The sequence below is a fragment of the Thermobifida fusca YX genome (assembly GCF_000012405.1).
Lineage (GTDB): Bacteria > Actinomycetota > Actinomycetes > Streptosporangiales > Streptosporangiaceae > Thermobifida > Thermobifida fusca.
Genome location: NC_007333.1, coordinates 2,959,188 through 3,189,873 on the forward strand (window position 1 = coordinate 2,959,188; position 230,686 = coordinate 3,189,873).

Annotated in this window: 201 protein-coding genes, 4 tRNA genes and 3 rRNA genes (2 of these 208 only partly in view); 50 read left to right on the forward strand and 158 right to left on the reverse strand. The window is 67.6% G+C overall.

Annotation, left to right across the window (positions count from 1 at the left end):
- Positions 1 to 218, forward strand: the 3' portion of a protein-coding gene (locus TFU_RS12485) for a metallopeptidase family protein (RefSeq protein ID WP_173668267.1). The gene continues 178 nt to the left of window position 1, outside the view; only the last 218 of its 396 coding nucleotides appear in the window; its start codon lies off the left edge, out of view; its stop codon occupies positions 216 to 218.
- Positions 219 to 282: 64 nt separating this feature from the next.
- Here the strand turns inward: TFU_RS12485 and TFU_RS16110 are convergent, their stop codons facing one another.
- From TFU_RS16110 to TFU_RS15600, 4 genes are all read right to left on the reverse strand, one after another.
- Positions 283 to 1,698 (reverse strand): DUF5719 family protein, encoded by a 1,416-nt coding sequence (locus tag TFU_RS16110; RefSeq protein WP_011292936.1) that lies wholly within the window; start codon positions 1,696 to 1,698, stop codon positions 283 to 285.
- A complete protein-coding gene (locus TFU_RS12495) occupies positions 1,695 to 4,919 on the reverse strand; it encodes a glycosyltransferase (RefSeq protein WP_011292937.1) in 3,225 nt (1,074 codons plus the stop codon). The genes TFU_RS16110 and TFU_RS12495 overlap by 4 nt, the downstream gene beginning before the upstream one ends.
- Positions 4,920 to 5,181: 262 nt before the next feature.
- The gene (locus tag TFU_RS12500) at positions 5,182 to 5,469 is read right to left on the reverse strand and encodes a WhiB family transcriptional regulator (RefSeq protein WP_016189177.1); all 288 of its coding nucleotides are present in this window, start codon (positions 5,467 to 5,469) and stop codon (positions 5,182 to 5,184) included.
- Between the two features lie 218 nt (positions 5,470 to 5,687).
- Positions 5,688 to 7,157, reverse strand: coding sequence for a hypothetical protein (locus tag TFU_RS15600; RefSeq protein ID WP_011292939.1), 1,470 nt, complete (start codon positions 7,155 to 7,157; stop codon positions 5,688 to 5,690).
- Positions 7,158 to 7,372: 215 nt separating this feature from the next.
- On the opposite strand from TFU_RS15600, the gene cofD reads away from it, so the two are divergent.
- Positions 7,373 to 8,341: a 2-phospho-L-lactate transferase gene (gene cofD / locus TFU_RS12510; protein WP_016189180.1), complete on the forward strand. Its 969-nt coding sequence runs from the start codon at positions 7,373 to 7,375 to the stop codon at positions 8,339 to 8,341.
- Positions 8,338 to 9,609, forward strand: a complete 1,272-nt coding sequence (locus tag TFU_RS12515; protein WP_011292941.1) for a coenzyme F420-0:L-glutamate ligase — start codon at positions 8,338 to 8,340, stop codon at positions 9,607 to 9,609. Before cofD ends, TFU_RS12515 begins: the two co-directional genes overlap by 4 nt.
- Before the next feature lie 70 nt (positions 9,610 to 9,679).
- Here the strand turns inward: TFU_RS12515 and TFU_RS12520 are convergent, their stop codons facing one another.
- Both TFU_RS12520 and TFU_RS12525 read right to left on the reverse strand, forming a co-directional pair.
- On the reverse strand, positions 9,680 to 12,325 hold the full coding sequence (locus tag TFU_RS12520; protein ID WP_081430430.1) for a bifunctional FO biosynthesis protein CofGH: 2,646 nt from the start codon (positions 12,323 to 12,325) through the stop codon (positions 9,680 to 9,682).
- A gap of 119 nt (positions 12,326 to 12,444) precedes the next feature.
- Positions 12,445 to 13,146 (reverse strand): class I SAM-dependent methyltransferase, encoded by a 702-nt coding sequence (locus tag TFU_RS12525; protein WP_011292943.1) that lies wholly within the window; start codon positions 13,144 to 13,146, stop codon positions 12,445 to 12,447.
- Positions 13,147 to 13,241: 95 nt separating this feature from the next.
- On the opposite strand from TFU_RS12525, the gene TFU_RS12530 reads away from it, so the two are divergent.
- On the forward strand, positions 13,242 to 14,177 hold the full coding sequence (locus TFU_RS12530) for a lysylphosphatidylglycerol synthase domain-containing protein (protein ID WP_234351737.1): 936 nt from the start codon (positions 13,242 to 13,244) through the stop codon (positions 14,175 to 14,177).
- Between the two features lie 3 nt (positions 14,178 to 14,180).
- Here TFU_RS12530 and TFU_RS12535 read toward each other — a convergent pair whose 3' ends face one another.
- The 3 genes from TFU_RS12535 to TFU_RS12545 are packed head-to-tail and all read right to left on the reverse strand — an operon-like array spanning position 14,181 to position 18,250.
- Entirely contained in the window at positions 14,181 to 15,275 is a 1,095-nt protein-coding gene (locus TFU_RS12535) for a glycosyltransferase family 4 protein (RefSeq protein ID WP_011292945.1), read from the reverse strand.
- A gap of 13 nt (positions 15,276 to 15,288) precedes the next feature.
- A complete protein-coding gene (locus tag TFU_RS12540; protein ID WP_011292946.1) occupies positions 15,289 to 16,206 on the reverse strand; it encodes a glycosyltransferase family 2 protein in 918 nt (305 codons plus the stop codon).
- Between the two features lie 7 nt (positions 16,207 to 16,213).
- Positions 16,214 to 18,250: a hypothetical protein gene (locus TFU_RS12545; protein ID WP_041428147.1), complete on the reverse strand. Its 2,037-nt coding sequence runs from the start codon at positions 18,248 to 18,250 to the stop codon at positions 16,214 to 16,216.
- A gap of 184 nt (positions 18,251 to 18,434) precedes the next feature.
- On the opposite strand from TFU_RS12545, the gene TFU_RS12550 reads away from it, so the two are divergent.
- Both TFU_RS12550 and TFU_RS12555 read left to right on the forward strand, forming a co-directional pair.
- A complete protein-coding gene (locus tag TFU_RS12550; RefSeq protein ID WP_016189184.1) occupies positions 18,435 to 19,235 on the forward strand; it encodes a TIGR03089 family protein in 801 nt (266 codons plus the stop codon).
- Positions 19,236 to 19,260: 25 nt separating this feature from the next.
- The gene (locus tag TFU_RS12555) at positions 19,261 to 20,697 is read left to right on the forward strand and encodes an LCP family protein (protein WP_011292949.1); all 1,437 of its coding nucleotides are present in this window, start codon (positions 19,261 to 19,263) and stop codon (positions 20,695 to 20,697) included.
- A gap of 21 nt (positions 20,698 to 20,718) precedes the next feature.
- Here TFU_RS12555 and TFU_RS12560 read toward each other — a convergent pair whose 3' ends face one another.
- Together TFU_RS12560 and TFU_RS12565 are read right to left on the reverse strand one after the other, a co-directional pair.
- Positions 20,719 to 22,899, reverse strand: coding sequence for a glycosyltransferase (locus TFU_RS12560; protein WP_011292950.1), 2,181 nt, complete (start codon positions 22,897 to 22,899; stop codon positions 20,719 to 20,721).
- Positions 22,900 to 22,995: 96 nt separating this feature from the next.
- Entirely contained in the window at positions 22,996 to 24,651 is a 1,656-nt protein-coding gene (locus tag TFU_RS12565) for a hypothetical protein (protein WP_011292951.1), read from the reverse strand.
- A gap of 565 nt (positions 24,652 to 25,216) precedes the next feature.
- Between TFU_RS12565 and TFU_RS12570 the strand changes: the two genes are divergently transcribed.
- A complete protein-coding gene (locus tag TFU_RS12570) occupies positions 25,217 to 26,536 on the forward strand; it encodes a nucleotide sugar dehydrogenase (protein ID WP_011292952.1) in 1,320 nt (439 codons plus the stop codon).
- Positions 26,537 to 26,781: 245 nt separating this feature from the next.
- A complete protein-coding gene (locus tag TFU_RS12575; protein WP_016189187.1) occupies positions 26,782 to 27,396 on the forward strand; it encodes a malonic semialdehyde reductase in 615 nt (204 codons plus the stop codon).
- 73 nt (positions 27,397 to 27,469) lie between these two features.
- Here the strand turns inward: TFU_RS12575 and TFU_RS12580 are convergent, their stop codons facing one another.
- The 8 genes from TFU_RS12580 to TFU_RS12615 all read right to left on the reverse strand — a co-directional run bounded on the left by TFU_RS12580 (position 27,470) and on the right by TFU_RS12615 (position 34,366).
- Complete coding sequence (locus tag TFU_RS12580) at positions 27,470 to 28,300, reverse strand: glycosyltransferase family 2 protein (RefSeq protein ID WP_104612880.1); 831 nt, start codon at positions 28,298 to 28,300, stop codon at positions 27,470 to 27,472.
- Between the two features lie 295 nt (positions 28,301 to 28,595).
- Positions 28,596 to 29,366, reverse strand: coding sequence for a CDP-alcohol phosphatidyltransferase family protein (locus TFU_RS12585; protein ID WP_041428148.1), 771 nt, complete (start codon positions 29,364 to 29,366; stop codon positions 28,596 to 28,598).
- Positions 29,344 to 30,393, reverse strand: a complete 1,050-nt coding sequence (locus TFU_RS12590; protein ID WP_011292956.1) for an iron-containing alcohol dehydrogenase family protein — start codon at positions 30,391 to 30,393, stop codon at positions 29,344 to 29,346. Before TFU_RS12590 ends, TFU_RS12585 begins: the two co-directional genes overlap by 23 nt.
- A 5-nt stretch (positions 30,394 to 30,398) precedes the next feature.
- Entirely contained in the window at positions 30,399 to 31,130 is a 732-nt protein-coding gene (locus TFU_RS12595) for a sugar phosphate nucleotidyltransferase (RefSeq protein ID WP_011292957.1), read from the reverse strand.
- Positions 31,131 to 31,147: 17 nt separating this feature from the next.
- Positions 31,148 to 31,786 carry a DUF5941 domain-containing protein gene (locus TFU_RS12600; RefSeq protein ID WP_011292958.1) on the reverse strand — a complete coding sequence of 213 codons (639 nt, stop codon included), beginning with the start codon at positions 31,784 to 31,786 and terminating at the stop codon, positions 31,148 to 31,150.
- An 8-nt stretch (positions 31,787 to 31,794) separates the two neighbouring features.
- Positions 31,795 to 32,655: a hypothetical protein gene (locus TFU_RS12605; RefSeq protein ID WP_011292959.1), complete on the reverse strand. Its 861-nt coding sequence runs from the start codon at positions 32,653 to 32,655 to the stop codon at positions 31,795 to 31,797.
- 95 nt (positions 32,656 to 32,750) lie between these two features.
- A complete protein-coding gene (locus TFU_RS12610; protein WP_011292960.1) occupies positions 32,751 to 33,536 on the reverse strand; it encodes an ABC transporter ATP-binding protein in 786 nt (261 codons plus the stop codon).
- Positions 33,536 to 34,366, reverse strand: a complete 831-nt coding sequence (locus tag TFU_RS12615; RefSeq protein ID WP_011292961.1) for an ABC transporter permease — start codon at positions 34,364 to 34,366, stop codon at positions 33,536 to 33,538. Before TFU_RS12615 ends, TFU_RS12610 begins: the two co-directional genes overlap by 1 nt.
- 427 nt (positions 34,367 to 34,793) lie before the next feature.
- On the opposite strand from TFU_RS12615, the gene ispD reads away from it, so the two are divergent.
- Both ispD and TFU_RS12625 read left to right on the forward strand, forming a co-directional pair.
- Entirely contained in the window at positions 34,794 to 35,543 is a 750-nt protein-coding gene (ispD, locus tag TFU_RS12620) for a 2-C-methyl-D-erythritol 4-phosphate cytidylyltransferase (RefSeq protein WP_011292962.1), read from the forward strand.
- Positions 35,540 to 36,307: a glycerophosphodiester phosphodiesterase gene (locus TFU_RS12625; RefSeq protein ID WP_011292963.1), complete on the forward strand. Its 768-nt coding sequence runs from the start codon at positions 35,540 to 35,542 to the stop codon at positions 36,305 to 36,307. Before ispD ends, TFU_RS12625 begins: the two co-directional genes overlap by 4 nt.
- 41 nt (positions 36,308 to 36,348) lie before the next feature.
- On the opposite strand, the gene TFU_RS12630 is transcribed toward TFU_RS12625, so the two are convergent.
- Complete coding sequence (locus TFU_RS12630; protein ID WP_081430452.1) at positions 36,349 to 37,362, reverse strand: glycosyltransferase family 2 protein; 1,014 nt, start codon at positions 37,360 to 37,362, stop codon at positions 36,349 to 36,351.
- A 262-nt stretch (positions 37,363 to 37,624) separates the two neighbouring features.
- Here TFU_RS12630 and TFU_RS12635 point away from each other — a divergent pair, with 262 nt between their 5' ends.
- From TFU_RS12635 to TFU_RS12650, 4 genes are all read left to right on the forward strand, one after another.
- Positions 37,625 to 39,154, forward strand: a complete 1,530-nt coding sequence (locus TFU_RS12635; RefSeq protein ID WP_011292965.1) for an LCP family protein — start codon at positions 37,625 to 37,627, stop codon at positions 39,152 to 39,154.
- Between the two features lie 128 nt (positions 39,155 to 39,282).
- Positions 39,283 to 39,912, forward strand: coding sequence for a hypothetical protein (locus TFU_RS12640; RefSeq protein WP_011292966.1), 630 nt, complete (start codon positions 39,283 to 39,285; stop codon positions 39,910 to 39,912).
- Between the two features lie 221 nt (positions 39,913 to 40,133).
- Entirely contained in the window at positions 40,134 to 41,465 is a 1,332-nt protein-coding gene (locus TFU_RS12645) for a UDP-glucose dehydrogenase family protein (protein ID WP_041428149.1), read from the forward strand.
- A gap of 36 nt (positions 41,466 to 41,501) precedes the next feature.
- Positions 41,502 to 41,918 carry a CoA-binding protein gene (locus TFU_RS12650; RefSeq protein ID WP_011292968.1) on the forward strand — a complete coding sequence of 139 codons (417 nt, stop codon included), beginning with the start codon at positions 41,502 to 41,504 and terminating at the stop codon, positions 41,916 to 41,918.
- A 66-nt stretch (positions 41,919 to 41,984) separates the two neighbouring features.
- On the opposite strand, the gene purE is transcribed toward TFU_RS12650, so the two are convergent.
- Together purE and TFU_RS12660 are read right to left on the reverse strand one after the other, a co-directional pair.
- The gene (purE, locus tag TFU_RS12655) at positions 41,985 to 42,518 is read right to left on the reverse strand and encodes a 5-(carboxyamino)imidazole ribonucleotide mutase (protein WP_011292969.1); all 534 of its coding nucleotides are present in this window, start codon (positions 42,516 to 42,518) and stop codon (positions 41,985 to 41,987) included.
- Complete coding sequence (locus tag TFU_RS12660; RefSeq protein ID WP_011292970.1) at positions 42,515 to 43,672, reverse strand: 5-(carboxyamino)imidazole ribonucleotide synthase; 1,158 nt, start codon at positions 43,670 to 43,672, stop codon at positions 42,515 to 42,517. Before TFU_RS12660 ends, purE begins: the two co-directional genes overlap by 4 nt.
- 107 nt (positions 43,673 to 43,779) lie before the next feature.
- Here TFU_RS12660 and TFU_RS12665 point away from each other — a divergent pair, with 107 nt between their 5' ends.
- From TFU_RS12665 to TFU_RS12675, 3 genes are all read left to right on the forward strand, one after another.
- Positions 43,780 to 44,247 carry a GtrA family protein gene (locus TFU_RS12665; protein WP_011292971.1) on the forward strand — a complete coding sequence of 156 codons (468 nt, stop codon included), beginning with the start codon at positions 43,780 to 43,782 and terminating at the stop codon, positions 44,245 to 44,247.
- Positions 44,248 to 44,484: 237 nt separating this feature from the next.
- Entirely contained in the window at positions 44,485 to 45,153 is a 669-nt protein-coding gene (locus TFU_RS12670; RefSeq protein WP_011292972.1) for a response regulator transcription factor, read from the forward strand.
- 26 nt (positions 45,154 to 45,179) lie between these two features.
- Positions 45,180 to 46,463 (forward strand): sensor histidine kinase, encoded by a 1,284-nt coding sequence (locus tag TFU_RS12675; RefSeq protein WP_011292973.1) that lies wholly within the window; start codon positions 45,180 to 45,182, stop codon positions 46,461 to 46,463.
- A 15-nt stretch (positions 46,464 to 46,478) separates the two neighbouring features.
- On the opposite strand, the gene TFU_RS12680 is transcribed toward TFU_RS12675, so the two are convergent.
- From TFU_RS12680 to TFU_RS12695, 4 genes are all read right to left on the reverse strand, one after another.
- On the reverse strand, positions 46,479 to 47,108 hold the full coding sequence (locus TFU_RS12680; protein ID WP_011292974.1) for an MBL fold metallo-hydrolase: 630 nt from the start codon (positions 47,106 to 47,108) through the stop codon (positions 46,479 to 46,481).
- A gap of 97 nt (positions 47,109 to 47,205) precedes the next feature.
- A complete protein-coding gene (locus TFU_RS12685) occupies positions 47,206 to 48,216 on the reverse strand; it encodes an adenylate/guanylate cyclase domain-containing protein (RefSeq protein ID WP_011292975.1) in 1,011 nt (336 codons plus the stop codon).
- Between the two features lie 182 nt (positions 48,217 to 48,398).
- Positions 48,399 to 49,238 (reverse strand): biotin--[acetyl-CoA-carboxylase] ligase, encoded by an 840-nt coding sequence (locus TFU_RS12690; protein ID WP_016189199.1) that lies wholly within the window; start codon positions 49,236 to 49,238, stop codon positions 48,399 to 48,401.
- Positions 49,239 to 49,319: 81 nt separating this feature from the next.
- On the reverse strand, positions 49,320 to 51,920 hold the full coding sequence (locus TFU_RS12695) for a phosphoenolpyruvate carboxylase (RefSeq protein ID WP_255266183.1): 2,601 nt from the start codon (positions 51,918 to 51,920) through the stop codon (positions 49,320 to 49,322).
- Positions 51,921 to 52,171: 251 nt separating this feature from the next.
- Here TFU_RS12695 and TFU_RS12700 point away from each other — a divergent pair, with 251 nt between their 5' ends.
- The 4 genes from TFU_RS12700 to TFU_RS12715 all read left to right on the forward strand — a co-directional run bounded on the left by TFU_RS12700 (position 52,172) and on the right by TFU_RS12715 (position 57,467).
- On the forward strand, positions 52,172 to 53,776 hold the full coding sequence (locus TFU_RS12700) for an acyl-CoA carboxylase subunit beta (RefSeq protein ID WP_011292978.1): 1,605 nt from the start codon (positions 52,172 to 52,174) through the stop codon (positions 53,774 to 53,776).
- Positions 53,776 to 54,021, forward strand: a complete 246-nt coding sequence (locus TFU_RS12705; RefSeq protein ID WP_011292979.1) for an acyl-CoA carboxylase subunit epsilon — start codon at positions 53,776 to 53,778, stop codon at positions 54,019 to 54,021. Before TFU_RS12700 ends, TFU_RS12705 begins: the two co-directional genes overlap by 1 nt.
- A gap of 99 nt (positions 54,022 to 54,120) precedes the next feature.
- Entirely contained in the window at positions 54,121 to 55,884 is a 1,764-nt protein-coding gene (locus TFU_RS12710; RefSeq protein WP_011292980.1) for an acetyl/propionyl/methylcrotonyl-CoA carboxylase subunit alpha, read from the forward strand.
- Between the two features lie 296 nt (positions 55,885 to 56,180).
- Positions 56,181 to 57,467, forward strand: coding sequence for a hypothetical protein (locus tag TFU_RS12715; protein WP_011292981.1), 1,287 nt, complete (start codon positions 56,181 to 56,183; stop codon positions 57,465 to 57,467).
- A 96-nt stretch (positions 57,468 to 57,563) separates the two neighbouring features.
- Here the strand turns inward: TFU_RS12715 and TFU_RS12720 are convergent, their stop codons facing one another.
- Positions 57,564 to 58,946 carry an NAD(P)H-quinone dehydrogenase gene (locus TFU_RS12720; protein WP_011292982.1) on the reverse strand — a complete coding sequence of 461 codons (1,383 nt, stop codon included), beginning with the start codon at positions 58,944 to 58,946 and terminating at the stop codon, positions 57,564 to 57,566.
- Positions 58,947 to 59,121: 175 nt separating this feature from the next.
- Here TFU_RS12720 and TFU_RS12725 point away from each other — a divergent pair, with 175 nt between their 5' ends.
- Positions 59,122 to 59,571, forward strand: a complete 450-nt coding sequence (locus TFU_RS12725) for a gamma-glutamylcyclotransferase (protein WP_011292983.1) — start codon at positions 59,122 to 59,124, stop codon at positions 59,569 to 59,571.
- Positions 59,572 to 59,940: 369 nt separating this feature from the next.
- On the opposite strand, the gene TFU_RS12730 is transcribed toward TFU_RS12725, so the two are convergent.
- The 4 genes from TFU_RS12730 to TFU_RS12745 all read right to left on the reverse strand — a co-directional run bounded on the left by TFU_RS12730 (position 59,941) and on the right by TFU_RS12745 (position 64,096).
- On the reverse strand, positions 59,941 to 60,513 hold the full coding sequence (locus TFU_RS12730) for a PH domain-containing protein (RefSeq protein ID WP_011292985.1): 573 nt from the start codon (positions 60,511 to 60,513) through the stop codon (positions 59,941 to 59,943).
- Positions 60,510 to 61,613, reverse strand: a complete 1,104-nt coding sequence (locus tag TFU_RS12735; RefSeq protein WP_011292986.1) for an adenosine deaminase — start codon at positions 61,611 to 61,613, stop codon at positions 60,510 to 60,512. Before TFU_RS12735 ends, TFU_RS12730 begins: the two co-directional genes overlap by 4 nt.
- Positions 61,614 to 61,677: 64 nt before the next feature.
- Positions 61,678 to 62,910 (reverse strand): M20 family metallopeptidase, encoded by a 1,233-nt coding sequence (locus tag TFU_RS12740; protein WP_011292987.1) that lies wholly within the window; start codon positions 62,908 to 62,910, stop codon positions 61,678 to 61,680.
- The gene (locus tag TFU_RS12745; protein ID WP_011292988.1) at positions 62,897 to 64,096 is read right to left on the reverse strand and encodes a glutamate--cysteine ligase; all 1,200 of its coding nucleotides are present in this window, start codon (positions 64,094 to 64,096) and stop codon (positions 62,897 to 62,899) included. Before TFU_RS12745 ends, TFU_RS12740 begins: the two co-directional genes overlap by 14 nt.
- Positions 64,097 to 64,739: 643 nt before the next feature.
- Between TFU_RS12745 and TFU_RS12750 the strand changes: the two genes are divergently transcribed.
- Together TFU_RS12750 and TFU_RS12755 are read left to right on the forward strand one after the other, a co-directional pair.
- Positions 64,740 to 65,891 carry a galactokinase gene (locus tag TFU_RS12750; protein ID WP_016189208.1) on the forward strand — a complete coding sequence of 384 codons (1,152 nt, stop codon included), beginning with the start codon at positions 64,740 to 64,742 and terminating at the stop codon, positions 65,889 to 65,891.
- Positions 65,892 to 65,999: 108 nt separating this feature from the next.
- Entirely contained in the window at positions 66,000 to 67,214 is a 1,215-nt protein-coding gene (locus TFU_RS12755) for an LCP family protein (protein ID WP_011292990.1), read from the forward strand.
- Between the two features lie 301 nt (positions 67,215 to 67,515).
- On the opposite strand, the gene TFU_RS12760 is transcribed toward TFU_RS12755, so the two are convergent.
- Together TFU_RS12760 and TFU_RS12765 are read right to left on the reverse strand one after the other, a co-directional pair.
- A complete protein-coding gene (locus TFU_RS12760) occupies positions 67,516 to 68,736 on the reverse strand; it encodes an NADP-dependent isocitrate dehydrogenase (RefSeq protein ID WP_011292991.1) in 1,221 nt (406 codons plus the stop codon).
- A 219-nt stretch (positions 68,737 to 68,955) separates the two neighbouring features.
- Positions 68,956 to 69,285 carry a DUF3017 domain-containing protein gene (locus tag TFU_RS12765; protein ID WP_049755069.1) on the reverse strand — a complete coding sequence of 110 codons (330 nt, stop codon included), beginning with the start codon at positions 69,283 to 69,285 and terminating at the stop codon, positions 68,956 to 68,958.
- A 519-nt stretch (positions 69,286 to 69,804) separates the two neighbouring features.
- On the opposite strand from TFU_RS12765, the gene TFU_RS12770 reads away from it, so the two are divergent.
- Positions 69,805 to 70,410, forward strand: coding sequence for an FHA domain-containing protein (locus tag TFU_RS12770; RefSeq protein ID WP_016189212.1), 606 nt, complete (start codon positions 69,805 to 69,807; stop codon positions 70,408 to 70,410).
- A 47-nt stretch (positions 70,411 to 70,457) separates the two neighbouring features.
- On the opposite strand, the gene TFU_RS12775 is transcribed toward TFU_RS12770, so the two are convergent.
- Genes TFU_RS12775 through purN form a run of 3 tightly spaced genes read right to left on the reverse strand, consistent with a single transcriptional unit; the run spans position 70,458 to position 73,565 of the window.
- Positions 70,458 to 71,309 carry a bifunctional methylenetetrahydrofolate dehydrogenase/methenyltetrahydrofolate cyclohydrolase gene (locus TFU_RS12775; RefSeq protein ID WP_011292994.1) on the reverse strand — a complete coding sequence of 284 codons (852 nt, stop codon included), beginning with the start codon at positions 71,307 to 71,309 and terminating at the stop codon, positions 70,458 to 70,460.
- A gap of 58 nt (positions 71,310 to 71,367) precedes the next feature.
- Positions 71,368 to 72,936 (reverse strand): bifunctional phosphoribosylaminoimidazolecarboxamide formyltransferase/IMP cyclohydrolase, encoded by a 1,569-nt coding sequence (gene purH, locus TFU_RS12780; protein WP_011292995.1) that lies wholly within the window; start codon positions 72,934 to 72,936, stop codon positions 71,368 to 71,370.
- Complete coding sequence (purN, locus tag TFU_RS12785) at positions 72,933 to 73,565, reverse strand: phosphoribosylglycinamide formyltransferase (protein WP_081430453.1); 633 nt, start codon at positions 73,563 to 73,565, stop codon at positions 72,933 to 72,935. Before purN ends, purH begins: the two co-directional genes overlap by 4 nt.
- A 275-nt stretch (positions 73,566 to 73,840) precedes the next feature.
- Here purN and TFU_RS12790 point away from each other — a divergent pair, with 275 nt between their 5' ends.
- Positions 73,841 to 74,269, forward strand: coding sequence for a hypothetical protein (locus TFU_RS12790; RefSeq protein ID WP_011292997.1), 429 nt, complete (start codon positions 73,841 to 73,843; stop codon positions 74,267 to 74,269).
- Here TFU_RS12790 and TFU_RS12795 read toward each other — a convergent pair.
- The 4 genes from TFU_RS12795 to TFU_RS12810 form a co-directional block, all read right to left on the reverse strand.
- Positions 74,266 to 75,639: a cell division protein PerM gene (locus tag TFU_RS12795; protein ID WP_016189215.1), complete on the reverse strand. Its 1,374-nt coding sequence runs from the start codon at positions 75,637 to 75,639 to the stop codon at positions 74,266 to 74,268. The genes TFU_RS12790 and TFU_RS12795 overlap by 4 nt on opposite strands.
- Before the next feature lie 262 nt (positions 75,640 to 75,901).
- Positions 75,902 to 76,780 (reverse strand): succinate--CoA ligase subunit alpha, encoded by an 879-nt coding sequence (gene sucD / locus TFU_RS12800; protein ID WP_011292999.1) that lies wholly within the window; start codon positions 76,778 to 76,780, stop codon positions 75,902 to 75,904.
- A gap of 20 nt (positions 76,781 to 76,800) precedes the next feature.
- On the reverse strand, positions 76,801 to 77,982 hold the full coding sequence (gene sucC / locus TFU_RS12805; protein ID WP_016189216.1) for an ADP-forming succinate--CoA ligase subunit beta: 1,182 nt from the start codon (positions 77,980 to 77,982) through the stop codon (positions 76,801 to 76,803).
- A gap of 289 nt (positions 77,983 to 78,271) precedes the next feature.
- Positions 78,272 to 79,066 carry a TSUP family transporter gene (locus tag TFU_RS12810; RefSeq protein WP_011293001.1) on the reverse strand — a complete coding sequence of 265 codons (795 nt, stop codon included), beginning with the start codon at positions 79,064 to 79,066 and terminating at the stop codon, positions 78,272 to 78,274.
- 181 nt (positions 79,067 to 79,247) lie between these two features.
- Here TFU_RS12810 and TFU_RS12815 point away from each other — a divergent pair, with 181 nt between their 5' ends.
- Positions 79,248 to 79,526 (forward strand): hypothetical protein, encoded by a 279-nt coding sequence (locus TFU_RS12815; protein WP_011293002.1) that lies wholly within the window; start codon positions 79,248 to 79,250, stop codon positions 79,524 to 79,526.
- Positions 79,527 to 79,883: 357 nt separating this feature from the next.
- Here TFU_RS12815 and rrf read toward each other — a convergent pair.
- The 4 genes from rrf to pcrA all read right to left on the reverse strand — a co-directional run bounded on the left by rrf (position 79,884) and on the right by pcrA (position 88,108).
- A 5S ribosomal RNA gene (gene rrf, locus TFU_RS12820) occupies positions 79,884 to 79,999 on the reverse strand.
- Between the two features lie 98 nt (positions 80,000 to 80,097).
- Positions 80,098 to 83,202, reverse strand: a 23S ribosomal RNA gene (locus tag TFU_RS12825).
- Between the two features lie 483 nt (positions 83,203 to 83,685).
- Positions 83,686 to 85,223, reverse strand: a 16S ribosomal RNA gene (locus TFU_RS12830).
- The 16S, 23S and 5S rRNA genes sit together here, the layout of an rRNA operon.
- 620 nt (positions 85,224 to 85,843) lie before the next feature.
- On the reverse strand, positions 85,844 to 88,108 hold the full coding sequence (gene pcrA / locus TFU_RS12835; RefSeq protein ID WP_011293003.1) for a DNA helicase PcrA: 2,265 nt from the start codon (positions 88,106 to 88,108) through the stop codon (positions 85,844 to 85,846).
- Between the two features lie 97 nt (positions 88,109 to 88,205).
- On the opposite strand from pcrA, the gene TFU_RS12840 reads away from it, so the two are divergent.
- On the forward strand, positions 88,206 to 89,135 hold the full coding sequence (locus tag TFU_RS12840) for a nucleoside hydrolase (RefSeq protein ID WP_011293004.1): 930 nt from the start codon (positions 88,206 to 88,208) through the stop codon (positions 89,133 to 89,135).
- A 5-nt stretch (positions 89,136 to 89,140) separates the two neighbouring features.
- Here TFU_RS12840 and TFU_RS12845 read toward each other — a convergent pair whose 3' ends face one another.
- Entirely contained in the window at positions 89,141 to 89,806 is a 666-nt protein-coding gene (locus TFU_RS12845; RefSeq protein WP_041428250.1) for a response regulator, read from the reverse strand.
- 93 nt (positions 89,807 to 89,899) lie between these two features.
- A complete protein-coding gene (locus TFU_RS12850; protein ID WP_011293006.1) occupies positions 89,900 to 91,084 on the reverse strand; it encodes an ATP-binding protein in 1,185 nt (394 codons plus the stop codon).
- A gap of 148 nt (positions 91,085 to 91,232) precedes the next feature.
- Here TFU_RS12850 and TFU_RS12855 point away from each other — a divergent pair, with 148 nt between their 5' ends.
- From TFU_RS12855 to TFU_RS12875, 5 genes are all read left to right on the forward strand, one after another.
- Positions 91,233 to 92,642 (forward strand): PspC domain-containing protein, encoded by a 1,410-nt coding sequence (locus tag TFU_RS12855; RefSeq protein ID WP_011293007.1) that lies wholly within the window; start codon positions 91,233 to 91,235, stop codon positions 92,640 to 92,642.
- The gene (locus TFU_RS12860; RefSeq protein WP_011293008.1) at positions 92,629 to 92,835 is read left to right on the forward strand and encodes a hypothetical protein; all 207 of its coding nucleotides are present in this window, start codon (positions 92,629 to 92,631) and stop codon (positions 92,833 to 92,835) included. The genes TFU_RS12855 and TFU_RS12860 overlap by 14 nt, the downstream gene beginning before the upstream one ends.
- 182 nt (positions 92,836 to 93,017) lie before the next feature.
- Positions 93,018 to 93,515, forward strand: coding sequence for a (2Fe-2S)-binding protein (locus TFU_RS12865; protein WP_011293009.1), 498 nt, complete (start codon positions 93,018 to 93,020; stop codon positions 93,513 to 93,515).
- Positions 93,512 to 94,375 (forward strand): FAD binding domain-containing protein, encoded by an 864-nt coding sequence (locus TFU_RS12870; protein WP_011293010.1) that lies wholly within the window; start codon positions 93,512 to 93,514, stop codon positions 94,373 to 94,375. The genes TFU_RS12865 and TFU_RS12870 overlap by 4 nt, the downstream gene beginning before the upstream one ends.
- Before the next feature lie 174 nt (positions 94,376 to 94,549).
- Positions 94,550 to 95,509 carry a hypothetical protein gene (locus TFU_RS12875; RefSeq protein WP_227480925.1) on the forward strand — a complete coding sequence of 320 codons (960 nt, stop codon included), beginning with the start codon at positions 94,550 to 94,552 and terminating at the stop codon, positions 95,507 to 95,509.
- Positions 95,510 to 95,671: 162 nt separating this feature from the next.
- Here the strand turns inward: TFU_RS12875 and guaA are convergent, their stop codons facing one another.
- From guaA to groES, 11 genes are all read right to left on the reverse strand, one after another.
- The gene (gene guaA, locus TFU_RS12880; RefSeq protein ID WP_011293012.1) at positions 95,672 to 97,258 is read right to left on the reverse strand and encodes a glutamine-hydrolyzing GMP synthase; all 1,587 of its coding nucleotides are present in this window, start codon (positions 97,256 to 97,258) and stop codon (positions 95,672 to 95,674) included.
- Positions 97,259 to 97,417: 159 nt separating this feature from the next.
- Complete coding sequence (locus tag TFU_RS12885; RefSeq protein WP_011293013.1) at positions 97,418 to 98,995, reverse strand: succinic semialdehyde dehydrogenase; 1,578 nt, start codon at positions 98,993 to 98,995, stop codon at positions 97,418 to 97,420.
- A gap of 115 nt (positions 98,996 to 99,110) precedes the next feature.
- Positions 99,111 to 100,124, reverse strand: a complete 1,014-nt coding sequence (gene galE / locus TFU_RS12890; RefSeq protein WP_011293014.1) for a UDP-glucose 4-epimerase GalE — start codon at positions 100,122 to 100,124, stop codon at positions 99,111 to 99,113.
- A gap of 136 nt (positions 100,125 to 100,260) precedes the next feature.
- On the reverse strand, positions 100,261 to 101,604 hold the full coding sequence (locus tag TFU_RS12895) for an AAA family ATPase (RefSeq protein ID WP_011293015.1): 1,344 nt from the start codon (positions 101,602 to 101,604) through the stop codon (positions 100,261 to 100,263).
- Positions 101,605 to 101,612: 8 nt separating this feature from the next.
- Positions 101,613 to 103,334, reverse strand: a complete 1,722-nt coding sequence (locus TFU_RS12900) for a glycerol-3-phosphate dehydrogenase/oxidase (protein WP_041428150.1) — start codon at positions 103,332 to 103,334, stop codon at positions 101,613 to 101,615.
- A gap of 192 nt (positions 103,335 to 103,526) precedes the next feature.
- Positions 103,527 to 104,399, reverse strand: a complete 873-nt coding sequence (locus TFU_RS12905) for a lytic transglycosylase domain-containing protein (protein WP_016189222.1) — start codon at positions 104,397 to 104,399, stop codon at positions 103,527 to 103,529.
- Between the two features lie 209 nt (positions 104,400 to 104,608).
- The gene (locus tag TFU_RS12910; protein ID WP_011293018.1) at positions 104,609 to 105,721 is read right to left on the reverse strand and encodes a GuaB3 family IMP dehydrogenase-related protein; all 1,113 of its coding nucleotides are present in this window, start codon (positions 105,719 to 105,721) and stop codon (positions 104,609 to 104,611) included.
- 156 nt (positions 105,722 to 105,877) lie between these two features.
- On the reverse strand, positions 105,878 to 107,380 hold the full coding sequence (guaB, locus tag TFU_RS12915; RefSeq protein ID WP_011293019.1) for an IMP dehydrogenase: 1,503 nt from the start codon (positions 107,378 to 107,380) through the stop codon (positions 105,878 to 105,880).
- Between the two features lie 111 nt (positions 107,381 to 107,491).
- Positions 107,492 to 108,112 carry a sigma-70 family RNA polymerase sigma factor gene (locus tag TFU_RS12920; protein ID WP_049755075.1) on the reverse strand — a complete coding sequence of 207 codons (621 nt, stop codon included), beginning with the start codon at positions 108,110 to 108,112 and terminating at the stop codon, positions 107,492 to 107,494.
- 164 nt (positions 108,113 to 108,276) lie between these two features.
- Complete coding sequence (gene groL, locus TFU_RS12925; RefSeq protein ID WP_011293021.1) at positions 108,277 to 109,890, reverse strand: chaperonin GroEL; 1,614 nt, start codon at positions 109,888 to 109,890, stop codon at positions 108,277 to 108,279.
- Positions 109,891 to 110,032: 142 nt separating this feature from the next.
- On the reverse strand, positions 110,033 to 110,344 hold the full coding sequence (groES, locus tag TFU_RS12930; RefSeq protein WP_011293022.1) for a co-chaperone GroES: 312 nt from the start codon (positions 110,342 to 110,344) through the stop codon (positions 110,033 to 110,035).
- A 193-nt stretch (positions 110,345 to 110,537) separates the two neighbouring features.
- Between groES and TFU_RS12935 the strand changes: the two genes are divergently transcribed.
- The gene (locus TFU_RS12935; RefSeq protein WP_011293023.1) at positions 110,538 to 111,809 is read left to right on the forward strand and encodes a class I SAM-dependent methyltransferase; all 1,272 of its coding nucleotides are present in this window, start codon (positions 110,538 to 110,540) and stop codon (positions 111,807 to 111,809) included.
- Positions 111,810 to 112,118: 309 nt separating this feature from the next.
- Positions 112,119 to 114,245, forward strand: a complete 2,127-nt coding sequence (locus TFU_RS12940) for a hypothetical protein (RefSeq protein ID WP_011293024.1) — start codon at positions 112,119 to 112,121, stop codon at positions 114,243 to 114,245.
- A gap of 110 nt (positions 114,246 to 114,355) precedes the next feature.
- Here the strand turns inward: TFU_RS12940 and tsaD are convergent, their stop codons facing one another.
- The 7 genes from tsaD to TFU_RS12975 all read right to left on the reverse strand — a co-directional run bounded on the left by tsaD (position 114,356) and on the right by TFU_RS12975 (position 122,575).
- On the reverse strand, positions 114,356 to 115,399 hold the full coding sequence (gene tsaD / locus TFU_RS12945) for a tRNA (adenosine(37)-N6)-threonylcarbamoyltransferase complex transferase subunit TsaD (protein ID WP_011293025.1): 1,044 nt from the start codon (positions 115,397 to 115,399) through the stop codon (positions 114,356 to 114,358).
- Positions 115,396 to 115,854, reverse strand: coding sequence for a ribosomal protein S18-alanine N-acetyltransferase (rimI, locus tag TFU_RS12950; protein WP_011293026.1), 459 nt, complete (start codon positions 115,852 to 115,854; stop codon positions 115,396 to 115,398). Before rimI ends, tsaD begins: the two co-directional genes overlap by 4 nt.
- Positions 115,851 to 116,546 (reverse strand): tRNA (adenosine(37)-N6)-threonylcarbamoyltransferase complex dimerization subunit type 1 TsaB, encoded by a 696-nt coding sequence (gene tsaB / locus TFU_RS12955; RefSeq protein WP_011293027.1) that lies wholly within the window; start codon positions 116,544 to 116,546, stop codon positions 115,851 to 115,853. Before tsaB ends, rimI begins: the two co-directional genes overlap by 4 nt.
- Positions 116,547 to 116,557: 11 nt before the next feature.
- A complete protein-coding gene (gene tsaE, locus TFU_RS12960) occupies positions 116,558 to 117,055 on the reverse strand; it encodes a tRNA (adenosine(37)-N6)-threonylcarbamoyltransferase complex ATPase subunit type 1 TsaE (protein WP_011293028.1) in 498 nt (165 codons plus the stop codon).
- 104 nt (positions 117,056 to 117,159) lie between these two features.
- The gene (gene alr / locus TFU_RS12965; RefSeq protein ID WP_011293029.1) at positions 117,160 to 118,284 is read right to left on the reverse strand and encodes an alanine racemase; all 1,125 of its coding nucleotides are present in this window, start codon (positions 118,282 to 118,284) and stop codon (positions 117,160 to 117,162) included.
- 85 nt (positions 118,285 to 118,369) lie between these two features.
- Positions 118,370 to 120,529 (reverse strand): PrsW family intramembrane metalloprotease, encoded by a 2,160-nt coding sequence (locus tag TFU_RS12970; RefSeq protein WP_011293030.1) that lies wholly within the window; start codon positions 120,527 to 120,529, stop codon positions 118,370 to 118,372.
- Between the two features lie 573 nt (positions 120,530 to 121,102).
- Positions 121,103 to 122,575: a bifunctional ADP-dependent NAD(P)H-hydrate dehydratase/NAD(P)H-hydrate epimerase gene (locus tag TFU_RS12975; protein WP_011293031.1), complete on the reverse strand. Its 1,473-nt coding sequence runs from the start codon at positions 122,573 to 122,575 to the stop codon at positions 121,103 to 121,105.
- Between the two features lie 207 nt (positions 122,576 to 122,782).
- On the opposite strand from TFU_RS12975, the gene TFU_RS12980 reads away from it, so the two are divergent.
- Positions 122,783 to 123,274, forward strand: a complete 492-nt coding sequence (locus TFU_RS12980) for a DUF4913 domain-containing protein (RefSeq protein WP_011293032.1) — start codon at positions 122,783 to 122,785, stop codon at positions 123,272 to 123,274.
- A gap of 2 nt (positions 123,275 to 123,276) precedes the next feature.
- On the opposite strand, the gene coaA is transcribed toward TFU_RS12980, so the two are convergent.
- Positions 123,277 to 124,182 (reverse strand): type I pantothenate kinase, encoded by a 906-nt coding sequence (gene coaA / locus TFU_RS12985; RefSeq protein WP_016189231.1) that lies wholly within the window; start codon positions 124,180 to 124,182, stop codon positions 123,277 to 123,279.
- Positions 124,183 to 124,734: 552 nt separating this feature from the next.
- Between coaA and glmS the strand changes: the two genes are divergently transcribed.
- Positions 124,735 to 126,585, forward strand: a complete 1,851-nt coding sequence (gene glmS, locus TFU_RS12990) for a glutamine--fructose-6-phosphate transaminase (isomerizing) (RefSeq protein WP_016189232.1) — start codon at positions 124,735 to 124,737, stop codon at positions 126,583 to 126,585.
- 161 nt (positions 126,586 to 126,746) lie between these two features.
- Here glmS and glmM read toward each other — a convergent pair whose 3' ends face one another.
- The 3 genes from glmM to rplM form a co-directional block, all read right to left on the reverse strand.
- Positions 126,747 to 128,096 carry a phosphoglucosamine mutase gene (glmM, locus tag TFU_RS12995; RefSeq protein WP_011293035.1) on the reverse strand — a complete coding sequence of 450 codons (1,350 nt, stop codon included), beginning with the start codon at positions 128,094 to 128,096 and terminating at the stop codon, positions 126,747 to 126,749.
- Between the two features lie 224 nt (positions 128,097 to 128,320).
- The gene (gene rpsI, locus TFU_RS13000) at positions 128,321 to 128,830 is read right to left on the reverse strand and encodes a 30S ribosomal protein S9 (protein ID WP_011293036.1); all 510 of its coding nucleotides are present in this window, start codon (positions 128,828 to 128,830) and stop codon (positions 128,321 to 128,323) included.
- 33 nt (positions 128,831 to 128,863) lie between these two features.
- Entirely contained in the window at positions 128,864 to 129,313 is a 450-nt protein-coding gene (rplM, locus tag TFU_RS13005) for a 50S ribosomal protein L13 (protein ID WP_011293037.1), read from the reverse strand.
- Positions 129,314 to 131,009: 1,696 nt separating this feature from the next.
- Here rplM and TFU_RS13010 point away from each other — a divergent pair.
- On the forward strand, positions 131,010 to 131,951 hold the full coding sequence (locus TFU_RS13010) for a hypothetical protein (RefSeq protein WP_016189234.1): 942 nt from the start codon (positions 131,010 to 131,012) through the stop codon (positions 131,949 to 131,951).
- A gap of 55 nt (positions 131,952 to 132,006) precedes the next feature.
- On the opposite strand, the gene truA is transcribed toward TFU_RS13010, so the two are convergent.
- The 46 genes from truA to TFU_RS13235 form a co-directional block, all read right to left on the reverse strand.
- Complete coding sequence (gene truA / locus TFU_RS13015) at positions 132,007 to 132,897, reverse strand: tRNA pseudouridine(38-40) synthase TruA (RefSeq protein ID WP_011293039.1); 891 nt, start codon at positions 132,895 to 132,897, stop codon at positions 132,007 to 132,009.
- A 32-nt stretch (positions 132,898 to 132,929) separates the two neighbouring features.
- The gene (rplQ, locus tag TFU_RS13020) at positions 132,930 to 133,448 is read right to left on the reverse strand and encodes a 50S ribosomal protein L17 (protein WP_011293040.1); all 519 of its coding nucleotides are present in this window, start codon (positions 133,446 to 133,448) and stop codon (positions 132,930 to 132,932) included.
- A gap of 65 nt (positions 133,449 to 133,513) precedes the next feature.
- A complete protein-coding gene (locus TFU_RS13025; RefSeq protein WP_011293041.1) occupies positions 133,514 to 134,530 on the reverse strand; it encodes a DNA-directed RNA polymerase subunit alpha in 1,017 nt (338 codons plus the stop codon).
- 146 nt (positions 134,531 to 134,676) lie between these two features.
- The gene (rpsK, locus tag TFU_RS13030) at positions 134,677 to 135,081 is read right to left on the reverse strand and encodes a 30S ribosomal protein S11 (protein ID WP_011293042.1); all 405 of its coding nucleotides are present in this window, start codon (positions 135,079 to 135,081) and stop codon (positions 134,677 to 134,679) included.
- 64 nt (positions 135,082 to 135,145) lie between these two features.
- Positions 135,146 to 135,526 carry a 30S ribosomal protein S13 gene (gene rpsM / locus TFU_RS13035; protein ID WP_011293043.1) on the reverse strand — a complete coding sequence of 127 codons (381 nt, stop codon included), beginning with the start codon at positions 135,524 to 135,526 and terminating at the stop codon, positions 135,146 to 135,148.
- 207 nt (positions 135,527 to 135,733) lie between these two features.
- The gene (gene rpmJ, locus TFU_RS15890; RefSeq protein ID WP_011293044.1) at positions 135,734 to 135,847 is read right to left on the reverse strand and encodes a 50S ribosomal protein L36; all 114 of its coding nucleotides are present in this window, start codon (positions 135,845 to 135,847) and stop codon (positions 135,734 to 135,736) included.
- Between the two features lie 62 nt (positions 135,848 to 135,909).
- Positions 135,910 to 136,131, reverse strand: a complete 222-nt coding sequence (gene infA / locus TFU_RS13040; RefSeq protein ID WP_011293045.1) for a translation initiation factor IF-1 — start codon at positions 136,129 to 136,131, stop codon at positions 135,910 to 135,912.
- Between the two features lie 259 nt (positions 136,132 to 136,390).
- Positions 136,391 to 136,813, reverse strand: a complete 423-nt coding sequence (locus TFU_RS13045) for a DUF1707 SHOCT-like domain-containing protein (RefSeq protein WP_227480927.1) — start codon at positions 136,811 to 136,813, stop codon at positions 136,391 to 136,393.
- Between the two features lie 139 nt (positions 136,814 to 136,952).
- Positions 136,953 to 137,777, reverse strand: coding sequence for a type I methionyl aminopeptidase (gene map, locus TFU_RS13050; protein WP_011293047.1), 825 nt, complete (start codon positions 137,775 to 137,777; stop codon positions 136,953 to 136,955).
- The gene (locus TFU_RS13055) at positions 137,777 to 138,346 is read right to left on the reverse strand and encodes an adenylate kinase (RefSeq protein WP_011293048.1); all 570 of its coding nucleotides are present in this window, start codon (positions 138,344 to 138,346) and stop codon (positions 137,777 to 137,779) included. Before TFU_RS13055 ends, map begins: the two co-directional genes overlap by 1 nt.
- Positions 138,347 to 139,675: a preprotein translocase subunit SecY gene (gene secY / locus TFU_RS13060; RefSeq protein WP_011293049.1), complete on the reverse strand. Its 1,329-nt coding sequence runs from the start codon at positions 139,673 to 139,675 to the stop codon at positions 138,347 to 138,349.
- Positions 139,676 to 139,967: 292 nt separating this feature from the next.
- Complete coding sequence (gene rplO, locus TFU_RS13065; protein ID WP_011293050.1) at positions 139,968 to 140,417, reverse strand: 50S ribosomal protein L15; 450 nt, start codon at positions 140,415 to 140,417, stop codon at positions 139,968 to 139,970.
- Entirely contained in the window at positions 140,414 to 140,599 is a 186-nt protein-coding gene (rpmD, locus tag TFU_RS13070) for a 50S ribosomal protein L30 (protein WP_011293051.1), read from the reverse strand. The genes rplO and rpmD overlap by 4 nt, the downstream gene beginning before the upstream one ends.
- A 3-nt stretch (positions 140,600 to 140,602) precedes the next feature.
- Entirely contained in the window at positions 140,603 to 141,205 is a 603-nt protein-coding gene (gene rpsE / locus TFU_RS13075; protein ID WP_011293052.1) for a 30S ribosomal protein S5, read from the reverse strand.
- Between the two features lie 49 nt (positions 141,206 to 141,254).
- A complete protein-coding gene (gene rplR, locus TFU_RS13080) occupies positions 141,255 to 141,641 on the reverse strand; it encodes a 50S ribosomal protein L18 (RefSeq protein ID WP_011293053.1) in 387 nt (128 codons plus the stop codon).
- Positions 141,642 to 141,643: 2 nt separating this feature from the next.
- On the reverse strand, positions 141,644 to 142,180 hold the full coding sequence (gene rplF, locus TFU_RS13085) for a 50S ribosomal protein L6 (protein ID WP_011293054.1): 537 nt from the start codon (positions 142,178 to 142,180) through the stop codon (positions 141,644 to 141,646).
- Between the two features lie 17 nt (positions 142,181 to 142,197).
- The gene (gene rpsH / locus TFU_RS13090) at positions 142,198 to 142,596 is read right to left on the reverse strand and encodes a 30S ribosomal protein S8 (RefSeq protein ID WP_011293055.1); all 399 of its coding nucleotides are present in this window, start codon (positions 142,594 to 142,596) and stop codon (positions 142,198 to 142,200) included.
- A 234-nt stretch (positions 142,597 to 142,830) separates the two neighbouring features.
- Complete coding sequence (locus TFU_RS13095; RefSeq protein ID WP_011293056.1) at positions 142,831 to 143,016, reverse strand: type Z 30S ribosomal protein S14; 186 nt, start codon at positions 143,014 to 143,016, stop codon at positions 142,831 to 142,833.
- Positions 143,017 to 143,026: 10 nt separating this feature from the next.
- Positions 143,027 to 143,602, reverse strand: coding sequence for a 50S ribosomal protein L5 (gene rplE, locus TFU_RS13100; RefSeq protein WP_011293057.1), 576 nt, complete (start codon positions 143,600 to 143,602; stop codon positions 143,027 to 143,029).
- The gene (gene rplX, locus TFU_RS13105) at positions 143,602 to 143,907 is read right to left on the reverse strand and encodes a 50S ribosomal protein L24 (protein WP_011293058.1); all 306 of its coding nucleotides are present in this window, start codon (positions 143,905 to 143,907) and stop codon (positions 143,602 to 143,604) included. The genes rplE and rplX overlap by 1 nt, the downstream gene beginning before the upstream one ends.
- Before the next feature lie 3 nt (positions 143,908 to 143,910).
- Positions 143,911 to 144,279: a 50S ribosomal protein L14 gene (gene rplN / locus TFU_RS13110; RefSeq protein ID WP_011293059.1), complete on the reverse strand. Its 369-nt coding sequence runs from the start codon at positions 144,277 to 144,279 to the stop codon at positions 143,911 to 143,913.
- A gap of 123 nt (positions 144,280 to 144,402) precedes the next feature.
- Positions 144,403 to 144,678, reverse strand: a complete 276-nt coding sequence (gene rpsQ / locus TFU_RS13115) for a 30S ribosomal protein S17 (protein ID WP_011293060.1) — start codon at positions 144,676 to 144,678, stop codon at positions 144,403 to 144,405.
- The gene (gene rpmC, locus TFU_RS13120) at positions 144,675 to 144,932 is read right to left on the reverse strand and encodes a 50S ribosomal protein L29 (protein WP_011293061.1); all 258 of its coding nucleotides are present in this window, start codon (positions 144,930 to 144,932) and stop codon (positions 144,675 to 144,677) included. The genes rpsQ and rpmC overlap by 4 nt, the downstream gene beginning before the upstream one ends.
- On the reverse strand, positions 144,932 to 145,348 hold the full coding sequence (gene rplP / locus TFU_RS13125; protein ID WP_011293062.1) for a 50S ribosomal protein L16: 417 nt from the start codon (positions 145,346 to 145,348) through the stop codon (positions 144,932 to 144,934). Before rplP ends, rpmC begins: the two co-directional genes overlap by 1 nt.
- A 2-nt stretch (positions 145,349 to 145,350) precedes the next feature.
- Entirely contained in the window at positions 145,351 to 146,163 is an 813-nt protein-coding gene (rpsC, locus tag TFU_RS13130) for a 30S ribosomal protein S3 (RefSeq protein ID WP_011293063.1), read from the reverse strand.
- Positions 146,163 to 146,540 (reverse strand): 50S ribosomal protein L22, encoded by a 378-nt coding sequence (gene rplV, locus TFU_RS13135; protein ID WP_011293064.1) that lies wholly within the window; start codon positions 146,538 to 146,540, stop codon positions 146,163 to 146,165. Before rplV ends, rpsC begins: the two co-directional genes overlap by 1 nt.
- A gap of 78 nt (positions 146,541 to 146,618) precedes the next feature.
- Complete coding sequence (gene rpsS, locus TFU_RS13140; RefSeq protein ID WP_011293065.1) at positions 146,619 to 146,897, reverse strand: 30S ribosomal protein S19; 279 nt, start codon at positions 146,895 to 146,897, stop codon at positions 146,619 to 146,621.
- A gap of 12 nt (positions 146,898 to 146,909) precedes the next feature.
- The gene (gene rplB, locus TFU_RS13145) at positions 146,910 to 147,743 is read right to left on the reverse strand and encodes a 50S ribosomal protein L2 (protein WP_011293066.1); all 834 of its coding nucleotides are present in this window, start codon (positions 147,741 to 147,743) and stop codon (positions 146,910 to 146,912) included.
- Between the two features lie 53 nt (positions 147,744 to 147,796).
- On the reverse strand, positions 147,797 to 148,087 hold the full coding sequence (gene rplW / locus TFU_RS13150; protein WP_011293067.1) for a 50S ribosomal protein L23: 291 nt from the start codon (positions 148,085 to 148,087) through the stop codon (positions 147,797 to 147,799).
- Positions 148,084 to 148,752: a 50S ribosomal protein L4 gene (rplD, locus tag TFU_RS13155; protein WP_011293068.1), complete on the reverse strand. Its 669-nt coding sequence runs from the start codon at positions 148,750 to 148,752 to the stop codon at positions 148,084 to 148,086. Before rplD ends, rplW begins: the two co-directional genes overlap by 4 nt.
- A 3-nt stretch (positions 148,753 to 148,755) precedes the next feature.
- Positions 148,756 to 149,406 carry a 50S ribosomal protein L3 gene (rplC, locus tag TFU_RS13160; RefSeq protein WP_011293069.1) on the reverse strand — a complete coding sequence of 217 codons (651 nt, stop codon included), beginning with the start codon at positions 149,404 to 149,406 and terminating at the stop codon, positions 148,756 to 148,758.
- A 14-nt stretch (positions 149,407 to 149,420) separates the two neighbouring features.
- Complete coding sequence (gene rpsJ / locus TFU_RS13165) at positions 149,421 to 149,729, reverse strand: 30S ribosomal protein S10 (RefSeq protein ID WP_011293070.1); 309 nt, start codon at positions 149,727 to 149,729, stop codon at positions 149,421 to 149,423.
- 215 nt (positions 149,730 to 149,944) lie between these two features.
- Positions 149,945 to 151,138: an elongation factor Tu gene (tuf, locus tag TFU_RS13170; protein ID WP_011293071.1), complete on the reverse strand. Its 1,194-nt coding sequence runs from the start codon at positions 151,136 to 151,138 to the stop codon at positions 149,945 to 149,947.
- Between the two features lie 53 nt (positions 151,139 to 151,191).
- Positions 151,192 to 153,306 carry an elongation factor G gene (fusA, locus tag TFU_RS13175; protein WP_011293072.1) on the reverse strand — a complete coding sequence of 705 codons (2,115 nt, stop codon included), beginning with the start codon at positions 153,304 to 153,306 and terminating at the stop codon, positions 151,192 to 151,194.
- Between the two features lie 45 nt (positions 153,307 to 153,351).
- A complete protein-coding gene (rpsG, locus tag TFU_RS13180) occupies positions 153,352 to 153,822 on the reverse strand; it encodes a 30S ribosomal protein S7 (RefSeq protein WP_011293073.1) in 471 nt (156 codons plus the stop codon).
- Positions 153,823 to 154,194 carry a 30S ribosomal protein S12 gene (gene rpsL, locus TFU_RS13185; protein WP_011293074.1) on the reverse strand — a complete coding sequence of 124 codons (372 nt, stop codon included), beginning with the start codon at positions 154,192 to 154,194 and terminating at the stop codon, positions 153,823 to 153,825. It abuts the gene before it with no gap.
- A 480-nt stretch (positions 154,195 to 154,674) separates the two neighbouring features.
- Positions 154,675 to 155,658, reverse strand: a complete 984-nt coding sequence (locus tag TFU_RS13190) for a DUF4190 domain-containing protein (protein WP_016189241.1) — start codon at positions 155,656 to 155,658, stop codon at positions 154,675 to 154,677.
- Positions 155,659 to 157,616: 1,958 nt separating this feature from the next.
- The gene (locus tag TFU_RS13195) at positions 157,617 to 161,492 is read right to left on the reverse strand and encodes a DNA-directed RNA polymerase subunit beta' (RefSeq protein WP_011293076.1); all 3,876 of its coding nucleotides are present in this window, start codon (positions 161,490 to 161,492) and stop codon (positions 157,617 to 157,619) included.
- Positions 161,493 to 161,523: 31 nt separating this feature from the next.
- Entirely contained in the window at positions 161,524 to 164,991 is a 3,468-nt protein-coding gene (gene rpoB / locus TFU_RS13200) for a DNA-directed RNA polymerase subunit beta (protein ID WP_011293077.1), read from the reverse strand.
- A gap of 728 nt (positions 164,992 to 165,719) precedes the next feature.
- Complete coding sequence (rplL, locus tag TFU_RS13205; protein ID WP_011293078.1) at positions 165,720 to 166,112, reverse strand: 50S ribosomal protein L7/L12; 393 nt, start codon at positions 166,110 to 166,112, stop codon at positions 165,720 to 165,722.
- A 132-nt stretch (positions 166,113 to 166,244) separates the two neighbouring features.
- The gene (gene rplJ / locus TFU_RS13210) at positions 166,245 to 166,772 is read right to left on the reverse strand and encodes a 50S ribosomal protein L10 (protein WP_011293079.1); all 528 of its coding nucleotides are present in this window, start codon (positions 166,770 to 166,772) and stop codon (positions 166,245 to 166,247) included.
- A 461-nt stretch (positions 166,773 to 167,233) separates the two neighbouring features.
- Positions 167,234 to 167,941, reverse strand: a complete 708-nt coding sequence (gene rplA, locus TFU_RS13215; RefSeq protein ID WP_011293080.1) for a 50S ribosomal protein L1 — start codon at positions 167,939 to 167,941, stop codon at positions 167,234 to 167,236.
- A gap of 93 nt (positions 167,942 to 168,034) precedes the next feature.
- Complete coding sequence (rplK, locus tag TFU_RS13220; RefSeq protein WP_011293081.1) at positions 168,035 to 168,463, reverse strand: 50S ribosomal protein L11; 429 nt, start codon at positions 168,461 to 168,463, stop codon at positions 168,035 to 168,037.
- A gap of 219 nt (positions 168,464 to 168,682) precedes the next feature.
- On the reverse strand, positions 168,683 to 169,435 hold the full coding sequence (gene nusG / locus TFU_RS13225) for a transcription termination/antitermination protein NusG (protein WP_011293082.1): 753 nt from the start codon (positions 169,433 to 169,435) through the stop codon (positions 168,683 to 168,685).
- A gap of 132 nt (positions 169,436 to 169,567) precedes the next feature.
- A complete protein-coding gene (secE, locus tag TFU_RS13230; protein ID WP_011293083.1) occupies positions 169,568 to 169,813 on the reverse strand; it encodes a preprotein translocase subunit SecE in 246 nt (81 codons plus the stop codon).
- Between the two features lie 47 nt (positions 169,814 to 169,860).
- Positions 169,861 to 169,933, reverse strand: a tRNA-Trp gene (locus tag TFU_RS13235).
- 244 nt (positions 169,934 to 170,177) lie between these two features.
- Here TFU_RS13235 and TFU_RS13240 point away from each other — a divergent pair.
- Positions 170,178 to 171,386, forward strand: coding sequence for a pyridoxal phosphate-dependent aminotransferase (locus TFU_RS13240; protein ID WP_011293084.1), 1,209 nt, complete (start codon positions 170,178 to 170,180; stop codon positions 171,384 to 171,386).
- Between the two features lie 134 nt (positions 171,387 to 171,520).
- Positions 171,521 to 172,549 carry an adenosine deaminase gene (locus tag TFU_RS13245; RefSeq protein WP_011293085.1) on the forward strand — a complete coding sequence of 343 codons (1,029 nt, stop codon included), beginning with the start codon at positions 171,521 to 171,523 and terminating at the stop codon, positions 172,547 to 172,549.
- A gap of 35 nt (positions 172,550 to 172,584) precedes the next feature.
- On the opposite strand, the gene TFU_RS13250 is transcribed toward TFU_RS13245, so the two are convergent.
- The 12 genes from TFU_RS13250 to TFU_RS13305 form a co-directional block, all read right to left on the reverse strand.
- Positions 172,585 to 173,199 (reverse strand): TMEM165/GDT1 family protein, encoded by a 615-nt coding sequence (locus TFU_RS13250; protein ID WP_011293086.1) that lies wholly within the window; start codon positions 173,197 to 173,199, stop codon positions 172,585 to 172,587.
- A gap of 519 nt (positions 173,200 to 173,718) precedes the next feature.
- A complete protein-coding gene (locus TFU_RS13255) occupies positions 173,719 to 174,789 on the reverse strand; it encodes a UDP-N-acetylmuramate dehydrogenase (RefSeq protein WP_011293087.1) in 1,071 nt (356 codons plus the stop codon).
- A gap of 74 nt (positions 174,790 to 174,863) precedes the next feature.
- Complete coding sequence (locus tag TFU_RS13260) at positions 174,864 to 175,289, reverse strand: MaoC family dehydratase (protein ID WP_011293088.1); 426 nt, start codon at positions 175,287 to 175,289, stop codon at positions 174,864 to 174,866.
- A gap of 16 nt (positions 175,290 to 175,305) precedes the next feature.
- Positions 175,306 to 175,764 carry a MaoC family dehydratase N-terminal domain-containing protein gene (locus tag TFU_RS13265; protein WP_011293089.1) on the reverse strand — a complete coding sequence of 153 codons (459 nt, stop codon included), beginning with the start codon at positions 175,762 to 175,764 and terminating at the stop codon, positions 175,306 to 175,308.
- A 212-nt stretch (positions 175,765 to 175,976) separates the two neighbouring features.
- Entirely contained in the window at positions 175,977 to 176,141 is a 165-nt protein-coding gene (gene rpmG, locus TFU_RS13270; RefSeq protein WP_011293090.1) for a 50S ribosomal protein L33, read from the reverse strand.
- A gap of 83 nt (positions 176,142 to 176,224) precedes the next feature.
- Positions 176,225 to 176,297: transfer RNA gene (locus TFU_RS13275), tRNA-Met, on the reverse strand.
- A 103-nt stretch (positions 176,298 to 176,400) separates the two neighbouring features.
- A tRNA-Thr gene (locus tag TFU_RS13280) sits at positions 176,401 to 176,476 on the reverse strand.
- Between the two features lie 231 nt (positions 176,477 to 176,707).
- Positions 176,708 to 178,795 carry an ATP-binding protein gene (locus tag TFU_RS13285; protein ID WP_011293091.1) on the reverse strand — a complete coding sequence of 696 codons (2,088 nt, stop codon included), beginning with the start codon at positions 178,793 to 178,795 and terminating at the stop codon, positions 176,708 to 176,710.
- Positions 178,796 to 178,966: 171 nt separating this feature from the next.
- Positions 178,967 to 183,313 (reverse strand): TIGR02680 family protein, encoded by a 4,347-nt coding sequence (locus TFU_RS13290; RefSeq protein WP_011293092.1) that lies wholly within the window; start codon positions 183,311 to 183,313, stop codon positions 178,967 to 178,969.
- A 145-nt stretch (positions 183,314 to 183,458) separates the two neighbouring features.
- Positions 183,459 to 184,667, reverse strand: coding sequence for a TIGR02678 family protein (locus TFU_RS13295; RefSeq protein WP_011293093.1), 1,209 nt, complete (start codon positions 184,665 to 184,667; stop codon positions 183,459 to 183,461).
- Between the two features lie 65 nt (positions 184,668 to 184,732).
- Positions 184,733 to 185,452, reverse strand: a complete 720-nt coding sequence (locus TFU_RS13300; protein ID WP_081430432.1) for a DUF2397 family protein — start codon at positions 185,450 to 185,452, stop codon at positions 184,733 to 184,735.
- Between the two features lie 214 nt (positions 185,453 to 185,666).
- Positions 185,667 to 185,749: transfer RNA gene (locus TFU_RS13305), tRNA-Tyr, on the reverse strand.
- 233 nt (positions 185,750 to 185,982) lie between these two features.
- Between TFU_RS13305 and TFU_RS13310 the strand changes: the two genes are divergently transcribed.
- Positions 185,983 to 186,480: a YajQ family cyclic di-GMP-binding protein gene (locus TFU_RS13310; protein ID WP_011293095.1), complete on the forward strand. Its 498-nt coding sequence runs from the start codon at positions 185,983 to 185,985 to the stop codon at positions 186,478 to 186,480.
- A gap of 81 nt (positions 186,481 to 186,561) precedes the next feature.
- Here the strand turns inward: TFU_RS13310 and TFU_RS13315 are convergent, their stop codons facing one another.
- Positions 186,562 to 187,425 carry a M48 family metalloprotease gene (locus tag TFU_RS13315; RefSeq protein ID WP_016189251.1) on the reverse strand — a complete coding sequence of 288 codons (864 nt, stop codon included), beginning with the start codon at positions 187,423 to 187,425 and terminating at the stop codon, positions 186,562 to 186,564.
- Between the two features lie 547 nt (positions 187,426 to 187,972).
- Here TFU_RS13315 and TFU_RS13320 point away from each other — a divergent pair.
- From TFU_RS13320 to TFU_RS13335, 4 genes are all read left to right on the forward strand, one after another.
- Entirely contained in the window at positions 187,973 to 189,826 is a 1,854-nt protein-coding gene (locus TFU_RS13320; RefSeq protein WP_011293097.1) for a 2-oxoacid:acceptor oxidoreductase subunit alpha, read from the forward strand.
- Positions 189,816 to 190,874 (forward strand): 2-oxoacid:ferredoxin oxidoreductase subunit beta, encoded by a 1,059-nt coding sequence (locus TFU_RS13325; protein ID WP_011293098.1) that lies wholly within the window; start codon positions 189,816 to 189,818, stop codon positions 190,872 to 190,874. The genes TFU_RS13320 and TFU_RS13325 overlap by 11 nt, the downstream gene beginning before the upstream one ends.
- A 126-nt stretch (positions 190,875 to 191,000) precedes the next feature.
- A complete protein-coding gene (locus TFU_RS13330) occupies positions 191,001 to 191,666 on the forward strand; it encodes an SDR family oxidoreductase (RefSeq protein ID WP_016189253.1) in 666 nt (221 codons plus the stop codon).
- Between the two features lie 160 nt (positions 191,667 to 191,826).
- A complete protein-coding gene (locus TFU_RS13335) occupies positions 191,827 to 192,330 on the forward strand; it encodes a hypothetical protein (RefSeq protein ID WP_011293100.1) in 504 nt (167 codons plus the stop codon).
- A 308-nt stretch (positions 192,331 to 192,638) separates the two neighbouring features.
- Here the strand turns inward: TFU_RS13335 and msrA are convergent, their stop codons facing one another.
- A complete protein-coding gene (msrA, locus tag TFU_RS13340) occupies positions 192,639 to 193,307 on the reverse strand; it encodes a peptide-methionine (S)-S-oxide reductase MsrA (protein ID WP_011293101.1) in 669 nt (222 codons plus the stop codon).
- A 74-nt stretch (positions 193,308 to 193,381) separates the two neighbouring features.
- Between msrA and rarD the strand changes: the two genes are divergently transcribed.
- Positions 193,382 to 194,320 (forward strand): EamA family transporter RarD, encoded by a 939-nt coding sequence (gene rarD, locus TFU_RS13345; RefSeq protein WP_011293102.1) that lies wholly within the window; start codon positions 193,382 to 193,384, stop codon positions 194,318 to 194,320.
- 69 nt (positions 194,321 to 194,389) lie between these two features.
- On the opposite strand, the gene TFU_RS13350 is transcribed toward rarD, so the two are convergent.
- The 19 genes from TFU_RS13350 to TFU_RS13440 form a co-directional block, all read right to left on the reverse strand.
- A complete protein-coding gene (locus TFU_RS13350; protein WP_011293103.1) occupies positions 194,390 to 195,136 on the reverse strand; it encodes a YsnF/AvaK domain-containing protein in 747 nt (248 codons plus the stop codon).
- 168 nt (positions 195,137 to 195,304) lie between these two features.
- Positions 195,305 to 196,309, reverse strand: coding sequence for a polyprenyl synthetase family protein (locus TFU_RS13355; protein ID WP_011293104.1), 1,005 nt, complete (start codon positions 196,307 to 196,309; stop codon positions 195,305 to 195,307).
- A 137-nt stretch (positions 196,310 to 196,446) separates the two neighbouring features.
- The gene (nuoN, locus tag TFU_RS13360) at positions 196,447 to 198,096 is read right to left on the reverse strand and encodes an NADH-quinone oxidoreductase subunit NuoN (protein WP_011293105.1); all 1,650 of its coding nucleotides are present in this window, start codon (positions 198,094 to 198,096) and stop codon (positions 196,447 to 196,449) included.
- On the reverse strand, positions 198,093 to 199,658 hold the full coding sequence (locus TFU_RS13365; protein ID WP_011293106.1) for an NADH-quinone oxidoreductase subunit M: 1,566 nt from the start codon (positions 199,656 to 199,658) through the stop codon (positions 198,093 to 198,095). Before TFU_RS13365 ends, nuoN begins: the two co-directional genes overlap by 4 nt.
- A gap of 50 nt (positions 199,659 to 199,708) precedes the next feature.
- On the reverse strand, positions 199,709 to 201,655 hold the full coding sequence (nuoL, locus tag TFU_RS13370; RefSeq protein WP_011293107.1) for an NADH-quinone oxidoreductase subunit L: 1,947 nt from the start codon (positions 201,653 to 201,655) through the stop codon (positions 199,709 to 199,711).
- Positions 201,656 to 201,673: 18 nt separating this feature from the next.
- Positions 201,674 to 201,973 (reverse strand): NADH-quinone oxidoreductase subunit NuoK, encoded by a 300-nt coding sequence (gene nuoK / locus TFU_RS13375; RefSeq protein WP_016189259.1) that lies wholly within the window; start codon positions 201,971 to 201,973, stop codon positions 201,674 to 201,676.
- The gene (locus TFU_RS13380; RefSeq protein ID WP_011293109.1) at positions 201,961 to 202,821 is read right to left on the reverse strand and encodes an NADH-quinone oxidoreductase subunit J; all 861 of its coding nucleotides are present in this window, start codon (positions 202,819 to 202,821) and stop codon (positions 201,961 to 201,963) included. Before TFU_RS13380 ends, nuoK begins: the two co-directional genes overlap by 13 nt.
- Positions 202,818 to 203,369, reverse strand: coding sequence for an NADH-quinone oxidoreductase subunit NuoI (gene nuoI, locus TFU_RS13385; RefSeq protein ID WP_011293110.1), 552 nt, complete (start codon positions 203,367 to 203,369; stop codon positions 202,818 to 202,820). The genes TFU_RS13380 and nuoI overlap by 4 nt, the downstream gene beginning before the upstream one ends.
- Positions 203,362 to 204,720, reverse strand: coding sequence for an NADH-quinone oxidoreductase subunit NuoH (nuoH, locus tag TFU_RS13390; RefSeq protein WP_011293111.1), 1,359 nt, complete (start codon positions 204,718 to 204,720; stop codon positions 203,362 to 203,364). The genes nuoI and nuoH overlap by 8 nt, the downstream gene beginning before the upstream one ends.
- Positions 204,717 to 207,200 carry an NADH-quinone oxidoreductase subunit G gene (locus tag TFU_RS13395; RefSeq protein WP_011293112.1) on the reverse strand — a complete coding sequence of 828 codons (2,484 nt, stop codon included), beginning with the start codon at positions 207,198 to 207,200 and terminating at the stop codon, positions 204,717 to 204,719. The genes nuoH and TFU_RS13395 overlap by 4 nt, the downstream gene beginning before the upstream one ends.
- Positions 207,200 to 208,516 (reverse strand): NADH-quinone oxidoreductase subunit NuoF, encoded by a 1,317-nt coding sequence (gene nuoF, locus TFU_RS13400; RefSeq protein WP_011293113.1) that lies wholly within the window; start codon positions 208,514 to 208,516, stop codon positions 207,200 to 207,202. Before nuoF ends, TFU_RS13395 begins: the two co-directional genes overlap by 1 nt.
- Complete coding sequence (gene nuoE / locus TFU_RS13405) at positions 208,513 to 209,232, reverse strand: NADH-quinone oxidoreductase subunit NuoE (protein WP_011293114.1); 720 nt, start codon at positions 209,230 to 209,232, stop codon at positions 208,513 to 208,515. Before nuoE ends, nuoF begins: the two co-directional genes overlap by 4 nt.
- Positions 209,229 to 210,533 (reverse strand): NADH-quinone oxidoreductase subunit D, encoded by a 1,305-nt coding sequence (locus tag TFU_RS13410; protein WP_011293115.1) that lies wholly within the window; start codon positions 210,531 to 210,533, stop codon positions 209,229 to 209,231. Before TFU_RS13410 ends, nuoE begins: the two co-directional genes overlap by 4 nt.
- Positions 210,530 to 211,288, reverse strand: a complete 759-nt coding sequence (locus tag TFU_RS13415) for an NADH-quinone oxidoreductase subunit C (RefSeq protein WP_011293116.1) — start codon at positions 211,286 to 211,288, stop codon at positions 210,530 to 210,532. Before TFU_RS13415 ends, TFU_RS13410 begins: the two co-directional genes overlap by 4 nt.
- Positions 211,285 to 211,842 carry a NuoB/complex I 20 kDa subunit family protein gene (locus TFU_RS13420; protein ID WP_011293117.1) on the reverse strand — a complete coding sequence of 186 codons (558 nt, stop codon included), beginning with the start codon at positions 211,840 to 211,842 and terminating at the stop codon, positions 211,285 to 211,287. Before TFU_RS13420 ends, TFU_RS13415 begins: the two co-directional genes overlap by 4 nt.
- A gap of 73 nt (positions 211,843 to 211,915) precedes the next feature.
- Positions 211,916 to 212,275, reverse strand: coding sequence for an NADH-quinone oxidoreductase subunit A (locus TFU_RS13425; RefSeq protein WP_011293118.1), 360 nt, complete (start codon positions 212,273 to 212,275; stop codon positions 211,916 to 211,918).
- A gap of 80 nt (positions 212,276 to 212,355) precedes the next feature.
- Complete coding sequence (locus TFU_RS13430) at positions 212,356 to 213,663, reverse strand: geranylgeranyl reductase family protein (RefSeq protein ID WP_011293119.1); 1,308 nt, start codon at positions 213,661 to 213,663, stop codon at positions 212,356 to 212,358.
- A 411-nt stretch (positions 213,664 to 214,074) separates the two neighbouring features.
- Positions 214,075 to 214,785 (reverse strand): demethylmenaquinone methyltransferase, encoded by a 711-nt coding sequence (locus tag TFU_RS13435; protein WP_011293120.1) that lies wholly within the window; start codon positions 214,783 to 214,785, stop codon positions 214,075 to 214,077.
- A 49-nt stretch (positions 214,786 to 214,834) separates the two neighbouring features.
- The gene (locus tag TFU_RS13440) at positions 214,835 to 215,176 is read right to left on the reverse strand and encodes a DUF4229 domain-containing protein (protein WP_011293121.1); all 342 of its coding nucleotides are present in this window, start codon (positions 215,174 to 215,176) and stop codon (positions 214,835 to 214,837) included.
- A 384-nt stretch (positions 215,177 to 215,560) separates the two neighbouring features.
- Here TFU_RS13440 and TFU_RS13445 point away from each other — a divergent pair, with 384 nt between their 5' ends.
- Together TFU_RS13445 and TFU_RS13450 are read left to right on the forward strand one after the other, a co-directional pair.
- A complete protein-coding gene (locus tag TFU_RS13445) occupies positions 215,561 to 215,764 on the forward strand; it encodes a BldC family transcriptional regulator (protein WP_011293122.1) in 204 nt (67 codons plus the stop codon).
- A 98-nt stretch (positions 215,765 to 215,862) separates the two neighbouring features.
- Positions 215,863 to 216,210, forward strand: coding sequence for a PLD nuclease N-terminal domain-containing protein (locus tag TFU_RS13450; protein WP_011293123.1), 348 nt, complete (start codon positions 215,863 to 215,865; stop codon positions 216,208 to 216,210).
- A 106-nt stretch (positions 216,211 to 216,316) separates the two neighbouring features.
- On the opposite strand, the gene ccsB is transcribed toward TFU_RS13450, so the two are convergent.
- The 9 genes from ccsB to TFU_RS13495 all read right to left on the reverse strand — a co-directional run bounded on the left by ccsB (position 216,317) and on the right by TFU_RS13495 (position 225,174).
- Positions 216,317 to 217,306 carry a c-type cytochrome biogenesis protein CcsB gene (gene ccsB, locus TFU_RS13455; RefSeq protein ID WP_011293124.1) on the reverse strand — a complete coding sequence of 330 codons (990 nt, stop codon included), beginning with the start codon at positions 217,304 to 217,306 and terminating at the stop codon, positions 216,317 to 216,319.
- A gap of 3 nt (positions 217,307 to 217,309) precedes the next feature.
- Positions 217,310 to 218,893, reverse strand: coding sequence for a cytochrome c biogenesis protein ResB (locus TFU_RS13460; protein WP_011293125.1), 1,584 nt, complete (start codon positions 218,891 to 218,893; stop codon positions 217,310 to 217,312).
- A gap of 2 nt (positions 218,894 to 218,895) precedes the next feature.
- Complete coding sequence (locus TFU_RS13465; protein ID WP_011293126.1) at positions 218,896 to 219,708, reverse strand: cytochrome c biogenesis CcdA family protein; 813 nt, start codon at positions 219,706 to 219,708, stop codon at positions 218,896 to 218,898.
- Positions 219,705 to 220,322, reverse strand: coding sequence for a TlpA family protein disulfide reductase (locus TFU_RS13470; protein ID WP_011293127.1), 618 nt, complete (start codon positions 220,320 to 220,322; stop codon positions 219,705 to 219,707). The genes TFU_RS13465 and TFU_RS13470 overlap by 4 nt, the downstream gene beginning before the upstream one ends.
- A 156-nt stretch (positions 220,323 to 220,478) precedes the next feature.
- Complete coding sequence (locus TFU_RS13475) at positions 220,479 to 220,682, reverse strand: helix-turn-helix domain-containing protein (protein ID WP_016189267.1); 204 nt, start codon at positions 220,680 to 220,682, stop codon at positions 220,479 to 220,481.
- Positions 220,683 to 220,981: 299 nt separating this feature from the next.
- Entirely contained in the window at positions 220,982 to 221,779 is a 798-nt protein-coding gene (locus TFU_RS13480; protein WP_011293129.1) for a phosphatase, read from the reverse strand.
- 158 nt (positions 221,780 to 221,937) lie between these two features.
- Positions 221,938 to 223,116, reverse strand: coding sequence for an acetoin utilization protein AcuC (locus tag TFU_RS13485; protein WP_011293130.1), 1,179 nt, complete (start codon positions 223,114 to 223,116; stop codon positions 221,938 to 221,940).
- Positions 223,117 to 223,208: 92 nt separating this feature from the next.
- Positions 223,209 to 224,003 (reverse strand): pyrroline-5-carboxylate reductase, encoded by a 795-nt coding sequence (gene proC, locus TFU_RS13490; RefSeq protein ID WP_011293131.1) that lies wholly within the window; start codon positions 224,001 to 224,003, stop codon positions 223,209 to 223,211.
- A 253-nt stretch (positions 224,004 to 224,256) separates the two neighbouring features.
- Complete coding sequence (locus TFU_RS13495; RefSeq protein WP_011293132.1) at positions 224,257 to 225,174, reverse strand: sugar phosphate isomerase/epimerase family protein; 918 nt, start codon at positions 225,172 to 225,174, stop codon at positions 224,257 to 224,259.
- 791 nt (positions 225,175 to 225,965) lie between these two features.
- Here TFU_RS13495 and radA point away from each other — a divergent pair.
- A complete protein-coding gene (gene radA, locus TFU_RS13500; protein WP_011293134.1) occupies positions 225,966 to 227,330 on the forward strand; it encodes a DNA repair protein RadA in 1,365 nt (454 codons plus the stop codon).
- Positions 227,331 to 227,662: 332 nt separating this feature from the next.
- Complete coding sequence (locus tag TFU_RS13505) at positions 227,663 to 229,513, forward strand: cellulase family glycosylhydrolase (protein ID WP_016189270.1); 1,851 nt, start codon at positions 227,663 to 227,665, stop codon at positions 229,511 to 229,513.
- A 69-nt stretch (positions 229,514 to 229,582) separates the two neighbouring features.
- On the opposite strand, the gene TFU_RS13510 is transcribed toward TFU_RS13505, so the two are convergent.
- Together TFU_RS13510 and TFU_RS13515 are read right to left on the reverse strand one after the other, a co-directional pair.
- Positions 229,583 to 230,293, reverse strand: coding sequence for a type 1 glutamine amidotransferase (locus TFU_RS13510; RefSeq protein WP_011293136.1), 711 nt, complete (start codon positions 230,291 to 230,293; stop codon positions 229,583 to 229,585).
- Positions 230,294 to 230,304: 11 nt separating this feature from the next.
- Positions 230,305 to 230,686: the final stretch of a MurT ligase domain-containing protein gene (locus tag TFU_RS13515; protein ID WP_011293137.1), read on the reverse strand. Its footprint extends 875 nt past the window's final position; 382 of the gene's 1,257 nt are visible here — the last part of the coding sequence; its start codon lies beyond the right edge, outside the window — the gene reads right to left on this strand; it ends in the stop codon at positions 230,305 to 230,307.

Sequence of the window (230,686 nt, forward strand, 5' to 3'; positions counted from 1 at the left end):
CTCAAGTGCCGCGCGGGGTGACCGCTGAGGACGGCATCCCTTTTTCCCGACTGGAGACGTCGAAGTCCGGTCGGGCTCGCATCATCGTCTACCGCCGCCCGGTAGAAATCCGCACCAAAGACCCCGAAGAGATGGCCCTGTTCGTCTACGACACGGTGGTTGAGGAGGTCGCCAATCTCCTCGGACTTGAACCGGAGACAGTCGACCCAGAGGCCTGAGTCAGACCTGGATCGTGGGGGTGGCCGTGGGCTACGGCCACCCCCACTGTGCGTAGCGCACCCGTCAGGGCACGATGCCGGTCATGCTGTTGACGACCGGGGGCAGCGGCACCTGGACAGGGGCAGGCAGCAGCGGCAGCACGCTGCTGGTGCCGTCCACGGTCACCATGCGCGCCGCGTGCACAGGCCCGCCTTCCACGACTTCGACGAGCCAGGCGACGGCCCCGTCCGCCCGGTCGAGGTCCGGGGCGAGGGTGCTGCCGGCTTCCACGGTGACGCGGAGCGGCTCGCCTTGCTCCCCGCGGGCCTCGACTGGGGTCAGGGTGACAGTGGCGGCTTTTTCCGGTGCTCCCAGGAGCAGTGCGTGCTCGGCGTCGTCGAACGGGGGCGGGGCGACCGCGCGGGCATCAGGCCCCGGAGTGAGCGGCTCGGTGGCCGCGGTGTAGGCGGCGCCCTCGTCAGGGTGGCGGATGGCCACGCCGACCACGACGGGGTGGTCCGCGATGACGACCAGGGTGGCGTCCCGGCGTTCCATGGGGCCTTCCAAGCTCACCCGGGTGGTGGCGGCCGGGGCCACTTCCACGTCGGTCAGTGTTTCCGCGTCCACTTCGCCGTCCGGGGTGAGCAGGCGGAGCTGTACCGTGGTGGGCTCGTCGGAGACTGCGGCGAGGATCAGCCGCCGGTTGCCGTCCCCGCCGGGGATGCCAGGGATCACATGGCTGGTGGCGGGCGCGGCAGTGGCGGGAACCCAGTCGGCGTCCCTTCCGGAGCGTTGCGCGTACAGTGCGGCCGCGACCCGGCCCGCGTTGGTGCGGACGTGGACTGCGACCGCTTCAGCGTGCTCGACGAGAGGCAGCACCGACAGTTCCACCTCCGTGTAGGGGTCGACCGTGATCCCCCGAGTCTCCAGGGAGAAGGTGGGGCCGTCAGGCGCGTAGAGGTCCACGTTGACGGTGGCCGCGGTCTCGTCGATGTTGGCCAAGTGGAGCCGCAGGTCTTTGAGTTCTGTACCGCCGGGGGCGGCGAACCAGGTGCTGGAGGACGGTTCCGCGCAGCGCGCCTCCGTGGTTCCGCTCTCCCCGGCGGTGAGGTGGGTGATCTCGGCTCCGGCAGCGAATCCGCGCTCCGCCCGGACCACGGTGCCGCTTTCGGTTTCCTCCGGTTCGTGCTGCCACGGCTCTCCCACCTCGGTGGCAGGGCGGGCCGGGCTGGCGTCGGCGGTGTTGGGGGCGGTCTCCAGGACGCCGTCGTCGGTGTCCTGGGTGCCAGGCGCGTACCCGGCGACCAGTGCGCGGATCTCCTCGCCTTGAGGGGTGGGGCACAGCCGCGTGGTGGACTCGACCGGGGCCAGTACGGGCTCGGCGTCCGCGGTGGAGGACGGCAGCGCGGCAGCGGTCAGGTGCGCTACCCCGAACAGTGCGGACAGCGCAACGACCACGAGGAACAGTAGCGCGAAGCGGTTCTCGACCAGCAGTTTCACTGGGCCCCCTCTCCTCGCTGGCGGCTGTGCCGTCGGCCGCGGCGGCCGCGGCCCGCCCGGCGGGTTCCCTCCGTGGTGCGGCGCAGTCCCCGGGGCCGGCGGGGCCGCAGCGCCGGTTGGGCTGCCTGCTCACGCAGGTCTTCCTCGGTTTTGGCGCCGGGCAGCGCCAGCGCTCCCACCACAATGAGCAGGATGGCTTGGATCACGAGCCACACCTGCCGGGCTGTGCCGGTGTAGGTGAGGACCAGCGTGCCGCCTTCGGGGGGCAGGGAGAACTCTTGCATCCCCCATTCGGTGGCCGCCCCGGCGAGCACCCGGCCGTCCAGGGTCGCCTGCCAGTCGTCTCGGGCAGGTTCTGCCAGCAGCAGACGGCGGCCTTCCGGGCCGGGGGGAATCGTGACCTGGGCGTCGAGCGGGCCGGACTGGAGCACGATCGGTTCGGCGTCGTCTTCCGGTCCGACGATGCGGAGCCGTCCCGTTTCCGCGAGCAGCCGCCACAGGGCGAATTCTTCTGTGAGTTGGAGGCGTTCCACGCCGGGCAGGGCGTCGATCGCGTCCACCAGGGTGCGGTCCACGGCGTCGCCTACCGCGGGCGCGGGGACGACAAGGTAGCGGATACCGAACTCGGCGAGGGCTGCGGCGTCGTCGCCGCCGCGGCCGGCCGCCATGGCGGCCACAACTTCCCCAAGCCGTCCGTCCACGGCAGGGTCCGGCGGGATCTGCGGCTCCCCGAGCCGGGGCGGCTGGCCGCGCAGCACGGTGTAGCTGACGACCCCGTCGTCCCGCGGGGAGATGACGAGGGTGCGCGGCTGGGTGCCGTCGGCGCTCACCGACTCCAGGAAGGGCGGGAGCGCGGGGGGAGCATCGCCGGTGAGCGGTCCTTCCACGCCACGCCACATCCACAGCCCCGCCGCCGAGAGCGGGGTGGTCAACGCCAGCAGGGCCGCGGTAGCCGCGAACAGCCGGCGGTGCCAGCCCAGCCGCCACAGGTCGCTGAAGGACTGGGAGGCAGTGGCCGCGGACAGCAGCATCGCGGTGGAGGCGAACGCCAGAGCCACACCTGGCCAGGCCGTGGAGTCCGTGGTAGCGGAGAGCGACAGCGGAAGCCTGCTGACCACGATGGCGATGAGGATGCCGAAGAGGGCAACACACCAGCCGGCGGCCACCAGCATCCGGTTGCGGCGCAGCAGCAGGGCGCACAGCGCTGCCGCGACGAAGCCCCCGGTGACCCAGAGCGGCGGGGCGCCCGGCCCGCCCGGGGAGAGGAGGAGCAGGGCTTCGGCGGGGAGCTGAGGGTTGACGATGTCGGAGCGGTTGATCCCCGCTTCCAGCAGCCACAGCCACGGGCGGCGGAAGAGTTCCACGGTCCACGGCAGCAGCAGCACCAGCGGGGTGACCAGGCTGATGGCCAGGCTGGCCTGCAAGCGGCGGCCGAGGTGCCCGAACGCGATGGCGATGAGCACCCCGGTGACCAGGGCCAGCACCCACACCAGGGGCACGAACGCCATCAGCAGGGCCAGGAGCAGGCCCAGCGCCCACGCGGCGCGGCGGGAGCGGCGCGGGTTGAGGGTGAGCACCCTGGTGACCAGCAGTCCGAGGACGGGGAAGAGCGCGTGGACGAGAGCGGTTCCGACCCGTCCTTGCGCAATCGCTCCCGTGGCCACGGGCAGCAGCGCGTACGAGGCGGCCATCCACAACTGGGCGGGGCGGTAGCGCACGACCCGGCGGGCGAGCCGGTAGGCGGTGAAGCCTGCGAGGGGCACACAGCCGAGGAGGATGCCGACAACCGCCAGCCACGGCTTGCCCAGGGCAAGGGTGGAGAGCGCGGCGAGCACAGCGAGGTAGGGCGGGGCCACAGCGTCCGAGCCGACGCCCACGTCGTGCCAGCCCGCCAGGTACATGTCCCACAGGTCGGTGGCGCTCCCCCACACGGGCGGCAGGGCGCCTCCGGCGAGCCGGTCGCCGAACAGCAGGGAGCGCCCGGCGATGAGGGCGACGACGGTGAGCGCGGTGATCGTCAGGACCGCGGGATTGGTGATCGTCCTGCGCAGCAGGCCGGTGTCGTCCTGCAGGGGGTCGTCGTCCTCGTCGGCTTGGGGGGCCACGGTCACCGCGTGGTGGCGGCCCGGCCGGTCCAAGGGGGTGGGGTCGCCGCTGAGCAGGTTGGCGACGGCTTCGGTGAACTGGCGCAGCGCTACCCCGCGCGCCATGAAGGGCCGGATCGCGCTGTAGGTCCGGCGCCGTCCCCGGCGGCGGCGGATCCGGGCCCGCACCAGCCGGAACGGCATCACAAAGAACACGGACGTGATGGCTGCCGCCTCGTCGAGGGCGTTGGCGGGCTGTTTGGCGACTAAGTAGGTGAGGACGCGCAGTGACGAAGCGAAGGAGTTGCGGAGCAGCGCGGCCAGCATCGCCCCCAGGGGCAGGTTGGCGAGCAGGACGTAGAGGGCGTTGCGCCGGTCGATGCGGCGGGGGTGGTCGCTCGTGGCGTGGATGTGGCGGCGACGGCGTGCCGCGGCTTCGGCATGGTAGGCGACGGCGTCGGTGACGATGAGGACCCGGTGCCCGGCACCGCCGACCCGCCAGCAGAAGTCGATGTCGTCGCGGAACAGCCGCAGCGAGCGGTCGAATCCGCCGAGTTCTTCCCACACGTCCCGGCGGATCAGCATGCATGCGCTGGAGACGGCGAGGACTTGCCGGGTGCCGTCGTGCTGTCCGTGGTCGACTTCCGCGTACTCCAGCCCGGTTTCGCGGCGTCCCGCGCCGTCGATGGTGACACCGGCTTCGAGGAGGAGCCTGCGGTCGAACCAGTCGCGGAGTTTAGGACCGAGGACGGCGGCCCGCGGGTTTTCGTCTGCGGTGGCGAGGAGCTGGGCGAGGGTATCCGGCTCGGGGGTGCAGTCGTCGTGGATCAGCCAGATCCACTCCACGGCTCCCTCGGTGTCGGCGAGTTGGGAACGGGACCGGGGATGGTCGAGAGCTGCCTGAATCGCTTCCCCGTACCCGGTGGTGCGGGGCAGGGTGAGGATCATCTCGGAGTTGATGTACTCGGCGAGGATGGCCCCGCTGCGATCACGGCTTCCGGTGTCGACGCCGATGATGCGCTGCACCGGCCGAGTCTGGGAGCGGATCGCTTCCAGCGTCTCCGGCAGCCAGCGGGCGCCGTCGTGGGTGACGACGACGGCGGTGACGATATGCCGGGCGAAATCGAGGGGTAACACTGCTGGTGGTCGCCTCAGGGTTTACACAATGGGCAAAAAGGTTATTGCGGTCAGTTCTCTATCGGAGGATCACGATACGCCACTCCGGCTTCCCGTGGGTCTCGGCTTCCCGCAGGCCCCCGCCCGAAGGTATGCCGTCTGCAACTCTCCGGGCGGATAACCCGTGATGGGTAAACCGGGAAAACACGATGAAGTAAAGAACTACCAAAAAGCGTGCGCCTCGGATAAAAAAACCGAGACGCACGCTGTGGTGTGCTGTGAACTAGATCGTTTCAGAAGAGAAATCGAAATCCTGTCCAGCAGCCTTCTTGAGGCGGCGCCGCTCCCGCTCGGAGAGGCCTCCCCAGATACCGAAGCGCTCGTCATGCTCTAGCGCATATTCCAGACATTCCGCCCGCACTTCGCACGAGTGGCAGACCTTCTTGGCTTCCCTGGTGGAGCCGCCCTTCTCGGGGAAGAACGCCTCAGGATCGGTCTGCGCGCACAGTGCGCGCTCCTGCCAGCTCAGGTCTTCGCCTGGGCCGTGCGCCAGCGGGATAACCTCGCTCATGCGCACCTCCTATTTACCCCCCTAGATGCACCCTCCCATTACGACCCCCGGGGAGGGTTGGAATCACACCTTAGAAATTACACGCACGGTCTCCGCTATACGTCAACCGCGCTGGCTGGTAATCCCCTGAATATCAGATAACAAACACGATTCCGAGTCTGTTCACGCGACTCCAGGGGATTACCTCGCCCTTTTCGTGGGTGTTCGGGGGTTCAGGCTCAGGACAGGTTGTTGTCCCCGTACTGCCCGGACCAGGGGTCGCCCGTCTCCGCTCCGGACTGCTGCTCAGACGAGTAGCCGCCGGAGGAGGCAGGGTAACCGCCGGTGCCGTACTGGCCCGGATCGGCATAAGGCTGGTTTCCGCCGCTCGCGCTGTCTGCGGCTCCCGGGGCCGGCTGGGACCAGCCGTGCTGGATCGCTTCCTGGGCAGCGCGTTCTTCGGCGCGCGCGCCGTCGCTCACCGCGTGGGCTCCGGTGGCGGGGTCGGAGACGGCGGGCTGGACCAGGGTCGCCTCGGAGTCGCTGGCGGAGTATCCGCCCTGCTGGTACTGCTGCTGACCATAGGCCGACTGGTCATAACCCGACACAGCCTGCTGCCCACCCGTCTGGGAGTACCCGGCAGCCTGCTGCTGCTCATACCCTTGCTGGTACTGCTGCTGACCATAGGCCGACTGGTCATAACCCGACACAGCCTGCTGCCCACCCGTCTGGGAGTACCCGGCAGCCTGCTGCTGCTCATACCCTTGCTGGTACTGCTGCTGACCATAGGCCGACTGGTCATAACCCGACACAGCCTGCTGCCCACCCGTCTGGGAGTACCCGGCAGCCTGCTGCTGCTCATACCCTTGCTGGTACTGCTGCTGACCATAGGCCGACTGGTCATAACCCGACACAGCCTGCTGCCCACCCGTCTGGGAGTACCCAGCAGCCTGCTGCTGCTCATACCCTTGCTGGTACTGCTGCTGACCATAGGCCGACTGGTCATAACCCGACACAGCCTGCTGCCCACCCGTCTGCGAGTACCCGGCAGCCTGCTGCTGCTCATACCCTTGCTGGTACTGCTGCTGACCATAGGCCGACTGGTCATAACCCGACACAGCCTGCTGGGCCTCAGCCCCTGCTCCGGTCTGGGACTGCTGCCAGGCACCTGCCTGTCCCGCGGACTGCTGGGCGCCGGTGACGTATCCGGGGGTCTGCTGCTGGTTGAAGGCTTGCTGGGTACCGCTGGGGTACGAGGAGGCGGTGGCGCGGGGCACCAGGTTGGGGTCGTTGAACGCCCGGATCAAGAAGATCCCGGCGAAAACCGCGACCGTCAGGTAGGCGCCTATGGTGAAGAAGTGCTGGAAGGCGCCGGCGAGGTTGAGGTCGCCGTAGGCCACAAAGCCCATGATGAGCGAGATGACGCCGAGGAGCGCACCGACACCCAGTTCGATGATCGCCATCATCACGATGCCGAAGGTACGCGGCGAACGGTTCGGTGCGGTCAGCACGAGCGCCACAGCGGCCAAGATCAGCGCAACGGTGCCGGGACCGATCACGCTGCCGCCGACGTCCGCGAACCGGGCCGATGTATCGGGTCCAGGCCCACCGAAGATGTGGATCAGTGCGCCGAGCAGGACTGCTGCCGTGGCGCCGAGGAGCGCCCAAGCGGCCGGCTCACGCAACCGTTGAATGGATTCGTTATTCAAGAGAGGTTCCCCTCCGCAGGCTACTTCTTGTCGCGTCGGTGGAAGCTTTACATATCCGTGGTGTGGCTTGGGAAATCAGGCGAAAGGGTCTCCACGAGGCCAAAGCCTGATCACCATTCGACATGCCGCCCGTGTCCGTGTTTCCGCCGGAGACCGGACGGACATGCGGCACCGTGGGGCGCGGCGCGCAATCCCAGACTGCCAGACTTGACCCTATGCGGATAGTCGTACTGGCTGGCGGCATCGGTGGCGCACGTTTTCTCCGCGGCCTCAAAGATGCCCTGCACCACCGTGCTGAACAGGGGGAATCCCCGTCCTCGATCACGGTCATCGGGAACACTGGAGACGACATCACTCTTTTCGGGCTCCGGGTCTGTCCCGATCTGGACACGGTGATGTACACCCTGGGGGGCGGGATCAACGAGGAGCAAGGCTGGGGACGCGCCGACGAGACGTTCACGGTGCGCGAAGAGCTCATCGCCTACGGCATGCATCCCCAATGGTTCGGGCTCGGTGACCGGGACATCGCCACCCACATCGTGCGATCGCAGATGTTGGCGGCCGGATACCCGCTCTCTGCGATCACTGAGGCGCTGTGCGACCGGTGGAAGCCGGGGGTGCGGCTGCTGCCGATGACCGACGACCAGGTAGAGACCCACGTGGTCGTAGCGGATGAGAAGGGTCGCCGCGCGATCCACTTCCAGGAGTGGTGGGTGCGGTACCGCGCCCAGATTCCCGCGGAGTCGTTCGTGAGCGTCGGCGCGGATTCCGCCAAACCCGCGCCCGGCGTCCTCTCCGCGATCGACGAAGCCGACTTCGTCCTCTTCCCGCCGTCCAACCCCGTGGTCAGTATCGGGTCTATCCTCGGCATTCCCGGAATCCGGGATGCGGTGGCCGCCAAGACCGTGGTGGGGGTCTCCCCCATCATCGGCGGGGCCCCGGTGCGGGGGATGGCGGACGCCTGTCTGCGCACGATCGGGGTGGAGACCAGCGCCCGGGCGGTGGCTGAGCACTACGGCGCCGACCTGTTGGACGGCTGGCTGGTCGACGAGGCCGATGCGGACACCGTCGTCGCGGGGGTGGAAGTGCGGGCCATGCCGCTGTACATGAGCGATCCGGAGCGCACCGCGGCGATCGCGGGCGCCGCCGTGGACCTGGCGCTGGAGCTGAAGGAACGGTCATGATCACGATCTGGGGAGTCGAGGGGATCCCCGAGGTGCAGCCCGGGGACGACCTTGCCGCGCTGATCGCGGAGCGGACGGAGCTCGCCGACGGCGACATCCTCGTCGTCACTTCCAAGGTGGTGAGCAAAGCCGAGGGGCGGATCCGCGCGATGAGCCGCGAGGAGGCCATCGACACGGAGACCGTGCGGGTCGTGGCCCGCCACGGCAGTACGCGGATCGTGCAGACCCGGCACGGTCTGGTGATGGCGGCGGCCGGGGTGGACTCCTCGAATGTGGCCCCGGGGCACGTGCTGCTGCTGCCCGAGGATCCGGACGCGTCGGCGCGGCGGATCCGCGCCGGGCTGCGGGACCGCGCAGGCGTGCAGGTCGCGGTGATCATCTCGGACACGTTCGGGCGGCCGTGGCGGATGGGCCAGACCGATATCGCGATCGGGGCCGCGGGCATCGCCGCCCTGGAGGACATGCGCGGGCAGCGCGACACCCACGGCAACGTGCTCGAAGTGACGCTGAACGCGGTTGCTGACGAGCTCGCCTCCGCCGGGGAGCTGGTGAAAGGCAAGGCCTCGGGGATCCCGGTGGCTGTGGTGCGCGGCCTAGGCCACATGGTCACCGCGGAGGACGGGGAGGGTGCGCGAGTCCTGGTACGCCCCGCCGACCAGGACCTGTTCCGCTACGGTTCCCGGGACGTCATCCACGCGCGCCGCACCATCCGCGAATTCACCGACGACCCCGTGGACCCGGAGGCGGTGCGCCGCGCGGTGGCCGCGGCCATTACCGCGCCTGCCCCGCACCACACCACGCCGTGGCGGTTCGTGCTCCTGGAGTCCGCGGACGAACGCACACGGCTGCTGGACGCGATGGCGGAAGCGTGGGTTGCGGACTTGCGGGCGGACGGGCTGTCTGAGGAGCGCATTGCGCGGCGGATCCGGCGCGGGGATGTGCTGCGTCGCGCCCCCTATCTGATCGTGCCGTGCCTCGTGGCGGAGGGCGCGCACAGTTATCCGGATGAGCGCCGCGCCTCCGCGGAGCGCGCCATGTTCCTGGTGGCCATGGGTGCGGGGGTGCAGAACCTGCTCCTGGCCTTGACGGTTGAGGGCCTGGGTTCGGCGTGGGTGTCGTCCACGATGTTCTGCCCCGACGTGGTCCGCGAAGTGTTGAAGCTTCCCGAGGACTGGCAGCCGATGGGGGCGGTCGCGGTCGGGCATCCCGCGGCGCCGCCCAAGCACCGGCCGCCGCGCGACCCGGAAGCGTTCATCGAAGTGCGGTAGCCCGCGAGAACCGGGGACGTGGCGGCCGCGCTTCCGGGGAGGCGCGGCCGCCACGGGCAGCAAGCCCGGATCAGACCACGGGCAGCCGGGTGCGGCGCAGGCTCGCGGCCACCCCGTCGTTGGCTTCGGCGATGGCGCGGCGCTCCGCGGGCACTTCCCGGTAGAGGGTGTCGCGCTGGCGCAGAGGGCGTCCGAGCGGTTCTACCATGGCGCGCATCTCGCTGATGGTTTTGAACGACCCGTTGGTGGAGCCCGCCATCCGGCTGATGGTCTCTTCCATCAGGGTGCCGCCGATGTCGTTGACGCCGCCGGCGAGGAGGCGCCGGCACTGCTCCTCAGACAGTTTCACCCACGAGCACTGGATGTTGTCGATCGCGCCGTGCAGCAGGAGACGGGCGAGGGCGTGCACGGCCCGGTTCTCCTGTTCGGTGGGCCCGGTCCGCGACAGCCCGGCCAGGTAGATGGGCGCGTTGGTGTGCACGAAGGGGAGCAGCACGAATTCGGTGAACCCGGGGCGGCCGTTCTGTTCCAGGGAGCGTTCCTGCAGCGAGCGGATGAGCCGGATGTGGGCGACCCAGTGGTGCGGGGCGTCCACGTGCCCGTACATCATCGTGGCCGTGGTGGGGATGCCGAGGTCGTGGGCGGCGGTGATGACCTCGATCCACTGGGCGGTGGGCAGTTTCCCCTTGGTGAGGACCCAGCGCACGTCGTCGTCGAGGATCTCCGCGGCAGTGCCGGGAAGGGAGTCGAGTCCGGCTTCGCGGGCCCGGAGCAGCCATTCGCGGATCGGGAGGTTGGTGCGGGACACGCCGTTCATGACCTCCATGGGGCTGAACGCGTGGATGTGCATGTCGGGGGTCCGCTCCCGGACTGCCCGGGCGATGTCGAAGTAGGCGGTTCCCGGCAGGTCGGGGTGGATCCCGCCTTGCATGCACACTTCGGTGGCCCCGGCCTCCCACGCTTCGGCGGCCCGGTCTGCGACCTGTTCGAGGGAGAGGGTGTAGGCGTCGGCGTCGGTGCGGCGCTGCGCAAAAGCGCAGAACCGGCATCCCGTGTAGCAGACGTTGGTGAAGTTGATGTTGCGGGTGACGACGAAGGTGATCTCGTCGCCCACGGTGTCGCGGCGGACCCGGTCGGCGAGGTCGGCGAGCGCTTCCAGTTCGGGGCCGTCCGCGGCGAGCAGGGCCAGGGCGTCGCGGTCGGTGATCCCGGCAGGATCGTCTTCGGCACGGCGCAGGGCGGCACGGATCTCCGGGTCGAACCGGTGGGGTGCCCGCGTGTCGCGGGCGGGTTGGGCGATGCGTGCGCGGAGTTCCGACCAGTCGCCGTAGACGGAGTCGAAGTCGCCGCGCCGGTCGCTGCTGCGGCCTGCGGTGTCGATGTCCTTGTGGAGGTTGGTCCGGCCCCCGGATTCGAGGCTGGCGGGCTCCTGCCAGGGGCGCCCAGTGATGACGGCGTCGGGGCGGGCCAGCCCGGTCTCCGGGTCGGCGAGGACAGCGACGTGGTCGTGGAGGCGCGGGTCGATCCACGGTTCGCCTTGGCGCACGTATTCGGGGTAGACGGTGAGGCGTTCCCGGAGGGTGAAGCCTGCCGCGGCAGTGCGTTCGGCGAGCAGGTCGATCTGCGGCCAGGGGCGTTCCGGGTTGACATGGTCGGGGGTGAGCGGTGAGACCCCGCCCCAGTCGTCGATGCCGGCGCGCAGCATGAGCGTGAACTCGTCACCTGTGCCCTGCTCCGGGTTCCCGTCGTCGGTGATGAGGTTGGGCGGCGCTTGGATGTGGGCTTTGGGGCCCAGCAGGATGCGGGTGACGGCGATGGTGGCGGCGAGGTCTTCGAGGTCGGCGTCGGGCCAGTCGCGCAGCGCGGTGTCCGGTTTGGCGCGGAAGTTCTGCACGATGACTTCCTGGATCGCGCCGTACTGGCGGGCGATCTTGCGGATCGCGAAGATCGAGTCGACGCGTTCCGCGAGGGTTTCGCCGATGCCGATGAGGATGCCCGTGGTGAAGGGGACCGTGGAGCGTCCCGCGTCTTCGAGGACGCGCAGCCGCACCACGGGGTCTTTGTCCGGGCTGCCGTAGTGGACTTGGCCGCGTTCCGTGAATAGCCGCCGCGCCGTGGTTTCCAGCATCATGCCCATGGACGGGGCGACCGGCTTGAGGCGTTGGAAGTCGCTCCAGGTGAGCACTCCCGGGTTGAGGTGCGGCAGCAGCCCGGTTTCTTCGAGGACGCGGATGGCCATGGCCCGCACGTAGGAGAGGGTGTCGTCGTAGCCTTGCTCGTCGAGCCAGGCGCGGGCTTGCGGCCAGCGGTCTTCCGGCCGGTCCCCGAGGGTGAACAGTGCTTCTTTGCAGCCGAGGGCCGCGCCTTGGCGGGCGATCTCGAGCACCTCGTCCGGGGACAGGTAGGGGGCGGACAGTTTCGCGGGGGCGGTGGCAAACGTGCAGTAGTGGCAGCGGTCCCGGCACAGCCGGGTCAGGGGGATGAAGACTTTGCGGCTGTAGGTGATGACGCCGGGGCGTCCAGCCGCGGCAAGCCCAGCATCGCGGATGCGGGAGGCGTGGTCGAGGAGGGCCTCCAAGTCGTCGCCGCGGGCGTGCAAGAGGATTTCCGCTTCGGTCGGGTCCAGGGTCTTGCCGTCCCTGACCCGGGCTAGTGCACGCCGCAGAGCAGCGGCCGAGGGAACCACTTCCTTCATCCCGTTTCCAGAACCACTCATGGGCGCACAATACGCCGTGGGCTTCACCGTTGAGCGCGCGGGCCCGCCGGTATGTCCCGTCTGTTTCTTCCCTTCCACCACCCCACCATATTCATGATTATTGTTAGAAGGGTAAGGGGTTACTGTTTGCGGGCGTGGCAGAGCACGATGCTGCCCTGGGTGTTCGGGTGGCGGCGGTCGCTCCACGCGACGAACGGGATGAGCGGGGCCGCAGCGTTGAACCCGACCCGGCCGCCGTAGGCGGACAGGGTGAGATAGGCGCGCTCCATGCGGCGCGACCGGAACTGGTAGCGGTAGTCCACCAGGGTGAAGCCGCACGCGCCGAGCAGGGCTTGCAAGGTCTCGTGGGTGTAGGTGCGGTGCACGTGGTAGCGGCGGCAGTGCGCGTCGAACAGGTGCGGCCATTCGGCGCGGCGGGACAGGCAGTCCGCGGACAGGACAAGGTCGCCGCCGGGTTTGAGGACTCGGGCCATTTCACGGAGGGCCGCGGGCCCGTCAGTGAAGTGCTCAAGAGCACAGACCGACATGATCTTGTCGATACTGGCGTTGGCGAACGGCAGCCGCAGGGCGTCGCCTTCGATGAGCGCCGGCGCGTGGGAGATCCGCTGGCCGCGCAGCATCTTGTGCCGGGCCAGGTCGAGGGAGACGGCTCGCGCGCCGCGGCGGCGGGCCTGCGCCGCCCAGTAGCCGTCGCCGCCCGCGACGTCGAGCACCACCTGCCCGGTCAGGTCGCGGCCCAGCCACCGCAGCAGTGTGCCTGCTTCCCGGTAGCGGCACACGTGGATCTGGTGGCCCAGGAAGGCTACGGCGTCAGCGAACACGGGCCCACCCTACTGGCCCTGTCGGACAGCCGGAAAACAGTAGTGGTGCGCCCAGGACTGCTCCCCGGGCCGACGCGGCGGCTTAGGCTGGCCGGGTGGTGAGCCGTCTCCGCGTCCAGCGACGGGTGCGCAGTGCCGTGGTGGTCGTCGTCCTCGGCTGTGCTGTGCTTGCGCTCCGCGCCCGGTGGGACGAGGCCGGGGCCGCGCTCGTCGCCCTGTCCCCGTGGACCGTGGCCGGTGCGCTCGCTGCCGCACTCGCCGGGCTGGGCACGCAGATGCTGGCGTGGCGGGCCCTGCTCGCCGACCTGGGTTCTCCCCTGCCCGTCCCGGTCGCGGCCCGGGTGATGTTCGTCGGCCAGCTCGGCAAGTACGTACCCGGGTCGGTGTGGGCGTTCCTCGCCCAAGTAGAACTCGCCCGGGACCGCGCGGTGCCGCGCTACCGGGCGGCCGCCGCCACCGTCCTGGCGATCACGGTGACATTGACCGTGAACTTGCTGGTCGCCGCGGTGCTGCTGCCGATCGCGGCCCAAGAGGCGGCACGGCGCTGGTGGTGGGTGCTGGCCGCGGCTCCGCTTCTGCTGCTCTTCACCCACCCGCGGCTGGTGACCTGGGTGTTGCACGGGGTGCTGCGCCGGATCGGCCGGGTGCGCACCGACGTGGACGCGGAACTCGACCGGGTGAGCGGGCGGGGCATGGCCGCCGCCGTGGGCTGGTCACTCCTGTCCTGGCTGCCGCTCGGGGCGCACGTGTGGCTGCTGGTGGCAGGGGTGGGCGGCGGCTGGGATTCGTGGGCTGCCGCTACCGGCGGCTACGCCCTGGCGTGGACCCTGGGCCTGCTCGTCGTGTTCGCGCCTGCCGGGCTGGGAGTCCGGGAAGCGGTCCTGGTGACCGCGTTGGCCCCGCTCCTCGACGCGGGGGCAGCGCTGGTGGTGGCCGCCCTGTCCCGGCTGGTGATGACCGTTGCCGACCTCCTGTGGGCCCTGCTCTGCCTGGCCGCGGTACGCCCCCCGGCTGCTCCGGATCCGCAATGACCCCTATCCGGCCGTGTCGGTGAGGGCCGCAAGGTACCGGTCCCAGGAGGCGTCGGTGTCGACCGGCCGGACCCCCGCCCGCAGCGCGTCCAGACGGCCGGGCGCATAGCAGTCGGCGATCGCTCGCGCCAGATCCGCGGGATCGTCGGGGCGGCACAGCAGTCCGTCCACCCCGTCGCGGACCTGGTCGGGCAGGGTGCCCACGCGGGTGGCAATCACCGGCACGCCGTGGGCGTGGGCCAGCCACACGTTCTGGGTGGCGGTGGCCGAGCGGTAGGGCAGCACCACCGCGTCACACTCAGCGAACAGGGCGGGCAGCTCCCCGGCGGGCACGTATCCTTCCCGCCACTCCACCCGGTGGGCGACGCCGAGCTGCTCGGCGAGCGCCCGCAGCTCCGCGGAACCGCCCCAGAACTCGCCCGCCACGGTCAACGCCACCTCCGGCGGCCCGGCCGCGAGCGCCCGCAGCAGCACGTCCACCCCCTTGTAGGGGCGGACGATCCCGAAGAACAGCAGGCGGTGCCGCACCCCCGGGGGCCGCGGCTGGCGCGGGCCGATGTCCGGCAGGTGCGGGGGCAGTGCCGCCATGCGCACGGGCGGGCCGCTGCCGCCCAGCAAGCGGTCGGCGAGAGCACGCTGCTGCGGCGAATGGGTGAGGACCGCGTCGACGCGGCGGAGCAGGGCCCGCATCAGTGCGGTGTCCCCGGGCCGCTGTTCGTGCGGCAGGACGTTGTGGCAGAGCGCCACCACGCGGGCTGCTGTCCCGCAGCCGGCGCGCAGGACGAGATAGGGGGGAACCTGGACGGGAGAGAAGACGGCGAGTGCGACGAGGTCGGCTTCACGGCCCGCCCTGCGGCCGACCCGGTACCAGCTGTCGGGCCGGTACCAGGCGAGGTCGCGGCGGGTGCCGGGGTAGGGCGGGCCTTCCGGTTCTGTGACGGTCTGCTGCCCCGGGTACAGCAGCGCCGGGTACTGGGCACGCCACGATTCGATGACGACCCGGTGTCCTGCAGCGGCCAGCCGGTGGGCGAGTTCGGTGGTGTGCCGGGCCCCTCCGCCCTTGTACGGGTGGGTCGGGCCCACCAGGGTGATCCGCATGGCTGCTTCCCTGTCAGGAGTCGCGGGACCGCACGATGAGATCGGCCAGCAGCCCCATTGCGGCGACGATGAGCCCGGTCATGAGCAGCATGATCGTGTTGTTGCGGATGTAGACCGGATCGGTGACCACGTCGTAGACGACCTTGAGCACGCCGGTGCCGAGCAGGAACAGGGCAGGCGGCATGAGCACCTTCAACGGGTTGAAGTACATGACCATCCGCAGCACTTGCAGCAGGTAGCGGTAGGCGTCGCGCACGGGCCGGAATTTGGAGCGCCCGGCCCGCTTGGCGTAGCTCACCGGTTCGTAGTGGATGGCGTGCTGGTTGGACAGGAAGGCCAGGGTGATGGTGGTGACGCAGGAGAACCCCGGGGGCAGCAGCCGCAGGTAGGGCAGGGACACGTCGCGGCGGAAGGCGCGCAGCCCCGAGTTCAGGTCAGGGATGTGCGAGTTCGTGAGGAGCTCGGCGAGCTTGCGGACCAGCCACTTGGCGGGGACGCGCAGGAACCGGTAGCTGCCCATCTCCTGGTCGCGGGCCCCCACCACCTGGTCGATGGTGTCGTCCTTGAGAAGGATGTCCACGAGCTCGGGGATGCGCTCATTGGGATAGGACATGTCCGCATCGGTCCACACGACGATCTCGCCGCGAGCGCGCTGGGTTCCGATGCGGCGCACAGTTCCCGCCCCGCCGTTGGTGGAGAACGCGATGACCTTCAGGTTCGGGAAGTGGAGTTCGGCGTCGCGCAGTCGGGCAAGGGTGTCGTCGGTGGAGGCGTCGTCGAACGCGAGCAGTTCATAGGAATGGCCGCTGGCGTCCATTGCCGCACAGATCCGTTCGATCTCGGCGACCACGTGGTCCTGCTCGTTATAGCAGGGCAGGACGATCGTGACGCGGGGATCGGCGTGCTGCGGGCTGGGGGCGGTCTCACTCACGGTGCGATCAGGATATCGAGGGAGTTGCCGCGGTCGCGGGGATGACCGCGATCCACAGGTCCCCGTTGAACCGCCATGCTCCCGCGGGCGGCTTCATCAGCGTGCTGGGGTCCTGCTCGGTGTGGACGTCGAACGAGTGGCGCGGGACGATCCACGGCGGCAGGTACGGGTGGAGCCGTTCGGCTCGGTCGGCGGCGAGCACCGCGTCGCGGCCGCGATCGTGGACTTCAGCGACGATCCGGTGCACGGTCTCCGGGTCGGTTTCCACCACCTGCGCTGTGGGCACCCCGCACATACCGCGGATGAGCTGCATGAACTTGGCGGCAGTGTTGGGGTCGACGATGAGCACGCTGGCCGTGTCCGGAAGCTCTGCACAGGTCTGCCGGGTGGCCGCGATCGACCCGACGTCCATGCGATAGGTCATGATCCCGGCTGCGGTAGCCGCAGTGGGCAGCAGCAGGGTAGCCGCGCCCAGCACGGCCAGGGGAGTGCCCAGCCGGCGCAGCCGGTGCGGCGCACGGTCGCGGACCCGGCGCCGGGCCCAGGCGAGGAAGAAGACCGCGAACAGGATGAACGCCGGGAGCACCAGGGTGACCAGGCGGCGGCTGGCCCACGGATGGTCGGGGGTGATGGCAGGGCGCAGCAGCGTGGTGCCGACCGTCCAGGACAGCACCATCAGCGGCAGCACCCACTGGGGAGTGGGGCGCAGCGCCATCCGGCGCACCAGGAGAGCGACGCTGAGCGTCGCCAACAGCACCGTGGCCCAGCCGACGTACCAGCCGACCCAGGTCAGGCTCATCTCCTCGTAAGTGCGGTCGGGGTCGACAGGCAGCCCTTCGATCTCCTGGACTTGCCCGATATAGATGCCGGTGGCTTCGTCGCCGTGGCCACGCTGGACGAACAGCAGCGGGCGGGCGGCAATCGCCGCCATAGCGACGACGACGAGGACCGCCCCCGCGGTAGGCAGCCAGGGAGGGCGGTCCAGGCGAGGGATGCCGCGCCGCCACAGCAGAAGCACGCCCGCGGCTGTGCCGCCCACCACGATCCCGCTGATGAACAGGAGAGGATTGAGCGAGTCCGCGAGGTAGTTCAGGTAGGGGCGGGAGTATCCGAATCCGGCCACGAACCCGTAGCCGGCCCCGACTGCCAACCCCAGCCCCAAGGGGGTGGCCTCCCGGCGCCGGGCGACAAGCAGCAGCCCCACAAACCCCACCACGGGCAGCAGGTCGCGGAGCGCATCGATGCGCACCAGCAGCCCCAGTCCCAAGCTCAGCCCCGCGGCAAGAGCGAGCGTGTGCCCTGCCGACCACCGGCCCCGGGCTCTTCTCTCCAGCGCGTCGTAGGCAAGCACGAGCCCGCCGAGCAGCATGATCTGGGCGACCGGTTCGCTGTACGTGGAGCGGCTGATCCACTGCTGGGGCAGGCACACCGCGAGGAGGAGGGCGGCCAGCGGCGCCCATCGGGCACCGACGAGCCGCGCGACGAGTCCCGCGAACGTCAGCACCGCGAGAGCACCCGTGACCGGCGGTGCCAGCACAAGTCCTTCCAGGTCCGCGGCCCAGAACCCGAGCGCGTACACCAGGGGGGCGCCGGCGAGGAACTGCGGCCAGACCACGTCGTCGACCTGGTAGTAGGCGAGGCTGTGGTAGGTGAGCGCCGGATCGTTCCCGGCGATGAGCTCCCGCTGCTGGGGGATCGGCAGGAAACCGTACTCGGCGATCCACGCGGTGTACTGGGCGTAGGAGGCGGCGTCCCGCCGGACGACGAGCTGCTCGGAGTGGTAGGCGAGCTGCACCGCGGCAAAGGCGGCGGTGACCAGGACCACTAGGAGCAGCGCCCACCACGGGGTGTCGTCAATGTCCGGGGCCAGCCGGGGCAGGAGGACGAGCGCGGCGACGAGTGCGGGTCCTCCCAGCAGCACTCCGAGGAGCGGCGTGAAGTGGCCGAGGCAGAGCAGAGGGAACGCGACCGCCAGCCAGGCGGTGGCGGCCACCACCGGAACCAGTGTGACCCGGGCGAGCAGGGTGCCGGGAGACAGGTGCATGAATGCAACAATGCCAGCTCCCCTGCGCGGCGGCTCCGGAACCGGAATCTTTCCCCGGCCAGGAACGGCCGGCGCGGGCACGGCCCCGGCATTGGCCCGCCCCGGCAGCGGTGTTCTGCTTTCCCCGACCTCCCGCAGGTACGATGTGCCCCGATTCGCCACCAAACCGAGAAAGGGCCTGCTGTTGTCAGCGCACACTCCGGGAGAGCTGTGGTGGGCGGCGAAGAGCGTCGACGCTACCCGCCCTTTCCTCACCTCCTACGACCCTGCCACTGACGTCCGGGTGGAGATGTCGTTCGCCACCTTCGACAACTGGGTGGCGAAAACAGCCAACATGCTGGTGGACGGGCTGGGCGCACTGCCCGGGGACACGGTGGCGCTCGCCCTGCCCCTGCACTGGCAGAGCCTCGCCTGGACGGTGGCGTGCTGGGTGACGGGGACGACCGTGGTGCTCGCTGAAGCAGACATCCCGGAAGCGGACGTGGTGGTGGCCGACGCGTCCCGGGTGGACGCCGCACTCGCCTCGGGGGCCCGCGAGGTGGTTGGGGCCTCCCTGCACCCGCTGGGCTTGCCGATGGACGACTGCCCGCCCGCGGCGACGGACTACACGCAGGAGGCCCGCGGGTACGGCGACGTGTTCGCTCCGCCTAAGGGTGATCCCCAGGCGGCGGCCCTGGTGCACGGCGGCCGCTCCTGGACGGGGGGTGAGCTGGCCGACAGGGGCCGGGACGCTGCGCGTCTCGGAAAGCTGACAGCCGAAGACCGAGTGGCTATCATCACTTCCGATCATGCCCCTCTTGCGGCGCTGGGGGATGATCTGTCCAAATTTTTGGGCGTACTGTCCGCGGCCTCCTCACTTGTGCTCATTCCGAGCCGTGACTCCACTACTCTGCAATCGCGGCTCGACATGGAGCGCGTGACGGCAGTCGTCGGTGATTTCCCTTCTCCTCTGCCGCCGCAGGCTTCTTACAGGTCGCTTCCCTGACCCCTATCTCCCCTCCTGGTGTTCGATGCCGAAGAGATCCTCCTCCCGACGGTCCGCAGGATCGCGTGCCCTGCAACGCAAGCTCAGCCTCGGCGGCTGGGTGGCAATAGGGGCGACGGCACTCGTCATCGCCAGTAGCCTGACCGCCTACGGCGCCTACTACGACATCTACGGCAACATCAGCCAGGAGACGGTCGACACCGACGCCTGGGATCGGCCCACCAAGGTCGAGGGCGCGATCAACATCATGATCATCGGCTCCGACGTGCGCAGCGGCGCGAACGCGGAGTACGGCGGGGAGATCGAAGGCGAACGCCCCGACACGCTACTCATCGCGCACATCTCCCCCAACCACGACGGCGCGATCCTGGTCAACCTGCCCCGCGACTCCATCGTGGACATGCCGGCGTGCGAGCCCAACGGGGATCGCCCGGGCATGGAAGCGCACCGCGGCATGCTCAACTCCGCGATGAACTACGGCGGCATCCAGTGCCAGTGGAAGGTCGTGGAGCAGCTCACCGGCATCCACATCGACCACTTCGTCAGCGTGGACTTCACCGGGTTCAAGGAGATGGTCGACGCGATCGGCGGGGTGGAGATGTGCATCCCACACCCGATCGACGACCCTAAAGCGCATCTGAAACTGGATGCGGGGCGGCAGACCCTCAACGGCGAGCAGGCACTGGGCTACATGCGTTCCCGCTACGGCCAGGGCGACGGCAGCGACCTGAGCCGTATCGACCGCCAGCAGGTGTTCCTCGGCGCCATGCTGCGGAAGGTGATGAGCGGGGAGATCATGTCGAGCCCCAGCAGCATCTACGCATTCCTCAGCTCGGTCACGGACTCCATTACCGTCGACGACCAGTTCACCGTCGACAAGATGACCGACATCGCCATCCAGATGCGCGAGGTCGACATGAGCAACATCCGGTTCGTGACCGTCCCCAACGGGGCGCACCCTGACGACGCGAACCGGGTGGCGTGGACCCAGCCTGACGCCGACCGGCTGTTCCAGGCGATCGCCAACGACACGGAGATCACCGACGAGAAGTCCGACGACGAGGAGAAGGACGAGGAGAAGGAGGACGTGCCCACCGTCGACCCCGCCGAAGTCTCGGTGGAGGTCATCAACGGCACGACCACCTCGGGCCTGGCCGGCACGGTGGGCGAGGAGCTCCAGGCACGAGGGTTCGTGGTGGCGGGCACGGGCAACCCGCAGGGGTCGGTTCCCGGGCGGACCACCGTCTTCTACGGTCCCGGTATGGAGGCGCACGCCCACACGGTCGCCGCGCAGGTGAAGAAAGCCGTCGTTGAGGAGAGCCCGTATCTGGGCTCCACCGTGCAGCTGGTGATCTCCATGGACTGGGACGGGCTGAAAGGGCAGTCCTCCGGGGATTCCAGCAACGTGCTTGACTCGCTCAACGCGAAGACCGCCGAGGCACCCGAAGACGACGCCTGCTGACCGCCTCCTGCCGGGTAGCGGTCAGGCGCGGGGAGCAGCCTCGGGTGGCTCGCCCGCCACGATCAAGCGGACCCACTGTTCGAGGATCTTCGGTAGCGCATAGCGTTCCGCGACCTCGGCACGGGCTGCGGCACGTTCCGCGTCGAACCGCTCCTCGGTGACGATGGTGTGCACCGCGTCCGCCATCTGCGCCACGTCGCCGTGGACCCAGCGCGGCGCGTAGACGGTGTCGGCGCCCGGCCACGCCCACACCACGGGGACGCTGCCTGAGGCCGCCCCTTCGGCTACCGCCCGGTGGAAGCTCTCGTCGTCACTGGTGGAGAGCACGAAGCCGACCCGGCGCAGCCATACCGCCACATCCGGGCCGTACGGGTCGAACACGACAGCGTCGGAGAGCGTCCTGGACCGTTGGATACGCCGGTAGACGTGCTCGTAGTGGGCGCGCTCCTCGGGCCGGTTCCACACCCACCAGTAATCCCAGGGCTGCCGGGTTTTGAGCGCCAGCGTGTAGCGGGGGTCGCGGGCACGCAGTGCGGCAAGGACGTCCAGCGCCCGGTCCAGCCGCTTGCGGGAGGGGATGACTCCGAGCATGCCCAGCGTGTAGCGGGCGCCGTCCAGTTTGGGCCGGGACAACTGGTCCACGTCGATGCCTTCGGGGAGCACCACCATCCGGTCGGCGGGCCAACTAGCGTGCTCTCGGGCGCGGTCCGCGTAGTGCTGGCTGACGCAGATGACCGCGTCGACTTTTTCGATGTCGAGGCGGCGCGGCCACTCCGTGGCGAGTTCGAACCGGTGGAGCCGCACCAGCAGCCGCTGCCCGGACCGTTTGTACTTGGCGTAGAACAGGGCGTGCGGGCCGCACCACTCGCAGATCACCACGTCGGCCCAGGCCGCCAGTTCCCGGCTGAGGTACTCGTCGTGGGTGTGCGGGCCTTCCCATTCGTCGAGCCGCAGCTCGATACCGGGCAGGCTCCTCAGATGCTGGATGAGCCGGTCGAGACCGCTGAGGTCGGTGCCGGCGATCGCGACTTTCAGCGGCAGGTCCGGGTTGGTTCCCCGGGGTGGCGGCGGCAGGGCTGCCTGCAGGAGGGAGCGGAGGACCTGGATTCCTTGGTCGAGGGTGAAGCGGGCGGCCGCGGCCGCGCAGCGTTCCCCTGCTGTGCGGTAGACCTCCGGCTGGCCAGCCCGTTCCACCGCGTCCGCCAGACTCTGCAGGTCCGGGGCGGCGAAGAGCGGATAGTCGGCGCCGAGCAGTCGCTCGTAGAGCGGGGTGCGGTTGACGACGACGGGAATCCCCAGCGTGCCGGGCTCCAGTGCCGTCAACGCGGGCACCAGGGCAGCGTCGATGTCCGAGCGGTGCCAGGACACGGCGAGGTGGCAGCGGGCGAGCAGGTCGAGGGCTTCTTCGTGGGAGCGGCCGCCGTGCCAGACCACGTTGGGGGTATCTTTGAGTGCTTTGGTGGCTCGTCTCACCCACTCCGGGGAGCCGTTGCGGATAGCGTCGCCGACCACGTGCAGCTCCGCGGGGATACCGCGGGAACCGAGCGCCGCGGGAAGCTGGGTGAGCGTCACCATGTTGCGGGTTTCCGCGATCGACCCGGCATAGCCGATACGCAGCGGCACGCCGGGCCGGTCTGCTCTGCGGGGTGCCGCGGTGAGCATGGGGGGAAGCAGCACGGCGCGGCCGGAGGCGGCGGGCACGGTGGATTCCACGAAGCAGCGCAGTTCTTCGCTGGCGCACAGCAGGTACCGGGAGGCCAGGGCGATCTCGGTGAGCTCGGAGACCACGCTGGGGGTCATCCGGGCCAGGGTGTGCGGTACGTCGTCCACACAGGTCCACAGTCGTCCAGCGAGTTCTTCGGCGTGGGCGGCGACCGCGGCGACGCGCTGCCCGCGGATGACGATGAGGTGGAAGCGCCGTTCCGCGTCGAGCCGGGTGATCAGTTCCACCGCCTGCTCAGGGTCGAGCCCGTGCGGACCGGGGTCGATCCGGTGCGCCCCGGTCTTGGGATGTCTTACCGTGACGTTCGGCAGCCCGGCCAAGGGGGCGGTGAGGACGTCCGTGCCCGGCTGGTTGCGGAGCAGCAGCATGGTGGCACACCCGGCTGCGGCCAGTGCCTGGGTCATGGACTGCGCCCACCGGGCGGTGGCGTCCATGGAGTCAGGGTCAGCATCGCCGTAGACGAGTGCGCGGATGTTCACGGATGTCCTTTCTGCGCCCCGGGGGTACGCCTGTGGCGTGGCACCATCCACGGTGGTGGCCTTGTCAGCGCTTCTCCGTTTGTTCCAGTGTGCCGCTTAACCGCCGGGTGTGTGCTCCGGGACAGGGCTCGAGGCTGCGGGGCCCGCGGCACTGAGAGCGAGCAGGCGCGCCCCATGCCGGCTCCACTGCTGGGGCGGCAGTCCTTTGCGGACCAGTTCGCGGCGGGCGAGGACAGGGCGTACTGCGCTGACGAAGACGTAGTCGGCTCCGGAGGCTGCCGGGTCGACGGCGGGACCGACCGCGTCCGCTCCGGAGCATTCCGCGGCGCAGAGTGCATCGGCAAGGAAGAATTCCCCCGCGGGCTGGTCCCACAGTGCCGTCCAGGGGGTGGTTGCGGCGGCGGCGAGCTGGGCCCATTCAGCCGCAGACCAGCGGTCCTCCGGAGCGGTGGCGACGGTACGCACGGGGATGCCACGGTCTTTCAACCGCTGGATCCCGGCGAATGCGGCGCGGGAATCAGGCACGACGACTTCGGCAGGCGGGTGCTGTTGGCGGAACATGTCGTCGGCGAGGGCAAGCGATTCGGTGTCGTCAAACGGGCAGGCGAGGACTGTGGTGGCCCGTCCCGCCAGCGGCTGGGTGGCGGAGCCTCCCCCCGCGGGAAGCGAGACCCGTTCCAGGAGGTCCGCCAGGACTACCGGGGTGGCCCGGGTCAGGAAGAGCGTGCGGAGGGCCAGGCGGAGCTCGGCGGGGCTGAGGGGCCCTTCAGCAACGGCTTGGATGAAGTCGGCTTCGTCGGCAGCGGTGCGCGCCGCAGTGTCCGGCAATCCGGGACCGGGGGCGGTTCCGGCGAGGAGGGCCCGGGTTCCGCAGGCGAGTGCCTGGTCGGCGAGCGTCGGCGTGTCCACGACCGCGACTGCGGCGGCGCGCAGCAGTTCCGGCAGTTCTTCCCATCGCGCGTCGGCGCGCACCCCTCCTTTGCTTTCCGCGACGAGAGGGTGGCAGTAGGGGGCAGCTCCGCTGACCCGCAGCAGGGTGGCGGCGCGATCTTCGGGGGCGGCGATCGGGTTGTAGCGGTGGAGGGGGACGCCGAGGTCGCCCTGGTGGACGTAGTCGAAGCCGAGCCCGGCCAGTGCGGGGGGTGCGGGCGCGTCGCAGACGAGGATGGTCGCCACTCCGCGGGCAGCGGCCGCGTCCAGCACCCATCGCAGGGCCCGGGTGCGGTCGACCGCGGCCGGGTCGCCCACGTGCGCCCACAGGTTTCCGGGTTGGGCGGCTGAGGCGGTGACCATGACCGCGTCGACGTCGGCGGAGTCGAAGACGATCTGGACGTCGTGCGGGCGCAGCGGGACGAGCCGCGCGTACGGTTCCACGGCCGCGCGGGCTACGGCGGAGAACACCCCAGCGATGACGACCCGCTCGTCTTTGAACGCTGGCTGCCCGGCAAGCAGCCGGGCTTCCTGGCGTTCGGTCTCATAGGAACGGACCGGTTCGGGGGACCGTACGCGCTGTTTCGGCGTGCTGCCCGCTGAGCGGCTGCTGCTGTCCCGCCACAGCCGGTACAGTTCCCGCGGCAGGTTCACCAGTCCTCGGGCGGGGCGCCGGGCAGCCCCGGCCAGGGCACGCCCCACCTGGAGCGAAGTGGATCCTTCCAGGGCAGCGAGGCGCGCCTGGGCTTCTTGGAGCTGCGCTTCCCGTTCGGCGAGCGCTTTGCGGAGTTGCTCGGTCTGGCTCTGCTCACGCCGTTTCATCGTCCGTCCTTCCGGAGCGCGGGTCGCCCGTGGGGGCCAGGTGCGCACGTCACTGTGCCACTCCTTCACCTTGGCGGACGCGGATGAACGGGTGTTGAACCGGATGACACGCTTCAGGTCGCTCCGGTAGTGCCACCGCGCCGCATCGGGCGTGGCGCACCGCCATCGTAGTGCCCGATCCGGTTACAGCCAGGAAAACCCTGTCGCCCTGCGACGGTAAGCAAATACAAACCGTAGCAGCATCTCCGTAAACAGAATCACTAAATTTGCCGATGACACCCGCGGGAGTCTTTGACTCTCAGGTAATTCATCAATCTTCGCGAAATCGTTTCCCTGCCCTACTTTCCCCCTTCTTACCGCTGGTAGAAGCGCTATCATCGATCGCACGCCGAGAGCAGCCCGCAGCCGCATACCCAGATATCGACCTTCTTATGTCTCCGGGAACAAGAATGTCCTGAACAGGCCAGAAAGATATCGGAAGGCAACGCGGTACCAATCTCGCGCGTCTAGCTACCGGGAAAATGAACACCCCGAGGGCACGTTTTCCATATGAGGGAGATCAACTGTGGGCGTCTCGACCTACACCTCTGACCTGGTGGTCGTCGGCTTGGGTTATGTCGGGCTTCCGTTGGCGCATGAAGCATGCCGGTCCGGTCTGAAGGTGACCGGCCTCGACGTGAACCAGCGCGTGGTCGACGGGCTGAACGCCGGAAAGTCGCATATCGACGACCTCTCCGAGCTGGACATCGCGGATATGCGGGCTGCCGGGTTCACCGCAACCTCGGACCCCAGCGTGCTCCGCAACGCCCAAACAATCGTGATCTGCGTCCCTACGCCTCTCTCGGAGGAGGGTTCTCCCGACCTCAGCGCGGTCACCTCCGCGGCTGAGACCATCGCGGCCCACCTGTCCCCGGGAACCCTGGTCATTCTGGAGTCCACGACCTTCCCCGGCACCACCGACGAGGTGCTCCGGCCGATTCTGGAACGCTCCGGCCTGGTCGCGGGGAAAGACTTCCACCTGGCGTTCTCCCCCGAGCGGATCGACCCGGGCAACACGCTGTTCGGCGTGGCTAACACACCGAAGGTCGTCGGCGGGTACACCGAACTCTGCGGCGAGATCGCGGCCGCCTTCTACGGCAAGTTCGTGCGCACGGTGGTGCGGGCGCGCGGCACTCGGGAAGCGGAGATGGCCAAGCTCCTGGAGAACACGTACCGGCACGTCAACATCGCCCTGGTTAACGAGATGGCGATCTTCTGCCGCGAACTGGGGGTGGACCTGTGGGACGCCATCGCCTGCGCTGCCACTAAACCCTTCGGCTTCCAGGCGTTCTACCCCGGGCCAGGGGTGGGCGGCCACTGCATCCCTATCGACCCCAACTATTTGTCGTACAAGGTCAAGACCCTGGGCTACCCCTTCCGTTTCGTGGAGCTCGCCCAGGAGATCAACTCGCGCATGCCGGACTATGTGCTGTGGCGGGTCCAGGACATGCTCAACGAGGCCGGGCTGGCGCTGTCGCGGTCGACGATCCTGCTGCTGGGGGTCACCTACAAGGCGAACATCGCTGACCAGCGGGAGTCTCCGTCCCGGGCCGTGGCAGCCAAGCTCATGCAGAAAGGCGCCACGCTGCTCTTCCACGACCCGCATGTTCCGGAGTGGCAGGTGAACGGGTCTCCGATCCCGCGCGCGGACGACCTGGAGCAGGCACTGGGTGAAGCGGACCTGACGGTGCTCCTCACCGACCACTCCGAGTACACGCCCAAGATGCTGCTGGAGCGGTGCCAGCGCCTCCTCGACACCAGGGGGGTGCTGCGCCGCGCTGACTCCGAGCTGCCCGGGGGCCGTCTCACTGCTTCGATCAGCCGCAAGGGCGTCCAAGTCCTCTGATCGCCTGTTCTCGGCTAGCTGTTTGCGCCCGGTACGGTTCCCGGTCCCGTTTTCAGAGCTTCCGCAACGGCGCGGAGCTCTGGATGCGGGACCGCAGCCGGGGGTGCGCGCCTCATCGGCGCTGGGTGAGCGGAAACACACGAAACCCCGGAATCCTTTCCTGGGAAGATAAGTTGTACGTTGCTGATCCGGCCTGCACCGCCGGACAGCCCCGTATTCGACGTACTTTCTTTCCAGGAGAGACCTTGTCCCAGATCTCCGAACCGCTGGAACTCGCCAAGGACGCCCAGGACCTCCTGTTCCGGGAGGCGCGGACCGCGAACACCTTCAGTGGCGAACCCGTCTCCGAAGAACAGGTCCGCGCGATCTACGACCTGGTGAAGTACGGTCCCACCGCGATGAACACGCAGCCGCTGCGCATCGTGCTGCTGCGTTCCCGCGAAAGCCGGGAGCGTCTCGTCCAGCACATGGCCGAGGGGAACCAGGCCAAGACCCTGTCGGCTCCGCTCACCGCCATCCTCGCCTACGACAGCGAGTTCCACGAGAAGGCCGACCGCTTCTTCCCCGACCGTGCCCAGGGCATCCGGGACATGTTCTCCAGCAGCGCTGAAGCCCGCGCGACGACCGCGAAACTCAACGCGTCCCTGCAGATCGGGTACTTCCTTATCGGAGTCCGCGCGGCCGGGCTGGCAGCGGGGCCGATGACCGGTTTCGACGCCGCCGCGATCGACGCCGAGTTCTTCCCTAACGGGCGGTACCGCACGCTCGTCGTCATGAACATCGGCAAGCCTGGCGCGGACCATCCCCAGTTCCCGCGGCTGCCCCGCCTCGACTACGAGGATGTGGTGACCGAACTCTAGGCCCGCCGCATGCACAGTGGCCCACTCCGCCGCGCGGGGTGGGCCACACCTCGTTCTACGCCGCTGCGACCGTTCAAATGATCGGCGGCCGTCCAGCGAGAGTCATCCGCCAGGCCGTGGACCATCGGATCGGCCGGCGCTCCCCCGCGTCGGTCCGCCACCCTTCCCAGAACCCGGAGAACCAGGGACGCAGTGCGCTGAGGGAACGTTCGCGCAGCACGGTCAGCGCCACCCAGACCGCCACGTAGACCACGGCCAGCGGCCAGGGCAGGTTCCGCTTGGCCAGCCACACGCGGTTGCGGGCGTTGAGCCGGTAGAAGTCGGCGTGCCGGGTCGGGGACGTCGCCGGGTGGTACATGACCGCCTCAGCGTCGTACTCGATGTGGTATCCCGCATCCAGGATGCGCCACGCCAAGTCTGTTTCCTCGTGCGCGTAGAAGAACGCGTCAGGCAGCCCGCCGCCCTGTTCGAACGCGGTGCGCCGGATCGCCGACGCCCCGCCGAGGAACGTGGTGACCCGGCTCGACCTGCCCGGGTCGCCCACTCTGAGTCGAGGCACGTGCCGCCGCTGGTCCGGGCCGCCGTCAGGGTCGGAGATCCGGAAGGACAGCGCACCGAGCGAGGGGTCTGCTGCGAACCGGTCGTGGACGTGCCGTCCCAGGTTGCGGGACCGGTACCATCCGTCGTCGTCGAGGAACAGGATGATGTCGCCGGTACTGGCCCGCACTCCCGCGTTCCGGCCAGCCGGGATTCCAACATTCTCGGGAAGCCGCACGGTGACCACCCGCTCATCCAAGTCCGGGAGGTCTGCGCCGTTCCCGACGACGACCACCTCGATGTCGACACCCTCCTGTTCGAACACGCTGGCGATGGCCCGGCGCAGCTCTGCCGGCCGATTGCCCATCGTCAGCAGCACACAGGAGAGCTTCAACTGTTGTTTACCTCCGCGCTGGGGAACGGATGGCTCCTGCCCCGGCGCGGCCCGTACTGATCCGCCGGAGGGGAGCGCGTCCTGGGAGGACCCCGTGTCCGCTCCGGATGCCTCACCCTGCCGTGTCGCGCTAGGGGAGGGGACGGAACCGCTCATCGACAACCGTTCAACACACCAAAGATGGATGACAGGACAACGGAATTCAACGGTCTCATGAACCAGGTAACGACCGTATCAACACCGGCAGGGTGAGCGGAACGCCCGCGCGTCACCGCAGCCGGCTGGAGGCCAGGATGCTCACCAGGTGCAGCACGGTCTGCAGCGCTGCCACCGCCACACAGGCAGCCATGAGCACCTGGGTGGCAGCCAGGTCGCCACGGACCGCATCCACCACTGCGGCCACCACGACCAGGAGGGAGAGCTCCACTGCCTGGATGATGCGGTGGAAACGCAGCGCAGAAGCGATCCGGCGCGCCAGGCTCAGGCTCGAGGACCGGGGATTCAGGGCTGCGGCCGGCACGTGGTCGCTCAACCCCGCCTTGGCCCGGGCCACCACCACGTTGTCGGTCTCCGCCTTGATCAGTGCGGCGCCGAGTGCCGCGGCCAGTCCGGCGACCACCCAGCCTCCGGCTGTGAACTCTCCTTGCGCCCGGATCCCTACCCCGACCAGCAGGGCGACCTCAGCGAAGTAGTGGCCGATGCGGTCCAGGTAGACACCGGTCACGCTGGTACGCCCGGTGAACCGGGCGACCTCGCCGTCAGAGCAGTCCAACAGCAGGTAGACCTGGATGAGCAGGGCCGCGAGCAGGGCCGACCACAGCCCGCCGAAGGCCACGACGACCCCGGCGAGCACACCGCAGACCACCATCAGGTAGGTGATCGGGTTCGGGGGCACCCCCAGGCGCACGAAGAACGTACTCGCATAGGGCGAGATCGCCCGCATGTAGAGGCGTCCCGCCCAATGCTCCTCGTTGACCCGCTCTTTGATTCCTTCCGGCTGGCCGCCGGCCCGCACCTCAGCGACCGAAGGTTTGGACATAGTCGCGAACGCTCCGCCTGATCTCGTCTTCGGAGAGGTTGAGGTGCTCCAAGACCGTGTAGCGTCCCGGCCGAGTGGACGGCGCGTGGACCACGGCTTTGACGAACTGCTCTTCGTCCAGCCCCACGTCCGAGGGGAGAGTCGGAAGCCGGTGGCGGAGCAGGCTGGCGCGGATGTCCTCGAGCTGCTGTTCCCCGTGGCCCAGGTAGCGGGAGCGGAGGAAGAAGGCGAACAGCGTGCCCAGCCCAGCCAGTTCTCCGTGGTTGCTGGTCCCCGGGTAGAGCTGGTCGATGGCGTGGAGGATCTCGTGGTCAGCGCCGCTAGCGGGCCGGCTCGACCCGGCCACCGACATGGCCATCCCCGACAGCACCAGGGCCTCGGCGAGCGCGGTGAGGAAGCTCTCGGATTCCACGGAGTCGCGGCGGTGCAGCACGGACTCGGCGGCCACCCGGGCGAAGGTGACGGCCATCCCGTCGACCGGTTCGTCCATCTCCTTGCCGGCCAGCTCCCAGTCGGTGATCGCGGACAGGTTGCTGAGCACGTCCCCGATCCCCGAGCGGACCAGCCGGTCAGGTGCGGAGCGGACGTAGTCCACATCCACCACGACGGCGACCGGCATGTTCACCCCGTAGGAGCTCTTGCCGCTCTCGTGCTCCAGCGAACTCACCGGGGAGGCGATGCCGTCGTGGGAGAGGTTGGTGGCGACCGCGATCATCGGGATTCCCGCCATGGTGGCGGCGAATTTAGTGACGTCGATGGTCTTGCCGCCGCCGATCCCCGCGACCGCTTCGAAAGCCTCCGTCCGCAGCTTCTTGCCGAGTTCGTTGGCGACGTCGACGGTACCTTCGTCGACCTGGAAGACCTCGCAGTGGGGAAGGTTGAGGTCCGCGACGATCCGGGCGCCCTGGCCGGGGCCGACCGCCACCGCGATCCGTCCCTCATTGGCGATCCTCCGATCCGCGAGGAGAAGTCCCAGGTCCGCGATCGCTCCCCGCCGCACGTCAATGGAGAGCGGCGAGGCCAGCATCCGGGCTAGTAGCGGCATGCGATCTCCCGAGCGCGAGCCAGATCGTCGTGATTGTCCACCTCAACCCAGTCGACCTCGCCGATCGGCGCCACAGCGATCCTCTCGCCTCGGTCGACCAGTTCCTGGTAGCCGTCCTCGTAGTAGAGCTGGGGGTCGCGTTCCCAGGTGGCACGGAGCGCGTCTGCCAGGCGGCCAGCGATGCTCCCCTCGATGAGGGTGACTCCGATGTACTCGCCTGCGGCTGTCGCGGGGTCCATCAGCTTGGTGATCCGCTGCAGGTGTCCGGAGGAGTCCAGAGCCACCTTCATCTCTTCATCAGCAAGTGTTTTCACGGTGTCTACCGCGAGGACGATCTCCGGTCCCCTGTTGGCGAGTAGTGTTTTTTCCACGCTGGCCGGGTGCACGGTGTCACCGTTGACCAGCACCACGCCCTCAGCGAAGTAGTCCCGTGCAGTCCACAGGGAGTAGGCGTTGTTCCACTCCTCAGCCTTGTCGTTGAAGACGGTGGTGATCTTGACGCCGTGGCGGCGTTCCAGTGCCTCGCGCCGCTCCTCCACCGCCTCGGAGCGGTAGCCGACGATCACCACTACGTCGGTGAGCCCCACCGAGGCCAGGTTCTGCAGGGCGATGTCCATGATGGTGGTGTCACCATCGACCGGCACCAGAGCCTTGGGCAGCGTGTCGGTGTACGGGCGCAGCCGGCGCCCTGCCCCAGCGGCAAGAATCATGCCGAGCATGTCGGCGCTTCCCTCCCTCAGTTGTCGGAGGCCACAGCGCCCCCTTGTCCTTCACGTGGTTCTACCGCCACCGCGGTCACCGGTGCCGAAAGCCAGCTTGTGGTGGTCTCCCACGCCAGCAGGACCGCCAGATAGCCCAGGAGCAGACCGTAGGTGAAGGGCAGCCATCCCAGCGCCCCTCCGGCCGCGATGAGGAGCATCCGACCGTCCCAGCCCAGCATAGCCAGCCTGGCCCACTCGGAAGGGGGAATACCGTGGCGTACCCGGCGTACGGCGGAACCGTGATGGAAGATGACTAACGCGACAAGTGCGAATACTAGGGGACCTGGTACGCCGGAACCGTAGCCCAGCGCACAGAGGTACAGGTATTCGGCTGCTCGCAGCAATGGCGGAACAATCCAGTCGAACCGCCCATTGTGCGGATGCGCGGAAGCCACTCCCGACAAGAGGAGTGCCGCCGCCGGTGCGAACAGGGTAACCCCGTTCAGATCCTCAAAACCGGTGAATAACAAGACTCCCATCACCAGGATTCCGGCGAAAGCCGGCAGAACCGGCGGAAGCGCGCCCTGGACGAGAACGCCGATGCCCGTGCTCAAATGCCCGTCGTCTCGAAGAAAACGCAGGTCAACGTGGGGAGACTGCGTCGCAGAGCTCATGGTGGGCCTTACCGGGAGTCGGATTGCGGAAGCAATGTGGCAACTGCCATAGCAGCCACGGATCCGGCGATCAACGCCCCGAAAGCCACCGATGCATGCCAAATCGTTACCGAAACGGCAATGACGAGGAAGCGCTCCGACGGGCCGAACCGGGCCACGTCGCGGAGGAGCCTCCCCGCGCGTCCGCGGGACACGGCCTGCCGCCTCCGGCGGGGTGGGGCGGCGTTCCCGGGCGCCGCGCCACGGTCCCTGGTCTTCTGGGACGCAGGGGCCGGGCGCAGCCGGACGGTTCCGGGCGGCTCAGCGGTGTCGTCCGGGTCGCGGGCCAGGCCGAGGAGCTCCGCGGTGAAGTCGGGGTCGGCCGGTTCCCGGCTGCGGTAGCTGGGGTCGATCGCTTCGATCGGCGGGGGCGCTCCCCTGGACGCGTCCCGGGGCTGAGCCTCCGGGCGGTGTGCCGCGCGGGCCTCCGCCACTGATTCGCGGACCGCGTGGGCGGTCAGTGCCCCCGCCGCCCAGAGCCAGACGTCGGTCTGGCCTGCCAGGGACGCGCCGAGCGCCAGTCCTAGGAAGAGCACGTATTCGCGTACCCGGCTGAGCATCGCGACCGCCCAGGCGTTGAGCGCATCGCAGCGGTGTTCCGCTATGCGAGAGCCGACCGCGTCGCAGTAGAGCACCAGCGCCAGCGCGAGCGTCCCGACGAGGCTGCCCATCAGGGCAGTGTCGGTGAACCACACGGCCGCCACTGCGGTGAGGACGGCCCCGGCCCGGGCCATGGCAGCCGGAGTGGTGCCTCGCCGCACCGCCCAGCGCACCACGGGCTCGGCCAGCGGCCGCATCCCGTAGGCGGTGAGTACTCCGGTCTCCGTCACTCGCCGCGCCTTTCCCACACACGTTCTGTAGGTGTCAACGGTTACCCGGCCACAGACCGCTTGGCAAGGGGCCACACGGGGCGGAACGGGACGGCTTAGGCGGCTTTGCTCTTCTTCTTCCGCTTGGCGATCTCCGCCTTGGTGTCGGCGTTGTAGGCGTCCAGGGCGGCTTTGATGTCGGTGTCCAACACCAGTTCGCCGTTCTTGATGTACAGGCCGCGGTCGCAGAAGCGTTTGAGGTCGCCTTCGTTGTGCGAGACCAGGACCATGGTGCGCTGGTTTTGCAGCATTCGCTCAATGGCGTCGTAGCATTTGTTGCGGAAGGATTTGTCCCCCACCGCGAGCACCTCGTCCACCAGCATGATGGGGTGTTCCAGTTGGGAGATGAGCGCAAATCCGAGCCGCACCTTCATGCCGCTGGAGTAATGGCGCACCGGGGTGTCGATAAACCGCGACTCGATCTCGGCGAACTCGATGATCTCGTCGAACCGCTCCTGGAGCATCTCGTTGCTCATCCCGTGCAGGGCGCCCACCAGGTAGACGTTCTCCCGCCCGGTGAGGTGGTCGTTGAACCCGGCCCGCAGCTCCAGCAGCGGAGCGACTTTTCCGCGGACAGTGACTCTGCCCTCGTCGGGGATCAGCACCCCGGCGATCAATTTGAGCAGAGTGGATTTACCCGTCCCGTTCTTGCCGACAATACCGACACACTCGCCTTTAGTGATCGTAAAGGAGACGTTGCGCAGCGCCCAGAAATCGGAGGCACCTCGGTTGGGGTCACGCCGGTTTCCGTGAATAAACATCTCCCGCAGACTGCGTTTGCGCCGGCGGTTCGTCGCAAACTTGATACCGAGCCTTTCAGCCTCGATGATCGGCTCCGCCATTACAGCTCCTTAAGGACGGCGCTCTCCAGTCGTCGGAACGTGACGTACCCAACCAACATCACCAGGATGGCTCCGCCGACCGTCGTCCACAAGACGGACGCCGGAGGCGCTTCGCTGGCGTACCACACCGCGTGGTGCATCTGGAAAATCCCTGCCAGCGGATTGTGCTGGTAGAGCCACTTGAACCAGTCGGGCAGCGCGTCAATCTCCGTGACGCGGAACAGCGGGTAGATGACGGGCGTGCTGTAGAACAGCACTCGATTCAGGATACGAACGATCCGTTCCACGTCGCGCAGCAGCACGTTGATGGAGGAGAGCAGCAGAGTCATCCCCAGCGACAGGATGAACTGCACCGCGATCGCCGGGATGACCCAGAAGAAGTTCCACCCGGTCTCGCCCCGCAGCACCACGACGAACATCAGCAGGACAGGCCAGGTGAGCAGGTACTCCACGAATTTGGTCTGCACGATGGCCAGGGGGAAGATCTCCCGGGGCACTTTCATCGTGGTGATGAGCTTGGAGTGGGTGGTGAGTGCGCGGGGCGCGTCGCTGAGCGCCGCACTGAACCACATCCACGGCAGCAGCCCTGACAGCAGGAACAGGGCGTAGCCCCCGGGCGCGTCCGGGCCGCCCGGTGCCTCGCGCGCTCCGCCAGTCGCCGCGAACACCACGCCGAAGACGAAGTAGTAGACGCAGGCCATCGCCAGCGGCTCTAACATCGACCAGGCGTAACCGAGGATCGAATTCTGGTACTTGACTTTGAGGTCACGGCGGACCAGGTGTCTGACGACTTTCCGGTGTTGCCAGACGTCCAGCGTCCTCGACGCCACCGCACCTCCTCAGGATGCAGTCGTATGGAAACGATCGCGCGATAGAGATCGCCGTGGGATTCGTAGGGGTTTGCCTGTGGCATCCGAAGTCTCCGACGGGGCCGCTAGTGCGCCACGGCGGATATTTCGAGGCCACCGTCATGACATGCCACATCTGTGGCGGGGATGCTCAGGAGTGAGCGGCGCCGCTGACGAAAGCTGGGGCACGTCCGCCGCCTCTCCGGGAGAACACCGGGACCAGATCCATGGTTGCACGACCGGTGGCCCTGTGATTCCAGGCGTCCTAAGGTTACCGGTGATACCGCCCTGCTGTCCCATTCGCGGTGAATTGTTCCTCCATTGTTGAATCGCTGCCCAGAGTGTTCCGGAACCGTGGGCTAGCCTCTCCTTGTCACGCCGCTGTGTTGCTGTCACCCCGGGAGAGGCCATGTCGCTCGATCAGCCCGCGCACCGCCGGCCGCGGGTCGCCGCTGCTGTCCTCGCCGGCGGCGTAGGGTCGCGCATGGGCAGTGCGCACCCCAAACAGCTCCTGCGGCTGGCTGGGCAGACCATCCTGGAACGCTCGGTCGCCGCCCTGTGCGCCGCCCCAGAGGTGGACGAGGTCGTCGTGGTCATGAACGCCGCCCACCTCGCGGAAGCGGAGAAGATCCTCGCCGAAGGCAGGTACGACAAGGTGTCCCGGATCGTTCCGGGAGGAGCGAGCCGTTCCGAGAGCTCTCTCGCCGCCCTGCAGGCAGTCGACGACTACGACGACAACGACCTGCTGCTCCTGCACGACGCCGCGCGTCCGCTGGTCAGCGGCCGCACGATCACTGCCTGTGTGACTGAACTTACCGAAGTCGGCGCGGTCGGCGTGGCTGTACCGTCCAGTGACACCGTGGTCCAGGTCACCTTGGACGCCTCTGGACGCGAAGTGATCGCCGCGGTCCCCGACCGCGCTGCGCTGCGTCGGATGCAGACCCCGCAGGGTTTTCGGCTCGGCGTGATCCGCCGGGCCTATGCGCGAGCGTTCGCCGAACCCGGGTTCACCGCCACGGACGACTGCGGTGTCGTCCTGCGCTACCTGCCTGAGGAACCCGTGCGTATCGTCACCGGGGAGGAGAGCAACATCAAAGTGACCCATCCCAGCGACCTTGCCGTGGCTGAAGCCCTGCTCCGCACCGGGGTGGCGCAGTGATATTCGTCCCGACCGAGGTCATCGGCCACCGCGGCTTCGGCCGCGGCACCGTTGCCGGCCTGGTGGAGAACACCCCCGAATCGTGCGCCGCGGCTGTGGCGCACGGCGCCTCCTGGGTGGAGATCGACGTGCGGCGCAGCGCCGACGACGTCCTGCTGGCGTACCACAACGCTGCCCTGCCTGACGGGCGGCTCATCGTGGACCTGCCCGCCGCGGAAGCCCGGGCCGCCGGGGTCGCCACCCTCGACGAGGTCCTGGAAGCGATCCCCTCGGACATCGGCCTGGACTTCGACGTGAAAACTGTGCTGGAGGACGCTGTCGACCCGCCTGCCCGGCGCACGGTCAGCCTGCTCGCGCCGTACCTGAAGCGGCACGCGCGCCTCCAGCGGGTCTTCGTGTGCTCCTTCGACCCCTCTGCCCTGCTCGCAGTGCAGGAACAGGTGCCCGGGGTGGCCACCGCTTGGATGCCGTTCGTCCGCAACCCCGTCGACCACGCCCTCGCCGGGGCCGTGGCCCTGGGTTGCGCCCTGGTCGCCGTCGATGCCCGATCGTTCGGCCTGGGCGGCGAACCGGAGCGCCCGGGGCGGCGCTCGATTGAGGAGACGGTTGCGACCGCGCACCGCGCCGGTCTGCAGGTGGTGTCGTGGTGCCCCGACCCGGCGGACTCGGCGCGCCTCGCCGCTGCCGGAGTGGCCGCCGTGGTCGTCGACGATGTTCCCGGCACCGTGCAGGCCCTCACCGCTACGGCCGCGTCCTCTGCATAGGACACCGGTCCTTTCCCCAGGCTGGGGAAAGGACCGTGCACTCAGTTGGCTTGGGCTTTCTGCTGGCGCCGCGCCTGCGCAGTCCGCGAGTCGGAGCCCAGGCTCGGCGGACTGGTGAGGAAGCCCGCCCCCCACGCCATGTGCATGGTGGCCAGCGCCACCGGGAGCGCGAGGCGGGAAGCCAGCGGCAGTCCGGAGCCCAGCGGAATCGAGGCGAGGAGGATCGCCGCCACATAGCCGCCGGGGATCAGCCACGCCGGCCAGAAGAAGAACCCGCCCACCAGGCCCAGGACGATCGCGGTCAACGCAACCGGCGGAGCCAGGTAGCGGAAGTTGAGGGTGCCCGGGTGCTGCCGGGCCACAACCCGGCGCCACCGCCCGTAGTGGAAGTACTGTTTGGCGAGCGCCCGGACGTTGGGGCGCGGCCGGTAGGACACCCGCATCCGCGGCTGGAACCACACGGTCCCGCCGGTCATGCGGATCCGGTAGTTCATCTCCCAGTCTTGAGCCCGCAGGAACGCCTCGTCGTAGCCTTGGACCCGCTCCAAGGCGGAGCGCCGGAACACGCCCAGGTAGACGGTGTCAGCGGGCCCGCTCTCCCCACCGGTGTGGAAGCGGGCGTTGCCCACGCCGATCTTCGACGTCATCGCGGCGGCCACCGCTTTCTCCCACGGGGTTTCCCCCTCCGCGGCCATGATGCCGCCCACGTTGTCCGCGCCGGTCTCCTCCAGCGTCTCCACCGCGATCCGCAGATAGTCGGAGGGCATCATGGCGTGGCCGTCGATGCGCGCAACGATGTCGTGGGAGGACGCAGCGATAGCCGCGTTGAGTCCGGACGGGGTACGGCCTGACGGGTTGGGCACCACCTTGACCCTCGGGTCCGCCGCAGCGAGTCCGTCAGCGATCTCCTGTGTGCGGTCGCTGGACGGCCCCACGGCCAGGACGACCTCGATTTCACCTGGATAGTCCTGTTCCAGAACGTGGCGCACGGCGGAGGCGAGGTGGCGTTCCTCGTTCAGGACAGGCATGACAACCGAAACGGCAGGCCAGCTCACGGGCATATCCACAAGATTTTCACGCGATCCGGGAAGGAATCTGGGTATGTGAGTGCGGGAATCCGCTGTCGCAACGGTACTGCATACAGCGGTGCCCGGGATCCGCTCGACGACCGTCCCATCCCGGTGGACGGGACGTGGAGGCAACACGCCGTAACCGGATTTTCCCGATCCGGAAGGGTGGTGCTGCCACTCTGGAAGAGTCGGCGGCTCGGACTGCTCCCGCGGCAGCGGCGGGCCGGATGGTTCGGGAGGACAACCGGTGAACGAGGACGGTAACGACACACCCCGCCCGTTAGGGGAAGTACCCGAGTTTCGACGGATCCGGTCGGGACCGCTCCCCCCGCATCAGAACATCCCGCCCCGTCGCCGCGCCCCCGCAGACCAGCTGCCGTGGCTGCCCAGCGCGGCCGCCCGACGGCGCCGCGCCGCACTACTGCTGTGCGGGTTCCTGTCCGCTGTGGTCCTGCTGGTGTCGGGAAGCTCATGGGCGGTCACCGGCTGGCTCTCTGACCAGTTGCACCGTTACGACGTCTTCACGGGCCTGCTGGACGAGAACCGTCCCCCGGCCTCCCAGGGCGCGTTGAACTTCCTGGTGATCGGCTCCGACGACCGCAGCGGTCTGGACTCCCGCCAACGCTCCGAACTGGGGGTGGGCAACGTCGAAGGGCGGCGCTCGGACACCATGATGCTGGTCCACCTCAACCACCAGCGGGAGCACATCACCGTGGTGGGCATCCCCCGGGACTCCTGGGTGCGGATCCCCGGCCACGGCCCTGACAAGATCAACGCCGCCTACTCCCTGGGCGGACCGCAACTGGCCGTGCAGACCGTGGAAGCGGCCACGGGGGTGCGCATCGACCACTACGTGGAGATCGACTTCACCGGGTTCGTGGAAGTGGTGGACACGCTCGGCGGGATCACCGTCTGCCTGCCCGAGGCGATCCACGACGAGAAGGCCCACCTGTCCCTCGAAGCCGGAACCCACCGCCTGCAGGGCACCCAAGCGCTGGCTTTCGCCCGCACCCGTAAAAGCCCGCACGGCGACTTGGACCGCATCGACCGGCAGCAGCAGGTGCTGGCCGCACTGCTCGACGAGGCGCTCAATGCGCAGATCCTCAGCGACCCGGCCCGGCTCGCCCAGTTCGTGGAGACCGCGCTCGGCTCGATCACGGTCGACGACACGCTGGACACCGCTGCCCTCATCCAGTTGGGCACGCAGCTGCGTTCCCTCGGCCTCGACGACGTCACGTTTACCCAGGTTCCGGTGGACCGGATCGACTTTTGGACGCCGAGCGGCGAAGTCGCGGTCACCTGGCATGAACAGCACGCCACCGAACTGTTCACCGCGATCGCTGCGGACCGGCCCATCCCCCAGCCGCAGTCCGCGGAAGACTCAGCCCTCCCCTCCCCGGACGAGGTGACCGTGGAGGTCTACAACGGCACCACCATTCCCGGGCTGGGCGCCCAGGTGCGTGTCGAACTGCTGGAGTCGGGGTTCCAGGTGCCGGAGAGCGCCGGGAACTGGCCGCAGCAGGACCTCGCCGAGACCCTGGTCCGCTACTCCCCGGAGCGCGAGGACGCCGCCACCCTGCTCGTGGAGAGCATTCCGGGGGCGCGCGCCGAAGTCGACCCGGGGCTGGGAGGCCGCGTCCAAGTGATCGCCGGCGTGAACCACACCGGGGTAGCCGTACCCGCCCACGCCGCCTCCCCGATTGCCGAGCAGCCGGTGGACGTCGGCGGCCGGGAGACCGTGCACACGCGCACCGCAGCGGAGAACGTGTGCCGGTGAACTCCGGGCCGTACGCGGTCCCGGAAACCACGGGCGGCTACCGCGCGTTGTCCCGGTGAGGCGGACAGAAGTGAGTTTCCTGCCTCCCGGTGGTAGGGAGAGAGAACACCGGTTGTTAAGGAGGGCCCGTGGTACGCCACCTGCTCGGTCTGCTCGCCGGAGTCGCGGTCACCCCGCTGCTGTGGGTCGGCGTGGCATGGGCGGGCGATCAGATCGCTCGACACGCCGCTGGACAGGAGTCCAGCGTCCCGCTGCCCACCGCCTGCGCCGTCCTGATGGGGGTCGGCCTGCTCGGCGCAGTCCTCGCTGCAACCCGGTTCTCGCCGCTTGCTGCGTTCGTCTCCGGCGGAGTGCTTCTCGGCGGCCCCCTGTGGGCGCTCCTCGACCCCGGCTCGCTGACGCAGCTCCTCCCGGCGTGGCTGGTAGGCTCCGACTCGCTGGTCCATCCGCTGGGCCCCGGGCTGCCGCTCTTGTGCACGCTCGGCACGCTGCTGTTCCTCTCCGCGCTCGTGCCGTCCCGATGGCGTTCGCGAAGCCAGCCCTGGTCCGAGGAGGTGTACCCGCCGCTTCCGCCCCCGGCCCGGGAACGCGGCCCCACGCCGACCCCGCCGCCTCCCGCAGACCCGCCTCCCGCCTCCGACCAGGCCGACGACCTGGCTACTCGGACGACTCTCCCGTTCCGCCGCGGCGAGGACGGCATCCATCCGCTGGCGGGGGATGACGACCATCACACTCGGGTGTTCGGCGACGGACGGTAAACCACGGTCCTGCCTCACCAGACGCTGTCCAATTTCTTGCAGTCTGTTGTGCTGTGCGGGAGTTCGACAGGGTTCAAGCCGACTACCGTGTTGGGATTAACCGCCCCTCGTGCACGCCAGTGAGCGGTCGTGGCGGCACGTGACCCGGAGGGGGCCCTGGGGCGGTGGAACAGCCCGCAGATAGCATTCCTAGGCCGGTCGGTGAGGAAGGACTGATTCCATTGGCGGAGAAGCAGCGCCTCAGAATCGCGGTGCTCGGCACCGGATACCTCGGAGCGACCCACGCCGCGTGCATGGCGGACCTGGGGTTCGACGTCCTCGGGCTCGACACGGACCAGAGCAAGATCGCAAGCCTCTCCTCCGGTCGGGTGCCGTTCTACGAACCGGGTCTCGAAGAGGTGCTCAACCGCAACCTGGCCGCTGGCCGGCTGCGCTTCACCACCGACTACGCCGAAGTCGCGGCCTTCGCTGACGTGCACTTCATCTGTGTCGGGACCCCGCAGCAGGCCAACTCCAACGCAGCCGACTTACGGTATGTCGACGCCGTGGTCGACACGCTGGCCCCCCTGCTGACTCGGCCCGCCGTCATCATCGGAAAGTCCACGGTGCCGGTGGGTACCGCGGCCCGCCTCGCCGCCCGGTTCCGGGCCCTCGCCCCCGCGGGTGAAGCCGTGGAACTGGGTTGGAGCCCGGAGTTCTTGCGGGAAAGCCACGGGGTGGAAGACACGCTCAACCCGAACCGGATCGTCCTCGGCACCGACTCCCCCCGGGTCGAGCAGGTGATGCGGGAAATCTGCGCCAGCCAGATCGAACGGGGCATCCCGTTCCTGGTCACCGACTTGCAGACCGCGGAACTGGTCAAAGTCTCCGCCAACGCGTTCCTCGCCACCAAGATCTCTTTCATCAACGCGATGGCCGAGGTGTGCGAAGCGGTGGGCGCGGACGTGATCCAGTTGGCCAAGGCGCTCTCCTACGACGACCGGATCGGCGGCAAGTTCCTCGGCCCTGGCCTGGGTTTCGGCGGCGGCTGCCTGCCCAAGGACATCCGCGCGTTCATGGCGCGCGCCGACGAGCTGGGAGTGGAATCGGCCCTGTCGTTCCTGCGCGAGGTCGACGCCATCAACCAGCGGCGCCGTGCCCGCACGATCGACATCGCGCGCGGCCTCATCGGCGGGAGCTTCGCCGGACGCACCGTCGGTGTGCTGGGCGCGTCCTTCAAACCGAACTCCGACGACATCCGGGACTCTCCCGCACTGGACGTGGCGGCTACGATCAACTCGCTGGGCGCCCGGGTCACGGTCTACGACCCGGAGGCTTTGGAGAACGCCAAGCGCGCCTACCCGCAGTTGAACTTCGCGCACACGATGCTGGAAGCGGTCCGGGACGCCGAAGTGGTTCTCCTCCTCACCGAGTGGGCCGAGTTCCGGGATGCCGACCCGGACGAGCTCGGCAAGGTGGTGGCTGAGAAGCGGATCGTGGACGGCCGCAACGCGCTGGACCCCGACTACTGGCGTTCCCGCGGCTGGACGTACCGGGCTCTTGGGCGCCCGTGACCGGCCCGTTGCTGTTCCGCACGAGGGGGACACGGTATGGCACAGCTCAATGATCCGGAAGCGATCCGCCGGCTGCTCGTGGACACCGAGGTGTGGGCGATTGTGGGGCTGGGCGCCAATCCGCACCGCCCCGCCTACTCGGTGGCCCGGTTCCTGCAGGAGCGCGGCAAACGGATCGTGCCGGTGCACCCCACCGCGGCAACAGTGCACGGTGAGCGGGGGTACGCCTCGCTCACCGACATTCCCTTCGACGTGGACGTGGTGGACGTGTTCCGCCGCTCCGCAGAGGCGGGCGCGGTTGCCGACGAGGCGCTCACCCGGCCTGAAGTCCAGGGCGTGTGGTTCCAGTTGGGAGTGGTGGATCCTGCCGCTGCCGACCGGGTGCTGGCCGCGGGGCGCACCATGGTGATGGACCGCTGTCCCGCGATCGAATGGCCGCGCCTGGTGGGATGAGCCCGGCCGACGAGACTGCTCGATCCAGGGCCGGGCTCGGAATGTCGCTGGGCGGGTGCTCCGGGCTCAGCGGGCGCCGAAGCCGAACGAGGAGCCTTCCGTGAGTTTGCGGCGCAGCCGCTCCCCCTTGGCTTTGGCCTGCTGGTTGAGGTCGTCCTGGAAGTCGGCCATCTTCGCGCGCAGCTCCTCGTCGTGGGCGCCGAGGATCCGCACTGCCAGCAGGCCCGCATTGCGGGCCGCGCCCACCGCCACCGTGGCCACCGGGACTCCCGCGGGCATCTGCACGATGGACAGCAGCGAGTCGAGCCCGTCGAGGTACTTCAGCGGGACCGGCACCCCGATGACCGGCAGCGGAGTGACCGAGGCGAGCATGCCCGGCAGGTGGGCTGCCCCGCCGGCCCCGGCAATGAGGACTTTCAGGCCCCGCTCCGCTGCCTGGGAGCCGTAGGCGATCATCTCGTGCGGCATCCGGTGCGCCGAGACCACGTCAACCTCGTAGGGGACACTGAACTCGTCCAGTGCCTCGGCTGCCTCTTCCATGAACGGCCAGTCGGAGTCGCTTCCCATCACGATGCCGACGGCGGGCGGGCTCTGGCTCACTGTGCGTCTCCCTTGAGGTAGGCGGCGGCAGTTCTAGCTCTCTCCAGCAGGGCTTCGGGGTCGTCCCCGACCACGGTCACGTGTCCGATCTTGCGGCCGGGCCGAACTTCTTTGCCGTAGAAGTGCACTTTCAGCTCCGGGTCCCGGGCCATGACATGAATGTAGCGGTTGAACACGTGGGGGTCGTGCCCGCCGAGCAGGTTCGCCATCACCGTGAAGGGGGCCACAGTGCGCGGCGACCCCAGGGGCAGGTCCAGGACGGCCCGCAGGTGCTGTTCGAACTGCGACGTGCAGGCGCCGTCGATCGTCCAGTGGCCGGAGTTGTGCGGCCGCATCGCCAGCTCGTTGACGACGACACCCGTGTCGGTTTCGAACAGTTCCACGGCGAGCAGCCCCACCACGTCCAACGCAGCGGCCAGTTCGATGGCGAGCTCCTGGGCGGCCACCGCCCGGTCTTCGGACAGGTGGGGGGCAGGAGCGATCACTTCGTGGCAGATTCCGCCGCGCTGCACGGTCTCCACCACCGGGTAGGCCGCGACCTGGCCGTAGGGGGAGCGGGCGACCTGGACCGCGAGTTCCCGGCGGAACGCGATCTTCTCTTCGACCAGCAGCGGGACCTGCTCGCGGGCGGCGCGCTCTACGACGGCCGCGGCCTCTGCTGCATCGCCGACTACCCACACGCCTTTGCCGTCGTAGCCGCCGCGGGCCGCTTTGAGCACCACCGGCCAGCCGGTCTGCCCGGCGAACTCGGTGACCTCGTCCAGGCTGGTGATGCCGCGCCACCGCGGGCAGGGGGCGCCGAGTTCGCTCAGCCGGGTGCGCATGACCAGCTTGTCTTGGGCGTGGTGCAGCGCTTCCGGGCCGGGGCGCAGCACGATCCCGGCGTCGTGGAGTTCCCGCAGCACCGGCTGGGGGACGTGCTCGTGGTCGAACGTCACCACGTCGCTGTCTTTGGCGAAGGCGAGCAGGTCGTCGCGGCCCCGGTCGTCGCCGAGGTGCACGTCGGCGACGACCCGCGCCGCACTGTCGGTGGGGCGGGCCGCCAGGACGCGGAAGTCCACGCCCAGCGCGATCGCCGCCTGGTGGGTCATCCGGGCGAGTTGGCCGCCTCCCACCATGCCGACGACGGGGACGGTCCGGTTAGTCTCGCTCACGGCTGCCTCACCTCTCGTTCACGGATACTGGGGGGCGGCCCCGCTTTCCACCGACGCGGGAACCCGGAAAAGTCTAGTAATCCTCTTGGTTCAGATCGGAACGGCTCGTGCGGTTGCTCTCCACGGTGTACCAGCGTTTCGCCCAACTCATCCACGAGCTGGCCAAATTCGGCGTGGTCGGCGCGGTGGCCTATGTGACGCAACTGGTCGCCACCAACGTGTTCTGGTATGCGCTGGGCCTTCCGGAACTCGTGGGGCAGGCGCTGGGCACGGTCTGCGCCACCGTGGTGGCGTTCCTCGGCAACCGGTTCTGGACGTTCCGGCACCGTTCGCACGGCCATCTGCTGTGGTCGTATGTCATGTTCTTCGGGTTGAACGCGGTGGGGTTGGGGATCCAGGTCGCCTGCCTGTGGTTCACGATCGCGGTCCTCGGGCTGGACGGCCCGCTGGCACGGAACATCGCAGGCAATGTGGTGGGGGTGGGCCTGGGCACCCTGTTCCGGTTCTGGAGCTACCGCCGGTGGGTGTTCCGCGCCCCGCACCGGGTGTCTGCCGCAGAAGCGGAGCAGGGGTAGCCCTATTCACTCAATTTTTCGTAAAAAGGTTTTTACTTACTTTCGACAAGGCCAACAACAAAAAGGATTATTTGCTCAGTAAACTTCTTTTTTCACAGAGCCGCTATCTCTAGGACCAGAGGACTGCGCGAAATAGGCAACACCTGGCGAAGACAGGAGTTGCACATTTTTAGGAAATCTCTGGTCCATCGGCGAGCGTAACCCGAAAATCTCAGCGAGAGTCTTACGATCAGTGCTATGACCTGCGTTTTGCTGGCCGAAGACGATGCTTCGATCTCTGAACCGTTGGCCCGCGCGCTCCGGCGGGAAGGATATTCAGTCGACGTCACCGTCGACGGTATGGAAACACTCGACCGTGCCCGTAGCGGCGACATCGACCTGCTCGTCTTGGACTTGGGATTGCCCGAACTGGACGGGCTCGAAGTAGCCCGGCGGCTGCGTTCCGAAGGGCACGGAACTCCGATTCTCATCCTCACCGCCCGGGCCGACGAGGTGGACACCGTCGTCGGACTGGACGCGGGGGCCGACGACTACGTCACCAAACCCTTCCGCCTGGCAGAGCTGCTGGCCCGGGTCCGGGCCCTGCTGCGCCGCGGCGGCGGCGAAGTCCCCGTCGTCCACGGGGTGCGCATCGACACGGACTCCCGCCGGGCCTGGCTCGGCGACCGCGAACTGCAACTGACCACGAAAGAGTTCGACCTGCTGCGGGTCCTGGTCCGCGAAGCGGGCAAGGTGGTCACCCGGGAGCAGATCATGCGGGAGGTATGGGACACCAACTGGTGGGGGTCCACGAAAACACTGGACATGCACATTTCCTGGCTGCGCCGGAAGCTCGGCGACGACGCCAACCAGCCCTCCTACATCACTACGGTGCGGGGGGTCGGCTTCCGGTTCGAGAAGGAGTGAGGCGCCCGCGGCGTTGACGAGGCACTATGCGCAGGAGGATGCTGTTCTCCACCCTCGTGGTGGCCATCGTCGCGGTACTACTGCTCGGGCTGCCCTTGGGGGCGCTCACCTACCAACAGGTGAACAACGCGAACATCGACCAACTCCAGCGGGAAGCCGAGATCATCGGCACCGAGGTGGACACCCAGCTCATGCGCGAGGGCCGCGTCGACGCCGCCTACTTCGCCAAGGTCTACCCCCAGCGGCATATCCAGATCACTCCTAGCGGCTCCTCCACCGTGGTGACCGGAGGCTGGGAGTACGATCCGCACGCTTCCGACGCGCCTGCAGCGCTCAACGCGACTGTGGTCTCCGCCGGCGGAGCCTCCATCTCGGTGTGGCGGGACACCCGGGGGGTGCGCGAGGAGATCATCAGCGCCTGGTTGGGGATCGCTTCCCTGTCCCTGCTGGCGATCGGCGTGGCGGTAGGACTGGCGATCTTGCAGGCGAGACGGCTCACCCTGCCGCTCGTGGACTTGGCGGCAGCCGCAGAACGGCTCGGTTCCGGATTCATCAGCCCCTGGGGGCACCGCTACGGCATTCCCGAAGCCGACGCCGTGGCTGAAGTCTTAGACCGCAGCGCCGAACGCATCGCCAGCCTGATCTCCACTGAGCGGCACTTCGCTACCGACGCCTCCCACCAGTTGCGCACTCCGCTGACCGCGCTGTCGATGCGGCTGGAAGAGATCATCGCTGAAGCAGACAAACCCGATGTGGTCTGCGAGGAGGGCGAGGCCGCGCTCGCCCAGACTGAACGGCTCGTCGACATCGTGGAAAGCCTGCTCGGACGAGCCCGCCGCACCCAGAACCCCAAACTGGAACCGGTCGCGATCGACGATGTGATCGAGCAGTTCATGGAAGAGTGGCGGCCGGTGTTCACCCAGGCCGGGCGGAAGATCCAGCTCGCCGGCCAGCCGGGGCTGACCGCGATGACCGTGCCCACCGACCTGGCCCAGATCCTGGCGACCCTCGTGGAGAACGCCTTCAAGCACGGGGCTGGCACGGTGACTGTCCGCCGCGTCGAAACCGGACAGTCCGTGCGGATCGAGGTGAGCGACGAAGGCGAAGGGATTCCGGAAGACCTCGTCCCCCGCATTTTCGAGCGTGAAGTGACGAGCGGCAACGGCACCGGACTGGGGTTGGCGCTGGCTCGGCACATCGCCGAGTCCGAAGGCGCCCGGGTGGAGTTCATCCAGTCCAAGCCGACGACGTTCGCGCTCTTCCTCCCCCCGGGCCGGGCCACTCTGGCGCGGACCACGGGGCCTGCCTGACCCGCCGCTCCCGTCTCACTCCGCTTGGGCTGCCCAGGCGGAGATCGGGGCCGCGGCGCCGTGCCCGGAGTAGACCGTGGTCTCCGGCGGCAGGGTGAAGAGGCGTCCCGCCACCGAAGTGCGGAGCGTCTCCGGGTCGTCCGGAGCATACTCTCCGCTCGCGCCGTGCCCGAGCAGGGTGTCACCGGTGAACACGGTGGCGAGCGCAGGCACATACAGGCAGACCGAGCCAGGGGTGTATCCGGGGGTGTGCCGCACCTCCAGTTCAACCGCACCGATCTGGAGGACTTCCCCGTCCAGCAGGGGCGCATCCGGTTCGCGGCGGGGGTGGCGCCGGTACCACAGCGGCAGGTCAGCCGGGTGGAGCAGAATCGGTGCGCTGGTGAGGTCTGCGAGGGTTTCCGCTGCGTTCACATGGCTTTCGTGGGCGTGCGTGCACACGACTGCCATCAGTTCGCGGTCACCGAGACCGCGGGAGATCGCCACCGGGTCGTGCGCCGGGTCGATCACGATCGCGCCGCGGTCGTCCCCGATGATCCACACGTTGGCGCTGCCTTCCCGGGTCCGGGCTTCGGGAGGCAGCACTCCCGAGGTGACGACCCCGCTGACCGTGACGGGAACTGCCGTGTCAGGACTGTCGGTCATGGGATGTACCACCGCTTTCCGTCGTCTCACGGCACCGCGCGGGCGACCTCTTCGTTCAAGGCCTTCCCGGCAGCCGTGGGAGAGTAACGCGGCGGGGTCACCCGCGTGCGGCCGCTGCCGACCCGAAACTGCGCCGCAGCGCGTAGGGCTGGAGCTGCCCCAGGCCGTGCGCGTGGCGGGCGCGCACCGCTACGACCTGGAAGCCCTCTTCGTCTTTGAGCTGGGCGGCGAGGGCCTCGTCGATGAGGACCGTGCCGGGGCGGGCGAAGGAGGTGAGCCTGCTGGCCCGGTTGACCGTGGTGCCGAACACGTCGCCGAGGAGGGCCAGCACCGGACCGTAGGCCACTCCGACCCGCACGTCCGGCACTTCGACGTGGGTTTTGACGCCGGCGGCGAGCTGCAGGGCGATGTCCGCGGCCGAGCGGGCGTCGTCGGCGACGTAGAGGATCTCGTCCCCCAGGGTTTTGACGATCCGGCCGCCGCAGGAGGCGACGATGTCGGCGGAGGTCGCTTCGAACCCCTCCACCACGTCGGCGAGGGCGACCTCGTCCAGTTCCCTGCTGAGCGTGGTGAAGGAGACCAGGTCCGCGAAACCGACGATGAGCGGAAAGTAGTGGGGGGAAGCGTCCTCGCTCTGCTGTTCTTGGACTGCCAGGCTGCGCGAGACAGCCGCCACGAGCTGGCGGCGCCACACATGCAGCAGCAGGGTCTCCATGTCGGGCAGCAGCTCTTTGGCGAGCCCCACCAGCGGTCCCAGATGCCCGTCGGTGTCGACCTCCGGTTTGTACGACAGGGTGGTGAGGATGCTGGTCTGCCATTCGGCGAGGCGGATCATCGTCTGGCCCATGGCGCGGGCGAGACGGATAGAGGCCTCTTCGGTGAGGAGACCGTCGCGGATCAGCCGGGCGGTGACCCGCATCGCCTCGACATCGCTGTCGGTGTAAGCGGGAACGTCGTCCTCGCGGGCAGCGAATCCCAGCGCCCGCCAGATCCTGGCGGCGAACTCAGGCGAGGTTCCCGCGAGTCGCACCACCTCATCACGGGTATACCGCGCCTCGCCTCCCATGAGGACGGCTTCGGTCTCCTTGGGGTCAGGACGAGACGGCATGGGTTCTCTCGTATTCGAGGTCGGGGCGGTAGGGGTGACGCCCGCTGGACATGGGTGAGCCGACACCCCTCCTAGCGAGGTGAGGCGCGCATGACTGTCGGTTTAGCCCTTCTCGGGCTTCCCCGTCAAGAAACACCTGCTTGAAGGGCTGCGGGCCGGCGGATGGGCGAAGCGGGAGGTGGTCAGGGGCCGGCGAAGCGGACGTGGACGACGTCTCCCACGGTCAGGGCGTGGTCGCGACCGCCGTCGGAGCGTACCTGGAGTCGCCCGTCCGTGTCGATCCCCATGGCCGTACCCTCCACCACGCTGTTGCCGGGGAGGTGGACGCGCACCTGTTGACCAAGAGTAGAACACACAGAACGATACTCCGCGGCCAGTCCACTGCGCTCAGCGTCCCCATCGTGCTCGACCCAGCGGGTGTAGCGGTCCGCGAACGCCTGCAGGATCGCGCAGAGCAGGAGGCCGCGGTCGACGCAGGACGCTCCGGCGAGCGCCAGCGAGGTGGCCGTGGGCACGGGGAGTTCCGCCGCGGTCTGGGTGACGTTGAGCCCTGTGCCGATCACCACGGCCGGCCCGGACGGGCCGAAGACGGCTTCGGAGAGGATGCCCGCAATTTTGCGGTCTTGGGCGAGAACGTCGTTGGGCCATTTCACCTGGGCGTCGACCGCGGCGACCCGCCGCACCCCGGCGGCGGTCGCCGCCCCCATGAGCAGGGGCAGCCACCCGTAGCGGGCGGACGGGACCGTGGGGCGCAGCAGGACCGAGAAGGTCAGTGCGGCCCGCGCCGGGGTGTGGAACGACCTGCCGAGCCGGCCGCGTCCCGCGGTCTGGTGCTCGGTGACGAGCACCGTGCCCGCGGGAGCGCCCTGCCGCGCCTGGGCGAGCAGCTCGGTGTTGGTGGATCCGAGCGACGGCACGACGTGGACGCTGGTCCACAGCGCTCCCGGCTGGACCAGGGCCTGGTGGAGCGCCTGCTGGTCCAGGGGCGGCCTGCTCAGGTCGGAGTGGAGCGAAGAAGGCATAGTCCCATTCAAGCAACGGCGAAGCCGCCTTCCCCCGCAGGGAGAGGGCGGCTTTGCCATGGAATTGCCGCAGCTCGGCGCTCACCCAGTGTTCTGGAGCCCTGCGGCCACACCGTTGACCGAGAGCAGCAGGAGCCGTTCCAGGTGGTTGCGGTCCTCCTCGGACAGCCGGTCGGCTTCCCCGGTGCGCAGGGCTTCCAGAGCACGCAGCTGCAGGTGCGAAAGGGCGTCCACGTAGGGGTTGCGCAGGTCGACCGCGCGGGACAGCACCCGGCGGTTCTCGAGGAGGCGGGTGTGCCGCGTGACTTTGAGGACCAGTTCCCGGGTGCGGTCGTATTCGGCGAGGACCTGTTCGGTGAGCTCTGGACGCCCGCCCAGCGCGAGGTAGCGCTCGGCGATCACCCGGTCGGTCTTGGCCAGGCTCATCTCGGCGTTGTCCAGCAGCGAGGCGAACAGCGGCCACTCCTTGTAGGCGGTGTGCAGCGCTTCCAGGTCGTCGACCGCGGCCAGGCCGCTGCCGAGCCCGTACCAGCCAGGCAGATTGACCCGGGTCTGGGTCCAGGCGAACACCCACGGGATAGCGCGGAGGTCGTCGAGGCCGCGGGCAGCCGAGCGGCGCGCCGGACGCGACCCCAGCCGCAGCTCACTCAGCTCCTCCAACGGGCTGACCCGGGAGAACCACTCCGCGAACCCTTCAGTGTCGACGAGGGCGCGGTAGGCGGCGTGGGCGGCTTCGGCGATGCGGTCAGCCATACCGCGGAACCGGGCGGCTGCCTCGGCGGCTCTCCGCTGCACGCTTTCGGTGGAGGCCATGAGCACGGCGTGGCCCACCTGTTCGATGTGGCGGTGGGCGATCGCCCGCTGACCGTAGCGGGCGAAGATGACTTCGCCCTGCTCGGTGACCTTGAAGCGGCCGTCCACCGATCCGGGGGCCTGGGCGAGGACGGCCCGGTTGGCGGGCCCGCCGCCGCGGCCCAGGGCACCGCCGCGGCCGTGGAACAGGGTGAGTTTGATGTCGTGCTCGCGCGCCCATTCGGCCAGCCGCGCCTGGGCGTCGTAGAGCCGCAGGGTGGCGCTGACCGGGCCGACGTCCTTGGCGGAGTCGCTGTAGCCGAGCATGACTTCCATGCGGCGGCCGGTCTGCTCGAGGCGGCGCTGGACGGCGGGCAGGCGGAGCATGCCGTCGAGGACCTGGGGGGCCGCGTCCAGGTCGGCACCGGTTTCGAAGAGCGGGATGACGTCGAGGATGGGCGCCTTGCCCGGGGGCATGGCGTGCTCGGCGAGCTCGTAGACGGCGGCGATGTCGTCAGCGGACTGGGTGAAGCTGACGATGTAGCGGCGGCATGCTTCCACGCCGAACCGCTCCTGAATCCAGGCGACGACCCGCAGGGTGGCGAGGACTTCCTCGGTACGTTCGGACAGTTCCCCGCCAGCGCGTATCTCCTTGAGTGCGGCGGCGTGGACTGCGCTGTGCTGGCGGATTTCCAGTTCCGCGAGGTGGAAGCCGAAGGTTTCGGCCTGCCAGATGAGGTTTTGGAGTTCGCCGTAGGCTTGGCGCACAGCGCCCGCGGCAGCAAGCGACTCTTGGACGGTCCGCAGGTCGGCGAGGAACGCTTCCGGGTTGGGGTAGCCGAGGTCGGCGTTGCGCAGCCGGGTGGCGCGGAGCCGTTCCGCGGCGAGCAGCAGGAGCTGGCGGTGGGGTTCGTTGGGCGAGCGCTTGATGATCTCCTGCATCAGGCGCGGGTAGGCAGCCCGGGCGCTGCTCAGCGCGGCGCGCAGTTCCGCGCTGGGCGGGGTGAGGCCGGTGTACTCGGTGTGGGTGCGGCCGATGCGTTCGCAGGCGTTTTCCAGGGCGCGCAGCACGTGCTCGGACTGGATGGTGATGGCTTCCCGCGTCACTTCGTGGGTGACGAAGGGGTTGCCGTCGCGGTCACCGCCGATCCAACTGCCGTAGCGGACGAAGGCTTTCGCCAGCGCGGGGCGCCGTCCGCAGCCTTCGGGGTCGAGCGCCCGGTCGAGGCTGCGGTAGACCTCGGGGATGACGGTGAAGATGGTCTCGTCGAAGGCGGCCATGGCGGTCCGCACTTCGTCGAGCGGGTCCATCTTCGTATAGCGGAGCTGTGATGTTCGCCACAGCAGGTCGATTTCTTCGAGGAGTCTGCGACGCGCCTCGGCTTCGGCGCCGCTTCCCGGGTGGGCCGCGTGCAGGCGTTCCAGTTGGGCACTGATGCGCTGGATCGCGGTGGAGACGGCGCGACGGCGCGCTTCGGTGGGGTGCGCGGTCAGGACCGGGTGGAATTCCATGCCCGCGATGAGTTCGCGCAGCCGCTCTGGCCCGGCGTCTTCGCGGATGGAGTGCACTGCGGCAGCCAGCGATTCGCGCTGCGGTGTGGCCGCGTCGTCGCGTTCCCGCAGGGCGCGCATACGGTGGTGCTCTTCAGCCAGGTTGACCAGGTGGAAGTAGACGGTGAAGGCACGCGCCACCTGCTTGGCGCGTTCCAGTGGCCACGAGGCGACGAGCTCGGTGATCTCTTTGCCCTCGACCGTCCCCTCGCGAGCTCCGATGACGGCGCGGCGGAGTCGTTCCACATCGTCAAGCAGGTCTTGACCGCCACTCTCGGCAAGTACGGTGCCGAGCATTTCGCCGAGCAACCGGACGTCGCGGCGAAGCTGGTCGGGCATCTCCTGGCGGGCGCTGTCGCGTGTCATGGCACAGACGATACCCAGATTGGTCTACTCCACTTGAACGTAGGGGTGTTCTTTTTATCGCGCAGCGTAGGCACCTCGAGCGATAAACATGAGAACTGTTATCATCAAAAGAAGTCCCGTGGAGACGGAATGTGCCAGGTCAAAGACCCGCGCACCGACACCACCGATGAGTAACCCGTATCTCCCCAGTTGAACGAAGAACCGGACTAATACTCTGAGGCCTTATGGCGACCCAAGCCCCTGAACCGCTGCCCGCGGACCAGATCGACATTCGCACCACCGCGGGCAAACTCGCAGACCTGCAGCGACGCCGCTACGAGGCGGTCCACGCAGGCTCCGAACGAGCCGTAGCAAAACAGCACGCCAAGGGCAAGATGACCGCCCGCGAGCGCATCGACGCCCTGCTCGACCCGGGCTCCTTCGTGGAGTTCGACGCCTTCGCGCGTCACCGGTCCACCAACTTCGGCTTGGAGAAGAACCGCCCCTACGGCGACGGCGTCGTCACCGGCTACGGCACCATCGACGGCCGACCGGTCGCCGTGTTCAGCCAGGACGTCACCGTCTTCGGCGGTTCCCTCGGCGAGGTCTACGGCGAGAAGATCGTCAAAGTCCTCGACCATGCGCTCAAAACCGGCTGCCCGGTCATCGGCATCAACGAAGGCGGCGGCGCGCGCATCCAAGAGGGCGTGGTGGCGCTGGGCCTCTACGCCGAGATTTTCAAACGCAACACCCACGCCTCCGGGGTCATCCCCCAGATCTCGCTCGTCATGGGGGCAGCAGCAGGCGGCCACGTCTACTCGCCCGCCCTCACCGACTTCATCGTCATGGTCGACCAGACCTCCCAGATGTTCATCACCGGGCCCGACGTCATCAAGACGGTCACCGGTGAAGACGTCACCATGGAGGAGCTGGGCGGCGCACGCACCCACAACACCAAGTCGGGCGTGGCCCACTACATGGCCTCCGACGAGCACGACGCCCTGGAGTACGTCAAGGCGCTGCTGTCCTACCTGCCCTCCAACAACCTGGACGAGCCGCCCGTCGAACCCGTCCAGGTGACCCTGGAGGTGACCGAGGAAGACCGGGAGCTGGACACCTTCATCCCCGACTCGGCCAACCAGCCCTACGACATGCGCCGCGTCATCGAACACATCGTGGACGACGGGGAGTTCCTGGAAGTCCACGAACTGTTCGCGCAGAACATCATCGTGGGCTTCGGCCGGGTCGAAGGCCACCCGGTAGGTGTCGTCGCCAACCAGCCGATGAACCTCGCGGGCTGCCTGGACATCGACGCCTCCGAGAAAGCCGCCCGGTTCGTCCGCACCTGCGACGCCTTCAACATCCCCGTGCTGACCCTGGTCGACGTCCCCGGCTTCCTGCCCGGAACCGACCAGGAGTTCGGCGGCATCATCCGGCGCGGCGCCAAACTGCTCTACGCCTACGCTGAGGCGACCGTCCCCCTGGTGACCATCATCACCCGCAAAGCGTTCGGCGGCGCCTACGACGTCATGGGCTCCAAGCACCTGGGTGCAGACATCAACCTGGCGTGGCCGACCGCGCAGATCGCGGTCATGGGAGCCCAGGGTGCCGTCAACATCCTGCACCGGCGTACCCTCGCCGCCGCCGACGACGTCGAAGCGACCCGCGCCCAGCTCATCGCCGAATACGAAGACACTCTGCTCAACCCGTACAGCGCGGCCGAACGGGGCTACGTCGACAGCGTCATCATGCCGTCGGAAACCCGCACGTCCGTCATCAAAGCCCTGCGTGCGCTGCGCGGCAAACGCAAGCAGCTCCCGCCCAAGAAGCACGGGAATATCCCACTCTGATGACCAGCGACCACACCCAGCCCACTCCCGCCCCCTTCCTGCGGGTCGTGCGGGGCTCCCCCACACCTGAGGAGACGGCGGCGCTCGTCGCAGTCCTCACCGCCCGCGCCCGGGCCATCCAGGCCGCCCGCAGCCGGGCCGCGGGCGCTGCCCCCCGCTCAGGCTGGCGCGACCGCGCCCGGTTGCTCGGCGTGCCGCCGCGGCCCAGCCCTGACGCCTGGCGCCGCAGCTTCCACCCGGGATAACCCGCCGGCCCCTCTGCCCGCACCCCGCTGCGGGCCTGCAGCCCGCAGACTTGCCCACGGCATCGACGCCCGATGCCCCTCCAGGAGGAATGTTCGACCGTGCGTAAAGTTCTCATCGCCAACCGAGGCGAGATCGCTGTCCGGGTGGCGCGCGCCTGCCGGGACGCAGGCCTCGGCAGCGTCGCGGTCTACGCCGAACCCGACATCGACGCGCTCCACGTCAAAGTCGCCGACGAAGCCTACGCCCTCGGCGGGCAGACCCCCGCCGACAGCTACCTCGACATCGACAAGATCCTGGCGATCGCGGCCAAGTCGGGGGCGGACGCCGTCCACCCCGGCTACGGATTTCTCGCAGAAAACGCTGACTTCGCCCAGGCCGTGATCGACGCTGGACTGACCTGGATCGGCCCTCCCCCCGAGGCGATCACCGCCCTGGGCGACAAGGTCAAGGCCCGCCACATCGCGCAAAAGGTCGGCGCGCCGCTGGTCGCGGGCACCCCGGACCCGGTGTCCGGCGTCGACGAAGTGCTGGCCTTCGCCGAGCAGCACGGCCTGCCCATCGCAATCAAAGCCGCGTTCGGCGGCGGTGGGCGCGGCCTGAAGGTCGCCCGCACCATGGAGGAGATCCCCGACCTGTACGAGTCGGCGGTACGTGAAGCAGTCACCGCATTCGGCCGCGGCGAATGCTTCGTGGAACGCTACCTGGACCGGCCGCGCCACGTGGAGACCCAGTGCCTGGCCGACGCCCACGGCAACGTGGTCGTGGTCTCCACGCGCGACTGCTCGCTCCAGCGCCGCCACCAGAAGCTGGTCGAAGAGGCCCCCGCCCCCTTCCTCACCGACGAGCAGGTGGAACTGCTGTACTCCTCCTCCAAGGCGATCCTGCGGGAGGCCGGCTACGTCGGCGCGGGCACCTGCGAGTTCCTGGTCGGCGCCGACGGCACCATCTCCTTCCTGGAAGTCAACACCCGCCTGCAAGTGGAGCACCCGGTCACCGAAGAAGTCACCGGTATCGACCTGGTGCGGGAGATGTTCCGCATCGCAGCCGGGGAAGAACTGGGCTACGACGACCCTGAGGTACGCGGCCACTCCTTCGAGTTCCGCATCAACGCCGAAGACGCCGGCCGCAACTTCATGCCCGCCCCCGGCACGATCACGTCGATGCGGCTGCCCGGCGGACCGGGCGTGCGCGTAGACACCGGCTGCGAGCCCGGTTTCACCGTGCCGCAGGCGTTCGACTCGATGGTGGCCAAGCTCATCGTCACCGGCCGGACCCGCACCGAAGCCCTGGAGCGGGCGCGGCGCGCCCTCGCCGAGTTCGAAGTCGGCGGCATGCCCACCGTGATCCCGTTCCACCAGGCGGTCGTCCGCCACCCGGCGTTCGCCCCGGCCGACCCGGAGCAGCCGTTCAGCGTGCACACCCGGTGGATCGAAACCGAATTCGACGGGGTGATCGAGCCGTTCTCGGGCGACGTGGAGCAGACCGAAGCCGCGGAACGGGAGAAGGTCACCGTCGAAGTCGACGGCAAACGGCTCGAAGTGGTCCTGCCTGCCGGCTTGGGTGCGGACCTGTCCGCTTCCGCCCCCGCGAAGAAGTCGGGCAAACGCGGCGGCTCACGGAAGAAGTCCGCGGCAGCGGTGAGCGGCGACGCCCTGGTCAGCCCGATGCAGGGCACGATCGTCAAAGTCGTGGCTTCCGACGGCCAGGAGGTTTCGGAAGGCGACACGATCGTCGTCATCGAAGCCATGAAGATGGAGCAGCCGTTGACCGCGCACAAGTCCGGTACCGTCACCGGCCTGTCGGTGAGCGCCGGCGAGACCGTCGGAAACGGCGCGGTGATCTGCGAGATCAAAAGCTCCTGACCCGTAGCGCTCCTCACCAGGCCGGGCGGACCGTCCAGCGGCCCGCCCGGCCTGCGCGCACTCCCGCCCGAGGTGGATGTCCTCTCGCCCTGGCCGCCCTGGGCCCGCAGCGAGGAAGATAGACGCCACGAGGTAAGGCTCCCCCGCTCCCTCGCACGGGCGCAGCAGCACAACCGCCCGGCACGGCTCCCGCCGGCTTTTCCGAGCTTGCGCGGTCATGGACCGCCCGCGCGGGAACCCAAACCCCCACCCCATTCGTCGTCATAGGTGAGAGAGGCGAGAGGAACGGACGGATCATGGTGCGCCGACTAGCAATCACCACACTCGCCGCGGTGGCCGCTGCCGCCGTGGCTGCCGCACCCGCATACGCGGACCCCAGCGTGGACGAAGTCGCCGACGCGCTGAACAGCTCCCACGTCTACATCGACCCGGACGCCACCGGTGTCACCGACCGCGACGCGGAACTGATGAGCCAGGCCGCGGAGAACGTCGACACCCCGGTCTACTTTGTCGTCTTCCCCGAAGAAGAGTTCACGTCGCAGGCGGAGCTCGGCTCCTTCATGGCGGAAGTGCAGCAAGACGTCGGCGACGGCTCCTACCTGGTCTTCATCGGCAACACCACCGCGGCTGACTCCACCGTGCTCTCTCCCTCCGATGTCGCCGCGGCCGAGGAGGCCGCCCAGCGGATGAGCACCGTCCCCGACGCAGCCGTGGCTTTCGCCAACGAAGCCGAAGCCCAAGCGGACGCGGCCGCAGCCTCGGGCATCTTCGGCATGGTGCTGCTGGGCCTGTTCATCCTCGCCATCGTCGGCACCGGCTTCTTCCTCTACCGGTCGAAGAAGAAGCGGGAAGCCCAGGCAGCCCGGGAGCTGGCGGAAGTCAAGAAGGCTGTCGCCGAGGACGTGACCCTGCTCGGCGAGGACATCGCCCGCCTCGACCTCGACCTCAGCACAGCCGACGAGGCGACCCGCGAGGACTACGCCAAAGCGCTGAACGCCTACGACCGGGCCAAGGCGGAGCTGGAGACCATCACCCGCGCCGACGAGATCCAGCGGGTGACCAACGCTTTGGAAGACGGCCGCTACTACATGACCGCGACCCGCGCCCGGCTGGCGGGTGAACCGGTGCCGGAGCGCCGCGCCCCCTGCTTCTTCAACCCGCAGCACGGCCCGTCGGTGCGGGACATCGACTGGGCGCCCCCGGGCGGCGCAGTCCGCTCGGTTCCGGCATGCCAGGCCTGCGCCAGCGCTGTCCTGTCCGGCATGCACCCCGATGTGCGCATGGTCGACATGGGCGGCCGCCGGGTGGCCTACTACGACGCGGGCCCCGCCTATGCGCCGTACGCGGGCGGCTACTTCGGTATGGACATGATGATGGGCATGTTCACCGGCATGATGATCGGCAACATGATGGGCTCGATGATGGGAGCCAGCATGCTGGGCGCCGGTATGGGCGCTGGCATGGACGACTTCGGTGGTGACGACGGAGGCTTCGGCGACTTCGGCGGCGACGGAGGCGGTTTCAGCGACTTCGGCGGCGGCGGATTCGACGGAGGAGACTTTGGCGGTTTCGGCGACTTCTGACCGTCGGTCTCCGGCACACCAGGCAGCGTAGGGGTCTCGGCTGATCCGGCCGGGACCCCTTTCTCCTCGGGCAGGAGTCGCGCCCCGCGCTGCTCCCTATTCAGGGAAGCCCTGCATGAGGGAGCGGGCCGCCTCGGTCACGCTTCCCGACAGCGACGGGTAGACCGCGAACGTGTGCGCGACGTCGTCGACGGTGAGCCGCTGCTGGACCGCCAGGGAGACCGCGAGGATGAGCTCGCTGGCTCGCGGACCGACAATAACGCCGCCGAGCACGATCCCGGTGTGCTGGCGGCAGATGAGCTTGACGAAGCCGTCGCGCGTGTTGTGCATCTTGGCGCGCGGGTTGGTGGCCAGCGGCAGTTTGACGATGCGGCCGTCCACCCGGCCCGACACCACGTCGTCCTCGGTAGCGCCGACTGCGGCGAGCTCGGGATGGGTGAACACCGTGGAAGCGACAGTGGACAGGCGCAGCGGGGACACGGCAGCCCCGAGCGCGTGCCACATCGCGATCCGCCCCTGCATGGCGGCCACGGAGGCAAGCATGTTGACGCCGGTGCAGTCCCCGGCTGCATACACCCCGGGGGTGGAGGTCCGCGACACCCGGTCGACTTGGACGAAACCCCGCTCGTCCAGCCGGATTCCCGCTTCTTCCAGGCCGAGGTTGGCGGTGTTGGGCACCATGCCGACCGTCATGAGGCAGTGACTGCCTTCAATGACCCGGCCGTCGGTGAGCCGGACCAGCACCCCGGCATCGGTGCGGGTCACCGACTCGGCGCGGGAGTTCCCCAGCACGGTCATGCCGCGGCGGGCAAACACGTCTTCCAGCACGCGGGCAGCGTCCGCATCCTGGGTGGGCATGACCCGGTCCCGGGAGGAGACGAGGGTCACGTCGGATCCGAGGGCCTGGTAGGCGTTGGCGAACTCGGCCCCGGTCACTCCGGATCCAACCACGATAAGTTTCTCAGGCAGCTCGTTGAGGTCGTACAACTGCCGCCAGGTGAGGATGCGCTCACCGTCCGGGCGGGCCGTGGGCAGTTCGCGCGGATGCGCCCCGGTAGCGATGAGCACGACATCGGCGCGGATCCGCTCGTCGCCGACGGCGACGATGTGCGGATCGACCAGTCTGGCCTCGCCGATGATGATCTCGACGCCTTCCGTCCTCAGCCGGTTCGCGGTGTCGACCGACTGGGCTTGCGCCAAGCGTTTGACTCGCGCATTGACGGTTTTGAGCTCGACCCGGACAAGGTCTTTGTCCTCGGGTTCGTTGCCCACGTTGATACCCAGTGTCGCTGCCTCTTTGACGTACGAGGTGCGCACGGACGTGGCGATCAGTGTTTTGGAGGGTACGCAGTCGGTGAGTACGGATGCACCACCGATACCGTCGCGTTCGATGACCGTGACGTCGGCTCCCAGTTGCGCAGCGACGAGGGCCGCCTCGTAACCTCCGGGTCCGCCTCCGATAATGACGACCTTCGTCACGTCCCATCCACTCCTTAATGTTCTTCGGCCGCGAGGTCCGCTCGTGGTGGACACGCCCCAGCCGGGTAGGCCGCGGGCGCCGGTATCGCCTACTGGTCGGTGCCCTCCATTGTCGCGCATCCCCAAGCGGCGATTTGGCAGGCGCGAAAGGGAGAAGAGGTCGTAACATGGCCCCGTGCCCCTCTACGCCGCATACGCCACCACGCTCGACCCGGATCAGATGGCCAGGTGCGCGCCGCATTCCCCGCTGTGGGACACCGGGTGGCTGGAAGGTTGGAGGCTGACATTCGGCGGCGGCCGAGCGCAGGGCGACGGTGCTCTGGCCACCGTGGTGGAGGACGTGACGTCCAGCGTGTTCGTGGCGCTCTACGACGTCACCGAGCGGGACCTGCACGCGCTGGACAGCTGGGAGGGGAGCGACATCGGCCTGTATTCCAGGATCAAAGTGCGGGCAACCACCCTGTTCAACGGGGAGGTGACCGCGTGGATCCACATCCTCAACGACTACGAGGGCGGGCTGCCTTCCGCCCGGTACCTGGAGATGATCGCTTCTGCAGCGCAGAAGGCCGGAGCGCCGGCCGACTATGTCCAGGCGCTGCGTTCTCGGCCGTGTGAACCGCGGTAACCGGCTGCGCAGAGTTCCGGCCCCAGCTTTCGGAGGAGAAGCGCCACGCCCGCATGGTCGTGGCGGACGTCCGCCTCCCCTCCGAAAGCCGCGGAGCCCCGATCCGCCGGGTCGGCACCTGGCGCGGCGTGGCGAGCAGCATCCCGTGCCGAGATGTTTCCGCACCGGTGCCGTGCCGACGGTCTGTGACGCTGTACATCCCGGCGCTGATCCGCGCAACCCTTGCCGGGCTGTACTCACCGTTCTCGGGCGACCCGCGTTTCACCCGAGACAGCCGAGCGGTTGTGGTCCGCGCCCCACAACCACCCCGTTCTCTTTAGGCATGCCTAACCTAACCCGACTTGGGTGTGGGGGTCAAGGGGACGTCCATCACATCACGATCAGCGACGCCAGCCACAGCGCCACCGGAACCGCAAGAGACGCCACCGCATCCGGCGACCACGCCACGGTCGGCCCCGCCCCGGCACCTGCCCCCTTCCCCGCGCGGGCCTTGCGCTGCTCCGCCTGGGAGCGCAGCGTCCACGCCACCCGCTCGGCGGGACGCATCTGACGCGGGTCGTCCGGCCCCTCCCCGTAGCCGTTGAGCCGCCGCAGGTTCTCCCGCACCTCGGCGCGCTTGTTCTCCCGCACCGCCCACGAGCGGAACACCTGGTCGTCGGCGTGGACCCGCAGCACGTCGGAGACATCAGCCCACGTGAAAGCCGACCACGGCACAAAGACTTCCCGCAGCGGATTGACCAGGCGGACCCCGTCCTCGGTCGCCACCACCTTGGGGCGGATCGCCACCACGTAGGCCACCCCCACCGTGATGAGCAGGACCGCACCCGACACCACCGCGCTGAAATCCTTGCCCCGCACCACCAGGTCGACGAGCAGGAGCGCGGAGATCACCAGCCACGCCCACCCCATGAAGTGGGAGAAAGGCTGCCGGAACGTCGTCACCGCCCGCCCCACTTGAGCTGCGCAAACCCCGGCTTGATCCGGCCGTTGACCAGCACCAACCGCTCATCGAACGACGCGAAAGCCGACTTCATCGCGTTCACCGTGAAACTCTCCAAGTCATCCCACCCGTAACCGAACGTGTCCACCAGCGCGGCAAACTCGTCAGATAGCGTAATTCCTCCCAACAACCGGTTATCGGTGTTGACCGTGACCCGGAACCGCAGCCGGTGCAGCAGATGGATCGGGTGGGCTTCCAACGAAGGAGCCGCCCCGGTCTGCACATTCGAACTCGGGCAGATCTCGAGCGGGATCTGCTTGTCCCGCACATAGGAGGCGAGCCGCCCCAGCCGTGCCCCGTGCAGGTGCTCGTCCGCCGCCTCAATGTCCTCGACGACGCGCACCCCATGGCCTATCCGGTCCGCACCGCACCACTGCAGCGCCTCCCAGATCGACGGCAGGCCGGACGCCTCCCCCGCGTGGATCGTCAAATACGCGTTCTGCTGCCGCAGGTACGTGCACGCGTCCACGTGCCGACTGGGGGGAAAGCCCGCTTCGGGCCCGGCAAGGTCGAACCCCACCACGCCCTCGTCCCGGTAGCGCACCACAAGCTCGGCGATCTCCCGGGAGCGCGCCGCCTGCCGCATCGCGGTCAGCAGCGTCCGCACCTGGATCACCGCGCCGCGGTGCGCCACCCGCCGGACTCCCTCCGCGAACCCTGCCTGGACGGCTTCCACCACCTCTTCCAGGCGCAGCCCGCCGCGCAGATGCTGTTCTGGGGCGTAACGGACCTCGGCGTAGACGATCCCGTCTGCTGCCAAGTCCTCCACGCATTCGGCGGCGACCCGCTCCAACGCTTCCCGGGTCTGCATCACCGCGACCGTGTGCCGAAAAGTCTCCAGGTAGCGTTCGAGGCTCCCCGAATTGGCCGCCGCCACAAACCAGGCGCCCAGCTCTTCCGGGTCGTCGGTCGGCAAGTCGGTATAGCCGGCAGCATCAGCGAGTTCGACGATCGTCTGCGGCCGCAGCCCGCCGTCGAGGTGGTCGTGCAGCAGCACTTTGGGGGCGCGGCGGATCTGTTCCAGGGTCGGCTTAGCATCCATGGAAATCAGCTTCCCACCGGAACCGCGCCGCACCCTGGCATACTGCGGCGCGCGTCCTCCCTGGTCAGTCCGCTTCAGCGGTGTCGTCCAGGCCGCCGCGCTGCTCGGCGCGGAGCGCGGCCAACGCGGTGGCGACCATGAACCGTGTCCCCACCCCGATCGCGGTCTCGTCCACGTCGAACGTGCCGCGATGCAAGTCGAGCATGGGACGGTCGGAATTCCCCCAGTGGGTGCCGAGCCGCGCATACGCGCCCGGCGTGGTCTCCAAATACCAGGCGAAGTCCTCGCCGCCCAGGCTCTGCGGAGTGGCTGCCACCGCCTGCTCGCCCAGCACCTGCACGCAGGCAGCGCGGAAGATCTCCACGCTGTTCGGCTCATTGATGGTGGGCGGCACGCCTCTGCGGTAGTCCAGTTCGGCCTGCACACCGTAGGCGGCGACCACCGAGTCCAGCAGTTCCTTCACCACATCGGGGGCGGCATGCCAGGCCTCGTCGTCCAGGCAGCGCAGCGTCCCCTCCACCACCCCGTCGTCGGGGATAGCGTTGGGCGCGGAGCCGGCGCTGATCCGCCCCCATACCAGGCTGAGCCCGGCTCGGGGGTCCACCCGCCGCGACAGGGCGGCGGGCAGCTCAGTGACGATCTTGCTGAGGGCGTAGACCAGGTCTGCGGTCAAATGAGGCCGGGCGGTGTGCCCGCCAGGCCCGGACAGCCGCACCAGCACCTGGTCGCAGGCCGCGGTAATCGGCCCCGACCGGAGCCCCACCTGCCCCACGGGAAGCCGCGGGTCGCAGTGGAGCGCGAAAATCCGGTCGACCCCTTCCAAACCGCCCGCGTTGATCACTTCGCGGGCCCCTCCCGGCAGTTCCTCGGCCGGCTGGAAAAGCAGCCGGACCCGGCCGGGCAGCGCACCGGCCCGCTCCTGCTGGGCGAGGAACAGGCCGGCGGCCAGCACGATCGTGGTGTGCACGTCGTGTCCGCAGGCGTGTGCCACGCCCGGGACAGTAGACCGGTAGGGAACGTCCTTCTCGTCGTTGAGGGGCAGCGCGTCAATGTCGGCACGCAGTGCCACCGTCGGACCCTCACCGGTACCGATATCGCAGATCAACCCAGTGCCCTGGGGGAGACGCAACGGTTTGAGCCCGGCGTCGATGAGCCGCTCCTCGATCCGCTGCGTCGTGCGGTGCTCCGCAAAAGCGAGCTCGGGATGCCGGTGAAGGTCGCGGCGGAACTCGACAAACTCCCGTTCCCGGTGCGCCAGGAACACGGCCAACTGTTCGCGCAGGTCACGCCCCTGCATGCGAGGGACCCCCATTTCTCGATGGATCTGTTCGACCATGGCTCGACCCGACCGCGGGTGCCCCAGCCCGGAACTCTTTGACCAGCGCGTCGACTACGTCCTTGAGGACGCCTCCCTGCCGGATAATGGCCCGCTGGCGTTCGTAGGATGCGCCGTAGTGGAGAATCTCCGCGACCACGTCGAGGTCTTCGGCACACCCCAGGCGCTCAGCGATCGGCCGTAGTTCATGGAGCAGTTCGTACAGGTCGTCGCGCAGGGGGACGGTGCTCCCGCGCTCATCGATGATGATCCGGGCGTCCAACCCGTACCGGGTGGCTCGCCACTTGTTGTCGGTGACTACCCAACTCGACGGACTGGGCAGCCGGTATCCCCGATCGAGCTGCTGCTCGAACAACTGCACCAGGCTCTGCGACAGCGCGGCGGCCATGCCCACCTCGCGCACCGTGGGGATTCCGTCGAACATCCGGATCTCGACCGTGCCGAACTCCGGATGCGGCCGGATGTCCCACCACACTTCTTTGATGCTGGTGATGGTGCCTGCCCGCAGCAGCGTGTCCATGTACTCCTCGAACGCCCCCCAGTGCGCGAGCCGCGGCGGCGGCCCCGCCGTAGGCAGCGCACCGAAGACGATGGAACGGCTGGAAGCCAGTCCGGTGTCGTGCCCGCTCCAGAACGGGCTGGACGCGGTCAACGCGAGAAAATGCGGCAGGTAGCGGGAGAGCGCATTGACGATGGGGATGACCTTGTCGCGGTCGGTCACCCCCACGTGGACATGGACCCCGAAGGTGAGGATGCGCCGGGCCAGCCACTGCATCTGTTCGATCAGTTCGCTGTAGCGCTGACTCGGGGCGAACTCTTGGTCCCGCCAGTCGTCGATCGGGTGGGTGCCGGCGCACGCCAGTTCGATTCCGCGGCCGTCCGCGGCCTGCGTGAGCCGTGCGACCGTGGCTGAGAGGTCTTCCTTGACTTCGTCCACGGTCTCGCAGATGCCGGTCACCACCTCGATCGTGCTCTGCATCAGCTCATGGCGCAGCGGGGGGTTGCTTTCGGCGCCACTGAGCTCCGGGAGTTCTTCCAGGAGTTTCTGGGCGTCCTGGCGCAGGTGGCCGCTGTCGCGGTCCACCAGTTGCAGTTCCCACTCCACTCCGAGGGTGGCCCGCTTCGAGGGGTTGAATTCAATGGTCATGTCCGCCCTCCGCGCTGTTCGGCAGGAAACCGCTCCGGGTGCACGGCGCATCGGACATCGGGGTCGATGCCCTGTGCGCAGCGCATAGCCGTTTCGCTCCCTGTTGCTCGCCGACGCGTGTGGCGGACCGCGAGGGACCGGATCGCGGGGTCAGCGAAACGCCGTTTCCTCCTCGACGGCGAGAAAACGCGGGAATCGCACCGGGCTCGCGGAAAAGCGGCGGAGCGTGCTCTAAGGCCGTGCCGCCCCGTTCCGTTTGGGTTGCCGTCGCCGGGCCGCTCCGGTCGGGACTCAGTCCGCGGTGACGGCACTCGGGTGCAGCCGGTCGCTGCCGAACACTGCAACGCGTCGCCTCCCACCACGCTACCGAAAGAACCCGGAAACCGCTCGGAAGTGACCAACACGTAATGCCTCCGTCACACTCCAGCAGCGTGTTCCACCACACACGCCGCTTCTGTCCCTACCCAGGCGGCACGGCCCTCCCCCGCGTAGACCGGGCGCTCTCTTCCCGCTCCTACAGTGAACAACGACGCCCCCGCCCACAGCCCCGCGATGAGCTGCGGGTCTGTGGTCTGCGCCGCACCGAGTCACCGGGGAGGACGACACTGTGAAGCTGTTGAGGTCCGACCGAAAACCAATTCCGGTGGATGCTTCCACGGTCGCGGCATCCCGGGCCGCAGACCGGGCGGAAACCGCGTTCCGCGCCGCCTACGGCCGCGCCCCGGCCGGCGTGTGGTGGTCCCCCGCCACACTCCCCCTCCTCGGCGACTATGCGGGCGGCCACGACGCACGAGTGCTGTCAGTCGCCCTCCCGTGGGGAGTCGCGGCCGCGCTCGCCCCCGCCCCAGCGCCCGCCGTGGACATCCGCACTACCCGGTCCCCCAACCGTGCCGTGCGCTTCACCGCCCCGCGCCTCCCCCGCCGGCTCCCCGACTGGGCGGCAGCACTGCCCGCGGTCCTCACCGCAGCAGCGCACCAGGGACGCGGGCTGCAGATCATGCTCGACCTCGGCCCGTTCGACGCTGCCCCGGCTCTCACCGCCGCCTACGCGGTGCTGCTCGCCGCCACCGAACTCCACCAGGGGGCGGACGCCGCAGCAGATAGGTCCGCGCTAGCCCGCACCGCGCGGGAGCTCCTCGCCGACCACCTCGTCCCGGATGCCGCCGAGGCCATCCCCGACACCGCGCTGCGCGCCACCGCCGACCACGCGTTCCTTGCCGACTTCTGGACGGGCCGCGGCCGCCTGCTACCGCTGCCCCTTGCCCAAGCGGGACTGCGGCTCCTCGTCGTGGACGCCGGGACCGGACCGCTACCGAAACGGACCCTCGCCCAGCGGCGGGAGGAATGCGCGCGGGCCGCCCGAGCCCTCGGCGTGTCCTCGCTGCGCGAAGTCTCCGACCTCGCCGCTGCCCTGGCCCGCATCGACGACGCGGCGCTGCGGCACCGCATCAGGCACGCGGTCGCGGAAACCCACCGGGTCAACGCGGTCGTGGGCCTGCTGCGCGCAGGCTCCGCCGCGGAGATCGGTCCCGCGCTCAACGCGGGGCACCTGTCGCTGCGGGACGCCTTCGCCACGGTCTGCCCCAGGCTGGACACTGCGGCGGACACCGCCGTCCGCAAAGGTGCACGGGGCGCCCGCATGGCCGGTTCTGGCCACCGCGCGGCCGCTCTCGTCCCCGCCGAACGGGTCGACGCGGTGCGTGCGGGCATCCACGCCGCTTTCACCGCGCGCCGCTGGTCTGCGCCGCTGCTGGGGGTCGCCGACCCCGCCCCCGGCGCGCACCGGCTGCGCTGAATCCGGACATCAACCCGCACGCCGCCGCATTGAACCCACATAGCATGTGGCACGTCCAAAAGGACAACGACCAGGCGAACCGCCGTCAACGAAAAGGCGAGCGACACGATGGCTGACAGACCCCACCCCTACGACCGCGCCCCCGGCGGATCGTCGGGAAGCCACGACCGGACCGGCGTGTTCCGACGCAACCCCGACGGTGGCCTCCCCGACCGGATCGACAGCCTCTACCGGCCGGAACCCGCGGCGCGCTCCGCATCGGACGCTGCCGCGACCCGACGGCTCTCCCGGACCAGCGGCACCCCGCCCCGCCGCCCCACCCCCCGCAGCCGGGGCCGGGACAGCGGCGGATGGGAACGCCGAGAGCGCGAACGCCGGGCCCGGCGCCGCAAGAAAGCGGCGGTGCTCGTCCTGGTGCTGCTCCTCCTGCTTCCCACAGTCGGCTACCTGTGGGCGAACTCCCGCCTGAACCGCGTGGCAGCCCTGGTCCCCTACGAGGGCCGCCCCGACGACCAGCCGGGCACCACCTACCTCATCGTCGGATCCGACAGCCGAGAAGGCCTCAGCGACGAGGACATGGAGGCGTTGCGGACCGGCAAAGCCGAGGGGAAGCGCACCGACACGATCATGGTGCTCTACGTGCCCACCGAAGGCCGGCCCGCCATCATCAGCGTGCCCCGCGACTCTTACGTGGAGATCCCCGGCATCGGAGCCAACAAGATCAACGCCGCCTACGCGGAGGCGCTCGGCGGCGGCCCCGCCACCCTGGTGCGCACCTTCGAACAGGCCAGCGGGGTGCGGATCGACCACTACGTGGAGATCGGATTCGCGGGTTTCGTCGACATCGTCGACGCCGTGGGCGGGGTAGAGTTGTGCCCGGAAGAAGCGATGGAAGACCCCAAGGCCGGCTTGGACATCGAAGCGGGCTGCCAGGTGATGGACGGCCCCACCGCCCTGGGCTATGTGCGGACCCGGGCAACCCCCCGCGCCGACTTGGACCGCATCCAACGCCAGCGCGAGTTCTTCAGTGCCCTCATCCAACAAGCCACCGCCCCCAGCACCCTGTTCAACCCGTTCCGGTCGATTCCGCTGGTCCTCAGCGGCACGTCGACGTTCAGCGTGGACGAAGGCGACAGCCTGATGGACTTGGCGTGGCTGGCGCTGGCCATGCGCGACTCTCCCGCGACTACGGCGGTCCCGGTCGGCTCCACCCCGACACTGGACGTCGGCTCGGTAGTGCTGTGGGACGAGGCCCGCGCCGAAGAGATGTTCGCTGCCATGCGGGAAGGCCGGCCGATCCCCGAGTCGGCGATGCAGGACTGACCCCCGGTCCGCAGTGGACGTGACCAGTAGAGAGGCCCCGCGCGTGCTCGCTGCGGGGCCTCCCTGGTGACGCTCCTCGTCGCGTGCCTACCCCCCAGCGGCAACGCGACGGGCCACGTCGCTTTCGGAAAGAAAGTCCGTATTCTGTGGTGCTCGTGTCTTCCACCCTAGGGGCGGCCAGGTAAAACGCGCTGGGGGGTTCTCACCAAGAGTGCGCAAACCACTGCGCGGCCGCTCCGGGCGTCGCGCCGTGGCACCGGGCCGCCGAACAGGCGAGCCCCGGTGCCACGCGCCACACAGATCAGGCCGCCAGGCGCTTCTGCAGGTTCTCGTCGAGCACGGCGAGGAACTGCTCGGTGGTCAGCCACTCCTGGTCGGGGCCGATCAGGATCGCCAGGTCCTTGGTCATCTGGCCGCTCTCCACGGTCTTGATGACCACGTCCTCCAGGGTGCGGGCGAACTCGATGACCGCGGGGGTGTTGTCGAGCTTGCCCCGGTGCTCCAGGCCCCGCGTCCACGCGAAGATCGACGCGATCGGGTTGGTGGAGGTGGGCTTGCCCTGCTGGTGCTGCCGGTAGTGGCGGGTGACCGTACCGTGCGCGGCCTCGGCCTCCACGACCCGGCCGTCGGAGGTGCGCAGCACCGAAGTCATCAGACCCAGCGAACCGAAGCCCTGCGCGACCGTGTCCGACTGCACGTCACCGTCGTAGTTCTTGCAGGCCCACACGTAGCCGCCCTCCCACTTGAGCGCGGCGGCCACCATGTCGTCGATCAGCCGGTGCTCGTAGGTCAGCCCGGCCTTCTCGAACTTCTCCTTGAACTCGTTCTCGTAGATCTCCGCGAACACGTCCTTGAACATGCCGTCGTAGGCCTTGAGGATCGTGTTCTTGGTGGACAGGTAGACCGGGTAGTTGCGGTCGAGACCGTAATTGAAGCAGGCCCGCGCGAAGTCCTCGATGGACTTGCGGAAGTTGTACATGCCGAGCGCAACACCGCCGCCCTCGGGGAACTTGGCGACCTCCATCTCGATGGGCTCGCCGCCGTTCTCCGGGGTGTAGGTGATGGTCACGGTACCAGGACCGGGCACCTTGAAGTCGCTGGCCTTGTACTGGTCGCCGTGGGCGTGCCGGCCGATGATGATCGGCTTGGTCCAGCCCGGGACCAGGCGAGGCACGTTAGAGCAGATGATCGGCTCGCGGAAGACCACACCGCCGAGAATGTTCCGGATCGTGCCGTTGGGCGACCGCCACATCTTCTTCAGCCCGAACTCTTCAACCCGAGCCTCGTCCGGGGTGATGGTCGCGCACTTGACGCCGACACCGTACTTCTTGATGGCGTGGGCCGCGTCGATCGTCACCTGGTCCTCGGTGCGGTCGCGCTCCTCAATACCCAGGTCGTAGTACTTGAGGTCGATGTCGAGATACGGCAGGATCAGCCGCTCCTTGATGAAGGACCAGATGATCCGGGTCATCTCGTCGCCGTCGAGCTCTACTACGGGGTTCTCAACCTTGATCTTGGCCATGGCTCGTGGCTGTCCCTTTCGTATGGCGTGTGGCCGGACCGCGAACGCGGCACCGTCTGAGGTTTCCTGGTCCGCGGCTCATGGATCGCCGCAAGAACGTCCCGGTCAGCGCGCTTCCAGGCCCGCCCGGAAGGCTGCTCCTCCCCGGGGACGCTCCGATCAGTCATACACGACGCTGTGCGGTATCTCGATATCAAGCTTATTAGTCGCGGACATATGTCATAGCTGCGGGGCTACCCAGGCCAAAACAATGAGAAGCACCGCCAAGGTGACGAACGTGACCACGTCCACCCAGCGGCTGCGCACCGCCAGCATGCCCACCCGTTCAGTAGGCAGGACAGCCCGCAGCACCGCACCCAGCAGCAGAGAACCGGCGATAATCGCGGGCCCCCGTTTGAAGTGGGCTGCAGCGACCACGACGATGCCCGCGCTCATCGTGGCGAGAACCAGCAGATAGGGCACCTGGTTCAACCAGCCTGGCCCGCTATCCGCGGCCGTCCCTGGCCCCTCCGGGTCAACCGGCTCATTCTCCCCTGTGGGCTGTGGCATGTCCGACCGCTCCGCTGTCGCCGCCTCCACCGTTTCCTGGCTCACCGCACACCTCACGCTCGCGCATACCTGCCCCGGGGACCGGCCGAGGCGACAGGGCCCGCCGCGGCGCAACGGGTTCGCACACGCCCGAGCTGACGCACTCTGTGGGAGCGCCCTACGCCGCCTGCCGACAGCCCATGCTGCTGTCGGCCACACGTGGCCCCAATTCTATTGACCGCCACGGTCACGGCCGGGTGGAGAATCGGGCTCGTCGAAAACTGGGGAATCGTGACCTGATTACCAGAAAAACGCTGGAGACACCCCACCTCACCGCCTTACTGGCGGGTAAGGGCATAGAAATCCTACCTCGCGGGTAACCAGACAGGAGATGAGTGCCACGGGCGAGCGAGGACAAAAACCCCTATGAATCCCACTCAATCGACGGCATCCCGCCGTGCCGCGGTCGGCACGGCAGCCCCCGCTACCCCCCGTCGCAACCATCCACACCGGTCGCGCTCCACAACAGGAGGAACAGCCGTGGACGGCCCCCACATACGGGTCGAGGAGACCGGCGAGATCCACCCCCTCACCGCGGAAGTGACGACAGTCGGACGCGGCAGGGGTGTCGACATCATCCTCTCCGACCCGAGTGTCTCGCAACTGCACGCGGAGATCGTCCGCCGCGGCCCGTACGTGTACGTCGTCGACATGGGTCTGTCCCGCAACGGTACCCGTGTCAACGGCCGCCCCATCGCCCAGCGGGTTCTCCGTGAAGGCGACGTCATCAGCTTCGGCGCTGCTCGGTGCAGAGTCGGCGGACTGCCGGAAGAAGACCTCCGCCCCGAGGTGGAACTGCGCCGGGGCGGCACCCCCGAACTCACCCGCCGCGAGATCGACGTCCTGACCTCACTGTGCCGCCCCGCCCTGTCCGACGACGCCTTCGTTGCCCCCGCGACCGCCCGGCAGATCGCGGAGGACCTCGTGGTCACCGAAGCGGCGGTCAAACAGCACCTGCTCCGCCTCTACCAGAAGTTCCGCATCGCGGAGGGGGTCAACCGCCGCACCCGGCTGGCCAACGAGGTGGTGGCGTTGGGACTGATCCGCCCCACACCGCCCTCCGAACGGCAGCGTCAGGCAAGCTGACCGTCCGGTGGGAGGTCCGACCCACGTCGGGCCTCCCACCGACCGGTTCAGGACAGCGACCGCTCCGCAGCTTCCACCACGTTCGTCAACAGCATGGCGCGGGTCATCGGCCCCACCCCGCCCGGGTTGGGGGACAGGTACCCGGCGACCTCGGCCACGTCCGGAGCCACGTCACCGACCAGGCCCTTCTCCGTGCGGGTGACCCCCACGTCCAGCACGACGGCCCCCGGGCTCACCATGTCCTTGGTGATCAGCCCCGGCACCCCGGCCGCGGCCACCACGATGTCGGCGCGGCGCGTGTGCGCCGCCAGGTCACGGGTCCCGGTGTGGCACAGCGTCACCGTCGCGTTCTCTGAGCGGCGGGTGAGCAGCAGCCCCAGGGGACGGCCCACCGTCACCCCGCGGCCGACCACGACCACTTCGGCGCCCCGGAGCGACACCCCGTAGCGGTTCAGCAGCTCCACGATGCCGCGCGGCGTACACGGCAGCGGAGCCTCCTCCATGAGCACCAGCTTGCCCAGGTTGGAAGGGTGGAGCCCGTCCGCGTCCTTGGCCGGGTCGATCTTCTCCAGCACCCGGTTCTCGTCCAGCCCGCGAGGGAGCGGAAGCTGCACGATGAAACCGGTGCACGCCGGGTCAGCGTTGAGCTCCGCCACCGCGGCTTCCACATCGGCCTGCGTCGCATCCGCCGGCAAGTCCTTGCGGATGCTGGCGATACCGACCTCAGCGCAGTCGCGGTGCTTCCCCCGCACATAGGCGTGGCTTCCCGGATCGTCGCCCACCAGGATCGTGCCGAGGCCCGGCACCACCCCGCGGGCGCGCAGCGCGGCCACCCGCTCCTTCAGTTCCTCCCGGATCGCCGCAGCGGTCGCCTTCCCATCCAGTACCTGTGCTGTCACCGTCATGCCTCTCTACTCGGCGAGACCGCGCAAGCCTCGCGACCAACGCTGTGCCGGATCAGTGGAAGAAGTGCCGGGTTCCGGTGAAGTACAAGGTCACCCCGGCACGCTCGGCAGCGGCGATGACTTCGTCGTCCCGCACCGAACCTCCCGGCTGCACGATCGCCCGCACGCCTGCCTCGGCCAGCACTTCCAGTCCGTCAGGGAAGGGGAAGAACGCGTCACTCGCGGCTACGGAGCCCTTCACCCGCTCCCCGGCGCGTGTCACCGCGAGGCGAGCCGAGTCCACCCGGTTCACCTGGCCCATGCCCACGCCCACCGTGGCCCGGTCGGCAGCCAGCAGGATCGCGTTGGATTTCACGGCCCGCACCGCACGCCACGCGAAGGCCAGATCGGCCAGGGTCGCCTCATCCGCGGCTGGTCCGGCCCGCAACTGCCACTGCGCAGGATCATCCCCGGGCGCGTCGACCAGGTCGGCGTCCTGCATCAGCAGCCCGCCGCTGATCTGCCGCATCTCCCGCCGGGCCCCGCGGTCCGGCTCCGCCACCTCCAGCAGGCGGATGTTCTTCTTGCGCGTGAGGATCTCCACGGCCTCAGGGCTGAACCCGGGCGCCACGACAACCTCGGTGAACACCTCGGCGACCTGCGCGGCCATGGCCTCGTCAACAACGCGGTTAGCGGCGATCACCCCACCAAACGCCGACACCGGATCGCAGGCGTGCGCCTTGCGATGTGCTTCGGCGATATTTTCTCCTACAGCGATCCCGCACGGGTTGGCATGTTTGATAATCGCCACGCACGGCTCAGTGAAGTCGTAGGCGGCGCGCAGGGCAGCGTCGCTGTCCACGTAGTTGTTGTACGACATCTCCTTGCCGTGCAACTGCCGCGCCCCGGCCAGGCCCTCGCCGCTGGCGCTCGCCGGCCGGTACAGTGCTGCGCTCTGGTGGGGGTTCTCGCCGTAGCGCAGCGTCGTCTGCCGCTGGTAGGTGACAGCCGTGAACTCGGGCCACCCCGAGTCCTTCGCCACCTCGTCGGGGGCGTAGGCCTCGGCGAACCATGCCGCTACGGCAGCGTCGTAGCTCGCCGTGTGCGCGAAAGCCGCCGCCGCCAACCGCTTGCGCTCCTCCAGGGTGAACCCGCCGCTGCGCACCGCTTTCAGGACGTCGCCGTAGCGGGCCGGGTCCACGACCACCGCGACACTCGCGTGGTTCTTTGCCGCGGCCCGCACCATCGCCGGACCGCCGATGTCGATCTTCTCGATGCACTCCTCAGGGGAAGCGCCGGACGCAACCGTGTCCGCGAAAGGGTAGAGGTTGACCACGACCAGGTCGAACGGCGCGATGTCGAGTTCGGCGAGCTGCGCCCGGTGCTCGGCCTTGGTCCGGTCAGCGAGCAGTCCCGCGTGCACCTTCGGGTGCAGGGTCTTCACCCGGCCTTCGAAACACTCGGGAAAACCGGTGACGGATTCCACCGGGGTGACTGCGACCCCGGCTGCGGTCAGCCGGGCAGCAGTGGAACCGGTGGAGACGATCTCCACCCCTGCTTCAGCGAGGCCGCGTCCTAGCTCCTCGACCCCGGTCTTGTCGTACACGCTGATCAACGCACGCCGAATGGCCTGCTGTGTCACCGGTTCTCCTCTGTCACGTCCCGGCTGGGCGCACCGCCCAGCTTCACCTGTCGATCGTTGAGGGTCCATCCGTGGCGGGCGAGCCGGCCGACGACGTCCACGAGCATGCGGCGCTCAACCGTTTTGATCCGCTCGTGCAGCGTGGCGACGTCATCGCCTTCCTCCACCCGCACCACGGCTTGTTCGATCACCGGACCGGTATCCACGCCTTCGTCCACAAAGTGCACGGTCGCTCCGGTGACTTTGACCCCGTAGTCCAGCGCGTCGCGTACCGCGTGCGCTCCCGGGAACGCGGGGAGCAGCGCCGGATGGGTGTTGATGACCGTGTTCTCCTGGAGAACCTCACGGCCAAGAATGCGCATGAATCCGGCGGAGACGACCAGGTCCGGTGAGAACTCCGCAAGACGTGCGGCAAGCACGCGATTCCATTCGCTCCGATCCGAATACTCGGAAAAAGGAACTATGAAAGTGGGCACGCCCGCTTCTTGAGCGCGGACTAAACCGGCAGCCTCACGATCAGATCCGACCGCAACGATCGTCGCACCGTAGTCCGGATCGGCAGCCGCCTCGAGTAAGGCCGCCATGTTGCTTCCCGTGCCCGAGATGAGAACGACTACTCGCGCCGACAGTGTGCTTCCTCCCCTGGGTGGACGGTTCGAGGACTTCTGCCCGGCCCCGGGCACGGCACGACCACACGCTGTCCGGGGGTATACCGCTGCCCTGTGGCCGACAAGGCAGCGCAGAGTGAGCAACTCGTGCAGAAGCCAGCCTATCCCGCCGCCCGGTACCGCTTGCGACGCCGGGTCCTGGCAGGAGCCGCGGAGCGGATCATTCCGGTCCGGCCGACCCGGTAGCGTCTAAGGAGACGCTAGTCCACACATGCCCCCACCGGTGAGGAGACCTAGTGAACAGTGAGCCGTCGACGCCGCAGCCTGGAAGACCCGAGATCACCGTGGAACGCGGTGGCCTGTGGGGGCTCATGTTCTCGTTCGCCGGCCTCCTCCTGCTCCCCTACAGCGCAGTGCTCTCCGTGCTCGGCATCGTCCAAGGGGCCCGGGCCCGCAAGAAGGCGAAAAGCCGCGGCACGCAGGCACCGGGTTCGCTGGCCAGCATCATCGTCGGCATCGTCGGAATCCTCTGGGCGCTCGTGATCTCCGCAGCTCTGGCGGTGTTCTCCGACGAACTCCGGGCGTACAGCGAATGCACTGCCCGCGCGCACACGGTCAGCGCCCAGGAGAAGTGCGACGACGCCTACTTCGAAGCGATCAGTGAGCGCTTCCCCGACCAGCCGTGGGTGCGGGAGCTCTTGGAGAGCGGCCGGGCCCAGCCTTAATCCGTTTCCCGGTCGAAGCCGGTGTCGGCCTCGTAGGTGATGCCGTACAGCTCGTCTGCGTCGTCGTCCCGGAACCGCCGCCGTAGGCTGCGCCACTGCGGGCGGGGCAGCCGCAGCGTGCGAGACGCGGCTTCCCGGTCCTCCTCGCCCTTCCTTGCCGGGGTGCTGGCCGGCCGGGCAGTCTCGACTCCGTCGAACGTGTCTCGGAGCTGCCGCCAGTTGACCACCCACGCGGCGATCGCTGCGCTCACCCCGACTTCCAATGCGACAACCACCCCCACCTGCCAGGGGGAGGAGCCGATCTCCGCCAACCGGTCCGCTCCCAAGGGGCCGCGGGCCAGTGCGCTCAGCCCGCCCCACACCACTCCGGTGCCGATCCCGCAGATGAATCCCCACAACGGTGCAGCCTCGTTGACCGGTACCGGCGCGCCGTGCAAGCTCCGCCAGCCTCCCACTGCCCCGGCGGCAAACGGGGCCAGCAGAGTCACCAGGGACAGGGCCGGGGCGGGACCGTTGTCGGGGAGGGCAGCCAGCATCGGGAGCTCCGGCAGCGGCCCCAGGGCCACGCCGGTGGGCGCGACCACTGTGTCTGCCCCGAACGCGAACCCCGGGCCTGCCGCGTAGGCGACCCCGAAGATGACCGCGTTCGGCAGGTACAGCAACTGGATGACGAACAGCAGCACGCCGCCGACCACCCCGGGGGCTAGCCCGCGGGTAGTCTCGACCGCTTCGGGGAACCCTGCGGCAAGACCGGAGAAGAACAGCGCAGCCCCGGTTGCTGCGAGCACTGCGGAAGCGCTGAACAGCCCGGAGACGACGGCGCGGAGCCGTAACGGCAGGAATGCGAGCACCCCCCGCCACGGGATACGGCGCTCTTTGAGGAGCTGCCGCAGCGCTCCCAGCCCTCCAGCGAGGAACGCGAGGAGGAAACCGGTGACGAGCGCTTGGAGCATGCTGGGCTGGACCGTGTCGTCCCGCCCGATGAGCGCGAGCGTGCCGGCGATCGCCGCATACGGGCTGGCGAGGGCCAGCGCTGCCTGGGCGGCGTGCCGGAGGCGGACCAGTCCGCAGGCGCGGACAAGCCGGCTTCCCGAGTGGTACAGCAGCAGCCCGGGGAGCACGAGCAAGCCAATGGGGAACAGCCCCATCCGCCCATCCGGGGTGACGAGTTCGACGTGGTGGCCGACAAGCCACATGCGGACCGCGATCCGGAACACGTCAACGATGTCGTCACCGAACGTGGTCGGCGGGGCAGCGATCCAGCCGACGAGGGTGAGGGTGGTGAGCATAGCCAGGCCGATCGCGGCAGCCGACGCCGCGCCGACCCCACCCGACGCGTACAGCGGACGCGCCTGCGCGCTGGCGCCCACGGGACGGGACGTTGCGGGACGGCTCCCCGGGCGGTGGGGTCTTCTGCCTGGGCGACCGCCGCCAGCCGGTTGACGACGTTTCGACGTTCTTGGAGGCACGCTCACGCTTCCATGCTCCCAGCCGCCGCGGTTTTAGGAACCTATTTCCGCCTGGCGTGTCGGAAGTCGCCAAAAAATCCCAAATGTGGTAAGGCGCGCTCCGGAGAACAGAACGGAGGGCCCGCCCCTCCGCGGGAGCAGGCCCTCCGACACGCGTAGCGTGTTAGAACAGGGAACGCACCAGCTTCGCGGCCTCGCTCGGCGTCTTACCGACCTTGACGCCCACGGCTTCCAAGGCTTCCTTCTTCGCCGCAGCGGTACCGGAAGAACCGGAGACGATAGCGCCGGCATGCCCCATCGTCTTCCCCTCAGGCGCGGTGAAGCCCGCGATGTAGCCCACGACAGGCTTGGTGACGTGCTTCTTGATGTATTCAGCGGCCCGTTCTTCAGCGTCACCGCCGATCTCACCGATCATCACGATGACGTCGGTGTCCGGGTCGGCTTCGAACGCGGCGAGCGCGTCGATGTGCGTGGTGCCGATGATCGGGTCACCGCCGATACCCACGCAGGTGGAGAAGCCAATGTCCCGCAGCTCGTACATCATCTGGTAGGTGAGCGTGCCGGACTTGGACACCAGGCCGATACGGCCCGGCTTGGTGATGTCGGCGGGGATGATGCCGGCGTTGGACTGCCCGGGGGTGATGAGGCCGGGGCAGTTCGGGCCGATGATGCGGGTCTTGTTGCCCTTGCTGCACGCGTGGGCCCAGAAGGTGGCGGTGTCGTGCACCGGGATGCCTTCGGTGATGACGACCGCGAGGCCGATCTCCGCGTCGATCGCTTCGATCACCGCGTCCTTGGCGAACTTCGGCGGCACGAAGATGACGGTGACGTCAGCACCGGTGGCCTTCATGCCTTCGGCTACCGAGCCGAAGACCGGTACCTGGGTGCCGTCGAAGTCCACCACCTGGCCGGCCTTGCGCGGGTTGACACCACCGACGATGTTGGTGCCCGCGGCAAGCATGCGACGGGTGTGCTTGGTGCCCTCGGAGCCGGTCATGCCCTGGACGAGGACCTTGCTGTCCTTGGTGAGGAAGATAGCCATGTCTTGAAATCCCCCCGCGCTTACTTCGCGGCCAGTTCGGCGGCTAGTGCGGCAGCGCCGTCCATGGTGTCCACCTGGCGGACCGCTGGGTGGTTACGTTCGTTGAGGATCGAGCGACCGAGTTCGGCGTTGTTACCGTCCAGGCGCACCACCAGCGGCTTGGTCACATCCTCGCCCCGGGATTCCAGCAGTTCGAGCGCCTGCACGATACCGTTGGCGACCGCGTCGCACGCGGTGATACCACCGAAGACGTTCACGAAGACGCTCTTGACCGCGGGGTCGCTCAGGATGATCTCCAGGCCGTTGGCCATGACCTCGGCGGAGGCGCCACCGCCGATGTCGAGGAAGTTGGCGGGCTTGACTCCGCCGTGCTGCTCACCGGCGTAGGCGACCACGTCCAGCGTGGACATGACGAGTCCGGCGCCGTTACCGATGATGCCGACCTCACCGTCGAGCTTGACGTAGTTGAGGCCCTTCTCCTTGGCCTTGACTTCCAGCGGGTCGCCTTCCGCGGCGGAGGCTAGCGACTCCAGGTCCTGCCGGAACTCGGCGTTGTCGTCCAGGGTGACCTTGCCGTCAAGGGCGACCACCCGGCCGTCCTTGGTGAGGATGAGCGGGTTGACCTCGACCAGCGTGGCGTCTTTCTCCACGAAGACTTTCCACAGCTTGGTGATGACGTCGACGGCGCCCTGGGCAGCAGCCTCGGGCAGTTTGCCTTGGGCAACGATGTCGGCCGCGACGTCAGCCGGAGCCCCCTTGAGCGGGCTGATGGGGACCTTCGCTACGGCGTCGGGGTTGGTTGCCGCAACCTCCTCGATCTCCATACCGCCCTCGGCAGAGCAGATGGAGAGGAAGGAACGGTTCGCCCGGTCCAGCAGGAAGGAGAAGTAGTACTCCTCCGCGATGTCGCTGGCCTCTTCAACGAGGACCCGGTGGACGGTGTGGCCCTTGATGTCCATGCCGAGAATCTGCTTGGCCTTAGCGACTGCGTCGTCGGGGCCGTCGGCCACCTTGACACCGCCCGCCTTGCCTCGGCCTCCGGTCTTGACCTGAGCTTTAACCACGACGCGGGGCTTGCCCGCCGCCGCGAACTCTTCGGCGATGGCACGCACCTCCTCGGGCGTGCTCGCCACCTTTCCTTGGGGTACCGGAACCCCATATTCCGCGAAGAGTGCCTTCGCCTGGTATTCGAACAGGTCCACGAGGGTCCGTCCTTGTGACTCGCTGGCTGGGTTTCTGCGGAGGTCATTCACACAACGTGGGAACCATCTGCGGGGTGTGCCACGTTGGAAAGATGCTTGTTTAAGCCATCCGCACCATGCGGAAGCTTATCCAGCCCGACTTTCCGCAACAGACACCGGGTTCCCGATGACCGGTCCCATGACCTCGTGAAACTGGTTGTTTGTCCGTTATTCCCCACACTGAGTCGATAACCCATGTGACGGGTTACACAAGCTTCACAGGGACCGTGTCACGCTCTGTCATGCTCCTTCACCCTGTGCCCGAGGGGACCGCGGATGCGACGAACTGGTCGTAGCCGAGCCGCAGCACGAGGAGCACGACGACGACCAGGAGGACAGCCCGCACGAAGCCGGTACCGCGGCGCAGCACCATGCGGGCGCCCACCTGCGCCCCGGCGATGTTGCACACCGCCAAGCCCAGCCCGATCAGCCACATCACGTCACCATTGAGGGCGAAGACGATGATCGCGCCGAGGTTGGTGGCCGTGTTGATGATTTTGGCGGACGCCGAGGCAGTGACGAAGTCCATGCCGATGATCGACGTCAGCGCGATGATCAGGAACGTGCCGGTGCCCGGCCCGATGAGGCCGTCGTAGCATCCGATCACTAGGCCCGTGATGAGGACCGTGGCTACGACCCGGGCAGGGGTGCGCAGCCGTGGTTGGGCGACCCGTCCCATCGCGGGGCGCAGCACCACGAAGACAGCGACAGCGAGCAGCACCGCCATGATGATGGGGCGCAGGGTCGCGGAGGACACTGCTCCGGCAAGCGCGGCCCCGCTTCCCGCTCCGAGGAGGGCGAGTCCGGCTGCGGACCACACCACGTGGGGTTCGGATTTGACCCCGCGAGCGTAGGTGATGGCGGCGGAGCAGGTACCGAAGATCGCTGTCAGTTTGTTGGTTCCGAGCACTGCGGCCACCGGTGTGGTGGGGAAGGCGACGAGCAGTGCGGGAAGCATCAGCAGGCCACCGCCGCCCACGACAGCGTCGACCCATCCGGCGGCGACCGCTGCGGCCATGAGCAGCGCGATGATCTCGACGTCCACGCCTACCGATCCGAAAGAACGACGTGCCGCGGCGGAACGTCCCGATACGGGCTACCTGTAGTCACAAGTCCAAGAGCCTATCTCTTTGCCGTTTTCTGCCCTGCACCATCCCCGCCCGTCGCGATGCGGGGGAGTCTGTCCCGCAGAGCGCGGAAAGCCCCAGATCGGGTAGTGGGAGGTCATGGGTGAGGACTTGGAGAGGTTGGACACGGACGAGTTGCGGGAACGGGCAGTGGAGCTCGCCCGGAAGCGGTGGGATGTCAGCTACCTGTGGAAGCTGGTGGAGCATATTCCTAGTGCGGAGGCCCTTGCCGGACGCCCAGCGGCAGGACAGGCCGGGGTGCACACCGTGTCGGCATTGTTCAGCCAACTGATCGCAGAATTCGAAGGGGACCACCAGCTCCGTGAGGCACTGCGTCCGCTCTACTTGGACTACCTGCGCCAGCATCAAGGCACTTAACCACCGGATCCAGTAGTGTGCCTCTCCCGGGCGAGAGAGGGTATTCGCTCCTTCCGCAGCGGCACAGGCAGGGATCGCTGCATCTCCGCTCTACCCCGCGGCAACCGTGACGACGGGACCGTGCAGGATTCTCGCCTTGAAGAGGCCATGCAGTGAATTCATCCCTCTTCCCGCTCTTCTTCACCACGGTTTTTCCTGGCCATTTCCCCGACACAGGGGTGGGGGCACCCTCGCCCAGGAAAAGGCACAAAAATAGGCCCCTGCGCGAGGGGCCTTAATTCAGAGAAAACGAAAAGGAGAGGGGCAGGAAAGAGGACCAAAGCCTCACATCTACTCCCTCTCCTTTTTTGCGTGTGTGTACGGCGGTGTCCTACTCTCCCACCCCACCACAGGGCAGTACCATCGGCGCTGGGCGGCTTAACGACCGGGTTCGGAATGGGACCGGGTGGACCCCGCCCGCTATGACCGCCGTAACCCTCACACCCCCACCAACCACAACCCACAGGCTCTAGGTCATGGGGGAAACCTTCACGCGTGTGTGTTCGTGTGTGCGAGCTGTCCTGTATCTGTGGTGGACAAGCCCTCGGCCGATTAGTACCGGTCAGCTCCACCCCTCACAGGGCTTCCACATCCGGCCTATCAACCCCATCATCTCTAGGGGGCCTTACCCACTCAACGGTGGCAGGAGACCTCATCTTGAAGCAGGCTTCCCGCTTAGATGCTTTCAGCGGTTATCCCTTCCGAACGTAGCCAACCAGCCATGCTCCTGGCGGAACAACTGGCACACCAGAGGTTCGTCCGTCCCGGTCCTCTCGTACTAGGGACAGCCCTTCTCAAGTCTCCAACGCGCGCAGCGGATAGGGACCGAACTGTCTCACGACGTTCTAAACCCAGCTCGCGTGCCGCTTTAATGGGCGAACAGCCCAACCCTTGGGACCGACTCCAGCCCCAGGATGCGACGAGCCGACATCGAGGTGCCAAACCATCCCGTCGATACGGACTCTTGGGGAAGATCAGCCTGTTATCCCCGGGGTACCTTTTAGCCGTTGAGCGACGCCGCTTCCACACGCCGACGCCGGATCACTAGTCCCTGCTTTCGCACCTGCTCGACACGTCCGTCTCACAGTCAAGCTCCCTTATGCACTTACACTCACCACCTGATTGCCAACCAGGCTGAGGGAACCTTTGGGCGCCTCCGTTACCCTTTAGGAGGCAACCGCCCCAGTTAAACTACCCACCAGACACTGTCCCTGAACCGGATCACGGTCCCAGGTTAGATGCCCGAAACAGCCAGAGTGGTATTTCACCAACGCCTCCACCCGAACTAGCGTCCAGGCTTCACAGGCTCCCACCTATCCTACACAAGCCATCCCAAACACCAATGTCAAGCTGTAGTAAAGGTCCCGGGGTCTTTCCGTCCTGCTGCGCGAAACGAGCATCTTTACTCGTAGTGCAATTTCGCCGGGCCCGTGGTTGAGACAGCGGGGAAGTCGTTACGCCATTCGTGCAGGTCGGAACTTACCCGACAAGGAATTTCGCTACCTTAGGATGGTTATAGTTACCACCGCCGTTTACCGGCGCTTAGATTCCCAGCGTCGACACCCAAAAGGCATCTAACCGGTCCTCTTAACGTTCCGGCACCGGGCAGGCGTCAGTCCGTATACCGCGTCTTACGACTTCGCACGGACCTGTGTTTTTAGTAAACAGTCGCTTCCCCCTGGCCTCTGCGACCCCACACAGCTCCAGACGCACGGTCCTTCACCGCACAGGGCTCCCCTTCTCCCAAAGTTACGGGGACAATTTGCCGAGTTCCTTAACCACGGTTCACCCGAACGCCTCGGTATTCTCTACCTGACCACCTGCGTCGGTTTAGGGTACGGGCCGTCCACACACTCGCTAGAGGCTTTTCTCGGCAGTACGGGATCACTCACTTCGGCTCAACGCCTCGACATCACGCCTCACCCACAACAGAGCACGGATTTGCCTATGCTCCGGGCTACACGCTTGACCCGGGACAACCACCGCCCGGTAGAGCTACCCCCCTGCGTCACCCCATCACTTACCTACTACTCCCTTGGACCCCACACCAACACCACCCCCACCCACAAAGGACAGGAGCAGCGCCAGTCTGGTTAGCATCAGAAGCCTCGGTATTGGGCGCGTGCGGACGGGTACGGGAATATCAACCCGTTATCCATCAACTACGCCTCACGGCCTCGCCTTAGGTCCCGACTTACCCTGGGCGGATTAACCTGCCCCAGGAACCCTTAGTCAATCGGCGCACACGTTTCTCACGTGTGTCACGCTACTCATGCCTGCATTCTCACTCCCACGCAGTCCACCACACGATCACTCGGCGGCTTCACCCCACGCAGGACGCTCCCCTACCACACCAACCACACCCACAAAAGGCATGATCAGCATCCACGGTTTCGGCGGTGTGCTTCAGCCCCGCTACATTGTCGGCGCACAATCACTCGACCAGTGAGCTATTACGCACTCTTTCAAGGATGGCTGCTTCTAAGCCAACCTCCTGGCTGTCACAGCAACTGCACAACCTTTCCCACTAAGCACACACTTAGGGGCCTTAACCGATGATCTGGGCTGTTTCCCTCTCGACCACGAAGCTTATCCCCCGCAGTCTCACTGCCGCGCTAGCTTCACCGGCATTCGGAGTTTAGCTGACCTCAGTAACCTTGTCGGGCCCATCAGCCAACCAGTCGCTCTACCTCCGGCAAGCACCACGCGACGCTGCACCTAAATGCATTTCGGGGAGAACCAGCTATCACGGAGTTTGATTGGCCTTTCACCCCTACCCACACCTCATCCCCCAGGTTTTCAACCCTGGTGGGTTCGGGCCTCCACGGAGTCTTACCCCCGCTTCACCCTGGACATGGGTAGATCACCCCGCTTCGGGTCCACAGCATGCGACTCAAACGCCCTCTTCAGACTCGCTTTCGCTACGGCTCCCCCACAACGGGTTAACCTCGCCACACACCATGACTCGCAGGCTCATTCTGCAAAAGGCACGCCATCACCCCACCACAAGCAAGGCTCTGACGGCTTGACAGCACACGGTTTCAGGCACTCTTTCACAACCCCTCACCGGGGCACTTTTCACCTTTCCCTCACGGTACTCGTCCACTATCGGTCACCAGGACGTATTTAGGCTTAGCAGGTGGTCCTGCCAGATTCACACGGGATTCCCCGAGCCCCGTGCTACTCGGGAACGCACCCAACACCCCGCCCACGGATTTCACCTACAGGACTCTCACCTTCTACGGTGCCGTTTCCCACCGGCTTCGGCTATCCGCAACGGCAGTGCTCCAGGCCGGCAGACCCAGACAGGCACGCCCCACAACCCCACACGCGCAACCCCTGCCGAGTATCACACGCGCATGGTTTAGCCTCATCCCCTTTCGCTCACCACTACTCAGGGAATCACTCTTGTTTTCTCCTCCTGCGGGTACTGAGATGTTTCACTTCCCCGCGTTCCCACCAACTGCCCTATACATTCAGGCAGCGGCGACGTGCCATCACGCACGCCAGGTTCCCCCATTCGGACACCCACGGATCAACGCTCGGTTGGCAGCTCCCCGTGGCCTATCGCGGCCTCCCACGTCCTTCATCGGCGCCTGGTGCCAAGGCATCCACCGTGTGCCACACTCGCTTGGCCACCACAGAAACAAGACGCTCGCACACACTATCCACAAATCAAAACCCACGCCACACACCCAACCAACACACACCACACGGCATGCGCCAGCCAGGATGGCCAGAACAACCCCCACACACCCACACCCAAACCAAAGGACCTCACAGACGCAGCCTCACCAGCCACGACCACTCAGCCCCAGCCCAGCCAGCCAAAGCCCCCACCACAACGGCTTCGACCCCAGCCAGCCCAAGCAACACGGCCACCAGGGTGCGGTGTCTGCGGGATACGGTTGTTCCCTCAGACACCCAACAGCGCGCCCCCACCCACCACCAACGACAGGCAGGGAAAAGATTGCCTCTCAACCCACCGGGCCACCCCCCAACACACGCGCCACACACCATGCAGCACACAACGGGAGGCGTCCACTTTCGAGCCAGCCGACCACCAACACACGCCAGACACACCCTGCATCCAGCACACAGTCGGCTTCAAGCTCCTTAGAAAGGAGGTGATCCAGCCGCACCTTCCGGTACGGCTACCTTGTTACGACTTCGTCCCAATCGCCAGCCCCACCTTCACACGCTCCCCCCCACAAAGGGTTAGGCCACGTGTTTCGGGTGTTGCCGACTTTCGTGACGTGACGGGCGGTGTGTACAAGGCCCGGGAACGTATTCACCGCGGCGTTGCTGATCCGCGATTACTAGCGACTCCACCTTCATGGGGTCGAGTTGCAGACCCCAATCCGAACTGAGACCGGCTTTAAGAGATTCGCTCCGCCTCACGACATCGCACGCCCTCTGTACCGGCCATTGTAGCATGTTTGCAGCCCAAGGCATAAGGGGCATGATGACTTGACGTCATCCCCACCTTCCTCCGAGTTGACCCCGGCAGTCTCCCATGAGTCCCCACCACCACGTGCTGGCAACATGGGACAGGGGTTGCGCTCGTTGCGGGACTTAACCCAACATCTCACGACACGAGCTGACGACAGCCATGCACCACCTGTCACCGATCCCCGAAGGACCCCCCATCTCTGGAGGATTACCGGTGATGTCAAGCCTTGGTAAGGTTCTTCGCGTTGCGTCGAATTAAGCAACATGCTCCGCCGCTTGTGCGGGCCCCCGTCAATTCCTTTGAGTTTTAGCCTTGCGGCCGTACTCCCCAGGCGGGGCGCTTAATGCGTTAGCTACGGCACGGAAACCGTGGAAAGTCCCCACACCTAGCGCCCAACGTTTACGGCGTGGACTACCAGGGTATCTAATCCTGTTCGCTCCCCACGCTTTCGCTCCTCAGCGTCAGGTAAGGCCCAGAGACCCGCCTTCGCCACCGGTGTTCCTCCTGATATCTGCGCATTTCACCGCTACACCAGGAATTCCAGTCTCCCCTACCTACCTCAAGCCTGCCCGTATCCACTGCACACCCGGAGTTAAGCCCCGGACTTTCACAGCAGACGCGACAGGCCGCCTACGAGCTCTTTACGCCCAATAATTCCGGACAACGCTCGGACCCTACGTATTACCGCGGCTGCTGGCACGTAGTTAGCCGGTCCTTATTCACCACCTACCGTCAACCCCCAGAAAACCAGGGGCCTTCGTGAGTGGTAAAAGAGGTTTACAACCCGAAGGCCTTCATCCCCCACGCGGCGTCGCTGCGTCAGGCTTCCGCCCATTGCGCAATATTCCCCACTGCTGCCTCCCGCAGGAGTCTGGGCCGTGTCTCAGTCCCAGTGTGGCCGGTCGCCCTCTCAGGCCGGCTACCCGTCATCGCCTTGGTAGGCCGTTACCCCACCAACAAGCTGATAGGCCGCGAGCCCATCCCTGACCGGAAAAACACCTTTCCACCCCACACCATGCGGCACGAGGTCATATCCGGTATTAGACCCAGTTTTCCAGGCTTATCCCAGAGTCAGGGGCAGGTTACTCACGTGTTACTCACCCGTTCGCCGCTCGTGTACCCCCGAAGGGGCCTTACCGCTCGACTTGCATGTGTTAAGCACGCCGCCAGCGTTCGTCCTGAGCCAGGATCAAACTCTCCATCACAGGCCTAAACACCAACCCCCACCACACACCCAACAAACAGTGTGCACAACAGGGGGCGGCAAACCTTACAAGAGCTCAACCCCAACCCGGCACCCCACACACACAACGCGCGCAAGGCACCAGATCAAAGGAACCCCCACCCCCACAAACCCAGGGGGCAGGAAGGAGCCAAAAACCACACAAACCCGGCTGTCAAGAAACAACCACGCGCTGTTGAGTTCTCAAGAAACAACCGCCAACCGTCTACAAACCCACACGGGCTCTTCCCCGGATGCGGCACATCACTTCAGAGCTCTTCCGGCGCCTGCCGGCTTCGCTCTTGGCTTCTTTATTTACTCTAGCGCCTCTCCGAGAGTGCTCGGACCATCGGCGCTGGAGTGGGAGAACCGGCCCGTCCGCGGCAGCTACCGCGTCCGTCTCGCTCGGTTCGCTTATCCAGATTACCGTGCTCTGCGGAGTGCTTCGCACATCCTCTGGACTGACCACCGTGCCCGGGCACGCCCGGAAGCCCGGCGGCGTTGGAAGACTTTATCCCACGTTCGCCCGCTTGGCGAATCGGGTTCGGCCAGGACGCATATGCCCAGGTCGAACCCGTATCCGCGGATGCGTGCCCGTCGTCGTCAGAGCTTCTCCAACGGAGCGAACTTGACCATGAGGTCCTTCTGCCCGACCCCCGCTCCGAAGTCGACACGGGCCCGCGTCCGATCCCCGGTGCCGTCGACCGAGAGCACGGTGCCCAGCCCAAAGGAGTCGTGGTTCACCTTGTCGCCTGGCCGCAGCGCTAGCACCGGGCGCTCGGCCTTGCGGGTCGGCCGCGACGTGCGGGCAGGGGACACGGAACGGCGGAGCGCCTCCGTCGTGGACTCTGCCCGGCGCCAGGTCACGAGTTCTGCGGGAATCTCGTCCAAAAACCGCGACGGAGGGTTGTAGGCCGCGGCCCCCCAGGAGCTGCGTGTCGCAGCCCGGGTCAGGTAGAGCCGCTCCTGGGCACGGGTGATACCGACGTAGACCAGCCGCCGCTCCTCTTCCAGTGCGGACCGGTCGCCGAGCGCCCGCAGGTGCGGGAAGACCCCGTCCTCCAACCCGGTGAGGAAGACCACGGGAAACTCCAATCCTTTGGCCGAGTGGAGGGTCATGAGGGTGACGGCCCCGCCCTGGTCGTCCTCGTCAGGGAGCTGGTCGGTGTCGGCGATGAGGGAGACCTGCTCGAGGAAGTCCACCAGGGTCGGTTCCGCACCGTCGCGGCCGGTTTCCCCGTCGGCTCCTTCTGCGGCCAGCGCGGCGTCAAAAGACGATTCGAACTCGCGGGCGACGCCGACGAACTCCTCGAGGTTCTCCACGCGGCTCTCGTCCTGGATGTCCTTGGAGTTGACGAGCTCTTCCAAGTAGCCGGTGCGTTCCAGGACCGCTTCAATCGTCTCGGCCGGGCTGCGGGTGGCAGCCAGCTCCTCGAGTTCTTCGAGGAGCGCGACGAACTCTTTGATCGCTTTGAGCGAGCGGGTGGCGATTCCCGGTGCTTCGTCTGCGCGGCGCAGGGCCTGCGCGAACGTGATCCGCTCCTGTGCCGCGAACTGTTCGATGACCTGCTCGGCCCGCTCCCCGATCCCGCGTTTCGGCACGTTCAGAATGCGGCGCAGGCTCACCGAGTCCTCAGGGTTGGCCAGCACGCGGAGGTAGGCGAGGATGTCGCGGATCTCCTTGCGTTCGTAGAACCGCACCCCGCCGACGATCCGGTACGGCATGCCGGTGCGGACGAACACTTCCTCCAGTACGCGGGACTGGGCGTTGGTCCGGTAGAACACCGCGACATCGCCGGGGGTGCAGGTTCCCGCGTCGGTGAGGGCGTCGATCTCCTGGACGACGAACGTTGCCTCGTCGCGCTCATCGTCGGCGACATAGCCGACGATAGGCTCGCCCTCTCCCTGGGCGGACCACAGGTTTTTCGGGCGGCGCTCCGTGTTGTGCGCGATAACGGCGTTGGCTGCGGAGAGGATGGTCTGCGTGGACCGGTAGTTCTGCTCCAGCAGGATGGTGGTGGCCTGCGGGTAGTCGCGCTCGAACTCCAGAATGTTGCGGATCGTCGCCCCGCGGAAGGCGTAGATGGACTGGTCGGCGTCGCCCACCACGCACAATTCCGGTCCCGGGGTGGCGGGGTCGCCGTCGCCTACGAGCTCCCGGATCAGGGCGTATTGGGCGTGGTTGGTGTCCTGGTACTCGTCGACCAGCAGGTGCCGGAACCGCCGCCGGTAGTGCTCGGCGACCTCGGGGAACATCTGCAGCAGATGGACCGTGACCATGATGAGGTCGTCGAAGTCCATCGCCCCCGCCTCGTAGAGGCGCTGCTGGTAGAGCTGGTACGCCTCCGCGAGAGCGCGCTCCTGCACGGTTTCTGCCCGCCCCGCGAACGTGTCGTAGTCCACCAGTTCGTTCTTCAGGCTCGACACCTGGGCGGAGAACGACTTGGGCGGGAAGCGTTTGGGGTCCAGGTCGAGTTCGCGGCAGACCAGTTGCATCAGCCGCTGGGAGTCCGCGGAGTCGTAGATGGTGAAACTGCTGGGGTATCCCAGGCGGGCCGCCTCGCGGCGCAGGATGCGCACACAGGCCGAGTGGAAGGTCATCACCCACATGGCGCTGGCCGTGCGTTCACCGAGCAGCCGCTCGACACGCTCCTTCATCTCGGCTGCGGCTTTGTTGGTGAAGGTGATCGCGAGCACCTCGCTGGGGCGGACTCCCCGCTCGGCCAGCAGGTAGGCGATGCGGTGGGTGAGGACACGGGTCTTGCCTGACCCCGCTCCAGCGATGATCAGCAGCGGGCTGCCGTGGTGGAGCACCGCGGCGCGCTGGAGCTCGTTGAGACCTTCGAGAAGCTGCTCTTGGGAGGACACCCCACCAAGGGTAGACGCGGCGGAAGGACACCGCTGACCTCCTGCCGCGGCTAGTCTGGGCCGTTGCCCGTGGAAGCAACGGTTGTGGAGGGATTCAGTGCGGGTTTTCGTCGACTGCGACCCGGGGATTGATGACGCGCTGGCATTGGCCTACCTCGCGGCGGACCACAGGGTCGAGATCGCGGGGGTAGGGGCGGTCTACGGGAACACGGGGGTGGAGAGCACCGCGGAGAACGCGGTGCGGCTGCTGCAGCTTTTCGGACGTCCCGAGACCCCGGTTGCGGTGGGGGCGGCGCGCCCGCTCATGCAGCAGCCCCGGCTCGCCCGGCATGTCCACGGGGACAACGGGCTCGGAGGGATCGAACTGCCCGAGGCGGCGAAGCGTCCCGTGTCCGAGTCGGCAGCGGAGCTGCTTGTGCGCCTGGCCCGGTCGGCTCCCGGGGAGCTCAACGTGCTGGCGCTCGGTCCGCTCACCAACCTGGCTGTGGCGTTGGCTCTCGAACCGCGGCTGCCTGAGCTGGTGAACCGGGTCGTGGTGATGGGCGGTGCGGTCCGGTCGCCGGGCAACGTCACCCCGTGGGCCGAAGCGAACGTCAACAACGACCCTGAGGCGGCCGAGGCAGTGCTCGGCGCGGGGTTCGACCTGACTTTGGTGGCTCTCGACGTCACCATGCGAGCCTTGGCGACCGAGTCGTGGCTGGAGGAGTTGGCGGCGCTGCCGGGGGAGCGCGCCCAGTACGCGCACCGGTTCCTCGCCTACTACGTGGGCTGGTACACGTCGTTTCTGGGCCAGCGGGCGTGTCCGATGCACGACCCGCTTGCTGCAGCGGTGCTGGTGGACCCGTCGCTGGTGAAAGAGTCGGAGACCGTTCCCGTGCTGGTGGAGCTGGCCGGTGCGCACACACGCGGCATGACCATCGCGGATCTGCGTCCCCGCCGCGAGGAGACCTCGCGGCCTGCGGTGGTGCTGCCCACCGAGGTGGACGTGCCCAAGTTCCTCTCCCGGATGCTGCGCGCGCTGGCCTGAGCGGGTTAGACGAGTTTGCGGGCCGTAGCCCAGCGGCTCAGTTCGTGCCGGTTGGACAACTGGAGTTTGCGCAAGACCGAGGAGACGTGGGTCTCCACGGTCTTCACCGAGATGAACAGTTCGCGGGCGACCTCCTTGTAGGCGTAGCCGCGGGCGATCAACCGGAGCACTTCGCGTTCCCGCTGGGTGAGGCGGTCGAGTTCCGGGTCGACGGGGGGTGCGTCGGTGGCCGCGAACGCGTCGAGGACGAATCCCGCGAGACGTGGGGAGAACACGGCGTCACCGTCGGCCACCCGCACAATCGCGTCGGCGAGCTCCGTGCCGGAGATGGTTTTCGTGACGTAGCCGCGGGCGCCGGCGCGGATCACTCCGATGACGTCCTCGGCAGCGTCGGAGACCGACAGGGCGAGGAACCGGATCTCAGGGTGTTTCGGCAGGATCCGGCGGAGCACCTCGATTCCTCCGCCGCCGGGCAGGTGGACGTCGAGCAGGACCAGGTCGGGACGCTGTTCGCTGATGACGCGGACCGCCTCGTCGACGTCTCCGGCTTCGCCGACTACGTCGACGGTGTCGCCGAGTTCGCCCCGCACTCCACTGCGGAACAGGTGGTGGTCGTCGACGATGACGATCCTCGGGATACGGCCACTGGCGAAGGTGTTCTCTTCTCCCACATCGTGGGACTCTACCTGGCTGTACCATCCCCGCAAAGACGGCGTCCTCCTTCGGACACGGGCTGCTGGGACTGGAGTGTCGTCTGGGTCGCGCTAGGTCTCCCCAGACGGGGACGGGCGGGGCATGCGTAGTTGGACTTCGGTCCCTTCCCCGGGTGCGGTGCGGATTCGGGCGTGCCCGCCGTGGCGTTCCATCCGGCCGATAATCGAGCCGCGGACGCCCATGCGGTCGGCTGGTACCGCGTCCAGGTCGAATCCGGGGCCGCGGTCGCGGATGAAGACGAGGACTTCGTCCGGTTCCACTTCGCAGAACACGGAGATGGTGTCCACTCCCGCGTACTTGGACGCGTTCACCATGGCTTCCCGGGCGGCTTGCAGGGTGGCACGCAGCCCGTCGTTGAGGGGGCAGTCGCCCACGCAGACCACTTCGATGGGGACCCCGTGGACCTCTTCCACCTCGGCGGCCACTCCTTCCAGCGCGGGGGAGAGAGTGAGATCCACGTCGGTCCGGCGCTGGTAGAGCCAGTTGCGGAGGGCCCGTTCCTGGACTCGAGCCAGCCGCTGCACTTCGCGCGGGTCGTCGGCGCGGCGCTGAATGAGGGTGAGGGTGTGCAGCACCGAGTCGTGGATGTGCGCGGCGAGTTCAGCGCGTTCCTGGCTGCGGATGCGTTCTCGGCGTTCCCGGTCGCGTTCCCGCACCAGGCCAATGATCCAGGGGGCGACAATCAGCCCGATCCCGGCAAGCAGGGTGAGCGCGAACGTGAGTCCGGCGCGTGCTTCGTGGAGCTGCTGCTGGAAGGCGAGGAACCCGATCACGCCGACGATGACGAGCAGGACGCCCAGGCCGGTGCGGATCCACGCTTTGCCGCGCAGCGTGGTGGAGGCGACCCACTCGTCGCGTTCCGCGGGGTTGGCCTGCTGCCACAGGATGGTGCCGCCGAGAGCACCGAAGACCAGGAACCACAGCAGCGGGTCCAGGACACCGCCGAAGAACAGGAAGAGCATGCCCAGTCCGGCGGCCAGGGCGATGTAGGCCAGGATCTGGCTGATGTCGCGGCCTTTGCGGCGGGTGCGCTCCTCCGGGTCGGCTGTCGTGTCCTCTTCCGCCTCCGGGTCGGGGGGGACGAGCAGGAGCAGGACGAGGTAGACCGCGACCCCGATACCGCCGACGGCGAGAGCGAGCAGCGCCAGCCGCGCCACGACCGGGTCGATGCCGAGGTGGCGGGCTAGTCCGGAGCAGACTCCGCCTAGCAGCCGGTCGTCCGTGCTGCGGTACAACTGCGGTGGCTCTTCTCGCGTCGCGGTCACCGTCTCCTCGCATTCGTCTGCCTGGTACCAGCATGCCTGCCGGGCTGCGCGGTCTGCATCGGGGGAACTCCCCGGTCCCCCGGGACCCGAGTTCAGGGTGAGGTCAGGGAACTCCCTGATGGGAAGCGGGAACACCACGGGAGAGCATGGAGCCATGGTGGACGGCGAGCAGAACAGTGCGGCGCGGGCAGCGGAGCCCGCCGCCGCGGAGACGTCCGCTCCGACCAGCGCCGCTGAGCGCGCCCTGTGCCGGGACGATGTCGCCGCCGTGCTTACCGGGGTGGCGGCTGGTTTGGGGCGTTATACGCGGATCGACCCGGTGGTGTGGCGCACGGCGTTCGCGGTCACCGCGCTGGGCGGGGGGACCGGGGTGTGGCTGTACGCCTTTGCGTGGCTGCTGATGCGGGATGCGCGCGGCGGCCCCGCCATGGCGGAGCAGTTGTTCAGCCGGAGGCTGACCGGGGATGCTGTCCTTGCCCTCCTCGGCTGCGGTCTGGCGGTGGGGACAGCTTTCACCCTGTTCGGCGGGTTCAGTTGGACGACGCTGGTCCTGGCGGTGCCGCTGGTGCTGGGCTGCCTGGTCGCGCACAACCGCGGAGTGGATCTGGCCCACACCCTCCGGCAGTTGCCGGAATGGTTGAAGAAGCAGGATCCCCCGCCGAGCGTGGCTGCTCCTAGCCCTGCCCCTGCCTACTACCACCCGGGCCAGTCGTGGACTGCGGCCTCGGACGGCCCCGTCGACTTGGCTGTCCTCGCGCGGCAGGCCACCGAGCCCGAGGCCGGCCAGAAAACGACGGCCCGTCACGAGGCTGCTGCGGGCATCGCAGAGCTGCGGCCGCAGGAGCGGAACGGGGCCTGCTCCTCGTCCCGGCGCGGCGGGGTAGGGCTGTTCGCTCTCGTGGTCTGGGGTGCGCTGGCCTTGACCGGGGTAATGTTCGTCTTCGGTGGGGTGTCGGTGGATGCCCTGCTGGGGCCGCAGACTGCCCCGCTCTACCTGGGAGGGATTGTCACGTTGTGCGGGGCGGTCCTCATCCTGGGCGCGTGGGTGGGGAATCCGCGCGGCATCGTCCCGGTCGCCACCCTAGCGACCGTGCTGGCGGTGGGTGCCACGGCAACCGATGTGACCGAAGCGCGGTTCGGCTCGGTCACCTGGCGGCCGACCGCGGTCGCCGAGATACGGGAGCCGTTCGAGTTGACTGCCGGTCAGGCCCGTCTCGACCTGACCAGGCTTCCCGTGGAGCCGGGCCAGGAGGTGACGGTGCGGGCGCGGGTCGGTCTCGGATCGGTGGAGGTCATCGTGCCGGACACGGTGCGGACCGTGGTCCGCGGTCAGGCCGGGATCGGTTGGGTCACGCTCGGCGACCAGATGTTCGAAGCGGGTCTCAGGGTGGATGTCCACGAAGTCGTTCCCCCGCGCTCGGGCCCGGGCAGTAACGAAGGCGAGGACGCTGCGGCGGAGGTGCCGACGCTGAACCTCATCGTGGATTCCTGCGCGGGCAATCTGGAGGTGTCGCATGTCACGGCGTAGCACCGACTGGGCCTCGCTGGTCGCAGGGCTGCTGTTCGTGCTGCTAGGGCTGGCGTTCGTGGTCAGTGGCACGACCGCGTGGGACTTCAACGTGCTGTGGCTGCTTCCGGTGCTTGCCCTCGGTTTGGGAGTGGTCGGCATCGTGCGTGTGCTGCTGCGGTCACGCCACTCAGAGCACCGGCGTTCCTCGTGAAACCCTGGGTCAGGCAAATTTTCTGTCTGCCGCGCGGAAAAACCTCGTATGGCGGCTCCGCGTGCTGACCGCCGCTGGAACCCCTCGTCTAGGGTCGTTGCGCACTGTGACGTGACGGACACACTGGCGCGTGCGTGAAGCCGGGGACTACGGGTTTCCCCGGCGGGGAGGGGGAGGTCCGTTTGCCTGGCATCGGTGTCACTGTGGACGGCACGCGGTACGAGGACGAGGTTGACGCGTGTCTTCCCCTCTCCCAGTACCTGCGGGAACGGAAAAGCGGCGGTATTCCCGTGGACTGCCCGACCGCCGAGTGCGGGGCGTGCCTCGTGCTGGTGGACGGGGTGGCCGTCAAAAGCTGTCTGATGCTGGCGGTCCAGACGGACGGGTGCACGGTCACCACGGTCGACGGGTTGGCGGACGACGCTACCGCGCACTCTCTCCAGAAAGCGTTCCGGCGGCATGTGCGGCGGTGCACCCGGTGTCGGCCCGGGCTGGTGGTTGCGGCAGTGGAATTGCTGCGGGGCTGCTCTTCCCCTTCGGAGCAGGAGATCCACGAGGGACTGTCGGGGGTCCGGTGCCCCTGCGGCAGTGACGCCGACATCGTGCGCGCGGTGTGCGAGGCGGCGGACGCAGTGCAGGACGCGGACACACAGCTCCCCGAGACGCGGGTGGTCGGATGAGCGGAGACAACGGCGTACTGCCCCCGGGATGCGAGTACGCGCGGGCGCACAGCATCGCGGAAGCGGTGCAGATCCTGGGTGAGAGCCTAGAAGGGCGGGTGCTGGCGGGCGGTCAAAGCCTGGTGCCGCTGCTGCGGTCGCACCAGGTCTGCCCTGATGTGCTCGTGGACCTGGGTGGGGTCGCGGAGCTGCGCGGGGTGCGGGACGAAGGGGACTCGCTGTGGATCGGGGCACTCACCACCTACCACGAGGTGGCGAGCCATCCGCTGGTGCGGTCCCATGCCCCGTTGCTGGCCAGGGTTGCGGGGGTGATCGCCGACCCGGCGGTGCGCCACCGCGGCACGGTGGGCGGGGCGTTGGCATACGCCGACCCGGCGTTCGAGCTGCCTACTGCGGCAGTGGCGTTGGGGGCGGAATGCCGGATCACCGGTCCTGCCGGGGAACGCGGGGTTCCTGCGGCGCACTTCTTCGTAGCGAAGCGGACCACTGCGATAGGCCCCGACGAGCTGGTGACCGGTATCCGAGTGCCCAAGTGGCCGGGCTGGTCGTTCCACTACGAGCGGTTTCCCACCGACCGGCGGTCGTGGGCGATCGGCGGGGCCGCGGCAGGGGTGCGCCGCGGCGACGGGGTGATCGCTGCGGCCCGCGTGGTGCTCGGCAATGTGGGGCCTACGCCGTTGCGGGCTGCCACCGTGGAGGCGGCGTGCATCGGTCTTCCGAGCCGGGCTGCCCTGCTGCGCGCGGCAGCGCGGGCCGTTGACGAGGTCCTCCCGTCGGACAGTGCCAGCGGCGACGTGGAGCACCGGGGTCTGGCCCGGGTGTTGACGGGTCGGGCGCTGATCACCGCGGCAGGGGTGTGACCTCGCGGTACGCGGAGACCCGGCCCGCTTATCCGAAGGAAAGGCTACTGTTCCACGACGGTTCAGTGAGATTCCGGCTGCGCCCTCGCTTGCTGAGCCGCGGTTCGGGGGACGATGGTGCATGCAACCCGTGGGAGTCAGGGAGTCTCCTCCCCTGGTGTTTGGAGTCACCGCGTGGAACCGCAGTACAACCCCTCCTTCGGGGGTGGCCCGCAGTATGGTCCTCCTCCCGGACAGTATCCGCCTGGCCAGCCGCACCGGGGAGTGCCCCCGCCCGGCTACCAGGTTCCCCCGCCGATGCCCCCTCCTGGACCGGCGGGTTATACGCCGCCGCGCCGCAGCAGCACCGGTCTGATCCTCGGCCTGTTCTCAGCCAGCCTGGCGCTGGTCGTGGTTGTGGTGACGCTCGTCCTCGTCACAAGTTCGCCCGCCACACGGATCAGCGACCTTGACGCGGTGCACGAAGTCATTGAAGAGCGCTACGAGCGCCACCCGTTCCTGGGGGTCGGCGGTTTCGAGGGCAAGCACACGATCTATGTCGGGCTGAGCCTCTCCTACGTTTCCGGCGTCGGTGAACTCCGGCAGGTCTCCGAGGATCTCGTCGGGACTGTCTGGGAGCACGTGCCCGGCTCTTATGAGCAGGTGGTCACCGCACTGCTCTCTTGGAGCGAGGACTCGCTGTTCGTGGAGCAGTGGGACACGGCGGCCCTGCGAGAGCAGTTCGGTCCGCGTCCGAGCGGACTGGCCGTGGAAGAGGTTGACGGCCGGGATCCCACACTGATCCGGCCTGGAGACTGCTCTGCTGAGCAGGGCTACTGCAATTCTTTGCCTGAGGCGCTGCTGACCGAGAACAGTCGGGCGCTGACGGAGTACACCTGCGGCCTGTTCGAGGAGGGGAGCGCGTTCCCCACCGAACCCTTCCAGATCCGCAACGACAAGAACCCGTACGGCGCGAAGTCGTCGGTCACCTACCTGCTTTCTCCGCTGACTGACTCGCGGCCGGACCTCCTCCATGTCGCGCTGTTGGGGAAGCGCGACGCGTTCCTCGAGGTGACGTGCGTCATCGACGGTGTGGAGGAGAACGAATTGTTCAGCCGCGCAGAGTACGAGAAGGCGTTGGAACTGGTGGAGTAGGCCCCTTCCCAGTGCCACGGGAGGCGGGGGTGAAGACAACGCACGGCTCCCCTGGTGCAGGGGAGCCGTTGCGGTCTTCGCGGCGTGGGAGTGAACGGCGACTCCGGTGGAGGCGTCACGGCCGGGTGCGGTCCCCTGCCGTGGCTGCCGCGGACCGGAGGGTCACTCCCATTCGATCGTGCCGGGCGGCTTGCTGGTGATGTCGAGGGTGACCCGGTTGATGTCGGGGACCTCGTTGGTGATGCGGTTGGAGATCGTGGCGAGGACGTCGTAGGGGACCCGGGCCCAGTCGGCAGTCATGGCGTCTTCGCTGGTGACCGGGCGCAGCACGATCGGGTGGCCGTAGGTCCGGCCGTCGCCTTGCACCCCCACGGAGCGCACGTCTGCCAGCAGCACCACCGGGCACTGCCAGATGGCGCGGTCCAGTCCGGCTCGGGTCAGCTCTTCGCGGACAATGGCGTCGGCTGCCCGCAGGATCTCCAGCCGCTCCGCGGTGACCTCGCCCACGATGCGGATGGCCAGGCCCGGGCCGGGGAAGGGGTGCCGCCACACCATTTCTGCGGGGAGGCCGAGTTCTTCGCCGACTCTGCGGACTTCGTCCTTGAACAGCTCCCGGAGCGGTTCGACCAGGGTGAACTGCAGGTCGTCGGGGAGTCCGCCGACGTTGTGGTGCGATTTGATGTTGGCGGTCCCGTTGCCGCCCCCGGACTCCACCACGTCCGGGTAGAGCGTGCCTTGGACGAGGAATTCGACGGCTTCGTCGCCTTCCCCGGCTTCAGCGACGATCTCGCGGGCTGCCTGTTCGAAGACGCGGATGAACTCGCGTCCGATGATCTTGCGTTTGGTTTCCGGGTCGGTGACCCCGGCCAGAGCGGTGAGGAACCGCTCTTGGGCGTCGACGACTTTGAGGCTGGCTCCCGTAGCGGCGACGAAGTCTTTTTCGACCTGCTCCGCTTCCCCTTGGCGCAACAGCCCGTGGTCAACGAAGACACAGGTCAGACGGTCGCCGATAGCGCGCTGCACGAGGGCGGCCGCTACCGCGGAGTCCACTCCGCCGCTCAGCCCGCAGATCGCCCGCTTGCTGCCGATCTGGGCGCGGATGCGCGCCACCTGGTCTTCGACGATGTTGACCATCGTCCAGGTGGGGCGGCAGCCCGCGGCCTCGTAGAGGAAGTGCTGCAGCACGGCCCGGCCGTGCTCGGTGTGGACCACTTCGGGGTGGAACTGGACCCCGTAGAGGGCCCGGTCGCGGTGCTCCATCGCGGCCACCGGGGCGTCCGCGGTCTGCCCGGTGACGGTGAACCCGTCGGGGACCTGGGACACGGCGTCGCCGTGCGACATCCACACGGTCTGCTGCTGAGGCAGGCTGTGGAACAGCAGGCTGTCGGTGGCGACGTTGATCGTGGTGCGCCCGTATTCGGAGCGTCCCGTCCGTTCGACGGTGCCGCCGAGGGTCTGCGCCATGACCTGGAAGCCGTAGCAGATCCCCAAGATGGGCACCCCGGTGTCGAACAGGCCGGGGGGAGCTTGCGGGGCTCCGTCGGCGTACACCGAGGAGGGGCCACCCGACAGGATGATGGCCTTGGGTTTTTTGGCGAGCATCTCCTCGACCGGCATGGTCGGAGGCACGATCTCGCTGTAGACGTGGCATTCGCGTACCCGACGCGCGATCAACTGCGCGTATTGCGCGCCGAAGTCCACGACGAGAACGGTGTCGAACGTGCTCTCGGGAGCACCGGCAACGGACACGTAACGGCCTTCCAGCGGAGATACGGAGACAGAACCACCGCCAGTGTAGTGCGCTGCCGGGTGGTAGAGCGGCGGGAGCGGCAGCAGGGCACGGGTTCTGCTGCCGGATCTCCGCTCTACCACGGCGTCGCAGGGGCACAGAGTGTGCGGAAGCTCACCTCAGCGGATGCGTAGGGCGCGCATGAGCCGGATGCCGGTGGTCATCACTCGCGACAGGGTTTCTGCGGACATCCCCGGGGGGCCGCTGAGGCCGACGACGTGCTGGCTGGACACGGTCTGCGCTTCGGTGTAGCGCAGGATGCCCTCCACTCCGTGGCGTCGTCCCAGGCCGGAGCGTTTCATCCCGCCCATGGGGGCGCCGTAGCTGGCGAACGCGGCGCCATAGCCTTCGTTGATGTTGACTGTCCCGGCTTTCAGCCGTTCCGCGATGCGGCGTCCCCGGGCCACGTCCCGAGTCCACACGCTGGCGTTGAGCCCGTAGGGGGTGTGGTTGGCGCGTTCGATCGCTTCGTCTTCGGTGGTGAACCGGTAGAGGGAGACGACCGGTCCGAAAGTCTCTTCGGCGCACAAGGTCATGGACTCGTCGACGCCGGTGAGCACGGTGGGCTCGTAGAACAGCGGTCCCACGTCGGGGCGGGGGCGGCCTCCGGCCAGGACGGTGGCTCCTTTGCTGCGGGCGTCCTCGACGTGGGCGACGACCCGGTCGAATTGGCGTTGGGACGTGAGAGAGCCCAGGTCCGCGGAGTAGTCGAGGTCCGCTCCGAGCCGCAGGTTCTTCGTCTCTGCCACGAATTTCTCGACGAACGCGTCGTAGATGGAGTCGTGGACGTAGAGCCGTTCCATGGAGATGCACAGTTGGCCGGAGTTGCTGAAGCAGGCGGCTACGGCGCCGTGCACGGTCCGGTCCAGGTCGGCGTCTGCGCACACGATCATCGGGTTCTTGCCGCCGAGTTCCGCGGAGCAGCCGATGAGCCGGGAGGCGGCACGCTGGGCGATGCGGGCTCCGGTCGCTGAGGAGCCGGTGAAGGCGACGTAGTCGGCCTCGTCGACCAGCGGGTCACCGATCTCCGCGGGTTCGCCGAGGACGACGAGCCACAGGTCGCGGGGGAGTCCTGCTTCGACGAGCAGGTCGATGGCCCACAGCGCGCTCAGCGCGGTCTGGGTGTCGGGTTTGGCGACGACGGCGTTGCCTGCCAGCAGGGCGGGGACAGCGTCTGCGACGGGCAGGGTGAGCGGGTAGTTCCACGGGGTGATGACGCTGACGACCCCTTTGGGCTGGTAGTTCACCCTGGTCCGGGTGGCGAGGGGGATGGCGCCGGGCGCGCGGCGGCGGCGGAGGAGTCGGGGGGCATGGCGTGCGTAGTGGAGGGTGCCGAGGGCCGCGTCGCAGACTTCTTCGAAAGCGTTCTTGCGGGCTTTCCCGGTCTCCCATTGCAGGATGTCCAGGATTTCGGTTTGCCGGTCGAGCAGCAGGTCGGAGAAGCGGAGGAAGGGGGCGATGCGCTGGCGGGGCGAGCGCTGCGCCCATTCGCGCTGGGCGGCGCGGGCGCGGCGGAACGCTTCGGTGACGTCGCTGGCCGAGGACTGGGGCAGGGTGGCGAGAGGTTCCCCGGTGAAGGGTGCCGTGGTGACGACGGTACGGCCGGTACTGCTGACCACGTGGCGGGTCAGCCGCTGGACTAGAGCGTCGTCCAAGGGGAGGGAACGCGTTGCTGTGGGGTGCGTCACAGTCTCCATACCAGCAGCTTAGGCGAGCCGCCCTCCACTCGCTACCGGCGAGTAATGAAACAGGGCTGCGCATGTGCCCGCACCCCGGACCGGCACGCTCCCGGGGACGGTCGTCCGGCAGGACTCAGCCGGCGAACCCGTTCGGGTTCATGGTCTGCCAGCGCCACAGGTGGGCGCAGGCCTCGTCCAAGGTGTACGCCGTCTTCCACCCCAAGTCCCGGTTGGCGGCGGACGGGTCGGCGTAGCAGACCGCGATATCCCCCGGGCGGCGGGCCACCACCTCGTAGGGGATCGTCTTGCCGCAGGCCCGCTCGAACGCCGCGATCGCCTCCAGCACGGAGACCCCGTGGCCGCTGCCGAGGTTGTAGGTGCGCATCCCGTAGGCGTCCCCGAGCCGCTCCAGCGCAGCGACGTGCCCGCGGGCGAGGTCCATCACGTGCAGGTAGTCGCGCACTCCCGTGCCGTCGGGAGTGGCGTAATCGTCCCCGTAGACCAGGACCCGCTCCCGGCGTCCAGCCGCCACTTGGGCGATGTAGGGGAAGAGGTTGTTGGGCACCCCTTCGGGGTCCTCTCCGATCAGCCCGCTGGGGTGCGCCCCCACCGGGTTGAAGTAGCGCAGCGTGATAATCCGCCAATCCGGTGCCGAAGCGACCAGGTCGGAGAGGATCCGCTCCGCGAACAGCTTGGTCGCCCCGTAAGGGTTGGTGGCGCGCAGCGGAGCATCCTCAGGAATCGGCACCCGGTCGGGGTCGCCGTAGACGGTCGCTGAAGAGCTGAACACTAAAGAGCGCACGCCGTGGGCGTCCATGGCTTCGCACACCGTCAACAGTGCGTCGAGGTTGTTGCGGTAGTACAGCAGCGGAAGCTCCACGGACTCGCCCACCGCTTTCAACCCGGCACAGTGGACCGCCGCATCGATCCGGTGCTCGGTGAAGACCCGGTCCATCAGCTCCCGGTCGGCGCAGTCGCCGACGTAGAAGTGGACGGAACGGCCGGTAATGCGCTCTACCCGGCGCACCGCTTCCGCGTGGCTGTTGCGCAAATTGTCGACCACGACCACGTCGTGGCCGTTCTCCAACAGCTCGACAGCGACATGCGTTCCGATGTACCCGGCTCCGCCGGTGAGCAGTACGTTCATGGTGATATCCGGATTGACGTGGCACGATGCAGCAACCCTGCTGCGCCACCAGCATAGACGTGCAGGTCGTCTGGCCGGAGCATGCCGCCCCGGCGCCGAGTGATCCGCCGCGCCCTGCGAGCAGCGCCCGGGCTCCTCATGCGCGGCCGTCCGCGACCGTCCACCGGGGGGTGGAGAGCGGACGTGTCGGCGGAAACCAGACGCGTTCCGCTGGCACGCTGACGATCTCCCGTTCGGGGTAGCGCAGCGCGGTCAACCGTCCGCCGAACACGCACCCCGTGTCCACGCACAGAGTGTTGTTGCGCCACTCCACGTCGGCAGCGGGCACGTGTCCGTACACCACGGTCGCCTGTCCCCGGTAGTTCCGGGCCCACGGAAGCCGCACAGGCAGCCCGTACTCGTCGACTTCCCCGGTGGTCTCGCCGTACAACGCGAAAGCACGGACCCGTTTGGAGTCCCGTCCGTGGTATTTCTCCGGCAGCCCGGCATGGGCGACCACCAGTTTTCCGCCGTCGAGAATGTAGTGGCTGACCAGGTCTGCGCAGAAGGCGCGGACCCGGGCCTGGAACGCTTCCGGCTCCGCGGCAAGCTGCTGCAGGGTTTCCCGCAGACCGTGCGAGACCTGCACGCGCCGTCCCTGCAGCGCCCTCCGCAACCGGTCCTCATGGTTGCCCGCCACGCACAGGGCGTCGCCGTCGGCGACCATTCCCATGACCAGGCGGAGCACGCCAGGCGAGTCCGGTCCCCGGTCCACCAGGTCTCCCACGAACACCGCGGTGCGTTCGACGTGGTGGGCGCCGACAGCGCGCCCGTGCTCGTCGCGCACCAACTGGTAGCCGAGCTGGTGCAGCAGCGCCTCCAGTTCGAGCCGGCAGCCGTGGACGTCGCCGATGATGTCGAAGGGGCCGCGCAGCTCGGAGCGGTAACCGGGAAAAGGCACCAGTCGCACCGTGACGGTGTCGACCGTTGCGGGATCGCGGAGCACGTAGACCGCTCTGAACCCTTCCTGGCCCAGGCGGTCCAGGGCGTGCTGCAGGTCGGTGAGCTGCCGGTCGATGGCCTTGGCGCTGAGGGCGCGGTCCGACCGTTCGCGGGCGCGCTGCCGGATCACGTCCACGGGAGGGACGAGGGCGATCGCGACACTCGGCAGATTGTGCCGCCGCGCGATCCGCCGCAGCGCAACCCGGGCGTGCGTGTGGAGGTTGGTGGCGTCGACGACGGTGAGCAGGCCGCGCTGCAGCCTCCGGTCCACCACGGCGTGGAGGATGGTGAACGCGTCGTCGGTGGCGGACTGGTCGTTTTCGTCGTCGCTGACGACCGCCCGGTAGTGGTCCGAGCTGACCACCTGGGTGGGGCGGAAATGCCGGGCGGCGAACGTGGACTTCCCCGCCCCGGAAACCCCGATGAGCAGCACCAGGCTCGCCGCGGGAATCTCGAGGACGCGGGGGGTGTCTGTCGTCTTCCCTTGATCAGCGTTCACTTGCGTGGTCAGACCCGTACGGTGGTGGCTTGCGGCACGATATCCGGGGCACCGTGCTGGACCGCGTCGGCTTCCTGGTCGCTGTCTTGCTCCTGGGCGGCCCGTTCCGCTTCGATCCGGGCACGGTAGTACTCCACTTCTCGGGCGATTTGGGCATCGTCCCAGCCGAGCGGGCCGGCCATGAGCTGTGCCGCCTCCTCAGCCGCGGCAAGGCCGCGGTCCCACGTCTCAATGGCGATGTGGGTGCGGCGGCTGAGCACGTCGTCGAGGTGGCGGGCCCCTTCGTAGCGGACCGCGTAGACCACTTCGGCACGCAGGTAGTCGTCGGCGCCGGTCAACGGCTGCTTCAAATCCGGCTGTTCGGCGATCAGTCCCAGCACTTCGTGGATGAGGGAACCGTAGCGGCGCAGAAGGTGCTGGATCCGGGACACGTGCAGGCCGGTGCGGCGGGCGAGGATGCGACGCTGGTTCCACAGCGCGAAATAGCCGTCGGCGCCCACCAGGGGAAGCCGGTCGGTCACCGACGGGGGCACTCCCCCGCCCATCCCGTGGGCGACCGCGTCCACCGCGTCCTTGGCCATGACCCGGTAGGTGGTGTACTTTCCGCCCGCGATGAGGACTAGGCCGGGCACCGGGTGCGCCACGGTGTGCTCCCGGGACAACCGGGAGGTCTCCTCGGACTCCCCCGCGAGCAGCGGCCGCAGCCCCGCATACACCCCCTCCACGTCGTCTCTGGTCAACGGGGTTTTCAGGACTGCGTTGACGCGGTTGAGCACGTAGTCGATGTCGGTTCGGCTGGCCGCGGGGTGCGCCTTGTCCAGGTCCCATGCGGTGTCGGTGGTGCCGAGGATCCAGTGCCGTCCCCACGGGATGACGAACAGCACGCTCTTCTCGGTGCGCAGGATCAGCCCGGAGGATGCGTGGATCCGGTCCCGAGGCACCACCAGGTGAACGCCTTTGGAGGCGCGCACGTGGATCTGGCCGCGCCCGCCCACCATCTCCTGGATCTCGTCGGTCCACACCCCGGCCGCGTTGACCACCTGTTTCGCGCGGACCGCGAACTCTCGGCCGGTTTCCAGGTCGACGACGCGGGCCCCGGTGACATGCTCCCCTTCCCGCAGGAACCCGACGGCCTGGGTACGCGAGGCGATGTGCGCGCCGTAGGTGGCGGCGGTGCGGAGCACCATCACCACGTAGCGGGAGTCGTCCACCTGTGCGTCCCAGTACTGCACGGCGCCGACGAGGGCGTCGCGGCGCAGCGCGGGGAAGATCCGCAGGGCGGCACGGCGGCTGAGGTGGCGGTGGCCGGGCAGGCCGCGGGTGCGGGTGCCGGACAGGGCCAGCGCGTCGTAGAGGGCCACCCCCGCCCCGATGTAGGGGCGTTCCCAGTGGGAGCGGAGCGGGAACAGGAACGGCACCGGGCGCACCAGGTGCGGGGCGATCCGGCTGAGGAGCAGGCCGCGTTCGGTGAGCGCCTCGCGGACGAGAGGGAAGTCCAAGTGCTCCAGGTAGCGCAGGCCCCCGTGGATGAGCTTGCTGGACCTGCTGGAGGTTCCTGAAGCGAAGTCGCGGGCCTCCACGAGCCCGACGGAGAGGCCGCGCGCCACCGCGTCCAGAGCGACACCCGCTCCGACGATCCCTCCTCCGACCACCAGCACGTCGAGTTCGGTGTCGGCCATGGCCCTGAGGGCGGCGTCCCGTTCCTGTGGTCCCAACCGTGCTGCCGTCATCTGGTGCGCGGGGTCCCCTCCTCCTTTCCGGGCGCCGGGCGGAGGCAGAGGACGCCGCTTCCCTCCTCTCGCGGGAAGCCGCGTGCGGTGCGGCATGGGAGCGAGCGATGTGGTGAACGACGTTCTGTTCTGCTGGCTTCAGGCTATATCTGACGGTTCACCACAATCTGTACCCACTGTGGAGACGGTCAGTTAAAGCGCGTTGACATAGTCGGCGGCGATGGAGAGAACCTTCCGCCCGTACTCTTCGGACCGGTTGTACGACAAGATCGCTTCCCACCAGTCCTGGCTGGTGGTCAGCACCCGGCCGTCCGCGCACAGGTAGCGGGCGGCGCTCAGCGCGGCGTCGTCGATGTCGTGGGGGTTGGGTGTGCTGTTGTCCGCGGAAGCGCCCCAGATCTCCCACGTGCTGGGGATGAACTGCATGGGGCCGACAGCCCGGTCCCACACCGGGTCGCCGTCGAGCTGTCCGCCGTCGGTATCAGGGATCGCGGCGGTGCCGCGGCTCCCGTCGAGGGGAATGCCGATGACCGGGACAGTGGTGGTCCCGTCGGGGGCGAGCTCCCCGCCCGCGTAGGTGCCGTGGCGGGATTCCACTTCGCCGATCGCCGCCAGAGTCGGCCAGGACACTTGGCACTCCGGCTGCTCCGCGAGGAGCTGCAGTTGTGCAGCCGCGTACGCCTGCAGGGCGCGGCGCGGGATTCCGGTGGCAGCCGAGACCCGGTCGAGCCATGCGGGGTCGATTTCGGGGAGGGCCGCGTGCTGGTCGGACGGCAGCGGGCGGGAGCCCGGGACTCCTTCCGCCTCCGCGGTGCTGGCGTTGGTCTCGGTGAGCGTCTCCACGCGTCCCCCGAGTTCGTGGGGGCCGGGGGGCAGCAGCTGCGGTGCGGAGGATTCAGCGGTGAACGCCACGATGCCGAGAATGCCGCCGGTTACCCCCACCACCGCGGCGATCGCGGCTCCCGCCACGCCCAAGGCACGCCACCCGCCCGACATTCCGGGTTTGGGCGCCGGGGAGGCGGGGGGTGTGTCGGTTCGGACTTTGGAGAGCGTCTCGGCCACCACAACCCCACTCTCTGCCAGACACATGCACGAGCCCGGGGAAGAAGCGTCGGCCTTCCCCTGACGGACAGCAGACGTAACAGGACAGTCACCCTAGTTCGTCGCGTTCCGTCTGTTAAGGGGGGTTCGGAATCAAATGACGCCCCCGGGACTCAGCTCGGGGGCGTCGCAGCAGAGGGGGTGCGGTTGTCGTTACGAGGTGAACTGCGCGGTTAGTTCGGCGCCACGACGACCTCGACCCGCTGGAATTCCTTCACATCGGTGTACCCGGCGGTAGCCATGGTGCGGCGGAGCGCGCCCATGAGGTTCATGGAGCCGTCGCTGGTGGAAGCCGGGCCGCGCACGATCTCCTCCAAGGTGCCGATCGTGCCGACCTTGAGCCGCTGGCCCCGCGGCAACTGGTGGTGGTGTGCTTCGCTGCCCCAGTGGTAGCCGCCGCCGGGGGCTTCGACGGCGCGGGCCAGCGGGGAGCCGACCATGACCGCGTCGGCGCCGCAGGCCAACGCTTTAGCGATGTCGCCGCTGCGGGTCATCCCGCCGTCCGCGATGACGTGGACGTAGCGGCCCCCGGACTCGTCGAGGTAGTCCCGCCGGGCCGCGGCGACGTCGCCGATCGCGGTCGCCATGGGCACGGCCACCCCCAGCACGCTGCGGGTGGTGTGCCCCGACCCGCCGCCGAAACCGACGAGCACCCCCGCAGCACCGGTGCGCATGAGGTGCAGGGCGGCGGTGTAGGTGGCGCATCCCCCGACCACGACGGGAACGTCGAGGTCGTAGATGAACTGCTTGAGGTTGAGGGGCTCCGTGCGGCCGGAGACGTGTTCGGCGGAGACCGTGGTGCCGCGGATGACGAAAATGTCCACCCCGGCCTCGATCACGGCCTTGTGGTACTGGGCCGTGCGCTGGGGGGAGAGGCGGGCCGCGGTGACTACCCCGGCGCGGCGGATCTCTTCGATCCGGCGGCCGATCAGTTCTTCTTTGATCGGTTCGGCGTAGATCTCCTGCAGTCTCCGGGTGGCTGTGGCGTCGTCGAGTTCCCGGATCTCCGCAAGCAGCGGCTCGGGGTCCTCGTAGCGGGTCCACAGCCCTTCTAGGTCAAGCACCGCCAGGCCGCCCAGCTCGCCGATGGCTATCGCGGTCTTCGGTGAGACCACGCTGTCCATTGGGCTCACCATCAGCGGCGTGTCGAACCGGTAGGCGTCGATCTGCCACGAGAGGGAGACCTCTTCGGGGTCGCGGGTGCGCCGCGCGGGCACAATCCCGATCTCGTCGAGCTCGTACGCCCGCCGTCCGGCCTTGCCCAGCCCGATCTCAACCTGAGCCAACGCTGTGCTCTCCTCTGTAGTCTGTGAAGCCGTCTCGCTCGGCAGGGTCTTCGGTCAGGACCGCCGAGTGCCGACGGAATCGACCGGAGGTGACCACCGGCGCGAGTCTACCGCCGCGGTATGCGCCCGCCCGGGCGGCGCGGGGTGGAAGGCGGATCAGTTGCGCGCCTGGTAGTTGGGGGCCTCGACCACCATCTGGACGTCGTGCGGGTGGCTTTCTTTCAGCCCGGCAGAGGTGATCTGCATCAACTGGCCGCGCTCACGCAGTTCGTCCAGGGTGCGCACCCCCGCATACCACATGGACTGGCGCAGCCCGCCGATGAGCTGGTGCGCCACCGCGGACAGCGGGCCCCGGTAGGGGACGCGGCCCTCGATGCCTTCGGGGATGAGCTGGTCGTCCGTGACCACCCCGGCCTGGGAGTAGCGGTCCTTGGAGTAGGAGCGGCCCCGCATGGCGCCGAGCGAACCCATGCCGCGGTAGGACTTGTACTGCTTGCCGTTGATGAAGAGGAGCTCGCCAGGGCTCTCCTCCACCCCGGCCAGCAGGCTTCCGATCATCACCGTGCTGGCGCCGGCGGCCACGGCCTTGGCGATGTCCCCCGAGTACTGGAGTCCGCCGTCGGCGATCAGCGGCACGTCGGCGGGGCCGGCGGCTTTCGCGGCTTCCAGGATGGCGGTGATCTGGGGGGCGCCCACGCCCGCGATCACCCGGGTGGTGCAGATGGAGCCTGGGCCCACCCCCACCTTGACCGCGTCCGCGCCGGCGTCGATGAGCGCCTGGGCGGCCGCGCGGGTCGCGATGTTCCCGCCGACGACATCCACCCGGGTGTTGGCTTTGAGCTTGGCGACCATTTCCAGCACCCCGGCGGAGTGGCCGTGCGCGGTGTCCACGACGAGGAAGTCGACCCCGGCGTCCACGAGCGCTTTGGCGCGCTCCTCCGCCTCGGGTCCGACACCGACCGCGGCACCCACGACGAGTCGGCCCTCAGCGTCCTTGGTGGCGTTCGGGTACTGCTCGCTCTTCGTGAAGTCTTTGACGGTGATGAGGCCGCGCAGCCGACCCTCGTCGTCCACGAGCGGAAGCTTTTCGACCTTGTTGGCGCGCAGCAGTCTGAACGCTTCCTCGCGGGACACGCCGACCGGGGCGGTGACCAGCGGCATGGGGGTCATGACTTCGCGGACCGGACGGGAGCGGTCCTCTTCGAAACGCATGTCCCGGTTGGTGACGATCCCGACGAGGCGCCCGTCGTCGTCGACCACGGGGGCACCGGAGATCCGGTAGTGGGCGCTGAGCCGTTCCACGTCGGCGAGCGTGTCGTCGGGGTGGCAGGTCACCGGGTGGGTGATCATCCCCGCTTCGGAGCGTTTGACCAGGTCGACCTGGGCGGCCTGGTCCTCGATCGAGAGGTTGCGGTGCAGGACTCCGGCCCCGCCTTGCCGAGCGATCGCCACGGCCATCCGCGCCTCGGTCACGGTGTCCATTGCCGCGGAGACCAGCGGGATGCTCAGGGTGATATTGCGGGTGAGACGGGTGGTCGTGTTCGCCTCGCCAGGCTGGAGATCCGAGTACGCGGGTACCAGCAGGACATCGTCATAGGTGAGCCCGGGAGGGAGCACTTTCTGGAACTCCTCCTGGTCTCCTGTTGGTTTGAGCGACATGACACCTTCCAACCCAAGCGGCAGCTTCCCTTGCCTCATCCTAGGGCTCATGAACCACTCGCTGTGGCCGGTGGACGGCGTCAGGACTCTCACAAACCGCAGGGAGAAAACTCAGCGCAGTCGGTGCGCGGCACGGCGCAGCCGGGCCAGTGCGCGGTGCTGGGCGACCCGGACCGCGCCGGGAGACATGCCGAGGGCGTGCCCGGTCTCGTCCGCGGACAGGCCCGCGATCACGCGCAGGGACAGGAGGCGGCGCTGCTGTTCGGGGAGTGTGCTGAGGAGTTCTCGGGCCTGTTCTGCTTCGACGATGCGGACCGCGGACTCTTCCGGTCCGGGTGATTCGTCGGGGTGGTCGGGCACCGAGTCGGTGGGAACGTCGGCGCGGGTGCGGCCGCGCAGGGCATCAGCGACCTTGTGGGCGGCGATGCCGAAAACAAAAGAAGCGAAAGGGCGCCCCATGTCCCGGTAGCGCGGCAGCGCGGACAGCAGGGCGAGGCACACCTCTTGGGCCACGTCGTCGAAGTCGTGGGTGGAACCGGGGACGCGGGACAGCCGGGCACGGCAGTAGCGCACCACCATGGGATGGACTTCGCGGATCAGCGAGTCCACCGCGCCGTCGTCCCCTTGGGCCGCCAGCGAGGTGAGGTGGTTGAGCTCTGCGTCGTCTGCCCGCGGGCGGGTGGCCTGCCGGTGAGATGGTGGCGTGCCTTCCGCGACGCGTAGATCCCTCACATATCGAATGATGCCCACTGGCGGAGACTCACTCGCCACGATTCGAGACAACAGAATGGTTACATTTGGGACTATTCTCGCGGGACACCACGCGTGTCCCGGGGGTAGACCCGGGACACGCGTGGTAAAGGCCCGCTGCTTCCCGTGACGGGAGAGGCCTCGGATCAGTGGCTGTGGCCGTGGCCGCCCTCGGCGTTCTCTTCCTCCTCGGGCTTCTCCACGACCAGCGCCTCGGTGGTCAGCAGCATGCCGGCGATGGACGCGGCGTTCTGCACCGCAGACCGGGTGACCTTCACCGGGTCGATGATGCCCTGCGCCACCAGGTCGCCGTACTCCCCGGTCGCCGCGTTGTATCCGTGGCCGGGCTCCAGTTCCGCGATCCGGGAGACGACCACGTTGCCTTCGGCGCCCGCGTTGTTGGCGATCCAGCGGGCCGGCGCCACCAGCGCACGGCGCACGATCGCCACACCGGTGGCCTCGTCACCGGTCCGGCCCAGGTCGCCTTCCAGGGTCTTCGCGGCGTGCACCAGGGCGGAGCCGCCGCCGGCGATGATGCCTTCCTCCACGGCCGCGCGGGTCGCGGAGATGGCGTCCTCGAGACGGTGCTTGCGCTCCTTGAGCTCGACCTCGGTCGCGGCGCCCACCCGCAGCACGCAGACACCGCCCGCGAGCTTGGCCAGCCGCTCCTGGAGCTTCTCGCGGTCCCAGTCAGAGTCGGTGGCCTCGATCTCCTTGCGGATCTGGTTGATGCGGTCGTTGACCTCGGACTGGTCTCCGGCACCGTCCACGATGGTGGTGGTGTCCTTGGTGACGGTGATGCGGCGGGCCTTGCCGAGCACGTCGAGCTCAGCGTTCTCCAGGGTCAGGCCGACCTCTTCAGCGATGACCTGGCCGCCGGTGAGGATCGCAATGTCCTGGAGCATGGCCTTGCGGCGCTCACCGAAGCCGGGGGCCTTGACCGCGGCCACGGACAGCGTGCCGCGCATCTTGTTGAGCACGAGCGCGCCCAGCGCGTCGCCCTCCACGTCCTCGGCGATGATGAGCAGCGGCTTCTTGGTCTGGACGATCTTCTCCAGCAGCGGCAGCAGCTCGGCGAGGTTGCTGATCTTGCCCTGGTGGATCAGGATCAGCGCGTCCTCGAGCACCGCCTCCTGGCGGTCCGGGTCGGTGACGAAGTAGGGCGAAATGTAGCCCTTGTCGAACTGCAGACCCTCCGTGAACTCCAGGTCCATACCGAAGGTCTGCGACTCTTCGACGGTGATGACCCCGTCCTTGCCGACCTTGTCGAAGGCCTCGGCGATCAGCTCACCGATCTGCTTGTCCTGCGCGGAGTTGGTGGCCACGTAGGCGATGTCGCCGCGCTCGTCGATCTCGCGGGCCCGCGACAGCAGAGTCTCGGAGACCGCCTGGGCGGCGGCGTCGATGCCCCGCTTCAGCAGGATGGGCGAGGCACCCGCGGCAACACTGCGCAGCCCTTCGTTGACGAGCGCCTGGGCGAGCACCGTCGCGGTGGTCGTACCGTCACCGGCCGCGTCGTTGGTCTTGGTGGCGACTTCCTTGACGAGCTGGGCGCCCAGGTTCTCGTAGGGGTCCTCCAGCTCCACCTCGCGGGCGACGGTGACACCGTCGTTGGTGATGGTCGGGGCACCCCACTTCTTGTCGATGACGACGTTGCGGCCCTTCGGGCCGAGCGTCACCTTGACGGCGTCAGCGAGGCGGTTCACACCGCGTTCCAGAGCGCGCCGCGCAGACTCGTCGAACTCCAGGATTTTGGGCATTGGACTTCCTCGGATAGTGCTGAGATCGACTGCGGTGCACCGGCCGCGCCGGCTCAGGCACAGCGCGGCCACACGGAAAGCGCGCGGGCGGGTGGTCCCGCCCGCGCGCAGTCACACCTTGCTCGGAAGGATGTTCCGTGGCTTACTTCTCAACGACCGCGAGCAGGTCGCGAGCGGAGAGCACCAGGTACTCCTCACCGTCGTACTTGACCTCGGTGCCGCCGTACTTGCTGTAGAGGACGATGTCGCCCTCCTTGACATCCAGCGGGATGCGCTTGCTGCCCTCGTCGTCCCAACGGCCCGGGCCCACAGCGAGGACCTTGCCTTCCTGGGGCTTCTCCTTGGCGGTGTCCGGGATGACCAGGCCGGACGCGGTGGTCTGCTCGGCCTCCAGAGGCTGGACGACGACGCGGTCCTCGAGCGGCTTCAGCACAATCTTGGTGGCGGTCGACACGGTGTGACCTCCCCCTTCAGAATTTCTGAACGATGAATGGCATGCAGACAAAAGGGACGACCACGGCGGCCTGCCGTCGCGGGTGCCAGACCAACCTCGTCGCGATTAGCACTCTACCCTTGAGAGTGCCAATACGAAACAGTAGTGGCGCCCATCGGGGTCGTCAAACAACAGGTCACAGGGGAACACGAACGTGACAAACAGGGAGCTGGCAGGCTTTCTCGCTTTACGCAGTCCGGTGGGGGAACGCCTGCTTGGTGAAGTGGCCCCGGGCGAGTCGGCAGCCGACCCGCTGCGGGCAGTGGACCGGCTGCGCCGCCACCCAGCCCTCGCCGAGCTCCCTGAGGAAGAGGCCGCGGCACTCGTCCACGCGCTCCTCACCCAAGTCCGGTTGCGCAGTCGCGCCAAAGCGAAGTTCGGCCCGCTCGCCGACCAGATGTTCTTCACCCCTGCAGGCCTGGAACAGGCCACCCGGGCCCCGGTGGCGGCCTACCGGGCCCGCCGCATCGCCGACCGCGTCGCCAGCGCCACCGCCCCCGTCGCGGACCTGTGCTGCGGCATCGGCGCAGACCTGCTCGCGCTAGCCCGGGCCGGACTGTCCGTGGAAGGCGTCGACCAGGACCCGCTCACGGTCGCCGTCGCCGAAGCGAACATCGCGGCCGCGGGCCTGGCCGGGCGCGCCCAGGTGCGGCTCGGCGACGCCACCCAGGTCCGCTCTGCGGAGTACGCGGCTGTGTTCTGTGACCCCGCGCGGCGCAGCCACCGCGGCCGGGTCTTCGACCCGCGCGCCTACTCCCCCGCCTGGGACACGGTCGTGGCCCTGGCCCAGGCCGCCCCAGCCGGATGTGTCAAAGCCGCGCCGGGACTGCCGCACGAGTCGATCCCCGACGGCACCGCCGCCGAGTGGATCTCCGTGGACCGGGAGGTCAAAGAGACCACGCTGTGGTTCGGGGCACTCGCCGAGGGGGCCCCTTCCCGGCAGGCCACCCTGGTGCGTACCAAGCCCGGCTCCGGCGAAGTGGAGATCATCACGGTGGTCGACCACCGCCTGGGCACGCCTCCCCTCTCCCGGCCGCTGCGCTACCTGTACGAGCCGGACAACGCGGTGGTCCGGTCCCACCTGGTGGCCGAGGCCGCGGCAGCGGTCAACGGGTCGCTGCTCGACCCCGCGATCGCCTACCTCACCTCCGACTCCCTGGTCCGCACCCCGTTATGCCAGGTCTACGAGGTGCGCGAGGTGATGCCCTTCTCCTTGAAGCGGCTGCGGGCCGCGCTGCGAGAGCGGAACGTGGGCACGGTGACCATCAAGAAGCGCGGCTCCGCGGTCGACGTGGAACGGCTGCGCCGCGACTTGAAGCTGCGCGGGTCGGAGACGGCCGTGGTGGTGCTGACCCGGTTCGGCTCCCGGCCGTACTGCCTGTTGTGCGCCGAGGTTGCCGCAGGTGAGGACGGTGGGTCACCGTGAGCGCTCTTCTGCCGCGGTATCGCTGTACATAACGGTATGTATGGTTCTTTCGCCGTCTCATGAGACAACGGCTGGTCTGTCGTTAGACTGGCCGCGCTGAATGTTTCTCCCCTCAACTCGCGATTAGTCCGGCGGCTACTTTTACCCCCTTTTGGTGGGTTTCTTCTAGCAACCCATCACGACTCTGAGTAGGGACAAGACTCTGATCTGTCACGACGTGGATGTCCACGGCACCGTCGGACCTCGCGAGGACTCCCCGCCCTGAGCCACTGACGGGCGGGGAAGTGCCACATCTAAAGGAGCACCTCGGTGGAACAGACCAACCACAACTTCCTCAGCGGGGGAGGTCAGACCGGGATCTCTGATCGCATGCGGGAGCTGCTCTCCCGGGCCGCCCAAGAGCATCTCTCGGAGCAGAAAACACAGGATGCGATCACCGAGGAGATGCGCCAACGGCTGGAGGGCATGGAGTGGCTGCTGCGTGAGGTCCGGGAACGCGAGCTGGCCACTCTGACCGACGGCGTCACCACGGTCCAGGCCGGGGTCGAGTCGCTGTCCACCCGTCCTCCGGAGTGGGCGGAGACGCTCGCGGAACACATCGAGCAGGTGGGTGCCCGGGTTGAGCCGCTCGCGGAGATGGCCCCGCTGCGCTCGGACGTCACCGGGCTCGTCAGTGGCCTGGAGAGTGTGCTGGGCCGCCTGGCGGAACTCGCCGAGACCGCGTCCCGCACCGCAGAGCAGACAGCCGCGCTCACCGAGCGGTTGGACGGGCTGGCCAGCGCGATCGACCTGCGCCTGTCGCGGATCGACGAGGCCATCGAATCGCTGAGCACGCGTGCCGCGACCTTGGAGAACGCGGTGGAGACGGTCGGGGAGCGCGTGGAGCAGCGTCTCCTCGCCGCACTGGCCGAGCAGCGCGACGCGCTGCAGGAGGCCCGCACCGAACTCGGCCAGCGCATCACCGAAACCGCCGACGCCCTGCGCCAGGAGACGGCGGAGCAGACAGCCGCGCTCACCACCGCCCTGACCGAGCAGCGCGACGCGCTCACCACACGGCTCGACGAGCACCGCGACGCGTTGCAGGAGGCCCGCACCGAACTCGGCCAGCGCATCACCGAAACCGCCGACGCGCTACGTCAGGAGACGGCGGAGCAGGCAGCCGCGCTCACCACCGCCCTGACCGAGCAGCGCGACGCGCTCACCACACGGCTCGACGAGCACCGCGACGCGCTCAGCGGCACCTTCTCGCAGAGCATGGAGTTCCTGACCACGCAGGCGGACGAGAACCACGCCGAGGCCACTGCTGCGATCGCCGACGTCAACAGCGCGGTGGCGGCGCTGAGCAGCACCACCGAAGAGCGGCTCGGCGAAATGCGGGAGCAGTTGCGCCGCAACCGGGTGGAACTGTCCGAACAGTCCGCGTCCCAGCACGCGGAACTGCGGGAACGCGACGAAGAGCTCCGCGAAGCGCTGCTGGCCCGGCTCGCGGAAACCGCGGACAGTCTGCGCGCCGCCTTCGACGAAGGGCGCTCCGCTGCGGCGACCGCGGCCGCTGAACTGGCGTCGGCGCTCGCCGAGGCCCGTTCCGACGCCAAGTCGGACTCTGCCGAACTCCTCGAGCAGCTCACTGCCCGGGTCGAGGAGCTGCGTGCCGCGGTGGCTGAAGAGCTCCGCACGCTCGACGCCGCGGCCCAGGAGCGGGGCGCCGCGCTCAGCGAACGGTTCGCGGAACACCACAACGCTGTCACGGAACGGCTCGACCAGCACGAGCGGGAGCTGGCGGAGCGGGTCGACACGCACCTGTCCACGATCACGACCCGGTTGGACAGCCAGCACGAGTCGCTGGCCGGCAAGTTCGAGAACAGCCTGGAGAACCTAGGCAGCCGCTTCGACACGTTCGAAGGCCGCTTCGACGGCAGTTTCGAAGGCATCGACGGCAAGATCGACGGGATCAACGGGCGGCTGGACGGCCTCGACGGCCGGGTCACCGGTGTGGAAGGCAAGTTCGAAGGGGTCCACGGCCACTTCGAAGGGGTTGACGGGCGGCTGGAGGCGATCGACGACCGGCTGGAGGCCGTCAACCAGCGTCTCGCTCAGCTTCCGGCTTCGCTCGAAGTCAGCGAGGTGCACCGTCGCCTGTCCGAGCTGGTGGAACGCCCGGTCATCGACCACAGCGACCGGCTCGACTCGCTGGACCGCAAGCTCGACGAGAACCTCAACCCGCTGCTGAACGAGCTGCGGGCCCGGCCGGACCGGCACGAGTTCGAAGAGACCCTCAGCGAGGTGGTGGAGACGTCGCACGACGACGTCACCAAGCGCCTGGCGGCTCTCGAAGAGACGATGCTCGCGCTCGCCGAAGCCCTGCTCCGCCCCGGCCGCGACGGCGGCAAGAAGCGGCGCAACAGCAGCGACTTCGACGACCTGGACGACGAGTAAGTCTCGTCCTCTCCCGGGGCCGGTCCGCGTGCGGGCCGGCCCCTGCCGCTGTCTGGGGGCCGCTGGGGCAGTAGAGCCCCCAGCGGCGGATCGGGATGCTCGCGGCCCGGTCAGTTCACGAGCACGCTGCTCACCGGCAGCGAAGTGTCCACGGCCATGTCCAGCGGGGACGGCGGTAGCCCCGCGGCCACCACTTCCGCGCCCAGTGCCGCGATCATCGCCCCGTTGTCGGTGCACAGCCGAGGCCGGGGCACACGCACTTCGATCCCTGCCGCGGCGCACCGCTCTTCCGCGAGCGCCCTCAGCCGCGAATTAGCGGCCACCCCGCCGCTGATCACCAGGTGGCGCACCCCGTGCTCCCGGCACGCGTCCACTGCCTTGCGGGTCAGGACGTCCGCGACCGCCTCCTGGAACGCTGCGGCCACGTCGGGCACGCTCACGGGCCTCCCCTGCCGTTCCGCGTCCTCTACCCAGCGGGCCACGGCGGTCTTCAACCCGGAGAACGAGAAGTCGTAGGTTCCGTCCCCCCATTTGCCGCGCGGGAAGTGGATGGCGGTGCCGTCCCCGTCGCGGGCGGCGCGGTCGATCGGCGGTCCCCCTGGATACGGCAGGTTGAGCAGGCGCGCCACTTTGTCGTAGGCCTCGCCCGCGGCGTCGTCCACGGTCTCGCCGAGCAGTTGCACGTCGGTCGCCAAGTCCCGGACGAGGAGGAGGGACGTGTGCCCGCCGGACACGAGGAGCGCCACCACCGGTTTGGGGAGCGGCCCGTGCTCCAACTGGTCAACGGCGACGTGGCCGACCAGGTGGTTCACCCCGTACAGCGGTTTGTCCAGGGCGAGCGCGTAGGCTTTGGCCGCGGACAGGCCGACCAGGAGCGCCCCCGCCAGGCCAGGCCCCACGGTGACCGCGATCGCGTCGACATCGGACAGCCGCACCCCGGCGCGTTCCGCGGCCCGGCGCACGGTGGGGGTCATCGCCTCCAAGTGGGCGCGGCTGGCGACCTCGGGCACCACGCCGCCGAACCGGGCGTGCTCATCGACGCTGGACGCAACCTCGTCGGCGAGCAGTTCACAGCCGCGCACGAAAGCGACCCCGGTCTCATCGCAGGAACTCTCGATCCCCATGATCAGGGGCGGCTGGCTGGCAGTGGTCATCGCTCTTCCTCAATGGGCTCCAGGCGGCGCATGATGATGGCGTCCGCGCCGACGTAGTAGCCGGAGCGGACTCCGACCTCCACAAAGCCGAACTTCTGGTACAGGTCCCGGGCACGCGGGTTGTCCGACCGGACTTCCAGGAACATGGCGGTGATGCCGCGGCGGCGCGCCTCGTCCAGCAGCGCGGTCAGCAGGGCGCGGCCGATCCCCTTCCCCCACCGTTCGGGGGCCACGGCAATGGTCTGCACGTCGCCTTCGGGAGGTACCGCGCGCAGTCCCGCATAGCCGACGAGTGTCCCGTCGGCCTCCTCAGCGACCAGGTAGTAGCGGTCGGGTTGGGCGAGTTCGTCGCGGAAGATCCCCTCGCTCCACGCGTCGGCGGGAAACAGGGTCCGCTCCAATGCGAGGACTTCTGCGACGTCGTCGAGGGTCATCGAACGCAGCAGCGGAGTCATCGGGACCGTCCCAGTTCGGCCGCCGTGGGCTGGCGTACTTTCTTCGGCGCCCCGGGGATCTGGGCGTCGGGTCGGCGCAGGTACAGGGGACGCGGCTCCGGCAGGGGGGTGCCGTCGCGCAAGGCCCGCACCGCGAATTCACCGAGCGCGGCCGCTGTCGGGTACAGCGGTTCGGCTGCCTCAGGGTCCTGTCCGAAGACGTCGGCATACAGGTGGGCGCCGTGCCCGATCACCGGCAGGCCCGCGGTGTCGACGTCGGCGGGCCGGTTCACGGCGATGTCCCCGACCCGGGTCGCAGCATCGGTGTAGCGGGCCCAGAACACTTCTTTGCGGCGGGCGTCGGTGGCGGCGATGAACGGGGTGGTCCGTCCCGACGCCCACGCGAGAGCGTCCAGGGTGGCCACGCCTACGCAGGGCACGCCCAAGGCTTCGGCGAGGGCGTGCGCGGTCGCCAAGCCGACCCGCAGCCCGGTGTACGGGCCGGGACCGATACCCACCGCGATGTGGGTGACGTCCTCCAGGTCTACCCCGACGTCCGCGACGACCGTGCGGATCTGGGGGGTGAGGAGCTCCCCGTGGCGGCGCGCGTCCACGGTGGTGCGGGCGGCCCGCACCCGTACCCCGTCCGGGCCGGACTCGCACAGCGCCGTCGTCACAGCGGGAGTGGCAGTGTCGAAAGCCAGTAGCAGCACGGTGGACCAGCCTATTCGAGTTTGTCCCCGGCGAGTGCGGTCAGTGTGCCGCGCCAGCGGTCGCCGATGCGGCGGATCTGCACGGTCCGCGTGTCGTCGGCGTGCCGGTCGATGCTGATCTCCAGGCGGTCGTCGCTGAGCCACTCCGCGATTCCCGTCCCCCATTCGACGACGGTGACCGACTCCGCCATTCCCGCTTCCAGGTCGAGGTCGTCGAGTTCTTCGGGGCCGCTGAGCCGGTAGGCGTCCACGTGGACCAGGTCGGGGCCGCCGACGAGGCTGGGATGGGTGCGGGCAATAGCGAAGGTCGGCGACGTCACGGGGCCGCGCACCTGCAGTCCTTGGGCGAGCCCTTGGGTGAAGGTGGTCTTGCCTGCGCCCAGCGGCCCGGAGAGCAGCAGGAGGTCTCCGGCGCGGGTTTCGGCCGCAATAGCGCGGCCGAGGGCCCGCATCGCCGTGTCGGTGGCGACGGTGACAGTGGTCGTGTCAGGTGAGGAGGTGTCGGTCATATCCGTTCGGCTCGCGGCGTTGTGAGGGAAGCGGTGGGTACCGCGCCGTACAGCACCAGGGTAGGCACTCGGGGGGAGCGGTCCGGACAGTGTGCGGCGCGGGATCAGCGCACAGCGCCGGTGTAGACGCGCGGCACCCGCCGGCCGATGCGGGTGACGATCTCGTAGGAGATCGTGTCCAAGGCGTCCGCCCAGTCTTGGGCGGTGGGTTCGCCGTGGTCGCCGGGGCCGAACAGGATTGCACGGTCGCCGGGGGTGACCGTGTCGTCGCCGATGTCCACCACGAACTGGTCCATGCACACGGTTCCGGCGATGGTGCGGCGGCGGCCTGCCACGAACACGGGGGCGCGGTTGGTTGCGGCGCGCGGCACCCCGTCGCCGTAGCCGAGGGGTACCAGGGCGAGGTTGGTTTCCCGGTCGGTCACGTAGCGGTACCCGTAGGAGACGCCGCTGCCGGGGCGGACTCGTTTGCAGCCCACCAGGGTGGCGCTGAGTGTCATGGCGGGCCGCAGGCCCGGCACGTCCAGGCCGGGGATGGGGGACAGCCCGTAGGTGGCGATCCCGGGCCGCACCAGGTCGAATCGGGCATCGGGTCGGGTGAGGAGCGCCGCAGAGTTGGCGATGTGCCGGACCTGGGGGTGCAGCCCGGCCTTGTCGACGACGGACAGCGCCTGGTGGAAGGCTTCAAGCTGGGCGGTGGTGGCGGGGTTGTCGGGCTCGTCGGCACAGGCGAGGTGAGAGAACACTCCGGTGACGGTGAGCAGCCCTGCGGCTTCGGCGCGCGCCAGGGCCGCAGCTGCGGCAGACCAGTCGGCGGGGCCGATACCGCCGCGGTTCAGCCCGGTGTCGACTTTGAGGTGGATGCGGGCCTGGCGGCGCGCCTGCCGGGCCGCGTCAATGACCTCGTTGATCACCCACATCGATCCGATACCGAGGTCGATGCCGGCGTCGATCGCCTCGGTGAGGGGTTCTCCGGGGGGCACCAGCCAGGCGAGGATCGGCGCGTCGATGCCGGCAGCACGCAACTGCAGCGCCTCGGCAATGAATGCGGTGCCCAGCCAGGTTGCCCCTCCGGCGAGCGCTGCCCGCGCGGCAGGGACCATGCCGTGCCCGTACCCGTCTGCTTTGACCACGCCCATCACCTGGGCGCCCGCTGCTCGTTCAGCGAGGAGCGCAATGTTGCCGCTGATGGCGTCCAGGTCGATCCTGGCTTCGGCAAAAGACGACATGTGTGCAAGTCTGACACGAAATCGGACGTCCGACCCGGGACTGCGGTCCCTGATTTGTGTGGGTTTACCAGCAGAAATCGGCTCCTTACCGAGAGCGCACCAGCAGGCGTGCGGTGCTCTTCGGCAGCAGCAGTCCCAGCATGCCCACGGCCGCATAGGGCAGCTGCCCCGGGGCGGCTGCGCCCAGGACCGCGCCGATCGTGGCACGGGGAGTGCGCAGGAAGCGGCGTGGATTCGGCTGGTCGCGCGGCACCGACCAGCCGCTGGCCAGCAGCGAGACCAGGGCTCCTGCCCCGACCAGCACCCAGACGGCGTCAGCAGTGGGCAGCGCGGTGAACCATGCGGTCACGGCGAGGAGTGTGGGGAGCGCGTAGGCGCCGCCTAGTACTCCAGGGTCGAGGCTGTCCACGACCGCGGCTGCCGCGGCACAGACAGCCAGTGCTGCCGGGGTGGCCAGCCCGAGCCGTACCAGCAGTCCGTCTGCTTCCGCGGCGAGCTTGTCCCGGTCGGGGACCCGGGTCGGCTGTCCCGCGGCTCGGGCCACGCCCATGGCGTGTTCGCGGCGGCGGCGCAGGACACGCCAGGCCGTGCAGAGCGCTGTCGGGCCCCGGCTGGCGGCCGCGAGCTGGACCGTGTATTCGTGCAGGATCGCGGCTGCCGCTTCGACGAGGGTGACAGGGAGCCGCGCCCAGGCCAAGGCGATGCGGCGGAACAGCGGGGCGATGTCCCCGGGCAGGTGGGAGCGGTACCACACTGCACGGCCGTAGGCTTGAGCGGCCAGACGGCGCAGCGGGGCTTTCCCCGGGAGAGGCGGCGTGGTGTGGGCGGCGAGCCGCTGCATCCGGTAGTCCAGCAGGACCCCGCAGACCAGGAAGAGGAGCAGCAGCCAGCGGGTTGCCGCGCCGTTGCCGTAGAGCGCGAACACGGTCGCGGTGAGGGCGGTGGGCTCCAAACCGGCGAGCAGAGCGTTGAAGGTGAGGTGTTCGAGGGCGGCCGCGCCCAGCGCGAGAGGCGGCAGCAGCCACAGCTTGGCCCCGTACAGGCGCCGTCCCACGACGGCGATCCCGAGTGTGGCGCCCACGAGTCCGGTGGTGACCGCATGCCCGGAGAAGCGGATGTCTGCCCACGGGATCTCCAGCCATCCGGGGAAGAGAGTGAACGCTCCTCCTTGCGGCAGGGGGTGGAAGGCGGTCTCGTCCGCGCTCAGGACGGTGGCGACGGTCTCCGCGAGCTGGAAACCTGCCCCGCAGGCTGCCGCGGCCAGCAGGTAGTCCACGGCGGCGAAGCGCCGCATCCGACGGCGGGCCACCAGCCAGAACACGAGGAACGGCAGGAATTTCGCGACCTCTTCGACGGGTACCGCGACGGCGACGGAGGCGAGCGGGTCGAAGGGGTCGAGGCGCAGCAGCGCGGCCACAGCCAGTTCCAGGAAAGCGATGGGGCCGAGGGCGAGGGCACCGAGGACGGTCAGGCGCAGCAGCGCGGCGAAGCTGAGGGTGCGGGACCGGGCCAGCCAGGCGAGTTGCGCGAGCAGCCACACGGTCAACGCGACAGCGGTGAGCGCGGTGGGGATCGCAGGGACGACCAGGGCGGCGAGGGCGAGCAGGAGCAGGGCGATCCACCCCCACGCGCCCCGCACCGCACGTGCCCGGGCAACGGAGCGCGGTGACCGGTCGCGGAGCGCTTCCCCCCATGCGCTGACGCGTTCCCCCACGTCGCCCCGGGGTTTGCGTTTGTCACGGCCGGCGGGGTCGAGGCAGCCGTAGCGGACAGCGGCCTGGAGGAGTTCCGGATCGTTCCTGGTGTGCGCGGTCTCCGCGAATTCGGCGCGGGCGCGGCCGATGTCGTCGCCGACAAAGGCGGCCACATAGTCCGCGGGTCCGGCGGCCACGGTGAGCTCGTCTGCGGTGACGAGGACCGCTGCGGAGAGGTCTTCGAGGCAGACGAGGAAGTCGGTGGGGGTGTCGCCCCAACTGCGGATGACCCCGATCAGCGAGGAGGTGGCCGCGCGCACTTGAATGACCGGTTCGTAGGCGTATTCGGAGCGGGTGCGGCAGATCAGCACGTGGTCGACGCCTACCGCTGCGGCGGCTGCGGTGATCCGCTCAATAAGGGAAGTGTCGCGCGCTGCGGTGAACGGCGCCACGATTTTACGGTCGAATTCGATCCAGTCCAGGTCGAATTCGGTGGCGGTGGCGCAGATCCGCAGTACCAGATCGCGCGTGAGCATGGCCTGCTGGTCCATGGCCTCGTTTTCCTGTATCCGGGGTGCTGGCGCAACACGTCACACCGGAGCGCTCCGGCGAAGTGTTTACGTTATCGCGGCGAAACGACTCTTTTTCAAGAGGTCTGGGAACACGGTCCCACTCGGGGGCGAACCCGGCATGTTCACGGTGTGGTATTGCGTGCCAGAGGGATAAGGGGAACTCCTGCCGTGTGATCGGATCAGTTCCGTTTTTGGTGCGGGAGAAAATACCCGCGGTTTTTCGACGACGCTCGCCTTCGTCCGGGCATGGAAACACCCCGGCACCAACCGTGTTGAATCAACCGGTCCCGTTTTCGGACCGCGCCGTGCTGACGAGTCGCAATTCCCCGCTAGGAGCCTCCACGCGGCTTTCGGGCCGAGGGCAGAGCGGCAGCCCGACGCATCAGCGGCCCCAGCACCAGGGCTGGACGTGCAGGAATTCCGCCTGGCTGGGTGCGCTGTCCTCTTTTCTCAAGCTGCGCGACGGGTGCTTTCCTCCGCTGGAGGACGTCCTGCAAGGAGAATGCGTGCGCCTGGACGGTCGGCGAACGCCCTGCGGTAGCGCGGCAGGCCTTATTCGCGGTACACGACCGCGGAGATCGCCCGCGGAATGGCGTCGAACAAGTCGGATGCACTGATCGGAGCGCCGCCGTGCGCCAACCGGGCCGCCATACCGTGCAGGTAGGCGCCGCACGCCGCTGCCTCCCACGGAGGCAGGCCGGTAGCCAGCAGTGCGCCGATCATGCCTGCCAGCACATCCCCGCTCCCCGCCGTGGCGAGCAGGGGCGTGCCCGTCGGGTTGGCCGCCACCGCCCGGTTCGGTTCCGCAACCAGTGTCGTCGACCCCTTCACCAGCACGGTGCAGCCGTATTCGGCGGCAGCGCGCCGCGCATAGTCCAACCGGTGCGCTTCGACGTCGGCGCGCTCCACGCCGGGCAGGAGCCGCGTCAACTCTCCGGCGTGCGGGGTGAGCAGGGTGGGGGCTGTGCGCTCCCGCACCAGGGCCGGGTTGCGGGCGAGCAGAGTGAGAGCGTCGGCATCCACCAGCACCGGAACGTCACTGGCGAGCACCGCTTCCAGCTCGGCGAGCGCTGCGGGGTGCAGTCCGCGCCCCGGGCCGATCACCCAGGCCGCGACCCGCTGCGGCAGGCTCGCCACCGGGTCTACCGGGTCCAGCGCCGAGGCGACCGTCTCCGGCCACCGGGCCACTACCTCGCGCGCCACCTCCGGTTCGCCCACATACCGCAGCAAGCCCACCCCGGTGCGCAGTGCGCCCCCTGCGGCGAGCACCGCGGCCCCCCGGTAGCGGTTGCTGCCCGCGGCCAGCGCCAGCACTCCCCGACGGTATTTGTCGCTCTCCGCGGTGGGCCGGGGCAGCAGCGCGGCAACATCCTCAGCTTGGAAAGACACCAGGTCCGGGTCGGGTAGTTGCGGGGCCAGCCCGATATCGACGAACTCGACCACGCCTGCGCGCCCCGCGCCCGGGTCGACCAACAGTCCCGGCTTGTACGTGCCAAACGTGACCGTCACGTCGGCCCGCACGCTAGCCCCCGGCACCGCTCCCGTGTCCGCGTCCACCCCGCTGGGCAGGTCCACGGCAACCACCGCGGCATCGGTGGACTCGGTCAACGCGGCCAGTGAAGCGTGCGGTTCCCGCAACGCCCCGCGCACCCCGATCCCCACCAGGCCGTCCACGACGAGATCCGCTCCGGCGACAAGGGCCGCTGCCTGCTCCACCGAGGCCGTGCGGCCGCCGGCGGCCCGCAGTGCGGCCAGGCCGCGCTCATGCAGGGTGCGTCCCGCGCCGACCGCGGTGACCGCGGCGCCGCGACGTGCCAGCTCAGCCCCGGCGAAAAGCGCGTCACCGCCGTTGTCCCCGCTGCCGACCAGCAGCACTACGCGCGCCCCGGACACGCGGGGCAGGATCCGCACGCACACTGACGCCAGGCCGAAGGCGGCTCTCCGCATCAGCGTGCCTTCCGGCAGTTGCGCTAGGAGCGCGCCTTCCGCGGCGCGGACGGTTTCCACGATGTGTGCGGTGCGCATACCTCTCCCCGTGGTCGCTTCCGGGTGCGGGCACACCCGTCCTCCGGTGCAATCATGGTTGCGGACGGCATCGGATCGTGTGGTGCGGTGGTCCTTATCCAGCTACCCATCCGTCACCGATGCTGCCCGCCCGTCCTGGTTTACTTCTTCCAACGCGAAAGAGAAAGATCAGTCGTCATCCATCGACAAGCAGCACGGGACGCTCCCATGACCTACACCGACGACCGTGTCGATTCCGGTTTGACCGACCGCGTCTCCCTCCTGCAGAACGCCATGCACAAGCTCGGCGCGGACGTCATCCGGCTGCAGACCCAGCTCAGTGAGATCGCGACCGCGGCACCGCCGCGTTCGCAGGAACGGGCCCCCGCCTCGCAGTTCATCTTCAACCTGTCCCGGGATGAGTACCGGGGAGAACTCGCCGCTCTCGTCTCGTGGGTGAACGACTTCTTGATCCCCGTGTATGCGGGCCCAGTGACCCGCTGGTGCCCTGCCTGGTGGGAGCATCACGAGGCGGTAGGCAGGCTCCACGCGCTGCGTCTGTCCTACCTGGAGCTCACCGACACCACGATCTCCGGGGCATCGGGGCCGGGAATCTGGCACCGCGATCACCTGGACCCTGTCCTGGACCGGCTCTTCGCCCCTGACGGCCCGTTCGTGAACTGCCTGGGCCCCGCCGGGCACCGTCCGAAAGACTCCTGACTTCAGGTCTTCCGCAAACGGACCCGGCGGACCCGGTGGTCTTCTCCTTTGAAGAGGACCAGGGTCGCGCGCGGCCGGGTGGGGATGATGTTCTCCACCAGGTTGACCTCGTTGATGGTGTGCCAGGTGTGCATCGCGAATTCTTTGGCTTCTTCCTCAGAAGCGGACGTCGCCATCGCGTGGAAGTAGGAGCGCGGGTCCTCGAACGCGGTGCGGCGCAGTTCCAGGAACCGGTTCAGATACCACGACCGGATGTGCTCCACGCGGGCGTCCACGTAGAGGGAGAAGTCGAAGAAGTCGGCCAGCGCCAGCCGCCCGGGCGGAGGCGGCTGAAGCACGTTGATGCCCTCCACGATGAGGATGTCGGGCCGGTGCACGATCTGCGTCTCGCCAGGCAGGATGTCGTAGGCCAGGTGCGAGTAGACGGGGATCTCCATCTTGTCCGCTCCGGCCTTCATCTCTGAGACGAACCGGAGGAGAGCGCGCCGGTCGTAGCTTTCCGGGAAGCCCTTCCGGTTCATGATCCCGCGCTCCTCCAGCACCGCGTTGGGGTAGAGGAAGTTGTCGGTGCTGACCAGTTCGACGTGGGGATGGTCCGGCCACTGCGACAAGAGTGTCCGCAGCAGCCTGGCTGTCGTGGACTTGCCGACGGCTACGCTCCCCGCTACTCCGATGACGAACGGGGTGGGACGGTCGCTTTCCCCGAGGAAGTCCCGCACCGCCGCGTGCCGCTGCCGGGTCGCTTTGACATACAAGTTGAGCAGTCGGGAGAGCGGCAGGTAGATGTCCCGGACTTCGTCCAGCGACGTGGGGTCCGCGGTACCGCGGAGCTTCTCCAGTTCCGCTTCCGTCAGCGACAGCGGAGTCGCCGCCCGCAACTCGGCCCATGCTTGGCGGTCGAGTTCCACGTACGGCGTCAAAAAGCCGTTTTTCGTCGCGTGAGACACGTCTGCTCACCCTAGACGAACGGGATTCGGTACCTGTGGGGCACCCCGCCTCTTCACGCGTTCAGGCCCCTGACCATGGGTGGCACGGTGCGCCGGTGGAGCTTCCCCGGCCCCCTGCACCGCTGCGCAGTCCTGGCATAGGACTCTTCCGACAGTATGGGGCGGTGCTGTTCCCGTCCCGGCAGGGGGAAGGCTGCCCCTGCCCTGCAGACGCCGCGACACGCATTCCTCGCCTCTTTCGCTGTGTGGCCTGGCCGAGGATTCCGGGCGCCTCCCCGCAGCGTCCCCTCCCGATGTCCGCGGTGTTTTCCAGGGAGGTGCGGGACCCCCGGCTGAAAACCCGGTGTGAGAAGTCAGACGCTTTCCTGAGGCAACCACGGCAAACCCGCGGGGCCCGACCTGCGCCAAACCGGCGGGCTGGAGCACTGGTCTATACCGCTACCTGCGAAAATCATGCAAAGACAGGACCGCTGCTCCTCTCTTTCTCCCCCTTTTTTGGTTACTCTGACGCTCATGTGTGGAATCGTTGGCTACGTCGGGCCGAAACCGGCGCTGGAAGTCGTCGTCGAAGGTCTGGCCAGGCTTGAGTACCGGGGATACGACTCCGCGGGAGTTGCAGTGCTCAGTGACGGCAAACTCCAGACGGAGAAACGGGCCGGCAAGCTGGCGAACCTGCGGGCCGCGCTGCAAGCCAATCCGCGTTCCGCCGACGGCATCGGCATCGGCCACACCCGCTGGGCCACCCACGGTGCGCCCACCGACGGCAACGCCCACCCCCACGTAGACGAGATGAACCGTGTGGCGGTGGTCCACAACGGCATCATCGAGAACTTCGCGCAACTGCGGATGGAGTTGGAGGAGCGTGGCTGCAAGTTCCGCTCCGAAACCGACACCGAAGTCGTCGCCCACATGCTCAGCGAGCAGCTCACTGAGCACAACGGCGACCTTGGTGCGGCTATGCGCTCGGTGTGCCGCCGTCTTGAGGGCGCCTTCACCCTGGTCGCGATCTCCGAAGACGACCCGGGACTGGTGGTAGCCGCGCGCCGCAACTCCCCGCTGGTCGTCGGCCGTGGCAACGGAGAGAACTTCCTTGCCAGCGACGTGGCCGCGTTCATCGCGCACACCCGCGACGCCATCGAACTGGGCCAGGACCAGGTGGTCGAGCTGCGGGCCGACTCGATCACTATCACCGACTACGACGGTGCCCCTGCCCAGGTGCGCGAATACCACGTGGACTGGGACGCTTCCGCCGCGGAGAAGGGCGGCTATGACTACTTCATGCTCAAGGAGATCGCCGAACAGCCGCGTGCGATCGCGGACACGCTGCTCGGCCGGGTCGCCGTGGACGGCACGCTGACCCTGGACGAGATGCGGCTGGCTCCCGAGGAGCTGCGGCAGATCTCCAAGATCGTCATCGTCGCCTGCGGCAGCTCGTACCATGCGGGCCTGATCGCCAAGTACGCCATCGAGCACTGGTGCCGTATCCCGTGCGAGGTCGAGGTCGCCAGCGAGTTCCGCTACCGCGACCCGATCCTGGATCCCCAGACGCTGGTCATCGCCATCTCCCAGTCGGGGGAGAGCATGGACACCCTGATGGCGGTGCGCTACGCCCGGGAGCAGCAGTCCCGGGTGCTGGCGATCTGCAACGTCAACGGCTCCACGATTCCCCGGGAGTCCGACGGGGTGCTGTACACGCACGCCGGCCCCGAGGTGGGTGTGGCCGCGACCAAGACCTTCCTCACCCAGCTCGTCGCCTGCTACCTGGTCGGCCTCTACCTGGCTCAGGTGCGCGGCCTGAAGTTCGGCGACGAGATCAACGCGATCATCGGGCAGCTCGCCCGCATGCCGGAGCAGGTGGAGAAGGTACTCAACACCGTGCAGCCGGTCCGCGACCTGGCCCGCTCGCTCGCCGAAGCGAAGACGGTGCTCTTCCTAGGCCGGCACGTGGGCTACCCGGTGGCTATGGAAGGCGCCCTCAAGCTCAAGGAACTGGCCTACATGCACGCGGAAGCGTTCGCGGCCGGGGAACTCAAGCACGGACCGATCGCGCTCATCGAGGACGGTCTGCCGGTCGTTGTCGTGGTGCCGTCCCGCGAGGGCCGCAGCGTGCTGCACGACAAGATCGTCTCCAACATCCAAGAGATCCGGGCACGGGGTGCGCGGACCATCGTGATCGCGGAGGAGGGAGACGAGAGTGTCCGCCCCTACTCTGACACTCTGATCGAAATCCCCGCCGTGCCCACCCTGCTGCAACCGCTCGTGGCAACCGTGCCCCTGCAGGTGTTCGCCTGCGAGCTGGCACTGGCCAAGGGCAACGACGTGGACCAGCCACGCAACCTGGCCAAGAGCGTGACCGTGGAGTAAGTCTCGCATCTCGTGCGGAAGGGGCCGGCACGCCGAGTGCTGGCCCCTCGCTGTGTCCGCGGTCCTCGAGCAGGGCCGGGCAGCAGAGCCTTGGCGCACACACTGCTGCCCTGTTTCCCGCCGGGCGGGAAACAGGGCAGCAGCGCTTCCCAGCAGGCTTTTTACGCGTTGATGGACAGTTCGTCTCGGACTACGTCGGCCAGCCGGTCAGCGATGGCCTGAGCACGGTCCTGCGACGTTGCCTCCACCATCACCCGGACGATCGGCTCGGTGCCGCTCGGCCGCAGCAGGACGCGGCCGCTGTCCCCGAGCTCCGCCTCGGCCGCAGCCACTTCCGCAGCGATCCGCTCCGATGTGGCAACCCGGGTCTTGTCCACCCCGGACACGTTCACCAGCACCTGCGGCAGCCGGTTCATGACCTTGGCGAGCTCAGCCAGCGCCACTCCCCTCCGGTTGACCGCGGCGAGCAGGTGCATGCCGGTCAGCAGGCCGTCGCCCGTCGTCGCATGGTCCAGCAGGATGATGTGGCCGGACTGCTCCCCGCCCAGCGAATACGACCCAGCCCGCATGGCTTCGAGGACGTAGCGGTCGCCCACCTGGGTTTCGACCAGGGTGATCCCGGCTTCCTTCATGGCGAGTTTGAGTCCCAGGTTCGACATGACCGTGACCACGAGGGTGTTGTTGTGCAGCGCGTTCGCCTCGTACAGTTCCAGCGCCAAGACGGCCATGATCTGGTCGCCGTCGACAACAGATCCGTCAGCGGCCACCGCCTGGCAGCGGTCAGCGTCCCCGTCGTGCGCGATGCCCGCATCGGCGCCGTGCTCCAGCACCGCCGCGCGCAGCGCGTCCAGGTTGGTGGACCCGCATCCCTCGTTGATGTTGAACCCGTCGGGCTTGTCGCCGATCGCGATCACGTCGGCGCCGGCACGGCGCAGCGCCTCCGGGGCGATCCCCGCTGCCGCACCGTTGGCGCAGTCCACAACGACTTTCAACCCGTCCAAGCGGTTGGGCAGGGAGTTCACCAGGTGGGTGATGTAGCGTTCCACGCTGTCCGTATCGTCGGTGACCCGGCCGACGTCCCGGCCGGTTGCCCCCGCCACGGCACGGCCCAGCCGCCGTTCGATCTCGTCTTCCACCTCGTCTGACAGTTTGTGGCCGCCGCGGGCGAAGAATTTGATGCCGTTGTCCGGAGCCGGATTGTGACTGGCGGAGAGCATCACCCCGAAGTCCGCGTCCAGTTCGCCTGTCAGAAAAGCCACGGCAGGCGTGGGCAGCACACCGAGGCGGATGACGTCCACCCCGGCGCTGGCGAGTCCCGCTACTACGGCCGCTTCCAGGAACTCGCCTGAGGCACGCGGATCACGGCCGACCACGGCGCGGGGCCGCTTTCCGGGAATGCCTCGCTCTGGGAGGACTTCAGCCGCCGCAATGGCGAGCTCCAGGGTTAGTCCAGCAGTGAGATCGCGGCCCGCAAGCCCGCGGACTCCGTCGGTGCCAAACAGCCGTGTCACGAACCAATCGCTCCGTTTCGTCCAGATGATGGCGCTGGTCGCCGCTACGGACACCAGTATGTGGCGGCGAGAGCGCACCAGTGCCGATAGAAACGACTATGGCCCGCACTGACCACTCGTTTTTGAGACAACGAGTCATCAGTGCGGGCCTAGGACCTGTTCCCCGTGGGACACGTCCAATCGTGACCACGTTGTAATAACGTGGTCGCCAAGTCGGAAAAGAACTACCGCTTGGAGTACTGGGGCGCCTTGCGGGCCTTCTTAAGACCGGCCTTCTTCCGCTCGACCTTCCGGGCGTCCCGAGTGAGGAAGCCGGCCTTCTTCAGCGGCGGACGGTTGTGCTCGGGATCCATGGCGGCAAGTGCGCGGGCGAGGCCGTGACGGAGCGCACCGGCCTGGCCGCTGGTGCCACCGCCGTTCAGGCGTGCGAAGACGTCGTAGGCGCCCTCAAAACCCAGAGTGGCCAAGGGCTCCTTGATGAGCTGCTGGTGCACCTTGTTCGGGAAGTACTCCTCAAGCGACTTGCCGTTGATCTTCCACTCACCGGTGCCCGGGACGACACGGACGCGCGCGACAGCGGTCTTCCGGCGGCCCGTTCCCAGAGAGGGGCCGACCGCCGTCGGGATGTATGTCTCGCCGACCGTCTCGGGAGTCTCGGTGGTGTACTCGGCCGGGTACTCTTCGGAGTTCTCGTCGTATTCCTGAACGTCTTCGATGCCGGTGGGCTCGACCACGGTTCTCCTCGTACTTCCTTAGTCTCGCGACGCCTACGCGGGCTGCTTGATCTTGGTGATCTCGTACGGCACCGGCTTCTGGGCCTGGTGCGGGTGCTCCGGCCCGGCGTACACCTTGAGCTTCTTCGCCATCCGACGGCCGAGAGAGTTCTTCGGCAACATGCCCTTGACCGCCTTCTCTACAGCGCGTGCCGGGTTCTTCGCCATCAGTTCGCTGTAGGGAATGGAACGCAGGCCGCCGGGGTAGCCGGAGTGACGGTAGGCCCGCTTCTGCTCCAGCTTCTTACCGGTCAGCACCACCTTGTCGGCGTTCACGACGATCACGTAGTCACCGGTGTCGACGTGGGGCGCGTAGTACGGCTTGTGCTTGCCGCGCAACAGCGTGGCAACGCGACTAGCCAGCCTGCCGAGCACGACATCGGAGGCGTCGATGACGTGCCACTGACGCTGAATATCGCTGGGCTTGGGGCTGAATGTGCGCACGATCGTATTGCCTTCTCAGTCGGCGGTGTCCGTCTCTGTGCGAGACGGCAAACTCGTACTTACTGGACCGAACAGTCTCCGGGTGTCCCGGAACTCTTCGATAGATTTGAGTGCGCAGACGGTGATGCGTGATCGGCGCCCAACGAGGTCTGGTGGGTACCCACGACAACTCAACGCACAACGACAGAGAATCGTAACCCGCACGCAGGCCACGGTCAAAATCCCCATGGCTCTCGTGGCATGCCATGGGGCGACCAGGCTCGCGCACGATGCGCGATTACTCCACTCTCATTATGCCTTGACCGTCGAGTGCTTGCGCACTGTCACCGGTCCCGACCCGCCGGGTCGATCACACCACCACGCGCGTCAATTCGAGGTCAGGTGCTCTGCCCCAGGGGAACCGGACGGTGGAACGGTCCACTGCGGAAAGCACTGACTAGGATGGTGCCGGCAGTGTCGCCACCGCCTTATCACATGAGGATAGCGTGTGAGCGGGGAAACCCCGCACCGCTCTCCTCGTTTCTTCTGTTCTGCCCCTGGCGGTGTGTCCGCTCGAACGTGCGACGCTCCGACAGGACTGTTCGCCCCCCTGGTCCGGTTCGCGGCTTCGCGACCGATTCTGAACAGGCGAGAATACGGAATTCGTGACGAAGCACGCGGCGGGGTTCAGCCGTTCGCGGCTCCACTCCCCGCCCCAGGACAGCATCCGGAGTCTCCCATCGCACCGCAACCGAACGAGCCAGCCGACGGACCAACTCCTCTCAGACCGTCGTTCCCTCCCCCGCCCGCCGACCCTCATCAGGGCGCGGACGAGACCGCGCAGGCTCCGCGGTCTGCTTCTTCCCTTCCATCATCCCCATCCAGCCAAGGCCATGACCTTCTCGGGTTGGAATCGCAATCCCCGTTAGGACCTATGCCATCCACAGCTCGTCCACCCCAGCCATCTCCTGGACAGCCTGGACCTTCCGGCCCGCAGCCCGCTCCGGGCCACGCGTCGACGGGGCCGCAGCCTGCCCAAGGACAGCCCGTGCCTGCGGGCCCGCACCCCGGTCAGGGGCAGCCCGCGCTTACCGGCCCGCAGCCTGCACAGGGCCAGCCCGGTCCTACGCAAGGCCAGCCGATGACGGGGCCTCAACCACCCCAAGGACAGCCCGGCCCCGGACAACCCCCCGGCCCACCACCCCGCCAGGCCCCACCCGCCGGACCACCCCTTCCCCCAGCCGGGGCCGCCCCCTCCGGACCCCAGCAAGGCCCCGCCGCATGGAATGCCCCCAGCGGCGCCCAACCACGCCTTCCTGCACCAGCCCAGGGCGGTTCCTCCGCCCCGCCGCCACAGCCTTCCCCGGCGCCGCCGGTGCCCGGCCCTGGCCACCCGGTACCGCCGGGGCCGCAGCCTGCACAGGGCCAGCCCGGTCCTGCGCAAGGCCAGCCGATGACGGGGCCTCAACCACCCCAAGGACAGCCCGGCCCCGGGCAACCCCCCGGCCCACCACCCCGCCAGGCCTCACCCGCCGGACCACCCCTTCCCCCAGCCGGGGCCGCCCCCTCCGGACCCCAGCAAGGCCCCGCCGCATGGAATGCCCCCAGCGGCGCCCAGCCGCCTCTTGCGCCTCCGGCGGGACAGGCTGCGGCATCACCGCCGCCCACGGCGCCCTTCCCCCCGCAGCAGCCCACGGAGCAGCCGCTCCAGGGGACCGTGCTGCCCCCAGGGGGGAAGGCACCCGGGGCCGAGGACGCTACCCAGGTCGTTCCTCCGGTCGCTGACGACGCCACCCAGGTGGTGCCCCCGGTGGACGCGGCAGCCACGCAGGCGATGCCGCCCGCAGGAGCCGCGCCCTCGGCTGGGCGGGACGACATCTTCGGCGGTCGGCCCATGTTCCGGGACGAGGTCGCCGCATCGGAGCCGGCGGCCAGCACCGCGGAAATGGACCTGTCCGAGTACGACGACTACGTGGACAGCCAGCGCCGCCGCTTCCCGGCGCGTCCGCTCCTCATCGGCGCTGGATTCGTCGCTCTCCTCCTCGTTGCCGGAGGAGGCGCGTTCCTGCTCGCTTCAGGAGGAGGCGGCTCCGAGTCCGCCGCCCCTTCGCCGGAAGGCGGCTACGACGTCTCGCTCGTCTCCGACGAATCCACCGATCCGGAACCGCTCAAAGCCGGGGAGCTCTTCGCGGAAGAGACCGTCGACATCGACGGGGAAACCTTCAGCCTCCTGCTCACCGACGACACCGACCGGTGCGACACCACCGCGCACGGCGACTACGCCGCGGTGCTCACCGAGCACGACTGCCGCCAAGTGGTACGGGCCACCTACGCGAACGAGGACGGCACCCGCGCTGTCACCGTCGGGGTGGCCGCGATGGCCAACTCCGACGGCGCGCAGGCAGCAGCCGAAGCACAAGACCCCGCAAACACCCTGTGGTTCGCTGGACTAGCCGGCCAGGAAGGCAGCGGGGCCGAGCGGATGGACATCGCCGGCGGCCACGTGGCCAGCGCGGTGTGGGGCCGCTACGTGGTCTTCTCCCTCGCTGCCAACGCAGACGGCCGAACCCCGGAAAACGAAGACCCGGAGCTGGAGAAGATCAGCGCCCACTTCATTGACCTGGCTCTCGCCCCCTTGGGCGAGCGGGCCGTGCAGTAGGCCCTGCAACCACCCTGCCGGGGGTGCCGCGGCCGTGGCACCCCCGGCGCCGCGGCTACTCTGCGGCCCGCTCCAAGACCCGGAACCTGCGGGTCGCCGCGGCCCGTGCGGCCAGCTCCTCATCCGCCGGGTAGCGCACCTCCTCCAACGTGAGGCCGTGCGGCGGCACCACGTGCACCGCCGAATCGCGTACCCCGGCCCGGAGCACTTGAGCAGGCCACTCCGGGGGACGACGGCCGTCCCCCACCGCGAGCAGCGCCCCCACTAGGGCGCGCACCATGTTGTGGCAGAACGCGTCCGCTTGCACCGTGGCCGCGTACACGTGCTCGCTCTCCCGCCGCCACTCCAAACGCTGGAGCTCCCGGACCGTGGACGCTCCCTCCCGTTTCCGGCAGTAGGCGGCGAAGTCGTGTTCGCCCAGCAGGGCGGCCGCAGCCTCGTTCATCCGGTCGACGTCCAAGGGGCGGCGGTGCCACAAGACTTCGTGGCGGCGCAGCGGATCCACCCCGCCCGGGGCATCGCTCACCCGGTAAACGTAGCGGCGGAACAGCGCGGAAAACCGGGCGTCGAACCCCGGGGGTGCCGGGGCTACCGCGGTCACCCGGACGTCAGGAGGCAGCACCCCGGCCAGGCGGCGCAGCAGCCGCTCCCCCTCGGCCTCCCACACGGACGCGGGCACGTCCACGTGGGCCACCTGGCCGCGGGCGTGCACTCCCGCATCCGTGCGGCCCGCCACGGTCAACTGGGGGGTGGGGATCCGCAGCACCCGGGCCAGTGCTGCCTGGAGCTCCCCTTGGACGGTGCGCCTTCCCGGCTGCTCCGCCCACCCGGAGAAGTCCGTGCCGTCATAGGAAATGTCTAACCTCAGCCGGGTCAGAGTCTCGTCCGTCACTGTTCCTGTCTCCGTCCACGACAAATGCCCGGCCCCCTGACGGGAACCGGGCATTCACACCATCACACGAGTGAAGGCTGGGGAGGTTACTTCTCCTCCGCTTCCCCTTCAGCCTGAGAAGCGTCGGCGGCCTCCGCGGTCTGCACCGAGGTGGCGCCCTCCGCGGGCTGCTTGCCGGCCTCAGCGGCGGGTTCCTGGCTCGCCGCTTCCTCGGTCTGCGCCCGCTTGCTGCCCGTCGCCGGCTTGTTCAGGGCTTCCACCAGCTCGATCACGGCCATCGGCGCGTTGTCGCCCTTGCGGTTGCCGATCTTGGTGATCCGCGTGTACCCGCCGTTGCGGTTCTCGTAGCGCGGGCCGATCTCGGTGAACAGCTCGTGCACAACCGCCTTGTCCCGGATCTTGGTCAGGACCTGGCGGCGAGCGTGCAGGTCACCGCGCTTCCCCAGCGTGATCAGCTTCTCCGCGTAGGGGCGCAGACGCTTGGCCTTGGCCTCCGTGGTCTTGATGCGACCGTGCCGGAACAGGGCGGTCGCCAGGTTCGCCAGCATGAGCCGCTCGTGTGCCGGGCCTCCGCCCAGCCGAGGCCCTTTCGTTGGCGTAGGCATGGTGTTCTCCTTTGATGCGGCCGCCCCAGTCCTGAGCTGGACCGGACCAGCCGGGGGTCTGTGGTCTAGTACTGCTCAGTCTCGACGTAGGACTGGTCGTGGTCGGAACCGTACGAACCGGCCGCGCTCCCCGGGTCGAACCCGCCCTGGGCGTCCTTCAGCGCGAGCCCCATGTCGCTCAGCTTCTGCTTGACTTCCTCTATTGACTTCGCACCGAAGTTCCGGATGTCCAGCAGGTCCTGCTCGGTGCGAGCGACGAGCTCGCCGACCGTGTGGATACCCTCGCGCTTGAGGCAGTTGTAGGAGCGGACCGTGAGGTTGAGGTCCTCGATCGGCAGTGCCAGATCCGCGGCCAGCGCAGCGTCCGTGGGAGAGGGACCCATGTCGATGCCTTCGGCGTCGACGTTGAGCTCCCGCGCCAACCCGAACAGCTCCACCAGGGTCTTGCCCGCGCTGGCCACCGCGTCGCGAGGCCGGATGGCCGGCTTGGTCCAGACGTCCAGGATGAGGCGGTCGAAGTCGGTGCGCTGCTCGACACGGGTCGCCTCGACCTTGTAGGTGACCCGCATGACGGGAGAGTAGATGGAGTCAATCGGAATCCGGCCGATCTCCTGCCCCGGCTGCTTGTTCTGGGCGGCGGAGACGTAGCCACGGCCCCGTTCGACCGTCATCTCCATCTCCAGCTTGCCCTTGCTGTTCAGGGTCGCGATGTGCATCTCCGGGTTGTGCACCTCGACCCCGGCAGGCGGAGCGATATCGGCGGCGGTGACCACTCCCGGTCCCTGCTTGCGCAGGTACATCAGTACCGGCTCGTCGTGCTCCGAGCTCACCACGAGACCCTTGAGGTTCAGGATGATCTCGGTAACGTCCTCCTTGACGCCGGGCACGGTGGTGAACTCGTGCTCAACACCCTCGATGCGGATGCTGGTCACGGCAGCACCGGGAATCGACGACAGCAGGGTGCGGCGCAGCGAGTTCCCGATGGTGTAGCCGAAGCCCGGCTCCAGGGGTTCAAGGATGAACTTGGAGCGGAACTCGGAGATCGGCTCTTCGGTCAGGGTGGGACGCTGAGCGATCAGCATGGTCCGTTTCTTCCTATCTCTCCCACGGCCGCCCGCTATATGACGGCCACTGGTCGGCCCCGCGGCCTGCGGGACCATTAACTAGCAACTGCCGGTCCGCCCCTCCGCCCGGTCTTACGCGGCGGAGGCGGCGTATGGAACGCGAATCAGACCCGGCGCCGTTTCGGCGGACGGCAGCCGTTGTGCGGAACCGGGGTGACGTCCTGGATCGAGCCGACCTCGAGCCCGGTCGCCTGCAGCGAACGGATCGCGGTTTCCCGGCCCGAGCCCGGACCCTTGACGAAGACGTCGACCTTGCGCACCCCATGCTCCTGCGCGCGGCGTGCGGCGGCCTCGGCAGCCATCTGCGCGGCGAACGGAGTGGACTTCCGCGACCCCTTGAACCCGACCTGTCCGGCACTGGCCCAGGAGATCACCGCGCCGGTCGGGTCGGTGATGCTCACAATCGTGTTGTTGAAGGTGCTCTTGATGTGCGCGTGCCCGTGGACGACGTTCTTCTTCTCTTTGCGGCGCACCTTGCGCCCGGCGCCCTGACGGCTCTTAGGCGGCATTCCCTACTCCCAAGATCATCGATCCGTTGCTGGCATCGGGCCCGAATGGCGGGGCCCGAACGGACTACTTCCGACCGGCCTTCTTCTTTCCGGCCACGGTCTTCTTCTTGCCCTTGCGGGTCCGTGCGTTGGTCTGCGTGCGCTGGCCGCGGACCGGCAGGCCGCGGCGGTGCCGGATACCCTGGTAGCAGCCGATCTCGATCTTGCGCCGAATGTCGGCCGCAACCTCGCGGCGCAGGTCACCCTCGACCTTGTAGTTGGCGTCGATCCACTCGCGGAGCTTGACCAGCTCCTCTTCGGTCAACTGGTAGACGCGGGTGTCGGGGTTGACCCCGGTGTTGGCCAGAGTCTCGGCCGCGCGGCTCCGGCCGATGCCGTAGACGTATGTAAGAGCGACCTCCACCCTTTTGTCCCGGGGGAGGTCGACGCCGGCGATGCGCGCCATCGGGCGTACTCCTTCTATGTCGCGGAGGTCTTTCCCGTTCCCGTGCCCTCTCGCCGCCCAACGACGAGGCCCCGGCCTCCGACCGGGGGTGGTCCCGGGGCACAATGCTCCGCCGGGATAGGAACGGGATTCTTCACACTGCAATGCCGGCCGACACATGTCGTCACCGGCGAACTGATTCTCCTATGTCAGAAAGCCAGGACTGGATTAACCCTGGCGCTGCTTGTGCCGCGGGTCCTCGCAGATCACCCTGATCTTGCCGTGACGGCGGATCACTCGGCACTTCGCGCAGATTCTCTTAACGCTCGGCTTAACCTTCATCGTCACTCCGGGTTCTGGGTCCACCTGCGTCGACCGCGGAACGGTGGACGCGAGCGGAGAAGCTACTTGTAGCGGTAAACGATGCGCCCGCGCGTGAGATCGTACGGGCTCAGCTCCACAACAACTCGGTCGTCGGGAAGAATACGGATGTAGTGCATCCGCATCTTTCCGCTGATGTGAGCCAGAACCTTATGCCCGTTGTCAAGCTCCACTCGGAACATAGCGTTGGGCAGGGACTCGATAACGGTGCCCTCAATCTCGATGGCGCCGTCTTTCTTAGCCATATCCTCCACGCTTCTGGAATCGGCCCCGTGAACACGGGGGCTACGGGTGCGGATCTCTCCGAGTGTGGAATGATCCGGCGCCCGACCAGGAATTGACCACTGAAATGCAGGTCAACTGCACTATCTTACGTCACGCGGATCGAAGACGCTTCTGCAGGCAGCCTGACCCAACAACCCGAGTGTTGTGCTCTCTCAGTCTACCTGCTCCCGTGAACGTCTTTGTCAGGCCGCTCCGCGCCGCGGTATGCCTGCCGCCCCACTACCCTCGGTGCGTCCGCTGACCCCACACAGTGATGTACACCACGGCCACCGCCCACAGGCCGATCGCCGCGACATACCATACGAGGTCTGCACCGAAGGAGACGAAGGCGGTCAGCGCACCGCCGAAGAGCAGCGTGCTCGCCCCGCCCACCAGCCAGCGCCTGGCCGTACCCGCAGCAACCGGGGCCCGGGTGTGTCGGGTACTCGCCACCAGCCCAGGAAGATCAGCCAAGTCATAGCCGGGCAGGTCCTCGGTGAGCGCGGCCAGTTCGCCCCGGGTCCGCGCCTGGTACGCCTGCGCGATCCGCTCGGCGAGCTCCTCCTCGTCCAAGCGCCCCTGCGCGCAATGTTCCCGGAGGCGTTCGGCGACACGCTCCCGATCCGCGTCGGAAGCCCGGACATGGGGGTTGGACTCCGCCACCACACCTCCTCCGCCGCTCTGTCCTTTTCACGCTACGGTCCGGTGGCAAGGAGGAGCAAAGACCGCGGCTGAAAATTCGTGTGGGCCGCCTGGGAAGGAGGCGGCCCACACGAATTCAGCACTGCTTCAGCACTGCGGTTCAGAAACCGGGATCCGGGAATCCGAGCGAGGCGATCTTCTCCCGGTTCTCCTCTCGGGCGGTGAGCACCAGGGGGCCGTCGGCTGTGATCGCCACCGAGTGCTCGAAGTGCGCCGAGCGGCTCCCATCCCGTGTCACCACGGTCCACCCGTCCTCCAGCAGGTGGACGTGCCGGGTGCCGCGGTTGACCATGGGCTCGATCGCCAGGCACATGCCTTCGACCAGGCGCATTCCCCGGCCGGGCGGCGAGTAGTTGAGCACGTGCGGCTCCATGTGCATCTGGGTGCCGATCCCGTGCCCGCCGTACTCGCGGACGTTTCCGAAGTTGCCGCGCGAAGCGATGTAGGACTCGATGGCATGCCCGATGTCGCCGAGCCGGTTGCCCGGACGCATCTGCGCGATGCCCTGCCACATCGCTTCCTCGCACACCTCCATCACCGTGCGGTCCTCCTCGGTAACCGTCCCCACCGGGACCGTGATGGCGGAGTCGCCGTGCCACCCGTCGAGGATGGCCCCGCAGTCGATGGAGATGATGTCCCCGTCCGCAAGCACCTTGGTGGCCCGCGGAATCCCGTGGACCACCTCTTCATTGACGGAAGCGCAGATCGATCCGGGGAAACCGTGATAGCCCTTGAAGGACGGGATGGCCCCTGCCTCGCGGATGCTCTGCTCGGCAAGGGCGTCCAACTCCAAGGTGCTGATCCCGGGACGCACCGCCTCGCGCAGCAGGTCGAGAGTGCGGGCCACGACTCGCCCCGCAGCCCGCATCTTCTCGATCTCAGCCGGCGACTTCAGTTCGATCCGGTTTCGCCCTTTACGCAACATCAGGCTCTGCTTTTCAGCGCTGTCATGGCCCGCTGGGTGACCTCCTCGATCGGCCCGACTGCGTCGATCTTCTCCAGCAGTCCGCGCTTCTCGTAGAAGGAGACCAGCGGAGCAGTTTGCTCCCGGTAGACGACCAAACGGTGCCGGATCGTCTCCTCGTTGTCGTCGCTGCGGTTGTCGATCCGGGCCCGCTCCGCAAGCCGCCGGATCACTTCCTCCTCGTCAACGACGAGCTCGAGGACAACGTCGAGCTTGACACCCAGATCGGCAAGCATCTCGTCCAGCGTTTCCGCCTGCGCGAGATTGCGCGGAAAGCCGTCCAAGAGGAAGCCTGCACGAGCGTCGTCCTCGGCCAGCCTATCGCGCACCATGGCGTTGGTGATCTCGTCAGGGACGAGGTCGCCACGGTCCATATAGGCCTGGGCCTTCTTACCCAACTCGGTGCCACCGCTGACGTTGGCACGGAAGATGTCTCCGGTGGACACCTTCGGAATCGACAGTTTGGACGCCAAGATCTGGGCCTGGGTGCCTTTTCCGGCCCCTGGAGGTCCCACCAGTACAACGCGCATCTATCGCAGAAAACCCTCGTAGTTCCTCTGCTGGAGGTGACTCTCGATCTGCTTCACCGTGTCCAGCCCGACACCAACCATGATCAGGATGCTGACGCCGCCGAACGGGAAGTTCGCGGCAGCCCCGGAAGTCCCCAGAGCCACCATCGGCAACAGCGCGATCACACCCAGGTACAGCGCACCAGGCGTCGTCAGCCGGGTAAGGACGTAGTCCAGGTACTCGGCGGTCGGACGTCCCGGGCGAATACTCGGGATGAATCCACCGTACTTCTTCATGTTGTCGGCCACTTCAGCGGGGTTGAAAGTAATGGCCACGTAGAAGAAGGCGAAGCCGACAATGAGGAGGAAGAAGGTGGTCAGGTAAACCGGGTGGTTCCCCATCGGGTTGAAGTAGGTGTTGAGGAAGTCCACCACCTTGTTGTCGGTTTCGGCGCCCAGCAGTCCGACCACCAGGGTCGGCAGGTACAGCAGGGACGAGGCGAAGATGACCGGAATCACACCGGCCTGGTTCACCTTCAGCGGGATGTAGGTCGAGCTGCCACCGTACATCCGGCGGCCCACCATGCGCTTGGCGTACTGCACGGGGATACGGCGCTGGGCCTGCTCGATGAAGACCACACCTGTGATAAGCACCACTCCGGCCACGCAGACGAGGGCGAAGACCCACGCGGGGTTCTCGCTCCAGATGCGCATCATGCCGGCGGGGAACTCCGCGATGATCTGGGTGAAGATCAGCAGCGACATGCCGTTGCCGACCCCGCGCTCGGTGATCAGCTCACCGAACCACATGATGACGCAGGTGCCCGCAGTCATCACGAACACGATCATGATCAGGACCGGCAGCTCGTAAGAGGTGTGGAGGAAGGGCATGTACTCTTCGGGTATACAGGCGTTCTGGAAGAGCTGCCCGGTCCGGGCCATCGCGATGACACTGGTGGACTGGAGGACGGCCAGAGCGATCGTCAGGTAACGGGTGTATTGTGTGATCTTGCTCTGCCCGGCCTGGCCTTCCTTCTTCAGTGCTTCAAGCCGCGGCACCACCACCGTGAGCAGGTTGAGGATAATGCTCGCGGTGATGTACGGCATGATGCCCAGCGCGAAGACGGCGAGTTGCAGCAGCGCGCCACCGCTGAACAAGTTGATCAGCGCATAGATATTCGAGGCACCGGTCTCGGCCGTCTGCTGGACACACTTCTCAATAGCGACACTGTCGATCCCCGGGGCGGGGATGACGGCGCCGAGCCTGAAAATCGTCAGGATAAACAGCGTGAACAGCAGTTTGTTACGTAGTTCAGGCGTGCGAAACGCACGGACGAACGCACCTAGCACGTCTCCTCCTGCCAGGCGTCGACGGCGCAGCCGATTCGAGACATCGCGGCCGATCCTGGATCGTCGTAATCATCGGCCCCGACCACAACAGCCGGAGCCTCGTCAAGTCAAGCAGAAGGCACATTAGCAGCCATTGAACAATTGGTGTGGACCACCAAGTTCACAATAAGAACACACTCGGTGGCACACCGTACCAAGAACCCCCCGGAAAAAGGGACAGGGGCGTTCACCGATCTTCCCAATCTCGTGGGCATGATCGATGAGACGCCCCCACACGTCCTCAGGGATGCCCCTAGATCTCGGTGACGCTGCCACCAGCCGCAAGGATCTTCTCCTTGGCAGAGCTGGAGAACGCGTTCGCGCTCACCCGCACCGGAACCGAAATCTCTCCAGTGCCCAGCACCTTGACCGGCTGATTCTTGCGCACCGCACCCTTGGCGACCAGGTCCTCAATGGTGACCTCGCCGCCCTCGGGGTACAGCTTGCTCAGCTTGTCCAGGTTCACCACCTGGTACACGGTCTTGAATTTGGCGTTACTGAAGCCCTTGAGCTTCGGAATCCGGCGGATGAGGGGCATCTGGCCACCCTCGAAACCGGCCGGCACCGTGCTCCGAGCCTTGGTGCCCTTGGTACCGCGGCCGGCGGTCTTACCCTTCGACGCCTCACCGCGGCCCTTGCGGATCTTGGCCTTGTTGGAGCCGGGGGCCGGACGCAGGTGGTGGAGCTTGAGCAACTCGCTCATGAGCTGACCTCCTCGACGGTGACGAGGTGCGCGACAACGTTGATCTGTCCGCGAACCTCGGGGCGGTCGTCGCGGATGACCGACTTACCGATCCGACCGAGGCCGAGGGAGGCAAGCGCGGCGTGCTGCTTCCGGTTACCGCCGATCTTCGACCGGACCTGGGTAATCTTGAGCTTCGCCATCACCTACACCCCCGCCTTGGCTTCCGCGCGAGCGCGCAGCATGGGCGCCGGAACGACATCTTCCAGCGGCAGGCCACGCCGGGCGGCGATCTCTTCGGGACGGCTCAGGCTCTTCAGAGCAGCAACCGTCGCGCGCACAATGTTGATCGGGTTCGACGACCCGAGCGACTTGGTGAGGACGTCGTGGATGCCAGCGCACTCCAGCACGGCACGCACCGGACCACCGGCGATCACACCGGTACCGGGAGCGGCCGGGCGGAGCAGGACCACGCCGGCAGCGTCCTCTCCCTGGACCTGGTGCACGATGGTGCCCCCGATCCGCGGGACCCGGAAAAAGTTCTTCTTCGCTTCCTCAACACCCTTGGCGATCGCCGCGGGCACTTCCTTCGCCTTGCCGTAGCCGACGCCGACCATGCCGTTGCCGTCGCCGACCACGACCAGAGCGGTGAAGCTGAACCGGCGTCCACCCTTGACGACCTTGGCGACCCGGTTGATCTTCACAACCCGCTCGATGTAGGAGACGCCCTTGTCAGCGGAACCGCCGCGGCGATCGTCACGGCCGGAACGCCGCTCGCCACCGGCGCCGCGCCGCGGAGCTGCAGCCATCAGTGGTTCCTCTTCCCGTCGTTGAAACTGCGGTTGTCAGGAGTCATCACTAGAACTCCAGGCCGCCTTCGCGCGCGCCGTTAGCCAGCGCCGCGACACGGCCGTGGTAGCGGTAGCCGGCCCTGTCGAAAACGACAGCGGTGATCCCGGCGGCTTTCGCACGCTCGGCGAGCACCTTGCCCACCAGGTGCGACTTCTCGGTTTTCCTGCCCTCCTCGCCGCGGATGGAGGCCTCCAGGGTGGAGGCGGACACCAGGGTGTGCCCCTTGGTGTCGTCCACAATCTGCGCGACGATGTGCTTGAGCGAACGGGTGACGACCAGACGCGGACGCTCCGGCGTGCCCCGAACCTTCTTGCGGACCCGCATGTGGCGGCGCGCCCGGGCGGCCGCACGGGGGGAAACGCCCCTGCGGGTAAGCGACGACCTCTTCGCCATGCTTACTTACCAGCCTTTCCGGCCTTGCGGCGGATTCTCTCGCCCTGGTAGCGGATGCCCTTCGCCTTGTAGGGGTCGGGCTTGCGCAGGCTGCGGATGTCCGCGGCCACCTGGCCCACCTTCTGCTTGTCGATTCCCTCGACGTGCAGCAGGGTCGGCTTCTCCACCCGGAACGTGATGCCCTCCGGAGGTTCCACGACGATGGGGTGGCTGTAGCCCAGAGAGAACTCCAGGTTCCGGCCCTTGGCCTGGACGCGGTAGCCCACACCCGAGATCTCGAGGGTCTTGGTGTACCCCTTGGAGGTGCCCTCGATCAGGTTGGCAATCAACGAGCGGGTAAGCCCGTGCAAGGAACGGGTCTGCGGTCGATCGTCCGCACGCGATACCTTTACCTGGCCGTCTTCCAGGGTAACGGTGATCGACGGCGGGACAGTGTGCTTGAGTTCGCCCTTCGGCCCCTTGACTTTGACGTCTTTACCGTCGATGGTGACTTCGACGCCCTTGGGGACCGAGATCGGCTGTCGGCCAATACGCGACATGCTGAAATCTCTCCCTGTTACCAGACGTAAGCGAGGACTTCGCCGCCCACGCCGTTCTTCTTGGCCTCTTTGTCCGTCATCAGGCCGCTGGACGTCGAAATAATGGCCACGCCAAGTCCGCCGAGGACACGCGGAAGGTTGTCCTTCTTCGCGTACACCCGCAGACCAGGCTTGGACACACGACGGAGCCCGGCGATAGCACGCTCACGGGTGGGCCCGTACTTGAGAGTCACCACCAGGTTCTTGCCGACGCGGGCGTCTTCGACACGCCAGCCCTGGATGTAGCCCTCCTTCTGGAGGATCTCGGCGATGTGCGCCTTAATCTTCGAATACGGCATCGCCACGGTCTCGTGGTATGCCGCGTTCGCGTTACGCAGACGTGTGAGCATGTCTGCGATTGGGTCGGTCATCGTCATGGCCGATTGGCCCTTTCCTCGCTGCGGTTTCCCCGGAAACGGAACTCTCCCCCGAGCCCGCGTCCCGATTTATTCGGGTTGTCCGAGGACCTGCCGCGTGGTCATGGACATCGGGCGGGTGGGTGTTCCGCGTGATGTCCGGTCGGTCGTGAACACAATGATGAGCGGCGGGCACACGCCCCACCGCATACCTGCCGGGGCCGGCCGGACCGGCCGACCCGACGAGTCTGCTTGCTACCAGCTGGCCTTGGTGACGCCCGGCAGCTCGCCCCGGTGCGCCATCTCGCGGAAGCAGATCCGGCACAGGCCGAACTTCCGGAAGACAGCGCGCGGGCGGCCACACCGCGAGCATCGAGTATACGCACGAACCCGGAACTTGGGCTTCCGGTTCGCCTTGGCGATCAGCGCCTTCTTGGCCATCCCTACTCCCCTAGTCTTCCTTGAAAGGGAATCCGAGCCGCCGCAGCAGGCTCCGCCCTTCCTCGTCGGTGGCCGCCGTGGTGACGATCGTGATGTCCATGCCGCGCTGCCGGTCGACCTTGTCCGGGTCGATCTCGTGGAACATCACCTGTTCGGTGAGACCGAAGGTGTAGTTCCCGTTCCCGTCGAACTGCTTGGCCGACAGGCCGCGGAAGTCACGGATGCGCGGAAGCGCTAGGGTGAGCAGCCGGTCCAGGAACTCCCACATCCGGTCGCCGCGCAGCGTCACACTGGCTCCGATGGGCTGACCCTGCCGCAGCTTGAACTGCGCGATGGACTTCTTGGCCCGGTTGATCTTGGGCTTCTGTCCCGTGATCGCGGACAGGTCAGCGATCGCACCCTGGATGAGCTTGGCGTCCCGGGCCGCGTCGCCGACACCCATGTTGACCACGATCTTGGTCAGCCCAGGCACCTGCATGATGTTCGTGTAGCCGAACTCTTCACGCAGGGCCGGGATGATCTCCTCGCGGTACTTCTGCTTCAGCCGCGGAATGGGCGGAGCGTCGATCTCGTTCGTGACCGTCATCAGATTTCCTTACCGGTACGGCGGGAGATCCGAACCTTGGTTCCGTCCTCCTTGAAGCGGTAGCCGACCCGGGTAGGACGGCCGTCCTCAAGGAGCGCGACGTTGCTCACGTGGATCGGCGCTTCGAGGGTGACAACCTCACCCTGCTGGCCACCCGCCTGGTTCGCCTTCTTGTGCTTCTTAATGAGGTTGACGCCCTCGACGATGACTCGCTGCTCCTTGGGAAGGGCCTTCTTGACCTTCCCCGTGGCACCCTTGTCCTTACCGGCGATGACGATAACCTCGTCGCCCTTCTTGATCTTCATCGCCTAGAGCACCTCCGGCGCCAGCGAAATGATGCGCATGAACTTCTTGTCTCGCAGTTCACGGCCGACCGGGCCGAAAATACGGGTGCCCCGCGGGTCCCCACCGTCCTTGATGAGCACGGCGGCGTTCTCATCGAAGCGGATGTAGAAGCCGTCGGGCCGACGGCGTTCCTTCGTGGTGCGCACGACAACGGCTTTGACGATGTCGCCCTTCTTGACCCCCGCGCCGGGCAGGGCGTCCTTGACGGTCGCCACAATCGTGTCACCGATGCTCGCGTACCGCCTGCCCGAGCCGCCAAGGACACGGATGGTCAGCAGCTCCTTCGCACCCGTGTTGTCGGCGACCTTGAGTCGCGACTCCTGCTGAATCACGTCTGCTCCTGATATGTGCGCGCGGGCTCATCACCCGCGCTCGCTAGCTGGTCCGCCCCGCCGCGGTGACCGGTCTCCACCAACCGATCACCGCGGCGGGTCAGAGATCGCAGCGGCGATCCCTTACTTGGCCTTCTCCAGGATCTCCACGACGCGCCAGCGCTTAGTCGCAGACAACGGCCGGGTCTCCATCAGACGCACCCGGTCGCCAACACCGGCGATGTTCGCTTCGTCGTGGGCCTTGTACTTGGTGGTGCGGCGGATGATCTTGCCGTACAGCGGGTGCTTGAAGCGGTTCTCCACCGCCACGACCACCGTCTTGTCCATCTTGTCGCTGACGACGTAACCCTCGCGGACCTTGCGGTGGTTACGTTCCTGTGCCGTGGTCTTCTCACTCATTCGGCTGCTTCCTTCGCCTTGTCAGCCGACTCCTCGGCAGCCAGCGGCATGATGCCCAACTCGTGTTCGCGCAGCACCGTGTAGATCCGCGCAATCTCACGCTTGACAATCCGCAAGCGACTGTTGTTGTCCAGCTGCCCAGTAGCGGCCTGAAAACGGAGGTTGAACAGCTCTTCCTTCGCCTCCTTGAGCTTCTCGGTCAGCTCCTTGACGGAGTAACCGCGAAGCTCAGCGGCGGTAAGGGACTTAGCCATTACTCCCCCGCCTCTCGCTTCACGACCTTGCACTTCATCGGCAGTTTGTGGATGGCCCGGCGAAGGGCTTCCTTCGCCACAGGCTCAGGCACACCTGCCAGCTCAAACATCACCCGGCCGGCTTTGACCGGAGCGACCCACCACTCCGGGGAGCCTTTACCGGAACCCATCCGGGTCTCAGCCGGCTTCTTGGTCAGCGGACGGTCCGGGAAGATGTTGATCCAGACCTTGCCACCACGGCGGATGTGGCGGGTCATCGCGATACGCGCCGCCTCGATCTGCCGGTTGGTGACGTAGGCGGACTCCAGAGCCTGGATGCCGTACTCGCCGAAGTGGACGCTCGTACCGCCCTTAGCACGCCCCCGCAGGCTGGGGTGGTGCTGCTTGCGGTGCTTGACCTTGCGGGGAATGAGCATCGTCAGCTCCCCTCGTTCCCGGACTTCGCGGCCTTAGCGGCCTCGGTCGCCTGGGCGGTCGCCTTCTCAGCCTGCTGTTGCTGCTGGCCGCCGCCTCCGCCGCCGCCACGACGACGGCGTCCCGGACGCTCCCGGCGCTGCGGACCAGCAGCACGCTGCGCGGCCTGGGCGGCCTCGCGCTCAGCGCGGGTCATCGGCGCTTCGCCCTTGTAGATCCAGACCTTCACGCCGATACGGCCGAAGGTGGTACGCGCCTCAAAGAAGCCGTAGTCAATGTCGGCGCGCAGCGTGTGCAGCGGCACCCGGCCTTCGCGGTAGAACTCGGAACGCGACATCTCGGCGCCGCCGAGACGGCCACTGCACTGGACACGGATGCCCTTGGCCCCGCTCTTCATCGCGCTCTGAATGGCCTTGCGCATGGCACGGCGGAACGCGACTCGGCTCGACAGCTGCTCCGCCACCCCTTGAGCGACGAGCTGGGCGTCGATCTCAGGGTTCTTCACCTCGAGGATGTTGAGCTGGACCTGCTTGTTGGTCAGCTTCTCGAGGTTGGCACGGATGCGGTCGGCCTCCGCACCGCGGCGGCCGATGACGATGCCCGGCCGGGCGGTGTGGACGTCGACCCGGACCCGCTCACGGGTGCGCTCGATCTCCACCTTGGAGATCCCGGCGCGCTCCATGCCGCGAGTCAGCATCTGGCGGATGGCTACGTCTTCCTTGACGTAGTCCTTGTACAGCTTGTCGGCAAACCACCGGCTCTTGAAGTCGGTGGTCACTCCGAGGCGGAACCCGTGCGGGTTGACTTTCTGTCCCACTATCGGGTCCTTTCCTTCCTCTTGGCCGACGCGGCGCCCACGGTGTCACGCGGCGCGACTTCCACAGTGATGTGGCTCGTCCGCTTGTTGACTCGGAACGCACGGCCGAAGCCTCGCGGCCGAATGCGCTTCAGAGTCGGTCCTTCGTCCACCCAGGCGCGACTGACGACCAGCGTTTCACGGTCCAACTTGTCGTTGTGCTCGGCATTGGCGATGGCGCTGGCGAGCACCTTCCCCACCGGTCCACTTGCCGCCTGAGGTGCGAACCGGAGCACCGCCTGAGCCTCCTCAGCGGGCAGCCCGCGAATAAGGTCCACCACCCGGCGGGCCTTTCGGGGCGTGACGCGGACAAACCGCGCTTGTGCCCTCGTTCCCATCGCTTTTCCCTCGCTCACGGAAATCTCACCCCCACCACCGTGGGGTCCTGACGCTTCTCACAACTGACCGGACGTCCGCTAGCGGCGGCTGCGGCGGTCCTCCTTGACGTGGCTGCGGAAAGTACGCGTGGGGGCGAACTCGCCGAGCTTGTGGCCGATCATCGCTTCGGTGATGAACACGGGGACGTGCTTGCGGCCATCATGCACGGCGATGGTGTGCCCGATCATCTCGGGAACGACCATGGAGCGGCGCGACCACGTCTTGATGACGTTCTTGGTGCCCTTCTCGTTCTGCTCCAGCACCTTCTTCATGAGGTGGTGGTCGACGAAAGGCCCCTTCTTAAGGCTACGTGGCATCAGTCGTGCTCCTTACCGCTTCTTCTTGCTACGCCGACGCACGATGAGCCGGTCGCTGGGCTTGCCCTTCTTACGGGTCCGGCCCTCGGCCTTACCCCACGGGCTGACGGGGTGGCGGCCACCGGAGGTCCGGCCCTCACCACCACCGTGCGGGTGGTCGATCGGGTTCATCGCCACACCACGGACGCTCGGGCGCTTGCCCTTCCACCGCATCCGGCCGGCCTTACCCCAGCTGATGTTGGCGTGTTCGACGTTGCCGACCTGGCCCACAGTGGCCCGGCATGCGACCTCGACCTGCCGCATCTCGCCCGAGGGCATACGCAGGGTGGCGTAGGCACCCTCCTTGGCGAGGAGCTGGATCGCCGCTCCGGCCGCACGGCCCAGCTTGGCACCGCCGCCCGGCTTGAGCTCCACCGCGTGCACGAACGTACCGGTGGGGATGTTGCGCAGCGGCAGGCAGTTCCCCGGCTTGATGTCAGCCGCGGGGCCGTTCTCGACCCGGTCGCCCTGCTTCAGACCCACAGGCGCCAGGATGTACCGCTTCTCGCCGTCCACGTAGTGGAGCAGCGCGATACGTGCGGTGCGGTTCGGGTCGTACTCGATGTGAGCGACCTTGGCGGGAATACCGTCCTTGTCGTGGCGGCGGAAGTCGATCAGCCGGTAGGCGCGCTTGTGGCCGCCGCCCTGGTGGCGGGCAGTGATGCGACCGTGACCGTTGCGCCCGCCCTTGGAGTGCAGCGGACGGACCAGGGACTTCTCAGGCTTCGAGCGGGTGATCTCAGCGAATGTGCTGACGCTCCCCCCGCGACGCCCTGGGCTCGTCGGCTTGTACTTTCGAATGCCCATCTCTTTCGTGCATTCCTTACGTGTGAATCGATCTCAAACGGCACGGCTGGAGATCAGACTCCGAAGATGTCGATCCGGTCGCCGTCCTTCAGGCTCACGATCGCGCGCTTGGTGTCGGGCCGCTTGCCGTAGCCGAACCGGGTGCGCTTGCGCTTGCCTTTCCGGTTAATCGTGTTGACGGAGGTGACCTTCACGTCGAAGATCTGCTCCACCGCCATCTTGATCTGGGTTTTGTTGGCCTCGGGGTGGACCAGGAAGGTGTACTTGTTCTGGTCCAGCAGGCCGTAGCTTTTCTCGGAAATCACCGGCTTGATGATGATGTCCCGAGGGTCAGGGATCCTCACTGGTCGTCCTCCTGAGACGCCGCGATCTTGCTGCCCTTGGCGTGTGCCAGGAACTCCTGGTAACCGGCTTCGGTGAACACGATGTCGTCGGCGTAGAGCACGTCGTAGGTGTTGACCTGGTTGGCGTCGAGGATGTGCACCTCGGGGAGGTTCCGCAGCGCGAGACGGTTGTGCTGGTCTTCGCGCGACAGAACCACCAGCACCTTGTCAGAGTCGGTGATCTTACGCAGCGTCTTCAGCGCAGTCTGGGTGCGCTTGGTGGTGACGTCCTCGGGGACGAACTCGCTGACGACGTGGATACGTCCGTGCTGCGCCCGGTTGCTGAGCGCCCCGCGCAGGGCGGCAGCCTTCATCTTCTTGGGCGTCCGCTGGGCGTAGTCGCGCGGCTTGGGGCCGTGCACCGTACCACCGCCGGTGAACTGGGGCGCACGGACAGAACCCTGGCGGGCCCGGCCGGTGCCCTTCTGGCGGTACGGCTTCTTACCACCACCGCGGACCTCACCGCGGGTCTTGGTGGAGTGCGTCCCCTGCCGGCCTGCGGCCTGCTGGGCGACCACGACCTGGTGGATCAGCGGGATGTTGACCTTCTGCGCGAAGATCTCGTCAGGGAGCTCGACGCTTCCCTTCGCCGCGCCCTCGCGGTCCTTGACCTCGATGGTCGCCATGGCTTACTTGCCCCCCTTCACGGCGGTGCGGACGAGAACCAGGCCACCGTTGGGACCGGGAACCGCACCCTTGACCAGAAGGAGGCCCTTCTCGGCGTCAACTGAGTGCACGGTGAGGTTCTGCACGGTGCGGCGCACGTTGCCCATGCGGCCGGCCATGCGCATTCCCTTGAAAACACGGCCTGGGGTGGCGCAGCCACCAATGGAACCAGGAGAACGGTGCTTGCGCTGGGTGCCGTGCGAGGCGCCGAGGCCGCCGAAGCCGTGGCGCTTCATGACACCGGCGTACCCCTTGCCTTTCGTCTTTCCGGTGACGTCAACCTTTTCACCAGGCTGGAACACGTCAGCGGTGATCTCCTGACCGACCGTGTACTCGCTGGCGTCGGAGGTGCGCACCTCGACGTAGTGGCGGCGAGGGGTGAGGTTGTGCTTACGCAGGTAATCGCCGAGCGGCTTGTTCACCTTGCGCGGGTTGATGTGGCCGTAGCCGAGCTGAATCGCGGAGTACCCATCGGTCTCCGGGGTACGGACGCGAGTCACGACAGCTGGGCCGGCCTTCAACACCGTCACAGGCACAACTTTGCCGGACTCGTCGAAGACCTGGGTCATGCCGAGCTTTTCGCCCAGGACTCCCTTGATCTGCTTGGTCGTCATGTCTTCAGCGTCCTTTAGAGCTTGATCTCGATGTCGACACCAGCCGGGAGGTCGAGCCGCATCAGCGAGTCGACGGTCTTCGGCGTCGGGTCGATGATGTCGATCAGCCGCTTGTGCGTGCGCATCTCGAAGTGCTCACGCGAGTCCTTGTACTTGTGCGGCGATCGGATGACGCAGTACACGTTCTTCTCGGTCGGCAACGGCACCGGGCCCGCGACTTGCGCGCCGGTCCTCGTCACAGTCTCGACGATCCTGCGGGCCGATTTATCGATGACCTCGTGGTCATAGGCCTTGAGCCGAATGCGGATCTTCTGTCCCGCCATGGTGGCCTTCGTCCTTCGTGTCAGTGTCCTAGAGACGCAGCGCCGTAAAGGGCCAGTGCGCTCCGGAGGAACTTCCGGTTGAGGCTCTATTCACCTGAGAAACCGCTACAGGGCTGTTCCCTGCTGGGTGGCATCACCGCAAGAGCCCGATGACGTCCTTCATGGTGTCGGGCGGTCGGGTTGCTGACGGACCCGACCGCCCGACCAGAGTCGTGCTACTTGATGATCTTGGTGACGCGACCCGCGCCTACGGTCCGTCCACCCTCACGGATGGCGAACTTCAGACCCTCTTCCATCGCGACCGGCTGGATCAGCTTGACGGTCATCGAGGTGTTGTCACCGGGCATGACCATCTCGGTGCCCTCGGGGAGGGTAACGACACCGGTGACGTCCGTGGTCCGGAAGTAGAACTGCGGGCGGTAGTTGTTGAAGAAGGGCGTGTGGCGGCCACCCTCGTCCTTGGAGAGGATGACGACCTGGGCCTCGAACTCGGTGTGCGGGGTGGTGGTGCCAGGCTTGATGACGACCTGACCGCGCTCCACCTCCTCGCGCTTGACACCACGCAGCAGCAGACCGACGTTGTCACCGGCCTGGCCCTGGTCGAGCAGCTTGCGGAACATCTCCACACCGGTGACGGTGGTGGTGATCTTGTCGTCCTTGAGGCCGACGATCTCGACGGTGTCGTTGACGTTGATGACACCGCGCTCGATACGGCCGGTGACGACGGTACCGCGACCGGTGATCGAGAACACGTCCTCGATCGGCATGAGGAACGGCTTGTCGATGTCCCGCTGCGGCTCGGGGATGTTCTGGTCCACGGCCTCCATCAGCTCGAGGATCTTCTTGCCCCACTCGGGGTCACCCTCGAGGGCCTTCAGCGCGGAGACGCGGATCACGGGCACCTCGTCGCCCGGGAACTCGTACTCGTTGAGCAGCTCGCGGACCTCGAGCTCAACGAGGTCGAAGATCTCCTCGTCGTCCACCATGTCGGACTTGTTGAGAGCCACGACAATGTAGGGGACGCCGACCTGGCGAGCCAGGAGCACGTGCTCCTTGGTCTGCGGCATCGGACCGTCAGTAGCGGCGACCACCAGGATCGCGCCGTCCATCTGGGCGGCACCGGTGATCATGTTCTTCACGTAGTCCGCGTGACCGGGGCAGTCCACGTGCGCGTAGTGGCGGCTCTCGGTCTGGTACTCCACGTGCGAGATGGAGATGGTGATACCGCGCTCGCGCTCCTCCGGGGCCTTGTCGATGTCCTCGAAAGGCGTGAACGGGTTGAGGTCCGGGTACTTGTCGTGCAGAACCTTGGTAATCGCCGCGGTCAGCGTGGTTTTACCGTGGTCGATGTGACCGATGGTGCCGATGTTTACGTGCGGCTTGGTCCGCTCGAACTTGGCCTTCGCCACTGGATTACTCCTAGACGTACAGGTTGCTTAGCTGGACAGGTGAGGTGTCGTGGCTATTCGCCGCGGGCCTTCGCAACGATCTCCTGCGAGACGTTGGAGGGGACCTCCGCGTAGGAGTGGAACACCATCGTGTAGTTAGCCCGACCCTGGGTACGGCTGCGCAGGTCACCCACGTAGCCAAACATTTCCGACAACGGAACGAGTGCCTTGACGACACGGGTCCCGGCGCGTTCCTCCATGGACTGGATCTGACCGCGCCGGCTGTTCAGGTCACCGATCACGTCGCCCATGTACTCTTCCGGCGTGGTGACCTCAACCGCCATGACCGGCTCGAGGAGAACCGGGTTGGCTTTACTGGCCGCCTCCTTGAAGGCCATGGAACCGGCGATCTTGAAGGCGAGCTCAGAGGAGTCCACGTCGTGGTAGGCCCCGTCCTGGAGGGTCACCTTGATGCCGACCAGCGGGTATCCAGCGAGGACACCGAACTGGGCGGCCTCCTGGCAACCAGCGTCTACCGACGGGATGTACTCCCGCGGGATACGACCGCCAGTGATGTTGTTGACGAACTCGTAGCCCGGGCTGTCACCGTCACCGTCGATCGGAAGCGGTTCGAGGTCGATGACCACGCGACCGTACTGGCCGGCGCCACCCGTCTGCTTCTTGTGGGTGTACTCGACGCCTTCGACCTTGCGGCGAATCGTCTCGCGGTAGGCCACCTGGGGCTTACCGATGTTGGCCTCGACCTTGAACTCTTCGCGCATCCGGTTGACGAGCACCTCGAGGTGCAGCTCGCCCATACCGGAGATGACGGTCTGACCGGTCTCCTCGTCGGTAGTCACTCGGAAGGAGGGGTCCTCCTCCGCAAGACGCTGAATCGCGGTACCGAGCTTCTCCTGGTCGCTCTTGGTCTTGGGCTCGATCGCGACTTCGATGACGGGAGCGGGGAAGGTCATCGACTCCAGGACAATCGGGTTGGCCTGGTCGCACAGGGTTTCGCCGGTGGTGGTGTCCTTCAGGCCCACCACTGCGACGATGTCACCGGCGCCCACCCGCGTGATCTCCTCACGCTTGTTGGCGTGCATCCGGTAAATCTTGCCAATCCGCTCCTTGCGGCCCTTGATGCTGTTGAGAACCTGCATGCCGCTTTCGAGCACCCCGGAGTAGATCCGCAGGTAGGTGAGCTTACCGAGGTGCTGGTCGCTCATGATCTTGAATGCGAGAGCGGCCAGCGGCTCTTCTTCGCTGGGCTTGCGCTGGAGCGTGACTTCCTCGTCCTTGTCCTGGGGGTCGTGACCCTCGATCGCCTCGATGTCCAGCGGCGACGGCAGGTAGGCGACGATGGCGTCCAGCAAGGGCTGCACGCCCTTGTTCTTGAACGCGCTACCGCACAGGACCGGAACGGCGGCACCGGAGATCGTGGCCCGACGGATCGCGGCAACGAGCTGCTCCACCGTGGGCTCCTGGCCCTCGAGGTACAGCTCCATGATCTCGTCATCAGCTTCAGCCACAGCCTCGACGAGCCGCTCGTGGCCCTCCTGCGCGGCCTCTGCGTAGGCGTCCGGGATCTCGATGGTGTCGTACATTTCGCCCTTGGGGGCGTCCGGACTCCAGACGTAAGCCTTCATCCGGATGAGGTCGATGACACCCTGGAAGTCGGATTCGGCGCCAATCGGAAGCTGGACAGCCAGCGGGTTGGCGCCAAGACGCTCGCGGATCATGTCGACGCAGCGCTGGAAGTCCGCGCCGATCTTGTCCATCTTGTTGACGAAGCAGATCCGCGGCACGTTGTACCGGTCGGCCTGGCGCCACACCTGCTCCGACTGGGGCTCGACACCTTCCTTGCCGTCGAACACGGCGACTGCGCCATCGAGGACCCGCAGCGAACGCTCCACCTCAATGGTGAAGTCGACGTGACCGGGCGTGTCGATGATGTTGATCGTGGTGTCGTTCCAACGACAGGTGGTCGCGGCAGACGTAATCGTGATGCCGCGCTCCTGCTCCTCTTTCATCCAGTCCATCGTCGCCGAGCCCTCGTGGGTCTCGCCGAGCTTGTAGTTGACACCGGTGTAAAAGAGGATGCGCTCTGTCGTCGTGGTCTTGCCCGCGTCGATGTGCGCCATGATCCCGATGTTGCGGACCTTGGCGAGGTCAAGAGCAGTGGTAGCCATGGGGCTCGTCTTCTCTCGGTCTCTCGTGTGGCAAACCCGCGGGGGTTACCAGCGGTAGTGGGCGAAGGCCTTGTTGGACTCCGCCATCTTGTGGGTGTCCTCACGTCGCTTGACAGCGGCGCCAAGACCGTTGCTGGCGTCGACCAGCTCGTTCATCAGACGTTCGGTCATGGTCTTCTCACGGCGCAGACGCGCGTACTGCACCAGCCAGCGGAGCGCCAGGGTGGTGCTGCGCGATGCGCGGACCTCGACCGGTACCTGGTAGGTGGCGCCACCAACACGGCGGCTGCGCACCTCGAGGGTGGGCTTCACGTTGTCGATGGCCCGCTTGAGGATGACCAGGGGGTCCTGCCCGGTCTTCTCCCGGGCACCCTCAAGAGCGTTGTAGACGATCGACTGGGCCAGGGATCGCTTACCGTCCCGCAGCACCTTGTTGATCAGTGCAGTGACCAGAGGCGATCCATAGACCGGGTCAGTCATCAGTTGGCGCTTCGGCGCCGGACCTTTGCGCGGCATTTACTTCTCCTTCTTGGCGCCGTAGCGGCTACGAGCCTGCTTGCGGTTGCGAACGCCCTGCGTGTCGAGTGCGCCGCGAACGATGCGGTAGCGCACGCCCGGAAGGTCCTTCACACGGCCACCACGCACGAGCACGATGGAGTGCTCCTGGAGGTTGTGGCCGACGCCGGGAATGTAAGCAGTGACCTCGATCTGGCTGCTCAGCCGGACACGAGCGACCTTCCGCAGCGCAGAGTTCGGCTTCTTCGGCGTGGTTGTGTAGACACGTGTGCACACGCCGCGACGCTGAGGGCTTCCCTTGAGCGCCGGAGTCTTGTTCTTCGAAACCTTGGTCTTACGGCCCTTACGGACCAACTGCTGAATCGTGGGCACCGCGTCTCCGTACTTCCCTCTTGACCTACGCCGGTTCCATAGTCATTGGATGCGCTATGACCTGCTGGATTTCCCGCTCCCCCGACCCCCGCGCTCGGGCGTGTCGCCCCAGTTTCTAAGCACAGTGGAGCACTACACCCGACCGGTGGTCGATTGTTGTGGGAGGAGGTGTCACGCGCCGCTCTCCCCGTCGCCCGCATGCACAGGGACAGACACAAAAAGCGCACACGTGTGACCCGTAGACTCACGGGCACGAAGTTGGAGACTACCGAACCCCGATCACCCGGTCAAAATCGGGGTGACCTGGTCCGGTGTCCGCACTCCGCAGCCTCATGCTGCCGTAGGTCTTCTTCTAGTGTACGGCGTGTCAAGAGTGGTCGCGTTGATTTTTCGGTCCCCACGGACACGCTTTTCCCCAGCGTCAGCGAATTTTCGGTAAACCTCTCCTCTCCGCTGATGCCGGGGAAATGCCATGCCGACTCAGAACAGCAACACGTAGCCGACCACAGTGAGCACGCTCACAACAATCCCAATTGTCGCAAGTATGGTACCTGCTTTGACGAGTTGTTCGCCTTCAAGGTGTCCCTGGGAGTCGCGAATGTTCTTCTTCGCTTTGGGCCCCAGAACCAGGGCGACGACCGCCGGCAGGAGGCCGAGGCCCGGGAGCAGGGCGAAGATACCAAGCCACAAGGTCGCGGTGGCCAAGCCTTCGGTCTCGGGCCACACATCGATGTTGTCGTAGCCGGGGTAGTCCGCGGCTGACCCGCCGACCGGCTCGGTGAACCCGGGGAACTCCTTGGCGATCTTGTCCTTCCGCCGGGAGGCGCGAGCACCCCGATCGCGGACCGGTTCGGGATAGTACCGGTCATCGACGTCGTCGTAGTACTCGTCGTCCCCACCACGCCGGTCGTCGTAGGAGCGGTCCCCTTCCCCGCGCCATCCGCTGTCGTAGTCCTCGTCCCGGTCGTAGCGGCGATCCTCCGGGTAGTCGTCGTAGTCGCGGTCGTCGTAATCCGCGTCCCGGCTGCGCCCGTCGTACCCCAGTTCGTCGTAGCGGTCGCCTTCGAGAACCTCCTCGCTGAGATCGGGAGGCAGGGGGACAGCCCCGGTGTTCTCCTTAACGATCCCTTCCGCGAGGTCCCAGTTGTCGGCTTCGCTCTGAGAGGCCAGTTCCTTGCTGCGGGCCCGGCTCTGCTCGTTGGCGATCGCCAGCAGGGGATCCGCAGTCGACTGCTCCGACGTGTTCTTCTCACCAGGAGAGTCGTGCCGGGTCTCCTCGGCGTCGGTGGAGTCCTCGGCAGCACCGTTCCACCGGTCGTCCGCGGAATCCCGGGACGTGAAATCCGTCGTCTTCAACGAATCCCACGCCGCAGTCGCCTGCGGGTCGTGCGAGCTCGACAAGGGGTCCGAGGAGGTGTCGGTTCTGGAAGACCGCTGGGCAGCGCGTTCCGCGATCTCGCGCACGCTGTCCGGGAGTCGGGGATCATCCCGGCTGAAAGCCCACGTGTTTCCACTGCCGGTACCCAGGGAGCCGCCCAGCGAGGACTCTGCCGCAGAGCGTGACTCTCCCTGGCCTGACGGCCCGTAGCTGCCAGCAGAAGCCCCGCTGCCATCCAACGGACTGCTGCCTCCGGTGCCCAGCCCACTCCACGTGGACTCACCCAGCAGAGAGTCCGCAGCAGACCGCGGCTCCTCCCGCTCCACAGACTCAGCACCACCAGCAGAAGCCCCGCTGCCATCCAACGGGCTACTGCTTCCGGTGCCCAACCCGCTCCACGTGGACTCACCCAACGAGGGCTCCGACGTCGGGCGCGGCTCTTCCCGCTCCACAACGCCCGGAGCACCAGAAGCCCCGCTGTCATCCAGCGGACTGCTGTCTCCGGCGCCTCGACCGCTCCACGTGGACTCACCCAGCAGAGAGTCCGCAGCAGACCGCGGCTCCTCCCGCTCCACAGACTCAGCACCACCAGCAGAAGCCCCGCTGCCATCCAACGGGCTACTGCTTCCGGTGCCCAGCCCACTCCACGTGGACTCACCCAACGAAGACTCTGCCGTAGAACGTGACTCTCCCTGGCCTGACGGCCCGTAGCTGCCAGCAGAAGCCCCGCCATCGCCCAACGGACTGCTGTCCTCGCTCTTCGCACCGCCCCAGCCGGGGTAGGGCGCATTGGCCTGTGTGCGGTAGGGAGGCACGATCCGGTTGGGGGCAAGCGGCGACTGCGCTTTGTCTCCGGTAGGGATGCGGTACACGCTCGTGGGATCAGGCGGCCGGTGGGGCTGCCCTCCTGAAGCCTCCGTGCTCTGTCCGGCGGGCGCCGTATCGGTGCTGCTTGCCGACGGCGTGTAGGGGTTCCCGATACCGGCGGAGTAACCGGGGAGGGTGCTGTCCGGCTTAGCCGACGGCCAGCCACCGGTGGCCCCTTCCGGTCCGCTTTCCTTGCCTGAAGGCTCTGCAGCCGCAGCGGGCTCGGACGGCTGACGACCGAACTCGTAGCCCGAGGTGGTGCCCGGAGCCGGATCCTCCAACCGGTACGTGGCCCCCCGCTCGCCCTCTGTCTTCACCGTCCACGTTCCGGTGGTGGAGGAGCCGCTGGATGGAGCGGACTCGGGGGAGGATGGCGAGCGTCCGAACTCGTAGCCCGAGGTGGTGCCTGGAGTCGGATCCTCCCACCGGTACGTGGCGCCTTGGGGGGTTGACGGGGTCGACTCAACTCCGGGGGAGAAGGTCGAGTGCGACGCACCGGAGGGGGTCGTTCCCGAGGGGTACAAGTCTTCGGGGCGGTAGGAGCGGGTCGAGAGATCGTAGGCAGAGCCGGGGCCGGAATCGTCGTCCAGGTCCCTGTCCTGGCCCGAAGCGGCACGTTCGGTCCCGCTTTCCGCAAAGTCACGGTACGAGGGGACCCGGTCACGGGGAGGAAGGTCGAAGGGGTAGTCACCGCCCAACGACGGTGCCTGCGCGTCTCCGGACAGTCCTGTCCCACTCAACGCCGGAGGATACGGTTCGGCCATGCCGGGGGCGCCGCCCTGGTAGCCGCCCAAGCCCGGATAGCCGCCGCTGTTCGGGTAGCGAGGGGCCGACGGCGTGTCGGGGCGGTCCGACGCTCCCGTGTCTACGGAACCATCCTGGTTCTTCTGCCGCTCTTCATAGGGGTCTCGGTACTGTGCCTGAGTCCGGTACCGCTCCTCGCTGGGCTGAAACCAGGAACTCGTCTGCCGTTGAGACCGCTCCTGTCCGCCACTTGGTCGGTCCGGCACTCCCCCGTGCTCCGTCACTGCTTGTTCTCCCGACCGCTTCGCGCGCTTAACAGATTCTCCCAGAGTGAGTATGTCAACCGGTAACGACGGACGGCGGTAGTGCTGCCCGTTGTGAGATGCACTACCGCCGTCGTTCAGCTCAGCGAGACGTCACCAATCGTTCCGGGTTACCTGTTGTAGGACCCGAAATCGTAGTCCTCCAGCGGAACGGCCTCACCGGATCCCTGGCCGAAGGTGTACTCACTGGGCTCCTCGTAGGAGGAAACCGAGTACATCGAGGCCTTGGCCTCCTCAGTGGGCTCAACCCGGATGTTCCGGTACTGCGGCATACCGGTACCGGCCGGGATGAGCTTACCGATGATGACGTTCTCCTTGAGACCGAGCAGCGGGTCGCTCTTACCGTGAATGGCGTTCTCGGTGAGCACCCGGGTGGTCTCCTGGAAGGAGGCCGCGGAGAGCCACGATTCTGTGGCCAACGACGCCTTCGTGATGCCGAGGAGGACGGGACGAGCCGAAGCGGGTTGGCCGCCTTCGGCCACGACGCGGCGGTTGATCTCCTCGAACTTGGGACGTTCGATCATTTCGCCCGGCAGCAGCTTAGTGTCACCGGACTCGAGGACGTTCACCCGCTTGAGCATCTGCCGCACGATGATCTCGATGTGCTTGTCGTGGATCGAGACACCCTGCGACTTGTAGACCTCCTGGACCTCGGAGACGAGGTGCTGTTGCACCGCGCGCGGGCCGAGGATCCGCAGGATCTCGTGCGGGTTGACCGTACCCTGGACGAGCTGCTGACCGACTTCGACGCGCTGCCCGTCTTGGACAAGCAGCGGAGCCCGCATGGGCACCTGGTAGCTGACCTCGTCGGAGCCGTCGTCCGGGACGACAATGATCTTACGGCTCTTGTCGGTCTCCTCAATCCGGACCCGGCCCTCCACTTCGCTGATCGGGGCCACGCCCTTGGGGACGCGGGCCTCGAACAGCTCCTGGACACGGGGCAGACCGTGGGTGATGTCCTGACCCGCCGTACCACCCATGTGGAAGGTACGCATGGTCAGCTGGGTACCGGGCTCACCAATGGACTGGGCGGCGATGATACCGACAGCCTCACCGACGTCGACCGGCTTGCCTGTGGCCAGGGAGCGGCCGTAGCAGGTGGCGCACACCCCGATCTTGGACTCGCACACCAGTGCGCTGCGGATGCGGATCCGGGTGACCCCGGCGGCGAGCAGCTTGTCGATCAGCGCCTCGGTAGTGTCGCTCAGCTTGGTCGCGATGACCTTGCCGTCGACCACCACGTCTTCGGCGAGAGTCCGGCCGAAACCGGTGTTCTCGACGTTGTGCTTGCGCACAATCGTGCCGTCGGGGCGCCGTTCGCCGATCTCCTGCCACAGGAAACGGTCAGTGCCGCAGTCGACCTCGCGGACGATGACGTCCTGGGCGACGTCCACGAGACGACGGGTGAGGTATCCGGAGTCGGCGGTACGCAGCGCGGTGTCCGCCAGACCCTTCCGCTGGCCGTGGGTGGAGATGAAGTACTCCAGCACCGTTAGGCCCTCGCGGTACGAGGACTTGATCGGCCGCGGAATCGTCTCACCCTTGGTGTTGGAGACCAGGCCGCGGATAGCGGCGATCTGCCGGACCTGCAGCGGGTTACCGCGGGATCCGGAGTTGACCATCATCCAGACCGGGTTGTCCGGAGGCGAGTTCTCCTCCATGTCCTTGGCCACTTCGTCCGTGGCCTTGGTCCAGATGTGGATCAGCTCCTGGCGGCGTTCGTCGTCGCTGATCAGACCACGCTCGTACTGGCGCTGGATCTTCTGGGCCTGCTGCTCGTACTTGTCGAGGATCTGCTGCTTGTTCGGCGGCGGGATCACATCGCTGATGCTGATGGTCAGCCCCGAACGGGTCGCCCAGTAGTATCCGGCGTCCTTGAGGGCGTCCAGGGTGGTAGCCACCTGGACCTTCGAGTACTTCTCCGCCAGTTCGGTCACCAGCGCGGACAACTGCTTCTTGCCCATCTGCTGGTTGACGAACGGGTAGTCCTCGGGCGTGGTCTCGTTGAACAGGTACCGGCCGAGGGTGGTCTCCAGGATGTACGGCTGGCCCGGCTGGTAGTCCTCGGGCGGCTCCCAGTTCACCGGCGGCACCGTGTCGCCCTCGACCCGCAGTTTGATCTTCGCTTGCAGGTCGAGTTCGCCGAGGTCGTAGGCCATGATGGCCTCGCCGATGTTGCTGAACGCCCGGCCTTCTCCCTTCGCACCCTCCTTCATGGTGGTCAGGTAGTACAGGCCGATGACCATGTCCTGGGTGGGCATGGTGACCGGCTTGCCGTCGGAGGGCTTGAGGATGTTGTTCGTGGCGAGCATCAGGATGCGCGCCTCGGCCTGGGCCTCCGCCGACAGCGGCAGGTGGACCGCCATCTGGTCGCCGTCGAAGTCCGCGTTGAACGCGGTGCAGACGAGCGGGTGGATCTGGATGGCCTTGCCCTCGACCAACTGCGGTTCGAACGCCTGGATGCCCAGGCGGTGCAGGGTCGGCGCCCGGTTGAGCAGGACGGGGTGCTCGGAGATGACTTCCTCCAGCACGTCCCACACCACGGGCCGGGCCCGCTCCACCATGCGTTTGGCGCTCTTGATGTTCTGCGCATGGTTCAGGTCGACCAGGCGCTTCATCACGAACGGCTTGAACAGCTCCAGCGCCATCTGCTTGGGCAGGCCGCACTGGTGCAGCTTGAGCTGCGGGCCGACCACGATGACCGAGCGGCCAGAGTAGTCGACGCGCTTACCCAGCAGGTTCTGGCGGAACCGTCCCTGCTTGCCCTTGAGCATGTCGGACAGGGACTTGAGCGGACGGTTGCCCGGACCGGTGACGGGGCGGCCGCGGCGGCCGTTGTCGAACAGCGCGTCAACGGCCTCCTGGAGCATGCGCTTCTCGTTGTTGACGATGATCTCGGGCGCGCCGAGGTCGAGAAGCCGCTTGAGCCGGTTGTTGCGGTTGATGACCCGACGGTACAGGTCGTTCAGGTCGGAGGTGGCGAAGCGGCCACCGTCGAGCTGAACCATGGGACGCAGGTCCGGCGGGATCACCGGGACGCAGTCCAGCACCATGCCCATCGGGCTGTTGCGGGTGTTGAGGAACGCCGAGACGACCTTGAGCCGCTTGAGGGCGCGGGCCTTCTTCTGGCCCTTGCCCGTGCGGATGATCTCGCGGAGCTTCTCGGCTTCGGCCTCCAGGTCGAAGTTGGCCAGCCGCTCCTTGATCGCCTGGGCGCCCATACCGCCGCGGAAGTACTTGCCGAAGCGGTCCCGCATTTCGCGGTAGAGCTGCTCATCGCCTTCGAGGTCCTGGACCTTGAGGTTCTTGAAGCGGTTCCAGACCTCTTCGAGGCGGTCGATCTCCCGCTGGGCGCGGTCGCGGATCTGCCGGATCTCCCGCTCGGCGGCCTCGCGCACCTTGCGGCGGGCATCCGCCTTGGCGCCCTGTTCCTCCAGTTCGGCCAGGTCGGCTTCGAGCTTGCGGTGGCGCTCCTCGATCGCGGAGTCGCGGCGCTGCTCGAGGTGCTGCCGCTCGACGGAGATCTGGGCTTCCAGGGACGGCAGGTCGCGCTCGCGGGCCTCGGTGTCCACCCAGGTGACCATGTAGGCCGCGAAGTAGATGACCTTCTCCAGGTCCTTGGGTGCGAGGTCGAGGAGGTAGCCCAGGCGGCTGGGCACGCCCTTGAAGTACCAGATGTGGGTGACGGGAGCGGCCAGCTCGATGTGGCCCATGCGTTCCCGCCGCACCTTGGCCCGCGTGACCTCGACACCGCAGCGTTCGCAAATGATGCCCTTGAAGCGGACCCGCTTGTACTTACCGCAGTAGCACTCCCAGTCCCGGGTCGGACCGAAGATCTTCTCGCAGAAGAGTCCGTCCTTTTCGGGCTTGAGGGTCCGGTAGTTGATGGTTTCCGGCTTTTTGACCTCGCCGTGCGACCACTGACGGATGTCGTCAGCGGTCGCGAGACCAATCCGGAGCTCGTCGAAGAAGTTGACGTCGAGCACTTAATTCGTCCCCTGCTCTTGGATCGCGGAATCAGACCTCTTCGACACTGCTCGGCTCACGCCGACCAAGGTCGATACCCAGTTCTTCGGCCGCACGGAAGACGTCTTCCTCGCTGTCGCGCATCTCGATGGACATGCCGTCGCGGGAGAGAACTTCCACGTTGAGGCAGAGCGACTGCATCTCCTTGATGAGCACCTTGAAGGACTCGGGGATGCCGGGCTCGGGGATGTTCTCGCCCTTGACGATGGCCTCGTAGACCTTGACGCGACCGTTGATGTCGTCGGACTTGATGGTGAGCAGCTCTTGCAGGGCGTAGGCAGCGCCGTAGGCCTCGAGCGCCCACACCTCCATCTCGCCGAAGCGCTGTCCACCGAACTGCGCCTTACCACCCAGCGGCTGCTGGGTGATCATCGAGTACGGGCCGGTGGACCGGGCGTGGATCTTGTCGTCCACGAGGTGGTGCAGCTTCAGGAAGTAGGCGTAGCCGACCGCGACCGGCTCCTTGAACGGTTCGCCGGTGCGTCCGTCGTACAGCTTGGCCTTGCCGAACTTGTTGACCAGGATGTCGCCGTCCTGGTCGGGCAGGACGCAGCTCAGCAGACCGCTGATCTCGTCTTCCCGGGCACCGTCGAAGACGGGCGTCGCGACCTTGGAGTTGGGCGGTGCCTCGTGTGCCCCGATGTCACGCAGCCGGCGCTTCCATTCGGCGTCGTCGCCTTCGACTTTCCACCCGTGTTTCGCGAGCCACCCGAGGTGCATTTCCATGATCTGGCCGATGTTCATCCGGCCAGGCACACCCAGCGGGTTGAGCACGATGTCCACGGGGGTGCCGTCCTCCAGGAAGGGCATGTCTTCCTTGGGGAGGATCTTGGCGATGACACCCTTGTTGCCGTGCCGTCCGGCGAGCTTGTCGCCATCGGTGATCTTGCGCTTCTGGGCCACGTAGACGCGGACCAGTTCGTTCACGCCCGGAGGAAGCTCGTCGCCTTCCTCGCGGCTGAAGACGCGCACACCGATGACCTTGCCGGACTCACCGTGCGGCACCTTCAAGGAGGTGTCGCGGACCTCGCGGGCCTTCTCCCCGAAGATCGCGCGGAGCAGGCGCTCCTCCGGGGTCAGCTCGGTCTCACCCTTGGGCGTGACCTTACCGACGAGGATGTCACCGTCGACGACCTCGGCACCGATGCGGATGATGCCGCGTTCGTCGAGGTCGGCGAGGACTTCCTCGCTGACGTTGGGGATCTCGCGGGTGATCTCCTCGGGGCCCAGCTTGGTCTCGCGCGCGTCGACCTCGTGTTCCTCGATGTGGATCGAGGAGAGGATGTCCTCTTCGACCAGGCGCTGGGACAGCACGATGGCGTCCTCGTAGTTGTGGCCCTCCCAGGACATGTACGCCACGAGGAGGTTCTTGCCGAGCGCCATCTCACCGGCCTCGGTGGACGGTCCGTCGGCGAGCACCTGGCCTTCCTCGACCCGCTGGCCTTCTTCGACGATGGGGCGCTGGTTGAAGCAGGTGCCCTGGTTGGTGCGGCGGAACTTGTGGACCCGGTAGGTCTTGCGGGTGCCGTCGTCGGCCAGGACGGTGATGTAGTCGGCGGTGACGTCCTCGACGACACCGGACTTCTCCGCCAGGATGACGTCGCCGGCGTCGGTGGCCGCGCGGTACTCCATACCGGTACCCACGAGCGGGGCCTCGGCACGCAGCAGTGGCACCGCCTGACGCTGCATGTTGGAGCCCATGAGCGCCCGGTTGGCGTCGTCGTGCTCCAGGAACGGGATCATGGCGGTGGCGACCGACACCATCTGCCGCGGGGAGATGTCCATGTAGTGGACTTCTTCCGCGGCGACGGACTCGAACTCCCCGCCCTTGCGGCGTGCCAGCACCTGGGACTCCGCGAAGGTCCCGTCGGGGTTGACCGGGGTGTTCGCCTGGGCGATGACGTACCGGTCCTCTTCGTCCGCGGTGAGGTAGACCACCTCGTCGGTGATCCGGCCGTCGACCACCTTGCGGTAGGGGGTCTCGATGAACCCGAAGGAGTTGACCCGGGCGTAGGCCGCAAGCGAGCCGATGAGGCCGATGTTCGGGCCTTCCGGTGTCTCGATCGGGCACATGCGGCCGTAGTGCGACGGGTGGACGTCGCGGACCTCGAAGCCCGCCCGCTCACGGGACAGACCGCCCGGTCCCAGCGCGGAGAGGCGGCGCTTGTGGGTCAGGCCGGCCAGCGGGTTGGTCTGGTCCATGAACTGGGAGAGCTGGCTGGTGCCGAAGAACTCCCGGATGGAGGCGACGACCGGACGGATGTTGATCAGCGTCTGCGGCGTTATCGCCTCGACGTCCTGGGTGGTCATGCGCTCCCGGACGACCCGTTCCATGCGGGCCAGCCCCAGGCGGACCTGGTTCTGGATGAGCTCACCGACGGTGCGCAGCCGGCGGTTACCGAAGTGGTCGATGTCGTCGACCTCGATCGGGAAGGTGCCGTGCGGACGCACCAGCTCCTTCTCCCCGGCGTGCAGCCGGACGAGGTAGTCGACGGTGGCGACGATGTCCTCTTCGGTGAGCGTCCCCTGGGTGATGTCGATCTCCAACCCCAGCTTCTTGTTGATCTTGTAGCGGCCGACCTTGGCGAGGTCGTAGCGCTTGGGGTTGAAGTACAGGTTTTCCAGCAGAGCCTGCGCGGCCTCCTTCGTGGGAGGCTCGCCCGGGCGGAGCTTGCGGTAGATGTCCAGCAGCGCGTCGTCGGTCCCCGCAGTGGGGTCCTTCTCCAGGGTGGCGCGGATGGACTCGTACTCGCCGAAGCGTTCCAGGATCTGGTCGGTGGTCCAGCCCAGCGCCTTGAGCAGGATGGTGACAGCCTGCTTGCGCTTGCGGTCGATACGGACACCGACGAAGTCGCGCTTGTCGATCTCGAATTCCAGCCAGGCTCCACGGGACGGGATGATCTTGCACCCGTAGAGCTCCTTGTCGGAGGACTTGTCCATCTGGCTGTCGAAGTACACGCCAGGCGAGCGGACAAGCTGGGAGACGACGACACGCTCGGTGCCGTTGATGATGAACGTGCCCTTGGCGGTCATGAGCGGGAAGTCGCCCATGAACACCGTCTGGCTCTTGATCTCACCCGTGTCGTTGTTGATGAACTCCGCCGTCACGAACATCGGGGCGGAGTAGGTCATGTCCTTGTCCTTGCACTCCTCTTCGGAGTACTTGGGAGGCTCGAACCGATGGTCGCGGAACGACAGCGACATCGTGCCCGAGAAGTCCTCGATCGGACTGATCTCTTCGAAGATCTCTTCCAGGCCGGACTGCTCCGGAATGTCCTTACGGCCGGCTTTGCGGGCCGCTTCGACTCGGGCACGCCACCTCTCGTTGCCGAGCAGCCAGTCGAAGGACTCGGTCTGCAGGGCAAGGAGGTTCGGGACCTCAAGTGGTTCCTTGATGCGAGCGAAAGAAACGCGGTTCGGACCAAGGGCGTTAGCGGAGGCGATGCGCGAGGCTGCCAACAGGGGTCCTTCCGAAGGCTTGTGGCGGTTGATGCGCGCGCACGCCGGACGTTCCAATGCCGAAGAGCCACCAGACAGGGGTGGATCTACGGGTGCGAGAACCGTGCGGGCCGGGCTAGGTCAGTTGAGGATCAAGCCCGCAGACACACGGACTCTCCACAGGAAACGTCAAAGGGCAGCGCAAAAGGGCAGTGTAGCCGAATGCTACACCGCTGTCCACCAGTGTGCCTCGCGGCCACTCAAAGACATCTGGCAGCATCCCTGTTGCGGGCCGATTCGTCAAGCCCAGAGAGGGCATTCCGACCAGTTCCGGCAGAGTGAGAGGATACACAGCCCCTAAGAGGTGTGAGCTAATCAACATCGGGGAAAGAAGAAAAGTTCACGGTGTCGTCAAGAAACCCCCACTTCTCTGCCAGCTTCCCGGTTCGTCCGGCCCCACCGGGGGACGCCGCCGCACGAGAAGGCACGGTCAGCACGGCACCGCCCCGGTACCGCGCCCCGACTCACCCTCGGGGTTGCCGCTGCCCCTCGCCTCGCTGCACTACCCATCCACGCGATCGTGATTTAAATCACACAATCGTGGTAGAGGGCTCTCTGGCCCACTGTCGTGTTCTCCCCTGCCGCCGGCCACGCAGGCGCTCCCGGACACGCTCCCCGTGCCGCAGCCCAGAAAACAACGAAGGCGGCCGCCCCGCAAGGGGCAGCCGCCCGCCATAGCCGAAAAAGGCTTACTTCAGGGTCACGGTAGCGCCGGCACCCTCGAGGGCAGCCTTGGCCTTCTCCGCGGTCTCCTTGTTGACGCCCTCCAGCACCGGCTTGGGGGCGCTGTCGACCAGGTCCTTGGCGTCCTTGAGACCCAGGTTGGTGAGGCCGCGGACCTCCTTGATGACCTGGATCTTCTTGTCGCCAGCGGACTCGAGGATGACGTCGAACTCGTCCTTCTCCTCCTCAACAGCGGCCTCGCCGCCACCGCCACCGGCGGGAGCAGCGGCAACCACCGCAGCAGGAGCAGCAGCGGTGACGTCGAACTTCTCCTCGAACAGCTTGACGAACTCGGAGAGCTCCAGGAGAGTCATCTCCTCGAACGCGCTGAGCAGCTCCTCGTGGCTGAGCTTCGCCATGGTTGAGATCTCTCTTTCTCTACCGGCAGCCGCGCTCTGCGACGCGGCACCGAGCCTGCAACGCCGACGCGGACTGCGCCGGCCACGGACAGAAGATGCGGAACCTCCCCCACCGCGGGGAAGGCCGCGGGTCTACTGAGACTCCCCTCGCTTGTCCGCCAGCGCCTGGACCAGCCGCACAGCCTTGGACGGCAGCGCCTGGAACACGGCGGCAGCCTGGCTCTGCTTGGCCTTGAACGCGCCAGCGAGCTTCGAGAGGAGCACCTCGCGGGATTCGAGATCGGCCAGCTTGGTGATCTCTTCGGGCGTCATCGGCTTGCCGTCGATGAGGCCGCCCTTGATCACCAGCGCCGCGTTCTCCTTGGCGAAGTCACGCAGCCCTTTGGCTGCCTCCACCACGTCGCCCTTGACGAAGGCGATGGCGGAGGGACCCTTGAGCAGGTCGAGGACCTCGCTGTCCGTCACGCCGGCCTCTTTGGCCGCGATCTTGGTCAGCGTGTTCTTCGCCACACGGAAGCGTGCGTTCTGGCCGAGGCTGCGACGCAGCTCGGTGAGCTGCGCAACAGTGAGCCCGCGGTATTCGGTCAGCACGGCGCCGCTCGAGGTCTGGAATTCCTCCTTGAGCTCGGCGACCACTGCTGCCTTATCCGGCCTCGGCATGGGTCTCCTTCCAACGGTGAACACCGGTCGAGATCCCCGTGCGGCGAGCAGCGCGGTCGCGAAAGAATAAAGCCCCGGCACAAGCGCAGCGGGGCCCAGGATCGCGGACGCGGTGGACCACGTCACGGATCCGGAAGCTCACAGCAACCTGCGCGGGCCGCCCGACTGTTGCGGGACCTTAGGCCACCTCACGGGTGACGACCAGCGGTCTTCGGCAGTGTTCCATGCTAGGCGATAAGCAGAGCCGAGTCGAACGGGATCCTGCCCACACCATCTCAGCCGCAGCTCCGGGCACCTGCCCGCCCCGCCGTTCTGCCCCAGCGCTAGGGCGGAAGCTGCACCGTGCCAGGACATTGCCCGGATCGCGCATCCCACCTAGCGGCGTATATATGGCGCAATTCACAGAAAACGGGCGCCTCGACAGTGTCGAGTGCGCCCGTTACCACCTCTGCGCTGAAACGTCAGGCAGCCTTCGCCGCCTCACGCGTGGCATTCGGGTCGACCGGGATACCAGGGCCCATCGTGGTGGTCAAGGTGATCTTCTTGATGTAGCGCCCCTTCGCAGCGGACGGCTTGAGCCGCAGCACCTCGTCGACGGCGGCCAGGTAGTTCTCCAGCAGCTTCTGCTCGTCGAAGGAGACCTTGCCGATGATGAGGTGGAGGTTGCCGTGGCGGTCGACGCGGAACTCGATCTTGCCGCCCTTGATGTCGGAGACCGCCTTGGCCACGTCCATGGTGACCGTGCCGGTCTTCGGGTTGGGCATGAGGCCGCGCGGACCGAGGATGCGGCCCAGGCGACCGATCTTGCCCATCATGTCGGGGGTGGCCACGACCGCGTCGAAGTCGAGGAAGCCCTGCTGGATCCGCTCGACCAGGTCGTCGTCGCCCACGTAGTCGGCGCCTGCGGCCCGGGCCTGCTCGGCACGCTCACCGGCAGCGAAGACCAGGACCCGGGCGGTCTTGCCGGTGCCGTGGGGCAGGTTGACGGTGCCGCGCACCATCTGGTCGGCCTTACGCGGGTCGACACCCAGCCGCATAGCGACCTCGACGGTCGCGTCGAACTTGACGGTGCTGGTCTCCTTGGCCAACCGGACAGCTTCGGCGGGCGTGTAGAGCCGAGTGCGGTCGATCTGCTCAGCCGCCTTGCGGTAGCTCTTGCTGCGCTTCACGGGTACTCCTGGGAAAGGCTTGTGGTGTGGGCCAGCGCCTGGCCCTGCCACGGAGGAACAAAGAGAAAAAGACAGTCGCCGGAAGGCGCCTGACTACTTGACTTCGATGCCCATGGAGCGGGCGGTGCCGGCGATGATCTTCTCGGCGGCTTCCAGGCTGGTGGTGTTCAGGTCAGGGAGCTTGGTCTGTGCGATCTCGCGGACCTGGTCCCGCGTGATCGAACCGGCGACGCTGCGGCTCGGCGTGCTGGCCCCCTTCTCCAGCCCGGCGGCCTTGAGGATCAGCGCAGGCGCCGGAGGCGTCTTGGTGACGAAGCTGAAGGAGCGGTCCTCGTAGATAGAGATTTCTACGGGGATGATGTTGCCGCGCTGGGATTCTGTAGCAGCGTTGTACTGCTTGCAGAATTCCATGATGTTGACGCCGTGCGGACCAAGCGCGGTACCGACAGGCGGCGCCGGAGTGGCCTGACCAGCGGGAAGCTGGACCTTAACCACAGCCGCAAGCTTCTTCTTCGGAGGCATTTCGGGTCCTTGTCTTACATCTCGGGTTGATCATGGCCCCTCGCCCCGCCTGCGTAGCGGGGCACACGGCGGCCCAGGGCAGGGCAGCCGGGATTTCCTGCCCCCGGAACGTGGCGGGGGCGGCTCGGTGACCGCGGGGACCGTTCGGTCGTCTTCCAGCCTTACGGGCCAGTGCATGACGGGCCCACCGAGGTGGACCCGTCAAGTCTAAGCGAACTGTCAGATCTTGGAGACCTGGTTGAATCCCAGTTCCACCGGTGTCTCCCGCCCGAAGATCGACACCAACACCTTGAGCTTCTGGGTGTCGGGGTTGACCTCGCTGACGGTGGCGGGAAGCGTGGCGAAGGGACCGTCCATCACGGTGACTGACTCGCCGATCTCGTATTCGACCTCGCCACGAGGCTCGGCTTCCTTCTTCGCCTGCTCCTCTTCCGTCTCGGGCTCGGGCGCCAACAGTTCCGCAACCTCGTCGAGGCTCAGCGGGACAGGGCGGTTCGACAGACCCACGAAACCGGTGACGCCAGGCGTGTGCCGGACGGCCGCCCAGGACTCGTCGGTGAGTTCCATGCGGACCAGCACGTAGCCGGGCAGCACCTTCTCGGTGACCTGCTGTCGCTTGCCGCTCTTGACCTCAGTGACCTCCTGCGTAGGCACCTCAACCTGGAAAATGTAGTCCTCCATGTTGAGGGACTGCGTGCGGTTCTCCAGGTTGGCCTTCACCCGGTTCTCGTAGCCCGCGTAGGTGTGCACGACGTACCATTCGCCGGGCAGCAGCCGAAGCTCGGCTTTGAACTCCTCGATCGGGTCGAGCTCGGGAGTCTGGTCCTTGGAGGTGTCGCTCTCCTGGGCCTCGACTTCGTCGGCAACCTCAGCAGCTTCCGCCTGCTCGGCACGCGGACCGGTCTCTTCCGCCGACGACTGATCCCGCTCCTCGTTGGGGAGGTCGTCAGAGGTCAGTGGGGACTCGGACACGGCTGCTCTTTCTCTCGTCGGATTAAGCGCTCACTACTGGCTTCGAAAACACAAGAGGCCAGCACTGTCAGCTTATGGTCTCACCCGAGGCGATGAGACCTTTCTGACCGTGCCGACCTCGGATATGCCGGGTTAGGCTGCCTGGCCCACCAGGCCATACAGCCAGGTGACGCCTTCGCCGAAGCCGAAGTTCACGAGGGACACATAGCCGATCATGATCAGCACGAACACGATGACCACAACGGTGTAGGTAAAGAGTTCGCGCTGAGTTGGCCAGCGGACCTTACGGAGTTCAGCGACGACCTGCTTGGTGAAGGTCACCGGACCGGTACGACGCTTCCGCTCCCCGCTCTTGGCGCCCGTGTCAGTCTGTGCCACCTCAGGTCCTTAGGGCTCGGGACACTCTGCTCTCAGAGTCTCGTTTGCAGGGCAGAAGGGACTCGAACCCCCAACCGCCGGTTTTGGAGACCGGTGCTCTACCAATTGAGCTACTGCCCTTGGCCATGCCTGACTACACGATAACCGGTTACCGGCTTCCACGGCCAGATAGCCCGCAGTCGTCGGCTGCGAACCGGCTATCAGTGGCCAGAGTCTATGCCAACTCTGTGCCTATAACCAACTCGGATTCCGTTATCGCTGGTAAGCAAGGTGCAGCGGAGAGTGACACCCGGGTGACTTTCGTCCTTTCCCGTCGGCCTACCGGAGTATCAAACTCCGGAAGCAGGCATGGAACGATGGAGCCATGACTGACCGACCTCGTATCTCCGCACGCATCGGCGGTATCTCCGAGTCAGCGACCCTGGCGGTGGACGCCAAGGCCAAGGCCCTGAAGGCCGCTGGGCATCCCGTGATCGGCTTCGGCGCCGGGGAGCCTGACTTCCCCACGCCCGACTACATCGTGGAGGCAGCGGTCGCCGCCTGCCGCGACTCGCGCTTCCACCGCTACACCCCGGCGGGAGGCCTCCCCGAACTCAAGGAAGCCATCGCGGCTAAGACGCTGCGCGACTCCGGCTACCGGGTGGAGCCGAACCAAGTCCTGGTCACCAACGGCGGCAAGCAAGCGATCTACGAGGCGTTCGCCACGCTGCTCGATCCGGGCGACGAGGTCATCGTGATCGCGCCCTACTGGACCACCTACCCTGAATCGATCCGGCTGGCCGGAGGAACCCCGGTCTACGTGGTCACCGACGAGTCCACTGGCTACCTGGCCACGGTCGAGCAGCTGGAGGCGGCCCGCACCGACCGCACCAAGGTGCTGCTGTTCGTCTCCCCCTCGAACCCGACCGGCGCGGTGTACTCGCCCGAGCAGGTCCGCGAGATCGGCCGGTGGGCCCTCGAACACAACCTGTGGGTGCTCACCGACGAGATCTACGAGCACCTCGTCTACGGGGACGCCCGGTTCTCCTCGATGCCGGTGGAAGTTCCGGAACTGGCCGACCGCACCGTGGTGGTCAACGGGGTGGCCAAGACCTACGCCATGACCGGGTGGCGGGTCGGCTGGCTCATCGGCCCCGTGGACGTGGTCAAGGCTGCGACCAACCTGCAGTCGCACGCCACCTCCAATGTGGCCAACGTCTCGCAGGCCGCGGCTCTGGCAGCGGTCTCCGGCGACCTGTCGGCCGTGGAGGAGATGAAGCAGGCCTTCGACCGGCGGCGGCAGACCATTGTGCGGATGCTCAACGAGATCCCCGGTGTGGTGTGCCCCGAGCCCCAGGGCGCGTTCTACGCCTACCCGTCGGTCAAGGAGATCCTCGGCAAGGAGATCCGCGGTCAGCGTCCGCAGACCTCCAGCGAGCTGGCGTCGCTGATCCTGGAGCACGCCAAGGTCGCGGTGGTCCCGGGCGAGGCGTTCGGCACTCCGGGCTACCTGCGGTTGTCCTACGCGTTGAGCGACGCCGATCTGGTCGAAGGGGTCAGCCGGATCGCCAAGCTGCTGAGCGAAGCCCACTGACCGGCGTCAGGTGCGGCGCCTCGCGGCTGTGCGGGGCAGGTGGCCGTACCAGCTGAGCCGTCCGTCCTCGAGGCGGACGGCTTCTTTCGTTTCATTGGGCACCATTGGGAGACGCTTTACGGCACCCTTGTGTCATGAGACGTCCCATCGAACAACTTCCCAAAGCCCACCTCCACCTGCACTTCACCGGTTCGATGCGGCATTCCACCCTGATCGAGCTGGCAGCCAAGCACGGGGTGCACCTGCCGCACGCGCTGGTCGAGGAGTGGCCGCCGAAGCTGCGTGCCACCGACGAACGGGGCTGGTTCCGCTTCCAGCGGCTCTACGACATCGCCCGTTCGGTGCTGCAAACCCCCGACGACCTGTACCGGCTGCTGCGGGAGACCGCCGAGGACGAGCGGGCTGCCGGTGCCGGCTGGCTGGAGATCCAGGTGGATCCCAGCGGGTATGCGTCCCGTTTCGGTGGTCTGACCGCCACGCTCGAGTTGATCCTGGACGCCGCGCAGGTTGCGGAGGCGGCGACCGGGGTGGGGATCGGGGTGATGGTGGCGGCCAACCGGACCAAGCATCCGCTGGACGCCAAGACCCTGGCCCGGCTGGCGGTCCAGTACGCGGGCCGCGGGGTCGTGTCTTTCGGGTTGAACAATGACGAGCGGCGCGGGCGGGCCCTGGATTTCGAGGGCGCGTTCCGGATTGCGCGCCGGGCCGACCTGCTGCTGGCGCCGCACGGCGGGGAGTTGAGCGGGCCGCGGAGTGTGCGCGAGTGCCTGGACATGCTGCAGGCCGACCGCATCGGGCACGGGGTGCGCGCGGTCGAAGACCCTGTCCTGGTGGAGCGGCTGGCCGCGCAGGAGGTGACCCTCGAAGTGTGTCCGACCTCGAACGTCAGTCTCGGGGTGGTCGACGAGCTCGAGGAGGTCCCGCTTCGCCGGTTGTTCGACGCGGGGGTGCCGGTCGCGCTCGGCGCCGACGACCCGCTGCTGTTCGGTCCCCGGCTGGCCGAGCAGTACCACATCGCCCGGGAGGTCTTCGGCTTCTCTGATGCGGAGCTGGCCGAACTGGCCCGGATGTCGATCCGCGCGTCCGGTGCCCCGGAGGCGCGGAAGAAGGAGATGCTCGCCGGAGTGGACGCCTGGCTGGCAGCCCCGCCCGCCCGCTCCTAGGCCCTGCGGGTGAGGCTGCCGGCCGGGCCCTCTCCTCAGGCTGTGGACAGCACGAGTTGGCCGAGCCCTTGGACCACCATGACCAGGCCGGCGAGGAAGAACAGGGTGGCCGCCCCGATCCGGATGACGTGCTCTGGAAGCTTCTTCCCCAGCAGCGCGCCGAGCGCGATCCCGAGAGCGTCCGCCGCGACCATGCCCACGGTGGAGCCGATCCACACCGCCAGCCACGACAGGGGGATGCCCACGTGGTCTGCGCCGACGGTGACCGTGGCGAGCATGGTCTTGTCGCCGAGTTCGGCGAGGAAGAAGATCATGGCCACGGTGAGGAACACGGAACGGGTGGGCCGCGTGGCCGCGCGTGCTTCGTCAGCGTCGGTGAGTTCGTCGCCGCGGAGGGTCCACACTCCGAAGCCGAGGAAAGCCAGGCCGGCGATGAGGGACAGCCAGTCGTGGGGCAGGGCCATGCCCAGGATCTCGGCGAGCAGCACGCTGATGCCGTGGACGACGACCGTGGCCGCGGTGATCCCCAGTAGGACGGTGCGGATCCGGTAGCGGCTGGCCAAGGACATCGCCACCAATTGGGTTTTGTCCCCCATTTCGGCGACGAGGACCACGGCCGTGCTCATGCCCAGAGCACCGAGAAAAGCCATTAATTCCGCCCCTCATTTTTATTTTCGGGAAGAAGAAAGGTGAATACCGCTCTTCATCCCGAAAACACCCGAGCATTCGAGGGGTTTGTCCGCTGGAATATACACCCGCGTGATCCAGGCCACTCCTGGTGAGAGCCGGTGGAGTGCCCACGCAGCGCAAGGACTACTCCCCTCTGCACGGCATCCACCGTAGTGAAGAGAATTCGAGAGGGCAATTCATTGGAATGGCTTTTTTAAATCGGGCCCCAGGCAAACAAAAGAGTTCGGTGCGCCTTATTTTTCTTTTGGCTCAGGCCAAGAGATGTGTTGGTTTTATCGCCCGTGGTCGGGGGGTGCAGCGGGGGCGCGGAGGCGGTCTGCTTTCTGTCCGCGGCAGGGCAGGGGGTGTCCTGGGGTCAGGGGAAGACCACGGCGGGAAAAGGCCGCGGAGCAGAAAGCCTCGAGGGGGAAGTGTCCGCGGGCAGTCAGGAGCGGCCTGGCGGCGCGCTGCCGCGTCCGCCTGGCCGCGGTGCTCCCCGTTCAGAGGGTGACGCCGATCATGACCGGCTCGTTGACCAGCGTGATCCCGAATACGCGGGCCACGCCCGCGCGCACTTCACGCGCCAGGGCCAGCAGGTCGGCGGTGGTGGCGCCGCCCCGGTTGGTCAACGCCAGCGTGTGCTTGGTGGAGATGCCCACCGGTCCGGTGCCATACCCCTTGGGGAAGCCCGCGCGTTCGATCAGCCAGGCGGCCGACGTCTTCACGCGGCCGTCGCCATCCGGGTAGGCGGGTGGGGTCACCTCCGGACCGAGCACTTCCGCGACCCGCTGGGTGAACCGAGCGAACTCGTCGGCGGACAGGATCGGGTTGGTGAAGAACGATCCTGCGCTGCGCGTGTCCGGGTCCGCAGGGTCGAGCACCATGCCTTTGCTGCGGCGCAGGGACAGCACGGCGTCGCGGACGTCCGCGAGCGGTACCTGGTCGCCTTGGGAAACGCCGAGGCTGCGGGCTAGTTCGGCGTACCTGATCGGACGGCTCAGCTTCGACCGGGTCAGTTCGAAGACCACGTCGCACACCACGTAGCGGTCGCGGCCCTTGAAGATGCTGGTGCGGTAGGCGAACCCGCACTCCGCGGCCGAGAGCACTCTGGTGCGGTCTGCTGCGCGGTCGTAGACCGTGACTTCGACCACGGTCTGGCTGATGTCCTGGCCGTAGGCGCCCACGTTCTGGATGGGGGTGGCGCCGACCCGGCCGGGGATACCGGAGAGGGCTTCCACTCCGGACAGTCCCTCGTCTACACAGCGGGCGACGAAGGAGTCCCATTCCATCCCGGCGTCAACGCGCACGCGGACGACGGTGTCGTCGACTTCGGTGTAGGAGAGGTCGGAGGAGTCCACCTGGATCACCGTGCCCGCGAACCCTTCGTCGGCCACCACCAGGTTGCTGCCGCCGCCCAGCACGAGCAGCGGGTCGCCGCTGCGGTCGACGTCCCGCACGGTCGCGATCAGTTCGTCGGTGCTGGCCACGGAGCAGAAGCGTGCGGCGGGGCCGCCCAGCCCGAGCGTGGTGTAGTCGGCGAGCGGCACGTTGCGGGCGAAGCTGGTGGTCACGGGTGGCACCTCTGTGGGTCTGGGAGCGGAAACCTCCTGTGCCGCAGCCTGGTGCGGCACAGGGCCCGGAACAGTCAGGGCAGGCGCACCACGGCGGTGGAGCGCGCCAGGACCTTGGCGCCGGCGGAACGGGCGGTGATGGTGACGACAACCTGGTTGTCGTCGAGCTTCTTCGTGACGGTTCCGCCGACCACGAGTTCGGCTCCCTCGTCGTCGTCCGGGACGACGACAGGAGCGGAGAAGCGGACCCCGTACTCCACCACCGCGCCAGGGTCGCCGACCCAGTCGGTGATGACGCGGCCGGCCTGGGCCATGGTGAACATGCCGTGCGCGATCACACCGGGCAGTCCCACGTTGCGGGCGACCCGGTCGCTCCAGTGGATGGGGTTGAAGTCGCCGGAGGCTCCGGCGTAGCGGACGAGGTCGCTGCGACGCACCCGGAACGTCCGCTCGGGCAGTTCCGTGCCCACCTCAACGTCGGCATACCGGACAGTGGTCATCTGGGCTGCTCCTCACTCACGTCCCGGACGGTGCATCGCCGCGTACCACGAGCATGGTGACCGAGGTGACGACGTGTTCCCCGGCCGTGGTGGCGATCTCGCTTTCCAAGGTCAGCATCTCGTTGCCGGCCAGGGATTTGATGTCGGTGATCGTGGTGCGGCAGGTCACCACGTCCCCGGCCTGGAGGGGGCGGCTGTAGCGGAACCGCTGGTCCCCGTGGACCACCCGGGAGAAGTCCAGGGCCAGTTCAGGGTCGGCGATAGCCTGCCCCGCACCTTCCATGCTCAGGATGATGGGGAAGGTGGGAGGCGCGATGACGTCGGTGTACCCGGCTTCTTTGGCGTGGGCAGGATCGCGGTAGAGCGGGTTCGGGTCCGAGATCGCGTCCGCGAACTCGCGGATCTTGACCCGGGTCACCTCATAGGGCTCGGGGAGCTCGTATGCCCGTCCCAGATAGTCGCGGTTGATCGCCATCGACGTCCTTCACTTGTCACACCGTGGGGTCTCATCATGCCGGGTCGTGCCGGAACTGGGACAGGGCCAACACACCGGTAGCCCAGTGAGCGGGCAGGCTCACTGGGCTACCGGGAAGTCCAGACCGCGTCCGGTCGGAATCTGAAGATCCACCACGACCGCTGCTGGGCCGCGCTCCACTGTTGAGCGCTGGCGGCCTGCGGGATATCGACCTAGCGGGTTTCCCTGTGCTCCCGATGCGTACGGCAGTTGGGGCAGTACTTCCTCAGCTCGAGGCGGTCGGGAGTGTTCCGACGGTTCTTGCGGGTGATGTAGTTGCGGTGCTTGCACTCCTGGCAGGCCAGGGTGATCTTCGGCCTCACGTCGGTGGCAGCCACAGTGGAGTGCCTTTCTCACTGAGCGACAACGGACATTGAAAAAACCCGCGTTCGTCCCCGGTTTCCGGGGGTCCCGCAGGTAGTAGCGGAGGCCGGACTCGAACCGACGACACAGCGATTATGAGCCGCTTGCTCTACCGACTGAGCTACTCCGCCTTGAATCGAGAATCCGGTCCACCAGCAGCGACACCGGCTCTTGACCTGGCCGGCGAGTGGCCTGTCTGACGACCGACCACGTGCGTGGACCGGACCTCAATCGTGGAGCCCCTTTACGGAATCGAACCGTAGACCTTCTCCTTACCATGGAGACGCTCTGCCGACTGAGCTAAAGGGGCACGCTCTGTTGGCTTCCCCCTTTTGGGGTCCGCCCTTCGCGTTGATTCGAATATACATCGCTTCCGGGGTGCTCTGCCAACTCGAAGCCCGGCGCACTGCTCTCGAATCTCGCCGCGGCCAGCACCCTAGGCGCTGCCCGCCCTCTCCCTTCTCACTATATCCGCAGGTCATCGGACGTGTTACCGGGTCTATGGACCGCTCATCCTGGAGATCAGGTTCCATCTCGGAGATCAGTGCGGGGTCACCCAGACGTTCGACAGGGCGTCGCGGTGGATCGTCCGGATATCCGCAGGCAGGTTGAGGCGGCGCAGCGCATCAGGCAGGCGGGTGTCGTGGGTGAAGACCACGAGCTGCCGGTGACGGCCCACCTCCGCCAAGACCGTGGCCAGTCCCTCCACGGTCTCGGTGTCCATCGCCTGCACCGGGTCGTCGAGCAGCAGGAAACCGAACGGGTTGCCCGGCACCAGGGTGCGGGGCAGGCAGATGGAGAGCGCGAGGGCCTGGAACTCGCCCTGGCTGAGCAGCCCGGGAGCGCTGTCCGGCCCGTCGATGCCCTCCACGCTCACGTCGACCGCGACGCGGCGCTGTGCTCCCCGGCCCACCAGGCGCAGCGCTGTCAGGTCGATGTGGCGCTCCTGGCGGAGCTGCGCCCACACCTTCTCGGCGTGGGCGGCCAAGGGAGTGAGCCGTTCCGCGCGCATCTCGCGAGCGACCGCGGACAGCCAGTCCAGGGCCCGGCGGGCGGGCTCCAAGCGCTGGCGCGCGGTGAGGGCCTCCCGTGCGTCCTCGAGCCAGGCGCCCAACTGTTCGGCGAGGCCCGCCCAGCCGTCAGTGGGATCGGTGAGCTGCTCGGTGGCGGCCTTGCGCGCGGCGATCGCTGCGGAGCGCAGCCGCCGCCCCACGGTTTCCAGGTGGTTGGCCAACTGGGTGAGGTCGGTGATCTCCGCCCCGGCCGCCCACTCGGCCCAGATCTGGCCCAGCTCGCTCTCCGGCGGCAGCCACGAGGGCGGCGGGGCCATGAGGAACCGGGCTTGGTCTCGGGCGGTTTCGGCCCGCTGGTAGGCGTCTGCGGTGCTCGCGGCGATGGGTTCCAGTCGGGCGATCTCCGCGCGGACGCGGTTGACCCACTCCGGGCCGAGCGCATTGGGGGCGCCGCAGGTCAGGCAGTCGGTTTCAGCGGGGTAGCGCTCGTGGTGGTCCAGTGCCTGGCGGAGCAGCTCCACCAGGCTGCGTGCCCGGTCCCCTTTGGTCCCCGCGGTCATGGCGAGCTCCATCGCGGCGCCGCGCAGCTCGCTGGCCACGTCGTTGATGAGGGAGCGTTCGGGCACTGCGAGACGGCGCAGGCGGCGGAGCACGACCTGCTGGGCAGGGTCGGCGGGCCCTTTGTCGGCGGCGATCGCGGCCAACCGGTCCAGGTCGAGCGAGGAGGAGGTCAGCAGTTCGACGGCGGTGGCGGCCCGGGGGTCGTTGCTGGCGCGCAGCTGGTCCAGGAGGTAGGGCAGGTCGTGGGCGGGGCGCTGGGTGGTTTTGGCGAGCCGGTCGCACGCTTTGGCCAGTCGGCGTTCGATCTCGGTGAGTTCGCTCAGTCCGAGCAGCGCGGTCAGCGTATCGTAGAGCTCGGCGGAGCGTCCCGTGATGGTGCGACCCAGTTCGTCGTAGGAGAGGAAGGGCCGGTACCGGGCGAGGTCCTCTCCCCAGCCGAGGCTGGCGAGGCCGCCGACGTCCCCGGTGGGCAGGACTACTTCGCCGCGGGCGGAGCGGACGCTCTCCCCGGTCCACACCCGGGTGACCCGGGTCACTCCTTCCTCGCCCACCCGCTGCAACTCGACAGTGATTTCCGTCACGTCGTCGCAGTGCAGGTTGCGCCAGCCGTCCCGCCACGCCGTGGGCATGGCTTCCCAGCGGAGGTTACGGCCGGTAAGAGCGGCCTCTACTGCTTCGGCGAAGCTGGATTTCCCGGATCCGTTGCGGCCCACGATCACGGTGAGGCCGGGGCCGGGCGGGAATTCGAGGGTGGCGGCGCGGCCGATGCCACGGAAGCCTTGGACACGGACTCGCCTGAGATAGCAGTGCCGGAGGTGCCGCGGCTGCGCCGGCGCCGGTCCGGAGGACGGGAGGGGGAGGTCGACTTGTTCCCCGCGCAGGCAGGCGGCGAGCGCGTCGTCACCGTGGATGGCGGCGAGGACCCATCGGCGTGCCGTGGGGTCCAGTGGCGACTGGGCCAACCGCTCCCCTAAGGCGTAGAAGGGGGAGGTTGTCGACCTCGGCTGTGAAGGCTCCGCTGTGAATCCCTGGGAGGTCGTCACCGTCGTCACCACACCTGCTCCGTTCGTGGCCTCGCCTGTGCAGATTAGGACATAGCGGGCGAATTTCCCATCGTGCCGCGGCCCCGTGCCCGGGAGCCGGGACAGTGGGCGGGAAACGCCCGCGACCCCGACTCCACGATCTTTCGCCCTCGCCCCACCACGGCAGGCAAGAAGCGATCTTTATCACACTCCATTGAGGCGGCGCCGTTTGCCGTCCCAGGTGAAGTGCAAGGTGGCGATCCCGGGTTCCGCCGGGTCGCGCAGGCATTCGTAGATGTTGAGCTTGGGGACGTTCGGGAAGCAGCCCCAGACGCGCTCCGAGGTGAGCATGAAGTCGAGGTCGAGTTCGACGAGCATGCCCAGCAGACGGCCGTGGGTGGGTTCGTCGACCTTGGCGAACGCGTCGTCGAGCAGGATCAGCCGGGGGGTCTGCGGGGCGTGGACGGCGAGCGCGCTGAACTGGGCTGCTGCCGCAGCGAACAGCACCAGGTAGGCGATCACCCGCTGTTCGCCCTGGCTGAGCGCGGTGCGGTGGGTGAGGCGCCGCTCCCGTTCCGGGTGGGCGGCGTCGGTGACGTAGACGGTGAAGGCGAACCAGGACCGGTAGTCCAGCGCGGCGCGCAACTGTGCGCTTCCGGTCGCTGTGGGGTCGAGGCGGCGGATCGCCTCGATGCAGCGGCGCAGGGCGTCGCGGAGCCGGGTGGTCTCCACGCGGGTGCGCTCCTCGGCCGGGCGTTCCAAAAGCGGCACCACCGCGTGGATGTCCTCGTCCGCATCAGGAGCGAGCGTCCACTCCAGACGCACCCCGAGACCTTGGGAGGTGGTGACCTCCCCCAGGACGCTGTTCATCGCGTCGATGAGCTCTCGCGCCTCGCTGATCTGGCGGGACAGGTGTCCCGCAAGCTCCCCGAGGAGGTGCCGTTCGTAGGCTTCCTCTTCGCGGGCCGCCACGGTCTCTTCCGCTTCGGTGATCCGCGTGCGCAGCCGCTCGGCGTAGTCGACGATGTCGTGGGTGCCGTGATCGTCGTGGACGGTGACCCGTTTCACCCCTGCGGGTTCGGTGAGTTCGGTGCGGGCCGCCACGGCGGGAATTGCGGCGAGGCCGCGGTGCAGCTCCTCGTGGCCGCGCAAGATGCCGCTGTCGTCGACATCCGTGTCGCTCTGGTCGAGTCCGGACTCGATCGCGCTGATCAGCGTGTCGAGGACGCGGATGCGCTTGGTGAGGTCGTCGCTGCGCTCCGGGTCGGATTCCGCTGCATCGTAGGCGGCCAGCGCTCCCTCAGGTTCAGCGAGTTCACGGAGTCCTGCCGCGGCCAGCAGTCCCTGGTCGACTTCCCCGGTGGGGGTGGCGAGCATGGCTCGGAGCCGCGCTCCGGCGGCCAAGGCACGGTGGGCCTGTTCGGCGCGTTCCACCGTGGCAGCGCTGTGGCGGGTCTCGACCGCGACCCGCTCGTCCCGGATGCGTTGGGCGTCCCGTTCGACTGCGGGCAGGGCCTCGTCCGCGGTGTGGGCGCGGGAGCGCACCTGTTCGATCGCGTTCTCGATCTGCGCCGGGTCGGCGGCGCTGGCCCGGTCGGTGAGCTCGGTCTCGCGCCGAACGGTGATCATGTCGTTGATGGCGGCGCTGGCCGCGTCCTCGGCGACGATGCGGGCTTCCCGGGCCCGTTTCCAGTCGGCGACGTGGCGCCGGTAGTCCTCGAGTCGTCCGGCGAGGATCTCCAAGTCCCGGTGGGCCGCGGAGATCTGCACGCGCAGCGCCCCCAGGGCCCCGCGGATCCGGGCGAGCTCCTCGTAGTGGGCGGGGAGCTGGTGTTTCAGGGCGAGCTCGGCCAGCGACGCCCGCTGTTCGAGGGCGGCGCTGCGGGCTGCGTCAGCGGCTGCGCGGGCCGCGGCGTGGGCGCGGACGGTCGCGGCGAGCCAGGTGCGGGCCTCGTCCAGCACGGCCCAGGCCGCGGCAAGGTCGGCGCCGGAGGGGACGGACCGGTTGATCCGCACCAGGCTCTCGTAGCGGTTGTCGATCTCGGCGCGGCGCTCCTGGGCTTCGGCGAGCAGCGCCTCCGCCATTTCGATGCGCCGTTCAGCTTTGGCCCGGTGGCGTTCGAGCGCCTGGGCGCGGGCCTCCTCCCCGATGTATTCGGCGGTGGCCTTGTGGTGGCGTCCCCAGGCGACGCCGAGCCGCCAGCGCCCGTCGAGGGAGACGTAGTTCTCTGCTCCGGAAGACGCGTCAGCGGGCTGGAACCAGGACGATCCGTCTCCGGATGGCGCGGGGGATTCTTCGTCGCCGAGCAGGCGGATGGAGGAGAGCAGTGCGGTGACCGCGGCACGGTCGACTTTCACGGACTCGTCCTCGACCGGAACCAGAGCGTCGGCCAGGGTACGGCCGCTGAGCGCCGCGGTGGGGCTGAGCAGCAGGTCCCTAGTGTCGTGGTCGACGACTGTCCCTTCGGGGGTGATAAGTCCGACAAGCAGGCCGGAGGCTTCCAGAGCGGCTTCGAGCCCGGCCCGCTCCTCAGGGGAGAGATGGTCGGCGAAGTCGACCGCGCGGTAGAGGGGAACGCCGGCGTCAGCGTCCCGTGGGGCGGTGGCCCAGGCCGGACGAGGCGCGGTGACGGGGGCGGTCTCGTCTGCGCGGCGCTCCGCGAGTTCCGCGAGTTCCGCGGCGAGGTCGTGCTCCTCGCTGAGGGCTGCGTCCCGGGTGTGGCGCACCTGGGCGAGGAGCGGTTCAACGACCGCGTGGGCCTCGTGGAGCACGGTTTCCGGCAGATCCGCGGACAGGACGCGCAAGTCTTCGTCGAGCGGAGGCTCGACGCGCTGTTCCAAAGCGTCCAACGCCCCTTCGATGTCGACGTCGTCCGGGGCAGCGGCGCGCAGGGCGTTGCACCATTCACGGACGGCGGCAGCGTAGTCGTCGCTGGCTTCGCGGACCTGGTCGATGGCGGAGCGTTCCCGTTCCCGGGCTTGTTCGACGTGGCTGTCCGCCCATTCCGCTTCGCTGGTGAGGTCGGCTTCCCGGCGTTCGGCCGCTTCCAGTTCCAGGGCGCGCTGGTAGAGGTCGTCGACGAGGGTTTCGCGCTCGGCGGCGGCAGCGTCGGTGTGGGTGAGCCGGTCGTGGAGGTCGGCGAGCCGTCGCCGCAGCGCGTCTATCTCGAGTCCCTGCACCGGGGGGCGTTCCACGGCCTGCTCGAGCCCTTCAAGGTTGACCTGGGTGACGCTTTCCCGGGGGGCGAGGGTGACCCGGACCGGCTGGGGGACTTCGCCGAGGCGGGCAGGGTCGATGCCGGAGGCGCGCGCGGCGTCGCGGAGACCGAAGTGAAGGCGGCGCAGTCCCCCGATGCCGCGTTCGATGGCGGCGCAGTCGCGGTCGATGCGGTGGTGGGCCTGGGATTCCGCGGAACGGGCGTGTTCGCTGGCGACCCAGGCGGCTTCGGCGGCGCGGATGTAGGCGGCTACCGCGGCGTAGCGGGCTTCGCGTTCTCCCCGGCTCAAGGCCTGCCGCGGGTGCGCGGCGCTTGCGGTGAGGGTCGCCGCGTCCGAGTGTGCGGTGTCCCGGGTGCGGCGCAGGCGGTCGCGTTCCTCTTGTGCCTTGCTCTCCGCGGAGACGAGGGTGTCGAGTTCGGCTTCGAGCCGGGCGAGTTCCGCGTCGCGTTCCTCGAATGCGGTGATCTGCTCGCGTACCGCCGCGGCCTGCTGGCGTAGGACGCCGTGCAGGTAGCCGCGGTAGTCGGTGAGGAAGGCGGTGGCGTGCTCGTGGGCGGTGCGCAGCGCGGTGAGGCGGGCGCGGGCGCTTTCCAGGTCGGCGATGTTGCGGGCGACCTCGTCGAGGACGGCGTCGTCCATCGGGGGGAGGGCTTCGGACAGTACGGAGACGAGTTCGCCGGCTTCGAGGCGTTCGCCGACGGTGGGGCGGCGGAGCCGGTAGAGCAGGTGGATGAGGTTGCGGTACCGCATGGGGTCGTCGAGGCCGAACAGGTCGCGCATGACCCTGGTGCGGTAGCCGAGGGCGGTGTCGTAGCAGTTGTCGGGGCCGACCGCGGCGCGGAGGCGTTCGATGGGCAGCGGGCGGCCGCCCTCGATGAGGGTGAGATCGTCGCCGACGCGGCGGTCGGTGACGAAGAAGATCGGGCGGGCGTCAGGCTGGTCGGGTACGGCGAGGACTGCGGCGCCGAGGGTGCGCCGCTGCGGTTGGCCGTCGTCGCCGCGGCGGGCGAATTCGACCCACAGGTAGCCCAGCGTGGTGGTGTCGGTCTGGGTGGCGGTGGTCTCCCCGGTCTCGGTGGCGGTGCGCCCTTCCAGCATGAGCCAGCGCAGGCTGGTCCGGCTGGTGCCGGTGGTGTCGAGACGGCGGGCGTCTCCGTCAAGGAGGAAGGGCAGCAGCATTTCCAGGGCTTTGGATTTCCCTGCCCCGTTACGTCCGCGCAGGAGCAGGCGCCCGTCCCCGAATTCGAAGATGTGGTTGTCGTACTGCCAGACGTTGTGGATCCCGGCACGTTCGAGCCGGTAGCGCTTGGGGAGGGTGGTGTCCTGTCTCATCGGCCGTCCTCCACTCCGTACCGCTCGTCTTGGGGCCCACCGTGCCGGATAGGCAGGGCTCCGGGGATGGGGTCATTGTCCCGGATGCAAGAGATGATCGGGAATGTCTCTTTTGTCGTGCGGGTGGTTGTCGCACCGTGGTCGCTCATTCGGCATCGCTCCGGGCGAAAGCGGCGTCGCGGTAGCGTGCGGCGGCGGCGAGCAGTCGCCACCCTTCGGTCAGGCGTTGAGGCGCGTCGTCGGTGGTGACACGGTCGAGCAGTCGACTGTCGTGGAGCAGGGTCAGGATGCGTTCGGCGAGATCGTCAGGGTCGGGGACGTGACTGTGGGCAGTGTGTGACCACTGGTGGACGTTGTCAACGACCGCGGCGAGTTCCGTGTCGAGCAGCTCCGCGGGGATCGGAATCCCGTGGCTGAACGGCGGCGGGGCGAGCATGGTGACGAGGCGGGACAGCAGGACCAGGGCGGAGTAGCTCACCAGTCCTTTTCCGGGGAAGGTCGTGGGATGGACGGCTTCCCGGGGGTCATCCATGGCCTCTGCAGGCATGATCAGGGCCACGCCTTCGGCGCGGATCTCCAGGTCGCAGCCGAGGAGATCCGCGAGTTCCGCTGCGGCCCGCCACTGGTGGCGGGCGAGCTGGACCCGGTGGACCGTGCTGAGCTCTTCCCGGTAGACGACCGGGGTTTCCGCAAGCAGGCGGCGCAGGGTGAGTTCGGCGGCTTTCTCGTCGGAGGAGACCGAGTCGCGTTGGACCAGGTTGACGAACTCCTCCGGGGTGGCCGTGTGCGGGATGTGGGCGAGCAGGTGCGCGGCGATCCCGTGGTTGACGGCCAGGGCGACTTCGCAGGTGCCGTCCCTGGCGTAGTCGGCGAGCCGTCCCCCGGTCTCGGTGAGCACCCCCCATCCGACGAGTCTGGTGAGCCCGGCGACGAAAGCGCGGCGCTCCCCCAGCCTCGCTTCGGGGTCGAGGGCGAGCCCGGCCTCCTCGGCAGCGGCCCGCACCCCCGCAGCCAGCTCGGCGACGGTGGTGCGCGGACCTGCATCGGGCAGGGCCGCGAGAGTCAACGCCATATAGGTGTAGGCGCGCGGGGTGAACGGCGCGCCGCTGTCGCGGAGCAGTGGGGTGGTCACCGTGTGGACCAGCCCGGTCTTCACCAGCCTGGCGTGGTCGTCGGCGATGAGCAGCTCGTAGCCGAGCACGCGCCGGAACTGGCGGACGAGCCAGTCGGAGTGGGCTTGGACGAGCGCGAAATCCTCGGGATGGCTGTGCACGGTGATGAGGGGGTCCGCCAGTAGTCGGCGGGCCGCAGCCTGACGCTCAATGGTGAGCGCGATGTCCTCCTTCGCGGCCACGTTCTGGCGTCACCTTCCTGGTCGGGGTGGGAGTGCTTGCGAAGACAGGAGCGGGTGGCGGCTGCTTACACCGCGAGGTTGTCGGCGTCGTCCGACCCACTCATTGCCGGGACGGGGGTGTGGGGCTCCGTGTCGGTGTCCGCTACGGCGTCGCTGCCGTGCTCGGGTTCGGTGCGGGCGTAAGGGGTGGCGCACAGCCGCAGCCCGGTGAGGGTGAGGTCGCCGCCGTCCTCACTGAGCACGAGGACGGCATCGGCATCGTGGCGCACATGGAGCCGGATGTCGAGTTCGAGGTCGCCGGCACTGACTGGGGCGGCCGTGGCGTCGCCGGAGCCGAGGGCACGGGTGAGGAGCTCCACGAGCACTCCGAGCGCCGCCTGGGACAGGGTGATACGGCCGGTGCGGGGCGTCAGTTCGGCGAGACGGGACCGCACTTCCTCAGCAGCGGAGCGCCGCCAGTGGGCCGCGGCTTCTGCGGTGTCGCGGAGGCGCACCTGTTGGGCGCTGTGGTCTTCTGCCGGGGCAAGAGCCCCGCCTCGGGCGGGGCGGACCGCTGACGTGTCCGCGGGGGGAACATCCCACCAACTGGCGGCCACTGCGATGGTCTCCTCGGTGCTGCCGCTGAGGTGCCGCGCGGGGTAGAGGGAGAACGCGGCGGTGAAGAGGCGGTGGGCCGTGGCCGCGTCGGCCTGGTCAAACCAGGAAGCCAATCTGAGCACGGCGGCGCGCCCGTACGGCGGTTTCGCGCGTCGGTCTGCTGGCTCCCGGATCACTGAGTCACCCACATCACAGCAGACTAGAGATTTCCCGGGGCGGTTGCCTCCCGAATCCGCTGAGATCTGGCTCGCTCCCCGCGATACGGTCGGGAATTCCACCGGGCTCAGGTGTCTGCCAGAGGTGCCGGGATGCACCGGCCGGAGAGCGCTGAACCGTGCCCGAAGACGGCAAAAGCGGCCTTCTTCCAGGGTTGTCCCTGGTGAAGACCGCTTCTGCGACCTGTGGCAGGTGTAGGGTTCGAACCTACGTAGGCTAACGCCGGCAGATTTACAGTCTGCTCCCTTTGGCCGCTCGGGCAACCTGCCTTGGGCGTGGTGGCCTCTGTGACCTCACGCATGAATGAGGATAGCGGACAGTGGCCCAGAGACGAAATCGAATCCCGCTTCCCTCGCGCTCTGGGATATTCGGAGAGGCTCCGGGCTAAGCTCTGTCACTGCTGCGGCTGGGCCGTGACACCACTGCCCGGCCCGCCCTGATCGCCGTCTACCGGCCGGACCGAGAGTCTCTGGCCCAGGAAATGTGGGGGTTGCGAGCAGACGTGGCTGCCGAATCCAGCTTCGACATCGTCTCCAAAATCGATCGGCAGGAGGTGGACAACGCAGTCAACCAGGCCAGCCGGGAACTGTCCCAGCGTTTCGACTTCAAAGGGACAGGGTCGACCATCTCGTGGGCCGGTGAGCACGCGGTAGAGATCAAGTCCAACTCGGAGGAACGGGCGAAGGCGGCGCTCGACGTCTTCAAGAGCAAGCTGGTCAAGCGCGGTGTGTCGCTGAAGATCCTGGACGTGCCCGAGACGCCGAAGGTGTCCGGCAAGGAGTACCGCCTGCCGATCACGCTGAAGGAAGGCATCAGCCCGGAGAACGCCAAGAAGATCGCCAAGATGATCCGAGAGGAGTTCCCCAAGGGGGTCAAGGCCCAGATCCAGGGTGATGAGCTGCGGGTCAGCTCGAAGAAGAAGGACGACTTGCAGGCGGTCATCGCCATGCTGAAAAACAGCGACCTGGATGTGGCGCTGCAGTTCGTGAACTTCCGCTAGGCCCCGGTGCGGACCGAGCCGGATAGGCAGACGCAGGGGTGTCGGGGCCGCGGTGTAGTGCACCGGCTCGGGCACCCCGAGTTATTCACAGTTCCACCGCTGAGCGAGGGCATGGAGCCGGCGGATGCGCTCCCGGGTCGGCGGGTGCACCGCGAAGATCCGCCCTTCCCGCTGGCCGGCGAAGGGGTGGGCGACCATCAAGTGTGCCGAGGTGAGCAGCCCCCGGTGCACGGGGAGCGGGTGGACGCGGGAGACGACTTCGATCCGGTGCAGGGCGTTGGCCAAGCCGATAGGGTCCCCGGTGAGGCGGGCAGCCGCCTCGTCCGCCGCGTATTCTTGGGCGCGGCCGACTGCGGCGCGGATGACCGCGGCGGCGATCGGGCCGACCACGAGGAAGAGCAGTCCTTGGAGCAGGTCGTGCCCGTCCTCGTCGTCAGAGTCGGCCAAAGGCAGCAGCAGGGACAGCGCGGTGAGGGACGTGATGCTCAACGCGAGCATTGCGGCGACCGTACCCACGATGGTGTCGCCTTTGCGCAGGTGGGTGAGTTCGTGCGCGATGACCCCGCGGAGTTCGCGCTCGTTGAGGAGGGACAGGAGCCCGGTGGTGCAGCACAGTGCGGCGCGGCGGCGGTTCCACCCGGTGGTGAACGCGTTGGGGGCTTTCGTGGGCGACAGGTACAGCCGAGGCATGGGCTGGCGTGCCTCGGTGGCGAGCTCACGGACGATCCGGTACAGCTCGGGCTGTTCGATTTCGCTGACGGGGCGGGCATGCATCGCCCGCAGCGCCATCGTGTCGCCGAAGAGGTAGATGAGGCCGTTGACGAGGGCGACGATGACGATCCCCAGCTTGATTCCGGTGATCCCTCCGCACACCCACCCCAGGATGATCAGCAGTATGGAGAGACCGACCACGAGCGCTGTTGCGCGGAGCGCGTTGTGCCGCACGCCCACTCCCCTCCATGCTCGGATGGCCCTGCCCACCTGCTCGGTCAGTACACCGTGACCAACGTCCAGACCTTGCTGCGACGTTCCCCGGACCAGGGGAGGAAGGGGCGTCTTTCTGCCCACCCCACCCCCAACGCGCAAACTATGATCATCTATAGTTTTTCTGTGATCTTCACTACTCGTCGTCCCAGCAGCGGGTGCACCCTCGTCCGGCGACGGCATGTGGACCTGCTCAGGATCAACGGCGGTCTGTGTCGCCCCTGACACCGGGGCCACAGCCGAAGACGGCGCCATCGACCTGGCCCGCCACCCCCAACCCCCATCCTTGTGACATGTCTCTGTTCCCGGTACGCGTAGGCTTCTCCTCCGAAGCCTAGAAGGCAAGTGCGGCCACGGCAGCGTCGCCGACCGCACTTGGGGTGACCCTTCACCCCGGGACAGCGACTGAGCCGTGACGAACCCAGCCACTCCTCGCCACGGTGAGACTGAGGCAACCCCAAGCCGCCGCGTGCAGCGTGGCGACTTCCTTAGGAGGTCGGCGATCTCAGTGCCCAAAGAGATCCAACAACTCGACCGTGTCATCATCCGTTTCGCCGGAGACTCCGGTGACGGTATGCAACTGACCGGCGACCGGTTCACTCAGGAAACCGCGTCGTTCGGCAACGACCTATCTACCCTGCCGAACTTCCCGGCGGAGATCCGCGCCCCGGCTGGGACCCTGCCCGGTGTGTCCAGCTTCCAGCTCCACTTCGCCGACCATGACATCATGACCCCGGGTGATGCACCCGACGTGCTGGTCGCGATGAACCCGGCGGCGCTGAAGGCGAACCTGGAAGACCTGCCCAAGGGCGCCACCATCATCGTCAATACCGACGAATTCACCAAACGCGCGCTGGCCAAGGTCGGCTACACCACCAACCCCCTGGAAGACGGGTCCCTGGCCGACTACAAAGTCAGCCCGGTGCCGTTGACCTCGCTGACGGTCAAGGCGCTGGAGTCCTTCGACATTTCTAAGAAGGACGCCGAGCGAGCCAAGAACATGTTCGCTCTGGGGCTGCTGTCGTGGATGTACAACCGTCCGACCGAGGGCACCCTGAAGTTCCTGCAGACGAAGTTCGCGAAGAAGCCCGAGATCATGAACGCCAACATCGCGGCGTTCAAAGCGGGGTGGAACTTCGGCGAGACCACTGAGGACTTCGCGGTCTCCTATGAGGTCAAACCGGCAGCCCTGCCCGCCGGCCGCTACCGTAACATCACCGGGAACCTGGCGCTGTCCTACGGGTTGATCGCCGCGTCGAAGCTGAGCGGTCTGCCGCTGTTCCTCGGCTCCTACCCGATCACTCCGGCCTCGGACATCCTGCACGAACTGTCTAAGCACAAGCGGTTCGGTGTGCGCACATTCCAGGCCGAGGACGAGATCGCGGGTGTGGGTGCCGCACTGGGTGCGTCCTTCGGCGGCGCTCTGGGGGTCACCACCACGTCGGGTCCCGGTATGGCGCTGAAGGCCGAGACGATCGGCCTCGCGGTGATGACTGAACTGCCGCTGGTGATCATCGACGTGCAGCGGGGCGGCCCGTCCACGGGCCTGCCGACCAAGACGGAGCAGGCCGACCTGCTCATGGCGATGTTCGGGCGTAACGGCGAGTCGCCGCTGCCCGTGCTGGCGCCGCGTTCGCCCTCCGACTGCTTCGCGATCGCGATCGAGGCAGTGCGGATCGCCACCAAGTACCGCACGCCGGTCATCGTGCTGTCCGACGGCTACCTGGCCAACGGTTCGGAGCCGTGGCGGATCCCCGAGCTTTCGGAGCTGCCGAAGCTGGAGGTGGCGTTCGCCCGGGAGCCCAACGGCGAGAACGGCGAGTTCCTGCCGTACCTGCGCGACCCGGAAACCTTGGCCCGTCCCTGGGCTGTGCCGGGCACGCCGGGCTTGGAGCACCGGGTCGGCGGTATCGAGAAGAGCGACCGCACCGGTGAGATCTCGTACGCTCCGGCCAACCACGACCTGATGGTGCGCACCCGCCAGGCCAAGATCGACGGGATTGCGCGCGACATCGAACCGCTCGAGGTGGACGACCCCACGGGTGACGCCACCGTGCTCGCGCTCGGCTGGGGCGGCACCTATGGGTCGATCGCGACTGCGGTGCGCCAGGTCCGCCGGACCGGGGCCAAAATCGCCCACGCCCACCTGCGCCACCTCAACCCCTTCCCCGCCAACCTGGGCGAGGTGCTGAAGCGCTACGAGCGGGTGGTGGTGCCTGAAATCAACATGGGCCAGTTGGCTCTGCTGCTGCGCGGCCGGTTCCTGGTCGACGTCATCAGCTACACCAAGGTGCGTGGTCTGCCGTTCAAGTCCGACGAACTGGCGGGCGTGTTCCAGGAGGTCATCGACCGTGCCGAGTGAGAAGAACGGAGCCGTGTTCCGCGGTCTCAAGCTGGTGCCGCGCAGCGACACCACCTACAAGATGAAGGACTTCAAGTCCGACCAGGAGGTGCGCTGGTGCCCCGGGTGCGGTGACTACGCCATCCTCTCGGCCTTCCAGGGCTTCCTGCCCGAGCTGGGAGTGCCGCGGGAGAACATCGTGGTCATCTCCGGTATCGGCTGCTCGTCCCGGTTCCCCTACTACCTGTCCACCTACGGGATGCACTCGATCCACGGGCGCGCCCCGGCCATCGCTACCGGGCTGGCGGCTTCCCGATCGGATCTGAGCGTGTGGGTGGTCACCGGTGACGGCGACGCCCTGTCGATCGGCGGCAACCACCTCATCCACGCGATGCGCCGCAACGTCAACCTCAACATCCTGATGTTCAACAACCGGATCTACGGGTTGACGAAGGGCCAGTACTCGCCCACCTCTGAGGCGGGCAAGATCACCAAGTCGTCGCCGATGGGGTCGCTGGACAACCCGTTCAACCCGGTGGCGTTGGCGCTGGGTGCCGGGGCGACGTTCGTGGCGCGCACCGTGGACTCGGACCGCAAGCACCTGACCGAGGTGCTGCGCGCCGCCGCGGACCACCAGGGGACCTCCTTCGTGGAGATCTACCAGAACTGCCCGATCTTCAACGACGACGCGTTCGCCCTCGTGAAGGAGCCTGGCGAGCGAGACAACCGGGTGCTGCGCCTGGAGCACGGCCAGCCGTTGAAGATCGGCGAGGACCGGGGCGTGGTCTTCGGGGAGTACGGCCGGTTGACCGTGGTCGACCTTGCTGACGTGAGCGAGGACCAGCTCGTGGTGCACGACGCCCACCGGGCTGACCCCTCCTACGCGTTCGCTCTGGCCCAACTGGACGAACCCGCGTTCGAACACGTGCCGATCGGCGTGTTCCGTGACGTGGAGGCCCCCACCTACGAGGAGGCCATGGCCGAGCAGATCGAGCAGGCCCGGGCCACGCAGGGTGAGGGTGACCTGATGGAGCTCCTCGCGGGAAGCGACACCTGGACCATCAAGTAGTCGCGGTTTCCCGTGTGTGGGCGCGCATCCGTGCGGTGCGCGCCCACAGGCGTTTAGAGGGCCGTGCCCGCCTGCTGTGCCGGGGATGCCGTCGAGTGCGCCATGCCGCGTACTAGCCTTTCGGTCATGCGTATTGTCATCGCTGGAGGACACGGCAAGATCGCCCTGCGGTTGGCACGGCTGCTGGCCCAGCGCGGCGACACCCCGGTGGGCCTTATCCGTAACCCTGACCATGCCGACGATGTGCGGGCGGCCGGCGCGGAACCGGTCGTCATCGACTTGGAGGCGACCACCGTCACCCAGGTGGCGGAGAAGATGATGGGTGCGGACGCGGTCGTGTTCGCTGCCGGGGCTGGCCCGGGCAGCGGGGCCGCGCGCAAGGACACGGTGGACCGGGCTGCCGCGATTCTGACGGCTGACGCGGCGTCTCTGGTGGGGGCCCGTCGTTTCCTCATGATCTCCGCGATGGGCGTGGACGAGGGGCCTGCTCCGGATGCGGACCCGGTGTGGGCAGCCTACCTGCGGGCGAAGAAAGCCGCCGACGACGATCTGCGCGGGCGAAGCGAGCAGTTGGACTGGACGATTCTGCGTCCGGGGCGGTTGACGGACGACCCGGGCACGGGGAAGGTCCGGCTGGCTCCTAGCGGAGTGGGGCGGAGCACGATCTCGCGGGACGACGTGGCTGCGGTCCTCGTGGCGCTCTTGGACGCGCCCGGCACCATCGGCAAAGTGCTGGAAGTGGTTGGCGGGGAAACGCCGATCAGCGAAGCGGTCGCTGCGGTGAGCCGGTAGCAAGCGGGTGCGGTAATTGCTGCGAACTCTCGGGCTCTCTGGTGGCTCTCAAAAGGCAGAAAAGGCATCATGGTGAGGTAGTCCGCGTTCTCCGCACTCAGAGCGGGGAGGGTGACGGACGTGGAGCACCGCCCGTCAAGGGCAGATGGGGACGGTAGAGATGGGCGTCACACAGGTTGTGAGGGACAGCACTGTCGTCGAGCACGCCAAGGTGGCGGCGCAGCAGAAGCGGCGCATGTTCGTCGTGCAACTGCGCGTCAACGCCTACGACGAGCCTTCCAGCAGCGTCCGCCCCGGGTTGACCCGCATCCTTGAGGGGATCGAGGAAGCCGGATGGCGGTTGGACCAGATCTCCTACAGCCAGGACAGCAACGGGGACCCCGCCCAGTTGTGCATCTTCCGTCCCGCTGAGGAAGCTAAGCCGCAAGCCGAGCAGGAGCAGGCTGCCGCGGAGCAGGCCTCGCAACCGCACACGGGCCAGCAGCAGCCGCACACCGGGCAGCAGCAGCCTTACCAGCAGGACCCGTACGCCAATTACCCGTACCCGCACGGGCAGCAGGGCTACGGCCAGCAGCCGTACCCGGGCTACGGGCAGCAGGGCTACGGCCAGCAGCCCTACCCGTATGGCCAGCAGTACCCCGGATACGGCCAGCAGCAGTGGTGAGCTGCGGAGGGGACAGGGTCTGACCCGGCCCTGTCCCGCCGCGGCGGACAGGCCTGCCACGGGCCCCGCCTGTCGTCCAGGCCAGGTATCAGGCGCTTCCCGCCCCCTGCGCCGCGGGTTTCGCGGCGTTGCGAGCGCGGCGACAGCCCGCCCATGCCCGCCGTGTCACATCGGCGTTCCCTGATGCGTCCTTCCCCCTGTGGGCGCTGGCATCTTCGAAGCGTGCCTCGCCTGCGCCGCTGCACCGTGTCCGGGTGAGGTCCCTGGTGTGCCGGGTGTGCTGCGTGAGGCGCTCGACCCTGCGGGCCTCACCCGCTGGTGCGGGCCACACCGACCGGGCAGGTAGCGCCGGTCCCGCTCACCCCGCAGTAGCCGTGGGGGTTCTTCGCCTCTGACAGGTACTGCTGGTGGTAGGGCTCGGCAAAGTAGAACGGGGTGGCTGGAACGATCTCGGTGGTGATAGGCCCGTATCCCATTCGGGTCAGCACCGGCTGGAAGGCGTCCCGGCTGGCTTCCGCGGCGGCCCGCTGCTCCTCGTTGTGGTAGAGGATGATCGACCGGTACTGGGTGCCCACGTCGTTGCCTTGGCGCATGCCCTGGGTGGGGTCGTGGTTCTCCCAGAACACCTTGAGCAGGTCGGTGTAGGAGATGCGTTCGGGGTCGAACACGACCCGCACTACTTCGGCGTGCCCGGTGCGGCCGGTGCAGACCTCTTCGTAGGTGGGGTTCGGGGTGTAGCCGCCCGCATACCCGGCGGCCGTGGTGATGATGCCGTTCTCGGCTCCCAGCCGCCAGAAGATGCGTTCCACCCCCCAGAAGCAGCCCATGCCGAAATCGGCGAGCTGCGCGTGTTCCGGGTAGGGCGGAGCAAGCGGGGTGCCCAGCACTTCGTGGCGTTCCGGGACCGGCATCGGCGTGTCGCGGCCGGGCAACGCCTTGGCCGGGTCGACCATGTCTGTCTTCACAAAACCGAACATAGTTTCAGGCTATCTGCGCTGGATGGCGGTCGTTCGGATACAACGCGGCGAATCTTTCTCGTAATCTGACCCCTATGTCTGATTTCCGCAAGGGTGTGCTCTATGGCGCCAGTTCGTACTTCATGTGGGGCTTTCTGCCGCTCTACTGGCCGCTGCTGACCCCGCCTGCCACGGCCTTTGAGGTCCTCTTACATAGGATGATCTGGTCATTGGTTGTCACGCTCGTGGTGCTGCTGGTGCAGCGGAACTGGCAGTGGATCCGCGGCGTGCTGCGGAGCCCGCGGCGCCTGCTGCTGCTCCTCGCCTCGGCCGCACTCATCTCCCTGAACTGGGGCGCTTTCATCACCGCCGTGACGACCGGGCACACCCTGCAATCGGCACTCGCCTACTTCATCAACCCGCTGGTGAGCGTGGCGCTAGGGCTGCTGGTGTTCAAAGAGCGGCTGCGCCCAGGCCAGTGGGCCGCACTGCTGCTCGGCGTCCTCGCCGTAGCCGTGCTGACCGTCGACTACGGCTCCCTGCCTTGGTTGGCGCTGGCCATGGCGTTCTCCTTCGCCGTCTACGGCGCGCTGAAGAAGTTCGTGGGCTTGGACGGGGTGGAGAGCCTCAGCGCGGAGACCGCGGTCCTGTTCCTGCCTGCGCTGGGCGGCGCGGTCTACCTGGAAGTGACCGGTACCGGCACCTTCACCTCGGTCTCCCCCCTCCACGCGTTGCTGCTGGTGGGCGCCGGAGTGGTGACCGCGGCGCCGCTCATGCTGTTCGGCGCGGCAGCGCACCGCATCCCGCTGACCCTGGTCGGGCTGCTGCAGTTCATGGTTCCGGTGATGCACTTCCTCATCGCCTGGCTGGTCTTCGGGGAGGACCTGTCACTTGGCCGGTGGATCGGGTTCGCCGTGGTGTGGACCGCGCTCGTGGTGTTCGTCGTCGACATGCTCCGCCACGCACGCCACACCCCCCGCCCTGCCCCGTCAGCCCCTGTCGCTGAGGAAGCCGAGGAAACTGCGGCTAGTTGAGACGGGAAAGGCGGCTGCCTTTGAGGCGGCAGCCGCCCGTCCGCGGCGTCCCCTTTCACAGGGGGACGCTCACGGTCCTTCCTCTTCCTCCTCTTCGACTTCGAGGTGCTCCTTGCGGAGTTCGCCCTTCACCCGTTCCGTGTCGGTGACTTCTTCCTTGGAGATGCGCACCCTCTCCACGGGGACTTCTTCTTTACCGACCACCGCACGCTCTTCGTGCAGGGTGATCTCCTGATCCTGCTCGCCGATCCGGTCCGTCGCGGCGGCCTGCTCTTCACCGGTCACGGGTTCCCGCTCGATGCGGAGCTCCTCCCGGCGCACCGGGACGTCCTGTTCGAACTCTTCGCGCTCCACGGTCTTGTGGACGCGGGCGTGACCGCTCTCGGTCCGTTCCACACCGATCCGGGCGCGCTCCTCGGAGACCGTCATGGACGTCTCCTCTTTCTGCTGGGCGCGCTCCTGCTCGGCAACCCCCTCGACGTCGCCGCGCGGGCCCGGGACCTTAGGCCGCACCCCGTAGTGCTCGTAGAGCTGGGCTTCCTGCTCCGGAGAGAGGTGGCCGCCGGTCTCGAACCGGGGCGAGTCCTTGATCATCTTCTTGGAGAAGGGGACACGCAAGTCCTGTTCGGTAACCTCGGCTCCAACCAGCGGAACGAAGCTTTCCTGGTGGCCGAACATCCCGGTATGGACCGTCACCCACGTCGGTTCTTGGGTCTGGTCGTCGCGGTAGACTTGTCCGATCTTGCCGACACTGTGGCCGTCCTGGTCGATCAGCTTGTGTCCGATCAGTTCCTGGATTCCAAGCCGGGGTGCCATGCGAATCAACTCCCTTGTTGCCGGCGCCGTAGGCGACCGTTCACCGCGCTGCCGCACCGGCAGGACAGCGGTTAGGGATCGGCTACCCGGCTCCCCCGGAGTGATCCGCGATATTGCCCGACATATACCTAGAAAAGGGCATAAAGTGACCGACTGGACGGCTCCGGATCAGCCCTTCCGGTTGACCACATAGTCGCAGATGGCCAGGAAAGCGGTCTTGGCCGGGCATTCCGGCAGGGTGGCCAGCTCCGCTTGGGCCCGCTCCCCCCAGGCTGCCAAGTCCGCCCGCGCCTCGTCCATCGCCGGGTGGGCGCGCAGCAAAGCCAAGGCCTCCGCGGCCTCCTCGTCGTTCAACGGACGGCCCAGCAGAGACCGCAGACGCGCATGCTCGGGCTCGGTGCCCTGCAGCGCGTACAGCATCGGCAGGGTCAGCACACCCTCCCGCAGGTCGGTGCCGGGCGTCTTCCCGGACTCCTCGGTCTCGCTCGCCACGTCCAGGATGTCGTCCGACAGTTGGAAGGCCATCCCCAGCGCGTCCCCAGCCCGGGTGAGTGTCTCCACCACCTCGGGGTCGGCGTTGCCGACCATCGCACCGAACCGGGCCGACGAAGCGATCAGCGACGCGGTCTTGTCCGCGATCACGTCGAGATAGTGCTTCATCGGGTCGACGCCGGGGCGGGGCCCCGCGGTCTCCAGGATCTGGCCGCGCACCAGACGGCCGAAGGTCTGCGCCTGCAGCCGGACCGCCTCGGTGCCCAGATCAGCGAGGATCTCGGAGGCGCGCGCGAACACGTAGTCGCCGGTGAGGATCGCGATCGTGTTCCCCCAGCGCCGGTTGGCGCTGGGACTCCCCCGCCGCAGCTCGGCCTCGTCCATGACGTCGTCGTGGTACAAGGTGGCCACGTGGGTCAGCTCAACCACGGCCGCGGCCGAGACGAGGTCGGGGTTGGTTGCGTCGCCGAAGCGGGCAGACAGCAGGACCAGGATGGCGCGGAAGCGCTTACCCCCGGCTTCCAGCAGATGCGAGGCTGCTTCCCTGAGCAGCGGGTCGCTCTCGGCCACCGCGTCGCGGAGCACCTTCTCGACCTGCTCCAGCTCTGCCTGGATCTCCCGGGCGAGCGTTTCGTCAATACTCGGCAGCGTCAAAAACCCGCTCGGGACAGCACCGCTCACCTGAAGCTCCACCTGTCAGCAGGGCGCGCGATACTTCACGAAAGCGAAGTACCGCGCGCTCCCGAAACGAACACAAACCGATTCAGAAGTTATCCGACACCGCCTCCATGGCCAAAGCCGGTGTCAGGCTTTCCTGCTCACCGAGCAAAGAGACTATCTGCAGCGGTGTGCTCCGCGGCAACTGCCTCGCTCGTCTCCGCGGCCGGCTGCGGGATCACATGCTCCAGCACCGGTCCGGGCAGGATACCCAGGAGCAGGGTGGCCGCAACCCCGAGCCCCACGGTAGTGCCGGTGAGGATCCCCGGCTTCAGGACGCGGGGGGCGTTCTCCGCGGGTTCCGCGAAGAACATCAGCACGATGATGCGCACGTAGAAGAACGCGGTCACCGCGCTGCTGAGCACACCCACAACCACCAGCGGGGTCGCTCCAGCCGCCACCGCCGCCTCGAACACCGCGAACTTGCCGATGAAGCCGCTGGTCAAGGGGATACCGGCGAAGGCGAGCAGGAACAGGCCCAGGGAGGCGGCCAGGAACGGCGAGGTGCGTCCCAGCCCAGCCCACTGGGTCAGGTCGCCAGCCTCGGCCCCGTTGTCGGGGTTGCGCACCAAGGTGACGATGGCGAAGGCGCCCACGGTGGTGAAACCGTACGCGGCCAAGTAGAACATGGCCCCGGTCAGGCCGTCGGCGTTGGCCGCCACGACCGCGGTGAGGATGAAGCCCGCGTGCACCACCGAGGAGTAGGCCAGAAGCCGCTTGATGTCACGCTGGGTCACCGCGATGACCGCGGCAACCACCATGGTGAGAATTGCCACGACCCACAGCATGGGCCGCCACTGCGCCACCGTGGTGCCGAAGGCGACGTAGAACACCCGGAGCATGGCGCCGAACGCGGCGACCAGGGTGCCGGAGGCCATGAGCGCGGTGATCGGGGTGGGAGCGCCCTGGTAGACGTCGGGCTTCCAGTTGTGGAAGGGCACCGTTCCCACCTTGAACAGCATGCCGACGCCGATCATCGCGATACCGATGAGCAGCAGTGGCTCGCCGCCGTCGATCAGCCCGCCGGAGCTTCCCGCCGCGCGGACGGCGGCGAACTCCACCGCGCCCGCGTAGCCGTACACCATGGCGATGCCGAACAGGAAGAACGCCGAGGAGAACGCGCCCAGCAGGAAGTACTTGAGCGCGGCTTCCTGGGAGAACAGGCGGCGACGCCGAGCCAGCCCGCACAGCAGGTACAGCGGGAGGCTCATCACCTCCAAGGCGATGAACATGGTGAGGAAGTCGTTCGCGGCCGTGAACAACTGCATGCCCAGCACCGCGAACATCACCAGCGGGTAGACCTCGGTGTGCTGGCTGCCGGCGAGCACGTGCGCCCGCTCTTCCTCACTGCCCGGTACCGCGGCGGCCTGCCCGGTGAACGCGCTCTCCCCGTCCCGCCGCTCGGCGATCAGCAGCAGGCTGGCCAGTGCCAGCGCCAGGATGACGCCTTGGAAGAACAGGGAAGGCCGGTCCACCACCACGGTGGCGAAGGCCAGGGTGAGGCCCGCGCTGTCGGCGGGCAGCGCACCCACTTGAACGAGGGTGAGCACGAAGGCGACACCGACCGCGACCATGGCGAGCGCCGTCTGGATGCTGTAGCGGCGCTGTGCCGGCACGAACGCTTCGACGATGACGCCGATTACGCCGGCCGCGAAGACCACGAGCAGTGGCGACAGCAGCCAGTAGTCGAGGTCGGGCGCCTGGGTGGTGACTGTCGGAAGTGTGGTCTCCGACAGGCTCAGCGGAATCATTCGTCTGCTCCTTCCTGGCCGCTGGCCTGGTCAACACCCACCGCCGGAGCGGGGTCGCTGACATCGACCTGCTGCATGGTGTGCTCCACCGCGGGGTTGATCACGTTCAGCAGCGGCTGCGGGAAGACCCCGAAGAGGATGATGACGGCGACGAGTGGGGCCACGGCCCACAGTTCGCGACCGGAAAGGTCCTTCACCCCTGCCAGCTTCTCCCGGAGCGGTCCGGTCATCGTGCGCTGGTACAGCCACAGGATGTAGAGGGCGGCCAGGACCACGCCGATGGTGGCGATGATCGCAGGCACCGGAAGGACCGTGAAGGTACCGACGAACACCAGGAACTCGCTGACGAACGGGGAGAGTCCTGGGAGCGCCAGGCTGGACAGGCCGACCACGAGGAAGGTTCCGGCGAGCACCGGGGCCGCCTTCTGCAGGCCGCCGTAGTCGGCGATCTGCGCGGAACCGTTGTTGCGGGCGATGAGGAAGCCCGCGAGGAGGAACAGCGCGCCGGTGGAGAAGCCGTGGTTGACCATGTACAGCGCGGCACCCGACTGGCCCTGCGAGGTCATCGCGAAGATGCCCAGCGTGATGAAGCCGAAGTGGGACACCGAGGTGTAGGCGATGAGGCGGAGCATGTCGCTCTGCCCGATCGCCACGATCGCGCCGTAGATGATGCTGACCAGGCTGAGGACGACCACCGGCCAGACGAACCACTTGGCGGCGCCGGGGAACAGTTCCAGGCAGTACCGCAGCATGCCGTAGGTGCCGACCTTGTCGAGCACGCCCACGAGCAGCACCGCGGTGCCCGGGCGGGCGCTGCCGGCCGCGGTGGGCAGCCACGTGTGCACCGGCCACATCGGGGCCTTGATGGCGAACGCCACGAAGAACCCGAGGAACAGCCAGCGGGCTGCGCCAGTGTCAACACCGGCGAGCAGCCCCTCCGGTCCGGCCAGTTCGCTCCACAGGAAGGTGCCGTTGCCGGCCTGCGCGCTGTAGGCGTACACGCCGATCACCGAGACCAGCATGAGGAGCCCGCCCGCCAGGCTGTAGAGCAGGAACTTCATCGCGGCGTAGCGGCGGTCCTCGCCCCGGCCGTACCGTCCGATCATGAAGTAGACCGGGATCAGCATGGCCTCGAACAGCACGTAGAAGAGGAAGACGTCGATCGCGGCGAAGACCCCGATCATCATCGCTTCGAGCAGCAGGATGAGGGCGAAGTAGCCCTTGCCGCGGTCTGCGGCTTCCTCCTGCTCCTTCCAGGCTGCGAGCACCACGAGCGGCACCAGCAGCGCGGACAGGACGATCAGGGTGAGCGCGATGCCGTCGACGCCCACCGCGTAGTGCACGCCGAAGCGCGCGATCCACGGGTGGACCTCGGTGAACTGCAGGCGGTCACCGCTCGGGTCGAAGTTCAGCGCCATCGCGCCGACAATGGCGAGCACGACCAGCGTGCAGGCCAGGGTGACCCGTTTGGCGAGTTCCACCCGCTCGCGTGGAATGAGTGCCACGATCAGCGATCCCAGCGCGGGAAGCGCGATCGCGAGTGTCAGCCAGGGGATGGTCATTGGTTCAGATCCTCACCTGCTGGTCTGGTGTGCGGCGGGAGTCGGGGTGTCTACGCAAGGTTCACCCCCAACGTGGTGACCACGACGACGGCCGCGCCGAAGAGCATGGTCAGCGCGTAGCTGCGGGCGAACCCGGTCTGGGTGAGCCGCAGGTTCTCCGAGGCTGCGCGGACCGAACGGGCGATCCCGGTGACGACACCGTCGACACCGTGGTCGTCGAAGGCGACGGTGGCCCTGGTGAGCTGCTGGCCGGGCCGCATGAACAGGCCTTCGTTGATGGCGTTGCCGTACAGCTCCTCCCGGGCGGCGACCGTGATGAAGTTGCCCTTGGGTGCCGTGACCGGGACCTTGTCGTTGGCGTAGCGCACCCATGCGTACGCCACACCCACGATCATGAGCACCAGCGCGGCCAGCGAGTACGGGCTGGTGCTCATGTGGACCAGGTCGAACTCGTGCGCGGGGGCACCCACCACGGGCGCGAGGAAGTTCGCGAGGGTGTAGTTGACCACCAGCACCGCGCCGAGTGCCGCCGAGCCGATGGCCAGGATGATCATCGGGACCGTCATGACAGCCGGGGACTCGTGCGGATTCGCGTCCTTAGCCCAGCGCTTCGTACCGAAGAAGGTGAGGAACATGATCCGCGACATGTAGAAGGCGGTGAGCCCGGCGCCGAGCACGGTGACCCAGCCCAGGATCTGGCCGGTGAGGCCGCCGGAGTCGAACGCCGCCTGGATGATGCCTTCCTTCGTCCACCAGCCGGACAGGAACGGCACGCCGATGATGGCGAGGTAGCCGACGCCGAAGGTGGCGAAGGTGACCGGCATGACGGTGCGCAGGCCGCCGTAGCGGCGCATGTCGACTTCGTCGTTCATGGCGTGCATGACCGACCCGGCGCCGAGGAACAGCCCGGCCTTGAAGAAGCCGTGCGTGACCAGGTGGGCGATGGCGGCGGCGTAGCCGATCGGTCCCAGGCCGGCGGCCAGGGTCATGTAGCCGATCTGGCTCATGGTGGAACCGGCCAGCGCCTTCTTGATGTCGTCCTTGGCACACCCGATGATCGCACCGGCGAGCAGGGTGGCCGCACCGACGATCGTGACCACCAGTTGCGCAGTGGGCGCGGCTTCGAAGATCGGTCCGGACCGCACGATGAGGTAGACACCGGCGGTGACCATGGTGGCGGCGTGGATGAGCGCCGACACCGGGGTGGGGCCCTCCATCGCGTCGAGCAGCCACGCCTGGAGCGGAAGCTGCGCCGACTTACCGCAGGCGCCCAGCAGCAACAGCAGTCCCACCGCGGTCATGAGCCCGCGGCCGGCGCCGTCCACCGACTCGAACACGGGGTGGAAGGTGACCGTGCCGAAGGTGGTGAACAGCAGCATGATCGAGACGAGGAGGCCGATGTCGCCGACCCGGTTGATGAGGAACGCCTTCTTGGCGGCGACTGCTGCTGCCGGCTTGTGCTGCCAGAACCCGATCAGCAGGTAGGAAGCGAGGCCGACACCTTCCCAGCCGAGGAACAGCACCGCGTAGTTGTCGGCGAGGACCAGCACCAGCATGGCCGCGACGAACAGGTTGAGGTAGGCGAAGAAGCGCCTCCGGTTCTCGTCGTGCGCCATGTAGCCCACCGAGTAGATGTGGATGAGCGATCCCACACCGGTGATGAGCAGTGCGAACGTCATCGACAGCGGGTCGATGAGCAGGCTCAGGTCGATGTCGAAGGTGCCGACCTTGATCCACTGGTAGACGTGGACTGTGACACTGCGCTCTTCCGGAGCGCGTCCCAAAAGCTGTCCGAGGCTCAGGACCGCCCAGACGAAGCTGGAGAGCGCTGCCGCGATGGCAAGCCAGTGCCCCCAGGCGTTGGTGCGCTTGCCGCCCAGCAGCAGGACGGCCGCGCCCAGCAGAGGCAGGGCGATCATGAGCCAGGCGTAGGAGAGTACCCCGCCGTCGGCCGCGGTCGTGGCCGCGTACCCGCCGGCGGCCAGCGTGGACGTCATCGTCGTCGTGCCCCCGCCCTAGTTCTTGAGCAGGTTGGCGTCGTCGATCGACGCGGACCTGCGGGTTCGGAAGATCTGCATGATGATGGCCAGTCCCACCACGACCTCGGCCGCAGCGACCACCATCACGAAGAACGCGATCACTTGGCCTTCGATGCCTCCGTGCATCCGCGCGAAGGCGACAAAAGCGAGGTTGCAGGCGTTGAGCATCAGCTCCACGCACATGAACACGATGATCGCGTTGCGCCGCACCAGGACGCCCACGGCGCCGATGGTGAACACGATCGCCGCGAGCACGATGTAGTTCATCGGGTCCACGAGCTCTCGTCCTCCCGTTGCTCGTCGCCGTTGGAGGCCTGTGCGTCCGGTCGACCACCCGATTCGGGGATCGCGCCGATCGAGTACCTCATGTCTTCAGGGACCCCGTGCTGGTCCTCGGGGTTGCGCGCGGCCAGCACCGGGTTGATCGAGAGTTCCGAGACCGACCCGTCAGGCAGCAGCGCGGGCATGTCGATGGCGTTGTGCCGGGCGTAGGTGCCCGGTCCGGGCAGCGGAGTGGGGTGGCCGCTGCGGATCCGGTCCATCGACATCTGCTTCTGGGTGCGCTTCTTCTTGGTGCGGACGGCGTGGGCCAGCACCAGGGCGCCGAGGACCGCGGTGATGAGGAGGGCCCCGGTCGCTTCGAAGGCGATGACGTAGCGGTAGATGATCTCGCTGGCGAGCCACGGGATGCTGCCGCCCGCGGCGGCGACCCCGGCGCTCAACCCGACGGGCTCACCCGCCACGATGCTGCTCAGCCCGCTGACGAGCGGGACGAGGAAGCACAGGGCGATCACCGCGGTCAGGAGCCGGTGCCCGCGGATCGTCTCTACGAGGGAGTCGGAGGAGCTGACGCCCACCAGCATGAGGACGAACAGGAAGAGCATCAGCACGGCGCCGGTGTAGACGACGATCTGCACGACCATCAGGAACGGCGCCTCGTTGATCCCGTAGAAGACGGCGAGGCCGATCATCACCACGGCCATCATGAGCGCGGAGTAGACAGCCCGGCGGCTGAACACTACTCCGAGCGCGGCGAGCACCACGATGGAGCCCAGGATGTAGAAGGTCGCGGTCTCACCGCCGCCAATGGCGGCGGCCGTTGTTTGAAGCGGAACGATGTTCACTGAACAGCCTCGCTGTTCTGCTCGTCGGCACGGGCCGCCGCGTTGTCGTCACGTCCGAGCCGGTAGTAGTCCTTCTCGGTCTCGCCGAGCCGCATGGGGTGCGGCGGCGCCTCCATTCCTTGCTGCAGGGGAGCGAGGAGTTGCTCCTTGGTGTAGATGAGGCTTTCGCGGCTGTCGTCGGCGAGCTCGTACTCGTTGGTCATGGTGAGCGCTCGGGTGGGGCACGCCTCGACGCACAGCCCGCACAGAATGCAGCGCAGGTAGTTGATCTGGTAGACGCGCCCGTAGCGCTCACCCGGGGAGTACCGCTCTTCTTCGGTGTTGTCCCCCGCTTCGACGTAGATGGCGTCGGCGGGGCAGGCCCAAGCACACAGTTCGCAGCCGATGCACTTCTCTAGGCCGTCCGGCCAGCGGTTGAGCTGGTGGCGGCCGTGGAAGCGGGGCATCGTGGGTGCCTTGACCTCGGGGTATTCAACGGTCGGCACCTTCTTGAACATGGTGTGGAAGGTGACGCCGAACCCCTTGACGGGATTGAGCCACTCAAGCACCGGAAACCTCCTCACGCTTGGGGGCTGAGGCCGGCTGGTAACGGGGTTCCTCCGCAAGCACGCTGGTGCCGTAGTGCGGAGCGATCATGGGGGGCACGGGGAATCCGCCGTACATCGGGTTCTCCCGGCGTGCCCGCAGCTCGGCCTCGTGTTCGGCGGCCTCCTGCGCCTTGGCCTTCGCCGCGGCACGGCTCCACGCCCACAGTCCGAGGAAGACCAGCAGACCGAACACGCCGACGACGATCGCCGTCACATAGCCCGGGTACTCCTGGTTGTTGAGCACCCGGATGACAGCGACCGCAGTGATCCAGACCAGCTGGATGGGGATGAGGATCTTCCATCCCAGTTTCATGAGCTGGTCGTAGCGGACCCGGGGCAGGGAGCCGCGGACCCAGACGAACAGGAACATCACGCAGACGAACTTGATGAGCCACCACAGCGCAGGCCACCAGCCTTCGTTGGCGCCCGGCCAGAAGGTGGTGATCGGCGGCGGCGCAAGGTACCCGCCGAGGAACAGGGTGACGCTCATCGCCGAGACGGTGACCATGTTGACGTACTCGGCGAGGAAGAACATGGTGAACTTCATCGACGAGTACTCGGTCATGAAGCCGCCGACGAGCTCGCCCTCACCCTCCGGCAGGTCGAAGGGCAGCCGGTTCGTCTCCCCGATCATGGTGATCAGGTAGATCACGAACGACGGGAAGAGGATGACGGCGAACCAGATGTTCTGCTGCGCTTCGACGATTCCCGACGTGCTGAGCGTGCCCGCGTAGATGAACACCGCGATGAAGGAGAGCCCCATCGCGATCTCGTAGCTGATGACCTGGGCGGACGCCCGCAGGCCTCCGAGGAGGGGGTAGGGCGACCGCGAGGCCCACCCGGCGAGCACGATGCCGTAGACGCCGAGGGAGGCGGTGGCCAGGACCAGCAGGACTGCCACGGGCAGGTCGGTCAGTTGCAGCCGGGTCTCCACCCCGAACATGGTGACTTCGGGGCCCACCGGGATCACCGAGAAGGCGAAGAACGCCGGGATCGCGGCGATCATCGGGGCGGCGATGTAGATGACCTTGTCGACGGTGCGGGGGATGAGGTCTTCCTTCAGGGACAGCTTCACACCGTCAGCCAAAGACTGCAGCAGCCCCCAGGGACCGAACCGGTTAGGGCCGTGGCGCTGCTGCATGCGGCCCATGACCTTGCGGTCGGCCATGATCATCATCAGCACGCACAGCATGAGGAAGACGAACACGGCCAGGGCCTTGATCAGGATGATCCACCAGGGATCATTGCCGAAGGCGTCCAGCCCCGGTTCGGCGTCCAGAGCTGCCGCACTGACGACAGTCGTCGGTGTCACTTCTCACTCCCAGCACTCGTCGCGGTCTCGACGGGTGTGCCGTTGTCCACGGCCAGGGACACCACGGTCCCCGTGCTCGCGCCGAGGTCGCGCCGGACGGCACAGCCTGCGGCGTTGGTCGGCAGCCACACCACACGGTCCGGCATCTCGGTGATGACGGCCGGGAGGCGCACTGCTCCGGCCGGTCCCTCGACCCGCAGTGTCTGGCCGTCGGCGAGGCCGATCTCGGCGGCGGTGGCAGCCGAGAGGCGGGCGACGGCGGGCCGGGCGGTTCCCGCCAGGTGCGGTTCGCCGTCCTGCATCCGTCCTTGGCCGAGCAACTGGTCCCAGGTGGCCAGGACCGCCTGGCCGGGTTGCGGGATAGCGACGTCGGCGGGGCGGACCACCGGGGTGGGCAGCGGGGTGCCCTTCCAGGCGCCGAGTTCGGCGAGTTCCCGCCGGGCAGCGGCCGGGTCCGGAAGGCCCAGGTGGACGTCCATTTCGTCGGCGATCGCGGCCAGCACCCGCAAGTCGGACATTGCTCCGGGCACTTGCAGCGCGGTGCCGAACGGGCGGCCGCGGCCTTCCCAGTTGACGAACGTGCCGGACTTCTCGGCGACGGCGGCGACCGGGAAGACGACGTCGGCGCGGTCGGTGACGTTGCTGGCCCGCAGTTCCAGGCTGACGATGAACGGCACCTTCGCCAGAGCGGCTCGGGCTGCCTCCGGGTCGGGCAGGTCGTCCAGGTCGACGCCTGCGATGACCAGGGCGTCGAGCTCTCCGGCTGCTGCGGCGGCGAGGATGCCCGCGGTGTCGCGGCCCTCGGTAGCCGGCAGGTCGGAGACCGCCCAAACGCGGGCGACTTCGGCCCGGGCGACCGCGTCCGTGACGGGACGGCCGACCGGCAGCAGGTTGGGCAGCGCACCGGCTTCGATGGCTCCCCGGTCACCGGCGCGGCGGGGCACCCAGGCCAGGCGGGCACCGGTGGTGTCGGCGAGGCGGGCCACCGCGGACAGTGCCCCGGGCACTTCAGCAAGCCGCTCCCCGGCCAGGATGACGGCGCCCGGAGAGTGCAGGGCTTCCAGCGCTTCGGGGGCCACCGTGCCCAGGGAGGTCATGGCGCTGGCCTCACCGCCGGGAACCGTGGGAATCAGGGTTCCGTTGGTCTTGGTCAGGCCGCGGCTGGCGTAGGGCGCGATCGAGAACACTCGGGTGCCGTTCTTGCGGGCCGCCTTGCGCAGCCGCAGGAAGACGATGGGCGACTCGTCTTCGGGTTCGAAGCCGACGAGGAGGACGGCGGGCGCCTTCTCCAGGTCGGTGTAGGTGACTTCGATGCCGTGCCCGGCGACCCGGGCGGCGAGGAATTCGGCTTCCTCAGCCGAGTGGGGGCGGGCCCGGAAGTCGATGTCGTTGGTGTGCAGCGCGACCCGGGCGAACTTGGCGTAAGCGTAGGCGTCTTCCAGGGTGAGCCGTCCGCCGGTGAGCACACCCACCCGGCCGCGGGCGGCGGCCAGGCCGCGGGCGGCCACCTGGAGGGCCTCCGGCCAGGACGCGGCTTCCAGGGCGCGGCTGTCCTCGTCCCGCACCAGCGGGTGCTTGAGCCGGTCGGGCTGGGTGGCGTAGGTGAACGCCCACCGGCCCTTGTCGCAGTTCCACTCTTCGTTGACCTGGGGGTCGTCCCCGGCCAGGCGCCGGGTGACCTTGCCGCGCCGGTGGTCGGTGCGCTGGGCGCAGCCGGACGCGCAGTGTTCGCAGACGCTGGGCGTGGACACCAGGTCGAACGGGCGGGCGCGGAACCGGTAGGCGGCTCCGGTGAGGGCGCCGACCGGACAGATCTGCACGGTGTTGCCGGAGAAGTAGGACTGAAAGGGCTGTCCTTCGGCGATGCCCACCTGCTCCTTGGCGCCGCGTTCCATCAGGTCGATGAACGGGTCACCGGCGATCTGCGCGGAGAAGCGGGTGCAGCGGGCGCACTGGATGCAGCGCTCCCGGTCCAGCAGGATCTGCGTGGACAGCGGGATCGGCTTGGGGAAGGTCCGCTTGACGTCGACGAACCGGCTCTCGCCCTGCCCGTGGGACAGCGCCTGGTTCTGCAGCGGGCATTCACCGCCCTTGTCGCAGATCGGGCAGTCCAGCGGGTGGTTGATGAGCAGGAACTCCATGACACCGCGCTGAGCTTTCTCCGCCACCGGAGAGGTCAGCTGGGTCTTGACGACCATGCCGTCCGTGACGGTGATGGTGCAGGAGGCCTGCGGTTTGGGCATGCCGCGCCCGTTGCCCATGTCGGTGATCTCCACCAGGCACTGGCGGCAGGCACCGACCGGGTCGAGCAGCGGGTGGTCGCAGAACCGCGGGATCTGGATGCCGAGCAGTTCGGCCGCCCGGATCAGCAGGGTGCCCTTGGGAACCTGGATTTCGAAACCGTCGATGGTAACGGTGACGAGGTCCTCTGGCGGCACTGCGGGGGATCCGCCCGCGGAGGTGTTGGTCGTGACTGTCATCAGGCGTCCTCTTCCACGGACTCATTCGCCCAGCGAGTGGTGCGCTGGTACGGGAACAGCTCCCACGCGGGAGTGTGGGTTCCCGCGATGAACTCCTCCCGGAAGTACTTGATCGCCGAGGTCACCGAGCTGGTCGCACCGTCCCCGAGCGCGCAGAAGGAGCGCCCGAGCAGGTTGTCGCAGATGTCGAGCAGCGTGTCGATGTCCTCTTGGGTCCCCTTGCCTGCTTCGATACGGCGCAGGACTTGGACCATCCAGTAGTTGCCTTCGCGGCACGGAGTGCACTTGCCGCAGGACTCGTGCGCGTAGAACTCGATCCAGCCGCGCACGACCCGGACGACCGAGGTGGTTTCGTCGAAGATCTGCAGCGCGCGGGTGCCGAGCATGGAGCCCGCTCCGCCGACCGACTCGAAGTCCAGGGGGATGTCGATGTGCTCCTCGGTGAAGATCGGGGTGGAGGAGCCACCGGGGGTCCAGAACTTGAGCCGGTGCCCGTCGCGGATACCGCCGGCCATCTCGAGCAGTTCGCGCAAGGTCACGCCGAGCGGGGCCTCGTACTGGCCGGGCCGCTTGACGTGGCCGGACAGGGAGAAGAAGCCGAAGCCGGCGGACTTCTCCGTGCCCATGGACTTGAACCACTCGGCGCCGTTGGCGACGATGCTCGGCACGGTGGCGATGGATTCGACGTTGTTCACCACGGTGGGTGAGGCGTACAGACCTGCGACGGCGGGGAACGGCGGCTTGAGGCGAGGCTGGCCGCGGTAGCCCTCGAGCGAGTCCAGCAGGGCGGTCTCCTCACCGCAGATGTAGGCGCCCGCCCCGGCGTGGACGACGACGTCGAGGTCGAAGCCGCTGCCGAGGATGTCCTTACCGAGCAGCCCGGCCTCGTAGGCTTCGGCGACGGCGTGCCGCAGCCGCCGGATGACGTGCAGGACCTCCCCGCGGACGTAGATGAAGGCCTGGTGGCTGTTGATCGCGTAGGCGGAGATGATGACGCCTTCGATGAGCGCGTGCGGGTTGGCCATCATCAGCGGGATGTCTTTGCAGGTGCCGGGCTCAGACTCGTCGGCGTTGACGACGAGGTAGCGCGGCTTGGGGTTGTCCTTGGGGAGGAAACCCCACTTCATCCCGGTGGGGAAGCCGGCACCGCCGCGGCCGCGCAGGCCGGAGGCCTTGACCATCTCGACGATGGCGTCGGGCTCCATGGTCAGGGCCTTGCGCAGCGCCTCGTAGCCACCGTTCTCCCGGTAGGCGTCGAGGGTGTAGGAGTCCGGGCGGTCCCAGTTGCGGGACAGCACGGGGGTCAGCGTCGTCACTTGGTCCCCTCCTCATCGGCCGCGGCAGCCGTGTCTGCCGGGTCGGGTGCCTGCCAGCCGCGTTCCTTGGCCAGCCGGAGCCCGGCCAGGGAGGGTTCTCCGGCCTGCGGGCCCTCGGTGGCGCGGCCGTCGTCGAACCCTGCCAGGACCCGGGAGGCCTGCTTCCAGGTGCACAGGCGGTTGGGGCCGCGGGTCGGCTTGACGTCCTTGCCCAGGCGCAGGTCGTCGACGATCTTCTTCATCGACTCGGGGGTCTGGTTGTCGAAGAACTCCCAGTTGATCATGACCACGGGAGCGAAGTCGCAGGCGGCGTTGCACTCCACGTGCTCCAGGGAGATCTTTCCGTCCTCGGTGACCCCGTCGTTCTCTACACCCAGGTGCTCCTTGAGCGCGGAGTAGATCTCATCGCCGCCCATGACCGCGCACAGCGGGTTGGTGCACACGCCCACGTGGTATTCACCGACTGGGCGGCGCTTGTACATGGTGTAGAACGTGGCGACCGCGGTGACCTCTGCGGTGGTGAGGCCGAGCTGTTCGGCGCAGAAGGCGATGCCGTCGTTGCTCACGTAGCCCTCTTCCGACTGCACGAGGTGCAGCAGCGGAAGCAGTGCCGAGCGCGCCTTGGGGTAACGGGAGATGATCTCCTTGGCGTCGAGTTCCAGGCGGGCACGGTTCTCCCCGCTGAAGATCGGATTGGGCTTGGGGGGAGTACTCATCGGTCCACGCCTCCCATCACGGGGTCGATGCTGGCTACAGCGGCGATGACGTCGGCGACGGTACCGCCTTCGCACATGGCCGCCACAGCTTGGAGATTGGTGAACGAGGGGTCCCGGAAGTGCACCCGGTAGGGGCGGGGACCGCCGTCGCTGACCGCGAAGCAGCCGAGTTCGCCCTTGGGGCTTTCCACCGCTGCGTAGGCCTGGCCCGGGGGCACCCGGAAGCCTTCGGTGACGAGCTTGAAGTGGTGGATGAGGGCTTCCATGGAGCCGCCCTTGCCCATGATGTGGGCGATGTGGGACGGCGCGTTGCCCATGCCGTCGGGGCCGAGGGCGAGCTGGGCGGGCCAGCCGATCTTGGGGTCTTCGATCATCACCGGGCCCGGCTTGAGCTTGTCCAGGCACTGCTCGATGATCTTGAGACTCTGCTCGATCTCGGCCATTCGCACCCGGTAGCGGGCGTAGACGTCGGCACCGTCCGAGACCGGGATGTCGAACTCGTAGTTCTCGTAGCCGCAGTAGGGCTTGGCCTTGCGCAGGTCCCAGGGCAGGCCCGCGGCGCGCAGGATCGGGCCGGTGACGCCCAGCGCGAGGCATCCGGTGACGTCCAGGTAGGCCACGTCCCGGGTGCGGGCCAGGTAGATGGGGTTGGCGTCGAGAAGCTTGCGCATGTCCTTCAGCCGCTTGGGCATCTCGGTGAGGAGTTCGCGCACCTTCCCGACCGTGCCGGGCGGGAGGTCCTGGGCCACGCCGCCGGGGCGGATGTACGCGTGGTTCATGCGCAGCCCGGTGACCATCTCGAAGATGTCCAGGACCATTTCCCGTTCCCGGAACCCGTTGGTCATGACGGTGGTGGCGCCCAGCTCCATGCCGAACGTCGCCATCGCCACGAAGTGGGAGGAGATCCGGTTCAGCTCCATCATCATCACGCGGATGACGTTGGCGCGTTCCGGGACCTGGTCGGTGATGCCCAGCAGCTTCTCCACTGCCAGGCAGTAGGCCGTCTCGTTGAACAGCGGCGTGAGGTAGTCCATGCGAGTCACGAACGTGGTGCCTTGGGTCCACGTCCGGTACTCCATGTTCTTTTCGATACCGGTGTGCAGGTAGCCGATGCCGACTCGGGCCTCGGTGACGGTCTCGCCGTCCAAGGTGAGGATGAGCCGGAGCACGCCGTGGGTGGAGGGGTGCTGGGGCCCCATGTTGATGACGAGACGGTCGGTCTGGCTCCGCTGGGCCGCGGCGACCACCTCGTCCCAGTCGCCTCCGGAGGCATCGACGTAGGTCTCGGTTGGAGTGGTCATGCGTACGACCTCCGCTGGTCCGGCGGGGGAACCTTGGCCCCGCGGTACTCGACCGGAATTCCGCCCAGCGGGTAGTCCTTGCGCTGGGGATGGCCGTGCCAGTCGTCGGGCATGTGGATACGGGTGAGGGCGGGGTGGCCGTCGAAGATGATCCCGAAGAAGTCCCAGGCCTCTCGTTCGTGCCAGTCGTTGGTGGGGTAGACGCTCACGATCGAGGGGATGTGCGGGTCCGAGTCGGGGCAGCTCACTTCGAGCCGGATCTCGTAGTTGTGCGTGATGGAGCGCAACGCGTAGACGGCGTGCAGTTCGTTGCCCTCATCCTCGGGGTAGTGGACCCCGGTGACCCCCAGGCACAGTTCGAAACGGAGCGCCGGATCGTCGCGCAGCCGGGTGGCCACGTCCAGCAGGTGTTCGCGCTGCACGTGGAAGGTGATCTCGCCGCGGTCCACCACGACCCGGCTGATCGCGGTGTCGTAGGGTGTCCCGATCTCTTTCAGGGAGCGTTCGAGCGCGTCGGCGACTTCGTCGAAGTAGGCCGTGCGCGGGTCGCTGGGGTCGCTGTAGGGACGCTGGGCGGCGGCGGGCACGTGCCGGTAGACGCGCAGCCGTCCGTAGCCGGACGTGTCGCCGGTGGTTTTGGCACCGAACATGCCCATGCGGGCGATCGGCGAATTGATGCGCTGCGTCCCCAGCTCTCTGGGAAGGTTGTCCTTTTCTGGTAGGTTAGGCTTGCCTTGCTGCCCGTTGGAGGTCATCGGGTGGCTTCCTCCGTCTGCTGGATCAGCGGCAGCGCCCGCAGGCGTCGCTGCTCCAGTTCCTCGATCTCACGTTCGCGGTGCACGCCGAGCTTGGTGTTCTGGACCTTGTCGTGCAGCTTGAGGATGGCGTCCAACAGCATCTCAGGGCGCGGCGGACAACCTGGGAGGTAGATATCCACCGGCACGATGTGGTCGACGCCCTGCACGATGGCGTAGTTGTTGAACATGCCGCCGCTCGAGGCGCATACGCCCATGGCGATGACCCACTTGGGCTCCGCCATCTGGTCGTAGATGGTGCGCAGCACCGGGGCCATCTTCTGGCTCACTCGGCCGGCCACGATCATCAGGTCCGCTTGGCGAGGCGTGGCGGAGAAGCGCTCCATACCGAAGCGCGCGATGTCGAAGCGCGGGCCGCCGGCCGCCATCATCTCGATGGCGCAGCAGGCAAGGCCGAAGGTCGCGGGCCACATGGAGGTCTTGCGGACGAAACCGACGATCTGTTCGACCGTGGTGAGCAGGACTCCACTGGGCAGCTTCTCTTCGAGGCCCATCAGTCGAACCCCCTTTCCGGTTCTGCAGTCTCAGTGGGACGACTGGGGATCAGGTGCGGGCTGGTCATGCGGATCAGTTCCATTCGAGGCCGCCGCGGCGCCATTCGTAGGCGTAGGCGATCGAGACGTTGACGAGGAACAGGATCATCACGACCAGGCCGAAGATCCCGAGCGCGTCGAGGTGCACCGCCCAGGGCACTAGGAAGATGACCTCGATGTCGAAGACGATGAACAACATCGCCGTCAGGTAGTACTTGATCGTGAACCGACCGCCGCCCACGGGCTGGGGAGTGGGTTCGATCCCGCACTCGTAGGCCTGGAGTTTGGTGCGGTTGTAGCGTTTAGGCCCGGCGATCGCTCCGACGATCATCGAGACGATCACGAAGGCAGCGCCGATACCGCCGAGTACGAAGATGGGGGTGTACAGCTCCATCGGCTAGCCGCTCCCTTGGTGTTGTGCACGGAAGAGGTTCATGTCCTGCCGTTCTCGCGGGATGGGTCTCCTGAGTTGTCTCACGAGGCGGGCGCGATCTTGGACAGGCCGTTGATGAGCCGGTCCAGCGCGTCGCCGTGGCTGGGTTCCGTGAGGTTCGCCAGCATCTTGAGGGTGAAGCGCATCAGGAGGGGCCGCGGGAGACCATACTTGGTGGCGTACTTCATGAAGTAGGGGTTGCCGATCAGCTTCACGAAGTAGCGCCCCAGCGTGTAATAGCCGCCGTAGGTATCCCGCAGGATCTCCGGGTAGCGCAGCAGGGTGCGTTCGCGGTCCCGCGGTGTGGGACGGCTCAGCGCCTGGACCGCCACGTCAGCGGCGATCCGACCTGCTTCCATCGCGTAGGCGATGCCCTCGCCGTTAAAGGGGTTGACCATGCCTCCTGCGTCACCGACCAGCATCATGCCACGGGCGTAGTGCGGTGTCCGGTTGAAGCCCATGGGCAGGGCGGCGCCGCGGATGGGTCCTTTCTGGTTCTCCTCGGTGAACCCCCACTCTTCAGGCATGCTCTGCGTCCAGCGGCGCAGCAGTTTGCGGTAGTCGATCTTCTGGAAGGCGGGGGTGGAGTTGAGGATCCCCAGGCCTACGTTGCTAGTGCCGTCGCCGACTCCGAAGATCCAGCCGTAGCCGGGGAGCAGCACCTGCTTGCCGTCGGTGGTGTCCCAGAGTTCCAGCCAGGACTCCAGGTAGTCGTCGTTGTGCCGGGGGGTGGTGAAGTAGGTGCGGACGGCCACGCCCATGGGGCGGTCGTCGCGTCTGCGGATGCCCAGGGCGATCGCCAGGCGCGAGGAGTTGCCGTCGGCGGCGAGGACGAGGGGTGCGCGGAAGGAGCGGATGCGGCCTTCGGCGTCTTTGGCTTGGACTCCGACGACGCGGTTGCTGCGCTCGTCGATGATGGGCGCGGTGACGTTGGTGCGTTCCAGGAGCCGCACACCGGTTTTCACGGCGTGGCGGGCGAGGATCTGGTCGAAGTCGTAGCGGGTGCGTACCAGACCGAATCCGGGGTATTCCGAAAGTTCAGGCCAGGGAAGCTCGAGTCGGGTTCCGCCGCCGATGATGCGGAGGCCGCGGTTGCGGATCCAGCCGTCTTCTTCGTTGATGGGGATCCCCATAGCGACGAGCTGTTTGACTGCACGGGGGGTGAGGCCGTCTCCGCAGACCTTCTCCCGCGGGAAAGCAGTCTTCTCCAGCAGCAGGACGTCGAGGCCCGCGGTGGCCAGGTAGTGGGCTGCCGTGCTCCCTGCCGGGCCTGCTCCGACGACGATGACGTCGGCTTCCTCGTGGGGAACCGTGGTGTCTGTGACTGGGGTCGGTGCTGTCTGGCTCACGGATGGTCCTGACTGCTCGGCGCGGTTTCACACTGGGGTTCGAGCTTGTGGCTGTCCCAGAAAGGGGAATAAACTCGCCCCCTTGTGAAGTGCTTCACAAGGTCTTCAATGCGAAGTCTAGACCTTCCCAGCCACACGAGCGACCCCAGGTCCCTGTTGGTGAGGTTTCGGTCGCGCTGCCCTGACCTAGGGGTTTAAAAACCAGGTAACAGCGCGGCGGTTCACTTTTGACCGGTGTGCCGGTTACAGGACACAGTCTCGGCAAAGTTCACAAAAAGCTCAAATTGGGATCTTTTTAACAAAACCGAAGACTCATGGTGATACTACCATTACCATGAGTAGTGATTTGCGCCACAGAAAAACCTCCTTGTCCGGGGACGCGGAGGTGAGCAGAGACACACGTACGGCGCCTCAGCGCTCGCGGTAGGCGCGGTGCAGCGCCACCACCCCGAACGTGAGATTGCGCCAGGCGACCCGCGACCAGCCGGCCGCGCTGATCTTCCGGGCGAGCCCAGCCTGGTCCGGCCAGGCCGCGATCGACTCCGACAGGTAGGCGTAAGCGTCCGGGTTGTCGCTGAACTGGCGCGCCACCCACGGCAGGCCGATCTTCATCCCCCAGCCCAGCATCCGGTCGAGCGGCTGCACCGGAAGGTGGCTGAATTCACAGATCACCAGTCGGCCGCCGACTTTGGTGACCCGCAGCAGCTCGGCCAGCGCCCGGTCCACGTCGTGGACGTTGCGCAGCCCGAACGAGATCGTGACAGCGTCGAACGTCTGATCCGCAAACGGCAAGTGCAGCGCGTCCCCGGCCACCACGGTGACCCCCTTGCGGGACGCACCGCCGCGGCGTTCAGCGCCGACCCGGAGCATGCCGAACGAGAAGTCGCAGGCGATGACCCGCGCACCCCGGCGGGTGAAGGATTCCGACGAGGTTCCCGTCCCGGCCGCAAGGTCGAGCACCAGCTCGCCGCTGTAGGCGTCCACCGCAGCCACAGTGGCCTGCCGCCAGTAGCGTTCCCGCCCCAGGGAGAGCACCCGGTTGAGCAGGTCGTAGCGGTCCGCGATGCTGTCGAACATCGCGGCGACGTCTCGGGGGTCCTTGTCCAGTTCGGCACGGATCATGGTGCACAGCCTAGAGGGTGCTGCGTTCCGGTCCTGCGGCCCGTCCTCCCTACGGTGTCTCCCCCGGAGCAGAACGCTGCTCCGCCTGGCCCGGCTCCACCGCGGTACTGCCGGACGCACTCCCGGGTGACGGGGCCTGCTGCAAGTGGTCTTCCCTGCTGGCCCCGGCATCGAGCCGCTCACCCACGCTCCGCATCCGTTCCATCCCCCGCACCAGTGAGGCGGAGAGCGCGTCGCGCTGCGGGGAGAGCAGCACGAAACTCAGCAGGCCGCTGATCACCAGAGCGAGGATGACCGCGAGCAGCTCGCGGGCGCCCAGGAGATACACCACGCCGAAAGCGATCGCGAAGAGCAGCACCCGGGCCGCGGTATAAGCAATGAAGTTACGCATGAAACTGCCTCACAACGGGCGGTTCACAGAAAAGTCCCGGTGAAGACCCGGCACGCCCCTGGGGCAGCGGTTCACGGCTGTGCCCTCCGCCCCTCCAGCAGGTCCTGCCCAGTCCTCGACCGTGCATCGTCCCTCTCCACCCCAGCCTAAAGGGCGGTTTTTCCTGCGGACACGGACCCCTGTCCCAGATAAGGCGGTGTTCATCTTCTGTGCCGAGATTGAGAAAGAAGACATCCCTGAGGGGGATATCACGTTACGATCACATCTGCCCGCCCTCGCCCACGTTGCCTCCCATCTTTCCGAAAACTAAGGAGGAAACAGCCCGACTCATGCACACTAGGGGACTAAACGCCCGTACCACATCCGGGATGGGAGTAAAGGGGGATGGCGAAGGTGGAAAGAACAACGGAACGCTTGCTGACCCCGGGAGAGGTCGCTTCCCTCTTCCGCGTCGACCCTAAGACCGTGACCCGGTGGGCCGCCTCCGGCCGGATCAGCAGTATCCGCACCCCCGGCGGGCACCGCCGCTTCCGGGAGTCCGAAGTCCGCGCACTGCTCCACGGGGAGACTCCTGAATCCTCGCACTGACCAGCGAAGACTCTGGGCTCTCGTCCCGATGGCACCGGCCCCGCTCCGTGGTGGTCCGCACCCGCACATCCAGGTCACACCCGGATAGGCTGGAAGACATGGTTTGGCTCGGTGGCCTCATTACGCTGCTCACGATCGTGCTCTGGGTGTACGCGTTCTTCGACGCGCTCACCTGTCCCGCTGAGGAAGTCCGCAACCTGCCCAAGGTGATCTGGCTACTCGTCATCGTGCTGTTTGCGGTGATCGGTCCGCTCCTGTGGCTCTTCCTCGGACGTCCCATCACGCATCCCGGCACAGCGGTCTCCTCCTCGGTGCCTGTCTCCTCCGCCGACCATCTGGACCCCTCGGATTTCCACCGGCCGTCCGGGCGCAACCGTCCACTGGGCCCAGACGACGACCCCGAGTTCCTGCGGCGACTCGACAAACGCATCAACCCGGAGGATTGAGCACGCACGGCATGGTGAAGGCCCGCCCTGAGTGAGCCGAGGGCGGGCCTTCACTCTGCCGACGCTCTACCGTGAGCGCCCCGGCACCCCAGGGCCCCGCTCCCGGTCAGGCGTAGCTGTGCAATCCGCTGAACAGGTAGTTCACCCCAAAGAAGTTGAACAGCAGACAGCCAAAGCCGATGAGGCTGATCCACGCGGCTTTCGGGCCCTGCCAGCCCGCTGTGGCACGCGCGTGGAGGTAGGCGGCGTACACGATCCAGGTGATGAAGGACCACACTTCCTTGGGGTCCCAGCCCCAGTAGCGGCCCCACGCCTCGTCCGCCCAGATCGCCCCGGCGATCACCCCGAACGTCCACAGCGGGAAGGCCAGCACGATCATGCGGTGCGCGATCCGGTCCAGCAGTTCCGCGCTGGGCAGCTTGGCGGCGATCGCGCTCACCTGCTGGCCGAGCGCCTGCTTGACTTCGGTGCGTCGCGCCAGCAGATAGGTGATCGTCGCGGACCCGGACACCATGAATGCCCCGGTCGCCAGGATGAGCGCGGAAACGTGGATAGCGATCCAGTAGGAGTCCAGCGCCGGGACCACGGGGCCGCTCTCCGAGTACAGCCAACGCACCGCGATACCGAGCAGCAGCAGGACGGGGACCAGCACAAACGCACCGAGGTAATGGGCCCGGTAACGCATCGCGGCAAAGAGGAACGCCGCCACCCCGCACAGGCAGATCGCGATGACGAACTCGAACATGTTGCCCCACGGCCAGCGTCCCACTGCCAGGCCGCGGGTGACGATCTGGGCCAGGTTGAGCAGCAGGCCCACCGCGGTCATGGCCATGCCGATCTTGCCGACCACGTGGCGGGACGCTTTGGCCTCGGGCTCCTGTTCCCGCAGGCTCACTTTCAGGTCGCTGTTCTCCGCTTCCGAGGCGCCGACGGCGACCAGGCGGGTGCCGGTCAGCGACTGGCGGCGTCCGTAGGCTGCCTCGAACACGAAGAGGAACAGGGCGACCGCATAGACCAGGATCATCCCGAGGACAAGGTTGTCGCTGAGATTCGACAGCGCGGGGTCGACCGCGCTGCCTGCCGCGAGAACGTGCACCGCTTACTCCTTCTCCATGTCTGCTTGGCAGTCGGAACGCCGCAGCCGTTGGTTCAACTGGGTGGCCAGTTCGTGGAACCGGCGCAGCGGCGCGGCCCCCTCGGTCTTGGCAAGCCCGCCGATCTCGACCACGGTACGCCCGTCTGCTCCGCGGCGGGCACGGACCCATACCCGTCGCGGCTGGACGAACAGGGTGCACAGCAGCCCCAGTACCGCCGCCACCGCGCTGGCCAGCGCATACGGTCGGGCAGGGTCGCTGGCGACCAGCAGAGTGACGTAGTCGCGGTACCCGGTGAACTCGATCGTGGCGCCACCGGGCAGCTCCCAGCGGTCGCCTACAGCCAACGGAGCAGAGTCGCCGATCTCCTCCATGCGCTTGGTGTACAACTGGTACACCGACTGGGGGTTGCCGCTGTCCAATCCGAGGTCGCCGACAAAGCCCTTGAGCACCACCATGGGGTTGCGCGCGTCCGGGAACTCCGAGACGAGGTCGCCGTTGTCGTCGGTGGCCGCTGAGGGAAGGAACACCCCGGTGAAGCCCAGCTGCTCCGGGGCGATGTCGGGGACTTTCACCACCCCGTCGGAGGTGAAGTTGCCGTCTCCGCGGTCCAGGAACGGCACCGCCTGCTCGAAGACCACGTGCCCGTCGGCGTCGGTGACCCGGAACGTAGGGGCGTAGCCGTGGCCGAGCAGGTAGACCTGGGCGCCGTCGACGCGGAGCGGGTGGTTGACCTCCAGGATGTGGGACTCTTCGGGGGCGTCCGGGTGCTCCCGGTAGGTGAGGTCGGCGCGGTAGCTCGCGGCTTGGCCGGCCATCCCGCCCTCCTCCACGAAGGAGGCTTCGAATTCGTCGAGCCGGATCCAGAACGGCTGGATCTTGGCCGAGTCCACCGCGATTCCCGGGTAGAAGGCGTCGTAGGAGGTCAGCGTGTTGGCGAACGCGTCCTCTTCGATGAGGAGGACGTTGCCCCGGTAGCCGAAGAACGCGGTGCACGCCACCGACACGAGCAGGCCCACCAGTGACAGGTGGAAGACCACGTTGCCGGTCTCGCGCAGGTAGCCGGTCTCCGCGGATAGCGAGTCGCCGTAGTCGGCGATCCGATGCCCGCGCAGCAGACCTCGTGCTTCGGCGAACACCTGCTCTGGGGTGGCGTCGGTCTCGAACGTCGCCGAATAGGGCATCCGGTCAAGGCGGCGCGGGGTCTTCGGCGGCCGGGCCCGCAGCAGCCGGTAGTGCGCTCCCGCACGGGGCAGTACGCACCCCACGAGCGAGACGACCAGCAGCAGGTAGATCGCCGCATACCAGGGCGAGGAGTAGACGTCGAACAGGAAGAACCGGTCGAGCACCGGGGCGAGGTCGGGGTGCTCCAGGAAGTAGTTCTGGACCTCTTCGACGCTGACGCCTCGCTGGGGCAGGAGTGAACCCGGGATCGCGCCCAGGGCGAGCAGGAAGAGCAGGATGAGCGCGGTGCGCATCGAGGTCAGCACCCGCCACGCCCAGCGCGCCCACCCCAGGGGGGACAGCGCGGGTGCGGCGGGCGGCGCCTGCTGCGGTTCGGTCACCGTGCTCGATTGGCTTGGGGTCACTGCTAGATCACCGTGGTGAAGTTCGCGGTCCAGCCCTGCATGACGGCGGTGATGTCGGTCCACAGGCCCGTGACGAGCAGCAGGCCCACCACGACCAGCATCGCGCCGCCCACGCTGGTGACGAGACGGTAGTGGCGTTTGACCCAGTCGAAAGCTCCCAGCGCTCTACGGTAGACCAGGGCCGCGGCCACGAACGGCAGGCCCAGGCCGAGGCAGTAGCTCAGCGACAGCAGCGCTCCCCGGCCCACGCTCCCTTCGATGAAGACGAGGGACTGTACCGCGGCCAGGGTGGGGCCGATGCACGGGGTCCAGCCCAGGCCGAACAGGATGCCCAGCAGCGGGGCCCCGGCCAGACCGGCCCCGGGAAGCCGGTGGACGCGGAACTCGCGGTTGAACCCGGGGATGAGGCCCATGAACGCCAGCCCTAGAACGATGGTCAGCGCCCCGAGCACGCGGGTGATGACCGCGGAGTAGTCGAGGAGCAGCCCGCCGATCCCGCCGACGAACACGCCGACGGCCACGAAAACCGCGGTGAAGCCGGCGATGAAAAGCAGGCTGCCGGCGAGCATGGTCCACCGGCGAGAGGCCATGAGGTCGTCCACTGTGGCGACTCTGCGCTGGCCGTCGGCTGTGGTGGTGTGCACTTCTCCTCGCCGGTGCGCCGCGATGTCGGCCCCGGTCAGCCCGGTCACGTACGAGAGGTATCCGGGAACGAGCGGCAGCACGCACGGGGAAAGGAAGGAGACCAGTCCGGCGGCTGCGGCCAGCGGAATGGCGAGGAAGAGGGATCCGGAGAGGACAGTCTCAGCAATCACTGGACATCAGCGTCCTCGGCGGCGACGGTGCTGACCAGTTCCGTCAGCTCCTTGTAGTTGGTAGCGCCGATCACCCGGGCTGCGATCCTCCCTTGCCGGTCGATGACCAGGGTGCTGGGGATCGCCTGCGGGGGGACCGTGTCGCGGAAGGCTTGCGGGATTTCGCCTGACTGGTCGTAGAGGCTCGGGTAGGAGACGTCCTGGTTGCGTTCGAACGCCTGCGCAGCGGTGCGGTTGTCCTTGATGTTGACGCCGAGGAAGCTCACCCCTTGGTCGGCGTGCTCGGCGTTGACTTCGTTGAGGACGGGCGTCTCCGCGCGGCAGGGGGCGCACCAACTGGCCCAGAAGTTCATGACGACGACGTCCCCGGAGTAGTCGGCGAGGCTCACCGGATCCCCGTCGAGGGTTTCTCCTTCGACTGCGGGCGCTTGTTCGCGGTCTTCGGAGGGGAACAGCGTGCTGGAGCCGTCCCCGGAGATGTAGCGGTCGTCTTCGGTCGCCGCCCCGGTGTCGATTTCCTCGGCGCAACCGGCCAGGGCAGCCAGCACCGCCACGGCGGCAAGACCGCGGAGCGCGGCAGCGCGCACTCGGGGGCCTGGTCTGGTGAAGGGCATCGCGGAAGAACCTCGTCAGCGGGATGCGGCAGACAATGCATCAACAACGACGAAGTGTAGTAGACGCCCTGGTGACCGCTGCGCGGGCCCGTGGCTAGCCGCTCGGACACTATGTGGGGGCGGCGCAGACTGCGCCGCCCCCACATAGTTCGCGTCTCAGCCCGCGTGGACGAACGCCTCGCGGAGGTAGTTGTCCACGTCACGCTTGGGCACCCGGTAGGAACGCCCCACCCGGATAGCCGGCAGCGTTCCGGAGTGCACCATGCGGTAGACCGTCATTTTGGAGACGCGCATGATCGCGGCCACCTCGGCCACCGTCAAGAACCGTACTTCGCCCAGTGATCCCTTGCTCCCGCTCATGTCCCGACGCTCTCTTTCCCGGACGTGCACCCGCGTTGTCACCTGAACGCGACCGTCCTCCCGTTTTCGTCCGGTCGCGCTCACGTGTCACCCAGCAACTTTCGATCCGTCCGTTCTCAGAGTAAATCTCGGGTCACGTCATTAGAAGGGTGTTTTTCGCTCTCGGTCACTATCGCTGCCCCAGGCCGGAGGGCGAGGTTTGGCCTGTGGGTACACCATGAGACGCACCGCGAAAACTCATGGGATGATCTGCTCTTTTCCCGGTCTTTTTTGCGGTGGGAAAGCGTGGGGAACGATTTTCAGGCCAGCCCGGCGCGGTAAATAACGTAGTCCGAAAGCGGGCGGTACTCGTCGGGAACATAACCGTCGTCGAGCGGCACCGTGACATGAAGTTTTCCTTCATGTTCGCCCAGGAAGAGCGCAGGATCGTTGCTGTCGGCGAACCCGATCGTCGGCACTCCAGCCTCACCTGCCGCGCCAGCAAAACCGTGATCGGCGATGACCAACTGCGGCCATGGCCCACCCGTTTCAGACAGTTGGGCCAGTACCGCCCGCATCGCAAAAGGGTGGTGACTGTGCTGGGGTTCTGTGCCGTCCGTCACCATACCCACGTCGTCGCGCCAGACCAGGGTGCGGCGGGTCGGCGGGGGTCCACCAGGAGCGTCATACGAGTAGCCGGCCGCGGCCGTGACCACCGTGCACCCGTGGTCGACGAGCACATCTTTCCACGCCCGGTAGAGCTCGGCCAGATTGTTGGGGTGCCCGGTGGCCACCATGATGCGTTCGCGGTCGCGTGCGGCTTGCGCGAGCCGCTCCGCGACCACCTCGAGGGCGTCGACCGTGCGGTCCGGGTCGATGGTGTCGATTCCCTGCACGTAGTCTTCGTCCGCGACCACGCCGCAGCGCTGCGCCATGAGCGCCAGCACGTCCGAGAACGTCCACTTCCGCTGGAAGGTCAGGCCGAACTGGTGGTAGGGGTCTCCTTCGACAAGCCGCCGGTAGTGCTTGAGGTTGTTCTGCCGCGGAGTGGCGACCTGACCGGCGATACCGGTCGTCACCAAATAGTCGATGAGTTCCGCACGGGAGGGCGGCTTCAAGACAGACCCCCTTTATTTCTTTTTCCGGTCAAGCCAGCACCGATCGGCCTTTGTCGGACCATTGTCGATGATTCCGCCGCCCGTTGCACCGTTTTCCGGTGCGGCTGGAACGCCTCCCCTGCGCTGGCCGGCCCGCCTCGGGGTGCAGGCGGGCCGCCTCACATCATCGGGTCGATGCCGTGGCACGGGAACACCGCGGCCCGGGTCGCCCGGATCGCGCGGTCCACCGCGTCCGCCGGGTCGAAGCCCGCTTCGAACGGGACGTAGTCGGCTTTCCGCCCGTCCGTCATGTGCAGGGGCGGGACCTCGCCGGTGCGTTCCTTGACGAACTCGTGCCACTCATCAGGGGTGCGGGTCTCCGGGTCGATCGGGGTGCCCGCGGCTTCGGCCAGCAGGTGGGTCCACGCACGCGGCACCACCTGCACCAGCTCGTATCCGCCGCCGCCGAGCAGCACCCAGCGCCCTGCGGCGGTCTCCTTGGCCAGCTCGTGGAGGGCCTCGTAGGTCCGGCGCTGCCCGTCGATACTGAGCGTCAGGTTGGCCAGTGGGTCGAGGGTGTGGGTGTCGCAGCCCTGCTGGGTGACGAGCACCTCCGGCTGGAACTCGCGCAGCAGCGGCGGGACGATGGCGTGGAACGCGCGGAGCCACATGGCGTCGTTCGTCCCCGCGGGCAGGGCCACGTTGACCGCATAGCCTTCCGCGTCCGGGCCGCCGATCTCCTCGGGGTACCCGGTGCCGGGGAAGAGGGTCAGGGGGGACTCGTGCAGGCTGATGGTGAGCACCCGGGGGTCGTTGTAGAACATCTCCTGCACCCCGTCACCGTGGTGGACGTCCACGTCCACGTAGGCGACCCGTTTGGCGCCCTGCTCCAGCAGCCAGGCGATGGCGACCGCGGCGTCGTTATAGACGCAGAATCCCCAGGCCTTGTTGGGCATGGCGTGGTGCAGGCCGCCCGCGATGTTCGCGCCGTGCTCCGCCTCCCCCTGCCACACGGCGCGCGCCGCCGCCACGGACGCGCCTGCAACCAGGGCGGACGCTTCGTGCATGTCGGGGAAGACCGGGTTGTCGCTGGTGCCCAGCGCGTACTTCATGTTGGGTTCCAGGGTTTTCCCTGCCTGCTTGACGGCAGCGATGTAGTCGCGGCTGTGGACAAGCTCCAGCAGGGCGTCGTCAGCAGGCTCGACCGGTGCGAAGGAGACACCGGGCGCATCGAACACGCCGAGGCGGCGGCAGAGCTCCATGGTCAGCTCGACCCGGACGGGCGCAAGTGGATGCTGCGGGCCGAAGTTGTAGCTGGTCAGCCCGTCATTCCATGCGATGCGCAGTGAACAAGCCATGCGCCCTCCCCCTCGGTGACAGTGTTCTTCACCACAGTAGTTGACCGGGCCTGCGTGGTAGCGCAGGGGACCCCGCAATCCGCCTGCTGGCCTCAGCCTTCAGCGAGTTCCGCGCTCCGCCGGCACGCGGCTTCCACCGCGTCAGCGAACGCGCTGCGCAGGCCGTGGCGTTCGAGTTCCCGCAGGGCAGCGGCGGTCGTTCCCCCGGGCGAGGTCACTGCTTCCCGCAACAGGGTCGGATGGTCCCCGGAGTCGCGCAGCATTGCCGCGGAGCCCACCGCGGTCTGGGTGACGAGCCGCTCGGCGGTCGGCCGCGGCAGCCCCAGGAGCACTCCGGCTTCGATCATCGCTTCCGCGACGAGGTAGAAGTAGGCAGGGCCGCTTCCGGAGAGGGCGGTGACCGCGTCCAGGTGCTTCTCCGGTACGCGCACGACCTCGCCCACCGATCGGAGCAGGGTCTCCGCGCGGTCGAGGTGCTCCTCAAGGGTGTGGGTTCCGGCTGCGATGGCGGTCATCCCCTGGCCGACCAGGGCAGGGGTGTTGGGCATGGCTCGGACCACGGCGGTCTCCGCGGGAAGGTGCTTTTCCAGCACGGCTGTGGTGATTCCGGCGGCTACGGAGATCACCAGGCGCCCGGGGGGCAGTGCCGGGGCAATCTCGTTCAACGCCGCGACCATGTCCTGCGGTTTGACTGCGAGCAGCAGCGTGTCTGCGCGGGCGGCGGCTTCGGCCGGGGAGGCGGCGGCGACCCCGTAGCGCTGGCAGAGTTCTGCGGCGCGGTCTTCGCGCGCTTCGCTGATGAGCACCTCCGCGGCGTCCCGCCCGGTGTGGAGGATTCCGGCGAGCAGGGCTTCACCCATCCGCCCTGCCCCAATGATCGCGATCATGGAGTCACACCCTTCTCACGTTGCCCAGTAGTGGGCGGTGGACCGGTCAGGGCGGGGGTTGTCGGCATCCGTCCCGTGCCGTGGCTGTCCCGGCCCCACCGCTCACCGCGGTGGCGGCCCGGTGTCGGCGCGCCCCGCCGGTCGTCCAGTGCGAGGATATTGCGGGCGGAGCGGCGGCACGGTTACAAATCCGCGGCAGCCCCGTGCCGAAGGCCGCATGCGGGAGAGGGGCGCGATCTGGTACCGGTGCCGGTCAATCGGTGCTGACGGTGCCGTCGCTGTGGACCGAGAACACACGCAGGGCGGGAGCAGGCACCGAGCGCACCACGATCTGTTCGCGTTCCGGCTGTTCGCTGCGGGGCTCTGGCGGCACGCTCCGCGCGAAGTGGAGGCGGGTGAACGCGAGGGCTTCGGCGAGTTCGGTGAGCCGGGTCTCCCGGTCGGACTTGCGGGTGTTGACTTCCAGGACGATCTGGCCGCGGTAGTCGTTGTTGGCGAGGTGTTCCAGGAGTTCCGCGCACGGCTGGTTGCCGCGGCCGGGGATCAGGTGCTCGTCGAAGTTCTGTCCGCCGACGCCGTCAGCGAGGTGCACGTGGGAGAGGCGGTCGCCGAGCTGCCGCGCCATGTCCATGGCGTCCGACTGCGACATGGCGGTGTGGGAGAGGTCCAGGGTGACGTTAGGGTAGTCGCGGTCCAAGGGGTTCCAGCTCGGCGCGTAGGGGACGACTTCTTTGCCCCGCATGCGCACCTGGTACATGTTTTCGACCGCGAAGATCACGTCGGTCTCGTCCCGCATCTTCAGGATGCCGGACTCGAATTCCCGGGCGTATTCGCGCTGCCATTTGAACGCCGGATGCACCACAACGGTCGTTGCGCCCAGCGCTTCCGCCATCTCTTTCGATTTGATGAGTTTGATCCAGGGGTCCCGCCCCCACACCCGCTGGGTGAAGATCAGGCACGGGGCGTGAATCGCGGTGATGGGAATCTGGTGGTACTCCGACAGCCGACGGAGCATGTCGATGTCCTGGCTGACCGGGTCTGCGGTGACCATGACTTCGATGCCGTCATAGCCGAGTTCAGCGGCGATTTCGAAGGCCGCTGGAGTTTTCTCCGGGTACACCGACGCCGTCGAAAGGACGACGGGGGCGTCTGGAACCTGGATAGCGTTCACTTGAACCACCATACGTGCTGTCGTCGTGAAATTCCCTGCCGCACCAGTGGCCCGTGGGGCGGCGCGCTGCGCTGCCAGGCCGCTGCGGACATCCCCGCGTCGTCGTAAGGGTCATCCAGGGGAACAACGCGTGCCGCGAAGCGATTCCCTTCCTTCCCCAGTGAAGCGGAGCACCGTCCCGCCGTTCCTGGGAGACGGGTCGGCGGAGCAGGCGGACCATGGGTGTGGGGCGGGGGTTCGTGTGCTGGTTGTGGGATGCGGCACTGGGATGCTGCCGCAACGCTCCGCGGTGGGGGCGCGGGGGCTGGTCGGGGGAAAACCGCGCCGGTGACGTGCCGAAGCGGCGTGGGCGTGTGTGCGGACTCTGCCCTATGCCACGGTACACGCCCCAGCCTCGCACACCCGGAGCATACTTCTCGCCCCCTGCCGGCAGGTGGGGACGGACCGGCGAGGCGGAAAGCCGCGGCTGTCCGCGGCACTGCTGTCCCCGGGCCGTGCCGGCGCGCCCTGTCCCGCCCGCGGTGGGGCAGGGCAGCCCAGGCACGCAAGCGTCCCGCGCTGCAGCCCGGGGCGGTCCCGGAGCGAGCTGCCGGGACCGCGGTGCGGAAACCTGGGGAGCGGGGGCCATGGACGTTGTCCTCCGATGCGGCGCCCGGTTGATTCGGGCGTACTTGTCTGACGGTGCACAGCGCCGTCTGGTTCGATTCCCGGCCGACTCTGCGGGGACCGGGTTCTCCCCAGGCCGGCCCGGTGTGTTCCAGCCGGTGCCAGACAGGCGATAGCGTGCGGGTATGGCACGGGCAGCGAAACGGACGTTCCGGTGTACCGAGTGCGGGTGGACCGCTCCGAAGTGGGTGGGCCGGTGTGGAGGCTGCCAGGCGTGGGGCACGGTGGAGGAGGCTGCCGGCTCTGCGGCGAGCGGGGTGGCTCCGATCCGGGCGGGGACGCCCGCGCGGCCTATCGCTGAGATCGATGTGGAAGCGGCCCAGGCCACACCCACGGGACTGGCGGAACTCGACCGGGTCCTCGGGGGCGGGATGGTTCCCGGCGGGGTGCTGCTGCTCGCCGGTGAGCCGGGAGTGGGCAAGTCCACCCTCCTGTTGGAGGTGGCGGCACGCTATGCCGCGCTGGGCCCGGTGCTGTATGTGACGGGCGAGGAGTCGGCGGGGCAGGTGCGGCTGCGCGCCGAACGGGTAGGCGCGCTGGCGCCCAAGCTCTACCTGGCTGCGGAGACAGAGCTTCCTGCGGTTGCCGGGCACGTGGACGAGGTGATGCCTCGCCTGCTCATCGTGGACTCGGTGCAGACCATGAGTGTCCCCGAGGCGCCGGGAACCCCGGGCGGGGTGACCCAGGTCCGCGAGGTGGCTGCGGGACTGATCCGGTTGGCGAAAGAACGCGACATCGCCACAGTCCTGGTGGGTCACGTCACCAAGGACGGTTCGATTGCGGGCCCGCGGGTGCTGGAGCACCTGGTGGACGTGGTGCTGCAGTTCGAGGGGGACCGGCATTCGCAGCTGCGTATCCTGCGCGCGGTCAAGAACCGCTACGGCCCCACCGATGAGATCGGCTGCTTCGAGCTCACCGACTCGGGGATCGTGGGGCTGCCAGATCCGAGCGGCCTGTTCCTCACCCGGCGTACCGAGCCGGTTCCCGGGACCTGTGTCACGGTCACCGTGGAAGGGCGGCGCCCGTTGATTGCCGAGGTGCAGGCGCTGGTGGCGCCCACGGCCCTGCCGCAGCCGCGCCGCGCCACCTCGGGGTTGGATGCCGCGCGGGTGGCGATGGTGCTGGCGGTGCTGGAGAAGCGGGTGAACCTGCGCATGGGTGCGGCCGACGTCTACACCTCCACGGTGGGCGGGGTGCGTCTCGTGGAGCCGTCGGTGGACTTGGCGCTGGCGCTCGCATTGGCCGGGTCGCACACCGATATGGCGCTGCCGCCCGGCATGGTCGCTATCGGCGAGGTGGGGCTGGCCGGTGACGTGCGCGTGGTCAGCAGCCTGCCGCGACGGCTCCAGGAGGCGCGGCGGTTGGGGTTCACGACCGCGATCGTGCCGGCCGGGGCCGACGATGCGGTCCACGAGGAAGGGCTCACCGTCGTGGAGGTCACCGACCTGGGGCAGGCGCTGCGCACCGCGTTCCCTGAGCTGCGGCGCTGAGCTGTCGGAAGGGGCGGTGGCAGGCCGTGCGCAGCGTGCGCGGTTCTCGCCCGGACACGTCGCAGGCGGGGATGTCTGTTCTCTTTCGGGTCGTCGCCGGGGGACATCCCAGGGGTTGTTACTTGCGGTAACGGTACATTGACTTCTCTCCACCCCCTGCTTTATGGTGATCCGCGCCACAAAAGTGGCGAACGGTGAATGAACTCTTCCTGAATCTTCTCCTGGCTCCACTGAAGTTTTCTCCTTCCATTCGGGAGCGCACCCTGCGCTTTTCGTCCCCCCACGCCTCTGCGGAGGCGTGTTCCCCGAAAGGACTACCGGCAGTGGGCAGAATGACCCCCCTGACGCGACGACTGCGTGCCGGAGCAGCCGCGATCGCGATCGGAGCGTCTGCTCTTATCCCCCTGACTTCCTCCCCCGCAGCCGCCTCAGGCACCGCTGACTGGCTGCACACGGACGGCAACCGGATCGTGGACTCCGCGGGCAACGAGGTGTGGCTCACCGGAGCCAACTGGTTCGGCTTCAACACCAGCGAACGGATGTTCCACGGGCTGTGGGCCGCCAACATCGAGGACATCACCAGTGCGATGGCCGAGCGCGGCATCAACATCGTGCGTGTCCCCATCAGCACCCAACTGCTGTTGGAGTGGAAGAACGGCCAGGCCGGACCGAGTGGAGTCAACGAGTACGTCAACCCCGAACTGGCGGGGATGAACACCCTCGAAGTGTTCGACTACTGGCTGCAACTGTGCGAAGAGTACGGCCTCAAAGTCATGCTTGACGTGCACAGCGCGGAGGCCGACAACTCCGGGCACTACTACCCGGTCTGGTACAAGGGCGATATCACCACCGAGGACTTCTACACGGCCTGGGAGTGGGTCACCGAGCGGTACAAGAACAACGACACCATCGTCGCCGCAGACATCAAGAACGAGCCCCACGGCAAAGCCAACGAGACCCCGCGCGCCAAGTGGGACGGCTCCACGGACATCGACAACTTCAAGCACGTCTGCGAGACCGCCGGTAAGCGCATCCTCGCGATCAACCCGAACATGCTCATCCTGTGCGAGGGGATCGAGATCTACCCCAAGGATGGGCAGGACTGGTCCTCGACCGATGGGCGGGACTACTACTCCACCTGGTGGGGCGGCAACCTGCGCGGCGTCGCCGACCACCCCGTCGACCTGGGCGCCCACCAGGACCAGTTGGTCTACTCGCCGCACGACTACGGTCCCAGCGTGTTCGAGCAGCCCTGGTTCGAAGGCGAGTGGAACCGGCAGACCCTGACCGAGGACGTGTGGCGTCCCAACTGGCTCTACATCCACGAAGACGACATCGCTCCGCTGCTCATCGGCGAGTGGGGCGGCTTCCTGGATGGGGGCGACAACGAGAAGTGGATGACGGCGCTGCGCTCGCTCATCATCGACGAGAAGCTGCACCACACCTTCTGGGCGCTGAACCCGAACTCGGGTGACACCGGCGGCCTGCTCAACTACGACTGGACAACCTGGGACGAGGCCAAGTACGCGTTCCTCAAGCCTGCGCTGTGGCAGGACGCCAACGGCAAGTTCGTCGGCCTGGACCACGATGTGCCGCTGGGCGGGGTGGGCTCCACCACCGGTGTGTCGCTGAACCAGTACTACGGCGGGGGCGGACCGAGCCAGCCGCCCACGGAACCCACGGAGCCGCCGACGGAGCCCACGGAGCCGCCGACGGAGCCGACGGAGCCGCCCGCCAACCCCACGGGTGCGCTCGAGGTCTACTACCGCAACAACAGTCTTGCGGCCGACGACAGCCAGATCGCGCCGGGGCTGCGTCTGGTCAACACCGGAAGCAGCACGGTCGACCTGGCTGACGTGGAAATCCACTACTACTTCACCAACGAGCCCGGCGGTACCCTCCAGTTCACCTGCGACTGGGCTCAAGTGGGCTGCGCCAACGTCAACGCGTCCTTCACGTCGCTGTCGGCTCCGGGCGCCGACACCTCCCTGGTGCTCACCCTCAGCGGCAGCCTCGCTCCCGGGGCGAGCACCGAGCTCCAAGGCCGGATCCACACCGCGAACTGGGCGAACTTCGACGAAAGCGACGACTACAGCCGCGGCACCAACACTGACTGGGAGCTCAGCGAGGTGATCACCGCATACCTCGGCGGCACCCTGGTCTGGGGTACGCCTCCCGCCTAAACCCCTGGTGTACCGAGAGGAAACACGAAGGACCGTGCCGCTGCGGCACGGTCCTTTCTCGTTGCCCGCCTAGAGCGCGGCGGCCAGCCGCTCCTCGTGGAGCCGCTCGCCCCAGGACGGCGGGAGCGGCGGAATCTCGCCGACCCGCCAGCGCAGCAGCAGGTCGGCAAGGGCCGGGTTGCGGGGCAGCGCCGGTCCGTGCAGGTAGGTGCCGATCACGGTGCCCTGGTAGGCGCCTTCGGTGGTGCCGTCGTTGCCGACCCCACGCACCGTGGTCGACAGGGGCCGGGCCGCGGGCCCGATCGCGGTGCGGCCCTGGTGGTTTTCGAAGCCGGTGATCCGCCCCACGCCGAGCGCCGGGTCGACGTCGGCGACGATCTCCCCCACCGCCCGCGTGTCTCCGCGGCCGCTGCGCACGTCGAGGATGCCCACGCCGGGCAGCGGGTTGTTCTGGTCGTCACCGTAGGTTTCGCCGATGATCTGGTATCCGGCGCAGACCGCGAAGACGACGGCTCCCCGCTCCGCGGCCCGCTTCAAGCCGCCGTCGGCGCGCAGCCGCTGCGCGGCGAGGATCTGCGGCCGGTCTTCCCCGCCGCCGAGCAGGTAGACGTCCCCTTCTTCCGGGACCGGGTCGCTGGAGTGGACCCGCACGACCTCGGTGGGGATGCCGCGCAGTTCGGCGCGCCTCCGGAGAATCAGCACGTTGCCCCGGTCGCCGTACGTGCTGAGGAGGTCGGGGTAAATCCACACGATCCGCAGGGTGCTGCTGGTGTCGCTCATGGGCTCCCCTTCTACTGGACTCGTCCGTAGGCCGTGCGGATCTGCTGGAACGCGGTGTAGTTGGCGATCACATCGACCTTGGTGATGTCGGGCTGCTCGGTTTTGAGGCGGGTGAGCGCCTGGTCGACGCTGTCCGCGATCTCGAAGGGCACTTCGTCGGTCTCCAACCGCAGGGCGAGGTCGGTGCGGCGCTCCCCCATCACGAAGACACGGCGCCCGCGGAGCACGGTGTAGTCCACGTCCCACAGCCACGAGGTGTCGCGGCCGTCGGCGACCTGGGCGTTGACGGAGAGGATGACCGGCACCCGGGGCGGGTCCAGGATCGCGAACGACTCCAGCCATCCAGCGGGGTTCTTCGCCAGCAGGAGCCGGACTTCGACCCCTTTGGTGACG

Coding starts and splice junctions, on each gene's coding strand:
- TFU_RS12500 (WP_016189177.1), bottom strand. CDS start 5,469: ATGAGCGAGGTTATCCCGCTGGCGCACGGCCCAGGCGAAGACCTGAGC.
- cofD (WP_016189180.1), top strand. CDS start 7,373: ATGCGGATAGTCGTACTGGCTGGCGGCATCGGTGGCGCACGTTTTCTC.
- TFU_RS12515 (WP_011292941.1), top strand. CDS start 8,338: ATGATCACGATCTGGGGAGTCGAGGGGATCCCCGAGGTGCAGCCCGGG.
- TFU_RS12520 (WP_081430430.1), bottom strand. CDS start 12,325: ATGAGTGGTTCTGGAAACGGGATGAAGGAAGTGGTTCCCTCGGCCGCT.
- TFU_RS12535 (WP_011292945.1), bottom strand. CDS start 15,275: ATGCGGATCACCCTGGTGGGCCCGACCCACCCGTACAAGGGCGGAGGG.
- TFU_RS12545 (WP_041428147.1), bottom strand. CDS start 18,250: ATGCACCTGTCTCCCGGCACCCTGCTCGCCCGGGTCACACTGGTTCCG.
- TFU_RS12555 (WP_011292949.1), top strand. CDS start 19,261: ATGCCGAAGAGATCCTCCTCCCGACGGTCCGCAGGATCGCGTGCCCTG.
- TFU_RS12565 (WP_011292951.1), bottom strand. CDS start 24,651: ATGAAACGGCGTGAGCAGAGCCAGACCGAGCAACTCCGCAAAGCGCTC.
- TFU_RS12580 (WP_104612880.1), bottom strand. CDS start 28,300: ATGGGCAATCGGCCGGCAGAGCTGCGCCGGGCCATCGCCAGCGTGTTC.
- TFU_RS12585 (WP_041428148.1), bottom strand. CDS start 29,366: ATGTCCAAACCTTCGGTCGCTGAGGTGCGGGCCGGCGGCCAGCCGGAA.
- TFU_RS12590 (WP_011292956.1), bottom strand. CDS start 30,393: ATGCTGGCCTCGCCGCTCTCCATTGACGTGCGGCGGGGAGCGATCGCG.
- TFU_RS12595 (WP_011292957.1), bottom strand. CDS start 31,130: ATGCTCGGCATGATTCTTGCCGCTGGGGCAGGGCGCCGGCTGCGCCCG.
- TFU_RS12600 (WP_011292958.1), bottom strand. CDS start 31,786: ATGAGCTCTGCGACGCAGTCTCCCCACGTTGACCTGCGTTTTCTTCGA.
- TFU_RS12610 (WP_011292960.1), bottom strand. CDS start 33,536: ATGGCGGAGCCGATCATCGAGGCTGAAAGGCTCGGTATCAAGTTTGCG.
- ispD (WP_011292962.1), top strand. CDS start 34,794: ATGTCGCTCGATCAGCCCGCGCACCGCCGGCCGCGGGTCGCCGCTGCT.
- TFU_RS12650 (WP_011292968.1), top strand. CDS start 41,502: ATGGCACAGCTCAATGATCCGGAAGCGATCCGCCGGCTGCTCGTGGAC.
- TFU_RS12670 (WP_011292972.1), top strand. CDS start 44,485: ATGACCTGCGTTTTGCTGGCCGAAGACGATGCTTCGATCTCTGAACCG.
- TFU_RS12675 (WP_011292973.1), top strand. CDS start 45,180: ATGCGCAGGAGGATGCTGTTCTCCACCCTCGTGGTGGCCATCGTCGCG.
- TFU_RS12680 (WP_011292974.1), bottom strand. CDS start 47,108: ATGACCGACAGTCCTGACACGGCAGTTCCCGTCACGGTCAGCGGGGTC.
- TFU_RS12685 (WP_011292975.1), bottom strand. CDS start 48,216: ATGCCGTCTCGTCCTGACCCCAAGGAGACCGAAGCCGTCCTCATGGGA.
- TFU_RS12690 (WP_016189199.1), bottom strand. CDS start 49,238: ATGCCTTCTTCGCTCCACTCCGACCTGAGCAGGCCGCCCCTGGACCAG.
- TFU_RS12695 (WP_255266183.1), bottom strand. CDS start 51,920: ATGCCCGACCAGCTTCGCCGCGACGTCCGGTTGCTCGGCGAAATGCTC.
- TFU_RS12700 (WP_011292978.1), top strand. CDS start 52,172: ATGGCGACCCAAGCCCCTGAACCGCTGCCCGCGGACCAGATCGACATT.
- TFU_RS12705 (WP_011292979.1), top strand. CDS start 53,776: ATGACCAGCGACCACACCCAGCCCACTCCCGCCCCCTTCCTGCGGGTC.
- TFU_RS12715 (WP_011292981.1), top strand. CDS start 56,181: ATGGTGCGCCGACTAGCAATCACCACACTCGCCGCGGTGGCCGCTGCC.
- TFU_RS12735 (WP_011292986.1), bottom strand. CDS start 61,613: ATGGATGCTAAGCCGACCCTGGAACAGATCCGCCGCGCCCCCAAAGTG.
- TFU_RS12740 (WP_011292987.1), bottom strand. CDS start 62,910: ATGCAGGGGCGTGACCTGCGCGAACAGTTGGCCGTGTTCCTGGCGCAC.
- TFU_RS12745 (WP_011292988.1), bottom strand. CDS start 64,096: ATGACCATTGAATTCAACCCCTCGAAGCGGGCCACCCTCGGAGTGGAG.
- TFU_RS12755 (WP_011292990.1), top strand. CDS start 66,000: ATGGCTGACAGACCCCACCCCTACGACCGCGCCCCCGGCGGATCGTCG.
- TFU_RS12760 (WP_011292991.1), bottom strand. CDS start 68,736: ATGGCCAAGATCAAGGTTGAGAACCCCGTAGTAGAGCTCGACGGCGAC.
- TFU_RS12765 (WP_049755069.1), bottom strand. CDS start 69,285: ATGCCACAGCCCACAGGGGAGAATGAGCCGGTTGACCCGGAGGGGCCA.
- sucD (WP_011292999.1), bottom strand. CDS start 76,780: ATGGCTATCTTCCTCACCAAGGACAGCAAGGTCCTCGTCCAGGGCATG.
- TFU_RS12815 (WP_011293002.1), top strand. CDS start 79,248: ATGGGTGAGGACTTGGAGAGGTTGGACACGGACGAGTTGCGGGAACGG.
- TFU_RS12855 (WP_011293007.1), top strand. CDS start 91,233: ATGGGAAGCGGGAACACCACGGGAGAGCATGGAGCCATGGTGGACGGC.
- TFU_RS12860 (WP_011293008.1), top strand. CDS start 92,629: ATGTCACGGCGTAGCACCGACTGGGCCTCGCTGGTCGCAGGGCTGCTG.
- TFU_RS12870 (WP_011293010.1), top strand. CDS start 93,512: ATGAGCGGAGACAACGGCGTACTGCCCCCGGGATGCGAGTACGCGCGG.
- TFU_RS12885 (WP_011293013.1), bottom strand. CDS start 98,995: ATGGAGACTGTGACGCACCCCACAGCAACGCGTTCCCTCCCCTTGGAC.
- galE (WP_011293014.1), bottom strand. CDS start 100,124: ATGAACGTACTGCTCACCGGCGGAGCCGGGTACATCGGAACGCATGTC.
- TFU_RS12900 (WP_041428150.1), bottom strand. CDS start 103,334: ATGACGGCAGCACGGTTGGGACCACAGGAACGGGACGCCGCCCTCAGG.
- guaB (WP_011293019.1), bottom strand. CDS start 107,380: ATGTCGCTCAAACCAACAGGAGACCAGGAGGAGTTCCAGAAAGTGCTC.
- groL (WP_011293021.1), bottom strand. CDS start 109,890: ATGCCCAAAATCCTGGAGTTCGACGAGTCTGCGCGGCGCGCTCTGGAA.
- tsaD (WP_011293025.1), bottom strand. CDS start 115,399: ATGACCACTGCCAGCCAGCCGCCCCTGATCATGGGGATCGAGAGTTCC.
- rimI (WP_011293026.1), bottom strand. CDS start 115,854: ATGACTCCGCTGCTGCGTTCGATGACCCTCGACGACGTCGCAGAAGTC.
- tsaE (WP_011293028.1), bottom strand. CDS start 117,055: ATGACCGACACCTCCTCACCTGACACGACCACTGTCACCGTCGCCACC.
- alr (WP_011293029.1), bottom strand. CDS start 118,284: ATGTCGTCTTTTGCCGAAGCCAGGATCGACCTGGACGCCATCAGCGGC.
- TFU_RS12970 (WP_011293030.1), bottom strand. CDS start 120,529: ATGGACCAGCAGGCCATGCTCACGCGCGATCTGGTACTGCGGATCTGC.
- TFU_RS12975 (WP_011293031.1), bottom strand. CDS start 122,575: ATGCGCACCGCACACATCGTGGAAACCGTCCGCGCCGCGGAAGGCGCG.
- TFU_RS12980 (WP_011293032.1), top strand. CDS start 122,783: ATGACCTACACCGACGACCGTGTCGATTCCGGTTTGACCGACCGCGTC.
- glmS (WP_016189232.1), top strand. CDS start 124,735: ATGTGTGGAATCGTTGGCTACGTCGGGCCGAAACCGGCGCTGGAAGTC.
- truA (WP_011293039.1), bottom strand. CDS start 132,897: ATGCCCGGTTCCCGTCAGGGGGCCGGGCATTTGTCGTGGACGGAGACA.
- rplQ (WP_011293040.1), bottom strand. CDS start 133,448: ATGCCTACGCCAACGAAAGGGCCTCGGCTGGGCGGAGGCCCGGCACAC.
- TFU_RS13025 (WP_011293041.1), bottom strand. CDS start 134,530: ATGCTGATCGCTCAGCGTCCCACCCTGACCGAAGAGCCGATCTCCGAG.
- rpsK (WP_011293042.1), bottom strand. CDS start 135,081: ATGCCGCCTAAGAGCCGTCAGGGCGCCGGGCGCAAGGTGCGCCGCAAA.
- rpsM (WP_011293043.1), bottom strand. CDS start 135,526: ATGGCGCGCATCGCCGGCGTCGACCTCCCCCGGGACAAAAGGGTGGAG.
- rpmJ (WP_011293044.1), bottom strand. CDS start 135,847: ATGAAGGTTAAGCCGAGCGTTAAGAGAATCTGCGCGAAGTGCCGAGTG.
- infA (WP_011293045.1), bottom strand. CDS start 136,131: ATGGCTAAGAAAGACGGCGCCATCGAGATTGAGGGCACCGTTATCGAG.
- map (WP_011293047.1), bottom strand. CDS start 137,777: ATGTTGCGTAAAGGGCGAAACCGGATCGAACTGAAGTCGCCGGCTGAG.
- TFU_RS13055 (WP_011293048.1), bottom strand. CDS start 138,346: ATGCGCGTTGTACTGGTGGGACCTCCAGGGGCCGGAAAAGGCACCCAG.
- rplO (WP_011293050.1), bottom strand. CDS start 140,417: ATGAGCGAGTTGCTCAAGCTCCACCACCTGCGTCCGGCCCCCGGCTCC.
- rpmD (WP_011293051.1), bottom strand. CDS start 140,599: ATGGCGAAGCTCAAGATTACCCAGGTCCGGTCGAAGATCGGCGGTAAC.
- rpsE (WP_011293052.1), bottom strand. CDS start 141,205: ATGGCTGCAGCTCCGCGGCGCGGCGCCGGTGGCGAGCGGCGTTCCGGC.
- rplR (WP_011293053.1), bottom strand. CDS start 141,641: ATGGCGAAGAGGTCGTCGCTTACCCGCAGGGGCGTTTCCCCCCGTGCG.
- rplF (WP_011293054.1), bottom strand. CDS start 142,180: ATGTCGCGTATTGGCCGACAGCCGATCTCGGTCCCCAAGGGCGTCGAA.
- rpsH (WP_011293055.1), bottom strand. CDS start 142,596: ATGACGATGACCGACCCAATCGCAGACATGCTCACACGTCTGCGTAAC.
- TFU_RS13095 (WP_011293056.1), bottom strand. CDS start 143,016: ATGGCCAAGAAGGCGCTGATCGCCAAGGCGAACCGGAAGCCCAAGTTC.
- rplE (WP_011293057.1), bottom strand. CDS start 143,602: ATGACGGTCACGAACGAGATCGACGCTCCGCCCATTCCGCGGCTGAAG.
- rplX (WP_011293058.1), bottom strand. CDS start 143,907: ATGAAGATCAAGAAGGGCGACGAGGTTATCGTCATCGCCGGTAAGGAC.
- rpsQ (WP_011293060.1), bottom strand. CDS start 144,678: ATGAGTGAGAAGACCACGGCACAGGAACGTAACCACCGCAAGGTCCGC.
- rpmC (WP_011293061.1), bottom strand. CDS start 144,932: ATGGCTAAGTCCCTTACCGCCGCTGAGCTTCGCGGTTACTCCGTCAAG.
- rplP (WP_011293062.1), bottom strand. CDS start 145,348: ATGCTCATTCCCCGCAAGGTCAAGCACCGCAAGCAGCACCACCCCAGC.
- rplV (WP_011293064.1), bottom strand. CDS start 146,540: ATGGGAACGAGGGCACAAGCGCGGTTTGTCCGCGTCACGCCCCGAAAG.
- rpsS (WP_011293065.1), bottom strand. CDS start 146,897: ATGCCACGTAGCCTTAAGAAGGGGCCTTTCGTCGACCACCACCTCATG.
- rplB (WP_011293066.1), bottom strand. CDS start 147,743: ATGGGCATTCGAAAGTACAAGCCGACGAGCCCAGGGCGTCGCGGGGGG.
- rplD (WP_011293068.1), bottom strand. CDS start 148,752: ATGGCGACCATCGAGGTCAAGGACCGCGAGGGCGCGGCGAAGGGAAGC.
- rplC (WP_011293069.1), bottom strand. CDS start 149,406: ATGACGACCAAGCAGATCAAGGGAGTCCTGGGCGAAAAGCTCGGCATG.
- rpsJ (WP_011293070.1), bottom strand. CDS start 149,729: ATGGCGGGACAGAAGATCCGCATTCGGCTCAAGGCCTATGACCACGAG.
- fusA (WP_011293072.1), bottom strand. CDS start 153,306: ATGGCTACCACTGCTCTTGACCTCGCCAAGGTCCGCAACATCGGGATC.
- rpsG (WP_011293073.1), bottom strand. CDS start 153,822: ATGCCGCGCAAAGGTCCGGCGCCGAAGCGCCAACTGATGACTGACCCG.
- rplL (WP_011293078.1), bottom strand. CDS start 166,112: ATGGCGAAGCTCAGCCACGAGGAGCTGCTCAGCGCGTTCGAGGAGATG.
- rplJ (WP_011293079.1), bottom strand. CDS start 166,772: ATGCCGAGGCCGGATAAGGCAGCAGTGGTCGCCGAGCTCAAGGAGGAA.
- rplK (WP_011293081.1), bottom strand. CDS start 168,463: ATGCCTCCGAAGAAGAAGCTTGCGGCTGTGGTTAAGGTCCAGCTTCCC.
- TFU_RS13240 (WP_011293084.1), top strand. CDS start 170,178: ATGACTGACCGACCTCGTATCTCCGCACGCATCGGCGGTATCTCCGAG.
- TFU_RS13245 (WP_011293085.1), top strand. CDS start 171,521: ATGAGACGTCCCATCGAACAACTTCCCAAAGCCCACCTCCACCTGCAC.
- TFU_RS13250 (WP_011293086.1), bottom strand. CDS start 173,199: ATGGCTTTTCTCGGTGCTCTGGGCATGAGCACGGCCGTGGTCCTCGTC.
- TFU_RS13260 (WP_011293088.1), bottom strand. CDS start 175,289: ATGACCACTGTCCGGTATGCCGACGTTGAGGTGGGCACGGAACTGCCC.
- TFU_RS13265 (WP_011293089.1), bottom strand. CDS start 175,764: ATGGCGATCAACCGCGACTATCTGGGACGGGCATACGAGCTCCCCGAG.
- TFU_RS13290 (WP_011293092.1), bottom strand. CDS start 183,313: ATGAGACAGGACACCACCCTCCCCAAGCGCTACCGGCTCGAACGTGCC.
- TFU_RS13330 (WP_016189253.1), top strand. CDS start 191,001: ATGCGTATTGTCATCGCTGGAGGACACGGCAAGATCGCCCTGCGGTTG.
- TFU_RS13335 (WP_011293100.1), top strand. CDS start 191,827: ATGGGCGTCACACAGGTTGTGAGGGACAGCACTGTCGTCGAGCACGCC.
- msrA (WP_011293101.1), bottom strand. CDS start 193,307: ATGTTCGGTTTTGTGAAGACAGACATGGTCGACCCGGCCAAGGCGTTG.
- rarD (WP_011293102.1), top strand. CDS start 193,382: ATGTCTGATTTCCGCAAGGGTGTGCTCTATGGCGCCAGTTCGTACTTC.
- TFU_RS13350 (WP_011293103.1), bottom strand. CDS start 195,136: ATGGCACCCCGGCTTGGAATCCAGGAACTGATCGGACACAAGCTGATC.
- nuoN (WP_011293105.1), bottom strand. CDS start 198,096: ATGATTCCGCTGAGCCTGTCGGAGACCACACTTCCGACAGTCACCACC.
- TFU_RS13365 (WP_011293106.1), bottom strand. CDS start 199,658: ATGACCATCCCCTGGCTGACACTCGCGATCGCGCTTCCCGCGCTGGGA.
- nuoL (WP_011293107.1), bottom strand. CDS start 201,655: ATGACGTCCACGCTGGCCGCCGGCGGGTACGCGGCCACGACCGCGGCC.
- TFU_RS13395 (WP_011293112.1), bottom strand. CDS start 207,200: ATGACAGTCACGACCAACACCTCCGCGGGCGGATCCCCCGCAGTGCCG.
- nuoE (WP_011293114.1), bottom strand. CDS start 209,232: ATGAGTACTCCCCCCAAGCCCAATCCGATCTTCAGCGGGGAGAACCGT.
- TFU_RS13410 (WP_011293115.1), bottom strand. CDS start 210,533: ATGACCACTCCAACCGAGACCTACGTCGATGCCTCCGGAGGCGACTGG.
- TFU_RS13415 (WP_011293116.1), bottom strand. CDS start 211,288: ATGACCTCCAACGGGCAGCAAGGCAAGCCTAACCTACCAGAAAAGGAC.
- TFU_RS13420 (WP_011293117.1), bottom strand. CDS start 211,842: ATGGGCCTCGAAGAGAAGCTGCCCAGTGGAGTCCTGCTCACCACGGTC.
- TFU_RS13425 (WP_011293118.1), bottom strand. CDS start 212,275: ATGGAGCTGTACACCCCCATCTTCGTACTCGGCGGTATCGGCGCTGCC.
- TFU_RS13435 (WP_011293120.1), bottom strand. CDS start 214,785: ATGATCCGTGCCGAACTGGACAAGGACCCCCGAGACGTCGCCGCGATG.
- TFU_RS13440 (WP_011293121.1), bottom strand. CDS start 215,176: ATGCGTAACTTCATTGCTTATACCGCGGCCCGGGTGCTGCTCTTCGCG.
- TFU_RS13445 (WP_011293122.1), top strand. CDS start 215,561: ATGGCGAAGGTGGAAAGAACAACGGAACGCTTGCTGACCCCGGGAGAG.
- TFU_RS13450 (WP_011293123.1), top strand. CDS start 215,863: ATGGTTTGGCTCGGTGGCCTCATTACGCTGCTCACGATCGTGCTCTGG.
- TFU_RS13470 (WP_011293127.1), bottom strand. CDS start 220,322: ATGCCCTTCACCAGACCAGGCCCCCGAGTGCGCGCTGCCGCGCTCCGC.
- TFU_RS13475 (WP_016189267.1), bottom strand. CDS start 220,682: ATGAGCGGGAGCAAGGGATCACTGGGCGAAGTACGGTTCTTGACGGTG.
- TFU_RS13485 (WP_011293130.1), bottom strand. CDS start 223,116: ATGGCTTGTTCACTGCGCATCGCATGGAATGACGGGCTGACCAGCTAC.
- proC (WP_011293131.1), bottom strand. CDS start 224,003: ATGATCGCGATCATTGGGGCAGGGCGGATGGGTGAAGCCCTGCTCGCC.
- radA (WP_011293134.1), top strand. CDS start 225,966: ATGGCACGGGCAGCGAAACGGACGTTCCGGTGTACCGAGTGCGGGTGG.
- TFU_RS13505 (WP_016189270.1), top strand. CDS start 227,663: ATGACCCCCCTGACGCGACGACTGCGTGCCGGAGCAGCCGCGATCGCG.
- TFU_RS13510 (WP_011293136.1), bottom strand. CDS start 230,293: ATGAGCGACACCAGCAGCACCCTGCGGATCGTGTGGATTTACCCCGAC.